General features: G+C 64.2%; 199 protein-coding genes, 2 tRNA genes, 6 pseudogenes and 2 riboswitches (1 of these 209 running past the window's edge). Of the genes and pseudogenes, 117 read left to right on the plus strand and 90 right to left on the minus strand.

Annotated features, from left to right (window positions below):
* The first annotated feature begins 171 nt into the window (after positions 1–171).
* On the plus strand, positions 172–1,182 hold the full coding sequence (locus tag LOY42_RS02100) for a class 1 fructose-bisphosphatase (protein WP_038706942.1): 1,011 nt from the start codon (positions 172–174) through the stop codon (positions 1,180–1,182).
* 3 nt (positions 1,183–1,185) lie between these two features.
* On the plus strand, positions 1,186–1,782 hold the full coding sequence (locus LOY42_RS02105) for a DUF924 family protein (RefSeq protein ID WP_102681744.1): 597 nt from the start codon (positions 1,186–1,188) through the stop codon (positions 1,780–1,782).
* 133 nt (positions 1,783–1,915) lie between these two features.
* On the opposite strand, the gene LOY42_RS26490 is transcribed toward LOY42_RS02105, so the two are convergent.
* Complete coding sequence (locus LOY42_RS26490) at positions 1,916–2,746, minus strand: methyl-accepting chemotaxis protein (protein WP_371926848.1); 831 nt, start codon at positions 2,744–2,746, stop codon at positions 1,916–1,918.
* A gap of 72 nt (positions 2,747–2,818) precedes the next feature.
* A pseudogene (locus LOY42_RS26495) lies at positions 2,819–3,808 on the minus strand (cache domain-containing protein); the annotation flags it as partial.
* A gap of 223 nt (positions 3,809–4,031) precedes the next feature.
* On the opposite strand from LOY42_RS26495, the gene bamE reads away from it, so the two are divergent.
* Complete coding sequence (bamE, locus tag LOY42_RS02115; RefSeq protein WP_011536093.1) at positions 4,032–4,286, plus strand: outer membrane protein assembly factor BamE; 255 nt, start codon at positions 4,032–4,034, stop codon at positions 4,284–4,286.
* Entirely contained in the window at positions 4,283–4,855 is a 573-nt protein-coding gene (locus LOY42_RS02120) for a lipocalin family protein (RefSeq protein ID WP_023631132.1), read from the plus strand. The genes bamE and LOY42_RS02120 overlap by 4 nt, the downstream gene beginning before the upstream one ends.
* Positions 4,856–4,924: 69 nt before the next feature.
* Here the strand turns inward: LOY42_RS02120 and LOY42_RS02125 are convergent, their stop codons facing one another.
* Positions 4,925–6,289: a formimidoylglutamate deiminase gene (locus LOY42_RS02125; RefSeq protein WP_258599731.1), complete on the minus strand. Its 1,365-nt coding sequence runs from the start codon at positions 6,287–6,289 to the stop codon at positions 4,925–4,927.
* A gap of 144 nt (positions 6,290–6,433) precedes the next feature.
* Between LOY42_RS02125 and hutC the strand changes: the two genes are divergently transcribed.
* The 14 genes from hutC (at position 6,434) to LOY42_RS02195 (ending at position 23,886) form a co-directional block, all read left to right on the plus strand.
* A complete protein-coding gene (gene hutC / locus LOY42_RS02130) occupies positions 6,434–7,144 on the plus strand; it encodes a histidine utilization repressor (protein ID WP_173862408.1) in 711 nt (236 codons plus the stop codon).
* Complete coding sequence (locus LOY42_RS02135) at positions 7,141–7,713, plus strand: HutD family protein (protein ID WP_139674067.1); 573 nt, start codon at positions 7,141–7,143, stop codon at positions 7,711–7,713. The genes hutC and LOY42_RS02135 overlap by 4 nt, the downstream gene beginning before the upstream one ends.
* 245 nt (positions 7,714–7,958) lie before the next feature.
* The gene (gene hutU / locus LOY42_RS02140) at positions 7,959–9,632 is read left to right on the plus strand and encodes a urocanate hydratase (protein ID WP_038706939.1); all 1,674 of its coding nucleotides are present in this window, start codon (positions 7,959–7,961) and stop codon (positions 9,630–9,632) included.
* An 83-nt stretch (positions 9,633–9,715) separates the two neighbouring features.
* Positions 9,716–11,248, plus strand: coding sequence for a histidine ammonia-lyase (gene hutH / locus LOY42_RS02145; RefSeq protein ID WP_139674064.1), 1,533 nt, complete (start codon positions 9,716–9,718; stop codon positions 11,246–11,248).
* A gap of 140 nt (positions 11,249–11,388) precedes the next feature.
* Positions 11,389–12,792 (plus strand): amino acid permease, encoded by a 1,404-nt coding sequence (locus LOY42_RS02150; protein ID WP_139674062.1) that lies wholly within the window; start codon positions 11,389–11,391, stop codon positions 12,790–12,792.
* An 18-nt stretch (positions 12,793–12,810) separates the two neighbouring features.
* Complete coding sequence (gene hutI / locus LOY42_RS02155; protein WP_139674059.1) at positions 12,811–14,016, plus strand: imidazolonepropionase; 1,206 nt, start codon at positions 12,811–12,813, stop codon at positions 14,014–14,016.
* A 10-nt stretch (positions 14,017–14,026) separates the two neighbouring features.
* Positions 14,027–14,830 (plus strand): N-formylglutamate deformylase, encoded by an 804-nt coding sequence (gene hutG / locus LOY42_RS02160; RefSeq protein ID WP_139674056.1) that lies wholly within the window; start codon positions 14,027–14,029, stop codon positions 14,828–14,830.
* 258 nt (positions 14,831–15,088) lie between these two features.
* The gene (gene pip / locus LOY42_RS02165; protein WP_046853900.1) at positions 15,089–16,060 is read left to right on the plus strand and encodes a prolyl aminopeptidase; all 972 of its coding nucleotides are present in this window, start codon (positions 15,089–15,091) and stop codon (positions 16,058–16,060) included.
* The gene (dtd, locus tag LOY42_RS02170) at positions 16,057–16,494 is read left to right on the plus strand and encodes a D-aminoacyl-tRNA deacylase (RefSeq protein WP_139674053.1); all 438 of its coding nucleotides are present in this window, start codon (positions 16,057–16,059) and stop codon (positions 16,492–16,494) included. The genes pip and dtd overlap by 4 nt, the downstream gene beginning before the upstream one ends.
* Positions 16,495–16,756: 262 nt before the next feature.
* A complete protein-coding gene (locus tag LOY42_RS02175) occupies positions 16,757–18,493 on the plus strand; it encodes a glucan biosynthesis protein G (RefSeq protein ID WP_110700374.1) in 1,737 nt (578 codons plus the stop codon).
* Positions 18,486–21,053, plus strand: coding sequence for a glucans biosynthesis glucosyltransferase MdoH (gene mdoH / locus LOY42_RS02180; protein ID WP_139674050.1), 2,568 nt, complete (start codon positions 18,486–18,488; stop codon positions 21,051–21,053). The genes LOY42_RS02175 and mdoH overlap by 8 nt, the downstream gene beginning before the upstream one ends.
* Before the next feature lie 267 nt (positions 21,054–21,320).
* On the plus strand, positions 21,321–22,118 hold the full coding sequence (locus LOY42_RS02185; RefSeq protein WP_167335937.1) for a transporter substrate-binding domain-containing protein: 798 nt from the start codon (positions 21,321–21,323) through the stop codon (positions 22,116–22,118).
* A 78-nt stretch (positions 22,119–22,196) separates the two neighbouring features.
* Positions 22,197–23,159, plus strand: a complete 963-nt coding sequence (locus LOY42_RS02190) for an amino acid ABC transporter permease (RefSeq protein ID WP_046853904.1) — start codon at positions 22,197–22,199, stop codon at positions 23,157–23,159.
* Positions 23,152–23,886, plus strand: coding sequence for an amino acid ABC transporter ATP-binding protein (locus tag LOY42_RS02195; protein WP_094011062.1), 735 nt, complete (start codon positions 23,152–23,154; stop codon positions 23,884–23,886). The genes LOY42_RS02190 and LOY42_RS02195 overlap by 8 nt, the downstream gene beginning before the upstream one ends.
* A 99-nt stretch (positions 23,887–23,985) precedes the next feature.
* Here the strand turns inward: LOY42_RS02195 and LOY42_RS02200 are convergent, their stop codons facing one another.
* The 15 genes and pseudogenes from LOY42_RS02200 to ubiE all read right to left on the minus strand — a co-directional run bounded on the left by LOY42_RS02200 (position 23,986) and on the right by ubiE (position 37,282).
* Complete coding sequence (locus LOY42_RS02200) at positions 23,986–24,906, minus strand: RHS repeat-associated core domain-containing protein (RefSeq protein WP_177486067.1); 921 nt, start codon at positions 24,904–24,906, stop codon at positions 23,986–23,988.
* Between the two features lie 402 nt (positions 24,907–25,308).
* Positions 25,309–26,488: pseudogene (locus LOY42_RS26440) on the minus strand (integrase core domain-containing protein).
* A 658-nt stretch (positions 26,489–27,146) separates the two neighbouring features.
* Positions 27,147–28,040, minus strand: coding sequence for a methyl-accepting chemotaxis protein (locus LOY42_RS26500; RefSeq protein ID WP_408981075.1), 894 nt, complete (start codon positions 28,038–28,040; stop codon positions 27,147–27,149).
* Between the two features lie 9 nt (positions 28,041–28,049).
* Positions 28,050–29,090: pseudogene (locus LOY42_RS26505) on the minus strand (methyl-accepting chemotaxis protein); the annotation flags it as partial.
* A 155-nt stretch (positions 29,091–29,245) separates the two neighbouring features.
* The gene (locus LOY42_RS26510; protein WP_404940931.1) at positions 29,246–30,118 is read right to left on the minus strand and encodes a methyl-accepting chemotaxis protein; all 873 of its coding nucleotides are present in this window, start codon (positions 30,116–30,118) and stop codon (positions 29,246–29,248) included.
* 30 nt (positions 30,119–30,148) lie between these two features.
* A pseudogene (locus tag LOY42_RS26515) lies at positions 30,149–31,162 on the minus strand (methyl-accepting chemotaxis protein); the annotation flags it as partial.
* A gap of 99 nt (positions 31,163–31,261) precedes the next feature.
* A complete protein-coding gene (locus LOY42_RS02225) occupies positions 31,262–31,969 on the minus strand; it encodes a 16S rRNA (uracil(1498)-N(3))-methyltransferase (RefSeq protein ID WP_139674035.1) in 708 nt (235 codons plus the stop codon).
* Positions 31,966–32,757 (minus strand): twin-arginine translocase subunit TatC, encoded by a 792-nt coding sequence (gene tatC, locus LOY42_RS02230; RefSeq protein WP_139674032.1) that lies wholly within the window; start codon positions 32,755–32,757, stop codon positions 31,966–31,968. Before tatC ends, LOY42_RS02225 begins: the two co-directional genes overlap by 4 nt.
* Complete coding sequence (tatB, locus tag LOY42_RS02235; protein ID WP_139674028.1) at positions 32,754–33,122, minus strand: Sec-independent protein translocase protein TatB; 369 nt, start codon at positions 33,120–33,122, stop codon at positions 32,754–32,756. The genes tatC and tatB overlap by 4 nt, the downstream gene beginning before the upstream one ends.
* Before the next feature lie 3 nt (positions 33,123–33,125).
* Positions 33,126–33,398, minus strand: a complete 273-nt coding sequence (locus LOY42_RS02240) for a twin-arginine translocase TatA/TatE family subunit (RefSeq protein WP_102682249.1) — start codon at positions 33,396–33,398, stop codon at positions 33,126–33,128.
* 77 nt (positions 33,399–33,475) lie between these two features.
* Positions 33,476–33,811: a phosphoribosyl-ATP diphosphatase gene (locus LOY42_RS02245; RefSeq protein ID WP_139674022.1), complete on the minus strand. Its 336-nt coding sequence runs from the start codon at positions 33,809–33,811 to the stop codon at positions 33,476–33,478.
* Position 33,812: 1 nt separating this feature from the next.
* Positions 33,813–34,205: a phosphoribosyl-AMP cyclohydrolase gene (gene hisI, locus LOY42_RS02250; RefSeq protein ID WP_023632585.1), complete on the minus strand. Its 393-nt coding sequence runs from the start codon at positions 34,203–34,205 to the stop codon at positions 33,813–33,815.
* A gap of 73 nt (positions 34,206–34,278) precedes the next feature.
* Positions 34,279–35,892, minus strand: coding sequence for a ubiquinone biosynthesis regulatory protein kinase UbiB (gene ubiB / locus LOY42_RS02255; RefSeq protein ID WP_139674020.1), 1,614 nt, complete (start codon positions 35,890–35,892; stop codon positions 34,279–34,281).
* Positions 35,889–36,512, minus strand: a complete 624-nt coding sequence (locus LOY42_RS02260; protein WP_110702134.1) for an SCP2 domain-containing protein — start codon at positions 36,510–36,512, stop codon at positions 35,889–35,891. Before LOY42_RS02260 ends, ubiB begins: the two co-directional genes overlap by 4 nt.
* Positions 36,512–37,282, minus strand: coding sequence for a bifunctional demethylmenaquinone methyltransferase/2-methoxy-6-polyprenyl-1,4-benzoquinol methylase UbiE (ubiE, locus tag LOY42_RS02265; protein ID WP_023632556.1), 771 nt, complete (start codon positions 37,280–37,282; stop codon positions 36,512–36,514). Before ubiE ends, LOY42_RS02260 begins: the two co-directional genes overlap by 1 nt.
* A gap of 125 nt (positions 37,283–37,407) precedes the next feature.
* Here ubiE and LOY42_RS02270 point away from each other — a divergent pair, with 125 nt between their 5' ends.
* A complete protein-coding gene (locus LOY42_RS02270) occupies positions 37,408–37,683 on the plus strand; it encodes a polyhydroxyalkanoic acid system family protein (protein ID WP_139674017.1) in 276 nt (91 codons plus the stop codon).
* Between the two features lie 12 nt (positions 37,684–37,695).
* On the opposite strand, the gene LOY42_RS02275 is transcribed toward LOY42_RS02270, so the two are convergent.
* Positions 37,696–42,354, minus strand: a complete 4,659-nt coding sequence (locus tag LOY42_RS02275) for a DUF6543 domain-containing protein (protein WP_258599734.1) — start codon at positions 42,352–42,354, stop codon at positions 37,696–37,698.
* Positions 42,355–42,580: 226 nt separating this feature from the next.
* On the opposite strand from LOY42_RS02275, the gene LOY42_RS02280 reads away from it, so the two are divergent.
* Together LOY42_RS02280 and LOY42_RS02285 are read left to right on the plus strand one after the other, a co-directional pair.
* Entirely contained in the window at positions 42,581–43,000 is a 420-nt protein-coding gene (locus LOY42_RS02280; protein WP_139674012.1) for a phasin family protein, read from the plus strand.
* Positions 43,001–43,010: 10 nt separating this feature from the next.
* Positions 43,011–43,754 (plus strand): phasin family protein, encoded by a 744-nt coding sequence (locus tag LOY42_RS02285; RefSeq protein ID WP_102682241.1) that lies wholly within the window; start codon positions 43,011–43,013, stop codon positions 43,752–43,754.
* Between the two features lie 85 nt (positions 43,755–43,839).
* On the opposite strand, the gene LOY42_RS02290 is transcribed toward LOY42_RS02285, so the two are convergent.
* The 14 genes from LOY42_RS02290 to gshB form a co-directional block, all read right to left on the minus strand.
* Entirely contained in the window at positions 43,840–44,454 is a 615-nt protein-coding gene (locus tag LOY42_RS02290) for a TetR/AcrR family transcriptional regulator (RefSeq protein ID WP_046853913.1), read from the minus strand.
* A gap of 4 nt (positions 44,455–44,458) precedes the next feature.
* Positions 44,459–46,141, minus strand: coding sequence for a class II poly(R)-hydroxyalkanoic acid synthase (gene phaC, locus LOY42_RS02295; RefSeq protein WP_139674009.1), 1,683 nt, complete (start codon positions 46,139–46,141; stop codon positions 44,459–44,461).
* A 126-nt stretch (positions 46,142–46,267) separates the two neighbouring features.
* Positions 46,268–47,119, minus strand: a complete 852-nt coding sequence (phaZ, locus tag LOY42_RS02300; protein ID WP_038706927.1) for a poly(3-hydroxyalkanoate) depolymerase — start codon at positions 47,117–47,119, stop codon at positions 46,268–46,270.
* 64 nt (positions 47,120–47,183) lie between these two features.
* On the minus strand, positions 47,184–48,863 hold the full coding sequence (gene phaC, locus LOY42_RS02305; protein ID WP_046853916.1) for a class II poly(R)-hydroxyalkanoic acid synthase: 1,680 nt from the start codon (positions 48,861–48,863) through the stop codon (positions 47,184–47,186).
* 335 nt (positions 48,864–49,198) lie between these two features.
* Positions 49,199–49,576: a gamma-butyrobetaine hydroxylase-like domain-containing protein gene (locus LOY42_RS02310; protein ID WP_102682239.1), complete on the minus strand. Its 378-nt coding sequence runs from the start codon at positions 49,574–49,576 to the stop codon at positions 49,199–49,201.
* 86 nt (positions 49,577–49,662) lie between these two features.
* On the minus strand, positions 49,663–51,006 hold the full coding sequence (hslU, locus tag LOY42_RS02315) for an ATP-dependent protease ATPase subunit HslU (RefSeq protein ID WP_110702128.1): 1,344 nt from the start codon (positions 51,004–51,006) through the stop codon (positions 49,663–49,665).
* A gap of 74 nt (positions 51,007–51,080) precedes the next feature.
* Positions 51,081–51,611: an ATP-dependent protease subunit HslV gene (hslV, locus tag LOY42_RS02320; RefSeq protein ID WP_011536056.1), complete on the minus strand. Its 531-nt coding sequence runs from the start codon at positions 51,609–51,611 to the stop codon at positions 51,081–51,083.
* A gap of 179 nt (positions 51,612–51,790) precedes the next feature.
* A complete protein-coding gene (locus tag LOY42_RS02325) occupies positions 51,791–53,062 on the minus strand; it encodes a dihydroorotase (protein ID WP_139674006.1) in 1,272 nt (423 codons plus the stop codon).
* The gene (locus tag LOY42_RS02330; RefSeq protein ID WP_102682236.1) at positions 53,059–54,063 is read right to left on the minus strand and encodes an aspartate carbamoyltransferase catalytic subunit; all 1,005 of its coding nucleotides are present in this window, start codon (positions 54,061–54,063) and stop codon (positions 53,059–53,061) included. The genes LOY42_RS02325 and LOY42_RS02330 overlap by 4 nt, the downstream gene beginning before the upstream one ends.
* A gap of 12 nt (positions 54,064–54,075) precedes the next feature.
* The gene (gene pyrR / locus LOY42_RS02335) at positions 54,076–54,594 is read right to left on the minus strand and encodes a bifunctional pyr operon transcriptional regulator/uracil phosphoribosyltransferase PyrR (RefSeq protein WP_139674003.1); all 519 of its coding nucleotides are present in this window, start codon (positions 54,592–54,594) and stop codon (positions 54,076–54,078) included.
* Positions 54,595–54,646: 52 nt separating this feature from the next.
* On the minus strand, positions 54,647–55,072 hold the full coding sequence (ruvX, locus tag LOY42_RS02340; protein WP_028688357.1) for a Holliday junction resolvase RuvX: 426 nt from the start codon (positions 55,070–55,072) through the stop codon (positions 54,647–54,649).
* Positions 55,072–55,641: a YqgE/AlgH family protein gene (locus tag LOY42_RS02345; protein WP_102682234.1), complete on the minus strand. Its 570-nt coding sequence runs from the start codon at positions 55,639–55,641 to the stop codon at positions 55,072–55,074. Before LOY42_RS02345 ends, ruvX begins: the two co-directional genes overlap by 1 nt.
* Positions 55,642–55,768: 127 nt before the next feature.
* Positions 55,769–56,668, minus strand: coding sequence for an energy transducer TonB (locus LOY42_RS02350; RefSeq protein ID WP_139674000.1), 900 nt, complete (start codon positions 56,666–56,668; stop codon positions 55,769–55,771).
* A 91-nt stretch (positions 56,669–56,759) separates the two neighbouring features.
* A complete protein-coding gene (gshB, locus tag LOY42_RS02355; RefSeq protein ID WP_258599735.1) occupies positions 56,760–57,713 on the minus strand; it encodes a glutathione synthase in 954 nt (317 codons plus the stop codon).
* Between the two features lie 255 nt (positions 57,714–57,968).
* Here gshB and pilG point away from each other — a divergent pair, with 255 nt between their 5' ends.
* From pilG to LOY42_RS02390, 7 genes are all read left to right on the plus strand, one after another.
* The gene (gene pilG, locus LOY42_RS02360) at positions 57,969–58,370 is read left to right on the plus strand and encodes a twitching motility response regulator PilG (RefSeq protein ID WP_102682258.1); all 402 of its coding nucleotides are present in this window, start codon (positions 57,969–57,971) and stop codon (positions 58,368–58,370) included.
* Positions 58,371–58,416: 46 nt separating this feature from the next.
* A complete protein-coding gene (gene pilH / locus LOY42_RS02365; protein ID WP_046853925.1) occupies positions 58,417–58,782 on the plus strand; it encodes a twitching motility response regulator PilH in 366 nt (121 codons plus the stop codon).
* Entirely contained in the window at positions 58,779–59,333 is a 555-nt protein-coding gene (locus tag LOY42_RS02370; protein WP_046853926.1) for a chemotaxis protein CheW, read from the plus strand. The genes pilH and LOY42_RS02370 overlap by 4 nt, the downstream gene beginning before the upstream one ends.
* A gap of 63 nt (positions 59,334–59,396) precedes the next feature.
* Entirely contained in the window at positions 59,397–61,421 is a 2,025-nt protein-coding gene (locus tag LOY42_RS02375; protein WP_102682257.1) for a methyl-accepting chemotaxis protein, read from the plus strand.
* An 11-nt stretch (positions 61,422–61,432) separates the two neighbouring features.
* Positions 61,433–66,727, plus strand: a complete 5,295-nt coding sequence (locus tag LOY42_RS02380) for an Hpt domain-containing protein (protein WP_258601104.1) — start codon at positions 61,433–61,435, stop codon at positions 66,725–66,727.
* Positions 66,720–67,193 carry a chemotaxis protein CheW gene (locus LOY42_RS02385; RefSeq protein ID WP_023632084.1) on the plus strand — a complete coding sequence of 158 codons (474 nt, stop codon included), beginning with the start codon at positions 66,720–66,722 and terminating at the stop codon, positions 67,191–67,193. The genes LOY42_RS02380 and LOY42_RS02385 overlap by 8 nt, the downstream gene beginning before the upstream one ends.
* Positions 67,194–67,261: 68 nt before the next feature.
* On the plus strand, positions 67,262–67,879 hold the full coding sequence (locus tag LOY42_RS02390) for a PAQR family membrane homeostasis protein TrhA (RefSeq protein WP_102682230.1): 618 nt from the start codon (positions 67,262–67,264) through the stop codon (positions 67,877–67,879).
* Here the strand turns inward: LOY42_RS02390 and LOY42_RS02395 are convergent.
* The 3 genes from LOY42_RS02395 to LOY42_RS02405 form a co-directional block, all read right to left on the minus strand.
* Positions 67,876–68,595 carry a 16S rRNA (uracil(1498)-N(3))-methyltransferase gene (locus LOY42_RS02395; protein WP_258599736.1) on the minus strand — a complete coding sequence of 240 codons (720 nt, stop codon included), beginning with the start codon at positions 68,593–68,595 and terminating at the stop codon, positions 67,876–67,878. The genes LOY42_RS02390 and LOY42_RS02395 overlap by 4 nt on opposite strands.
* An 81-nt stretch (positions 68,596–68,676) precedes the next feature.
* Positions 68,677–70,083 (minus strand): adenosylmethionine--8-amino-7-oxononanoate transaminase, encoded by a 1,407-nt coding sequence (locus LOY42_RS02400; RefSeq protein WP_258599737.1) that lies wholly within the window; start codon positions 70,081–70,083, stop codon positions 68,677–68,679.
* Positions 70,084–70,156: 73 nt separating this feature from the next.
* The gene (locus tag LOY42_RS02405; RefSeq protein ID WP_110702107.1) at positions 70,157–70,588 is read right to left on the minus strand and encodes a hypothetical protein; all 432 of its coding nucleotides are present in this window, start codon (positions 70,586–70,588) and stop codon (positions 70,157–70,159) included.
* A gap of 204 nt (positions 70,589–70,792) precedes the next feature.
* On the opposite strand from LOY42_RS02405, the gene LOY42_RS02410 reads away from it, so the two are divergent.
* From LOY42_RS02410 to LOY42_RS02420, 3 genes are all read left to right on the plus strand, one after another.
* The gene (locus tag LOY42_RS02410; protein ID WP_258599738.1) at positions 70,793–72,619 is read left to right on the plus strand and encodes an NAD(P)/FAD-dependent oxidoreductase; all 1,827 of its coding nucleotides are present in this window, start codon (positions 70,793–70,795) and stop codon (positions 72,617–72,619) included.
* Positions 72,620–72,832: 213 nt separating this feature from the next.
* Positions 72,833–73,384 carry a cytochrome b gene (locus tag LOY42_RS02415; RefSeq protein WP_094012344.1) on the plus strand — a complete coding sequence of 184 codons (552 nt, stop codon included), beginning with the start codon at positions 72,833–72,835 and terminating at the stop codon, positions 73,382–73,384.
* Positions 73,385–73,418: 34 nt separating this feature from the next.
* Entirely contained in the window at positions 73,419–73,997 is a 579-nt protein-coding gene (locus LOY42_RS02420) for a YceI family protein (protein ID WP_023629958.1), read from the plus strand.
* 94 nt (positions 73,998–74,091) lie between these two features.
* Here the strand turns inward: LOY42_RS02420 and LOY42_RS02425 are convergent, their stop codons facing one another.
* The 5 genes from LOY42_RS02425 to ahcY form a co-directional block, all read right to left on the minus strand.
* A complete protein-coding gene (locus tag LOY42_RS02425; RefSeq protein ID WP_258599739.1) occupies positions 74,092–75,987 on the minus strand; it encodes a DEAD/DEAH box helicase in 1,896 nt (631 codons plus the stop codon).
* A 223-nt stretch (positions 75,988–76,210) separates the two neighbouring features.
* The gene (locus LOY42_RS02430) at positions 76,211–77,011 is read right to left on the minus strand and encodes an ABC transporter substrate-binding protein (RefSeq protein ID WP_258599740.1); all 801 of its coding nucleotides are present in this window, start codon (positions 77,009–77,011) and stop codon (positions 76,211–76,213) included.
* Positions 77,012–77,047: 36 nt separating this feature from the next.
* Positions 77,048–78,124: a hypothetical protein gene (locus LOY42_RS02435; protein ID WP_258599741.1), complete on the minus strand. Its 1,077-nt coding sequence runs from the start codon at positions 78,122–78,124 to the stop codon at positions 77,048–77,050.
* 100 nt (positions 78,125–78,224) lie between these two features.
* Positions 78,225–79,070 carry a methylenetetrahydrofolate reductase [NAD(P)H] gene (gene metF, locus LOY42_RS02440; RefSeq protein WP_046853938.1) on the minus strand — a complete coding sequence of 282 codons (846 nt, stop codon included), beginning with the start codon at positions 79,068–79,070 and terminating at the stop codon, positions 78,225–78,227.
* A 141-nt stretch (positions 79,071–79,211) separates the two neighbouring features.
* Positions 79,212–80,621: an adenosylhomocysteinase gene (gene ahcY / locus LOY42_RS02445; RefSeq protein ID WP_046853939.1), complete on the minus strand. Its 1,410-nt coding sequence runs from the start codon at positions 80,619–80,621 to the stop codon at positions 79,212–79,214.
* A 21-nt stretch (positions 80,622–80,642) separates the two neighbouring features.
* A riboswitch (S-adenosyl-L-homocysteine riboswitch) is annotated at positions 80,643–80,739 on the minus strand.
* A 177-nt stretch (positions 80,740–80,916) separates the two neighbouring features.
* On the opposite strand from ahcY, the gene LOY42_RS02450 reads away from it, so the two are divergent.
* On the plus strand, positions 80,917–81,318 hold the full coding sequence (locus LOY42_RS02450) for an acyl-CoA thioesterase (protein ID WP_139673986.1): 402 nt from the start codon (positions 80,917–80,919) through the stop codon (positions 81,316–81,318).
* 107 nt (positions 81,319–81,425) lie between these two features.
* On the opposite strand, the gene LOY42_RS02455 is transcribed toward LOY42_RS02450, so the two are convergent.
* A complete protein-coding gene (locus tag LOY42_RS02455) occupies positions 81,426–82,664 on the minus strand; it encodes a sodium:proton antiporter (RefSeq protein ID WP_102682224.1) in 1,239 nt (412 codons plus the stop codon).
* A 218-nt stretch (positions 82,665–82,882) separates the two neighbouring features.
* On the opposite strand from LOY42_RS02455, the gene LOY42_RS02460 reads away from it, so the two are divergent.
* Both LOY42_RS02460 and LOY42_RS02465 read left to right on the plus strand, forming a co-directional pair.
* Positions 82,883–83,716 carry an EamA family transporter gene (locus tag LOY42_RS02460; RefSeq protein WP_139673982.1) on the plus strand — a complete coding sequence of 278 codons (834 nt, stop codon included), beginning with the start codon at positions 82,883–82,885 and terminating at the stop codon, positions 83,714–83,716.
* 31 nt (positions 83,717–83,747) lie between these two features.
* Positions 83,748–84,134 (plus strand): MAPEG family protein, encoded by a 387-nt coding sequence (locus tag LOY42_RS02465; RefSeq protein WP_046853941.1) that lies wholly within the window; start codon positions 83,748–83,750, stop codon positions 84,132–84,134.
* Between the two features lie 61 nt (positions 84,135–84,195).
* Here the strand turns inward: LOY42_RS02465 and LOY42_RS02470 are convergent, their stop codons facing one another.
* Positions 84,196–85,347 carry a murein transglycosylase A gene (locus LOY42_RS02470; RefSeq protein ID WP_258599742.1) on the minus strand — a complete coding sequence of 384 codons (1,152 nt, stop codon included), beginning with the start codon at positions 85,345–85,347 and terminating at the stop codon, positions 84,196–84,198.
* A gap of 119 nt (positions 85,348–85,466) precedes the next feature.
* Between LOY42_RS02470 and LOY42_RS02475 the strand changes: the two genes are divergently transcribed.
* Positions 85,467–85,913 carry a cytochrome c gene (locus LOY42_RS02475; RefSeq protein WP_102682221.1) on the plus strand — a complete coding sequence of 149 codons (447 nt, stop codon included), beginning with the start codon at positions 85,467–85,469 and terminating at the stop codon, positions 85,911–85,913.
* A 54-nt stretch (positions 85,914–85,967) separates the two neighbouring features.
* Here LOY42_RS02475 and LOY42_RS02480 read toward each other — a convergent pair whose 3' ends face one another.
* From LOY42_RS02480 to LOY42_RS02495, 4 genes are all read right to left on the minus strand, one after another.
* On the minus strand, positions 85,968–86,360 hold the full coding sequence (locus LOY42_RS02480; RefSeq protein ID WP_139673978.1) for a DUF1090 domain-containing protein: 393 nt from the start codon (positions 86,358–86,360) through the stop codon (positions 85,968–85,970).
* 118 nt (positions 86,361–86,478) lie between these two features.
* Entirely contained in the window at positions 86,479–88,179 is a 1,701-nt protein-coding gene (gene ligB, locus LOY42_RS02485; protein ID WP_372241254.1) for an NAD-dependent DNA ligase LigB, read from the minus strand.
* Positions 88,180–88,323: 144 nt separating this feature from the next.
* Positions 88,324–89,514 carry a methionine adenosyltransferase gene (gene metK, locus LOY42_RS02490; RefSeq protein ID WP_038706913.1) on the minus strand — a complete coding sequence of 397 codons (1,191 nt, stop codon included), beginning with the start codon at positions 89,512–89,514 and terminating at the stop codon, positions 88,324–88,326.
* A 19-nt stretch (positions 89,515–89,533) separates the two neighbouring features.
* Positions 89,534–90,526 carry a metalloregulator ArsR/SmtB family transcription factor gene (locus LOY42_RS02495; protein WP_139673972.1) on the minus strand — a complete coding sequence of 331 codons (993 nt, stop codon included), beginning with the start codon at positions 90,524–90,526 and terminating at the stop codon, positions 89,534–89,536.
* A 229-nt stretch (positions 90,527–90,755) separates the two neighbouring features.
* On the opposite strand from LOY42_RS02495, the gene tkt reads away from it, so the two are divergent.
* The 13 genes from tkt to LOY42_RS02560 all read left to right on the plus strand — a co-directional run bounded on the left by tkt (position 90,756) and on the right by LOY42_RS02560 (position 103,751).
* Positions 90,756–92,753: a transketolase gene (gene tkt, locus LOY42_RS02500; protein WP_102682217.1), complete on the plus strand. Its 1,998-nt coding sequence runs from the start codon at positions 90,756–90,758 to the stop codon at positions 92,751–92,753.
* A gap of 129 nt (positions 92,754–92,882) precedes the next feature.
* Positions 92,883–93,944 (plus strand): erythrose-4-phosphate dehydrogenase, encoded by a 1,062-nt coding sequence (gene epd / locus LOY42_RS02505; protein WP_139673969.1) that lies wholly within the window; start codon positions 92,883–92,885, stop codon positions 93,942–93,944.
* Between the two features lie 12 nt (positions 93,945–93,956).
* The gene (locus tag LOY42_RS02510; protein ID WP_198755083.1) at positions 93,957–95,120 is read left to right on the plus strand and encodes a phosphoglycerate kinase; all 1,164 of its coding nucleotides are present in this window, start codon (positions 93,957–93,959) and stop codon (positions 95,118–95,120) included.
* Positions 95,120–95,371, plus strand: coding sequence for a hypothetical protein (locus tag LOY42_RS02515; protein WP_371918102.1), 252 nt, complete (start codon positions 95,120–95,122; stop codon positions 95,369–95,371). The genes LOY42_RS02510 and LOY42_RS02515 overlap by 1 nt, the downstream gene beginning before the upstream one ends.
* 79 nt (positions 95,372–95,450) lie before the next feature.
* The gene (locus tag LOY42_RS02520) at positions 95,451–95,789 is read left to right on the plus strand and encodes an MliC family protein (RefSeq protein ID WP_258599743.1); all 339 of its coding nucleotides are present in this window, start codon (positions 95,451–95,453) and stop codon (positions 95,787–95,789) included.
* 100 nt (positions 95,790–95,889) lie between these two features.
* Entirely contained in the window at positions 95,890–96,954 is a 1,065-nt protein-coding gene (gene fba / locus LOY42_RS02525; protein WP_023631710.1) for a class II fructose-bisphosphate aldolase, read from the plus strand.
* A 238-nt stretch (positions 96,955–97,192) separates the two neighbouring features.
* Positions 97,193–99,310: a bifunctional diguanylate cyclase/phosphodiesterase gene (locus LOY42_RS02530; protein ID WP_258599744.1), complete on the plus strand. Its 2,118-nt coding sequence runs from the start codon at positions 97,193–97,195 to the stop codon at positions 99,308–99,310.
* Between the two features lie 38 nt (positions 99,311–99,348).
* Positions 99,349–99,849: a M48 family metallopeptidase gene (locus LOY42_RS02535; protein ID WP_023631708.1), complete on the plus strand. Its 501-nt coding sequence runs from the start codon at positions 99,349–99,351 to the stop codon at positions 99,847–99,849.
* 14 nt (positions 99,850–99,863) lie between these two features.
* The gene (locus LOY42_RS02540) at positions 99,864–100,166 is read left to right on the plus strand and encodes a helix-turn-helix domain-containing protein (RefSeq protein WP_102682213.1); all 303 of its coding nucleotides are present in this window, start codon (positions 99,864–99,866) and stop codon (positions 100,164–100,166) included.
* Positions 100,167–100,213: 47 nt separating this feature from the next.
* A complete protein-coding gene (locus LOY42_RS02545) occupies positions 100,214–100,843 on the plus strand; it encodes a transcriptional regulator (RefSeq protein ID WP_110702077.1) in 630 nt (209 codons plus the stop codon).
* A 98-nt stretch (positions 100,844–100,941) separates the two neighbouring features.
* Positions 100,942–101,919, plus strand: a complete 978-nt coding sequence (locus LOY42_RS02550) for a threonine/serine dehydratase (protein WP_258599745.1) — start codon at positions 100,942–100,944, stop codon at positions 101,917–101,919.
* Positions 101,916–102,863 (plus strand): ornithine cyclodeaminase family protein, encoded by a 948-nt coding sequence (locus LOY42_RS02555; RefSeq protein WP_139673954.1) that lies wholly within the window; start codon positions 101,916–101,918, stop codon positions 102,861–102,863. The genes LOY42_RS02550 and LOY42_RS02555 overlap by 4 nt, the downstream gene beginning before the upstream one ends.
* Before the next feature lie 150 nt (positions 102,864–103,013).
* A complete protein-coding gene (locus tag LOY42_RS02560) occupies positions 103,014–103,751 on the plus strand; it encodes an ABC transporter substrate-binding protein (RefSeq protein ID WP_258599746.1) in 738 nt (245 codons plus the stop codon).
* A gap of 27 nt (positions 103,752–103,778) precedes the next feature.
* On the opposite strand, the gene yccS is transcribed toward LOY42_RS02560, so the two are convergent.
* The 7 genes from yccS to LOY42_RS02595 form a co-directional block, all read right to left on the minus strand.
* Positions 103,779–105,962 carry a YccS family putative transporter gene (gene yccS / locus LOY42_RS02565; protein ID WP_258599747.1) on the minus strand — a complete coding sequence of 728 codons (2,184 nt, stop codon included), beginning with the start codon at positions 105,960–105,962 and terminating at the stop codon, positions 103,779–103,781.
* Between the two features lie 165 nt (positions 105,963–106,127).
* Entirely contained in the window at positions 106,128–107,309 is a 1,182-nt protein-coding gene (locus tag LOY42_RS02570) for an NAD(P)/FAD-dependent oxidoreductase (RefSeq protein ID WP_258599748.1), read from the minus strand.
* 131 nt (positions 107,310–107,440) lie between these two features.
* The gene (dbpA, locus tag LOY42_RS02575; protein WP_258601106.1) at positions 107,441–108,778 is read right to left on the minus strand and encodes an ATP-dependent RNA helicase DbpA; all 1,338 of its coding nucleotides are present in this window, start codon (positions 108,776–108,778) and stop codon (positions 107,441–107,443) included.
* A 112-nt stretch (positions 108,779–108,890) separates the two neighbouring features.
* Positions 108,891–110,318, minus strand: a complete 1,428-nt coding sequence (mdtD, locus tag LOY42_RS02580) for a multidrug transporter subunit MdtD (protein ID WP_023632381.1) — start codon at positions 110,316–110,318, stop codon at positions 108,891–108,893.
* Between the two features lie 124 nt (positions 110,319–110,442).
* Positions 110,443–111,774 (minus strand): TldD/PmbA family protein, encoded by a 1,332-nt coding sequence (locus LOY42_RS02585; RefSeq protein ID WP_139673939.1) that lies wholly within the window; start codon positions 111,772–111,774, stop codon positions 110,443–110,445.
* Positions 111,774–113,216 carry a TldD/PmbA family protein gene (locus LOY42_RS02590; protein ID WP_139673936.1) on the minus strand — a complete coding sequence of 481 codons (1,443 nt, stop codon included), beginning with the start codon at positions 113,214–113,216 and terminating at the stop codon, positions 111,774–111,776. Before LOY42_RS02590 ends, LOY42_RS02585 begins: the two co-directional genes overlap by 1 nt.
* Before the next feature lie 30 nt (positions 113,217–113,246).
* On the minus strand, positions 113,247–115,043 hold the full coding sequence (locus tag LOY42_RS02595) for an acyl-CoA dehydrogenase (RefSeq protein ID WP_198754823.1): 1,797 nt from the start codon (positions 115,041–115,043) through the stop codon (positions 113,247–113,249).
* A 78-nt stretch (positions 115,044–115,121) separates the two neighbouring features.
* On the opposite strand from LOY42_RS02595, the gene LOY42_RS02600 reads away from it, so the two are divergent.
* From LOY42_RS02600 to LOY42_RS02610, 3 genes are all read left to right on the plus strand, one after another.
* Positions 115,122–115,277: a hypothetical protein gene (locus LOY42_RS02600; RefSeq protein ID WP_306461298.1), complete on the plus strand. Its 156-nt coding sequence runs from the start codon at positions 115,122–115,124 to the stop codon at positions 115,275–115,277.
* Between the two features lie 349 nt (positions 115,278–115,626).
* Positions 115,627–115,911, plus strand: coding sequence for a type II toxin-antitoxin system Phd/YefM family antitoxin (locus tag LOY42_RS02605; protein WP_023630627.1), 285 nt, complete (start codon positions 115,627–115,629; stop codon positions 115,909–115,911).
* Positions 115,877–116,185: a Txe/YoeB family addiction module toxin gene (locus tag LOY42_RS02610; protein ID WP_198754822.1), complete on the plus strand. Its 309-nt coding sequence runs from the start codon at positions 115,877–115,879 to the stop codon at positions 116,183–116,185. Before LOY42_RS02605 ends, LOY42_RS02610 begins: the two co-directional genes overlap by 35 nt.
* Before the next feature lie 55 nt (positions 116,186–116,240).
* Here the strand turns inward: LOY42_RS02610 and putA are convergent, their stop codons facing one another.
* A complete protein-coding gene (putA, locus tag LOY42_RS02615) occupies positions 116,241–120,194 on the minus strand; it encodes a trifunctional transcriptional regulator/proline dehydrogenase/L-glutamate gamma-semialdehyde dehydrogenase (RefSeq protein WP_139673928.1) in 3,954 nt (1,317 codons plus the stop codon).
* A 361-nt stretch (positions 120,195–120,555) separates the two neighbouring features.
* Here putA and putP point away from each other — a divergent pair, with 361 nt between their 5' ends.
* The 8 genes from putP to LOY42_RS02655 all read left to right on the plus strand — a co-directional run bounded on the left by putP (position 120,556) and on the right by LOY42_RS02655 (position 130,555).
* A complete protein-coding gene (gene putP, locus LOY42_RS02620) occupies positions 120,556–122,031 on the plus strand; it encodes a sodium/proline symporter PutP (RefSeq protein WP_139673925.1) in 1,476 nt (491 codons plus the stop codon).
* Between the two features lie 167 nt (positions 122,032–122,198).
* The gene (locus LOY42_RS02625; RefSeq protein ID WP_102682200.1) at positions 122,199–123,035 is read left to right on the plus strand and encodes a 23S rRNA (adenine(2030)-N(6))-methyltransferase RlmJ; all 837 of its coding nucleotides are present in this window, start codon (positions 122,199–122,201) and stop codon (positions 123,033–123,035) included.
* Between the two features lie 209 nt (positions 123,036–123,244).
* Positions 123,245–125,002, plus strand: coding sequence for a carbamoyltransferase (locus LOY42_RS02630; RefSeq protein WP_102682199.1), 1,758 nt, complete (start codon positions 123,245–123,247; stop codon positions 125,000–125,002).
* Positions 124,986–126,116 (plus strand): glycosyltransferase, encoded by a 1,131-nt coding sequence (locus LOY42_RS02635; protein ID WP_139673919.1) that lies wholly within the window; start codon positions 124,986–124,988, stop codon positions 126,114–126,116. Before LOY42_RS02630 ends, LOY42_RS02635 begins: the two co-directional genes overlap by 17 nt.
* Positions 126,116–127,012 carry an antimicrobial resistance protein Mig-14 gene (locus LOY42_RS02640; protein ID WP_258599749.1) on the plus strand — a complete coding sequence of 299 codons (897 nt, stop codon included), beginning with the start codon at positions 126,116–126,118 and terminating at the stop codon, positions 127,010–127,012. Before LOY42_RS02635 ends, LOY42_RS02640 begins: the two co-directional genes overlap by 1 nt.
* Positions 127,009–128,412 carry a PIG-L deacetylase family protein gene (locus tag LOY42_RS02645; RefSeq protein WP_258599750.1) on the plus strand — a complete coding sequence of 468 codons (1,404 nt, stop codon included), beginning with the start codon at positions 127,009–127,011 and terminating at the stop codon, positions 128,410–128,412. Before LOY42_RS02640 ends, LOY42_RS02645 begins: the two co-directional genes overlap by 4 nt.
* 16 nt (positions 128,413–128,428) lie before the next feature.
* Positions 128,429–129,385, plus strand: coding sequence for a glycosyltransferase (locus LOY42_RS02650; RefSeq protein WP_258599751.1), 957 nt, complete (start codon positions 128,429–128,431; stop codon positions 129,383–129,385).
* An 81-nt stretch (positions 129,386–129,466) separates the two neighbouring features.
* Positions 129,467–130,555, plus strand: a complete 1,089-nt coding sequence (locus tag LOY42_RS02655; protein ID WP_258599752.1) for a glycosyltransferase — start codon at positions 129,467–129,469, stop codon at positions 130,553–130,555.
* Positions 130,556–130,558: 3 nt separating this feature from the next.
* On the opposite strand, the gene LOY42_RS02660 is transcribed toward LOY42_RS02655, so the two are convergent.
* Positions 130,559–131,164: a toluene tolerance protein gene (locus LOY42_RS02660; protein WP_258599753.1), complete on the minus strand. Its 606-nt coding sequence runs from the start codon at positions 131,162–131,164 to the stop codon at positions 130,559–130,561.
* 104 nt (positions 131,165–131,268) lie between these two features.
* Here LOY42_RS02660 and LOY42_RS02665 point away from each other — a divergent pair, with 104 nt between their 5' ends.
* From LOY42_RS02665 to hldE, 3 genes are all read left to right on the plus strand, one after another.
* Complete coding sequence (locus LOY42_RS02665; protein ID WP_258599754.1) at positions 131,269–132,444, plus strand: O-antigen ligase; 1,176 nt, start codon at positions 131,269–131,271, stop codon at positions 132,442–132,444.
* Positions 132,445–132,459: 15 nt separating this feature from the next.
* Entirely contained in the window at positions 132,460–134,268 is a 1,809-nt protein-coding gene (gene msbA / locus LOY42_RS02670; RefSeq protein WP_258601108.1) for a lipid A export permease/ATP-binding protein MsbA, read from the plus strand.
* 131 nt (positions 134,269–134,399) lie between these two features.
* On the plus strand, positions 134,400–135,821 hold the full coding sequence (gene hldE / locus LOY42_RS02675; RefSeq protein WP_102682190.1) for a bifunctional D-glycero-beta-D-manno-heptose-7-phosphate kinase/D-glycero-beta-D-manno-heptose 1-phosphate adenylyltransferase HldE: 1,422 nt from the start codon (positions 134,400–134,402) through the stop codon (positions 135,819–135,821).
* Between the two features lie 94 nt (positions 135,822–135,915).
* Here hldE and LOY42_RS02680 read toward each other — a convergent pair whose 3' ends face one another.
* The 4 genes from LOY42_RS02680 to LOY42_RS02695 all read right to left on the minus strand — a co-directional run bounded on the left by LOY42_RS02680 (position 135,916) and on the right by LOY42_RS02695 (position 139,356).
* Entirely contained in the window at positions 135,916–136,884 is a 969-nt protein-coding gene (locus LOY42_RS02680) for a metal ABC transporter ATPase (RefSeq protein ID WP_139673897.1), read from the minus strand.
* A gap of 37 nt (positions 136,885–136,921) precedes the next feature.
* The gene (locus LOY42_RS02685; RefSeq protein ID WP_139673894.1) at positions 136,922–137,734 is read right to left on the minus strand and encodes an aldo/keto reductase; all 813 of its coding nucleotides are present in this window, start codon (positions 137,732–137,734) and stop codon (positions 136,922–136,924) included.
* Positions 137,731–138,906, minus strand: coding sequence for an FAD-binding oxidoreductase (locus LOY42_RS02690; RefSeq protein WP_102682187.1), 1,176 nt, complete (start codon positions 138,904–138,906; stop codon positions 137,731–137,733). The genes LOY42_RS02685 and LOY42_RS02690 overlap by 4 nt, the downstream gene beginning before the upstream one ends.
* Before the next feature lie 117 nt (positions 138,907–139,023).
* Positions 139,024–139,356 carry a multidrug efflux SMR transporter gene (locus LOY42_RS02695; protein ID WP_050707183.1) on the minus strand — a complete coding sequence of 111 codons (333 nt, stop codon included), beginning with the start codon at positions 139,354–139,356 and terminating at the stop codon, positions 139,024–139,026.
* A 90-nt stretch (positions 139,357–139,446) separates the two neighbouring features.
* On the opposite strand from LOY42_RS02695, the gene LOY42_RS02700 reads away from it, so the two are divergent.
* Positions 139,447–140,337 carry a LysR family transcriptional regulator gene (locus LOY42_RS02700; protein ID WP_258599755.1) on the plus strand — a complete coding sequence of 297 codons (891 nt, stop codon included), beginning with the start codon at positions 139,447–139,449 and terminating at the stop codon, positions 140,335–140,337.
* 38 nt (positions 140,338–140,375) lie between these two features.
* On the plus strand, positions 140,376–141,647 hold the full coding sequence (gene waaA, locus LOY42_RS02705) for a lipid IV(A) 3-deoxy-D-manno-octulosonic acid transferase (RefSeq protein ID WP_139673888.1): 1,272 nt from the start codon (positions 140,376–140,378) through the stop codon (positions 141,645–141,647).
* A gap of 82 nt (positions 141,648–141,729) precedes the next feature.
* On the opposite strand, the gene LOY42_RS02710 is transcribed toward waaA, so the two are convergent.
* Entirely contained in the window at positions 141,730–143,163 is a 1,434-nt protein-coding gene (locus tag LOY42_RS02710) for a TolC family outer membrane protein (protein ID WP_139673885.1), read from the minus strand.
* 158 nt (positions 143,164–143,321) lie between these two features.
* Positions 143,322–143,428: riboswitch (TPP riboswitch) on the plus strand.
* Between the two features lie 157 nt (positions 143,429–143,585).
* Between LOY42_RS02710 and thiC the strand changes: the two genes are divergently transcribed.
* Entirely contained in the window at positions 143,586–145,466 is a 1,881-nt protein-coding gene (gene thiC, locus LOY42_RS02715; RefSeq protein ID WP_046853977.1) for a phosphomethylpyrimidine synthase ThiC, read from the plus strand.
* Positions 145,467–145,600: 134 nt separating this feature from the next.
* Complete coding sequence (cytX, locus tag LOY42_RS02720) at positions 145,601–146,884, plus strand: putative hydroxymethylpyrimidine transporter CytX (protein ID WP_139673882.1); 1,284 nt, start codon at positions 145,601–145,603, stop codon at positions 146,882–146,884.
* Here the strand turns inward: cytX and LOY42_RS02725 are convergent.
* On the minus strand, positions 146,853–147,599 hold the full coding sequence (locus LOY42_RS02725) for an RsiV family protein (RefSeq protein WP_102682182.1): 747 nt from the start codon (positions 147,597–147,599) through the stop codon (positions 146,853–146,855). The two genes, cytX and LOY42_RS02725, sit on opposite strands and share 32 nt — an antisense overlap.
* A 184-nt stretch (positions 147,600–147,783) precedes the next feature.
* On the opposite strand from LOY42_RS02725, the gene LOY42_RS02730 reads away from it, so the two are divergent.
* The 9 genes from LOY42_RS02730 (at position 147,784) to LOY42_RS02770 (ending at position 157,070) form a co-directional block, all read left to right on the plus strand.
* The gene (locus LOY42_RS02730) at positions 147,784–148,401 is read left to right on the plus strand and encodes an NUDIX domain-containing protein (protein ID WP_139673876.1); all 618 of its coding nucleotides are present in this window, start codon (positions 147,784–147,786) and stop codon (positions 148,399–148,401) included.
* The gene (locus LOY42_RS02735) at positions 148,392–148,844 is read left to right on the plus strand and encodes a DUF1249 domain-containing protein (RefSeq protein ID WP_023630808.1); all 453 of its coding nucleotides are present in this window, start codon (positions 148,392–148,394) and stop codon (positions 148,842–148,844) included. Before LOY42_RS02730 ends, LOY42_RS02735 begins: the two co-directional genes overlap by 10 nt.
* 85 nt (positions 148,845–148,929) lie before the next feature.
* Positions 148,930–149,733 (plus strand): 3',5'-cyclic-AMP phosphodiesterase, encoded by an 804-nt coding sequence (gene cpdA, locus LOY42_RS02740; protein WP_258599756.1) that lies wholly within the window; start codon positions 148,930–148,932, stop codon positions 149,731–149,733.
* Positions 149,734–149,869: 136 nt separating this feature from the next.
* Entirely contained in the window at positions 149,870–150,478 is a 609-nt protein-coding gene (locus tag LOY42_RS02745) for a YqiA/YcfP family alpha/beta fold hydrolase (protein ID WP_198754810.1), read from the plus strand.
* A 33-nt stretch (positions 150,479–150,511) separates the two neighbouring features.
* The gene (parE, locus tag LOY42_RS02750; protein WP_023630810.1) at positions 150,512–152,416 is read left to right on the plus strand and encodes a DNA topoisomerase IV subunit B; all 1,905 of its coding nucleotides are present in this window, start codon (positions 150,512–150,514) and stop codon (positions 152,414–152,416) included.
* Entirely contained in the window at positions 152,413–153,399 is a 987-nt protein-coding gene (locus LOY42_RS02755; protein ID WP_198754809.1) for an esterase-like activity of phytase family protein, read from the plus strand. The genes parE and LOY42_RS02755 overlap by 4 nt, the downstream gene beginning before the upstream one ends.
* The gene (locus LOY42_RS02760) at positions 153,396–153,914 is read left to right on the plus strand and encodes a TIGR02281 family clan AA aspartic protease (protein WP_139673864.1); all 519 of its coding nucleotides are present in this window, start codon (positions 153,396–153,398) and stop codon (positions 153,912–153,914) included. Before LOY42_RS02755 ends, LOY42_RS02760 begins: the two co-directional genes overlap by 4 nt.
* A gap of 10 nt (positions 153,915–153,924) precedes the next feature.
* A complete protein-coding gene (gene parC / locus LOY42_RS02765) occupies positions 153,925–156,183 on the plus strand; it encodes a DNA topoisomerase IV subunit A (protein ID WP_258599757.1) in 2,259 nt (752 codons plus the stop codon).
* A gap of 176 nt (positions 156,184–156,359) precedes the next feature.
* On the plus strand, positions 156,360–157,070 hold the full coding sequence (locus LOY42_RS02770) for a membrane integrity-associated transporter subunit PqiC (RefSeq protein ID WP_038706898.1): 711 nt from the start codon (positions 156,360–156,362) through the stop codon (positions 157,068–157,070).
* A gap of 193 nt (positions 157,071–157,263) precedes the next feature.
* Here LOY42_RS02770 and LOY42_RS02775 read toward each other — a convergent pair whose 3' ends face one another.
* Positions 157,264–158,715, minus strand: coding sequence for a histidine kinase (locus LOY42_RS02775; RefSeq protein WP_198754807.1), 1,452 nt, complete (start codon positions 158,713–158,715; stop codon positions 157,264–157,266).
* A gap of 135 nt (positions 158,716–158,850) precedes the next feature.
* On the opposite strand from LOY42_RS02775, the gene serB reads away from it, so the two are divergent.
* On the plus strand, positions 158,851–160,065 hold the full coding sequence (gene serB, locus LOY42_RS02780; protein WP_139673855.1) for a phosphoserine phosphatase SerB: 1,215 nt from the start codon (positions 158,851–158,853) through the stop codon (positions 160,063–160,065).
* Between the two features lie 161 nt (positions 160,066–160,226).
* Here serB and asd read toward each other — a convergent pair whose 3' ends face one another.
* The 3 genes from asd to LOY42_RS02795 are packed head-to-tail and all read right to left on the minus strand — an operon-like array spanning position 160,227 to position 163,490.
* The gene (gene asd / locus LOY42_RS02785) at positions 160,227–161,090 is read right to left on the minus strand and encodes an archaetidylserine decarboxylase (protein ID WP_038706897.1); all 864 of its coding nucleotides are present in this window, start codon (positions 161,088–161,090) and stop codon (positions 160,227–160,229) included.
* 9 nt (positions 161,091–161,099) lie between these two features.
* Positions 161,100–161,909 (minus strand): thiosulfate sulfurtransferase, encoded by an 810-nt coding sequence (gene rhdA, locus LOY42_RS02790; RefSeq protein ID WP_139673852.1) that lies wholly within the window; start codon positions 161,907–161,909, stop codon positions 161,100–161,102.
* A gap of 45 nt (positions 161,910–161,954) precedes the next feature.
* Complete coding sequence (locus tag LOY42_RS02795; protein WP_102682173.1) at positions 161,955–163,490, minus strand: HDOD domain-containing protein; 1,536 nt, start codon at positions 163,488–163,490, stop codon at positions 161,955–161,957.
* Positions 163,491–163,620: 130 nt separating this feature from the next.
* Here LOY42_RS02795 and motA point away from each other — a divergent pair, with 130 nt between their 5' ends.
* A complete protein-coding gene (gene motA / locus LOY42_RS02800) occupies positions 163,621–164,472 on the plus strand; it encodes a flagellar motor stator protein MotA (RefSeq protein ID WP_023630652.1) in 852 nt (283 codons plus the stop codon).
* A gap of 3 nt (positions 164,473–164,475) precedes the next feature.
* The gene (motB, locus tag LOY42_RS02805; RefSeq protein ID WP_102682172.1) at positions 164,476–165,492 is read left to right on the plus strand and encodes a flagellar motor protein MotB; all 1,017 of its coding nucleotides are present in this window, start codon (positions 164,476–164,478) and stop codon (positions 165,490–165,492) included.
* Between the two features lie 32 nt (positions 165,493–165,524).
* On the opposite strand, the gene LOY42_RS02810 is transcribed toward motB, so the two are convergent.
* Together LOY42_RS02810 and rsgA are read right to left on the minus strand one after the other, a co-directional pair.
* Entirely contained in the window at positions 165,525–166,004 is a 480-nt protein-coding gene (locus tag LOY42_RS02810; RefSeq protein WP_102682171.1) for a molecular chaperone Tir, read from the minus strand.
* 146 nt (positions 166,005–166,150) lie between these two features.
* Positions 166,151–167,182: a small ribosomal subunit biogenesis GTPase RsgA gene (gene rsgA / locus LOY42_RS02815; RefSeq protein ID WP_139673849.1), complete on the minus strand. Its 1,032-nt coding sequence runs from the start codon at positions 167,180–167,182 to the stop codon at positions 166,151–166,153.
* 109 nt (positions 167,183–167,291) lie between these two features.
* On the opposite strand from rsgA, the gene orn reads away from it, so the two are divergent.
* On the plus strand, positions 167,292–167,834 hold the full coding sequence (gene orn, locus LOY42_RS02820; protein ID WP_139673846.1) for an oligoribonuclease: 543 nt from the start codon (positions 167,292–167,294) through the stop codon (positions 167,832–167,834).
* A 91-nt stretch (positions 167,835–167,925) separates the two neighbouring features.
* Positions 167,926–168,537 carry a trimeric intracellular cation channel family protein gene (locus LOY42_RS02825; RefSeq protein WP_023630647.1) on the plus strand — a complete coding sequence of 204 codons (612 nt, stop codon included), beginning with the start codon at positions 167,926–167,928 and terminating at the stop codon, positions 168,535–168,537.
* A 994-nt stretch (positions 168,538–169,531) separates the two neighbouring features.
* On the opposite strand, the gene queG is transcribed toward LOY42_RS02825, so the two are convergent.
* The gene (gene queG / locus LOY42_RS02830) at positions 169,532–170,596 is read right to left on the minus strand and encodes a tRNA epoxyqueuosine(34) reductase QueG (RefSeq protein WP_139673837.1); all 1,065 of its coding nucleotides are present in this window, start codon (positions 170,594–170,596) and stop codon (positions 169,532–169,534) included.
* Between the two features lie 64 nt (positions 170,597–170,660).
* Here queG and LOY42_RS02835 point away from each other — a divergent pair, with 64 nt between their 5' ends.
* From LOY42_RS02835 to LOY42_RS02885, 11 genes are all read left to right on the plus strand, one after another.
* On the plus strand, positions 170,661–171,512 hold the full coding sequence (locus LOY42_RS02835; protein WP_258599758.1) for an NAD(P)H-hydrate dehydratase: 852 nt from the start codon (positions 170,661–170,663) through the stop codon (positions 171,510–171,512).
* Entirely contained in the window at positions 171,500–171,973 is a 474-nt protein-coding gene (tsaE, locus tag LOY42_RS02840; RefSeq protein WP_139673831.1) for a tRNA (adenosine(37)-N6)-threonylcarbamoyltransferase complex ATPase subunit type 1 TsaE, read from the plus strand. Before LOY42_RS02835 ends, tsaE begins: the two co-directional genes overlap by 13 nt.
* A gap of 12 nt (positions 171,974–171,985) precedes the next feature.
* Complete coding sequence (locus LOY42_RS02845) at positions 171,986–173,416, plus strand: N-acetylmuramoyl-L-alanine amidase (RefSeq protein ID WP_102683933.1); 1,431 nt, start codon at positions 171,986–171,988, stop codon at positions 173,414–173,416.
* Entirely contained in the window at positions 173,413–175,311 is a 1,899-nt protein-coding gene (gene mutL, locus LOY42_RS02850) for a DNA mismatch repair endonuclease MutL (protein WP_139673828.1), read from the plus strand. Before LOY42_RS02845 ends, mutL begins: the two co-directional genes overlap by 4 nt.
* 1 nt (position 175,312) lies before the next feature.
* On the plus strand, positions 175,313–176,284 hold the full coding sequence (gene miaA, locus LOY42_RS02855; protein ID WP_102683935.1) for a tRNA (adenosine(37)-N6)-dimethylallyltransferase MiaA: 972 nt from the start codon (positions 175,313–175,315) through the stop codon (positions 176,282–176,284).
* Between the two features lie 94 nt (positions 176,285–176,378).
* Positions 176,379–176,639: an RNA chaperone Hfq gene (hfq, locus tag LOY42_RS02860; RefSeq protein ID WP_023629894.1), complete on the plus strand. Its 261-nt coding sequence runs from the start codon at positions 176,379–176,381 to the stop codon at positions 176,637–176,639.
* An 18-nt stretch (positions 176,640–176,657) separates the two neighbouring features.
* Positions 176,658–177,959 (plus strand): ribosome rescue GTPase HflX, encoded by a 1,302-nt coding sequence (gene hflX, locus LOY42_RS02865; protein WP_102683936.1) that lies wholly within the window; start codon positions 176,658–176,660, stop codon positions 177,957–177,959.
* 96 nt (positions 177,960–178,055) lie between these two features.
* Entirely contained in the window at positions 178,056–179,240 is a 1,185-nt protein-coding gene (gene hflK, locus LOY42_RS02870) for an FtsH protease activity modulator HflK (protein ID WP_102683937.1), read from the plus strand.
* Positions 179,240–180,109: a protease modulator HflC gene (gene hflC / locus LOY42_RS02875; protein WP_023629896.1), complete on the plus strand. Its 870-nt coding sequence runs from the start codon at positions 179,240–179,242 to the stop codon at positions 180,107–180,109. Before hflK ends, hflC begins: the two co-directional genes overlap by 1 nt.
* Before the next feature lie 293 nt (positions 180,110–180,402).
* The gene (locus tag LOY42_RS02880) at positions 180,403–181,590 is read left to right on the plus strand and encodes an ATP phosphoribosyltransferase regulatory subunit (protein ID WP_102683938.1); all 1,188 of its coding nucleotides are present in this window, start codon (positions 180,403–180,405) and stop codon (positions 181,588–181,590) included.
* Between the two features lie 55 nt (positions 181,591–181,645).
* The gene (locus LOY42_RS02885) at positions 181,646–182,938 is read left to right on the plus strand and encodes an adenylosuccinate synthase (protein ID WP_028688256.1); all 1,293 of its coding nucleotides are present in this window, start codon (positions 181,646–181,648) and stop codon (positions 182,936–182,938) included.
* 264 nt (positions 182,939–183,202) lie between these two features.
* On the opposite strand, the gene LOY42_RS26520 is transcribed toward LOY42_RS02885, so the two are convergent.
* Positions 183,203–183,514: a hypothetical protein gene (locus tag LOY42_RS26520; protein WP_372241253.1), complete on the minus strand. Its 312-nt coding sequence runs from the start codon at positions 183,512–183,514 to the stop codon at positions 183,203–183,205.
* Positions 183,515–183,997: 483 nt separating this feature from the next.
* Between LOY42_RS26520 and LOY42_RS26525 the strand changes: the two are divergent.
* From LOY42_RS26525 to LOY42_RS02895, 3 genes and pseudogenes are all read left to right on the plus strand, one after another.
* Positions 183,998–184,210 (plus strand): annotated as a pseudogene (locus LOY42_RS26525) (methyl-accepting chemotaxis protein); the annotation flags it as partial.
* A 390-nt stretch (positions 184,211–184,600) separates the two neighbouring features.
* Positions 184,601–185,116: pseudogene (locus LOY42_RS26530) on the plus strand (methyl-accepting chemotaxis protein); the annotation flags it as partial.
* Positions 185,117–185,260: 144 nt separating this feature from the next.
* The gene (locus LOY42_RS02895; protein ID WP_258599760.1) at positions 185,261–186,112 is read left to right on the plus strand and encodes an RHS repeat-associated core domain-containing protein; all 852 of its coding nucleotides are present in this window, start codon (positions 185,261–185,263) and stop codon (positions 186,110–186,112) included.
* Positions 186,113–186,177: 65 nt separating this feature from the next.
* On the opposite strand, the gene LOY42_RS02900 is transcribed toward LOY42_RS02895, so the two are convergent.
* From LOY42_RS02900 to LOY42_RS02915, 4 genes are all read right to left on the minus strand, one after another.
* A complete protein-coding gene (locus LOY42_RS02900) occupies positions 186,178–187,743 on the minus strand; it encodes an iron ABC transporter permease (RefSeq protein WP_258599761.1) in 1,566 nt (521 codons plus the stop codon).
* Positions 187,743–188,756 (minus strand): extracellular solute-binding protein, encoded by a 1,014-nt coding sequence (locus LOY42_RS02905; RefSeq protein ID WP_023629373.1) that lies wholly within the window; start codon positions 188,754–188,756, stop codon positions 187,743–187,745. The genes LOY42_RS02900 and LOY42_RS02905 overlap by 1 nt, the downstream gene beginning before the upstream one ends.
* 170 nt (positions 188,757–188,926) lie before the next feature.
* A tRNA-Leu gene (locus LOY42_RS02910) sits at positions 188,927–189,013 on the minus strand.
* An 88-nt stretch (positions 189,014–189,101) separates the two neighbouring features.
* A tRNA-Leu gene (locus tag LOY42_RS02915) sits at positions 189,102–189,188 on the minus strand.
* A 98-nt stretch (positions 189,189–189,286) separates the two neighbouring features.
* Here LOY42_RS02915 and LOY42_RS02920 point away from each other — a divergent pair.
* The 9 genes from LOY42_RS02920 (at position 189,287) to LOY42_RS02960 (ending at position 199,131) form a co-directional block, all read left to right on the plus strand.
* A complete protein-coding gene (locus LOY42_RS02920; RefSeq protein ID WP_158247513.1) occupies positions 189,287–189,460 on the plus strand; it encodes a hypothetical protein in 174 nt (57 codons plus the stop codon).
* Complete coding sequence (rnr, locus tag LOY42_RS02925) at positions 189,460–192,033, plus strand: ribonuclease R (RefSeq protein WP_258599762.1); 2,574 nt, start codon at positions 189,460–189,462, stop codon at positions 192,031–192,033. The genes LOY42_RS02920 and rnr overlap by 1 nt, the downstream gene beginning before the upstream one ends.
* Positions 192,030–192,776 carry a 23S rRNA (guanosine(2251)-2'-O)-methyltransferase RlmB gene (gene rlmB, locus LOY42_RS02930; RefSeq protein WP_102683943.1) on the plus strand — a complete coding sequence of 249 codons (747 nt, stop codon included), beginning with the start codon at positions 192,030–192,032 and terminating at the stop codon, positions 192,774–192,776. The genes rnr and rlmB overlap by 4 nt, the downstream gene beginning before the upstream one ends.
* A gap of 322 nt (positions 192,777–193,098) precedes the next feature.
* Positions 193,099–193,524 (plus strand): 30S ribosomal protein S6, encoded by a 426-nt coding sequence (gene rpsF / locus LOY42_RS02935; RefSeq protein ID WP_023629370.1) that lies wholly within the window; start codon positions 193,099–193,101, stop codon positions 193,522–193,524.
* A 28-nt stretch (positions 193,525–193,552) separates the two neighbouring features.
* Complete coding sequence (rpsR, locus tag LOY42_RS02940; RefSeq protein ID WP_003249563.1) at positions 193,553–193,783, plus strand: 30S ribosomal protein S18; 231 nt, start codon at positions 193,553–193,555, stop codon at positions 193,781–193,783.
* A gap of 34 nt (positions 193,784–193,817) precedes the next feature.
* Complete coding sequence (locus LOY42_RS02945; protein WP_046854005.1) at positions 193,818–194,684, plus strand: hypothetical protein; 867 nt, start codon at positions 193,818–193,820, stop codon at positions 194,682–194,684.
* A gap of 20 nt (positions 194,685–194,704) precedes the next feature.
* Positions 194,705–195,151, plus strand: a complete 447-nt coding sequence (gene rplI / locus LOY42_RS02950) for a 50S ribosomal protein L9 (protein WP_046854006.1) — start codon at positions 194,705–194,707, stop codon at positions 195,149–195,151.
* A 112-nt stretch (positions 195,152–195,263) separates the two neighbouring features.
* A complete protein-coding gene (gene dnaB / locus LOY42_RS02955) occupies positions 195,264–196,661 on the plus strand; it encodes a replicative DNA helicase (protein WP_046854007.1) in 1,398 nt (465 codons plus the stop codon).
* 166 nt (positions 196,662–196,827) lie between these two features.
* The gene (locus LOY42_RS02960; RefSeq protein ID WP_046854008.1) at positions 196,828–199,131 is read left to right on the plus strand and encodes a YgiQ family radical SAM protein; all 2,304 of its coding nucleotides are present in this window, start codon (positions 196,828–196,830) and stop codon (positions 199,129–199,131) included.
* A gap of 121 nt (positions 199,132–199,252) precedes the next feature.
* Here LOY42_RS02960 and LOY42_RS02965 read toward each other — a convergent pair whose 3' ends face one another.
* Complete coding sequence (locus LOY42_RS02965) at positions 199,253–199,840, minus strand: TIGR00730 family Rossman fold protein (protein WP_139673816.1); 588 nt, start codon at positions 199,838–199,840, stop codon at positions 199,253–199,255.
* A 346-nt stretch (positions 199,841–200,186) separates the two neighbouring features.
* Between LOY42_RS02965 and azu the strand changes: the two genes are divergently transcribed.
* Positions 200,187–200,633: an azurin gene (gene azu / locus LOY42_RS02970; protein WP_102683950.1), complete on the plus strand. Its 447-nt coding sequence runs from the start codon at positions 200,187–200,189 to the stop codon at positions 200,631–200,633.
* A gap of 114 nt (positions 200,634–200,747) precedes the next feature.
* On the opposite strand, the gene nadE is transcribed toward azu, so the two are convergent.
* Both nadE and pncB read right to left on the minus strand, forming a co-directional pair.
* The gene (nadE, locus tag LOY42_RS02975) at positions 200,748–201,575 is read right to left on the minus strand and encodes an ammonia-dependent NAD(+) synthetase (RefSeq protein WP_139673813.1); all 828 of its coding nucleotides are present in this window, start codon (positions 201,573–201,575) and stop codon (positions 200,748–200,750) included.
* Positions 201,576–201,578: 3 nt separating this feature from the next.
* A complete protein-coding gene (gene pncB / locus LOY42_RS02980; protein WP_139673810.1) occupies positions 201,579–202,784 on the minus strand; it encodes a nicotinate phosphoribosyltransferase in 1,206 nt (401 codons plus the stop codon).
* 465 nt (positions 202,785–203,249) lie between these two features.
* Here pncB and LOY42_RS02985 point away from each other — a divergent pair, with 465 nt between their 5' ends.
* From LOY42_RS02985 to LOY42_RS03010, 6 genes are all read left to right on the plus strand, one after another.
* Positions 203,250–204,386, plus strand: coding sequence for a branched-chain amino acid ABC transporter substrate-binding protein (locus LOY42_RS02985; protein WP_046854013.1), 1,137 nt, complete (start codon positions 203,250–203,252; stop codon positions 204,384–204,386).
* Positions 204,387–204,542: 156 nt separating this feature from the next.
* The gene (locus LOY42_RS02990) at positions 204,543–205,457 is read left to right on the plus strand and encodes an ABC transporter permease subunit (protein ID WP_102683954.1); all 915 of its coding nucleotides are present in this window, start codon (positions 204,543–204,545) and stop codon (positions 205,455–205,457) included.
* A gap of 3 nt (positions 205,458–205,460) precedes the next feature.
* Positions 205,461–206,762 carry a high-affinity branched-chain amino acid ABC transporter permease LivM gene (gene livM / locus LOY42_RS02995; RefSeq protein ID WP_139673804.1) on the plus strand — a complete coding sequence of 434 codons (1,302 nt, stop codon included), beginning with the start codon at positions 205,461–205,463 and terminating at the stop codon, positions 206,760–206,762.
* Positions 206,759–207,634 carry an ABC transporter ATP-binding protein gene (locus tag LOY42_RS03000; RefSeq protein WP_031314650.1) on the plus strand — a complete coding sequence of 292 codons (876 nt, stop codon included), beginning with the start codon at positions 206,759–206,761 and terminating at the stop codon, positions 207,632–207,634. Before livM ends, LOY42_RS03000 begins: the two co-directional genes overlap by 4 nt.
* Positions 207,631–208,347 (plus strand): ABC transporter ATP-binding protein, encoded by a 717-nt coding sequence (locus tag LOY42_RS03005; RefSeq protein WP_102683956.1) that lies wholly within the window; start codon positions 207,631–207,633, stop codon positions 208,345–208,347. The genes LOY42_RS03000 and LOY42_RS03005 overlap by 4 nt, the downstream gene beginning before the upstream one ends.
* A gap of 688 nt (positions 208,348–209,035) precedes the next feature.
* Entirely contained in the window at positions 209,036–209,803 is a 768-nt protein-coding gene (locus LOY42_RS03010; RefSeq protein ID WP_110701808.1) for an SDR family oxidoreductase, read from the plus strand.
* Positions 209,804–209,879: 76 nt separating this feature from the next.
* Here LOY42_RS03010 and LOY42_RS03015 read toward each other — a convergent pair whose 3' ends face one another.
* From LOY42_RS03015 to LOY42_RS03025, 3 genes are all read right to left on the minus strand, one after another.
* Complete coding sequence (locus tag LOY42_RS03015; protein WP_139673801.1) at positions 209,880–210,968, minus strand: AGE family epimerase/isomerase; 1,089 nt, start codon at positions 210,966–210,968, stop codon at positions 209,880–209,882.
* A 163-nt stretch (positions 210,969–211,131) separates the two neighbouring features.
* Positions 211,132–211,764, minus strand: a complete 633-nt coding sequence (locus LOY42_RS03020; protein ID WP_102683958.1) for a TetR family transcriptional regulator — start codon at positions 211,762–211,764, stop codon at positions 211,132–211,134.
* Between the two features lie 121 nt (positions 211,765–211,885).
* Complete coding sequence (locus LOY42_RS03025) at positions 211,886–212,386, minus strand: phage infection protein (RefSeq protein ID WP_198755618.1); 501 nt, start codon at positions 212,384–212,386, stop codon at positions 211,886–211,888.
* A 335-nt stretch (positions 212,387–212,721) separates the two neighbouring features.
* Between LOY42_RS03025 and LOY42_RS03030 the strand changes: the two genes are divergently transcribed.
* Complete coding sequence (locus LOY42_RS03030) at positions 212,722–214,788, plus strand: AsmA family protein (RefSeq protein WP_258599763.1); 2,067 nt, start codon at positions 212,722–212,724, stop codon at positions 214,786–214,788.
* A gap of 92 nt (positions 214,789–214,880) precedes the next feature.
* Here the strand turns inward: LOY42_RS03030 and LOY42_RS03035 are convergent, their stop codons facing one another.
* Positions 214,881–215,438 carry a bacterioferritin gene (locus LOY42_RS03035; RefSeq protein ID WP_177486066.1) on the minus strand — a complete coding sequence of 186 codons (558 nt, stop codon included), beginning with the start codon at positions 215,436–215,438 and terminating at the stop codon, positions 214,881–214,883.
* 6 nt (positions 215,439–215,444) lie between these two features.
* On the minus strand, positions 215,445–215,786 hold the full coding sequence (gene osmE / locus LOY42_RS03040) for an osmotically-inducible lipoprotein OsmE (protein WP_102683961.1): 342 nt from the start codon (positions 215,784–215,786) through the stop codon (positions 215,445–215,447).
* Between the two features lie 122 nt (positions 215,787–215,908).
* Here osmE and LOY42_RS03045 point away from each other — a divergent pair, with 122 nt between their 5' ends.
* Complete coding sequence (locus LOY42_RS03045) at positions 215,909–216,799, plus strand: triacylglycerol lipase (RefSeq protein ID WP_102683962.1); 891 nt, start codon at positions 215,909–215,911, stop codon at positions 216,797–216,799.
* Here the strand turns inward: LOY42_RS03045 and LOY42_RS03050 are convergent.
* Positions 216,780–217,673, minus strand: a complete 894-nt coding sequence (locus LOY42_RS03050; RefSeq protein ID WP_102683963.1) for a DMT family transporter — start codon at positions 217,671–217,673, stop codon at positions 216,780–216,782. The genes LOY42_RS03045 and LOY42_RS03050 overlap by 20 nt on opposite strands.
* Positions 217,674–217,814: 141 nt before the next feature.
* Between LOY42_RS03050 and LOY42_RS03055 the strand changes: the two genes are divergently transcribed.
* The 3 genes from LOY42_RS03055 (at position 217,815) to LOY42_RS03065 (ending at position 220,030) form a co-directional block, all read left to right on the plus strand.
* Positions 217,815–218,603: a helix-turn-helix transcriptional regulator gene (locus tag LOY42_RS03055; RefSeq protein WP_258599764.1), complete on the plus strand. Its 789-nt coding sequence runs from the start codon at positions 217,815–217,817 to the stop codon at positions 218,601–218,603.
* A 64-nt stretch (positions 218,604–218,667) separates the two neighbouring features.
* A complete protein-coding gene (locus LOY42_RS03060) occupies positions 218,668–218,952 on the plus strand; it encodes a PsiF family protein (protein WP_046854024.1) in 285 nt (94 codons plus the stop codon).
* A gap of 70 nt (positions 218,953–219,022) precedes the next feature.
* The gene (locus LOY42_RS03065; RefSeq protein ID WP_046854025.1) at positions 219,023–220,030 is read left to right on the plus strand and encodes an AI-2E family transporter; all 1,008 of its coding nucleotides are present in this window, start codon (positions 219,023–219,025) and stop codon (positions 220,028–220,030) included.
* Positions 220,031–220,153: 123 nt separating this feature from the next.
* Here LOY42_RS03065 and LOY42_RS03070 read toward each other — a convergent pair whose 3' ends face one another.
* Positions 220,154–221,425, minus strand: coding sequence for an Hsp70 family protein (locus tag LOY42_RS03070; RefSeq protein ID WP_046854026.1), 1,272 nt, complete (start codon positions 221,423–221,425; stop codon positions 220,154–220,156).
* Between the two features lie 162 nt (positions 221,426–221,587).
* Here LOY42_RS03070 and cbpA point away from each other — a divergent pair, with 162 nt between their 5' ends.
* Together cbpA and LOY42_RS03080 are read left to right on the plus strand one after the other, a co-directional pair.
* Entirely contained in the window at positions 221,588–222,547 is a 960-nt protein-coding gene (cbpA, locus tag LOY42_RS03075; RefSeq protein ID WP_102683965.1) for a curved DNA-binding protein, read from the plus strand.
* 2 nt (positions 222,548–222,549) lie between these two features.
* Positions 222,550–222,855 carry a chaperone modulator CbpM gene (locus LOY42_RS03080; protein ID WP_023630087.1) on the plus strand — a complete coding sequence of 102 codons (306 nt, stop codon included), beginning with the start codon at positions 222,550–222,552 and terminating at the stop codon, positions 222,853–222,855.
* A gap of 33 nt (positions 222,856–222,888) precedes the next feature.
* Here LOY42_RS03080 and LOY42_RS03085 read toward each other — a convergent pair whose 3' ends face one another.
* From LOY42_RS03085 to urtA, 6 genes are all read right to left on the minus strand, one after another.
* Positions 222,889–223,401, minus strand: a complete 513-nt coding sequence (locus tag LOY42_RS03085; RefSeq protein WP_258599765.1) for a GNAT family N-acetyltransferase — start codon at positions 223,399–223,401, stop codon at positions 222,889–222,891.
* 31 nt (positions 223,402–223,432) lie between these two features.
* Positions 223,433–224,131 (minus strand): urea ABC transporter ATP-binding subunit UrtE, encoded by a 699-nt coding sequence (gene urtE, locus LOY42_RS03090; RefSeq protein WP_102683967.1) that lies wholly within the window; start codon positions 224,129–224,131, stop codon positions 223,433–223,435.
* 145 nt (positions 224,132–224,276) lie between these two features.
* Positions 224,277–225,134, minus strand: a complete 858-nt coding sequence (urtD, locus tag LOY42_RS03095; RefSeq protein ID WP_139673781.1) for an urea ABC transporter ATP-binding protein UrtD — start codon at positions 225,132–225,134, stop codon at positions 224,277–224,279.
* Positions 225,131–226,210, minus strand: coding sequence for an urea ABC transporter permease subunit UrtC (gene urtC, locus LOY42_RS03100; protein ID WP_139673778.1), 1,080 nt, complete (start codon positions 226,208–226,210; stop codon positions 225,131–225,133). Before urtC ends, urtD begins: the two co-directional genes overlap by 4 nt.
* Positions 226,210–227,697 carry an urea ABC transporter permease subunit UrtB gene (gene urtB, locus LOY42_RS03105; RefSeq protein ID WP_258599766.1) on the minus strand — a complete coding sequence of 496 codons (1,488 nt, stop codon included), beginning with the start codon at positions 227,695–227,697 and terminating at the stop codon, positions 226,210–226,212. Before urtB ends, urtC begins: the two co-directional genes overlap by 1 nt.
* 140 nt (positions 227,698–227,837) lie before the next feature.
* Positions 227,838–228,416 carry the final stretch of an urea ABC transporter substrate-binding protein gene (gene urtA, locus LOY42_RS03110; protein WP_016395201.1) on the minus strand. Its footprint extends 687 nt past the window's final position, so the window shows 579 of its 1,266 coding nt (coding positions 688–1,266); the start codon falls outside the window, past its right edge — the gene reads right to left on this strand; its stop codon occupies positions 227,838–227,840.

The raw sequence follows: 228,416 nt of genomic DNA on the forward strand, positions 1-228,416 counted from the left end.
GGAGCCGGCTTGCCGGCGATGGGCTGCGCAGCAGCCCTAATCGACAAGCTGCGTGAACTCAAAGCCCAATGAGCCCTCTGATCTGCCACACGAGTCTCTTTGCTCGCTAGCCCGTCACTCTCCCTGTAAACTGCGGGGGTTTTTCTCCCCCTTTCCTTTTCGGAGCCATACATGTCCCGCGTTACCCTGAGTCGCTATCTGATTGAGCAGACCCGCAGCAACAATACCCCTGCCGATCTGCGCTTCCTGATCGAAGTGGTGGCGCGTGCGTGCAAGGAGATCAGTCACCACGTGTCCAAGGGCGCCCTGGGCGGCGTGCTGGGCAGCATGGGCACCGAGAACGTGCAGGGCGAGGTGCAGAAGAAGCTCGACGTGATTTCCAACGACATCCTGCTCGAAGCCAACGAGTGGGGCGGTCACCTGGCCGGCATGGCCTCCGAAGAGATGGACAATGCCTACCAGATCCCGGGCAAGTACCCCAAAGGCGCCTACCTGCTGGTCTTTGACCCGCTGGACGGCTCGTCGAACATCGACGTCAACGTCTCGGTCGGCACCATCTTCTCGGTGCTGCGTTGCCCGAACGAATACCTGAGCCAGAACGAAACCCTGAACGAGAATGCATTCCTGCAGCCAGGCACCCAGCAGGTCGCCGCCGGTTACGCCATCTACGGCCCGCAGACCATGCTGATCCTGACCCTGGGCAACGGCGTCAAGGGCTTCACCCTGGACCGCGAGCTGGGCAGCTTCGTCCTGACCCACGAAAACATCCAGGTACCGGCCACCACCGCCGAGTTCGCCATCAACATGTCCAACCAGCGCCACTGGGAAGCCCCGGTGCAACGCTACGTGGGCGAGCTGCTGGCCGGCGAGACCGGGCCGCTGAAAAAGAACTACAACATGCGCTGGATCGCCTCGATGGTGGCCGACGTGCATCGCATCCTGACCCGTGGCGGCCTGTTCATGTACCCACGCGATGCCCGCGAGCCGAGCAAGCCGGGCAAGCTGCGCCTGATGTACGAAGCCAACCCGATGTCGTTCATCATCGAACAGGCAGGCGGCGCCTCCACCAACGGTTACGAGCGTATCCTCGACATCAAGCCGGAGAGCCTGCACCAGCGCGTGTCGGTGATCCTCGGCTCGAAGGAAGAGGTCGAGCGCGTCACCGCCTACCACAAGGAGTAAGTCATGCTCGCACCTTGGCAGCCGTTGCTGGAGTGGTGGTTCGGTTGGGGCACAAGTGCCCAGGCCGTGGCTGACGAGAAGAACACGCTGTGGTTCGGCAAGCATCACGACGTCGATGCCCAGGCGCTGTTCGGCGACCTGGTCGAGCAAGCCCTGGCGGGCGGGCTCGACGAGTGGCAGCAGAGCCCCCAGGGCTGGCTCGGTCTGCTGCTGCTGCTGGATCAGCTGCCGCGCATGATCTATCGCGACACGCCGCGTGCCTTCGAGGGTGACCGGCGTGCCCAGGTAGTGGCGATGCAGGGGTTGCAGAAGGGCTGGGACTACCAGCTGCTGCCGATCCAGCGGGTGTTCGTGCTATTGGTGCTGGAGCATGCCGAGGTGCTGGACTGGCAAAACCTGTGCGTCGAGCGTTACCAGACTTTGCTGGACGAGCAGCCCGAGGCCAGCCGTCGGTTGTTTGAAGGCTTCCTCGACTATGCCGAGCAGCACCAGCGGGTGATCGCCCGCTTCGGGCGCTTCCCGCACCGCAACCTGGTGCTGAACCGCCCGAGCACCAGTGAAGAGATGGACTTCCTGCTGGAGCCTGGGTCCAGGTTCTAGTGCCAGTGGGGCTGCTTTGCAGCCCTATCGCTGGCAAGCCAGCTCCCACAGGATAAGCGCTGCATTCGGGTCTGGCGCTATCCCTGTGGGAGCTGGCTTGCCAGCGATGGGCCGCGAAGCGGCCCCGGCCATCTCAGATCCTGAAACTCCCCACCAGATGCTTCAACCGCTCGACCTGATGCTCCAGGTCGGTGCAGGCACGCAAGGTGCTCTGCAGGTTCTGCACCCCTTCCTGATTCAGCGTATTGATCTCGGTGATGTCGACATTGATCGACTCGACCACGGCCGTTTGCTCTTCCGTGGCGGTGGCCACCGACTGGTTCATGCCGTCGATCTCGCCGATGCGCTGGGTGACACTGCCCAGGCGTTCGCCGGCCTGGTTGGCGATGCCGACACTGCGGTCGCTGTGTTGCTGGCTCTGGTTCATGGTGCTCACGGCCACCTGGGCCCCGGCCTGCAGCTCCTCGATCAGGCGCTGCACCTGCTGTGCCGAGTCCTGGGTGCGGTGTGCCAGGTTGCGCACCTCGTCGGCCACCACCGCGAAACCACGCCCGGCTTCGCCGGCACGGGCCGCCTCGATGGCCGCGTTGAGCGCCAACAGGTTGGTCTGCTGCGAAATGCCGCTGATCACATCGAGGATCTGGCCGATGTTGGCCGTGTGGTTGTTCAGCGTTTCGATGTTGCCGCTGGCATCACTGATGCGCGCCGACAACTGATTCATCACGTCGATGGTTTCGCCCACCACCTGCTGGCCCTCTTCAGCCAGGCCGCGGGCGGCGCTGGAGTGCTGCGAGGCGAGGGCGGCGTTCTGGGCGATCTCCTGGGCGGCGGCGCCGAGCTGGTTGATCGCCGCGGCGACACTGCTGGTGCGGCTGGACTGCTGGTCGGCGTTGTGGATCGAGGCATTCGAGGCGCTGACCACCTGACCGGCCACGGCATTCACCTGGCCGGTGGCCGAGGCCACTTCGCGGATCGATTCGTGGATCCGCTCGACGAAGCGGTTGAACGACTGCGCCAGACTGCCGAACTCGTCCTGGGCGTGGATGGCCAGGCGCCGGGTCAGGTCGCCTTCGCCCTCGGCGATGTCGCGCATGGCGCGGCCCATGACGTGCAGCGGTTCCATCAGCACGCGGATCAGCAAGCCGAGCAGGGCGATGATCACCACCACCGCGATCAGTGTCGCCACCACGGCCGAAGTGCGCAGCTCGCCGAGCATGGCGAAGGCCGCATCCTGGTCCAGCACCAGCGCCACGTACCAGTCCGCCGAGGGCACGCCATCGACGTGGGTGAAGTTGATGAACTGTTTGCGACCCTCGACCTCCACTTCCTTCAGCCCGCTGCCGATGCGCAGGTTACTGCCAGGGTAGACTTCCGCCAGGGGCTTGAGCGCCAGTTCGCCCTTGGGGTGGATGAGCACCTTGCCCTCGCCGTTGACGATGAAGGCGTGCCCGTGGCCGCCGAAGTCCAGGGTGTTGATCAGGTTGCTGATGGTCTGCAGATCGGTGTCGACACCGCTGACGCCGATCATGCGCCCGCCCTGTTGCACCGGAGTGGCCAGGGTAATGACCAGCTTGCCGGCCGATGCCGAGATGTACGGTTCGGTGACGATGGTCTGGCCCGCGGTGCTGGCCGCCTTGTACCAGCCGCGAACGCGCGGGTCGTAGTCGGCGGCGCGGTTGCCCACCGGCACCGACTGCATGCTGCCGTCCTGGCCGCCGAAGTAGGTGAGGATGAAGTTGCTGCCGTACACCGGCAGCGCCAGGATGCGCTCGAGGCTGCTCTTGGCGGGACCGTCGACGGCAATCTGCTGTGCCACCGAGTTCACCAGCTGGATGCGGCTGTCGAGCCAGGTGCGGATGTTGCCGGCGGTGAGGTTGCCCAGCGATTGCAGCGTCGACTCGGTGTCGCTACGCAGCGACTGACGCTGTCGGTAGTCGTTGAACAGGACGAAGCAAGTGAAGGCGACGGCCACCACCAGGGCGGCGGCCAGCAGGATCTTGTGGCTGAACTTGAGGTTCTTGGTCATTTTTCTTGGAATCTGCGCACGGGCACGAAGGGGAGGGGTGCGGCAAAAAGCCACACCACCGCTTTATGTCGACGCACAGGGATAAAACATTAATCGTTTGCGCGCCAGGCGACCAACGGTGCACAACGAAACCTCGTCGGCCAGGGAACCGAGGAGCCTTTTTCCCTTCTAAGCTCCCTGCAGGCCCTCGCGCCTGTGTATCCATCTCCAGGAGTGTCCCTTCATGTCGTTGCGTTCCCTCGCCCTGTTGTCCTTGTGCGTCGTCCTGACCGCTTGCAGCAAGATCAACCAGGAAAACTATTCCAAGCTCAAGGCCGGCATGAACAAGGCCGAAGTCGAGCAGTTGCTCGGCACGCCCAAGGAGTGTTCCGGCGCGCTGGGCATGAGCAGCTGCACCTGGGGTGACGAGAAGAGCTTCATCAGCGTGCAGTACGCGGCGGACAAGGTCCTGATGTATTCCGGGCAGGGCCTCAAATGAGGCACCTGCACCTGCTGCTGGGCGTGTGCTTGGTGATGCTGCTCGGTGGCTGCGCCACCTCGGCCACCGACCCGCTGGCGCCGAAGACCGCAGGTGCGGTCGACCTCAAGCGTTACCAGGGCAAATGGTTCGAGCTGGCGCGCCTGCCAATGAAGTACCAGGACGGTTGCGCCCAGTCCGAGGCCCATTACAACCTCAAGCCCGATGGCACGGTCGGCGTGCTGAACCGTTGCCGTACCCTGGGTGATGAATGGCTGCGTGCCGAGGGCCATGCGACGCCGCAGCAGGCGGGGCATACCGACAAGCTGTGGGTGGAGTTCGACAATTGGTTCACTCGCCTGGTGCCCGGGGTGGCCAAGGGGGACTACTGGATCCTGTTCGTCGACGAGCGCTATCGCACGGCGATTGTCGGCAGCCCGGACCGCAAGTACCTGTGGATTCTTTCGCGTACGCCTTCGTTGCCGGCGTGGGAGCGTGAAAACCTGCTGGCCAAGGCGCGGCAGCAGGGCTTTGATACCAGCCGCCTGATCTGGCGCACGCCCGACAAGAGCATCGTCGCCCGGCATTGAGGACGCCATCGCGGGGCAAACCCGCTCCCCATACTACCTGTGGGGGCGGGCCCCGCGATGTTTCGACTGTCAGTCCAGCAACTGACGCAGCACTTGTACAAACGCTGCCGCGCTTTCCTCCTCCTGTTCATGCCGCCCTTGGCGTACAACCCACTGCCCGTTGACCATCACATCGCGTACCTGGCGATCAGAACCCGCGAACAACCAGCGGTTGAGAATGGCATCGCCGGCGGCCACGGCCAGATACGGATCCTGCCCGTCCAGTACCAGCCAGTCCGCCCGCTTGCCCACGGCCAGTTCGCCGATCGGCTGCCCCAGCGCCTGGGCACCGCCCAGCAGCGCGGCGTCGTACAAGGTTCGACCAACCATCGGCTGATCGGCGCGATACAGGCGATTGCGCCGCTGGTCACGCATGCGCTGGCCATACTCCAGCCAGCGCAGTTCCTCGACCACGCTCAAAGACACATGGCTGTCCGAGCCGATACCCATCCGCCCGCCCTGGGCCAGGTAGTCCACCGCCGGGAAGATGCCGTCACCCAGGTTCGCCTCGGTGGTCAGGCACAACCCGGCCACCGCGCCACTGCGGGCCATGGCGGCAACTTCGTCGGCTTCGGCGTGGGTGGCATGGACCAGGCACCAGCGCTGATCGACATCGACCTGCTCGTACAGCCATTGCAGTGGACGGCGGCCGCTCCAGGCCAGGCAGTCATCGACTTCCTTCTGTTGCTCGGCAATGTGGATATGGATCGGGCAGGTCCTGTCGCCCGCACCGAGCACATCGGTGATCTGCCCTGGTGTCACGGCGCGTAGCGAGTGGAAGCACAACCCCAATGTCTGCGCCGGCTGTTGTGCCAGCAATGGCGCTAGTTGCTGTTGCAGGCGCAGGTACTGTTCGGTTGAGTTGATGAAGCGCCGTTGGCCGTCATTGGGCGCCTGGCCGCCAAACCCGGCGTGGCTGTACAGGACCGGCAGCAAGGTCAGGCCGATGCCGCTGGCGGCTGCGGCGGCGCTGATGCGTCGCGACAGTTCGGCGGGGTCCGCGTAGGCCTGCCCGTGCTGGTCATGGTGCACATAGTGGAATTCGGCCACCGAGGTGTAGCCGGCCTTGAGCATCTCGATATACAACTGGCGCGCGATGACCTGCAGTTGCTCCGGCGTGATCCGGCCGACCAGGCGGTACATCAGTTCGCGCCAGGTCCAGAAGCTGTCATTGGGATTGCCGGCCACTTCCGCCAGCCCTGCCATGGCCCGCTGGAACGCATGCGAGTGCAGGTTGGGCATGCCTGGCAACAGCGGGCCGCCCAGGCGCTCGGCGCCTTTGGCGTCGGCATCGGTCATTATCGCCGCCAGCTGACCGTCGGCAGCGACCTCCAGGCGGACATTGCGGGCCCAGCCCGAAGGGAGCAGGGCGCGTTCGGCGAAGTAGGCGGGCATCGGTGAAATCCTGTTATTGTTAACTTGTATATACATATACAGCCGTTTGCCTGCCGGGTAAACTCCGGCAAGCTACCGTTCACTCCAACCGCACAAGGATTCAACGCCGTGCCGACACTTCCTGTCTCCGCGCTGGTTGCCCAGATGGGCGAAGGGCCGGCGCCGCTCTACGCCCGGGTGAAACAGATGATCATCCAGCAGATCGAGAGCGGCAACTGGCCGCCTCATCACCGCGTGCCATCGGAAAGCGAACTGGTCAGCGAGCTGGGCTTCAGCCGCATGACCATCAACCGCGCACTGCGCGAACTCACCGCCGAAGGCCTGCTGGTGCGCATGCAGGGCGTCGGCACTTTCGTCGCCGAGCCCAAGAGCCGCTCGGCGCTGTTCGAGGTCAACAACATCGCCGACGAGATCGCCGGCCGTGGCCACCAGCATAGCTGCCAGGTGATAAAGCTTGCCGAAGAGGCCGCCGGCTCCGAGCGCGCCCTGGCCCTGGACATGCGCGAAGGGCAGCGGGTGTTCCACTCGCTGATCGTGCATTACGAAAATGGCGTGCCGGTGCAGATCGAGGACCGCTACGTCAACGCTGCCATCGCTCCGGATTACCTCAAGCAGGATTTCACCCGGCAGACGCCCTACGCCTACCTGTCGCAGGTGGCGCCGCTCACTGAAGGCGAGCACGTGGTCGAGGCGATCCTTGCCGAACCTGAAGAATGCAAGCTGCTGCAGATCGAGCGGGGCGAGCCGTGCCTGTTGATCCGCCGTCGCACCTGGTCGGGGCGCCAGCCGGTCACCGCTGCGCGCCTGATCCACCCCGGTTCCCGTCACCGTCTGGAAGGACGATTCAGCAAATGACCCAGTTGCAGCTGTTGCGTGCCCAGGACTACCCGCGCATGCCCTGGAAGAACGGTGGCGGTTTCACCGAAGAGATCACCCGCGACGCAGGCGACAGCCTGGACGGTTTCGGCTGGCGCCTGTCGATCGCCGATATCGAGGAGTCCGGTGGTTTTTCCAGCTTCACCGGGTACCAGCGGATCATCACCGTATTGCAGGGCGATGGCATGCGCCTGCTGGTCGATGGCCAGGCCAGCCGGCCGTTGCTGCCGTTCGATGCGTTCGCCTTCAGTGGCGAAAGCCAGGTGAGCTGCAAGCTGTTGGGCGGGGCGATTCGCGATTTCAACCTGATCTATGCGCCGCAGCGGTATCGGGCGCGGTTGCAGTGGTTCGATGGCAGTAGCCGGCTCTTCAGCTCGGCGTCGACGCTGTTGCTGTTTGCCGCCAGCACTCATGTCGAGGTGGGGCTGGCTGGGGAGGAGACGCAGCAGCTTGGGCGCTATGACTGTCTGCGGATCGATGGCAATGAAGGGTTGCTGGAAATGGATGTACAGGGGCGGTTCTGCCTGATCGAGCTGATTTCACACTGATCTGTCATCGCTGAAAGGGGCTGCTATGCAGCCCATCGCTGGCAAGCCAGCTCCCACATGGGCCAAGTGAACCCTGTGGGAGCTGGCTTGCCAGCGATGGGGCGCGTAGCGGCCCCTTTCTCGTTTTTCGTCCGAGGAATGGTCACTCTTTTTTGGTTGCCTATGCTTGTACATACAAGTAAAGGTGTGTTTGTATAGTCACCACGACACACACATGCCGTCGGACGACCGCAGAGGACATCCCCGTGACTGACAACAACAAGTACCGTGACGTAGAAATCCGTGCCCCGCGTGGCAACAAGCTGACCGCCAAGAGCTGGCTCACCGAAGCCCCGCTGCGCATGCTGATGAACAACCTCGACCCGCAGGTCGCCGAAAACCCGAAAGAGCTGGTGGTGTACGGTGGCATCGGCCGCGCCGCGCGCAACTGGGAGTGCTACGACAAGATCGTCGAGACCCTGACCCGCCTGGAAGACGACGAAACCCTGCTGGTGCAGTCGGGCAAGCCGGTCGGCGTGTTCAAGACCCACAGCAACGCCCCGCGCGTGCTGATCGCCAACTCCAACCTGGTGCCGCACTGGGCCAACTGGGAACACTTCAACGAACTGGATGCCAAGGGCCTGGCCATGTACGGCCAGATGACCGCCGGCAGCTGGATCTACATCGGCAGCCAGGGCATCGTCCAGGGCACCTACGAAACCTTCGTCGAGGCCGGCCGCCAGCACTACAACGGCAGCCTCAAGGGCAAGTGGGTACTGACCGCGGGCCTGGGCGGCATGGGCGGCGCCCAGCCTCTGGCGGCAACACTTGCCGGCGCCTGCTCGCTGAACATCGAGTGCCAGCAGAGCCGCATCGACTTCCGCCTCGAGACCCGCTACGTCGACGAGCAGGCCACTGACCTGGACGACGCCCTGGCGCGCATCGCCAAGTACACCGCCGAAGGCAAGGCCATCTCCATCGCCCTGCACGGCAACGCCGCCGAAATCCTGCCAGAGCTGGTCAAGCGTGGCGTGCGCCCGGACATGGTCACCGACCAGACCAGCGCCCACGACCCGCTCAACGGCTACCTCCCGGCCGGCTGGACCTGGGAACAGTATCGCGACCGCGCAGTGACCGACCCGGCTGGCGTGGTCAAGGCCGCGAAACAGTCGATGGCCGTACATGTACAAGCCATGCTCGACTTCCAGAAGCAGGGCATCCCGACCTTCGACTACGGCAACAACATCCGCCAGATGGCCAAGGAAGAGGGCGTGGCCAACGCCTTCGACTTCCCGGGCTTCGTCCCGGCGTACATCCGCCCGCTGTTCTGCCGCGGTGTCGGCCCGTTCCGCTGGGCTGCGCTGTCCGGTGACGCCGAGGACATCTACAAGACCGACGCCAAGGTCAAGGAACTGATCCCCGACGACGCCCACCTGCACCGCTGGCTGGACATGGCCCGCGAGCGCATCAGCTTCCAGGGCCTGCCGGCACGTATCTGCTGGGTTGGCCTGGGCCTGCGCGCCAAGCTGGGCCTGGCCTTCAACGAAATGGTCCGCAGCGGCGAACTGTCGGCGCCGGTCGTCATTGGCCGCGACCACCTGGACTCGGGCTCGGTGTCCAGCCCCAACCGTGAAACCGAAGCCATGCGCGACGGCTCCGACGCGGTCTCCGACTGGCCGCTGCTCAACGCCCTGCTCAACACCGCAGGCGGCGCCACCTGGGTCTCGCTGCACCACGGCGGCGGCGTGGGCATGGGCTTCTCCCAGCATTCGGGCATGGTCATCGTCTGCGACGGTACCGATGAAGCCGCCGAGCGTATCGCCCGCGTACTGACCAACGACCCGGGCACCGGCGTGATGCGCCACGCCGACGCCGGCTACCAGATCGCCATCGACTGCGCCAAGGAGCAGGGCCTGGACCTGCCGATGATCACCGGCTGATCGCCGCGCTTTGGATCGCACCCTTCACGGGTGATACTGAACAACAAGAAGGGGGCCATGGCCCCCGCGATTGGAGTAGCGAAGTGACCGAATTGACCCTCAAGCCCGGCACCCTGACCCTGGCCCAACTGCGCGCCATCCACGCCGCGCCCGTGCGCCTGCAGCTCGATGCCAGCGCCGCGCCCGCCATCGACGCCAGCGTCGCCTGCGTCGAGCAGATCATCGCCGAAGACCGTACCGCCTATGGCATCAACACCGGTTTCGGCCTGCTGGCCTCGACCCGCATCGCCAGCCACGATCTGGAAAACCTGCAGCGCTCGCTGGTGCTGTCGCATGCCGCCGGTATCGGCGCGCCACTGGATGACGACCTGGTACGCCTGATCATGGTGCTCAAGATCAACAGCCTGAGCCGTGGTTTCTCCGGTATCCGCCGCAAAGTCATCGATGCGCTGATCGGCCTGGTCAACGCCGAAGTCTACCCACACATCCCGCTGAAAGGTTCGGTCGGCGCCTCCGGCGACCTGGCGCCGCTGGCGCACATGTCGCTGGTGCTGCTGGGCGAGGGCAAGGCCCGCTACAAGGGCCAGTGGTTGCCGGCCTCTGAAGCCCTGGCCGTCGCTGGCCTGGAGCCGCTGACGCTGGCCGCGAAAGAAGGCCTGGCCTTGCTCAACGGTACCCAGGCGTCCACCGCCTACGCCCTGCGTGGCCTGTTCCAGGCCGAAGACCTGTACGCCGCGGCCATCGCCTGTGGCGGCCTGAGCGTCGAGGCGGCGCTGGGTTCGCGCTCGCCGTTCGATGCGCGCATCCATGAAGTGCGCGGTCAGCGTGGCCAGATCGATACCGCCGCCTGCTTCCGCGACCTGCTGGGCGATTCCAGCGAAGTCTCGCTGTCGCACAAAAACTGCGACAAGGTCCAGGACCCGTACTCGCTGCGCTGCCAGCCGCAAGTCATGGGTGCCTGCCTGACCCAGATCCGCCAGGCCGCCGAAGTGCTGGGCATCGAAGCCAACGCCGTGTCGGACAACCCGCTGGTGTTCGCCGCCGAGGGTGACGTGATCTCCGGTGGCAACTTCCACGCCGAGCCGGTGGCCATGGCCGCCGACAACCTGGCCCTGGCCATTGCCGAGATCGGCTCGCTGAGCGAGCGCCGCATCTCGTTGATGATGGACAAGCACATGTCCCAGCTGCCGCCGTTCCTGGTGGAAAACGGTGGTGTGAACTCCGGCTTCATGATCGCCCAGGTCACCGCAGCCGCCCTGGCCAGCGAGAACAAGGCACTGTCGCACCCGCACAGCGTCGACAGCCTGCCGACCTCCGCCAACCAGGAAGACCATGTCTCGATGGCCCCGGCCGCCGGCAAGCGCCTGTGGGAGATGGCCGAGAACACCCGTGGCGTGCTGGCCATCGAATGGTTGGGCGCCTGCCAGGGTCTGGACCTGCGCAAGGGGCTGAAGACCTCCGCCAAGCTGGAACAGGCGCGCCAGGCGCTGCGTCGCGAAGTGCCGCACTATGACCGCGACCGTTTCTTCTCGCCGGATATCGAGGCGGCTGCCGCGTTGCTGGCCAAAGGCACGCTGACCGGGCTGCTGCCGGTTGGCGTCCTGCCAAGCCTGTAACGCCCTCGGGGCCGCTTTGCGGCCCATCGCCGGCAAGCCGGCTCCCACAACTGCTTGTGTGGGAGCCGGCTTGCCGGCGATTGGGCTGCGCAGCAGACCCCATCCCGATATCACGACCAGAACAACAATAAGGACGTGACATGCAACAAGCTCAAGGTCTCAAGCGCGGGCTATCGGCCCGGCACATCCGTTTCATGGCGCTCGGTTCGGCAATCGGTACCGGGCTTTTCTACGGTTCGGCCTCGGCCATCCAGATGGCCGGCCCGGCCGTGCTGCTGGCCTACCTGATCGGCGGCGCCGCAGTATTCATGGTCATGCGCGCCCTCGGCGAAATGGCCGTGCACAATCCGGTGTCCGGCTCCTTCGGCCACTACGCCAGCACCTACCTCGGCCCCATGGCCGGCTTCATCCTCGGCTGGACCTACGCCTTCGAGATGGTCATCGTCGCCATCGCCGACGTCACGGCCTTCGGGATCTACATGGGCTTCTGGTTCCCCGAAGTGGCACGCTGGATCTGGGTACTCGGTATCGTCTTCCTGATCGGCGGCCTGAACCTGTGCAACGTACGGGTGTTCGGCGAGATGGAGTTCTGGCTGTCGCTGCTCAAGGTCGGCGCCATCGTCGCGATGATCCTCGCAGGTCTCGGCATCATGGCCTTCGGTTTCAGCCAGGTGGGCACCGGGCAGGCTGTCGGGGTGAGCAACCTGTTCGAACATGGCGGCTTCATGCCCAATGGCGTCAGCGGCCTGATCGCTTCGTTCGCGGTGGTGATGTTCGCCTTTGGCGGCATCGAGATCATCGGCGTCACCGCAGGTGAAGCGAAAGACCCGCAACGCGTGATCCCGAAAGCGATCAACGCCGTGCCGCTGCGCATCCTGCTGTTCTACGTGCTGACCCTGTTCGTGCTGATGTGCCTGTACCCCTGGCCGCAGATCGGCAGCCAGGGTAGCCCGTTCGTGCAGATCTTCAGCAACCTGGGGATTGGCTCGGCAGCGGCGGTGCTGAACATCGTAGTGATTTCGGCAGCCATCTCTGCGATCAACAGCGACATCTTCGGCGCTGGCCGGATGATGTACGGCCTGTCCCAGCACGGCCAGGCGCCGCGTGGCTTTGGCAAGCTATCCAGGCACGGTGTGCCGTGGATGACCGTGGTGGTGATGGGGGCGGCGCTGCTGGTCGGCGTTCTGCTCAACTACCTGATCCCGGAGAACGTGTTCCTGCTGATCGCTTCGATCGCCACCTTCGCCACTGTGTGGGTGTGGCTGATGATCCTGGTCACCCAGGTTGCCATGCGCCGCAGCATGAGCCGCGAGGAGGTCGCCCAGCTCAAGTTCCCGGTACCCTTCTGGCCCTATGGGCCGGCCCTGGCCATTGCCTTCATGGTGTTCATCTTCGGTGTGCTCGGCTACTTCCCCGACACCCAGGCGGCATTGATCGTCGGGGTAATCTGGGTGGTGTTCCTGGTGGCCTCCTACCTGCTGTGGTGCAAACCACGCGCCGGTGGTGGCGAGCCGGTCCGGGAATCTGCCGAGCTGCAACGCTGAATTAGAAAGGAGATCCTGATGAGAACCCTCTGGCAGCACTGCCACGCCGCGACCATGACCGAAGGCCGTTACTCGGTCATCGAGGACGCGGCGATCGTCACCAGCGCGGGCCTGATCGAGTGGATCGGGGCCCGCGATGAGGTGCCGCCGGTCGCGGCCGACCGCGTCGTCGACCTGGGCGGCGCCTGGGTCACCCCCGGGCTGATCGACTGCCACACCCACGCCGTGTTCGGTGGCAATCGCAGCGGCGAGTTCGAGCAGCGCCTGGAGGGCGTCAGCTATGCCGAGATCGCCGCCCAGGGCGGCGGTATCGCCAGCACCGTGCGGGCTACCCGTGCCGCCAGCGAGGACGAACTGCTGGTGAGTGCCCGTCAGCGCGTCCAGGCGCTGATGCGCGACGGCGTGACCACGATCGAGATCAAGTCCGGCTACGGCCTGGACCTCGAGAGCGAGCGCAAGATGCTGCGTGTTGCCCGGCGCCTGGGCGAGGAGCTGCCCGTGACCGTGCGCAGCACCTGCCTGGCGGCCCATGCCCTGCCGCCGGAATACGCGGGGCGGGCCGACGATTACATCGCACACATCTGCGATGTCATGCTCCCGGCATTGGCTGCCGAGGGCCTGGTGGACGCGGTGGATGCGTTCTGTGAGCACCTGGCGTTCTCCCCTGCCCAGGTCGAGCGGGTATTCATCAAGGCTCGTGAGTTGGGGTTGCCGGTGAAACTGCACGCCGAGCAACTGTCGTCGTTGCACGGTTCGAGCCTGGCGGCGCGTTATCACGCGCTGTCGGCCGATCACCTGGAGTTCATGACCGAGGAAGATGCCATCGCCATGGCCGAGGCCGGTACGGTGGCTGTGCTGCTGCCGGGGGCGTTCTACTTCCTGCGCGAAACCCAGTTGCCGCCAATGGATGCCTTGCGCCGGCACGGCGTGAAGATCGCCCTGGCCAGCGACCTCAACCCCGGCACCTCGCCGGGGCTGTCACTGCGCCTGATGCTGAACATGGGCTGCACCTGTTTTCGCATGACCCCCGAGGAAGCCCTGGCGGGTGTCACCGTGCACGCCGCCACCGCCCTGGGCCTGGGCGACAGCCATGGTTCGCTGGAAGAGGGCAAGGTCGCGGACTTCATCGCCTGGCAGATCGAACGCCCCGCCGACCTCAGCTACTGGCTCGGCGGTGACTTGCCCAAGCGCGTGGTGCGCCTGGGTCATGAGATAACCCACTGAGCGAGGCGACATGGACAAAGTATTGAGTTTCCACCAGGGCCGCCTGCCGCTGTTGATCAGCATGCCCCATGCCGGGCTTGGCCTGACCGACGCCGTGCGCGACGGGCTGGTCGAGCCGGCGCGCAGCCTGCCCGACACCGATTGGCACATCCCGCGGTTGTACGACTTTGCCCGCGAGCTGGGTGCCAGCGTGGTAGCGGCGGAGTACTCGCGGTTCGTCATCGACCTGAACCGGCCGGATGACGACAAGCCGCTGTATGCCGGCGCTACCACCGGGTTGTATCCGGCGACGCTGTTCGAGGGGGAACCGTTGTTCAAGGAAGGCAAGACGCCCAGCCCTGAGCAGCGGGCCGTGTACCTGGAGCAGATCTGGCGGCCGTACCACGACACGATTCGTCGCGAGCTGGCGCGGATGCGTGAAGAGTTTGGCTATGCGTTGCTGTGGGATGCCCACTCGATCCGGTCGGTGATTCCGCATCTGTTTGATGGGAAGTTGCCGGATTTCAATCTCGGCACGTTCAATGGCGCCAGTTGCGATCCGGTATTGGCTGAGCGGCTGCAGGGTGTTTGCGCCGAGTTCCCCGCTTACAGCCATGTGCTCAACGGGCGTTTCAAGGGGGGGCATATCACCCGCCATTATGGGGATCCGGCCGAGCATATCCATGCGGTGCAGCTGGAACTGGGGCAGTGCACCTACATGAATGAAGTGGAGCCGTTCGGTTATCGCGAAGATCTGGCACGGCCGACGCAGGTGGTGTTGCGGCGGTTGCTGGAGACGGTGCTGACGTGGGGCGAGGAGCGCTATCGGGGGTAGAGCGTTCGACCGTGTCACGGCCGGCAGGTGTTCGCCACGACCCTTTTGGCGCTCGATCTTGAGGGCGCTGAAGAGCCCGTGTCGGGCACCTGTCAGCCCTGATGCCCTCCCGAACCATGCCCTCCCGGGCATCACGCTTCCCCTTGCCCCCATCGCCAGCAGCTCCAGAACCCCGACGATTCACACGGACACATGCTCTGCGCGCAATTCAGGTTTATGATGCCCAACGGCAGATTAAATCCTCACACGGAGTGCGCGATGCAGACCCTCTACCCGCAGATCAAACCCTACGCCCGGCACGATCTGGCCGTGGAAGCGCCGCATGTGCTGTACGTCGATGAAAGCGGCTCGCCCGAAGGTCTGCCCGTGGTGTTCATCCACGGCGGCCCGGGCGCTGGTTGCGACGCCCAGAGCCGTTGCTACTTCGACCCCAATCTCTACCGCATCATCACCTTCGACCAGCGCGGCTGTGGCCGCTCCACGCCCCACGCGAGCCTGGAGAACAACACCACCTGGCACCTGGTCGAGGATCTGGAGCGCATCCGTGAGCACCTCGGCATCGACAAATGGGTACTGTTCGGCGGCTCCTGGGGCTCCACCCTGGCCCTGGCCTATGCCCAGACCCACCCCGAGCGCGTGCATGGGTTGATCCTGCGCGGGATCTTCCTGTGCCGCCCGCAGGAAATCAGCTGGTTCTACCAGGAGGGCGCAAGCCGCCTGTTCCCCGATTACTGGCAGGACTACATCGCACCGATTCCACCCGAAGAGCGTGGCGACCTGGTCAAGGCCTTCCACAAGCGCCTGACCGGCAACGACCAGATCGCCCAGATGCATGCGGCCAAGGCCTGGTCCACCTGGGAAGGCCGTACCGCCACCTTGCGGCCGAACCCGTTGGTGGTCGACCGCTTCTCCGAACCCCAGCGCGCCCTGTCCATCGCCCGCATCGAATGCCATTACTTCACCAACAACGCGTTCCTCGAGCAGGATCAGCTGATCCGCGACATGCCGAAGATCGCCCATCTGCCGGCGGTGATCGTGCATGGCCGCTACGATGTGATCTGCCCGCTGGACAACGCCTGGGAACTGCACCAGGCCTGGCCGAACAGTGAGTTGAAGGTGATCCGCGACGCCGGCCACGCCGCCTCCGAGCCGGGTATCACCGACGCTCTGGTACGCGCGGCCGACCAGATGGCGCGACGCCTGCTCGACCTGCCCCTGGAAGAGGCATGAAAGGGCTGATCCAGCGTGTGCGTGGCGCACGGGTGGAAGTGGCGGGGGAGACCGTCGGGGCCATCGACCAAGGGCTGCTGGCGCTGGTGGCGGTCGAGCCTGGCGATTCGCCCGAGCATGCCGACAAACTGCTGCATAAACTGCTGAACTACCGAGTGTTCAGCGATGAGCAGGGCAAGATGAACCGCTCGCTCAAGGATGTCGGTGGCGGCCTGTTGCTGGTGTCGCAGTTCACCCTGGCCGCCGACACCCGCAACGGCATGCGCCCGAGCTTCTCGACGGCTGCGCCACCGGCCCTTGGCGCTGCGCTTTTCGACTATCTTTTGAATCAGGCACAAGGTCAGCACCGGCAGGTGGCCAGTGGTCGCTTCGGCGCTGACATGCAGGTGCATCTGGTCAATGATGGCCCGGTAACATTTATGTTACAAATATGAGGTCAAAAAACCCTTTGTTTGGCGAAAACAAGGGGTTTTGTACGATAAATAGTTTGTTCAGCCTGATGCGTTGTAACGCGACCTGCTGGATAATCGCGCGCTGCATGAACCTGCGTTCGCAGGTTCGTTTCACTTTGACTCGAGCATTGTCAGGATCCGTTTGGGGAATCATTACGCCCTCACGGGGTCCGAACAGTGCTCGCCAACCCGGCATTTGTCGCTGGCCGTTGGTTTCATGATCTGTTTTCGGCGAGGATTGCTCGTGATTGTAAGCCCCTGTATTGCACCTAGAATCCCCGGTATCCGGCTGCGCAAGGCCCTGTTGGCCGGCGTGGCGCTGGTCGGCCTGATGAGCGCGGGCCAGCTGTGGGCATTCAATCTGGACGATGTTGCAGCCAAGGCAAAGGATCTGGCCGGTCAGAAGTTCGAGGCACCGAAGAGCAACCTGCCACCGGTGTTCCGCGACATGAAGTACGCCGACTACCAGAAGATCCGCTTCCTGCAGGAAAAGGCCGAGTGGGCCAAGGACAAGACGCCGTTCAAGCTGTCCTTCTATCACCAGGGCATGCACTTCGACACGCCGGTGACCATCAACGAGATCACCGCCAACAAAGTCAAGGAAATCAAGTACGACCCGAGCCGCTTCGAGTTCGGTGACGTGCCCCATGACGCTGATGCCACCAAGAACCTCGGCTATGCCGGCTTCCGTGTGCTCTACCCGATCAACAAGGCCGACAAGCAGGACGAGATCATGACCCTGCTTGGCGCCAGCTACTTCCGCGTGGTCGGCAAAGGCCACCGCTATGGCCTGTCGGCCCGCGGCCTGGCAATCGATACCGCACTGCCGTCGGGCGAGGAATTCCCGCGTTTCCGCGAATTCTGGATCGAGAAGCCCAAGCCGAAAGACAAGCACCTGGTGATCTACGCACTGCTTGACTCGCCGCGCTCCACCGGTGCCTACAAGCTGACCCTGCGCCCTGGCGAGGACACCCTGGTCGACGTCAAATCGCGCGTCTACCTGCGTGAAAACGTCAGCCGTCTGGGCATCGCCCCGCTGACCAGCATGTACCTGTTCGGCCCCAACCAGCCGTCGAAGGTCATGAACTACCGCCCGGCCCTGCATGATTCCGAAGGTCTGGCCATCCACGCCGCCAACGGCGAGTGGCTGTGGCGCCCGCTGAACAACCCGAAACACCTGGCCGTGAGCAACTTCAGCGTCGAGAACCCGCGTGGTTTCGGCCTGCTCCAGCGCCAGCGCGCCTTCAGCGACTATGAAGACCTCGACGACGAGTACGAAAAGCGTCCGAGTGCCTGGATCGAGCCGAAGGGTGATTGGGGCAAGGGCACCGTCGACCTGGTCGAGATTCCGACCGCCGACGAGACCAACGACAACATCGTGGCCTTCTGGAGCCCGGAAAAACTGCCTGAGCCAGGCAAGCCGTTCGAATACGACTACCGCCTGCGCTGGACCATCAAGGAAGACCAGCTGCACTCGCAGGAACTGGGCTGGGTCAAGCAGACCCTGCGCTCCGCCGGTGACGTCAAGCAGTCCAACCTGATCCGTCAGACCGACGGCAGTGTTGCCCTGCTGGTCGATTTCATCGGCCCGAACCTTGCGGCGTTGCCGGCGGACACCGCCGTGCGCAGCCAGGTCAGCGTCGGCGACAACGCCGAAGTGGTCGAGAACAATCTGCGTTACAACCCGGAAACCAAAGGCTGGCGCCTGACCCTGCGCCTGAAGGTGCAGGATCCGAAGAAATCCACCGAGATGCGTGCCGCGCTGCTGCGTGACGTGCCGGTCGAGCAACCGAAGCCCGCCAAGGAAACCAAGCAGGACAAGGCCGCGGCCAAGCACGCCCACGCCAAGGCTGAGAAAGCCAAGGCCGAGCAGGCTGCCGAGCAACCCGCCGCCGACGCGGCATCCACCAACGGGGCCCCGGCCACCACCGAGAAGGTGCTGACCGAGACCTGGAGCTATCAGTTGCCTGCCGATGAGTAACTCAAGCGCAAGGCCGGAATCGCTTGGCGAGTACCTGGCCCACCTCCCCCTGAGCGACGAGCAACGCGCGGAACTTGCCCGTTGCACCTCGTTCAGCGAGCTGCATCAACGCCTGGCGGCCAACCCGGCCGCCGCCACCACCGAGGCCGTCCAGGCTTCGGTGGGGGCCCGTCTTACCGTAGGCAGCGCCGCCGAACTGGAAGAGGCCGAGATGCTCGGCGTCGATGGCAGCGGCCGCCTGTGCCTGAAGATCGCCCCACCGATCAAACGCACCAAGGTCGTGCCCGAGCCGTGGCGCACCAACGTGCTGATCCGCATGTGGCGGCGCATGACCGGTCGCACCAACGCCCCGCAGCCGCCCAAGCGCGAGCTGCCCCCGGCACGCTGGCGCACGGTCGGCTCGATCCGCCGCTACATCCTGCTGACCTTGATGATTGGCCAGACCATTGTCGCCGGCTGGTACATGAAGGGCATCCTGCCGTACCAGGGCTGGTCGTTCGTCGACCTCGACGAAGTCATCCACCAGCCACTGTGGGACACCGTGGTGCAGGTGTGGCCGTATGCGCTGCAGACGTCCATCCTGATCCTCTTCGGCATCCTGTTCTGCTGGGTATCGGCGGGCTTCTGGACCGCGCTGATGGGCTTCCTCGAGCTGCTCACCGGGCGTGACAAGTACAAGATCTCCGGCAGCAGCGCCGGCAACGAGCCGATTCCCGCCGAGGCGCGTACCGCGCTGGTGATGCCGATCTGCAACGAAGACGTGCCACGGGTGTTCGCGGGCCTGCGTGCCACCTTCGAGTCGGTGGCTGCCAGCGGCAACCTCGACCGCTTCGACTTCTTCGTGCTCAGCGATACCAACGACACCGATATCGCCGTGGCCGAACAACAGGCCTGGCTCGACGTGTGTCGCGAGACCAAGGGCTTCGGCCGCATCTTCTACCGTCGTCGCCGGCGCCGGGTGAAGCGCAAGAGCGGCAACCTCGACGACTTTTGCCGCCGCTGGGGCGGCGATTACAAGTACATGGTCGTGCTCGACGCCGACAGCGTCATGAGCGGCGAGTGCCTGAGCAGCCTGGTGCGCCTGATGGAGGCCAATCCGGACGCCGGCATCATCCAGACCGGGCCGAAAGCTTCGGGCATGGATACCCTTTATGCGCGCATGCAGCAGTTCGCTACCCGCGTATACGGCCCGCTGTTCACCGCCGGCCTGCACTTCTGGCAGTTGGGGGAGTCGCACTACTGGGGCCACAACGCGATCATCCGCATGAAGCCATTCATCGAGCACTGCGCCCTGGCGCCATTGCCGGGCAAGGGCGCGTTTGCCGGTGCAATCCTTTCCCACGACTTCGTCGAGGCCGCACTGATGCGTCGGGCCGGCTGGGGCGTGTGGATCGCCTACGACCTGCCGGGCAGTTACGAAGAGCTGCCGCCGAACCTGCTCGACGAGCTCAAGCGCGACCGTCGCTGGTGCCACGGCAACCTGATGAACTTCCGCCTGTTCCTGGTCAAGGGCATGCACCCGGTGCACCGCGCTGTGTTCCTCACTGGCGTGATGTCGTACCTGTCGGCGCCGTTGTGGTTCCTGTTCCTGGTGCTGTCGACCGCGCTTCTGGCGACCAACACGCTGATGGAGCCGCAATACTTCATCGAACCGTTCCAGCTCTACCCGCTGTGGCCGCAATGGCACCCGGAGAAGGCCATCGCGCTGTTCTCCACCACCATCGTGCTGCTGTTCCTGCCCAAGCTGCTCAGCGTCATCCTGATCTGGGCCAAGGGTGCCACCGAGTTTGGCGGGCGTATCAAGGTCACCTTGTCGATGCTGATGGAGATGCTGTTCTCCATGCTGCTGGCACCGGTGCGGATGATCTTCCACACCCGTTTCGTGCTGGCCGCGTTCCTCGGCTGGGCCGCGACCTGGAATTCGCCGCAGCGTGACGACGACTCGACTCCGTGGAGCGAGGCGGTACGTCGCCATGGTCCGCAGACCCTGCTGGGCATCGCCTGGGCCGGCCTGGTGGCCTGGTTGAACCCGAGCTTCCTGTGGTGGCTGGCGCCGATCGTCGGCTCGCTGGTGCTGTCGATCCCGGTCTCGGTGATCTCCAGCCGCACCCGCCTGGGCCTGGCGGCCAAGGACGAGAAGCTGTTCCTCATCCCTGAGGAATATGCGACGCCGCAGGAACTGCTGGCCACCGACCAGTACACCCACGAGAACCGCTGGCATGCCCTGCACGACGGCTTCGTGCGGGCCGTGGTCGACCCACGCCAGAACGCCCTGGCCTGCGCCATGGCCACGGCGCGTCACGGCCAGGCGGCGCCGATCGAGGCGCTGCGCGTTGAGCGTGTGGCCAAGGCGCTGGAAGTGGGGCCACAGGGCCTGGACCTGAACACCCGCCTGGCGCTGCTCAGCGACCCGGTGGCGCTGTCGCGCCTGCACGAGCAGGTATGGGCCGGGCACAACACGGCGTGGATCGATGTATGGCGCGCGTCCATCGCCAACGACCCACACTCGCCGCTGCTGCCGCTGCATCCGGAGCACGTGGTCCAGCCAGCACTGGCTTGACTCCGTCGTACCGATAATCGCGGGGCAAGTCGGGCCGCCGCGTCGCCGCACCCACGCCGTATCAACGGTGCGTGGGAGCGGCGATGCGGCGGCCCGACTTGCCCCGCGATTGTTTTTCCCTCATCGATTTTTGGCCAACAAAGTCCCCACCGGCTCTAGGTCCCGGCCTTCGCATGCGTTAGCATCCGTCCCGACATTACGCATCGGTCTGTAGGGCCGTGCTTACAAGAAAAATCTGCGTACTTCTTGCTAGGGGACTTGGTGATGATGAAGAAATACCTGTCGCGACTGCTGGTAGGTGCGACCGCCCTGATCGCGGTAGCCACCGCCCAGGCCGGCGCCATCGATGACGCGGTCAAGCGCGGCACCCTGCGTGTGGGCATGGACCCGACCTACATGCCGTTCGAAATGACCAACAAACGCGGCGAGATCATCGGCTTCGAAGTCGACATCCTCAAGGCCATGGCCAAGTCGATGGGCGTCAAGCTGGAGATGGTCTCCACCGCCTACGACGGCATCATCCCGGCGCTGATGACCGACAAGTTCGACTTCATCGGCAGCGGCATGACCCTCACCCAGGAACGCAACCTGCGCCTGAACTTCAGCGAGCCCTTCATCGTCGTCGGCCAGACCCTGCTGATCCGCAAGGAGCTGGCGGGCGAGATCAAGTCATACAAGGACCTGAACAACGAGAAGTACCGCCTCACCTCCAAGCTTGGCACCACCGGCGAGATGGTCGCGAAGAAGCTGATCGGCAAGGCCAAGTACCATGGCTACGACAACGAGCAGGAAGGGGTGATGGACGTGGTCAACGGCAAGGCCGACGCCTTCGTCTACGATTCGCCCTACAACGTGGTGGCGGTGGAGAAGGCCGGCGCCGGCAAACTGGTGTTCCTGGAAGAACCCTTTACCTACGAGCCACTGGCGTTCGGCCTGAAGAAGGGCGACTACGACAGCATCAACTACATCAACAACTTCCTGCACCAGATCAAGCATGACGGAACCTACGATCGTATCCACGACAAGTGGTTCAAGAACAAGGACTGGCTGAAGGAAATGGAATAAGGCCAGGGCCAAAAACCCAAGCGCTGACCTCGACGCGCAGGTAAACCCTGCGCGTTCGCATTTACGGAAGTACCCCACGTGATCAAACACAAGAAAGCACAGTGGCCCTGGCACGGGCTGACCGCGCTGGTCCTGGTGGGCCTGGCGATCAGCCTGTACCTGGCCACCTCGATGATTTCCTACGAGTGGCGCTGGAACCGTGTTCCGCAATACTTCGCCTACAAGGCCGAGGAAACCCAGCGTGCCGCCAACCCTGGCACGGTCGAGGAAATCGTGGTGTCCGGCGACAACGCCCGGGTCACCCTGAAGGATGAGAGCGGCGACACCCAGGTCGTCGAAGTGGCCAAGGACAGCATGCTGCTGGCCCGTGGCGACGACGTCGCCGAGGGCGATGCCATCGGCGTCACCCGCCACTGGGCCGCCGGGCCCCTGGCCTGGGGCCTTTGGACCACGCTGTGGATCTCGGTCATCTCCGGCGCCCTGGGCCTGGTGATCGGCCTGTTCGCTGGATTGTGTCGGCTGTCGAGCAACCCCACCCTGCGCGACCTGTCCACGGTGTATGTCGAACTGGTGCGCGGCACGCCGCTGCTGGTGCAGATCTTCATCTTCTACTTCTTCATCGGTACCGTGCTCAACCTGTCCCGCGAGTTCGCCGGGGTGGCGGCGCTGGCACTGTTCACCGGCGCCTACGTGGCCGAGATCGTCCGTGCCGGCGTGCAGTCGATCGCCAAGGGCCAGAACGAGGCGGCGCGCTCCCTGGGCCTGAACGGCGCCCAGTCGATGCGTCACGTGATCCTGCCCCAGGCCTTCAAACGCGTGCTGCCACCGCTGGCCGGGCAGTTCATCAGCCTGGTCAAGGACACCTCGCTGGTGTCGGTGATCGCCATCACCGAACTGACCAAGAGCGGCCGCGAGGCCATCACCACCTCGTTCTCGACCTTCGAGATCTGGTTCTGCGTGGCGGGCCTGTACCTGCTGATCAACCTGCCGCTGTCGCACATCGCCAGCCGGCTCGAGCGGAGGCTTGCGCAAAGTGATTGAAGTCCGTGACCTGCTGAAAGTCTTCGACACCCGCGGCCAGGTGGTGCGTGCGGTGGACAACGTCACCACCCAGGTCGCCAAGGGCGAGGTGGTGGTAGTGCTGGGCCCGTCCGGCTCGGGCAAGTCCACTTTCCTGCGTTGCCTGAACGGCCTGGAGCATTTCGACCAGGGCCATGTGTCCATCAACGGCGTGCAACTGGACGACCCGAAAACCGACATCAACGCCTACCGCCGTGAAGTCGGCATGGTGTTCCAGCATTTCAACCTGTTCCCGCACATGACCGTGCTGGAGAACCTGTGCCTGGCGCAGAAGGTGGTGCGCAAGCGCAACAAGGCCGATCGGGAAGCCAAGGCCCGGGCGTTGCTGGAAAAGGTCGGTATCGCCCAGAAAGCCAACGAGTACCCGTCGCGCCTCTCCGGTGGCCAGCAGCAGCGGGTAGCCATCGCCCGCGCCCTGGCGATGGACCCGAAGGTGATGTTGTTCGATGAGCCGACCTCGGCGCTCGACCCGGAAATGGTCGGCGAGGTGCTGGATGTGATGAAGACCCTGGCCCAGGAAGGCATGACCATGGTCTGCGTGACGCACGAGATGGGCTTTGCCCGGGAAGTAGCGGATCGGGTGTTGTTCTTCGATCACGGCAAGCTGTTGGAAGATTCGCCGCCAAAGGCGTTCTTCGATGCGCCGAAGGACCCACGGGCCCAGGCGTTCTTGCGCCAGGTGCTGTAGGGGGAGCAGCTGCTCATGCCCGGTAATGGCCGCCTGGCAGCAACGGTGTGGGGGCGGTGCAACACCGCTCCCACGAACCCTGTGACGCTTTAACAAGGGCTACTGCCGTATACGGAGGTTTTTATCTGCTGATTGCCAGTGTTGGCGATTCATAGCGCTCATAGCCGCTTTCACGGTGCTCAACGCGTCGAAATATGCAATTAGCTCAGCCTCCAGCAACGGTATGTGGACAGCTATTTCTCGGCGTAATTTTTCAGCTTTGAAAGCTTTCTGTTCGGTGGTTTTGGTATATGTTTTTATTTCTTCCCGGCTGAGGTTGAGAATTTTTTTATGTGCCGCCCCGCCCTCAAGTGTAAACGGTAGTAGTTTATGCAGTGATTGCTCTGCTGTTGCGGTGTCTATTTTTTTATCTTGATATTGCGTCGATATCGATAGTATCTCTGTGAGTTGGTTTTTTGACTCTATAGTGGATTTAAATTCCTTGAGGAGTTTCCCAGTCTCAATGAGTCTGGCATTAAATCTTTGTCTTGTTATCTCTGCGGCAGCGACAGGGTTGTCTCCATGTGAAATAAGTGATTTTTGAGCGAGTTGCTTAAGGGTTCCAACATTTCCAGATGGGTCGCTATAATTGATCGGGTCGCCGTTGCAATAGGCATAGGCATTGTAGTTTCGTTGTAAAAATACCCCGATCCGATCCGGAGACAAAAAACGCATGAGCCTGGGGCTGTAGACACGGTTGCCATGTCCCAGCAGATAAAGGCCTGCCTGCTCCAGGTATTCGCCGTTATAAGCCAGCAGGTTTCGCGCGCAACCGGGTCGCAGTTCACCATAGGGTGAATAGGCGTTGTTTTGCTGGACTGCGCCTTGGGCGGTCAGCAGTATGGATTTGGATAAGTCGGTCGCCAGAAGTTTGGATTGGGCCAGGGCATATCGCCGAGTATGCGGTGGACTACCCAACGCGAAAATGGAGTCCTTTGTATAGGGCGCGTGTTTTTTAGTCACCTGCCACACTCCGGTCATGAAAGGAGAATCCTTCACGGAGTATCGTCCAGGCCCCGGAGGTCGGTAAACTAGCAAAAATGACAGGTCGAGCGAGCCCGCGCTGAGTCCCGGGCAGGCGACTTTCCATTCATGCTTGTCGCTGTGCATAACATGCCCTAACAAAACCAACATATCTGCTCTTGATCTGCTCTTGATCTGCTCTTGATCTTGCTTCTAAGCGCGCGATAGTTCAGGCGCCACCAATTGCGACTTCAGGAGGCCGAACGGAGGGCTTGCGCAGGGAGGTGACGGGCATGGATGCCCGTCAAGTGCCGATCAGGCCATGGATGGCCCGTCGGCGCGTCCTCCCGGAGCGAAGCGTAGGGGCCGGATGAATGGAGCGATGTACGGATCACCCACATGGGTTACACAAAAGTTCACTCACATAGGTGACAACACCTTGAGCGTTACATAACCATCAGTGGCATCCCGCACATCGACCCTGCCAAGGATGATGGGACCGAAAATAACATCCCAGACGCCATCCCCAACCTGCTCCAGTCCAATGGTCTGGTGCTTGAGCACATAACCTACGTAGATCTTCAAGCCCCGGCGATTGATGATGCCGTAGCTATCAGCCGGCAAGCTCTCGATATGACTGGGATAGGTCATTTCGGGGAGCTTTTCAGGGAATGGGCGTGGAGATGGCTGGTAGCAAGACGCCGGTGTTTTCTGCTTCAGCGCTTCATGCAAGCGCTCGTGATTGTAGTGCTGCCGAAAGCGATCAAAGTGCCGTTGTTGAGCCTCCCAGGCCACTGCCGGCGGCGATGGGAGCGTGCTTTTGAGCGTTCGATGCATGCGCTCGTGGCGGCCATTTTGTTCAGGCCGACCAGGCGCAATGCGCTCGGGAATGATGCCTAGACGCAGCCACCAGATCGACAGCTGAGAAAGTCCCGCACGCCCCTTACTGGCAAACGGCACACCGTTATCGGTACGAATCCGCTCAGGCAGGCCATTCTCTCGGAACACTTGGGTGAAAACGGCCTGGGTTTCCAGCAGGTTGGTATTGGGCATGCTGTGACAGGCGAGCAGGAAACGACTGGCGTGATCCATGATCGTCAGCGGATAGCACCAGACGCCTGCACCTGTCAGAAATTGACCTTTGTAGTCCGCACTGAACAGCTGGTTAGGCGACTCGGCCTTCTCCCGGGGGCTTGGGATAGACCGCTACACGCTGACGTAAGCGGCGTGGTTTGATCAATTCGGCTTTCTTGAGGATGTTGTAGATCGCTGTCTTCGAGGGCGGCGCCTGATCAGGGAAACGCTCCTGCAGCGCAGCCTGGATCTTTTTTGGCCCCGGTTCCGTTTCGCCTCGACTGCGCAATTCGATGATGGCTTCGCGAACTGCGGCGGGTACGACCCAATCCTGGTTCAACCGGCGGCGGCTGCGTTCTTCCAGCCCCGAAGGCCCCTCTTTCTCATATCGCTCGACCCATTTGTAGCCGGTCTTTCGGCTGATCTCGTAGGCCTGGCACAGGGCGCTGAAGCTGGGCGGCCCCTGCAGGTAATCCGCGATGAAAAGCATTTTAAGGTCCATAGGTTTCAGCTCTCGCCAAGGCATGGTCAGATCCTCGAAAACCGACCCTGCCAGTTAAAGACTGTTACCTATGTGCGTGAACTGATTTGTAACCCATGTGGGTGAGTCATACCCCCGCGAGCGGTTTTTGCCTTCTTTTGCCCGCGTGCAAAAGAAGGTCGCCGTAAAGGCGAAAAGGTGAGTGTGCGTCGATATCGCAAATGAATGCGCATACAACTTTGAAAACATACGCTCTGAAAGTAAAAGTAAAAGTAAAAGTAAAAGTAAAAGTAAAAGTCAATCGGCACCGGTTTTATAGTTGTAAGTGCATTCATTTGCGATGTCGACGCATAGTCACCTTTCCGCCCTTACGGCGGGTCCCTTTTTGAAGCATCAAAAAGGAACCAAAAAATGCTGCTCCATTCATCCGGCCCTCCGCTTCGCTCCGGGTTCCCTCACTCCGGCCTTGCTCCCGGGAGGACCGCGCTGAACGCCCCATCCTGGGGCGCAGCGCTTGACGGGCATCCATGCCCGTCACCTCCCTCCGCAAGACCTCCGCTCGGCCTCCTGAAGTCGCGAAGTTACGGGCGGCGCCTGGGCTGGCGCAGCTGTCGCTAGTGGGCTTTGGGGGAACCTTCTGATCGCCAAAGCAAAGCCAAAGCCTAGGCCCGGGGCTGGAGATTTGAACGCACGGCCGGAAGGCCTAAAGGCTGAACCGCCCCACCATGCCCCGCAACTGCTGCCCCAAGTGCTCCAGTTCCCCGCTTGAAGCAGCGGTCTGCTCACTGGCCGCACTGGTCTGGTCCGACACATCACGTACATTGATCACGCTGCGGTTGATCTGCTCGGCAACCACGCTCTGTTGCTCGCTGGCCGTGGCGATCTGTTGGTTCATGCCCTGGATGCTCGATACCGTTTCGGTGATCTGCCCCAGCGCGGCACCCGCCTTGCGGCTGAGCTCGACACTCTGCCCGGTCAGGCTCTTGCTGTCGTCGAGCAGGCCGGTGACCTCGTCGGTACCACGATGCAGGCTGTCGATCAGCAGCTCGATTTCCTCGGTAGACTGCTGCGTGCGCTGGGCCAGGCCGCGCACTTCATCGGCCACCACGGCGAAGCCCCGCCCGGCTTCCCCCGCCCGGGCTGCCTCAATGGCGGCGTTGAGCGCCAGTAGGTTGGTCTGCTCGGAAACCGACTTGATCACATCTAGAATCGATCCGATGCGCTGGCTTTCACCGGCCAGGTGGCCCATCGCGGTGAGGCAGCGGTCCATCTGGCTTGCCAGTTGCTCGATGCGGGCGATGGCTTCAGCCACCACCTGGTCGCCCAGCTGTGCCTGATGATCGGCGGTGGTTGCCGCCAGCGAGGCCTGTTCGGCGTTCTGCGCGACTTCCTGTACCGTGGCACTCATCTGGTTCATGGCCGTGGCCACCTGATCGGTCTCTTCGCGCTGCTGGCTGATGCGCTCGCGCGTATCCACGCTGGCGCAGGCCAGCTCTGCCGCTGCCTTGGACAACTGGCCGACGCCCTGATCGATGCCGCCGAGCAGCTCGCGCAGGCTCAAGGTCATCTCCCGCATGCTCGCCTGTAGCTGGCCCATCTCGTCACGGCGGTGCACCGTCTGTACCTGGCTGAGATCGCCACGGGCGATGCGCGCGGCCTGGGACAGCACCTGACGCAGAGGTTGGGTGACCTGCCGGGTGATCAGCCAGGCGGCCAGGATGCCGAACACCAGCGCCAACACGGCCACGCTGGTCAGCAACGAACGGTCGGCCAGGACCTCGTTGTCGCGCTGCTCGACCTTGCGCTCGCTCAGTTCACGGCTCACGGCCTGCAGTTCGTCGCCCATTTTCTCCATGCCGTCCTGCAGTTGCTCAACCTTGAGCGAGGCCTCGCGGTATTGGCGCAGGGTGTCGCGGTAGCGGTCCAACTCCACCTGTGGCCGCTGGGTCAATGTGGCGGGCAGTTCCAGTGGGGCAATGGCCCGCAGCAACTGTCCCAGGCTGACGTTCGCCGCCTGCAGCGCGGCATCGCCCATGCTGGCGAAACTGTCCTGGGGCGAGTAGGTATAGGCCGGCACTTGGCTTTGCTGGCTGGCGGACTCGATATGACGGCCCAGGGTATCCATAAGCCCGACTACGCTGCCTTGCTGGCCATCGCCGGGCAGCTTGAGCAAGGCCTGGGTCTGCAGTTCGTCGATCACGGCTTCGAGCACGCCTGCCTGCGCCTGCATCGCCGCACGCAAGCCTTCGCGGCTGTCCACGGTGCCTTGCAGGATGGCGAAGTCGGCCTTCAGGCGCTGCAGCAGCTGCAGTTTCTGGTTCAGCATCTGCCGCGACGAATCGACGCCGCTGCGTTGTTGCAGCAGGGTCAGGCGGTCGTGCAACTGCTCCAGGATGGCCGCGATGCGGGCCTTGCTGACGTCGTCGGCAAGCACCCGGTAAGTGATGCGCTCGGCACGCAGGTCGCGTGTCAAGTCGTTGAGTTGGCCGATGTCGCTGAGCTGCTCCGAGCGCTGGATGGCGCCGTCCAGGGCGCGCCAGCCGCTGAGCGTGGTGGCCAGGGTGAGCAGCAGAACCACGGTGAAGCCCAGGGCGAGCTTGAGCCCGACGCCAAGGTTGCCGAGCTGACGGTCAAGGTATCCGAACATGGCAGGTCTCCGTCCAATTGAGAAATGGCCATAGCGCTATGTTGCCGCTATGACCCTTGCTCATCGGCAGGGAGTCCGTCGGACTGGACCTGTAAATAGGGTAGGAAAAGTCCTTGCGGACTGAAGGGCAAAGCCTACAGCCCGTAAGGCGCAGTCTAGAGCCTGAAACGTCCTACCAGACCCTGCAGGTGAGTCCCCAGGCGCGCCAGCTCGACGCTGGAGCTTGCCGTCTCCTCGCTGGCCGCGGAGGTCTGGTCGGAGATATCGCGCACGTTCATCACGCTGCGGTTGATCTCCTCGGCCACGGCGCTCTGTTGCTCGGCGGCTGTGGCGATCTGCTGGTTCATTGACTGGATCGACGACACAGTGCGGGTGATGGTGCCCAGCGAATCGCCGGCGCGGCGCGTCAGTTCCACGCTGCTGTCGGTGAGGGCGCGGCTGCTGTCCATGACACCGGCCACGCGCTCGGTGCCGTTCTGCAGGCTGGCAATCAGCTCCTCGATCTCTTCGGTGGACTGCTGGGTGCGCTGGGCCAGGCTGCGCACTTCGTCGGCGACCACGGCGAAGCCACGGCCTGCCTCGCCGGCACGGGCCGCCTCGATGGCGGCGTTGAGGGCCAGCAGGTTGGTCTGCTGGGCCACCGATTTGATCACATCGAGCACACTGCCGATCTTGTCGCTCTCGGCCTTTAGCTGGTTCATCGCTTCGCTGGAGTTGACCACTTCGCTGGCCAGGCGCTCGATCTGGCTGATCGCCTCGCCCACCACCTTGTCACCTTCGCGGGCCTGTTGGTCGGCCATCAGTGCCGCTTCCGAGGCCTGTTCGGCGTTGCGCGCCACTTCCTGGACGGTGGCGGCCATCTCGTTCATGGCGGTGGCGACCTGGTCGGTCTCGACCTTCTGGTTGTTGACCCCGGCGCTGGTCTGCTCGGTCACCGCCGACAGTTCCTCGGCAGCACTGGCGATTTGCGTCACGCCGTCGCCGATGCCGCCGATCAGCTCGCGCAGGCTTTGGGTCATGCGCTGCATGCTGGCCTGCAACTGGCCCAGCTCGTCGCGCCGGTCGGCCTTGAGGTCCTGGCGCAGGTCGCCACCGGCCACGCGTTCTGCGGCGGCGAGGGTCTGGCGCAGGGGCACGATGATCTGTCGGGTAATGGCGAACGCGGCAAGCACGCCCAGCAGCAAGGCCAGCGCCGTGGCACCGGCCAGCAGGGTCTTGGCCTGCTGGGTGCCCTGATCGCGCACGGTTGTTTGCGAAACGGTCATTGCCTGGCTGGCGTCCAGCAGCACCTGGCCCTGTGCGGACATGCGCGTCAACGCTTGCTCGCTGGCGGCCTGGGCATTGCCGAACTGGTTCACCGCGTCGCGGTAGGCGGCCAGCGCGCTGGCGGCGTCGTCCAGGCTGGCGGCGAACTCGGCCGGGAGCCTGGCGGGCAGGGCCTTGAGCACGGTCAGGGCCTGGTCGATGGCAGTGAGCGCGGTCTGCTGGAATTCGGCCTTGCCGCTGTAGGTGTAGCCGCGTACCTGGAAGCGCGCCTGCTGCAGCAGCGCCGCGACCTGCACAGCTTCCTGGTACTGCTGGATATCCCCGCCCTGCAACAGGCGCTGCTGGACCTTGCCGATCAGGTCGGCGGCCTTGTCGGCGCTGTCGCCCAGGGTGCCGCGGCTGGCCTCGCGGCGCTGGCCGGCCTGCCTGAGCTCGGCAAAGGCTTGCTGGTATTGGCGTACGGCGTCCTGTTGCTTGTCCAGACGCTGGCGGTCGGCGGGCAGTTCGATCTGGCCGATCATGAGCTGTACTTGGCGCTCAAGATTGGCCAGGGCCTTCTCCAGCTCGGCCACGGAAGCGTCATCACGGCTGCGCTCGTAGGCCAGGCGGGCGAGACGCAGGTCCTGGGTGTACTGGTGGATCACCGAGATGTTGCCGAGCTTGTCGCCACGGCTGGTGACGCTGTCGATGCCCAGCCAACCGGTGAAGGTGATGCCCAGGGTGAGCAGCAGCACCAGGCCGAAGCCGATCCCCAACTTGCGATTGACGCTTACATTTCCCAATGACTGGGCAAACCAACGGTACATAGACGACTCCCCGGCGCGTGGCAGTGCGGATTATTGTTTTGTTGCATAGGGCATCGGCGCACGGCGGGGAAACTTGATGGGAAAAAGCTGACCGGTTTGTCAGAAAATTCGCGAAAGCAACGCTGTTACAGCCGTCTCCACACGTAGGATCCTATCCCCCAATTGCACAGGCTCCAGGCCAGCCTTGCCCAGCAGCTCGACTTCATAGGGGATCCAGCCGCCCTCCGGGCCGATCGCCAGCGTCACCGGGCCTTCAACGGCTCGTGGGCAAGCGAGGTAGGGGCCGGGATGTCCGACCAGGCCGAGGGTGCCGGCGGCGATGGCGGGCAGGCGGTCCTCGACGAACGGCTTGAAGCGCTTCTCGATGATGACCTCGGGCAACACGGTGTCGCGGGCCTGCTCGAGCCCGAGGATGAGGTTCTCGCGAATGCTCTCGGGGTTGAGGAATGGCGTCTGCCAGAAGCTTTTCTCGACCTTGTAGCTATTGACCAGGATCAGCCGTGGCACGCCGAGGGTGGCGACCGTCTGGAACAGCCGGCGCAGCATCTTCGGGCGCGGCACGGCCAGCACCAGTGTCAGCGGCAGCTTGGCCGGTGGTGGCTGGTCGAAGGCCACCTGCAGTTCGGCTTCGTGATGTTCGAGGCGTACGACCTCGGCCTTGCCCATCAGGCCGTTGACGCGGCCCACCCGCAGGCTGTCGCCCACCGTCACGCGGTGGATCTCCTGCATGTGGGTGAAGCGGCGATCAGCCAGGACAACGCGGTCGGCCGCCACGAAGTCGGCCTCTTCAAGGAGCAACAGGTTCACGGTTGGGTCGCAGGGGGCTGGTCGTTGTGATCGTTGCCGGTTTCTTCGTGCGTGTGGCTGCGCTTGCGGATCAGGCTGCCGCACAGCACGCCGACCTCGAACAGCATCCACATCGGCACGGCCAGCAGGGTCTGGGAGAAGATGTCCGGCGGGGTGAGGATCATGCCGACCACGAAGCAGCCGATGATCACGTACGGGCGGATCTTCTTCAGGTACTGCACGTCGACCACGCCGATCCACACCAGCAGCACCACCGCCACCGGGATTTCGAAGGCGACCCCGAAGGCGAAGAACAAGGTCATGACGAAGTCGAGGTAGCTGGAAATGTCGGTCATCATCGACACGCCTTCGGGCGTGGCGCTGGCGAAGAAGCCGAAGATCAGCGGGAACACCAGGAAGTAGGCGAAGGCCATGCCGGCGTAGAACAGGAAAATGCTCGACACCAACAACGGGATGGCGATGCGCTTTTCATGGCGGTACAGGCCGGGGGCAATGAAACCCCAGATCTGCTGGAGGATGAACGGGATCGCCAGGAACAGCGAGACGATCATGGTCAGCTTGAACGGCGTCAGGAACGGCGAGGCCACATCGGTGGCGATCATCGTCGCGTTGGCCGGCAAGTGCTCGCGCAGCGGCGCCGAGACCAGGGTGTAGATCTGCTGGGCGAAGGAGAACAGCCCGGCGAAGATCAGGAAAATGGCGGCGACGCAGCGCAGCAGGCGGGTGCGCAGCTCGGTCAGGTGCGAGACCAGCGGCATCGGCTGGTCGGTTTCCGGATTCTCGCTCATGGGGCTCGCGGCGGTTGTGGCTGTTCGGAGGATGGTGCTGCGGCCGGCTGCGCGGGGGCGGCATCGGCGGCAGGTGCGGCAGGCATTTCAGCGTTGGCCGGCGGCTGCGCGGGTGGCGCCAGGGGGTTGAGGATGCGCTTGGCCTCCTGCTCCATCTGCAGGATGTGCTCGTTGTGCAGCTGGCGACGGATGTCATCGGCGCCGATCTCGCGCTCGACCTCCATCTTGATCGCGTTGAAGCTGCGCTTGAGGCGACCGATCCACAGCCCGGCAGTGCGCGCGGCTCCCGGCAGGCGCTCAGGGCCGAGCACCAGCAGGGCGACCAGGCCGACGAGCAGCAGCTCGCTGAAACTGATACCGAACATGGGTCAGTCTTTCCGCTGCGGCTCTTGAACCGGCTGGGCCTGGCCCTCGATGGTGTGGCCCTGGGCCTGCTGCGCGGTGTTCTGCACAGGCGGAACGGGCTGCGCCGGCGGTGGGGCCTGCTCGGCCGGCTTGGCTTCTTCTTCGTTCATGGCCTTGCGGAAGCCCTTGATCGATTCGCCCAGGTCGCTGCCGAAGTTCTTCAGTTTCTTGGTGCCGAACACCAGCACCACGACGACCAGCAGGACGATCCAGTGTTTCCAGTCAAAAATACCCATTTCGTACTCCTGAAAAATGTATGTCAGCCGGAACCGGCGCTATCGCGGGGCAAGCCCGTTCCTACAAATATGCGCGGTCAGGCCTGGGGCTGACGGGCGGCCTTCTCGTCATGGCCGGAAAGGCCGAAGCGGCGCTCCAGTTCGTCGAGCACCGCCTGCGGATGCTGGCCCAGCGCGCTGAGCATGACCAGGCTATGAAACCACAGGTCCGCGGTCTCGTAGATGACATCGCTGTAATCCTTGCTGACGGCGGCATCCTTGGCGGCAAGGATGGTCTCGATGGACTCTTCGCCGAGTTTCTCGAGGATCTTGTTCAGGCCCTTGTGATGCAGGCTGGCCACGTAGCTGCTGTCGGGCGCCGCGTGCTTGCGTTCTTCCAGCACCTCGGCGAGGCGGTCTAGCGTGTCGCTCATGTCAATGCCCTGCGCTATAGATGGCGTCCGGATCCTTGAGGACCGGATCGACGATTTTCCACTGGCCGTCTTCGAACACGCGATAGAAGCAGCTTTCGCGGCCGGTATGGCAGGCGATATGGCCCAGTTGCTCGACCATCAGGATGATCACGTCGGCGTCGCAGTCCAGGCGCATTTCGTGCAGCTTCTGCACATGGCCCGACTCTTCGCCCTTGCGCCACAGCTTGCCCCGCGAGCGCGACCAATAGATGGCGCGATGCTCGGCGGCGGTCAGGGCGAGGGACTCACGGTTCATCCAGGCCATCATCAGCACGCGCCCGGTCTTGTGGTCCTGGGCGATCGCCGGTACCAGGCCATCGCTGTTCCACTTGATCTCGTCCAGCCAGTCTTTCATCGTCGACTCCAAACCGGGCCCGCTCCCGTACCGGGCCCCTGTGCGCTAGTGTGCCAGCCAGCGACGCGGCTGGCTATCGGCGCACGATCAGGTACAGGCCCGCTGCCAGCATCAACCACGCGGGCCAGGCGGCCGGGGCGCTGAGGCTGACCGCACCGGCCGCCAGGGTGGCGCCACCACCGAGCAGTCCGGCGCCAAGCAGGCGCAGCGCCCAGTTGTCGCCGGCGCGGCGGCGCTCGGGCAGTTGCGGGTCGTGCAGGTGCGGTTGCGACAGGCGTTCGAGCAGGTCGCGGGTCATGTCGGCCAGGTGCGGCAGTTGCTCGGCCTGGCTGTAGAGGTTGCCGATTACCGCTTTCGGGCTCATGCGCTCGCGCATCCAGCGTTCGAGGAAGGGCTTGGCGGTGCTCCACAGGTCCAGGTCGGGGTAGAGCTGGCGGCCCAGGCCTTCGATATTGAGCAGGGTCTTCTGCAGCAATACCAGCTGTGGCTGGACCTCCATGTTGAAGCGTCGGGCCGTCTGGAACAGGCGCATCAGCACCTGGCCGAAGGAGATGTCCTTGAGCGGCTTTTCGAAGATCGGCTCGCAAACGGTGCGGATCGCCGCTTCGAACTCGTTGACCTTGGTCTGCGCCGGTACCCAGCCCGAATCGATATGCAGCTGGGCCACGCGGCGGTAGTCGCGCTTGAAGAAGGCGATCAGGTTGCGGGCCAGGTAGTCCTGGTCCTCGGCAGTGAGGCTGCCGACGATACCGCAGTCGATGGCGATGTATTGCGGGCTCCACGGCTTGACCGTGCTGACGAAGATGTTGCCGGGGTGCATGTCGGCATGGAAGAAGCTGTCGCGGAACACTTGGGTGAAGAACACCTCGACGCCGCGCTCGGCCAGCATCTTCATGTCGGTGCGCTGGTCGGCGAGCGTCGCCATGTCGGTGACCGGCACGCCATAGATACGCTCCATCACCAGCACCTTGGGCCGGCACAGGTCCCAGTAGACCTGGGGTACGTACATCAGCTCGGAGCCTTCGAAGTTGCGCCGCAGCTGGCTGGCATTGGCGGCCTCGCGCAGCAGGTCGAGTTCGTCGTAGATGGTCTTTTCGTAGTCGCCGACGATTTCCACCGGGTGCAGGCGACGGGCATCGGCCGAGGCGCGCTCGGCGGCCTTGGCGATCAGGAACAGCCAGGCCAGGTCCTGGGCGATGACCGGTTTCAGGCCTGGGCGCACCACCTTGACCACCACTTCCTCACCGCTCTTCAGGCGTGCGGCGTGTACTTGGGCCACCGAAGCCGAGGCCAGCGGCTCAACGTCGAAACGGCTGAACACCTCGCCCACCTTGGCACCGAGCTGTGCTTCGATCAGCGCCACGGCGTGCTGCGGGTCGAAGGGTGGCACGCGGTCCTGCAGCAGCATCAGCTCGTCGGCGATGTCGGTGGGCAGCAGGTCGCGGCGGGTGGAGAGCAACTGGCCGAACTTGATGAAGATCGGCCCCAGGTCCTGCAGCGCCAGGCGCAGGCGTGCGCCGCGGCTCAGCTCCAGGGACTTGCGCGGCAACCAGCGCCACGGCATCAGCAGGCGCAGGCTGGCCAGCCACCAAGGCAGCAGGGGTTGTTCGAACAGCAGGTCATCGAGGCGGTAGCGGATCACGACGCGCTGGATGCGCAACAGACGGCGGACGGCGAGCAGCTTCATGCGTTATCGCTGGTATCAAGAGTGTGGGCGAGGCGGCGCAGGCGTGCCTCGAGGCGTTCGATATCGACCTTCAGCGTATCGAGTTCGCTGAATGCCGCTTCGGCTTCGCGTTTGCCGACCAGGGTACGCGATTCCTCGGCAAGGTACTCGGACAGATTCTCGCCGAAGCGGGCCAGGCCCTGGCGGGTCCAGCGCGCGCGCAGGCGCAGGTGGCCGGCGATCAGCGCGGTGGGCACCGGCCCCAGCCAACGCTGCAACTCGTGTTCCCAGTCCAGTTCCAGGTCCTGCAGGATGCCGAACAGGTCGAGCAGCACGGCGCTGTCGCCATGCAGCTCGACCTGGGGGCTGTGCAGTACCGCGGTCTTGTCTTTGGCCAGCGCCAACTGTGCCAGGCGCCCGGCGGGGGCGCGCAGGGTGCAGTCGACCTCGCTTTCCCAATGGGCGGCAAGCATCAGGCCTTCCTCGTCGGGCAGCACGAACAGCTTCAGGGCCGGCTGCACGCAGTCGATCTCGATTACCTTGCCTTCCAGCGCCGCCAGGCGCGGGAGGGCGGTGCTGTCCAGGCGCAGGACACGGTTGAGCCCGTGCTCGACGCTGGCGAGCAGGCCGGCCAGGAGCATCAGGGCTTGATCCCCCGGTGCACGGCGACGATGCCGCTGGTCATGTTGTGGTAGGTGACGCGGTCGAAGCCGGCCTCGACCATCATGCTCTTGAGCGTTTCCTGGTCGGGGTGCATGCGGATCGATTCGGCCAGGTAGCGGTAGCTTTCCGAGTCGTTGGTGATGAGCTTGCCGGCCAGCGGCATGAAGGCGAACGAGTAGGCGTCGTAGGCCTTGGACATCAGCTTGTTGGTCGGCTTGGAGAACTCCAGGATCAACAGGCGGCCACCGGGCTTGAGCACGCGCAGCATGGAGCGGATGGCCGCATCCTTGTGCGTCACGTTGCGCAGGCCGAAGGCGATGGTCACGCAGTCGAAGTGGTTGTCCGGGAACGGCAGCTTTTCAGCATCGGCCTGGACGAATTCGATATTGCCGGACACGCCGCGGTCGAGCAGGCGGTCGCGGCCGACCTTGAGCATCGATTCGTTGATATCGGCCAGCACCACCTGCCCGGTCGGGCCGACCAGGCGCGAGAACTTGGCGGCCAGGTCGCCGGTGCCACCGGCGATGTCCAGCACGCGGTTGCCGCTGCGCACACCGGACAGTTCGATGGTGAAGCGCTTCCACAGGCGGTGCATGCCGCCGGACAGCACGTCGTTCATCAGGTCGTACTTGGCGGCCACCGAGTGGAACACTTCGGCGACTTTCTTCGCCTTCTGGCTCTCGGGAACGTCCTGGTAGCCGAAGTGGGTGGTGGGTTCGGCGTGGTCGCCTTTGCGCTGGTCGGTCATATCGCTTCACCAGAAAAAAATTACGGCCATTCTAGGGGCTACGGGCGGATTTGTCTTGGCGGGGTGTGTCATGCAAAGGGGGCGGGCATAATGGCGATTATGTCTTCATATCCAGGATCACCCGCATGACCCAGATCAGCGTCGAACGCAAACACACCCTCGGCCGTGAAGCCGCTCGCGCCAAGGCGCAGGCGCTGGTGGACAAGCTGACCCGCGAATACGACCTCAAGGCAAGCTGGAGCGGTGATCGTGTCGATGTGAAACGCAGTGGCGCCAACGGCAGTGTGCACATCGGTGAGGACACCATCCGTGTCGAGCTCAAGCTGGGCATGATGCTGTCGATGATGAGCGGCACCATCAAGGGCGAGATCGAGCGGGCGTTGGACAAGGCGCTGGCCTGACGCCCGCTGCTGTCAGTTGTCGGGGAACGGGATCAGGTCGTCGATCTGCTCCAGACGTAGATCACCTCTATAGATCTCATTGCGCTCTGCCGGGGCCAATGCACGTTCCAGGCGCTCGTCGCGACTCATGGCGTCCGGGAACTTCAAATGGCCTTTGGCGAAGCGCCGGGCATCGACATTGGCAGTGGTGTAGTGGAAATGCGCTTCCCAGAGCTTCTGCCTGGGTTGCAGGCGATAAATGTCATACACATCCAGAAAGTCGTTGGCCTTGAGCTTCTTGCGGCTTCGGGTCAGCTTGATCTCGATTTCGCCCGCCTCCACCAGGAAACGCAGGGCTTTGCTATCCGGCTGCAGGGTGCCAAGGTAGGCGATGGTCAAGAGCCGTTTCTTTTCTGCCTGTACCTCGGCAATCGCCTGATCCAGCCTGGTGGCGAGTGAGTGCCCTTGATCCGGGCCGTTACGCAAATCCTTTGCGGTGTTGGCCATGTCCTGAATGTAGAAATCAAGCTGGTCTGCCAGGTCGTTAGGGCCCTTCAGATGGCGGGAGGCGTGGGCGACCCTGGCATTGTGCTGAGCTAAAAGGTCGGCGCCGGTGCGGCGCAGGCGAGCGTAGTCGGGTGTCGGCGGGCTTTGCGTTACAGCTTTCCAGCAATCACCTTCAGGCTGATAGCGCGCAATGGTCTGTCCTGTCAGCGGATCGACCTGCACGGCTTCGCTGCCTTCCTCGGCCTGTTCGACGACCAGTGATGTGCCGCGGGTGGTGCGGATCACTTTGCGTCTCACTGGACGCACCTTGTGCGTCAGGGGCGGTTCGAGCACTGCCTCCTGCGTATCCGCGGCGGCAGAAACATGGGCAAGGTCATTCTCGGCCAGCGTTATCAGTGCGTTCAGCTCAGTGATGTATTCATTGAGCCTGCTGCTGTCCATCGCCGGAATATCCCCGGATAGTAAATATTCGGCATTGCTCCGTGACAGTTTGTATTCGCGCAGCGCGCTCTCCAGCGGCTCCTTCTGTGCTTGCGGCTCCAGGCGGGCAGCGGCCAGGCTGTCGTGGCTCAGCAGCGCTTCATGGAGCTGTTTGCTGCGCAAGGTCTTTTGCAAGAGCAGGATGGTTTCGAAGTTTTCCGCGGTCAGCTGGTCTCGCTTCACCACCAACTGATACAAGTCGCTCAGGATCTGGGCTCGAACGATCAGTGTGGAGTATCGCCGGCTGGTGATGATGCGATCGAGCATCTTGCGTTTGCCCGAGAACTGGACCTGCCCATCTGCCAGAGCCTCGCTGAGGTCCTGGTCAAGCCGTTGGCTGGCGTTGAATAGGCGTCTATGGGTACCCAGCGTTGCCTCGACGTTCTTGCTGAACTCCAGATACAGCGCTGCCTGCTGCTGGCCGAAAGGCAGTTGCTGGAGCCGACGCGACTGGTCTTTGAGTGTGTCGTAGTCATTCATTTCGAGCAGGCGGCGGAAATGTTGCAGGTCGGCGGTCAGCAACTGTTCCGACCACTGGCCACGGGCAAAGGATGCGGCGGCCTTGGGGTCGAACCTGGCGTATTTGGGGTCGCTCATACTGGCGTACAGCTGCACCTGGTCCTTTATCAGCCCGGCCTGTTTTTCGAAGGTGCGTGCCAGTACATCCAGGTTCACCCGTGCCTCGTTGCGCAGCGTCCGTAGTGCCTGCCGCTGTATCTGCAGGTCTTCCGGCAGGTCGTCGGGGGCGACGCCGGGGTAATCGTTCAGAGCCTGCTCGAATGCCAAATGGGCTTCGTCATACGGTTTCACCCGCTCAAGATAGCGCTCGACGAACGTTTCCGTGCTGGTGAGTTTTTGGTCATTCGCCATTCGGCGTTCCTGCATTGCCTTGAAGGCCTGCTTTTTTTCATCGATCAACGCCTTTGCCGTTTTTGGCATGTCGTCTGGCATGCCGCCTGGCATGTGCAGGTTCAGCATCCATTCGCCATTCCAGCGCTCCAGCCAAGGACCGCGGCTGCGTTCGCGGCCGACAATGTAGTACCCGTCAGGCTCCGCCCCCCAGGTTTGCGACCATTCGCTCTGGCTGACCTCCGGGCCAATGATGCGCATGCCGCTCCAGCTCTCCTCAACTTCATAGGCGACATCCTGCAGTTTTACGTAGTAGCGGTCGTCCACCTTGTACAGGCCGCGCATGCGGCTGCTGGCCAGCGCACTGTGTTCGTTCAGGCTGACATGGGCGCGTAGCGTGACGAGGGCGGCACGGGCTTCGCGGGGCAAGTTGCCGAGCCGCTGATCGTGACCCCATTGTCTGACGTTGAGCGCTGCAGGCTTGGGTTGCTCGAGGGGGGCTTGCCAGGTTTTTTGCTCAGGTTGCTGCTTTGTGGTCGCGCCGCAGCCACGCCGTGGCCTGGGCTGCAGCGCCAGCTCAGGTTCGACGTGGGTTGGGCTGGAGCCGTGGACCAGCAGCATGGCCAGGTTCAGCAGTATGTCGGCTGTGGCGAGCACCTTTTCTCCGCTGCTTCCTTTGGTCAAGGCTGTCAGGTCATCCTTGATGCTGAGCAGGGCTGTCACCAGCCAGGCGATCAGGCCTGCAGGCCCACGCAGGAGCGGCGTGACCGTGTTGAATGCCAGCCACGCGAATTGCACGACCATCGCCCAGCGTTGTTGGGCATTCGAGGTGCTCTGGCGTGAAGCCAGTAACAGAAGCACGTCGGCCCTGGCCTGAAACATCGACCTGTCCAGGTCGCCGGTCGGTGGAGTGAAGGCCAAAGTGGCCGGTGCCCTCAGGCGTTCGATCGCCTCGGCGGCCAGCTCGGAACCGGGCCCCAGCAAGTGCGCCAGTTCAGTCAGGCCACTGTGCAAGTGCGGATGAGTGAAGCCATCATCGGCATAAATGGGGCGGGCTTCGTCATCCAGCCAGGCGAGGATGTCCTGCTGCAGGCGCTGCTCAGTCCGGATTGCTGCCATCAGGTGCCCTTGGCTTTCGAACTGCCTGACAGCCTGCGCGGCGTTCAAGGACCGGTAGAGTATCCAGGCCTCTGTGGCGGGGACGTGGATGACGAACATGCCATGCACCCGGTTGGCCTTCGGGCCACCCGGGACGCTGTTGAATGACAGCGGAGCCAGGCTCAGCGATGCGCTGGCGTGGGCTTTACGGTGGCAAAAGTCTGCAACGACCTGCCAGGTTCGCTCGCTCAGCTGGCCACCGATCTTGGCCTGTAGTGCGCTCAGCAGCAGGGCTGCACGCCATTCTTCGGCGAAAAGCTGGCGGTGTTTGTCGGTGTCGTTGCCCTTTTGCAACTGGTCGTGGACAAAGGACGGATACTGGCCACCAACATCCACGGCAGCGATCAGTGCAGCGACGTAGTCAAGGTCCAGCCAGCTGCTCAGCGCCTGTTGATCGGCCAGTTGGATGGCTGAAGCTACCTGGCCGCTGCCCAAGGGCAGGCGTGAAATGGCCAGTTCGGTCAGGCTGATGGTTTTCAGGTACTCAAGCCTCGCCGGCCCCTCGGAGGACACCTGCACCACCTGCGAAACGGTGATCTGCACCTGGTCAGGGTGGCAAGGCGGCTCGGCCGGGTGGTCATTGCGCATGTACTCGCGTAGGCGGCGAACCGTGTACTGCTGCAAGTCTTCGATTCCGTCCAGGGATGACTCACCCTGTTTCAGCATTTGCTGCGCCGACAGATCCAGCAACGCCATGTGGTACTGGAATCGATCCGTCAGCGTGGCGTTTTCCAGCCAGTCAGGGAGGGGGATCGCGGGTGTCCATTGCTCGAGCTTGAAGGAGGCCGGGAATGTCGATGAAGGATCGCTCAGCAGGCTGTAGGCCTCTTCCAGATCGCTTGTCTGTTCGATTGCATCAAGTTGCACGCGGTCAATCTGTTGCAGCATGGCGTTGAGCAGTTGCCTGGCCTGATAGCCGAACGGGTCTTCGGCCAGGGCCGTGCAGGCCCAGGACATCGTGTCGAACACATGGTGCTCGGAGAGCTCGTCGCGAAGGGCGACTGCAAAGGCCGCGAGCTCGGTGAAGCCACGTACGGTGCCAGAGGGCTTGCACCACAAGATCAGGTCGCGCGTCTCTTTTTTGCCCGTGATGAGCAGGTCCGGCAGTACCAGATGAACCGTGCTGCCCGGGTTGCCGAGTGAGGCTTGCACACCCTGCACGTTGGCCGACGTATCGGATTGAGCGAGCGTGGCGTACAGCAAGGCCTTCTGGTCACTGTCCAGGCCTTGGCGCTCGAGCGTGCCGAGCAGTGCGGCCTTCAGCACCTGCTGCATCCAGCGCAGACGGGTCACATCCGAGTCACCCTCGCGGCTGTTCCAGAAACTGACCTGTGCCTGTTGAAATCTCTCGCAGAGAATCGCAAGGACATCGTCGTAATCCGTGTTCAGGTCGGCCATGCGAATGTCGATGGTCGGCGCGTCGTTCTGAGGACGAAAGATGGCCGGCGGGTTCAGGCTGAACTGGTCCGTGGGCTTGAGTGCCATGGGCTGGCCCGTGAGGAAATGCCCAAGCAAGGTGTCGACCAGGTTGCCTGGTTGTGCCGCGGGTTCTTCATCCTGGCCAGGCAGGATGCTGAAGTTTTTTACCGATTGCAGTTCTGGGTGGTTCTTGCGGATCCACGGATAGCGTGCGGCGAGTGCGTCGAAACCCGCGGCGGCAACGACCTCACGCAAGCTTGGGCGGTGGGCGAACTGCATCGCTACCCGTTGCCGGAACGATGTCGCTGGCGAGGTAGGTGGCTGGGGCATGGCGAAGGCTCCGGAAAAAGGGAGCCGAATTCTGGAGTGCCGGTCTGCAGCCTCTGCGGTAGATACATCAGTGTGGCGATCTTAGGGTGAAGATTCTAAATCCTGCCCCTACCTTATGCTCAAGCCCAAACTTCATGGGCGGTTCTCCTCCACTCATGAGCATGAGGTACAGAGCATGGCCAAAGTGACTGTGAAGAAAAAGGACGACGCCCAGAGTACGCTGGGCGAAGTGCGCGGCTACGCGCGCAAGATCTGGCTGGCTGGGATCGGCGCTTATGCGCGGGTCGGCCAGGAAGGCTCCGACTACTTCCATGAGCTGGTCAAGGCCGGCGAAGGTGTCGAGAAGCGTGGCAAGAAGCGCATCGATAAAGAGCTTGATGCTGCCAACCACCAGATCGACGAAGCCGCTGAAGAAGTCAGTCGCGTACGCGGCAAGGTAGAGATCCAACTGGACAAGATCGAAAAAGCTTTCGACGCACGGGTGGGGCGCGCCTTGAATCGCCTCGGCATTCCGTCTAAACATGACGTTGAGGCGTTGTCCATCAAGCTTGAACAGCTGCACGAGCTGCTCGAGCGCGTCGCGCACAAACCATAAGGAGAGCAGGATGGCTGGCAAGAAGAACACCGAGAAAGAAGGCAGCTCCTGGATCGGCGGAATCGAGAAGTACTCCCGCAAGATCTGGTTGGCTGGCCTGGGTATCTACTCCAAGGTCGACCAGGACGGTCCGAAGCTGTTCGATTCGCTGGTGAAGGACGGCGAGAAGGCCGAGAAACAGGCGAAGAAAACCGCCGAAGACGTGGCCGAAAGCGCCAAGTCGTCGACCAACTCGCGAGTGTCGGGCGTGAAGGATCGCGCGCTGGGCAAGTGGAGCGAGCTGGAGGAAGCCTTCGACAAGCGTCTGAACAGCGCCATCTCGCGCCTGGGCGTGCCCAGCCGCAATGAGATCAAGGCCCTGCACCAGCAGGTCGATTCGCTGACCAAGCAGATCGAGAAACTGACCGGTGCCTCGGTCACCCCGATCTCCAAGGCCAGCGCCAGCAAGACGGCCGCCAAGCCATTGGCCAAGGCGGCCGCCAAGCCTGCGGCCAAGACCGCTGCGGCAAAACCTGCGGCGAAAACCGCGGCGGCCAAGCCTGCGGTCAAGGCTGCGGCCAAGCCTGTAGCGGCCAAGCCCGCTGCCAAACCGGCAGCAGCCAAGAAACCTGCCGTGAAGAAAGCGGCGCCGGCCAAGCCTGCCGCAGCCAAGTCCGCCGCACCGGCGCCTGCTGCCACCGCAGCCCCGGCACCGAGCGCGGCTCCGGCCAGCAGCACCCCGTCGGCACCGGTGAACGCGGCCAACCAGGCCTGATACCGGGTCGTACTGCTCGCGGGGCAAGCCCGCTCCCACGAAACCTGCACAGGACTCGGGGGAGCGGGCTTGCCCCGCGATCGTTTCAGCCTTCCAGATACCTCATTGCCAACTGCTCCGCCGCCATACGCGCCGGGGCCTGCAGATGTGGCGCCACCAGCATCATCACCTGGTACACCACCACGCCGACATCGCCCTCGCGGCCAAGCACGCGCTGATAATCAAGCGAGCACATCAGGGTCAGGGTGATCTGTTCCACCAACTGCCCCAGTGCCTGGGTCTCGCTGGTCACCTGGCCCTGTCCCTTGAGGCTGGCCAGCAGTGCGGCCAGGGTGCGCTTGAGAGCGTTGATCAGGCTGCGCATGCCCCGCGCCAGCTTGGGCAGACGCCCGGTGAGGTTGGACAGGTCCTGGAACAGGAAACGGTACTGGGCCATGCGTTCGACGATCAGGTGCAGGAACAGCCAGTAGTCCTCGGCATCCAGGCGTACGTCCAGCGGCGGGTCGAGCAGTGGCATCAATTGCTCTTCGAAGCGTTCGAACAGGCCGATCACCAACGGCTCCTTGCCGTGGAAGTGGTAGTACAGGTTGCCTGGGCTGATCCCCAGTTCGTTGGCGATCTCCAGGGTCGAGACGTTCGGTTCGCCCTGGCGATTGAACAGCTGCAAGGCACATTCGAGGATACGGTCGCGGGTCTTCATCCGGTCAGCGTGCCAGTACGTAGCTGCCGGGCGCGGGGCCCAGCGGTGGATAAGTGGTGCTGCCCAGGTCGTCGCGTGGGGTCCTGAGCGTGCCGGAGCGCTGCAGTATCCATTCCAGCCACAGGGGCCACCAGCTGCCGTCGCGGCGTTGGGCGTCGTGGAACCAGGCCCGCGGGTCGCTGGAGAGCTTGGGGTTTTCCAGGTAGTAGGACTTTGGGTTGCCGGGCGGGTTGATGATGCTCTGGATATGACCGCTGTTGGCCAGAATGAAGCGCCGGTCGCCGCCGAGCAGCAGGGCCGAACGGTACACCGCGTCCCAGGGGGTGATGTGGTCGTTGCTGCCGGCCACGGTGAAGCTGTCCAGCCCGACCTGCGTGAGGTCGATCGGTGTACCGCACACCTCAAGGCCTTCGGGGAAGGTCAGCGGGTTGAGCTTGAAGAAATCCAGCAGGTCGCCGTGCAGCGCGGCCGGCAGGCGCGTGCTGTCGGCGTTCCAGTAGAGGATGTCGAAGGCCGGCGGTGTCTTGCCCATCAGGTAGTTGTTGACCCAATAGTTCCAGATCAGGTCGTTGGGGCGCATCCAGGCGAAGATCCGTGCCACCTCGCCGCCGTCCAGTACGCCGCGCTGATAGGAGCGGCGCTTGGCCGCCTCGATGGTCTGTTCGTCGGCGAACAGGCTGGCGGGGCTGTCGAACTGGCTGTCGAGCAGGCTCACCAGGTAAGTGGCGCTGCGTACCTTGTGCAGCTGCTTCTTAGCTTGCAAGTGGCCCTGCAGCGCGGCCATGGTCAAGCCGCCGGCGCAGGCGCCCATGAGGTTGGGGTCGCGGTTGCCGCTGATGCTGCGGCAGGCGTTGAGCGCTTCCTCCAGGGCCTGCACATAGCTGGACAGGCCCCACTCACGGTGACGGGGGTCGGGGTTGCGCCAGCTGACCATGAACACCTGCAGGCCCTGCTTGAGCATGTACTGGACGAAGCTGTTGGTCGGGCTCAGGTCGAAGATGTAGAACTTGTTGATCTGCGGCGGTATCACCAGCAGCGGCCGGGAGTACTGTTTCTCGCTCATGGGCTTGTACTGGATCAACTCCAGCAGCTCGTTGCGAAACACCACGGCGCCCGGGGTCGCTGCCAGGTTGCCGCCAACCTCGAAGGCCCGTTCGTCCACCTGCCGTGGCAAGCCGTCGTTGTGGCGCAGGTCGTCGAGCAGGTGGCTGACACCGCGCAGCAGGCTCAGGCCGCCGGTGTTGAACAGCTCCTTGACCGCCAGCGGGTTGAGCAGCGAGTTGCTGGGGGCGAAGGCGTCGCTGATCAGGTTGAACAGAAACTGCGCCCGGGCGCGGTCGTCGTCGGCCAGGCTGCTTTCCTCGATCCACAGGCGCGTCTGCTTCTGCCAGGCAAGGTAGGCCTGCAGGCCGCGGCGGTAGAACGGGTTCTGGCTCCAGGTCGGGTCGCTGAAGCGTGCGTCACGCGGGTGGGGCTGGTAGGGGCTGTCGCCGATAAGCACGCGCCCCAGCTGGCCGCCCAGGCTCAGCAGGTGATGCGCGGTGTGCAGCGGATTGCGCAGGCCGATCCGGCCGACCTGGCGCAGGGTCGAGAACAGGTCGCGACCGCGCAGGCCGGTAATGGCGTTCTGCACGTTCATGCTCGTGGCGGGGACCGGTGTCGATCCTCTGGCCGGTTTATCCTTCATGCCAACACTCCTTCGTCAGATCCATTTCCGCGTTGGCCTTGGTGCGGGTAAAGCTACTCCTGCAGGTTCGCATCACCTGCCTGGGAGTGCCCGCAAAGGCCCGTGCTGACGCAATAAAAAGCCTTCCTACCCCCGTGCCGCTGGCCGAGGGTGCATGACCGCGCGTTGGCGTTCTTGCTCGAGGAATTTCATGATGATCGGTGCGACGGCCTCGGCCCGGGTGATCAGGAACAGGTGGCCATCATCGATTATGTGTAGCTGGGCATTGGGAATCCGCCAGGCCAGCAGGCGCATGTTGATCAGCGGGATCAGCGGATCGTCGTCGCCGGCCAGCACCAGGGTGGGCTGGTGGATCTTGTGCAGCCAGTGGATGCTGGTCCAGCCGAGCCCGGCGAACAGTTGCCAGTAGTAGCCCAGCTTGCCGCCCGAACGCACCTTCGAGGCATGGTGCATGGCCAGGTCCGGATCCCGGCGAAAGCCGCCGCCATAGATCAGCGGCGCGATGCGGATCACATGGGAGGGCTGCACGTAGCGCCGTGGGCTGGCCATCATCCACAACACCTTGGGCTTGCCCGGTACCATCACCGCGCCGGCGGCGGTGGCGGCCAGCACCAGTTTCTTGCAGCGTTCGGGGTAGTCGTGGGCGAACTGCTGGGCCAGGGCGCCGCCCCAGGACACGCCGATGACGTTGACCTGGCCGTAGTCCAGGTAGTCGAGCATCCTTGCAGTCAACTTGGCCAGGCCGGGAAAACGGTAGGGGTGACGGGGCGTGGACGAGCCGCCCACCCCGGGCACGTCGAAGGCGATGACCTCCAGGTCCGGGTCCAGGGCCTCGATGAATGGAAACACCAGCTCGAGGTTGGCGCCGATGCCGTTGAATATCAGCAGCGGCGTCAGGTGGGGCTTGCCCGGGCGGACCGCAGTGCGGATGGACTGGTCGTCCAGCTCGACGGTCCTGAAGATGTACGGTTGCGGCATGCGCGTGACTCTGTGGTGAAAGTAGCGCCGCGCTGCGCCAGCAGGCGCACCACGGCGGTTCGGCTCAACGCTCGTGCACGTATGTTCCCGGTGCGGCCTCGCCCGCGGTATAGGCGCGGTTACCCAGCCGTGTAGGTGCCTTCTTGAGTTCGCCGGCGCGCTCACCCAGCCAGGCCTGCCAGTGCAGCCACCAGGAGTCGGCATGCTTGACCGCGTTCTCCTGCCAGGCCACCGGGTCGTCCGGGCGGTCTTCGCCGGTCATGAAGCGCGCCTTGGGGTTGCCCGGGGGGTTGAGGATGCTCTGGATATGGCCGCTGTTGGACAGCACGAACTCGATCTTGCCGCCGAACAGGTGTGCCGAGCGGTAGCACGACTGCCACGGGGTGATGTGGTCGGCGGTGCCGGCAACGCTGTAGATGTCGCAGTCGACCTGCTTCAGGTCGATGGCCGTGCCGCACACTTCGAGGGCGTTGGAGCGGATCAGCGGGTTGTTCTTGAACATCTCGATCAGGTCGCCGTGGAAGGCGGCCGGCAGTCGGGTGGTGTCGTTGTTCCAGAACAGAATGTCGAACACCGGTGGCTCGTTGCCGAGCAGGTAGTTGTTGACCCAGTAGTTCCAGATCAGGTCGTTGGGGCGCATCCAGGCGAACACCTTGGCCATGTCGCTGCCTTCCAGCACGCCGGACTGGTAGGAGTGGCGCTTGGCCGCTTCCAGGGTTTGCTCGTCGACGAACAATGCCACCTGGGTGTCGACAGTGGTGTCGAGCACGCTCACCAGCAGGGTCAGGGCATTGACCTTTTTCTCGCCGAGGGCGGCGTAGTGGCCCACCAGCGCCGTGCAGGTGATACCGCCGGAGCAGGCACCGAGCATGTTCAGGTCCTTGCTGCCAGTGATCGCCAGCACCGCGTCGACGGCTTCCTTGAGTGCGTCGATGTAGGTGGACAGGCCCCACTCGCGCTGGGCCTTGGTCGGGTTGCGCCAGCTGACGATGAAGGTCTGTTGCTGCGAGCGCAGGCAGAAGCGCGCCAGGCTCTTTTCCGGGCTCAGGTCGAATACGTAGAACTTGTTGATCTGCGGCGGCACCACCAGCAACGGGCGGCTGTGCACCTGCTCGGTGATGGGGCTGTACTGGATCAGCTCCAGCACATCGTTGCGGTACACCACCGCGCCTTCGCTGGTGCCCAGATTCTTGCCGACCTCGAAAGCCTCCATGTTCACCTGGCTGGGCATGCCGCCGTTGTTGACGATGTCCTTGGCCAGGTTGGACAACCCGTCGAGCAGGCTCTTGCCGCCGGTCTCGAAGAAGCGTTTGACCGCGGCCGGGTTGGAGAGGGTGTTGGTGGGCGCCATGGCCTCGGTCACCAGGTTGATGACGAACTGCCCGCGGCTGATGTCCTGCGGCGACAGGTCACTCTCGCTGATCCAGTCGTTGAGTTCCTTGCGCCAGGCCAGGTAGGTCTGCAGGTAGCGGCGATAAAGGGGGTTCTTGCTCCACGCCGGGTCGCTGAAGCGACGGTCGTCGCCTTCCGGTTGCAGGGCCGACTTGCCCAGCAGGACGTTTTTCAGCTCCAGGCCGAAGTGCGCCACGTGCTTGGCGCTGTGCAAGGGCTGGCGCATGGCCTGGCGTAATACCGTGCGTGCCGATGTAAGTAGATCCTTGCGGCGAATGCCGATGACCGGGTTCAGCCCCAGGGTGTTTTCCGAGGCCTGCCGCTGCAACTCATCGTTGTTCTTGTTACTCATCTACGACGCTCCGTTGTCCTGAGACGAGTACCGGTGTGCTGTGACAGCCCGGTACTGCTACTCGGGTGACCAGTGATAAGGAACAGCGGTGCTGCGACCGGATGCGTGCCGATGATGAGCTGCGGGGGTTTCTGCGTGTGAAGACAACCTGCTTTCGCTCGCGACCTCTACATACCGGCCTGGCCCTGCCTGCCCGGAGGCGATGCAGGGAACTTGCCAGCTCCATTGGTTACCCGACTTTCGTGTAATGCGCAAGACAGCCAATCTTTGGCAGTCATCCAGGCATTCAAGCAGATGAGATTAGAAAATGCGCTCTAAAGCTTGCGGGGCTTGAGCTAGAGCATCAATTTCACTACCGATTCGGACGGGTCGCGGGATTTGCCGGCCTTGTGCAATTCGTCGAGGTAGTCGGCCCATAGCTGCTCCTGGCGCAGGCACAGCTGCTCGAGGTATTCCCAGGTGAACAATCCTGAGTCATGGCCGTCGTCGAAGGTCAGTTTCAGTGCGTATTGACCAGCCGGTTCCAGGCCGCTGAGGCCGACGTTGATCTTGCCGAATTGCAGGATGGGATTGCCGTGGCCCTGGACTTCGGCGGAAGGCGAGTGCACGCGCAGGAACTCGGCGGGCAGGTGGTAGACCTCGCCGGGGGCGTAGGTGAGGGTAAGGGTTCTGGAGGCTTTGTGCAGGTTGATGGCGGTGGGGAGGCGGGCCATGGGTGACTCTCTCTTTGGCTTCAAGCTGCAAGCTTCGAGTGATTCCAGGCATTGTGCAAGGGGCCGCAACGCGGCCCCGTGCGGTCTTACAGGATGTAACGCGACAGGTCTTCGTTCTGCGCCAGCTCACCCAGGTGGCTGTTGACGTAGGCGGCGTCGATGTGGATCGGCGTCTCGTCGTGGGCGCTGGCCAGGTCGCCGGCGCTGAACGACACCTCTTCGAGCAGGCGCTCGAGCAGGGTGTGCAGGCGGCGGGCACCGATGTTCTCGGTTTTCTCGTTGACCTGGTAGGCGATCTCGGCCAGGCGCTTGAGGCCCTCGTCGGCGAACTCGATGTTCAGGCCCTCGGTCTTGAGCAGGGCGCTGTACTGCTCGGTCAGCGAGGCGTGCGGTTCCTTGAGGATGCGCTCGAAGTCTTCCGGGGTCAGCGCCTTGAGCTCGACACGGATCGGCAGACGGCCCTGCAATTCGGGCACCAGGTCGCTCGGCTTGCTCAGATGGAACGCACCGGAGGCGATGAACAGGATGTGGTCGGTCTTGACCATGCCCAGCTTGGTATTGACGGTGCAACCTTCGATCAGCGGCAGCAGGTCGCGCTGCACGCCTTCACGGGAGACATCGGCGCCGCCGACGTTGCCACGCTTGGCAACCTTGTCGATCTCGTCGATGAACACGATACCGTGCTGCTCGACCGCTTCCAGGGCCTTGGCCTTGAGCTCTTCCTCATTGACCAGGCGGCCGGCTTCTTCGTCACGGACCATCTTCAGCGCGTCCTTGACCTTGAGCTTGCGTGCCTTGCGCTTGCCCTTGCCCATGTTGGCGAACAGGCTTTGCAGCTGGTTGGTCATCTCTTCCATGCCGGGTGGCGCGGCGATCTCGACACCCATGCTTTCGGCGACTTCGATCTCGATTTCCTTGTCGTCCAGCTGGCCTTCGCGCAGGCGCTTGCGGAACAGCTGGCGAGTGTTGGAGTCGCTGCTGCTCTGCTGGGCTTCCTCGCTGAAGCTGCTGACCCGCGCCTGTGGCAGCAGGGCGTCGAGGATGCGGTCCTCGGCGGCGTCCTCGGCGCGGTGGCGCACGCGGACGATCTCCTGCTCGCGCAGCATCTTCAGCGCGGCGTCGGCCAGGTCGCGGATGATCGATTCGACGTCACGGCCGACATAGCCGACCTCGGTGAACTTGGTCGCTTCGACCTTGATGAACGGTGCGTTGGCCAGCTTGGCCAGGCGGCGGGCGATTTCAGTCTTGCCCACGCCGGTGGGGCCAATCATCAGGATGTTCTTGGGGGTGACTTCGGCACGCAGCTCGGCGGGGAGCTGCATGCGCCGCCAGCGGTTGCGCAGGGCAATGGCGACAGCGCGCTTGGCGTCGTCCTGGCCGATGATGTGGCGGTTGAGTTCGTGGACGATTTCGCGTGGGGTCATGGACATGATGTGTGGGGTCCTCAAGCACAGTGATCAGTGTGGAAAAGTCCCGCTGCGAGCGGGACGCCAAAACAACTGATTCACTCGGCCAGGTCCTGCTCCTCGATGGTCAGGTTGTGGTTGGTGAACACGCAGATGTCGCCGGCGATGTTCAGGGCGGCCTCGGTGATTTCGCGGGCCGACAGGTCGGTCTTGTTCAGCAGGGCGCGGGCCGCGGCCTGGGCATAGCCACCGCCGGAACCCATGGCGATCAGCCCGTCCTCGGGTTCGACCACGTCGCCGTTGCCGGTGATGATCAGGGATGCATCCTTGTTGGCCACGGCCAGCATCGCTTCCAGGCGGCTCAGCGAGCGGTCGGTACGCCATTCCTTGGCCAGCTCGACGGCGGCACGCACCAGGTGGCCGGAGTGTTTCTGCAGCTGGGCTTCGAAGCGCTCGAACAGGGTGAAGGCATCGGCGGTGGCACCGGCAAAACCGGCGATGACCTGGCCGTTGTACAGGCGCCGCACTTTCTTGGCGTTGCCTTTCATCACAGTGTTGCCGAGGGAAACCTGGCCGTCGCCGCCCATGACGACTTTGCCGTTACGGCGGACAGAAACGATGGTAGTCAAGGGGAGAGTCTCCACGCAGCGGGGCGAAAATGCCTGATGCAGACTCATATGGGGGGAGGGGGGAAGGATTTCAACCGAGAGGGATGAATGGTTGTTTCAAGGCATTGCCTGGCAGGCCTGCTCCACACAATGACCCCGGGGGGCTTCGTGGGAGCGGGCTTGCCCCGCGATGGCGTTACTCAGGCCTCGTGGCAGATGTGCCCATCGACCAAGGTATAACGCACCGCGCCCGGCAGGCAGTGGCCGATGAACGGGCAGTTCTCGCCGCGGGAGAACCAGTGTTCGCCGGCCACGGTCGAGGCTTTCGGGTCGAACAGCACCAGGTCGGCGGCGGCGCCGACTTTCAGCTCGCCGGCTGGCAGGCGCATGGCCGTGGCCGGGCCGCTGCTCAGGCGTGCCAACAAGGTCGGCAGGTCGAGCAGGCCGTCCTCCACCAGGGTCATGGCCAGCGGCAACAGCAGCTCGACACTGCTGATGCCTGGCTCGGTGGCGCCGAACGGCGCCAGCTTGGCATCGCGCTCGTGGGGCTGGTGATGGCTGGAGATTGCCTGGATCACCCCAGACTTTACCGCCTCGCGCAGGCCGTCGCGGTCGGCGGCGGTGCGCAGTGGCGGCTGCACGTGGTACAGGCTTGAGAAGTCGCGCAGGGCCTCATCGGTGAGGATCAGCTGGTACAGCGCCACATCGGCGGTGACCGGCAGCCCCAACTGCTGGGCCTGGGCGATCAGCCGGGCGCCACGGGCGCTGGTGATCTGTGTGAAGTGGGCGCGTACGCCGCTCTGCTCGACCAGCAGCAGGTTGCGGGCCAGGGCCACGGTCTCGGCGGTTTCCGGGATGCCAGGCAGGCCGAGGAAGCTGGCCATCGGCCCCTCGTGGGCGAGGCCGCCCTGGGCCAGGTCACGGTCCTGGGAATGGAACACCACTGTCAGGTCGAAGGTGGCGGCGTATTCCAGGGCGCGAGCCAGGGTGCGGTTGTTGGGGATCTCTTTCAGGCCGTTGCCGAAGGCCACGCAGCCAGTGTCGCGCAGGGCCACCAGTTCGGCCAGTTGCTCGCCTTCCAGGCCTTTGGTCAGGGCACCGATCGGATAGACCTTGCTGTTGGCCGCTTCGCGGGCGCGGTCAAGGATCAGTTCGGCGACGGCCGAGGTGTCCAATACTGGCTTGGTCTGCGGTGGGCAGCACAGGCTGGTGACGCCACCGGCGACCGCGGCGCGGGTTTCGCTGGCGATGTTGCCTTTGCGGCTGTAGCCAGGTTCGCGCAGGGAGACGCCGAGGTCGACCAGGCCTGGGGCGGCGACCAGGCCATCGGCCTGGATCATGCGGCTGGCGCTGAAGCCGGCTGGAGCCGCGCCGATGGCGGCAATGCGCCCGCCGTCGAGGTGCAGGTCGGTGACCTTGTCCAGGCCGCTGGCAGGATCGATGACCCGGGCGCCGATAATGCTGATGGTCACTGGGCGTTCTCCTGCTCGAATTGACGTTGCGCGTTCTGCCCGCTCATGGCCATGGACAGTACTGCCATGCGTACGGCGATGCCGTAGGTGACCTGATTGAGGATCACCGAATGCTGGCCGTCGGCCACTGCCGACTCGATCTCCACGCCGCGGTTGATCGGGCCCGGGTGCATGACAATGGCGTCGGGTTTGGCACCGGCCAGGCGCGCGGTGGTCAGGCCGAACAGGCGGTAGAACTCGCCCTCGCTGGGCAGCAGGCCGCCGGCCATTCGCTCACGCTGCAGGCGCAGCATGATCACCACGTCGACATCCTTGAGGCCTTCGGCGAGGTCCGTGTACACCTTCACGCCGTACTGCTCGATGCCGATCGGGATCAGCGTCTTCGGGCCGATCACGCGGATGTCCGGGCAGCCCAGCGCCTTGAGCGCGAGCATGTCGGAGCGGGCCACGCGCGAGTGCAGGATATCGCCGACGATGGCCACCGACAGGTTCTCGAAGCTGCCCTTGTGCCGACGGATGGTCAGCATGTCGAGCATGCCCTGGGTCGGGTGGGCGTGGCGGCCGTCACCGCCGTTGATCACCGCCACATCCGGGCACACGTGCTCGGCGATGAAATGGGCGGCGCCGGAGTCGGAGTGGCGCACGACGAACATGTCGGCGGCCATGGCCTCCAGGTTGCGCAGGGTGTCGAACAGGGTCTCGCCCTTGCTGGTCGAGGAGGTCGACACGTTCAGGCTGATCACGTCCGCCGACAGGCGCTGGGCGGCCAGCTCGAAGGTGGTGCGGGTACGGGTGGAGTTCTCGAAGAACACGTTGCACACGGTCTTGCCGCGCAGCAGCGGGACTTTCTTCACGGCCCGGGCGCCGACTTCGAGGAACGAGTCGGCGGTGTCGAGGATCTCGGTCAGCAGTTCGCGGGGCAAACCGTCGAGCGAGAGGAAGTGGCGCAGCTGGCCCTGATCATTGAGCTGCAGCGGGCGCTTGGCGTCGAATGGCGTCATCGCGGGGGACTCTTAAAGGGCGGATGCGGGAGCGAGGTCCTGGCGCTCGAGGGCGAGCGGCGTGGGTCCGGTCAATTTTACCCGTTCATGGGCGGCCAGGGACAGGGTGGCGCCAAGCACATTCGGGCGGATCGGCAGTTCGCCGGCATCCAGGTCGAGCAGGCAAACCAGCGTCACGCTGGCCGGGCGGCCGTAGTCGAACAGCTCGTTGAGCGCGGCGCGGATGGTACGCCCGCTCATCAGCACGTCGTCCACCAGCACCAGGTGCTGGCCTTCGATCTCGAAGGGCAGTTCCGAGGGGCGAACCTGCGGGTGCAGGCCGTTCTGGCTGAAATCGTCACGGTAGAAGGAGACGTCCAGGGTACCCAGCGGGCTCTGGTCGCCGAGCTCGGCCTGCAGGGCCTGGGCCACCCACACACCGCCGGTGCGGATGCCGATGAAGCGTGGCTCGGCGATCGTGCGGCGGGCCAGGTGGGCGCGAAGGTCGATGGCCATCTGCCGGATCAGGTCGGCGGGATTGGGTAGGCTCATTGCGTGCTCCTCGGAAGGCGGGCGCCGGCAAGCCGCCGGCGGCAAAGCGGATTTAAGTGTTGGCCTCCAGCCAGCCTTGCAGCAGCAGGGCCGCGGCGATGGCGTCGACCGGATTGTCGCGGTAGCTGCCATGACGGCCGCCACGGGCCATCTGCTCGCCCTTGGCTTCGAAGGTGGTGAGCCGTTCGTCGTGGGTGTGTACCGGCAGGTTGTAGCGGCCGTGCAGGCGACGGGCGAATTTTTCGGCGCGTTCGCTCATCTCGCTGGGCGTGCCGTCCATGTTCAGTGGCAGGCCGACGACGATGGCGTCGGGTTTCCATTCCTTGATCAGCTTCTCGACCTGGTTCCAGTCCGGCACACCGTTCTGCGCCTTGAGCGTGCACAGTTCTCGGGCCTGGCCGGTGATCACCTGGCCGACGGCCACGCCGATCTGCCGGGTGCCGTAGTCGAAGCCAAGCAGCAAGCGCAGTTCGGCCATCAGGCGTGGCCCGCCTGGCTGGTCAGCAGGCTGAGGTTGATCCCCAGGCTGGCGGCGGCGGCGCCCAGGCGCATGTCGCTGGCCATGCCGAAGATGATCTCGGGGTCGAAGGGGCAGTTGAGCCAGGCGTTGTCGGCAAGCTCGGCCTCCAGCTGGCCGGCTTCCCAGCCCGCGTAGCCCAGGGTGATCAGGCTCTTGCGCGGACCGTCGCCGGCGGCGATGGCGAACAGCACGTCCTGGGAGGTGGACAGCGACAGGCCCTCCAGCTCGACCGTGGCCTGGTAGCTGCGGTCGTTGCTGTGGAGCACGAAGCCGCGGTCGGTCTGCACCGGGCCGCCCTGGTAGATCGGGATGTGCAGGGTGCTGGCGGGCGGCTCATCGTCCGGGCGCAACTGCTCGAGGATGTCGGCCAGGTTCAGCTCCTGCGGGCGGTTGACCACCAGGCCCATGGCGCCGTGGGCATTGTGCTCGACGATGTAGGTGAGGGTCTGGGCAAAGTTCGGATCGGCCATGTGCGGCATGGCGATCAGGAACTGGTGCTTGAGGTAGCTGGGGGCGAGGGTCTTCATGTCCGCTAGTGTGGCGCCAGGTGGCGAGGCTGACAAGCCGGCTCCTCCACCGATCGTGCAGAACTCAAGCCATGCGCTGTCCCTGTGGGAGCTGGCTTGCCAGCGATGGGCCGCAACGCGGCCCCGATCAGTTGCTCGACAGCCGGTCACCCCGGGCAAAGCGCCAGGTACGGATGATCTCCAGGCGGTCGAACTCCGCCAGGTCCCCGGTGAATGGCGCGAAGGGCGCCGCCAGGCGCACGATGCGCTGGGCAGCCTGGTCCAGCACGGGCTGGCCGGAGGACTCCAGCACCAGCACCTCGTACAGCGAACCGTCGCGGTTGATCGACACCATCATCCGCAGGCTGCCGTACATCTGCTGGCGCCGGGCTTCTTCGGGGTAGTTGAGGTTGCCGATGCGCTCGACCTTCTTGCGCCACTCTTCCTTGTACCAGGCACCCTTGTCGCGCAGGGTCGAGGCGGCATTCAGGCGGTGGATGCGCGGGCGTTTGGCGTAAAGCTGCTGTTCCTGGGACAGTTCGGCCTCGAGGCTGGCGATCTGGCTGGACAGCTGCGAACTGTCGAAGTCCGGTACCTTGGCCTCGGGCTTAGGTTGCGGCTTGCTCTCCTTGGGCCTGGGCTCGGCTTTCTGCGGCTTCGGTGCCTGGGTGGCGACCACGGACTTCGCCGGTGCCGGGGGCGTTTGCGGTTTCGCCGCCGGGGGCGGGGTGATCTTGTTGATCTTGCTGTCCTGGAACGGCGCGACCTCGGTGGTCTTGGGCACCGCTTTCTTGTCCAGCGTACCGCTACCCTGCTGGTTGTCCTGGGCTTGGAAATCGGCCTTCTCGGGCGCTTTCTCGCTCTTGAAGGTGGCCAGGGTGATATCCATGGCGTGTCGGATTTCGGCCGGTTTGACCACGGTGAAACCCACGCCCAGGATCAGCGCCAGGTGCACCAGGGCGGCCAGGAACAGGGTGAAACCGAGCCGGTCCACCGGGCGGACGCGCGATGGCAGCAGGTCGGGTGGGATGTCGGCGGGAAGCGTCATCGGGTATCCAGCAACCGCTAGGCGGGGCAGCAGCTCAGTCGAAAAGGACCGGCATCATACCCCACTGCGCGGTGTTGCCACCTGTCTTCGGTCAGCGCGCCTGAAGCTTGCGATCAATGGCGTCCATCAATTGCCCGCCGATATTGGTGTTGAAGGCGGCGTCGATCTCGCGGATGCAGGTCGGGCTGGTGACGTTGATTTCGGTGAGGTAGTCGCCGATCACGTCCAGGCCGACGAACAGCAGGCCCTTTTCACGCAAGGTCGGGCCGACCTGGGCGGCGATCCAGCGATCGCGCTCGCTCAACGGGCGGGCTTCGCCGCGACCACCGGCGGCCAGGTTGCCGCGGGTCTCGCCGCTGGCCGGGATGCGCGCCAGGCAGTAGTCCACCGGCTCGCCGTCGATCATCAGGATGCGCTTGTCGCCATCCTTGATCGCCGGCAGGTAGGCCTGCGCCATGATCTGCTGGGCGCCGAGCGCGGTCAGGGTCTCGAGGATCACCGACAGGTTGGGGTCGCCGACCCGGTGACGGAAGATCGAAGTGCCACCCATGCCATCCAGCGGTTTGAGAATCACATCACCATGCTCGGCGGCGAACTCGCGGATGATGTCGGGGCGGCGGCTGACCAGCGTGGGGGGCGTGCACTGCGGGAACAGCGTGGCGAACAGCTTCTCGTTGCAGTCGCGCAGGCTCTGCGGGCGGTTGACCACCAGCACGCCTTCGGCCTCGGCCTGTTCCAGCAGGTAGGTACTGTAGACGAACTCCATGTCGAAGGGCGGGTCCTTGCGCATCAGGATCACGTCCAGCTCGGCCAGGGTGCTGTCCTGCTCCTCGCCCAGTTCGAACCAGCGGGCCGGGTCGGCGAACACCTTGAGCGGGTGCATGCGTGCGCGGGCCTTGCCCTGGCCCTGGTACAGATCGCGCTGCTCCATGTAGAACAGGCTCCAGCCGCGGGCCTGGGCGGCCAGCAGCATGGCCAGCGAGCTGTCCTTTTTGTAGGAGATGGACGCGATGGGGTCCATGACAATCCCGAGGCGAACGCTCATGGGTAGTTCCTCTTGGCGGCCCTAGGCCGCGATGGCACGAAAGAAAAGTGGCTCAGGGTGGCGCCGGGCGCGCCCACGGTCAAGGGGCGGGCGGATGGAATGGCCTTCGGGAGTGTGCTAAAAAGGCTCGATCAAGCTTCAAGCTCCAAGCCACAAGCTGCAAGAGAGCCGGGCTGCACACCCATTTGCTTTTACTTGACGCTTGTAACTTGCAGCTTGCCGCTCAGACCAGAGCAGCAAATGATGGCGAACTATATGGAACAACCCCTGAAGGTGATGGTGATCGACGATTCCCGCACGATCCGCCGCACCGCGCAGATGTTGCTCGGCGAGGCAGGCTGCGAGGTGATCACCGCCAGTGACGGCTTCGACGCCCTGGCCAAGATCGTCGACCACAAACCGCGGGTCATCTTCGTCGACGTGCTGATGCCGCGCCTCGATGGCTACCAGACCTGCGCCATCATCAAGCACAACAGCGCGTTCAAGGACACCCCGGTGATCCTGCTCTCTTCCCGCGACGGCCTGTTCGACAAGGCCCGCGGCCGGGTGGTCGGCTCCGACCAGTTCCTGACCAAACCGTTCAGCAAGGAAGAACTGCTCGACGCGATCCGTGCCTGCGTGCCCGGTTTCGCCGCGCAGGATCCACACGCACCCTGACGCGCCCACGCAAGGCGGCGTCTCTATTTCCTGATGGGGAAACAGCATGGCCCGAGTTCTGATTGTCGACGACTCGCCGACAGAGATGTACAGATTGACCGAATGGCTGGAGAAGCACGGCTATGGGGTGCTCAAGGCCGACAACGGTGCCGACGGCGTGGCCCTGGCCCGCCAGGAAAAACCCGACGCGGTGCTGATGGACATTGTCATGCCCGGCATGAACGGATTCCAGGCCACCCGCCAGTTGAGCAAGGACCCGGAAACCAGCGCCATCCCGGTGATCGTGGTCACCACCAAGGACCAGGAAACCGATCGGATCTGGGCCCAGCGCCAGGGCGCCCGCGACTTCCTGACCAAACCTGTGGAAGAAGACGCGCTGATCGCCAAGCTCAAAGAAGTGCTGCAGGCTTGACCACCCGGCCCCAGGGCGCGTCGCTGACCGCCTTCGAGCTGCTGCTGGACATCGACCGGCGCTGCCGCCTGCTGGTGGCCGACCAGCCACCGCAGGACATCCGCCTGCAACAATGGAGCGGCATCGGCTTTCGTGTCGCCGGGCAGTGGTTCGTCGCGCCCATGGGTGAAGTCGCCGAAGTGTTGCGCGAACCCCGCGGTAGCCGGGTGCCGGGTGTGCAGCCCTGGGTGCGCGGAGTGGCCAACCTGCGTGGGCGGCTGCTGCCGGTGATGGACCTGTGTGCATTCTTCGGCCTGGGGCCGGCGGCGGCGGGCAAGCAACGGCGGGTGCTGGTGCTGGATCACGAAGAGCTGTTCGCCGGGCTGCTGGTGGACGAAGTGGTCGGCCTGCAGCACTTCGCCCTGAGCAGCCTCGAGCTGTCGCCGCCGCAACCGTTGATCCGCGCGGCCGCGCCCTTCGTGCAGGGCCATTTTCCCCGTGAGCGCAATTGGGCGATCTTCAGCCCGTTCGCCCTGGCCCAGGCGCCGGGCTTTCTCGATGTGGCGTTGTAGAGGACTTTCGACGTGAACAAGCCAGGACCCACCGTTGCCGCAGCCGGCGTCTCGCCCGCCGCCGTGGCCCAACGCCCGCGCAGCACCGCGCAGATCACCGTGCTGTTCGTGGTGCTGATCCTGTCGATCGTCCTGTTGTTCGCCAACTTCGCCTACCTCAACACCCAGGCCAACCACGACAAGCAGTACATCGGCCATGCCGGCGAGCTGCGCGTGCTGTCCCAGCGCATTGCCAAGAACGCCACCGAGGCGGCGGCGGGCAAGGCGCTGGCGTTCAGGCTGCTCAGCGACGCGCGCAACGACTTCGAGCGGCGCTGGAGCTACCTGCGCGAGGGGGACAAGACCACCGGCCTGCCCGCCGCGCCCGCCACGGTACGCGACGAAATGGACGCGGTGCGCCAGGACTGGGAGAACCTGCGCAAGAACACCGACACCATCCTGGCCAGCGAACAGACCGTGCTGTCGCTGCACCAGGTCGCGGCCACCCTGGCCGAGACCGTTCCGCAGTTGCAGGTCGAATACGAGAAAGTGGTGGAAATCCTGCTGCAGAGCGGTGCGCCGGCCAACCAGGTGGCCGTGGCCCAGCGCCAGTTGCTGTTGGCCGAGCGCATTCTCGGCTCGGTCAACACCGTGCTCGCCGGTGACGAGACTTCGGTGCAGGCCGCCGATGCCTTCGGCCGCGACGCCAGCCGCTTCGGCCAGGTGCTCGAGGGCATGCTCGCCGGCAACCCGGCGATCCAGGTCACCCGCGTCGAGGACGCCGATGCCCGGGCGCGGCTGGCCGAGATCGCCGAACTGTTCCAGTTCGTCTCGGGCTCGGTGGACGAAATCCTCGAGACTTCGCCCGAACTGTTCCGCGTGCGCGAGGCTGCCGGTAACATCTTCAGCCTGTCGCAGACCCTGCTCGACGAGGCCTCGCACCTGGCCAACGGCTTCGAAAACCTGGCCGGCGGGCGTACCCTCGATACTGTCGGCGGCTACGTACTCGGCCTGCTGGCACTGGCCTCGATCATCCTCATCGGCCTGGTGATGGTGCGCGCCACCCACCGCCAGCTCCGCGAGACCGCGGAAAAGAACGAGCGCAACCAGCAGGCGATCATGCGCCTGCTCGACGAGATCGAGGAACTGGCCGACGGCGACCTGACCGTGACCGTTTCGGTGACAGAGGACTTCACCGGAGCCATCGCCGACTCGATCAACTTCTCGGTCGACCAGCTGCGCGACCTGGTAGCCACCATCAACCACAGTGCCGAGCAGGTCGCCGCTGCGGTGCAGGACACCCAGAACACCGCCCGCCAACTGGCCAAGGCCTCCGAGCACCAGGCCGAGCAGATCAGCGAGGCGTCCGAGGCGGTGGGCGACATGGTCGAGTCGATCGACCGGGTCTCCGCGCATGCCTATGAATCGGCCAAGGTGGCCGAGCGTTCGGTGGCCATCGCCAACAAGGGCAACGAAGTGGTGCACAACACCATCCACGGCATGGACAACATCCGCGAGCAGATCCAGGACACCGCCAAGCGGATCAAGCGCCTGGGTGAGTCCTCCCAGGAGATCGGCGATATCGTCAGCTTGATCGACGACATTGCCGAGCAGACCAACATCCTCGCCCTCAACGCGGCCATCCAGGCATCGCTCGCCGGCGAGGCCGGCCGCGGCTTTGCCGTGGTCGCCGACGAGGTGCAGCGCCTGGCCGAGCGCTCGTCCTCGGCAACCCGGCAGATCGAGGCGTTGGTACGCACCATCCAGGCCGATACCAACGAGGCGGTGATCTCCATGGAGCAGACCACCGCCGAAGTGGTGCGCGGCGCGCGCCTGGCCCAGGACGCCGGCGTGGCCCTGGCAGAGATCGAAGGCGTGTCGCAGACGATGGCCGACCTTATTCACAGCATCTCCGATGCCGCTCAGTTGCAGACGTCGTCTGCCGGGCAGATTTCCCACACCATGGCGGTGATCCAGCAGATCACCGCGCAGACCTCCGCCGGTTCCGGCGCCACGGCCGACAGCATCCGCCACCTGGCACGCATGGCCAGTGAGATGCGCCGCTCGGTATCCGGTTTCACCCTGCCCAAGCCGGTGGAGCGGTCGTGAGCGGGGCGAGCATGGCGGGCCCGGGCAATACGGCCGGCGAGCGCCACGACACGGTGGCCCTGGCCTGGATCAAGGCCCCCATCCTCGATTGCCTGGCGCAGGCGCGCCAGGCCCTGGAGCGTTTCTCGGCGGAGCCAGGCGACCTGTCGATGCTGGCGTTCTTCGTCGACAACCTGCACCAGGTGCACGGTTGCCTGCACCTGCTCGAATTGCCGGGCGCGACGCGCCTGGCCGAGGAACTGGAGTTGCTGGGACGGGCCATGGCCGAGGGCCAGGTGAGCCCTCGCGGCGACTGCCTGGGCGCGCTGTTCCGGGGGCTTGAGCAATTGCCGCCTTACCTGGATCGTCTGCGGGGAGCGCGTCACGACTTGCCGCTGGTGGTCATGCCGTTGCTCAACCAGCTGCGGGTCTGCCGGGGTGCCGAGCCCCTGGCCCAGGGCAGCCTGCTGGGCGAACTCGGGCAGCGCCTGGCGGGCGCCGCGGACCTCGCCAACCTCGACCTTTCCCTGGGGAGCTGGCGTGAGCACATGCAGGCCGGCCCTGGGCGGGACGCGCTGCGTTCGGTGGTGATGGCCCTGTGCGATGACCTGATGCGCATCAAGGACCGTCTCGACCCCTTTGTCAGTGGCGAGCATCCGCCCCGCGAGTCGTTGGAAACCTTGCTGCCACCCTTGCGCCATGTCGCAGATACCCTGGCAGTGCTGGGTTTCCAGCAGCCACGACGAGTAATCATCGACCAGGTGCTGGCGCTGCAGGCGCAGGTCGAGAAGGACGGCGCGGTGGACGAGGCGCTGTTGATGGATGTCGCCGGGGCGCTGTTGTACGTCGAGGCGACCCTCAACGGCATGGTCGGCCCGTTGGAGGAGACCTCGCCAGGCAACCTGCCTGGTTCTGACCTTGCCGAGATTCGCCAACTGGTACTCAACGAGTCGCTCAATGTGCTGCAGCAGGCCAAGGACCTGATCGGCGACTGCCTGGAGTCGGACTGGTCGCGTCAGCGCCTGCAGGCCTTGCCCGGTTTGCTGCAGCAGGTGCGCGGGGCGTTGGCGATGCTGATGCTGCCGGCCGCCGCCGAGGTGTTCGGTGGGTGCGCGGGGTATGTGCAGGGCTGGTTGGTCCATGTGGAGGACGAGCCGCTGCCCGATGAGCTGGCCCACCTGGCCGATGCCCTGTGCGCCGGGGAGGCCTGGTTGCAGTGGCGGGTGGCCGATCCGCTGGCCGATGCCCAGCGTTTCATCGACATGGCCCACGCGAGCCTGACCGCCCTGGGCGTGCAATGCCCGCGCCTCGAGCGGCCCTTGGCTGGCTCTGGCATGGCGGACGGTGTCGATGACGAGTTGCGCGGGGTTTTTCTCGAAGAGGCCGGCGAACTGTTGCCTGAACTCGAGCGCCAGTGGCTGCGTTGGCGTGCCGACAACGGCCTGCGCGAGGCACTGATCGAGGTACGCCGCGCGCTGCATACGCTCAAGGGCAGCGGGCGGATGGTTCATGCAGAGGCCGTGGCAGAACTCGCCTGGGGCGCCGAGCACCTGCTCAACCGGGTGCTGGAGGGGCGCATCACACTGAGCGCCGAAGGCCTGGTGGCCTTGCAGCAAGTGTTCGTGCGCCTGCCCGACCTGCTCGCCGACTTCGCCGCCAGCCAATTGCCGCCCACTGCGGAGATAGAGCAACTGGCCGGGCATCTGCACGCACTGGCGCTCAATGACACGCCGGCCAGCGCCAGCATCGACGGGCTCGATCCGCAGCTGCTGGAGATTTTCCGTAACGAGGCCCAGGGGCACCTGGCCGGGCTCGATGTTTTCCTGCAGGTGGCTGGTGCCCAAGGCACAGTGGTCAGCGACAGCCTGCAACGCGCCTTGCACACCCTCAAGGGCAGCGCCGCCATGGCCGGCGTGATGCCGGTGGCGGAACTGGCCACCGCGCTCGACCGCCTGGTGCGCGAGTACAAAGGTCACCACCTGCCTTTACAGCAGGCCGAGATCGAGCTGCTGGAGGCTGCGCGTGCGCTGTTCTACCTGGGGCTGGCCCAGTTGGATAGCTCACCATTGGCTGCCATCCCGGGGGCTGCGGCGTTGATCGAGCAGGTCGGGCAAACGGTCGATGCCAGGCTCGCCCGGCACCAGGCCGAGCCGCACCCGTCGCGCCGGGCCAGACGTGACCCGCAACTGACGGCCACCTTCCTGACCCTGGGCATGGATATCCTGCTTGACGCCGAGGCGCGGCTGGCCAACTGGCAGGCCGACCCCACGCAGCATCATGAGCTGCACCTGCTGCTCGAGGAAATGACCACCCTCAGCCATGGTGCGCACCAGGCTGAGCTGTGGCAGGTGGATGAAGTCTGCGAAGGGCTGCTCGACCTCTATGGCGCGGTCGAAGAGGGCAGCCTTGCGGTGACACCGCGTTTCTTTGCCATTGCCCGTCAGGCCCACGAAGCGCTGCTCGACCTGTTCGACGAAATAGCCGCCGGGCAGGATCCGACCGCCCGCCCCGATTGCCTGGCCGCCTTGCATGGCTTGCTTGACGATGCCCTCGACCCGGCGGCCCTGGGGTTGGTCGGCGCAGCTGGCGCGACAGAGCTGCCCCGACCTGGCCAGCTGCCGGACCCCGCTGTCGTCGAGCTGTTTCTCGATGAGGCCGCGGATATTCTCGAGGGCGCCGACCAGGCACTGCGGCAATGGAAGGACGATCCCGAAAGCCTGTCACCGCTGTCTGCGTTGCAACATGATGTGCTGACCCTCAAGGGTGGTGCGCAGATGGCCGCGATTGGCGCCATCGAAGTGCTTGCCCAGGAGCTCGCGCTGCTCTACGAAGGGCTGGTGGACCGGCGGATCGGGGCAAGCCCAGGGCTGTTCGAGCTGCTCGCACGCAGCCATGACGCCCTGGCCGAGATGCTGCGCAGCTTGCGCGAGGGCCGGTCACCGCTGTCGGCGGTGGCGTTGCTGGGCGAGCTGCGCGATTTCCGCCATAACGCTCCGCCACCTGGCCCGACCGAGGCGCAGGACGACACGCAGGAAAGCGAAGGCGACAAGGAACTACTGGAGGTTTTCCTCGAAGAGAGCTCCGATATCCTCGAAAGCGCGGCCCAGTCCCTGGCGCGTTGGCAGGCCGACCCGCGCAACACGGTCGAGGTGGAGAACCTGTTGCGCGACCTGCACACCCTAAAGGGTGGGGCGCGCATGGTCGAGATCGCCGCCATCGGCGACCTGGCCCATGAGCTGGAATTCCTGTACGAGCTGCTGGCGGCCGCGCGGCTGCCGTCGACGCCGGCCTTGTTCAGCCTGCTGCAGAACTGCCATGACCGCCTGGCGCACATGCTCGACGCGGCGCGCCTGGGCGAGCCGCTGCACGCGGCGACGGCGCTGATCGACTATATCCGCAACTTCTCCAGCGCCGCGCTGACCGACAGCGCCGCCGGGCAGCCCCAGGCCGAGCCCGCCCCGGCCGAAGCCCCGGCTGTCGCGCCCGAGCGGGCCGGGGACATGGTCAAGGTCGATGCCGAACTGCTTGACGACCTGGGCAACCTGGCCGGCGAGCATTCGGTGATCCGTGGGCGCATCGAGCAGCAGGTCAACGATGCGCAGTTCGCTCTCAACGAGATGGAGACCACGCTGGAGCGCATGCGCGACCAGCTGCTGCGCCTGGATATCGAGACCCAGGGGCGGATCTCGAGCCGGCACCAGTTCGAGGGTGACGCCTATGACGACTTCGACCCCCTGGAGATGGACCGTCATTCGCAGTTGCAGCAATTGTCGCGGGCGCTGTTCGAGTCCACCTCGGACCTGCTCGACCTCAAGGAGACCCTGCTGCAGCGGGCCCAGGAAGCGCACAGCCTGTTGCAGCAGCAGGCGCGGGTCAACAGCCAGTTGCAAGAGGGGCTGACCGCCACCTTGATGGTACCGTTCGAGCGCCTGGTGCCGCGTTTGCAACGGGTGGTGCGGCAGGTGGCGAGCGAACTGGGCAAACAGGTCGAACTGGTGGTAGGCAATGCCGAGGGCGAGCTGGACCGCAGTGTGCTCGAGCGCATGGTCGCGCCGCTGGAACACATGCTGCGCAATGCCGTCGACCATGGCCTGGAAGCCCGCGAGGCGCGCCTGGCGGCCGATAAGCCGGAGCAGGGCACCATCCACCTGAACCTGCTGCACGAAGGCGCCGACATCGTCATCGAGATGAGCGACGACGGTGCCGGGGTGCCGCTGGAGGCGGTGCGCAACAAGGCGATCAAACGCGGCCTGCTCGATCCGCAGGCACGCTTGAGCGACCACGAGATCCTGCAGTTCATCCTGCGCCCGGGGTTTTCCACGGCCGAGAAGATCACCCAGATCTCCGGGCGCGGCCTGGGCATGGACGTGGTCCATGAAGAGGTCAAGCAGCTGGGCGGTTCGATGAGCATCGAGTCCAGCCCCGGCAAGGGCGCGCGCTTCCTGATCCGCTTGCCGTTCACCGTGTCGGTGAACCGGGCGCTGATGGTGCACGTGGAGGATGAGCAGTACGCTATTGGGCTGAACACCATCGAGGGCATCGTGCGCGTGCCGCCATCGGAGCTCGAGGCCTGCTACCGACTCGACCCGCCACGCTACAGCTATGCCGGCCATGACTACGCGCTGCGTTACCTCGGCGAGCTGCTGCAGGAGGGTACGCAACCCAACCTGCTGGGCCAGAGCGTGCCGCTGCCGGTGCTGCTCACCCATTCCCACGAGCAATCGTTCGCGATCCAGGTCGACAGCCTGTCGCCCAGTCGCGAGATCGTGGTCAAGAGCCTGGGCCCGCAGTTCGCGGCGGTGCCGGGGCTGTCCGGTGCCACCCTGCTTGGCGACGGGCGGGTGGTGCTGATTCTCGACCTGCTCGGCCAGTTGCGCGGCCAGCAGCGACGCCTGGCGCGCCTGCCGGGCGCGGCGCAGGGGCAGCATCTGCTGACCGGCCCGGTGCCCAGGCGGCCATTGCTGGTGATGGTGGTGGACGACTCGGTGACCGTGCGCAAGGTCACCAGCCGCCTGCTCGAACGCCACGGCATGAGCGTGCTGACCGCCAAGGACGGGGTGGATGCCATGGCGCTGCTCGAGGAGCACCGCCCGGACGTGTTGCTGCTGGACATCGAGATGCCGCGCATGGACGGCTTCGAGGTGGCCACGCGCATCCGCCGCGACGAACGCCTGGCACAGTTGCCGATTATCATGATCACCTCGCGTACCGGGCAGAAGCACCGCGACCGGGCCATGGCCATCGGCGTCAACGATTACCTCGGCAAGCCCTACCAGGAGTCGGTCCTGTTGCAGAGCATCGCCCACTGGAGCCAGCCCCATGCTTGAACATATCGCCGGCCAGCGCAGCAGCCTAACCGGCCTGCTGTTGCCCCTGGGCGACCGCACCCTGGTACTGCCCAACGTGGCGGTGGCCGAATTGATTGGTCATCGTGCCATCGCTTGCGAGCCAGGAGAGCCGGCCTGGCACCTGGGCTGGGTGGACTGGCGCCAGCAGCGCTTGCCGTTGATCGGTTTCGAGGCGGCCTGTGGCGGGCAGACCACTTGCGGCGAGCGGGCACGGGTGGTGGTGCTCAACGCATTGGGAGATACCGGCCTGCGCTTCCTGGCGTTGCTGCTGCAGGGTATTCCGCGCTCGTGCAAGCTCGACAGCCAGTTGAACTATGTTGACGTACCGCTGGCCGCGCTGGAGCTGGCGGCAGTGCAGGTGGGCGAGCAGGTGGCGCGGGTGCCGGACCTGGCCGGGCTGGAAAGATTGGTACGTGACGCTGATCTGCAATCTGCAGCTGGCTAGGATGATGGTTGAGCGGGCCCTGTCGCGGGGCTCAGGAACCCTGACTGCTGCGGGAGGTCTGTGCTTGCATGTATTACGGTGAACGCTTCAACGCCTGGACCCACCTGGTCGGCGCGGTACTGGCCTGCATCGGCGCGAGCTGGCTGATCGTCGTGGCTGGCCTGCAGGGCGATCCCTGGAAGATCGTCAGTTTCTCCATCTACGGTTTCACCCTGCTGTTGCTCTACAGCATCTCCACCCTCTACCACAGCACCCGCGGGCGGGCGAAGCGGGTCATGCGCAAGCTCGACCACCTGTCGATCTACCTGTTGATTGCCGGCAGCTACACGCCGTTCTGCCTGGTCAGCCTGCGCGGCCCCTGGGGCTGGAGCCTGTTCGGGGTGGTCTGGGGGCTGGCGCTGGTCGGCATGTTGCAGGAGATCAAGCCGCGCTCCGAGGCACGGATCCTGTCGATCGTCATCTATGCGTTGATGGGCTGGATCGTGCTGGTGGCGGTGAAACCGCTGCTGCACAGCCTGGGTGCCGCGGGTTTCGCCTGGCTGGCGGCCGGCGGTGTGTTCTACACCGTCGGCATCATCTTCTTCGCTTTTGACAGCCGATTCCGCCACTGGCACGGCATCTGGCACCTGTTCGTGATTGCCGGCAGCCTGATGCACTTCGTCGCGGTGTTTTTCTACGTGCGTTAGAAATCGCCCCACAGTTGCTGTGCCACCGACAGGGCCACCACTGGGGCGGTCTCGGTGCGCAGCACGCGAGGGCCGAGGCGGGCGGCGTGGCAGCCGGCGGCCTTGGCCTGCTCGACTTCCGCTTCGCTCAGGCCGCCCTCGGGGCCGATCAGGAAGGCCAGCCTGGCCGGTTTGGCATGGCTGGTCAGTGGCTCGGCCACCGGGTGCAGCACCAGCTTGAGGTCGGCTTCGGTGCTTTTCAGCCACTCGGCCAGGGTCACGGGTGGGTGGATCACCGGCAAGGTCGAGCGCCCGCACTGCTCGCAGGCACTGACAGCCACCTGGCGCCAGTGGGCCAGGCGCTTGTCGGCGCGTTCGTCCTTCAGGCGTACTTCGCAGCGTTCGCTAACGATCGGGGTGATTTCATTGACACCCAGCTCGGTGGCTTTCTGGATTGCCCAGTCCATGCGCTCGCCACGGGACAGGCCCTGGCCGAGGTGGATATGCAAAGGCGAATCGGCCTGGCCGGGGAGGGCCTGGTCGAGGCTGACGCGCACGGTTTTCTTGCCGACTTCGAGCAGTTGGCCGAGGTATTCCTGGCCGCTGCCGTCGAACAGCTGCACGGCGTCGCCAGCGGCCATGCGCAGCACGCGGCCAATGTAGTGGGCCTGGGCTTCGGGGAGCTCGTGCTCGCCAAGGCCCAGTGGGGCGTCGATGAAGAAGCGGGAGAGTCTCATGGGCTTGCTCTGGAAAAAGGCTGACGCAGATCCTGTAGGAGCGGACGAGCCGGCTCCTACAGGTTTCGGGTTGGTCTGGGGCTAGCCCGGATCGCGGAAATCCGGATGAAAGTCGGCCGGCACGGCAACGCTCACCTTGTCGCGGGTGGCGATATCGATCCCTTCGCTGGCCACCTCGGCCAGGAAGTCGATCTGTTCGGGTGTAATCACGTAAGGCGGCAGGAAATACACCACGCTGCCCAGCGGGCGCAACAGTGCGCCACGGCTCAGGGCGTGCTCGAAGACTTTCAGGCCGCGGCGCTCCTGCCAGGGGTAGGCGGCCTTGGTGGCCTTGTCCTGGACCATCTCGATGGCCAGGACCATGCCGGTCTGGCGGATCTCGGCGACGTGGGCATGGTCGACCAGGTGCGCGGTGGCGCTGGCCATGCGCGCCGACAAGGCCTTGTTGGCCTCGATCACGTTGTCCTGCTCGAAGATGTCCAAAGTGGCCAGGGCCGCGGCGCAGGCCAGCGGATTGCCGGTGTAGCTGTGCGAGTGCAGGAAGGCGCGCAGGGTCGGGTAGTCGTCGTAGAACGCCTGGTAGACCTTGTCGGTGGTCAGGCAGGCGGCCAGCGGCAGGTAGCCGCCGGTCAGGGCCTTGGACAGGCACAGGAAGTCCGGGGTGATGCCGGCCTGCTCGCAGGCGAACATCGTGCCGGTGCGGCCGAAGCCGACCGCGATCTCATCGTGGATCAGGTGCACGTCGTAACGGTCGCAGGCCTCGCGCAGCAGCTTGAGGTACACCGGGTGATACATGCGCATGCCGCCGGCGCCCTGGATCAGCGGCTCGACGATCACCGCGGCGATGCTGGCGTGGTGTTCGGCCAGGGTCTGCTCCATAGCCGCGAACATGTTCCGCGAGTGCTCTTCCCAGCCCATGCCTTCCGGACGCAGGTAGCAGTCCGGGCTCGGCACCTTGATGGTGTCCAGCAGCAGCGCCTTGTAGGTTTCGGTGAACAGCGGCACGTCGCCCACCGACATCGCGGCGATGGTCTCGCCATGGTAGCTGTTGGTCAGGGTGACGAAGCGCTTCTTCTGCGCTTTGCCGGTGTTCTGCCAGTAGTGGAAGCTCATCTTCAGCGCCACTTCGATGCACGACGAGCCATTGTCGCCATAGAACACCCGGTCCAGGCCGGCGGGGGTGATCGCTACCAGGCGTTCGGACAGCTCGATCACCGGCTGGTGGCTGAAACCGGCGAGGATCACATGTTCGAGCTGGTCGACCTGGTCCTTGATGCGCTGGTTGATACGCGGGTTGGCATGGCCAAAAGCGTTGACCCACCATGAGCTGACGGCGTCCAGGTAGCGTTTGCCCTCGAAGTCCTCCAGCCACACGCCCTCGCCGCGCTTGATCGGGATCAGCGGCAGCTGTTCGTGGTCTTTCATCTGGGTGCAGGGGTGCCAAAGGACCTTCAGGTCGCGCTGCATCCACTGATCGTTGAGGCCCATGGGCACTTCTCCTGGCGTTACGGCTCGGTTTGACCGCGTAAGCCTAAGCAATGCCGGGGGGCAGGACAACCGCTCAATGTCGCCAGGCCGGCCGCCATTCCAGCTGGCGGATATGCACGGTGCACTGCGGCAGGGTGGACAGGGTCAGGCGGTCGAGCGGGCCGGGCACGTCGTGCCAGGAGGTGCCGTGGGTGCCGGGCCCGGGCGTGAACTCGGTGTAGTCCAGGTCGCGCAGGGTCAACCAGTAGGCGGTCGAGACGGCCGTGCCGAGCGTGGTGACATCCACTTCAAGCAGCAGGCAATCGACCGTCTGGCCGAAGATGAACTCGATATCGCACTGGCCATGGATGATCAATTCCGTGCCGATCCGCCCCTCGTCGGTCTGGTAACGCGCGCTGTAGACAATGCCATTGGACACGATGTTCAGGCCGGTGGGCGTGCGCCAGGAGCACTCGGGCAGGGGCGCCGAAGGCGTCCACCTGGCAAAATCTTCGGTGTAGATCACTGTTCTTCCCCAGCTCGATGCTTGAGTGCCAGCCAAGGCTGCACGCCCCGGCGACCCAACGCCACTGACAAAATTACCAGTTGCCAAAGGCACTTGATGTCACTGCGGTGGCAGGGTGGGCAGAGGTGACGTATTCTTAACGCATCTCTCCCGGGGCATTGCTCCCCGTCCCTTCTATCGCTTCTATAACCGGAGTTCGCCATCATGGCTGCTGCTTGGGTGCGCCTGTGCGCGTTGGTATTGATCGGGGTGACCAGCGGCGTCGCGCTGGCCAAGGACAAGACGGCGATCGTCGTCGGTGGTGGCCTGGCGGGCCTGACCGCGGCCTACGAGCTGCAGAGCAAGGGCTGGCAGGTGACCCTGCTGGAAGCCAAGTCGGGCATGGGCGGGCGTTCGGGCCTGGCCACCAGCGAATGGGTCGGCAACAGCAAGACCCAGCCGGTGCTCAACCAGTATCTGGAGCAGTTCAAGGTCGCCACCCTGCCGGCCCCGGAGTTCGTGCGCAACCCCGGCTACCTGATCGACGGTGAATATTTCAGCGCCACCGATCTGGCGACCAAGCAGCCAGCCACTGCCGAGGCGCTCAAACGCTTCGAGAAAACCCTCGACGACCTGGCCCGTTCCATCGAAGACCCGCTCAATCCCGCGGCAAATAGCACCCTGTTCGCCCTCGACCAGATGAACGTGTCCACCTGGCTCGACAAGCTGCAGCTGCCAGCCACCGCCCGTCAGCTGGTCAACCAGCAGATCCGCACCCGCTATGATGAGCCGTCGCGCCTGTCGCTGCTTTACTTCGCCCAGCAAGGCCGGGTCTACCGCAATGTCAGCGACCGTGACCTGCGCGCCGCGCGCCTGCCCGGTGGCAGCCCGGTGTTGGCCCAGGCCTTCGTCAAGCAGCTGAAGACCATCAAGACCAGTTCGCCGGTTACCGCCATCGTTCAGGACAAAGACGGTGTGACCGTCAAGGTCGGCGGCGTCGGCTACCAGGCTGACTACCTGGTAATGGCCGTGCCGCTGCGTGCACTGGCCAAGATCCAGATGACCCCGGGCCTGGACGGGCAGCACCTGGCCGCCTTGAAGGGCACCAACTATGGCTGGCGCGACCAGCTGATGCTCAAGTTCAAGAACCCGGTGTGGGAAAGCCGTGCACGCATGTCCGGCGAGATCTTCAGCAACACTGGCCTGGGCATGCTGTGGATCGAGCCGGCGCTCAAGGGTGGCGCCAACGTGGTGATCAACCTGTCCGGGGATAACGCCCGCTTGCTCCAGGCTTTTGGTGACAAGCAGATGGTCGACCAGGTACTGATCCGCCTGCACGCCTTCTACCCGCAGGCACGCGGCGCCTTCACCGGTTATGAAATCCGCCGCTACAGCACCGACGCCGGCATGGGCGGTGCGTACCTGGCCTACGGCCCGGGGCAGATCAGCAAGTACTGGCGCCTGTGGGAGCGCCCGGTACAACGGATCGCCTTTGCCGGCGAACACACCGATGCGCTTTACCCGGGTACCCTCGAAGGGGCCCTGCGTAGCGGCCAGCGTGCCGCGGGGCAGGTCCAGGACCTGGCGGCGGGCAAGTCCTTCGACCCGGCCAAGGCTGCGTCGGTAGCCGCCGCAGCGGCTACTGGAGCGGCCGGCGTCGCGGCCGCGAAGGACAAGGGCGGGTTCTTCTCCAACCTGTTCGGCGGCGCCTCCGACAAGGCTCCGGCCAAGGCGGAGCCCGTGAAGGCCGAGCAGGCCAAGCCGGGCTTCTTCTCGCGTCTGTTTGGCGGCTCTGACAAGCCAGAGGCCAAGGCCGCGCCGATCGCCAAGGCCGAGGAGGTTGCGCCTGCACCGGCAGCCGCGCCGGTTGCGCCGACACCCGTTGCTAAGGAAGAGCCAGTGAAGCCGGCGGCCACCAAGCAGGCCCCCGCCAAGCCTGCGGCCAAGCAGGCCCACAAGCCTGCAGCCAAACCGGCGCCGGTGAAGAAGGCCACCGCCAAGTCGGAACCGGCCAAGAAGCCGGTGGTCAACAGCCAGGCCAAGGCCGGCTGATCTCGGTATAGCCGCCATCGCGGAGCCCTGTGTAAGCGGGCTTGCCCCGCGATGGCGTCGGATCTTCCAAACGTCTATCGTTAATGTTTCCTTAATAGGAAGCTTTCAGAATTAATATCTGGTTTTTCGATAATCAGAAGCTGCTTTTTACGCTTTTATTCGATGCATTACGCGTTAGTCTTGTGCACAGCTTTCACGGGGAAATACGCCAACATGCAACTGCGCAATTCATCTTCTCGCTATGGCCTGGTCAGCATCGTCCTGCACTGGGGTGTGGCGCTGGCGGTCTTCGGGCTGTTTGGCCTGGGCTTGTGGATGGTCGGCCTTGATTACTACGACCCATGGCGCAAGTCCGGTCCGGACCTGCACAAGAGCATCGGCCTGGTGTTGCTGGCACTGATGCTGTTGCGGGTAGTCTGGCGTTTCGTCAGCCCGCCGCCACCGGCACCGGCCAACCATGGCAAGGTCACCCGGCTGGCCGCCAAGCTGGGCCATCTGGCGCTGTACCTGGGCCTGTTCGCAGTGATGATAGCGGGCTATCTGATTTCCACCGCCGACGGCGTGGGTATTCCGGTGTTCGGCTTGTTCGACGTTCCCGCGCTGGTCAGCGACCTGCCTGACCAGGCTGACCTGGCGGGGGTGATCCACCTCTGGCTGGCCTGGGGCCTGGTGATTTTTGCCGTACTGCACGCATTGGCGGCATTGAAACATCATTTCATCGACCGTGACGCGACCCTGACCCGCATGCTGGGCCGCAAAGCTTGACTCTCAACCTCAATTGCAAAGGAAGGAAGTAAGGATGTTGAAAAAGACTTTTGCCGCTCTGGCGCTCGGTACCGCCCTGATCTCCGCCGGCCAGGCCATGGCCGCCGAGTACAAGATCGACAAGGAAGGCCAGCACGCGTTCGTCGACTGGAAGATCAGCCACCTGGGCTACAGCTTCATCCACGGCACCTTCAAGGACTTCGACGGCAACTTCACCTGGGACAGTGCCAAGCCCGAGGCCAGCAAGATCAGCGTAGACCTGAAGACTGCCAGCCTGTGGTCGAACCACGCCGAGCGTGACAAGCACATCGCCAGCAAGGACTTCCTGGATGTCAAAAAATATCCGGAAGCCAAGTTCGTCTCCACCAGCGTCAAGTCGACCGGTGACAAGACTGCCGATGTGACCGGCGACCTGACCCTGCACGGCGTGACCAAGCCCGTCACCTTCAAGGCCGTGTTCAATGGCGAGGGCAAGGACCCGTGGGGCGGCGAGCGCGCTGGCTTCAACGCCACCACCACGCTGAACCTGAACGACTTCGGCATCAAGGGCCCAGGCCCGACTTCGCAGACCCTGGACCTGGATATCAGCGTCGAAGGCGTGAAGCAGAAGTAATTCGCTTCGCCAGCAACGAAAACGCCGCCCAATGGGCGGCGTTTTCGTTGGCTTTGCATGGCCTCATCGCGGGGCAGGCCCCGCGATTGCGGGCTCAGCCCTTGCGGGTCAGCAGCGCCGGGCGCTCACCGCGTGGGCGGCTCGGCAGGTCGTCCAGTTGCTCGGGCGTCGGGTAGCGGTCGAGTTTGGATTCCTTGCGGATGATCACTGGCGCACTCTGCGACTCGCGCGGGTTGCGCACGGCCGGTTCCTGGCGGGACGAATCTTCACGGCGAGCACGGCCACCGTTGTTGTCGCGTCGGGCGCCACCATTGCTACCGCCGCCGTTGCGCGGGCGCTTTTCACCGGAGCCCTGGCCCTGGCGTTGCTGGCCATTGCCACGGCCCTGGCCTTGCCCCTGGCCGCCACCACTGCGCTGGCCTTGCCCTTGGGCTTGGCCCCCGTTGCCGCCCGGGCGACGATTGCGCCCCTGGTTCTTGGCGTTCTGGTAGGGGCTTACGTAGTCGGCGCGGTTGCCAAAGTTGTCGACGTCGTCGTCGAGAAACTCTTCAGGGTCGCGATTGGGGGCGGCGACAGGCGCGGCTTTCTGGCCGTTGTTCTGTTGCTGGCGTGGCTTCTGGTCGCGCGGCTTGCGCTGCTGGCCCTGCTGCTGTTTCTCGCCGGACTTTTCCTTTTCCGCGGACTTCTCGGACGAAGGCTTGTTGCGGCCTTTGTCCTTGCCTTTGTCCTTGCGCCCGCCACTGCCTTCCTTGCCGCCTTCGCCGCGAGGTTGCTGGTTGCGGCCACCGCGGCCATTGTTCGGCTGGCGCTCGCGCACTTCCGGCTTCTCGACCTCGACTTGCGATGCGTCAAAGCCCATCAGGTCGCCATCCGGGATTTTCTGGCGGGTGACGCGCTCGATGCTCTTGAGCAGCTTTTCTTCATCCGGCGCGACCATCGAAATGGCTTCACCGGAGCGACCGGCACGGCCCGTACGGCCGATGCGGTGAACGTAGTCTTCCTCGACATTGGGCAGCTCGAAGTTGACCACGTGGGGCAACTGGTCGATGTCCAGGCCGCGGGCGGCGATGTCGGTGGCGACCAGCACGCGCACGGTGTTGGCCTTGAAGTCGGCCAGCGCCTTGGTGCGGGCGTTCTGGCTCTTGTTGCCGTGGATCGCCGCGGCGGTCAGGCCGTGCTTCTCGAGGTACTCGGCCAGGCGGTTGGCGCCGTGCTTGGTACGGGTGAACACCAGCACCTGTTCCCAGGCGCCCAGGGTGATGAGGTGCGCCAGCAGGGCGCGCTTGTGGCTGGCCGGCAGGCGGTAGACCCGCTGCTCGATACGCTCGACGGTGGTGTTCGGCGGCGTGACCTCGATGCGCTCGGGGTTGTGCAGCAGCTTGTCGGCGAGGTCGGTGATGTCCTTGGAGAAGGTCGCCGAGAACAGCAGGTTCTGGCGCTTGGCCGGCAGGCGCGCCAGCACTTTCTTGACGTCGTGGATGAAGCCCATGTCGAGCATGCGGTCGGCTTCGTCCAGCACCAGGATCTCGACACGCGAGAGGTCGACGCTGCCTTGGCCGGCCAGGTCGAGCAGGCGGCCCGGGCAGGCGACCAGGACGTCAACGCCCTTGGCCATGGCCTGGACCTGCGGGTTCATGCCGACGCCACCGAAGATGCAGGCGCTGATGAAGTTGAGGTCGCGGGCGTAGACCTTGAAGCTGTCATGCACCTGCGCTGCCAGCTCGCGGGTGGGGGTCAGCACCAGCACGCGCGGTTGGCGCGGGCCATGGCGTTGCGATTTGTCGGGGTGGCCACCCGGGAACAGGCGCTCAAGAATAGGGAGCGCGAAGCCGCCGGTTTTACCAGTACCTGTCTGGGCGGCGACCATCAGGTCGCGACCTTGCAACACGGCGGGAATGGCCCGCTGTTGCACCGGAGTGGGCTGGGTATAGCCCGCTGCCTCGATAGCGCGGACAAGAGCCTCGGAGAGACCGAGGGAAGCAAAGGACATGGGCAATCCTGTTCTCGTGGGGGCTAGGCCCGATGGGGTGTTCTGCCTGGCGCGACGGGCATCGGAGGGATGCGATCGCGTCCGGTCCAGCTGGGCGTTCACTGCGCATCCTGAATGCCGGCGGGCGGGCACCAAAGGTGCGCGGCTGCGGGTCGAGATGCCTGTTGCGAGGCCGAGCGTCCGGGCGTGAGCCGGGCGGGAAGGCCCGAGTATAACAGAGCAATCAGCGTGTGCCGCGTTCCTGCTGCTCAACGGCGAAAGGAAAATCCTGATTGCCGAGGTAGCGGGCACTGATCGCCGCATAGGCGGGCTCCTGTTTGAAGCGCCGCAACTCGTCGCTGAAGGCCCGCGCCAACTGCTCTCGACCGGGCTTGCGGGCCAGGCCCAGGTACTGCGGGCGACGGCTGACCACGGCGGGCAGTTCTTCAACGGTCTGCTCCAGACCCAGTCGGCGGCTCACATAGCGCCCGACCCGGCGGTCGGTCACCAGCAGGTCGATGCGTCCGAGCGCCAGCTTGCCGAAGTTGGCCTCGTGGCTGGGCGCAGGCTCGCGGCGAAACAGCGTCGATTCGGCGAAGGCGCCGTCGTAGGTATAACCCGGCGATGTGCCGATGGTCAGACCGGCCAGGTCCTCGAGGCGCTCGATCGGGTGGGGGCGCGAACGGGCCTGGTAGAGAACGAACTCGACCTGGGACATGGGTTCGTCCGGGTAAACCAGATAGCCCTGGCGTGAGTCGACCTGGAAGATGTCCATCACCCCGTCCGCCAGACCCTGTTCGACCATGGCCAGGCATCTTTTCCAAGGCATGAACTCCCACTGCACCTGGACGCCGAGGCGTTTGAACACTTCATTGGTCACTTCGTAGTCGATGCCCTTGGGTTGGGCATCTTCTTGGTACAGGTACGGCGCCCAGTCGTCACTGACGATCCGCAGGCGCTCGCCGTGGGCCAGCGAGCTGAGACCAACAAGCACTACCAGGCCGAGGAGGCGTATGCGCCTGGAGAGGCGCCCTGTCAGGGACATGGCTTACACCCGAATGGCGGCATGTCCGTCATGGTTTCAGGCCTGCCGTTTCTGCAGCAGATGGTCCTCGACCTCCTGAAGACGCTTGCCCAGCGCCAGGCGCAGGCCGGGCTGACGCAGGCACTGGCGCAGCTGTTCCGGGTCTGGTACGCCCTGGCGTTGTGCAAAGTTTTCCAGGGCCTTGTCCCACCAGGCCGAGGCGCAGGCGCGGTCGAATTCGTTTTCGTAGGGGTAGCAGCCATTGAGCAGCTCGCGGGCGAACTGCCGCTGCTTGGCAGGCAGCGTCAGCGTCAGCGCTTTGTAGCCGAGGCGCTGCAGCGCCGGGGGGCGCGGCAGCTGATCATTTACCCGCGCCACGTCTGCCAGCGCCGCCTCGCTGAGTGGGGCGTCAGCGTGCTTGCGCAACCAGGCTTGGATCTTGGCGCGGAACTGCGCCTTGCGGCTCCAGTAGTGATGAATGACGTCGGTGCACGCATTGAGCTTGAGCGTGCGGTAGGCCACCACCGCCAGGCAGAACTCTTCGAGGGTGTAGGCCTCCCGGGCCAGGGGGTGGAACTCGTCCATCAGGGCGATGGAGCGGTCCAGTACCGAGGCGTCCTGCGCAGTCAGGCCGATCACCCCGGAATTGACCAGTGGCATCTCACGGTCGGCCAGACCGCGCTCCTCGAGGGTTTGCAGCAGGTTCTTGTACAGCACACACTTCTGATTCTCGCCATAGCGCCCGCCAATGGCATTGCACAACAGGCTGCCGGGCGCAACCCGGTCGAACAATTGCATGGGCGAGGCGCGGAAGAAGGTATCGGTATCGATGAGTACGGCCATCGGGTGCTGGGTCAGGACCTGGCGTAGCAGGACGTGCTTGCTGCGGAAGTGATAGCCATGTGGCTGGTTCCAGGCCTTGCGCGTCGCCTCGTCGAGCAGATGCACCGTCACTGGCAGGTCGCGATAGGGCTCGGTGTTGTCGGTGTAGACCTGGATATCCATGGTCGCGCCGGGTGTGCTCCGCAGGTGGGCCAGGGCGCTGATGATGCTGAAGCAGGCTTCTTGATGATAGGTGGCCGGACCGAATGCCAGGTAGACGAGTTGAGGATGGGCGGAGTTTGGGTGCTGCATGCTGGCCGGTAACCTGTAGGGAGGCAAAAGTAAAGAAGGCCTTAGCCTAAGCCAAAGCCTTCTTCCTGGCTGCAACTAAATGCTAGTGGCAGCGCTTTTTTCAGCGTGGCAGCTTCAGGTTGTTCCAGATCGCCAGGCTCGGCTCGGCCTGGTTGAGGGTATAGAAGTGCAGGCCCGGTGCGCCGCCTTGCAGCAGTTGTTCGCACATGCGGGTGATCACTTCCTCGCCGAATGCCTGGATGCTGGCGGTGTCGTCGGCATAGGCTTCCAGCTGCTTGCGGATCCAGCGTGGGATCTCGGCGCCGCAGGCGTCGGAGAAACGCGCCAGCTTGCTGTAGTTGGTGATCGGCATGATGCCGGGCACCACCGGGATCTCGACGCCCAGCTTCTGCGCGCGCTCGACGAAATAAAAGTAGCTGTCGGCGTTGAAGAAATACTGGGTGATGGCGCTGTCGGCACCGGCCTTGACCTTGTGCACGAAGTTGGCCAGGTCGCTCTCGAAATTGCGCGCCTGCGGGTGCATCTCCGGATAGGCGGCCACTTCCAGGTGGAAGTGGTTGCCGGTTTCCTGGCGGATGAACTCGACCAAGTCGCTGGCGTAGCGCAGTTCGCCGCTGGCCATGCCCATGCCCGACGGCAGGTCGCCACGCAGGGCGACGATGCGCTTGATGCCGGCGGCCTGGTACTCGGCCAGCAGGGCGCGCAGGTCGTCCTTGCTGTCGCCCACGCAGGACAGGTGCGGGGCGGCGGGGACTTTCACCTCATTTTCCAGCTGCAGCACGGTGTTGAGCGTGCGGTCGCGGGTCGAGCCACCGGCACCATAGGTGCAGGAGAAGAAGTCCGGGTTGTAGCTGGCCAGCTGGCGGGCAACGCCCATCAGCTTTTCGTGGCCGGCATCGGTCTTGGTGGGGAAGAATTCGAAACTGTAGCGGCGTTCTTGTGACATCTCTGGTTCCTTCGGCAGTGAGCCTGGGCTGCTGCCTGCAAATAAAAGCCAGGACGGTGGGGGCCGGCCTGGCTCGGACATCGGTTCGAAACGTTGCCTGCCAGTGCCGGGCAAGGATACCTGGCACTGGCAACCAGCCGCTTAGTAGCGGTAAGCGTCCGGCTTGAACGGGCCTTCGACGGTCACACCGATGTACTCGGCCTGCTGCGGGGTCAGCTGGGTGACCACGCCACCGAAGCCGCGGACCATTTCCAGGGCCACTTCTTCGTCGAGTTTCTTCGGCAGCACTTCCACGGTCAGGCGCTCGGCCTTCTTCGCGGCAGGCAGCGCGGCGAACTTCTGCTCGAACAGGAAGATCTGCGCCAGGACCTGGTTGGCGAACGAGCCGTCCATGATGCGGCTCGGGTGGCCGGTGGCGTTGCCCAGGTTCACCAGGCGGCCTTCGGCCAGCAGGATCAGGTAGTCGTCGTTCTGCGGGTCGAACACGCCGGCGCCGGTGCGGTGGATCTTGTGCACCTGTGGCTTGACCTCTTCCCATGCCCAGTTCTTGCGCATGAAGGCGGTGTCGATCTCGTTGTCGAAGTGGCCGATGTTGCAGACCACGGCGCGCTTTTTCAGGGCCTTGAGCATGTTGGCGTCGCAGACGTTGACGTTACCGGTGGTGGTGACGATCAGGTCGATGCGGCCGAGCAGGTCCTTGTTGATGCCGGCTTCGGTACCGGTGTTGATGCCGTCCTTGAACGGCGAGACGACTTCGAAGCCGTCCATGCAGGCTTGCATGGCGCAGATCGGGTCGACTTCGGTGACCTTGACGATCATGCCTTCCTGGCGCAGGGACTGGGCCGAGCCCTTGCCCACGTCGCCGTAGCCGATCACCAGGGCCTGCTTGCCCGACAGCAGGTGGTCGGTGCCGCGCTTGATGGCGTCGTTGAGGCTGTGGCGGCAGCCGTATTTGTTGTCGTTCTTGCTCTTGGTGACCGAGTCGTTGACGTTGATCGCCGGGACTTTCAGCTCGCCCTTGGCCAGCATGTCCAGCAGGCGGTGCACGCCGGTGGTGGTCTCTTCGGTCACGCCGTGGATCTTGTCCAGCATGGCCGGGTATTTCTTGTGCAGGATCTCGGTCAGGTCACCGCCGTCGTCCAGCACCATGTTGGCGTCCCATGGCTGGCCATCCTTGAGGATGGTCTGCTCGATGCACCACTCGTACTCTTGCTCGGTCTCGCCTTTCCAGGCGAACACCGGGATGCCGGCGGCAGCGATGGCGGCGGCGGCCTGGTCCTGGGTGGAGAAGATGTTGCACGACGACCAGCGCACTTCGGCACCCAGGGCGACCAGGGTCTCGATCAGCACGGCAGTCTGGATGGTCATGTGGATGCAGCCGATGATCTTCGCGCCCTTGAGCGGTTGCTCGGCTTGATACTTGCGGCGCAGGCCCATCAGCGCGGGCATTTCCGATTCGGCGATGATGACTTCCTTGCGGCCCCAGTCGGCCAGGGAGATGTCGGCGACCTTGAAGTCGGAAAAACCTGCAGGCGTGTTTACAGCGCTCATTGAGAGCCTCCATTCGTAGTGTGCGAATGGGCGCCGTTGTGCGTTGAGCGTCCGCTTGCGCGGACAACGCCCCAACCGAGCCTGACAGGCCAAGCCTGCTGCAGCGCCCCTCGGATGGGTGGCGGGATGGCCACCACTGTGGGGGGCCATGTGAAACGGCAAGATTATAGCCGCGGGCGTGTTACACACCCAAGACTTTCTGTCGATTAATCGAGACGATAGTCGATGTTCAATGGAGCGTGACCGAGCGGTCTGCCATCATTAGCGCATGTCAGCAAGCAGGTCAGGAGTACAGATGAACTTTCACACCCGCAAATGGGTAAAACCCGAAGACCTCAATCCCAACGGCACCCTGTTCGGCGGCAGCCTGCTGCGCTGGATCGACGAGGAGGCGGCGATCTACGCCATCGTCCAGCTGGGTAACCAGCGCGTGGTGACCAAGTACATTTCCGAGATCAACTTCGTCAGTGCCTCGCGTCAGGGCGACATCATCGAGCTGGGCATCACCGCCACCGAATTCGGCCGCACCTCGATCACCCTCAAGTGCGAAGTACGCAACAAGATCACCCGCAGGGCGATCCTGACCGTCGACAAGATGGTGTTCGTCAACCTGGGTGAGGATGGCCTGCCGGCCGCCCACGGGCGCACCGAGATCAAGTACATCCAGGACCAGTTCCCGGACAGCGCGGTGGAATAGACCCGTTTGCTCAAGCGTGGGAGCGGGCTTGCCCCGCGATGGCGCCGGCAGGATCAACATCTATGCCTGTGCAGACGATATCGCGGGGCTAGTCCGCCTCTACGTTGTTACTCGGGTTGTGTGCTGACCTTGCGCACCACCTTGCCGACCGTCAGGCCCTGAATCAGGATCGACGACAGCACCACGATGTAAGTGATCGACAGCAGCAGGTCACGCTCGGCGCCCTGCGGCAGCGACAGCGCCAGGGCGACCGACACGCCACCGCGCAGGCCGCCCCAGGTCAGCACGCGGATGGTGCCCTGCGGCACGCTGCGCCAGCGGCGCAACAGCACGATCGCCGGCGCCACGGTCAGCAGCCGCGAAGCCAGCACCGCCACCGCCAGCACGCCACCGGCCGCCAGGTGCAGCCAGTTGAACGGCAGCAGCAACAGCTCCAGGCCAATCAGCGCGAACAGCAAGGCATTGAGCATGTCGTCGATCAGTTCCCAGAAGCCGTCCATGTAGCGGCGGGTCATGTCGTTCATCGCCAGGTTGCGTCCCAGGTTGCCGATGATCAGTCCGGCTACCACCATGGCGATCGGCGCCGACACGTGCAGCTCGTAGCACATGGCCGAGCCGCCGATCACCAGCGCCAGGGTCAGCATCACTTCCACCTGGTATTGTTCGACGCTCTTGATCATGCGGTAGGTGGCATAGCCGATCAGGCCGCCGAAGGCTATGCCACCCAGGGCCTCGCGGGCGAACAGGATGGCGGTGTCGGCGACGCTCGGCGTCTCGCCCAGCTGGATGATGCCCAGCAGCACGGTGAACACCACGACCGCCGTGCCGTCATTGAACAGCGACTCACCGACGATGGTGGTCTTCAGCGGCTTGGAGGCGTTGGCGGTTCGCAGTGCGCCGAGCACGGCGATTGGGTCGGTCGGTGAGATCAGCGCGCCGAACAGCAGGCAGTAGATCAACGGCACGTTCCAGCCAAACAGGGCGAACACCCAGTGCGCCAGGTAACCGATTACCACGGTGGCGATGAGTACGCCAAGGGTGGCCAGCAGGCCAATCGGCCAGCGGTAGCTGCGCAGGTCGGCGAGGTTGACGTGCAAGGCGCCGGCGAACAGCAGGAACGACAGCATCCAGTGCATCAGCAGGTCGTTGAAGTCGATCTGGTTCATCAGGCCTTCGACGCGTTCTTCCAGGCCAGGGAAGCCGATCAGGCTCAGGCCCTGCAGCATCAGGGAGAACAGCAATGCGGTGACCATCACGCCGATGGCCGGCGGCAGGCCGATGAAGCGGTAGTTCACATAAGTGAGGAGGGTGGTGAGGCAGATAAACGCGGCAACTAATTCAAGCATCCCGAATCCTGTGTAAGTGGCTTCCAAGTCATTACCCGAATGGCTCGGGCAGTTCTTTGATGACCTGGCGCGGCGTTCGGGACACACCTTATGACCGGATTTCTCCAGTTGGTTCCTGTCAGGCGAAGGCGCGGGAGCGGGCTTGCCCTGCGATGAGGCCATAACTAGCCAGGCGCTATATAGTGGTCCCCACCAAACGACGACAAGGATTCCAAGGCGTGCTGGCAACTTCCCTCGTACTGGTCGCAGCCCTGCTCCATGCCACCTGGAACACCCTGATCAAGTTCAGCGCCGAGCGGCTGCTGGTGATCGCCAGCATGGACGTGGTGGCACTGAGTTTCGCCATACTGGCGGTAGCCTTCGTAGATTTCCCGCCCGCCGAGATCTGGCCCTGGCTGCTGGCCTCGGCGCTGGCCGAGCAGCTGTACCGCTTTCTGCTGATCCAGGCCTATCGGGTCGGTGACCTGGGGCTGGTCTATCCGTTGATGCGTGGCCTGTCGCCATTGGTGGTGCTGGGCCTGACCCTGGCCTTTGCCGGCGAATCGTTGAGCCAGCAGCAGATCATCGGCATCTTGCTGATCCCCTGTGGCATGGCGTGCTTGCTTTGGCAGGGTGGCGGCGGCGACCGCCTGCCCTGGTCGATGCTGCCGGTGGTGGCACTGATAGGCCTGTGCATCGGCTGCTACACCTGGTTCGACGGTCAGGCCGTACGCCTGTGGGGCAAGCCCTGGGACTACCTGGTATGGCTGACCTTGCTCAGTGCCTGGCCGTTCCCGTTGCTGGCCATGGTGGCCCGACGAGGGCCGTTCATGCTGTTCTGGCGCGCCCAATGGAAGCTGGGCCTGGCGGTCGGGTTCTGCGTATTGTTCAGCTACGCTCTGGTGCTCTGGGCCATGCACCTGGGCTCGGTGGCCGAAGCGGCAGCGTTGCGCGAGTTGAGCGTGATCCTCGTGGTGCTGTTGGGCATGCGCTACCTCAAAGAACCTTTTGGCGGGCCAAGACTCCTAGCTTGCGGGCTGGTGCTGGCCGGTATGCTGGTGATGAAGCTCTGAAGCGAACCTCTATGAACAAGGAGTCCTGTAGATGACCGTAGCCCTGTGGTGCATTCTCGTCGCGCTGGTCCTGCCGCCGCTATGTGCACTGATCGCCAAACTCAGCAGCGGGTATTTTGGCTTGCGCGCCAATCACGATCCGCGTGCGTTCCTGGACAAGCTCGAAGGGCTGCCACGGCGGGCCCATGCCGCCCAGTTGAATGGCTACGAAGCGTTTCCCGCGTTTGCCGCGGCGGTGCTGGTGGCTGATATCGTCGGCAATGCCGAACAAGTGACCCAAGATGTGCTGGGGGTGATGTACATCACCAGCCGGTTGCTCTACATCATCTGCTACCTGGCGGACTGGGCAGTGTTGCGCTCGCTGGTGTGGTTCGTCGGGATGGCGCTGATCGTGTCGTTCTTTGTCGTTTCGATCTGACTGCATCGCGGGGCAAGCTCGCTCCCGCAGTGGGAGCGGGCATGCCCCGCGATAGCGTCCTTCAGGGGACCTTCGGTACTTCGGGCAAAGGCTGGCCCTTAGGCCACAACATCCATATCTGCCCCTGTTGTTTCATGTTGCCTGCCAGTTCACCGGCCTCAGGACCGGTGCCCCAGAACAGGTCCGCACGCACTTCACCGGTAATCGCTCCGCCGGTGTCCTGCGCCCCCACGGGGCGCACCACCGGGCTGCCGTCGGGGCGGGTGGTGGACAGCCACAGCAGGCTGCCCAGCGGGATCACCTTGCGGTCGATGGCCACGCTATAGCCAGCGGTCAGCGGCACGTTGAGCGAGCCGCGCGGACCTTCGTTGCTATCCGGCCGGGTGCTGAAGAACACGTAGCTCGGGTTACTGGCCAGCAACTCGGGGACCCGCTGCGGGTTGGCCTGGGCCCAGGCGTGGATGCTGCCCATGGTCACCTGTTCCTTGGGCAGTTGGCCCTGGTCCACCAGCCAGCGGCCAATCGGCCGATAGGGGTGGCCGTTCTGGTCGGCATACCCCAGCCGCAGCTGGCGGCCACCTTCCAGCTGGATGCGACCGGAACCCTGGATCTGCAGGAACTGCAAGTCCATCGGGTCGGTCAGCCAGGCCAGTACCGGCGCCTTGGCACCGTCGCGGTTGATCACTTCGGCGGTGTCATAGGGCTTGAGCACGCGGCCATCGAGGCGCCCGCGCAAGCGCTTGCCCTTGAGTTCGGGATACACACTGGCCAGATCGACCACGATCATGTCCTCGGGTACGCCGTACACCGGTACATGCGCGGCTTCGGTGCGTTCCAGGCTGCCGGGGTAGACCGGCTCGTAGTACCCGGTTATCAGGCCGTTGGCGCTGTTCTGCGCCGAGCGCAGTCCGAACACCTGGAGATTCTGCTCGAGGAAGGTGCGTACCTGATCAGCGTTCGCCGTGGCTGAACCGGCTGCCTCGCAGGTAGCGGCCCACACCGGATCGCGCTTGAGTTTCTCGCAACCGTTGCGCCAGGCATAGAAGCCGGCCAGCAGGTCGTCGTCGGTGACCTGGGGCAGGTCGTTCCAGGTGGCTGGTACATAAGTGGCGATGGCATGAGGCTCGGGCTTGGCGCTTTCGCCGCCGTTGCAGCCGGCCAGGAGCGCCAGGGCGGGGAGGGCCCAGGCGAGATGGCGCAATGCAGATTTCATCGGGTGGGTCCTGTGCTGGGCGAAACATGAACATTCGCCCTTGTTTTCTGTGTGGCTATTGGTCTTTGCCCGGCAGGCGGCGATACTGGCCACCCGTTTGCCTGGCCAAAGAGACCCTGATGTTCAAGCGATTGACCGTAGTACTGCTCGCCGCCCTCGCCCTGACCGCCTGTGACGGCGTCGACCCCAACTCGCCGCTGGGCCAGCGCAAGGCGATCTTCAAGCAGATGCTCAAGACCAGTGAAGACATGGGTGGCATGCTGCGCGGGCGGTTGCCCTTCGATGACGTGAAGTTCGCCGAGGGCGCGGTGAAGCTGGATACCTTGGCCCATGAGCCGTGGCAGCACTTCCCGCAGGTGCGCGACGAGGGTGACAGCAGCGCACGGGCGGATGTCTGGGAGCGCCAGGCGCGGTTCCAGGACCTGGCCCGGCAGTTGGAGGGCGTTACCGGCGACCTGGTGACGGTGACCCGCAACCCGCCGCTGGACGCAGCGCAGATGAAGGCACCGATGGACAAGGTCGAGGCGGCGTGCAAGGCCTGTCATAGCGAGTTTCGCAATCACTGAGCCGTGTGAGGCTGTTGTGGGAGCGGGTTCGTTCCCACATCAAAGGCTGTACGGTCAGCGCTCTAGCTCGTCCACGGCTTCTTGCAGTTCTTTCTTCGCCTCGGCCAGCTTGTCCTTGCGCTTGTTGATCTTTTCCGCGTCACCTTTCTTCATGGCTTTGTCCAGGTCCTTGGTGCGCTGGTTCACTTCGTGGCGGGCATCGAGCACTTTCTGCTCGCGCTCTTTGCGCAGCCCGGCTTCGGTGCAGTTGTCCACGCCACGCAGCGCCTCTTCGAGCCCGGCAGCCTGGTTGCTGTTGCCATGTTCACGGGCAATCTTCAGCTGGTTCTCGATGGCGCTGCGCTTGGCGGCGCAGCCGGTCAGGCCTGCATCCGGCTGGGCGGCTTGCGCGGCGCCGGTTGCCAGGCCAAGGGTTGCCAGCAGGAAAAGAGCGGTGAAACGTGTCATGAAAAGCCTCCTGAGCGGGGCGGAGCAGCAAAAGTTGGTGGAATCCTGCCTTGGTTTGCCGGATTTAGGAACCCTTGGTGGGTCTTTAAACGGCAAACTCGGAGTTGACCTACACTCGTCATTGTTCGGCGGAGTCGTTCGCGAGCTGGAAACCGGCGATACGATACCCGCCCAGTTGCTCGGCAAGGGCTTGAACATCTTCTGTTGCAAAAAATACCTCGAGTTGTTTCGATCTTGCGCCACCTACGCCCGGCAAGGCTTGCCATGCGTCAGCCGATCGCGTTGCGAGCGTCGACCAGTCGGCCTCCAGGGGCATCCCCTGAGGCAAGGGCGCGCCTAGCGCGTTCAACCATTGGAGGAAGGGGCGCAAGCGCGCCGCGCTAAAACTGTCATGAAGCTGTCGGGCCCTGGCATCGCCGAGACCCGGCACGGCCGCCAGGACTTGGGTATCGAGCTCCAGCCAATCCACGAGGGTGGTCACAAGGCCGACATCCACCAGTCGGCGCCAGGTGCCCGGCCCGATCCCTGGCAGGGCCAGCCCCTGCTTGCCGCTCAACCAGGTCAATCGGGCGATGAATTGCTCTTCGCAGCCAGCACCAGCCTGCCAGCAGGTGTGGGCGTCATACTGCCCGGCAGTCGGTGAGGTGACGGACTGTCGCACGACCGTGCGATGTACCACGTCGTCAAACCGCGGAATGGTGAGGCCGGCAAGGCTGATAGCCACCTGGTCGCCCGGGCGTATATCGAGTTTCTGCCAGCGTGCCAGGGACCCAAGGCTGACCTGCGAAACCCGACGGTCGTCCAGTTCGACAGGCGCCAGGTGCAGGATGGGGGTTACCTTTCCGGTGCGACCAATGCGAAAGCGTACTTCGCGCACTTCGGCCAGGGCTTGGGAGAAGGGGTATTTCCAGGCTGCAATCCAGTAAGGGGCCTTGGCCTGCCAGCGCTCGGCGGGCGGGCGGCTGCTCTGGCGCAGGATCACGCCATCGGTGGCGAAGGGCAGGGCGGAGCGATACCAGTGCAGGCGCATCTCGGCGGCCTGCTCCGGGCTGGCGATGGGGATGCTGTAGCGCTGGCTGTCGGCAAAGCCCATGGCGGCCAGTAGCTCGAGGCGCTCCGCCTGGGTTTGCGGCCCGTGTGGCCAGTCCCAGACGAACAGGCCGATGCTCGCGCCGAGGGCGGTGTCCAGCTGCTTGCGTGCCATTAGCCCGGCCACGCTGCCGCGAGCGTTAAGGCTGCCTGCCTGAGCCTGCACATGGCCCTCCAGGCGTTTGTAAAGTTCCCCTTGCAGCACCAGGTCCACAGGTTGCGGCAGCTGTCGGGTGATGGCGCCGAGCGAAGGAATATGCCGGCTCCAGTCATGGCCCTGGACGCCATCGCCGCGGCTGAGCAGCCGGACCAGCCGGCCCTGCTGGTAGATCAGGGAAACTGCGACGCCATCGACCTTGGGCTGTATCCAGACATCGCGCTTGCCCGTCAGCCAGCGGCGCATGGCCTGTTCGTCGGGCAGCTTGTCGACGCCGGTGTGCGCGACCGGGTGGGGCATAGGGCCACGTGCGCCGGCCAGCGGGTCGGGCGCCGCGTCTGGCAGGTTGAAGCACCGCTGCAGTCGCAGCAGGCGCTGGCGGCTCTGGTCATAGAGTTCGTCCGCCACCAATGACTTGCCTTGACGGTGGTAGTGATCGTCCCAGCGGGCCAGGGTCTCGCCCAGTCGGACCATTTCGGCATTCGCCTGTGATGGGCCCCAATCCGGACACTGGCCGGCCTGTGCGCTGGTGAAGAGAGTCGACAGGAGCATGAGTATCGGCAGTAGCGGCATGACCGGCATCCTTGCGAGGCGGTAAGGAGTCCTCAGCCTAGGTGCCAGTTGCTTGGTGCGACGTGCCGCATTGTCAGGCGATATGTCACGAAAAAGCCCCTGCCGATCGCTCGGCAGGGGCTTTCTTTTACTGCTGTAGGAGGCTTACAGGCCAGCGGCGTCGCGCAGGGCGGCGGCGCGGTCGGTGCGCTCCCAGGTGAAGGTGGTGAAGGTGTCATCACCCACGGTCTTCTGCTGCGGGGTACGGCCGAAGTGACCGTAGGCAGCGGTTTCCTGGTACATCGGGTGCAGCAGGTCGAGCATGGTGGTGATGGCGTACGGACGCAGGTCGAAGCACTCGCGCACCAGCTGCACGATCTTCTCGTCCGAGACCTTGCCGGTGCCGAAGGTGTTGATCGAGATGGAGGTCGGCTGGGCCACGCCGATGGCGTAGGACACCTGGATCTCGCAACGCTCGGCCAGGCCCGCAGCGACGATGTTCTTGGCCACGTAGCGGCCGGCGTAGGCAGCGGAACGGTCGACCTTGGACGGGTCCTTGCCGGAGAACGCGCCACCACCGTGGCGAGCCATGCCACCGTAGGAGTCGACGATGATCTTGCGGCCGGTCAGGCCGCAGTCGCCCACCGGGCCACCGATGATGAAGTTGCCGGTCGGGTTGATGTGGTACTGGGTACCCTTGTGCAGCAACTCGGCAGGCAGGGTGTGCTTGACGATCAACTCCATCACCGCTTCCTGCAGGTCTTTCTGCGAGACCTCGGGGTTGTGCTGGGTCGACAGCACGACCGCGTCGATGCCGACGACCTTGCCGTTTTCATAGCGGCAGGTGACCTGGGACTTGGCGTCCGGGCGCAGCCAAGGCAGCAGCTTGGACTTGCGCGCCTCGGCCTGGCGCTCGACCAGGCGGTGCGAGAAGCAGATCGGGGCCGGCATCAGCACGTCGGTCTCGTTGCTGGCGTAGCCGAACATCAGGCCCTGGTCGCCGGCGCCCTGGTCTTCCGGGCGGGAGCGGTCGACGCCCTGGGCGATGTCCACCGACTGCTTGCCGATGATGTTCATCACGGCGCAGGTGGCGCCGTCGAAGCCGACGTCGGAGCTGTTGTAGCCGATGTCGATGATCACGTTACGCACCAGGTCTTCCAGATCGACCCAGGCCGAAGTGGTGACTTCGCCGGCGATGATGGCGACACCGGTCTTGACCAGGGTCTCGCAGGCTACGCGGGCGTACTTGTCCTGGGCGATGATGGCGTCCAGCACCGCGTCGGAGATCTGGTCGGCGATCTTGTCCGGATGCCCTTCGGACACGGACTCGGAGGTGAAAAGGGAGTATTCGCTCATCTCGATGGGTTCCTGAAATTTACCGATGTTGTATGTCGCCAGTGGCCCGCTGGAAATGCCGGACCTGGATCTGAAAACCGTTACGCAAGCCCACGTAGAGGCTGTCCCCGGGGGCCAGCCCTGCCGCGTCGGCCCAACGGGCCAGGTCGTCCTGCTCGAAGCCAAGCCACAGGTCGCCGCAAGCTTCGCGCGCCCACCCCTGGTCATGGCTGCACAGCTCGGTGACCAGCAGGCTGCCGCCCGCCTTCACCCGTTTGGCCAGCAGGCGCAAGGCCTGGGCCGGGTCGCTGAAATGGTGCAGGACCATGTTCAGCACAACGCAGTCGGCTTCCACATCCGTTGCACCCAGTGCATCGGCCAACTGCAGGTTTACGTTATTCAGTGCATTGCGCTCGCAGACCTGGCGCGCCAGTTCGAGCATGGTCGGGCTGTTGTCCATGGCCGTGACCTGGTCGAAGCGGCGAGCCAGGTCGGGCAGGAATCCGCCGTCGCCAGGCCCCACTTCCAGGGCGCTGGCGCCGACGCCGAAGCTGAGCTTGTCGAGCAGCGCCAGCAGGCTTTCGCGGTACTGCGGCAAGCCGGCGATCAGGTCCTGCTGGGCGCGGAACTTTTCTTCTACGCGCTGGAAAAAGTCCTGGCTGGTGGCGGCGCGGCGCTGTTGCACCAGGGCGATACGCGCCTGTACGTCCACGGGCAGCGCGAGGTCGTCGGCTTCCTCGAGCAGTGCCGTATGCAGGCGGCCACCCAGGCGCTGACTGTCGGGCAGGGCACGGCGGTAGAAGATCGCATTGCCTTCGCGACGGGTCGCCACCAGGTCGGCCTGGGCCAGTACCTTGAGGTGGTGGCTCATGCCCGACTGGCCGATGTCGAAGATCTGCGCCAGCTCCAGCACGCCGAACGAGTCGTTGGCCAATGCGCGCAGCACGTTCAGGCGCAGCGGGTCGCCGCCGGCCTTGCACAGGGCGGCCAGCTCGTCGCTGTGTTGCGGGGTGATGGGCGCATTGAGGTTCATGGGGCGGGAGTCTAGTCAGGGGAGGCTGTGGTCGCAATAGCAATATCAAAAAGTTTTGATATTGCTGGATGGGTGGTGGTTGCGCAGGCGCATTTTTCTTGAAAAGCAGGCCAAACACAGGAAAAAAGCCCGACTGCGACCATACGTCATTGCCCCCGGCCCCCCCTGTGGGCGAAAATGGTCGCCTTTTTTCGCTTCACCACCCTTTCAAGCCCCAGGAGACTCAGCGATGCCCAGCCGTCGTGAACGTGCCAACGCCATTCGTGCCCTCAGCATGGATGCCGTGCAAAAGGCCAACAGCGGCCACCCAGGTGCCCCCATGGGTATGGCGGATATCGCCGAAGTGCTTTGGCGCGACTACCTGAAGCACAACCCGAGCAACCCCAGCTTCGCCGACCGTGACCGCTTCGTGCTGTCCAACGGTCATGGTTCGATGCTCATCTATTCGCTGCTGCACCTGACCGGCTACGACGTCACCATCGACGACCTCAAGGCCTTCCGTCAGCTGCACAGCCGCACCCCGGGCCACCCGGAGTACGGCTACACCCCTGGCGTGGAGACCACCACCGGCCCTCTGGGCCAGGGTCTGGCCAACGCCGTGGGCTTCGCCCTGGCGGAAAAGGTGCTGGGCGCCCAGTTCAACCGTGAAGGCCACAACATCGTCGACCACAACACCTACGTGTTCCTCGGCGACGGCTGCATGATGGAAGGCATTTCCCATGAAGTCGCCTCGCTGGCCGGCACCCTGGGCCTGAACAAACTGATCGCCTTCTACGACGACAACGGCATTTCCATCGACGGCGAAGTGCACGGCTGGTTCACCGACAACACCCCGGCGCGCTTCGAAGCCTACAACTGGCAGGTGATCCGCAACGTCAACGGTCACGACGCCGACGAGATCAAGATGGCCATCGACACCGCTCGCAAGAGCGACCGTCCGACCCTGATCTGCTGCAAGACCATCATCGGCTTCGGCTCGCCGAACAAGCAGGGCAAGGAAGACTGCCACGGCGCACCGCTGGGCAACGACGAAATCGCCCTGGCCCGCAAGGAACTGAACTGGAACCACGGTCCGTTCGAGATCCCGGCCGACATCTATGCCGAGTGGGACGCCAAAGCCGCTGGCGCCAAGGCCGAAGCTGCCTGGAACGAGCGTTTCGACGCCTACGCCAAGGCTTACCCGGAACTGGCTGCCGAGTTCAAGCGCCGTGACGCAGGTGAGCTGCCGGCCGACTTCTCCGAGAAGGCCCAGGCCTACATCAACGAAGTCGCCGCCAAGGGCGAAACCATCGCCAGCCGCAAGGCCAGCCAGAACACCTTGAACGCCTTCGGCCCGCTGCTGCCGGAGTTCCTCGGTGGTTCGGCGGACCTGGCCGGCTCCAACCTGACCCTGTGGAAAGGTTGCAAGGGTGTCGAGGCCAATGACGCCAGCGGCAACTATGTGTTCTACGGCGTGCGCGAATTCGGCATGACCGCGATCATGAACGGCGTCGCCCTGCACGGCGGCCTGGTGCCTTATGGCGCGACCTTCCTGATGTTCATGGAATACGCCCGCAACGCCGTGCGCATGTCGGCGCTGATGAAGCAGCGTGTGATCCACGTCTACACCCACGACTCCATCGGCCTGGGCGAAGACGGCCCGACCCACCAGCCGATCGAGCAACTGACCAGCCTGCGCAGCACGCCGAACCTGGACACCTGGCGCCCGGCCGATGCGGTCGAGTCCGCCGTGTCCTGGAAAGCCGCCCTGGAGCGCAAGGACGGCCCTTCGGCGCTGATCTTCTCGCGCCAGAACCTGCAACATCAGGATCGCAATGCTCAGCAGATCGCCGATATCGCCCGTGGCGGTTACGTGCTCAAGGACTGCGCCGGCGAGCCTGAACTGATCCTGATCGCCACCGGTTCCGAAGTGGGCCTGGCCGTCCAGGCGTTCGACAAACTGAGCGCCGAGGGCCGCAAGGTCCGCGTCGTGTCGATGCCGAGCACCAGCGTGTTCGATGCCCAGGACGCAGCCTACAAGCAGTCGGTCCTGCCACTGGAAGTCAGCGCGCGCATCGCCATCGAAGCTGCCCATGCCGACTTCTGGTACAAGTACGTCGGCCTCGAAGGTCGCGTCATCGGCATGACCACCTACGGCGAGTCGGCGCCGGCCTCCGCGTTGTTCGAGGAGTTCGGCTTCACCCTGGACAACATCCTGGGCACCGCTGAAGAGCTGCTGGAAGACTGATGCACCCGGGAGGCTCCATGCCTCCCGTCTGATCGCGGGGCAAGCCCGCTCCCACAAGGCATCCCGGTGCCTTGTGGGAGCGGGCTTGCCCCGCGATGGTCGTTCAACGCACCTGCACGTGAGTATCGAATGCCCCACCCGCGTCCCTACAAAGTTGCACTCAACGGTTACGGCCGCATCGGCCGCTGTGTCCTGCGCGCACTGTTCGAGCGAGGGGCAAAGGCCGGTTTCGAGATCGTCGCGCTGAACGACCTGGCCGACCAGGCCAGCCTGGAATACCTGACGCGCTTCGACTCCACCCACGGGCGTTTCCCCGGTGAGGTGAAAGTCGACGGCGACTGTCTGCATATCAACGGCGACTGCGTGAAAGTGCTGCGCAGTGCCACCCCCGAAGGCATCGACTGGGCCGCCCTGGATGTCGACCTGGTGCTGGAGTGCTCTGGCGCTTACAACACCCGCGCCGACGGCCAGCGCTTTCTCGATGCCGGTGCGCCGCGGGTACTGTTTTCGCAGCCGATGGCCAGTGAAGTCGACGTCGATGCCACGGTGGTCTACGGCATCAACCAGGATTGTCTGACGGGCAACGAGCTGCTGGTATCGAACGCGTCCTGCACCACCAACTGCGGCGTGCCCCTGCTGCGGGTGCTGGACCAGGCCTTTGGCATCGAGTACGTACAGATCACCACCATTCACTCGGCGATGAACGACCAGCCGGTGATCGACGCCTATCACCACGAAGACCTGCGCCGCACGCGGTCGGCGTTCCAGTCGGTGATCCCGGTGTCCACTGGCCTGGCGCGCGGTATCGAGCGCCTGCTGCCGGAACTTGCCGGGCGAATCCAGGCCAAAGCGGTACGTGTGCCGACCGTCAACGTGTCGTGCCTGGACATCACCCTGCAGACCGCCCGCGACACCAGCGCGGCCGAGGTCAACCGGGTGTTGCGCGAGGCCGCCCTGGATGGCCCGCTAAAAGGCTTGCTGGCCTACACCGAGCTGCCCCACGCCAGCTGTGATTTCAACCATGACCCGCATTCGGCCATCGTCGATGCCAGCCAGACCCGTGTCTCAGGCCCTCGCCTGGTGAACCTGCTGGCCTGGTTCGACAACGAATGGGGGTTCGCCAACCGTATGCTCGACGTTGCCGAACACTATCTGCACGTCGTCCACCCAACCCGCAGCAAACAGCCCTGAAGGACTGCATTCATGACCGTGTTGAAGATGACCGACCTCGACCTGCAAGGTAAGCGCGTGCTGATCCGCGAAGACCTCAACGTTCCCGTGAAGGACGGCGTGGTCGCCAGCGATGCGCGTATCCTGGCAGCGCTGCCGACCATCAAGCTGGCCCTGGAGAAGGGCGCGGCGGTAATGGTCTGCTCGCACCTGGGGCGCCCGACCGAAGGCGAGTTCTCCGCCGAGAACAGCCTCAAGCCGGTTGCCGACTACCTGGGCAAGGCCCTGGGCCGCGACGTACCGCTGGTCGCCGATTACCTCGACGGCGTTCAGGTGCAGGCCGGTGACCTGGTGCTATTCGAAAACGTGCGCTTCAACAAGGGCGAGAAAAAGAACGCGGACGAGCTGGCGCAAAAGTACGCCGCCCTGTGCGACGTGTTCGTCATGGACGCGTTCGGCACCGCGCACCGCGCCGAAGGCTCCACCCACGGGGTTGCCAAGTTCGCCAAGGTCGCCGCTGCCGGCCCGCTGCTGGCGGCCGAGCTGGACGCCCTGGGCAAGGCCCTGAAGGCCCCGGCCAAGCCGATGGCGGCCATTGTTGCCGGCTCCAAGGTTTCCACCAAACTGGATGTGCTGAACAGCTTGAGCAGCGTCTGCGACCTGCTGATCGTCGGTGGCGGCATCGCCAACACCTTCCTCGCCGCAGCCGGTCACCCGGTCGGCAAGTCGCTGTACGAGGCTGACCTTGTCGACACCGCCAAGGCCATCGCCGCCAAGGTCAATGTACCGCTGCCGGTCGACGTCGTGGTTGCCAAGGAATTCGCTGAAAGCGCCGAAGCTACCGTTAAAGCGATCGCCGACGTGGCGGCTGACGACATGATCCTCGACATCGGTCCGCAGACCGCTGCCAACTTCGCCGAGTTGCTGAAGTCGTCGCAGACCATTCTGTGGAACGGCCCGGTCGGTGTATTCGAGTTCGACCAGTTCGGCAACGGCACCAAGGTGCTGGCCAAGGCCATCGCCGACAGCGCCGCATTCTCCATCGCCGGTGGCGGTGACACCCTGGCAGCCATCGACAAATATGGCGTTGGCGCCGATATCTCCTACATTTCTACCGGTGGCGGCGCGTTCCTCGAGTTCGTAGAGGGCAAGGTCCTGCCTGCCGTGGCAATCCTGGAAGAACGGGCCAAGGCCTGATTTTGAAGGCGCCTGGCAAAGGGAGCGACCTGATGGTCAAGCAATTGCCTGTGATGATCGTGGCCGTGTTGCTGGGCGCCTGCTCCAGCAACTCGGGCAGCGAGGCCGACCCGGCGCAGCCGCCCAAGGGCGGTTGCTACCAGTCCCAGTGGCAGGCCGAGACGGCACCGGTGATCAACAAGCGCCTGGGCCCGGACGGCCTGGAAAAATACGACGACGAACACCAGCGCAAGGCGCCGGGCTGCCCTTGATCGGATGGCAGGCAACCTGGGGCGGTTTTCGTGGTCTTGGACATTGGGGCCGCATTGCGGCCCCTGGCGGAGTAATTGAATGAAAGCGCTTCTGGCCATGTTGGCCCTGGCGACCCTGGCGACCCTGGCAGGCTGTTCGTTGCTGCAACCCGCTCAACCCGCCCCGGCGGACAACTGGACCCGATGGGTCTGCGACAGCCAGGCCGAGGTGCTGTGGCGCTTCGCCGATGCACAACAGGACGCGGTCGATGTGCGCCTGGGTGGCGGCGACCAGGTCTACCGGCTCAAGGCCGAGCCGGGTGCCTCCGGCGCGCTGTACAGCGATGGCATGCTGGCCTTCCACACCAAAGGTGAAGAAGGCCTGGTGTACTGGGTGGCGACCAACGATCTGATTGGGCGGGGCTGCAAGGCACCGTGACTGGCCGGGCCGCGCAGGTGGCCCACACTACTTGAACAGCAACCGCCCCTGCGGCAGGCTTGCACGAAACAAACGACGCTTGTCGGGAGAGAGATACACAATGGCACTCATTAGCATGCGCCAGATGCTGGACCACGCCGCCGAGTTCGGCTACGGCGTTCCGGCTTTCAACGTCAACAACCTCGAGCAGATGCGCGCGATCATGGAAGCCGCCGACAAGACCGACTCTCCGGTCATCGTCCAGGCTTCCGCTGGCGCTCGCAAATATGCCGGTGCGCCGTTCCTGCGCCACCTGATCCTGGCGGCCATCGAAGAGTTCCCGCACATTCCGGTGTGCATGCACCAGGACCACGGCACCAGCCCCGACGTGTGCCAGCGCTCCATCCAGCTGGGCTTCAGCTCGGTGATGATGGACGGCTCGCTGGGTGAAGACGGCAAGACCCCGACCGACTACGAGTACAACGTCCGTGTCACCCAGCAGACCGTCGCCATGGCGCACGCCTGTGGTGTTTCGGTGGAAGGCGAGCTGGGCTGCCTGGGTTCGCTGGAAACCGGGATGGCCGGTGAAGAGGATGGTATCGGCGCCGAAGGCGTGCTGGATCACAGCCAGATGCTGACCGACCCGGAAGAAGCGGCCGACTTCGTCAAGAAGACCCAGGTGGACGCCCTGGCCATCGCCATCGGTACCAGCCACGGTGCCTACAAGTTCACCAAGCCACCTACCGGCGACGTGCTGGCGATCGACCGTATCAAGGAAATCCACAAGCGCATCCCCAACACCCACCTGGTGATGCACGGTTCGTCCTCGGTGCCGCAAGAGTGGCTGGCGATCATCAACCAGTACGGTGGCGACATCAAGGAAACCTACGGCGTGCCGGTCGAAGAGATCGTCGAAGGCATCAAGTACGGTGTACGCAAGGTCAACATCGACACCGACCTGCGCCTGGCCTCCACTGGCGCCATGCGCCGCCTGATGGCGCAGAACCCGAGCGAGTTCGACCCGCGCAAGTTCTTCGGTGAAACCGTCAAGGCCATGCGTGACGTGTGCATCGCCCGCTACGAAGCCTTCGGCACCGCCGGCAACGCCTCGAAGATCAAGCCGATCTCCCTGGAAGGCATGTTCCAGCGCTACGCCAAAGGTGAACTGGCGGCCAAGATCAACTGATCCGGCACCGTTCAACGGAAGGGCCCGCAGCGATGCGGGCTTTTTTGTGCCTGCTGCTTGGTGCGGAGCGCTCAGGCCTGGGCCGCGCGTCGCCTGTCCGGCACTGATACCGTTAGTCGGCTAACATCAACTCCAGTGGCTTATAGCCATCCACCTGCATTGCGTCTTCGGAGGCCGAGACTAGAGTAACAATCGGATCCAATAACAAGTCGCAGTTGGACTTACCAAGAGAAGCAACATGGATGGCGCTTATTCTCAAACACCGGAAAGCAGTTCGGTTCTGTTGGTCGTAGACGACTATCCGGAGAACCTCATCAGCATGCGGGCCTTGCTGTCCCGCCAGGATTGGCAGGTATTGACCGCCAGTTCAGGGATGGAGGCCCTGAGCACCTTGCTCGAGCACGAGGTCGATCTGGTCCTGCTCGACGTGCAGATGCCTGAAATGGACGGTTTCGAGGTTGCCCGCCTGATGCGCGGCAGCCAACGCACGCGTTTGACCCCGATCATTTTCCTGACCGCCAACGAGCAGTCCGACGCCGCCGTACTCAAGGGCTATGCCAGTGGCGCTGTGGACTACCTGTTCAAACCGTTCGACCCGCAGATCCTCAAGCCCAAGGTCCAGGCCCTGCTGGAGCAGCAGCGCAACAGGCGCATGCTGCAGCGGCTGACCCGTGAACTGGAGTCAGCGCGGGCATTCAACGCCTCGATCCTGGAAAATGCCGCAGAGGGCATCCTGGTGGTGGACGAAACGGGTTGCATCGGCTTCGCCAACCCGGCCATCTCACGCCTGCTCGATGCGCCGGTGGACAAACTGCAAGGCGCGCACATGCTGGAGCTGATCCAGCTCCCCTGCGCCAACCTGTGGCACGAGTCGGACTTCTACCAGGCCTATCTGCGGCGGCAGATCTTCCGTGTGCATGATGCCCAGCTGCGCACCCTCGGTGGCCAGCTGGTGCCGGTGGCATTGTCCTGCGCGCCGCTGCCCGCCGAACAGAAGGCCATGGTGGTGACGGTGCTGGACATGTCGGTGGTGCGCAGCCTGCACCAGCAATTGGAGTACCAGGCGGTGACCGACCCGCTGACCGGGCTGCTCAACCGTCGTGGCTTCTACCAGACCGCCGAAAGCGCGTTGCTGCGCAACGAGCGTTCGGACAAGGCCAAGGCCCTGATGTACATGGACCTGGACGGCTTCAAGCGGATCAACGACCTGCTCGGCCATGAGGCCGGCGACAAGGTCCTGCGCTGGGTGGCCGACCAGCTCAAGGAGTGCCTGGGCAGCGAGGCGCTGCTGGCGCGTATGGGTGGCGACGAGTTCACCGCGCTGTTCGACGGCCTGCCGTATCCCGAACAGGCCGGCCGCTATGCTGAAAAGCTGTTGGAGCGCATGTCGAGCTTCCAGCAGGTGGATGGGCTCGAGGTCAACCTGGGGGTGAGCATCGGCATCGCCACCTACCCCGACTGCGGCGCCAACGTGGAGGGCCTCCTGCGCGCGGCCGATGCGGCGATGTACGCGGCCAAGCAGGCCGGTCGCCAGCAGTACCGCTTCTACGACCAGGAACTCAATGGCCGCGCCCGCTCACGGCTGATGCTCGAGGACAGCGTGCGCACGGCCATCGAGCAAAATGATTTCAGCCTGGTCTACCAACCCCAGGTGGCTTTCGCCGATGGCCGGCTGCGCGGCTTCGAGGCGTTGTTGCGCTGGCAGCACCCGAGCGTCGGCGACGTGCCGCCCGGGCTGTTCATCCCGTTGCTGGAAGAAGCTCGCCTGATCAACCGCCTGGCCAGCTGGATCTATCGCAAGGGCGCCGCGCAACGCAATGCCTGGAGCGATCGCTTTGGCTCGCAGCTGGTGCTGGGCATCAGCCTGAGCCGCGCCCAGTTCACCATGCCCGGGTTGGTCGATGAACTGGCCCAAGTGATCGACAAGCATCAACTGCAACCCGCCCAATTGGAGGTGGAGGTTGCCGAGACCTCGTTGATGTACAACATCGACGCGGCGGTGAAGCAGGTGCACCGCCTGCGGGAGCTGGGCATTCGCGTGGCGCTGGACGATTTCGGCGCTGGCGACTGCTCGCTGCGCATGCTGCGCGACCTGCCTATCGACACGCTCAAGCTCGACCGCCACCTGGTCGCGCGGTTGCCGGACTCGGCGGTGGATATCGCCTTGGTGCGCAGTGTTATCGATCTGTGCGCGGCCTATGACATCACGGTAATCGCCGAGGGCGTCGAGACCCGGGCCCAGGCCGAATGGCTCAAGGGCGCCGGTTGCGCCTACGTGCAGGGGTTCCTGGTGGCCCGGCCGCTCACCGCCGACGCCGCTGGCGATTTCCCAGCGTTTTTCCCATGGGCGTCGTGATTGGCTAAACTCGCGTCTTCTTGTCCCGAACGCCTGCCATGACCGCCCTACGTTACCTGCAAGCCTACCCGCCGCACCTGCAGGAACAGGTGCGCCAGATGATCGCCAGTGATCGTCTGGGCGACTACCTGCGCCAGCGCTATCCCGAACGTCATGACGTGCAGAGCGACAAGGCCCTGTACGGCTATGCCCAGGAGATCAAGCAGCAGTACCTGCGCAGCGCGCCGCCGCTGGACAAGGTCCTGTTCGACAACCGCCTGGACCTCACCCACCGTGCATTGGGCCTGAACACGGCGGTATCGCGGGTGCAGGGCGGCAAGCTCAAGGCGAAGAAGGAGATCCGCGTCGCCTCGTTGTTCCGCGAGGCAGCGCCGCAGTTCCTGCGCATGATCGTGGTGCATGAGCTGGCGCACCTGAGGGAGCGCGATCACAACAAGGCGTTCTACCAGCTCTGTCAGCACATGGAGCCGGACTACCATCAACTTGAATTCGACCTGCGCGTCTACCTGACCTATCGGGAACTGCCGGGCAACACCTGAGGGACAAGCACCCCATGACCACGGAAGTGAGCAAGACCCGCAGCAGCTTCTACCGCCGCCTTTACGTGGCCTGGCTGATCGACAGCCAGACCGCCACCAGTGTACCGGCGTTGATGGAGGCCACCGGCATGCCCCGGCGTACCGCCCAGGACACCATCGCCGCCCTGGCCGACCTGGACATCGTCTGCGAGTTCGAGCAGCAGCTCGGTGCGCGCAACCATGCCGGGCACTACCGTATCCGTGACTGGGGGGCGATCGACAAGCAGTGGATCATCCAGCACCTGCGCCAGATTCGCGATGTGCTGGGGTATCCCTGAGCTTCACTCCTCTCTCTACGCCACACCTTTCTTTCAGGATGTTCCGTATGTCTTCCAAGGCCATCGACGCTCGTTTCAGCAATTACGCCGCCATGGCCGATGGTGTCGCGACCCTGTTGTTCCCCCATGCCGAAGTGGTGGTCCACGATCTACGCAACCAGACAGTCGTGCATATCGCCAACAATATTTCCAGGCGGCAGTTGGGCGACGACTCGGCGCTGGAGGACCTGCCGGGCGAGCTCGGCGCCACGACGCCGCTGGGACCCTACGAGAAACTCAACTGGAACGGTCAGAAAGTGCGTTCGATCAGCAGTGTCATGGTCGATGAGGCCGGGGCACCCGAGGCGCTGCTGTGCATCAACTTCAACATCTCGGTGCTGGAGCAGGCCAAGCAGGCACTTGACCTGTTCTTCCAGGCCAGCCGCTTGCTGCCCCAGCCAGATGTGCTGTTCCGTGATGACTGGCAGGAGCGCATCAATACCTTCCTGCATGCCTGGCTCAGGCAGCATGGCTTGAGCCTCGACGGGCTCAGTCGGGAGCAGAAACGCGAGTTGGTCGAGGCCCTGCACGGGGAAGGCGCCTTCCGCGGCGGCAGTACGTACGACTACGTGGCCAATATCCTCGGCATGGGCAGGGCTACGGTCTACAAGTATGTGAAGCTCGCGCGGGAGGCATAGTTTCCAGGCTTGTACTTGGTGGAAAAATATTCTACGGTGGATTTTTATTCCATTGTGCGCCGGCGCCTGCCTGTCGCTTCCCGAGGAGATTCCGCCCCATGCCTATCGACGATCTGGCGCTCGCGCAGCTGTACCAATCCATTCTCCAGGCTCATCAGGCCCTGCGCCCGTTGGTACCGGTGACCCCGCTGGCGCGCAGCCTGGCGCTCTCGGCCATGACTGGCTGCGACGTCCATCTCAAGTGCGAACACCTCCAGCTGACCGGATCGTTCAAGTTCCGCGGTGCCAGCAACAAGCTGCGCCTGCTGGGCGAGGCGCAACGGAGCAGGGGGGTTATCGCTGCTTCCTCGGGCAATCATGGGCAAGGGCTTGCCCTGGCCGGTCAGCTGCTGGACGTGCCGGTGACAGTGTATATCAGCGCTGAGGCCTCGCCTGCCAAGATCGAGGCGATGCGTCTGCTGAGGGCGCAGGTGCAGGTTCTGGAGGTCGATTCGCTGGGGGCGGAGCAACTGGCCCGCGAGGAGGCGTTGCGCCAACACAAGCCGTTCGTCTCGCCCTACAACGACCTGGAGGTCATCGCCGGGCAGGGGACCATCGGCATGGAACTGTTCGAGCAGGCGCCGGACCTGGATGCGGTGTTCGTCGCCGTGGGCGGCGGCGGGATGGTGTCCGGGATCGCCACCGCACTGTACAAGCTGGCGCCATCGGTGGAAATCATCGGCTGCTGGCCGGTCAATGCGCCGACCTTGCAACGCTCCATCGAACAAGGCCAGGTCATAGAGATGGACGAGTTACCCACCCTGTCCGACGGCACTGCCGGCGGCGTGGAGGCGGACACGGTCACCTTGCCCCTCTGCCAGCGCCTGCTGACGCGAACCGTGCTGGTCAGCGAGGACGAGATCAGGCAAGCCATGCGCGACGCTGCCGCCTGCGAGCACTGGATCATCGAAGGCGCCGCCGCCGTCGCTCTGGCCGGCATGAAGCAGCTGGCCGGGCAATACCAGGGCAAGAAAGTGGCGGTGGTGTTGTGTGGGCGCAACATCCAGCTGGAGAAATACCTGGAGGCCCTCGCATGAAGATCCACGACCTGCAGGCGATCAAGGCCTGCCTCGACCTCGACGCGATCGAGCGGCGGCTGGTGGACGGTTTCAGGGCCTACAGTGCGGGTCAGGTGCAGGCTCCGCCGGTGCAGAACTTCCAGTTCCGCCAGGCCAATGGCGATTGCTGCATCAAGTCGGCTTATCTCGAAGGCGGCGAAACCTTCGTGGTTAAGGTCTCCAGTGGTTTCTACGACAATCCGGGCAAGGGCCTGCCCAGCAATGACGGCTTGATGCTGGTGTTGTCGGCCCGTACCGGTGAACCGCTGGCCTGGCTGGCCGACCAGGGATGGCTGACTGCCGTGCGCACCGCCCTGGCCGGGCGCATTGTCGCCCGCCTGCTGGCGCCTCGCGAGGTGGAGGCCATCGGCGTGCTTGGCACCGGACTGCAGGCCCGTCTGCAACTTGAATGCCTGATGGCGTTGACGGGCTGTCGCCAGGTGGTTGTCTGGGGGCGCAGTGAGCAAGGCTTGTCGGTCTACCGTGAGCATGCCCGGGCGTTGGGCTTCAGCGTGCAGACGGTCCAGCAGCCGCAGGCTGTCGCGCAGGCGGCCAACCTGATCGTCACCACCACGCCGTCGCGTGAGCCGTTGCTCAGGCGCGAGTGGGTTCGTCCCGGAACCCATATCACGGCGGTCGGCGCGGACTGCGTCGGCAAGCAGGAGCTGGATGCGGCGCTGGTCGCCTCGATGTCGCGAATCATCGTCGACTCGCAGGCCCAGTGCGGAGCCTATGGCGAGGTTTCCCACGCGCTCAAGGCAGGGTCGCTCGAACCTTCTCGCTTGCTGGAACTGGGCGCGGTGCTGGCTGGTCAGGAAGCGGGGCGTCAGGATCAGCACGAGGTCACCCTCGCCGACCTGACCGGTGTCGCGGTTCAGGATGCGCAGATTGCCCAGTGGGTCTTCGAACGCCTGCGCGGCTGAACGATGAAATTGTCCACAGACCGGCCAAAATAGAGGCAATTTGACAGTATTGTCGCGTGCCACAACGATCAGCCTTGTGTAGGCTGCCAGGGCAGTAGTAGTTAAGATCGCCGTTTCCGCGTGGGTTACCAATTGCGAAAGGACTTGAGCATGCGGCCACTGCTTTGCGTTCTTGGTTTACTCGGGCTGTTGTGTGCGGGGCCTGCCCTGGCCCATGGCAAGCTGCGGCTGGTGGCCGACAGCTGGCCGCCCTTTACCGACACCAGCATGCCCGGTGGCGGCCTGGCCACCAGTATCGTCACCACGGCGCTGACCCGTGCCGGCTACGCCACCGAGTTCGAGGAGGTGCCCTGGGCCAGGGCGCTGATGGGCGTGGGCGAGGGACGCTACGATGTACTGATCAATGCCTGGTACAACCAGGAGCGCACCCTGATCGGCCAGTTCTCCGCGACCTACCTGGTCAACCGTATCCGCCTGCTCAAGCGTGAAGGCGAGGCTTTTGCCTATGCCCGCCAGGCTGACCTGTACCCTTACACCATCGCCGTGGTGCGCGACTACGCCTATTCCCCCGAATTCGACAGCGACGAACGCCTGAACAAGGTGCTGGTGCGCAACTTTTCATCGGCGGTGCGCATGCTGGCGGCCGGGCGGGTGAACCTGGCGGTAGAGGATGAATACGTGGCGCGCTACAACCTGCAGCGCGAGCCGCAGCTGGTGCGCGAGGGCGTGGCCTTCGTCGACCCGCCGCTGGGCGAGAACAGCCTGCACATCCTGGTAAGCCTCAAGCACCCGGAGCACAAGAAGATCGTGGCGCGTTTCGAAAAGGCCATCGCCACCATGAAGGCCGACGGCAGTTACGCCCGCCTGATGCGCCAGCATGGTTTCTGAGCCCGCTCTTGGTGTGGGAGCGGGCAATCAGGCGGGTTGACCTTCCTTGATCAGATGCCCGGCCAAGGTCCGCAACGGCCCCAACTGCCGGCAGATCAGCGCCAATTGCGTCTGCACCAGGCGCTGATGCTCGTCCAGCTCCTCGGGCATCTGCTCCAGCGCGTTGGCCAGCGCCTCCTCGGCGTCGCTGTGGATCGCCACCGGCAAGCGTGCCGCCAGGCCATTGGCGATCTCGTCCAGGCTGCTGGCCAGGCTCCGCCCGGCACCATCGATCAACTGCTCATGGACTTCGGCCGGCAGCGCAGTGTCGCGGTGCGCGCCCAGCCCCGAGAGGTAGCTCAGCAAGGTATGTGACAACACCAGGAAGCGGAAGCCGACGTCGGCCTCCTTGCGGAAATGTCCTGGCTCCATGAGCATGTTGGCCAGGGTGGTCGACAGCGCCGCGTCGGCATTGTGCGCATTGCGCCGGGCCAGGCGGTAGGCCAGGTCGTCACGCTTGCCATGGGCGTATTGCTGCATGATCTGGCGCAGGTATTCGCTGGCGCAGGCGAGGGTGTTGGCCAGCACCTTGTTCAAGCGCCGTCCCTGCCAGTCGGGCAGGAACAGGAACACCGCGAGGATGGCGATCAGGCTGCCGACCAGGGTATCGAACAGGCGTGGCAGGAACAGCCCGTAGCCATCGCCGATCTGGTTGAAGCAGAACAGCACCATCAGGGTGATCGCCGCCGTGGCCAGGGTGTAGCGGGTGGTGCGGTTGACGAAGAACACCACCCCTGCGACCACCGCGAACAGCGATTGGACGATCGGGTTGGGGAACAGGTCGAACAGCGCCCAGCCCACGGTCAGGCCGATGGCGGTGCCGATGATCCGTTGCACCAGTTTGCGCCGGGTCGCGCCATAGTTGGGCTGGCAGACGAACAACGTGGTGAGGATGATCCAATAGCCCTGGGTCGGGTGGATCAGGTGAACCATGCCATAGCCCACCGACAACGCCAGCGACAGGCGCAGGGCGTGGCGGAACAGCAACGAGGTGGGTGTCAGCTGGGTGCGCAGGCGTTTCCACACATCCTTGAAGTTGCGTGGCGAGCGGTCGAGCAGGCTGCTGTCGCTGGCATCGGCCAGGCTGTCCGGGTTGCTGGCGGCGCTGAGCAGCCGGTCCAGCGTGGCCAGGTTGGCGGCCAGCGCCCGCAGCGAGCGCAGCAGGCTGCGCCAGGCCGGGTTGTTCTGGGTGCGCAGGTGCTCCAGCGAGGCATTGAGGTCTTCCAGTGCCTCGGGGTAGCCGCTGGCCAGCACGAACGGCTGGCGCAGGCGGATCGAGCGCGCCAGCTCCTGGCAGGACGAGCCCTGCTTGCGCAGCAGGCGTTGGCAGCGGAACATCACGTCGCTATGGAAGAACGCCTCGGTCAGGCCGTTGTACGGATAGTGCGAGGCGCTGACCCGCTCATGGATGTCCTGGGCCAGGAAATACAGCTTGAGGTAGCGGCTGACCTTGGAGTTGGGCTGGCTGTTGCCGACCCGGTGCAGGATGATCTCCTTGGCGGCGTTGAGCGCGGCCACTACCTTGCCATTCTGCTTGGCCAGTTCCAGGCGTGTGGCCTCGACATCAAGGGTGCGGACCGGCTCGAACAGGCTGGCCTTGAGCTTGAGGTAGCTGCCCAGCTCGTAGAACAGCCTGGCCAGGCTCTGTTGCACCGGCTGGTTGGAAAACAGCGCCTGCCACACCACCGACAGCAGTCCGTACCAGGCCGCACCCGTCACCAGCAGCAACGGCTCGTGCCAGAAATCGCTGACCTCTCCGCCGCGCTGGTCGACACCGATCATGGTGTAGACCGACAGGATCAGCGTGGCCGAGGCGATCGCCCCATAGCGTTCGCCCAGGGCCCCGAGCATGGTCAGGGAGAACGCCGCCAGGGCTAGGGCGATTGCAAAGACCCAGGGGTAGGGGAACAACAGCTCGACCGACAGCGCGGCAATGGCGAAACAGCCCAGGGTGACCAGCAGGGCACTGAGGCGGCCCTGCCAGCCATCGTCGGTCTCGGCCAGGGCGCTGGCGATGATGCCGAGGAACAGCGGGATGAGCAGGCTCATCTCGTTCTGGTACCAGCACCAGGCCATGCTGCCGGTGAGGGCGATGGTCACGCGGATGGCATAGCTGAACTTGTCTTGGCCCCACAGGCGACGCAATGAATGGCGGAACGAGCTCGATGACATGATGGCCTGCTGGGCAGTATTCGAAAAAGAATCTCTGGGGCCTCATCGCAGGGCAAGCCCGCCCCCACCGTTCTGACGTGAGAGCGGGCTTGCTTCGCGATGGTTTCGCACCCTTCACAGCACAAACCAGCAAGAAGCGTTCCGTGCTGCTGAATGGATTCTACTCTACACGAACTGCGCCGCCGCGTTGGCCGAGGCCCAGGCCCACTGGAAGTTGAAACCGCCCAGGTGCCCGCTGACATCCAGTACTTCGCCGATGAAGTACAGCCCCGGGCTTTTCAGCGATTCCATGGTTTTCGAAGACACTTCGCGGGTATCCACGCCGCCCAAGGTCACTTCCGCGGTGCGATAGCCTTCGGTCCCCGCCGGCACTACTTGCCAGGCCGCCAATTTTTCGGCGACCTGCGCCAGCTGCGCAGGGGTGTATTGCTTCAGTGGCTTGGACTCGAACCACTGCTCGGCCAGCAAGTTAGCCAGCTTGCGAGTGAACACCTCGCCCAGCACGGTCTTCAGCTCGCTATTGGGACGCTCGGCTTGTTGGCCTTGCAGCCATTCCAAGGCGTTGCGATCAGGTAGCAGGTTGATTTCGACGGTGTCGCCGGCTTCCCAGAACGATGAGATCTGCAGGATCGCTGGCCCGCTCAGGCCACGGTGGGTAAACAGCAGGTTCTCGCGAAAGCTGGTGCCATTGCAGCTGGCGATGCAGTCCAGCGAGGTGCCGGACAGCTCGGTACACAGTGCCTTGAGCTGGGGCTCGGTGATGGTGAACGGTACCAGGCCGGCTCGGGTCGGCAGCAGTTCGTGGCCGAACTGGCGGGCGACCTGATAGCCGAAACCGCTGGCGCCGAGCGTCGGGATCGACAGGCCACCGGTGGCGATTACCAGCGACTGGCAGGCGAATGGGCCGGCGCTGGTCTGCAGGCTGTAGCCGGCCTCGGTCCTTTCGATCTTGTCGATGCTGGTGTTCATGCGCAGCTCGGCGCCGGCCTGGTCGCACTCGGCCAGGAGCATGTCGAGGATGTCGCTGGACTTGTTGTCGCAGAACAGCTGGCCGAGTTTCTTCTCGTGGTACGGCACGCCGTGCTTGCACACCAGCTCGATGAAGTCCCACTGGGTGTAGCGGGCCAATGCCGACTTGCAGAAGTGCGGGTTGTGCGAGAGGAAGTTGGCCGGCTCGGTGTACATGTTGGTGAAGTTGCAGCGCCCGCCGCCGGACATGAGGATCTTCTTGCCCGGTTTGTTGGCGTGGTCGAGCACTAGCACCCGGCGCCCGCGCTGGGCGCTGAGCAGGGCGCACATCAGGCCGGCGGCGCCGGCGCCGAGGATGATCACGTCGGTGGAGTGCACGGTGTTACCTCTTCAATAGCCGGGGCCGCTGCGCGGCCCATCGCCGGCAAGCCGGCTCCCACAGGGATAACACCAAACCCTGTGGGAGCCGGCTTGCCGGCGATGGGCTGCGCAGCAGCCCCAAAAAGACTTCAGACGATACGGACTTTCAGGGCGCGACCTTTGATCTTGCCGCTGTTCAGGCGCTGCATGGCCTGCTTGGCCACTGCCCGCTCCACGGCCACGAATGCCACGAAGTCGAAGATGGCAATCTTGCCCACCTGCTTGCCCGGCAGCCCGGCGTCGCCGGTCAGCGCGCCGAGGATATCGCCCGGGCGCAGCTTGTCCTTGCGCCCGGCGGCGATGCACAGGGTGGTCATCGGTGGCAGCAGCGGCTCGCCGCCTTTGCTTTTGAGGCTGTCCAGCTGTTCCCAGCGCAGCGGCTGCTTCTGCAAGTCTTCGATGGCCTGGGCGCGATGGCCTTCGGCCGGTGCCACCAGGCTGACCGCCACGCCTTTCTCGCCGGCGCGACCGGTACGGCCAACGCGGTGCACGTGGATCTCGGCATCACGCGCCAGTTCGACGTTGATGACCATGTCCAGGCCATCGATGTCCAGGCCGCGGGCGGCCACGTCGGTGGCCACCAGCACCGAGCTGCTGCGGTTGGCGAACATCGTCAGCACCTGGTCGCGGTCACGTTGCTCCAGGTCGCCGTGCAGGGCCTGGGCGACGATGCCCTTGGCGGTGAGGTGGGCGACCACGTCCTCGCACTGCTGCTTGGTGAAGCAGAACGCCACGCAGGACTGTGGACGGTAGTGGCCGAGTACACGGGTCACGGCGTCCAGGCGCTGCTGAGCGTCGATCTCGATGAAGCGCTGTTCAATCTGGTTGTCGCTGTGCAGCGCTTCGACCTTGACCTGTTGCGGCTGGCGCATGAAGGCTTTGGCCAACTGCTCGATACCGGCCGGGTAGGTGGCCGAGAACAGCAGGGTCTGGCGGCGCGCCGGGGTCTTGCCGATGATGCTGGCGATGGCGTCGAAGAAGCCCATGTCGAGCATGCGGTCGGCTTCGTCGAGTACCAGGGTGTTGAGCCCGTCGAGGACCAGTGTGCCCTTGTCCAGGTGCTGCTGGATGCGCCCCGGGGTGCCGACGATGATGTGCGCGCCGTGTTCCAGCGAGGCGATCTGCGGGCCCAACGAGACGCCGCCGCACAGGGTGAGGATCTTGATGTTGTCCTCGGCGCGGGCCAGGCGGCGCAGCTCCTTGGCCACCTGGTCGGCCAGCTCGCGGGTCGGGCACAGCACCAGGGCCTGGCAGCCGAAGTAGCGCGGGTTGATCGGGTTGAGCAGGCCGATGCCGAAGGCGGCGGTCTTGCCGCTGCCGGTCTTGGCCTGGGCGATCAGGTCCTGGCCCTTGAGGATCACCGGCAGGCTCTGGGCCTGGATCGGGGTCATCGAGGCATAGCCCAGGGCGTCCAGGTTGGCCAGCATGGCAGCGGACAGCGGGAGGGTGGCAAAGGCGGTGGTTTCAACGGTCACGAGGCGGGCCTGCGGTGCGAAGCGAAAAATGTCGCACAGTCTACCAGCCTCGAAGCCATTCGCCCTACGACTCCACGTGCTCTTCCGGACGACGGGCGCGCCTTCCGTCTGTCGGCGCCAGTTGCAGGAAGATCGCCGCCGCCAGCATGGCCATCACGCCGATGGTGACGAAGGTCAGCTGGAACGCCCCCAGGGTGCTTTCCACGCCTTCGGCGCTGCCGGCCGCGGTGAAACCACCGAGCAGCGCGCCGGCGCAGGCCACGCCCAGGCTCAGCGACAGTTGCGCGACCACCGACAGCAGGCTGTTGCCGCTGCTGGCGCTGGCGTCGTCCAGGTCGATCAGGGTCACGGTGTTCATCGCCGTGAACTGCATCGAGTTCACCGCACCCAGCATCGCCAGCTGCGCCAGCAGCAGCGCATACGGCGTCTGTTCGTCGACCAGCCCCAGGCTGGCCAGCAGCAGGCCCAGCAGCAGGGTGTTGCCGGTGAGCACGATGCGGTAGCCGAGGCGCTCGATCAGCGGCCGGGCGACCGACTTGGCGAGCATCGCCGCCGCCGCCAGCGGAATCATGCTCATCCCGGCCTGGGCCGGTGAATAACCCAGCGCCACTTGCAGCAGCAACGGCACCAGGAAGGGCAGGGCGCCGCTGCCCAGGCGGGCGAACAGGTTGCCGAGGATGCCGATGGCGAAAGTGCGTACGCGGAATAATGACGGCGAGAACAGTGGCTCCGGGTCGCGCCCGGCGCGCAGCCAGTAGGCGGCCAGGCAGGCCATGCCGGCGAACAGCAACAGCATCACCCGCAGGTGCGGCAGGTGCAGTTCGCCCAGGCCTTCCATGGCGATGGTGATCAGTACCATCGCCGCGCCGAACAACAGGAAGCCAGGCCCGTCGAAGGTGGTGCGCTCGGCGCCGCGCAGGTCGGGGATGAACCTCCACACCGCATAGCAACCCACGGCGCCCACCGGCAGGTTGAGCAGGAAGATCCAGTGCCAGCTGAGGATTTCCACCAGCCAGCCGCCCACGGTCGGGCCGAGCAGTGGCCCCAGCAGGCCGGGGATGGTGATGAAGCTCATGATCCGCACCAGTTCGCTGCGCGGGTAGGCGCGCAACACCACCAGCCTTCCCACGGGCAGCATCAGTGCGCCGCCCAGGCCTTGCACGACCCGGGCGAAGATCAGGAAGCCGAGGCTGTTGGCCATGGCGCACAACAGCGAGCCGAAGCTGAACAGCAGGATGGCGCTGAAGAAAATGCGCTTGGTGCCGAAGCGGTCGGCGATCCAGCCCGATGCCGGGATCAGCAAGGCCACGGTGAGCATATAGGCGATGATCACCCCCTGCATGCGCAGCGGGTCCTCGGCAAGCGACCGGGCCATGGCCGGCAGCGCGGTGTTGAGGATGGTGCCGTCGAGCGATTGCATGAAGAAGGCGATGGCCACCACCCAGGGGATCCAGCGGGCGGTGACGGGGTCCAGCGGGGCACGGTCGGGCATGGGTTACCTCAATGTCCTGTGTTGCCGGTGCTGGCCTCATCGCCGGCAAGCCGGCTCCCACAGGGGCAGTGCATGCCGGCCACTGTTGGAACTGGCTTGTCAGCGATGAGGCCAGTCCTGTCGATCACAATGTCAGGGTCAGGCCTTTGACCAACGCCCCGGGTAGATGACTCGACCCGGTGCTGCGCTGCCCGTAGGTGCTGGTCGACAGGATCATCTCGCGCTCCTGGGTCAGGTCCTCCAGTTGGCTGCCCAGCAGGTTGTAGAGGCTGTCGTCGAAGCGCATGGTGCTCACCGGGCCCTGGATCTGCCCGTTCTCCACCCAGAAAGTGGCGAAGCGGGTCAGCCCGGTCATGCGCGCCGCCGGCAGGTCCGAGTAGTTCAGGTACCAGAGGTTGCTGATGTAAAGGCCAGTGCCCAGGCGTTCGAGAATCTGCTCGCCGGGCAGGTTGCCCGGCGCCAGGCTCAGCGCGCAGGGCGACTCGTAGCTGTCGGCGCCATTGGCCCGCTGGCCGAATTCGACGGCGCTGCGCGCACTCACCAGTCGCTCCAGCGCCCGCCCTTCGCCGATCAGCAGCAGGTCTCGGCGCGGCGAGCCCTCGTCGGAGAAGGCCGGACTCAGCGAGCCGCTGACCTGTTCGCTGAAGCTCACCAGTGGGCTCAACTGCGCGTCGCCGTTGTACAGGCGCTGCAACGGGCTGTTGCCAGTGGCCAGGGCTTGTGTCGAGAAGCCTCCCCAGCACAGCATGCCGGCGATCTCGTCCATCGCCGCCGGCGCCAGGTAGGCGCGGTAGCTGCCGGGCTTGAGGGTGACGGCCGGGCGCCCCAGGTGCGCCAACTGTTCGCGAGCCTGACACAGGCGTGCGGCAAAGGTTTCGCCGCTCCAGGCCTGCCCTGCGTAGTTGGCTTTGACGGCTTGGCCGTTGGCGTGGAACAGGCTCCAGTCAAAGTTGAAACTGTTGGCCTGGTGCCAGCCAAAGGCGCCGAACGAGCTGGCGAAGCCGCGGCAGATGGGGCCGGCGGCATAGATGCCGACCAGGTCCAGATCGCCGGCTCCACGCTCGACCAAGGCCAGCACTTCGTCCAGCTCGGGCAGTGGCTGCTCCTGCAGGCTATGGCTGTGCCAGGCGCTGTCGTCGAGGTTCAGGTAGGGATCTACAGCCAGCAGCGGCAGGGTCTGGCGCAGCTGCGCCAGGGCATCGTGCAGGCGCTGGCGGTCCAGCTCTGAATCGTCGCCCAGGGTGATCTGTTGCTCGGCCTGGCGCCCGTCGCGGACCAGCCGCAACTGCACGCTGGCCTGGCTGACCAGCCCGGCTTGGCGCACCTTGGCGTGGTTGAAACGCACGAACTGCGAGTGCTCGGCGCTGTAGCCCAGGGTGAACTGCTCACCGGGCTGCATGGCGGCGTTCAGGCCATCGAGCAAGCTTTCGAAACGTTGCTGGTAGACGGTGCTCATCAGGCGTCCCCTCCGAATACGTCGATCTGGCGGAACACGCAGGCCGGCGAGGCGTGGCCGACCCGCACCACCTGGTTGGGCTCGCCTTTGCCGCAGTTGGGCGTGCCGAGTACCTGGAAGGTACTGCGGTCACCGACCGCCGAGAGGTTGCGCCAGAAGTCGGCGGAGATGCCGCGATAGTTCGGGTTCTTCACCACGCCCTTGAGTTCGCCGTTCTCGATCAGTTGGCCCCACTCACAACCGAACTGGAATTTGTTGCGCGCATCATCAATGGACCAGGAGCGGTTGGTGCGCATCAGGATGCCGTGCTCGATGCCGGCGATCAGTTGCGCAAGCGTCTGGTCGCCCGGCTCGATATTGAGGTTGGCCATGCGGTCGATCGGCGCGCGGTTCCAGCCGCAGGCGCGGCTGTTGGCCACGCCGTCCAGGCCCGAGCGCAGTTGCGACAGGGCGCCACCCAGGGGGCGCACCAGCAGGCCATCACGGATCAGGAACTGCTTGCTGGCCGGAGTGCCGTCGTCATCGAAGCTGTAGCTGGCCAGCTCCTCATGGATTGTCGGGTCGAAGGTCACGTTGAGCAGCTTCGAGCCGTACTGTAGATGACCGAAGTCGCCGGCTTTGACGAAGCTGGTGCCTGCGTAGTTGCGCTCATCGCCGAGAATGCGGTCCAGTTCCAGCGGGTGGCCGATGGATTCGTGGATCTGCAGCATCATCTGGTCGGGCATCAGCAACAGATCGCGCTGACCGGCCGGGGTGTTCGGTGCCAGCAGCAGTTGCAGCGCCTCGTCGGCCACCCGGCGGGCCGCGCCGACCAGGCCGCAGCGCTCGACCACTTCGAAGCCGCCTTGCTGGCCGAAGTTCTCCCGGCCCAGGCTGCGGCTCTGGCTGTCCTGGCCGTCGCTGGCGGTGACGGCCAAGCCTGGGTAGATGAAGCGCTGGGCGTGACGCAGCTCGGCGCCGGCGGAGTTCAGGTAGGTCTGTTCGACCACACTGAAGCCCAGGCTCGCCTGCCAGTCCACCAGGCGCTCGTCCCTGGGCACGCTGGCCGATTCGGCGGCGAGCAGCTCCAGGCAGTCGGCGAGGTTGGGCAGGGACTGTTCGAAATTGGGCGAGACATGATCGTGACGCCCGCTCGGGGCGGCTTGGCCGCTCAGGTCGAGCAGGCTGCTGGCCTTGATCCGCCGGGCGAGTGCCTCGGCCTGTTCCAGGGCGCGTTGCAGGCCTGCCTGGGACAGGTCGGCGGTGGCCGCGTAGGCCTCGACGCCATTGACCCGCACAGTGAGCATGGCGCCTTCGTCCTGGCTGAAGAAGGGCGGCTCAGCGACGTTGCGCCGAACCGACAGTGACTGGTGCGATTGCTTCACATGGCGAAGCGAGAACAGTTCGGCCGTGCTGCGCAGCGCTTGGAAACGCTGGCGCAGCAGGGTGCTGGAGTCGAACATGGGAAACCTCCGTGTGCGCGGTGGCTCCCCCTAGAACCACCCCTCTTGCATGCCCAGGCACGTATCGTCGCGGGCCTCGAGCAAAGCGAGGTCATTATGGCAGCCCGGCACTTCCCAGGTGAGGAAATAACGCGCGGCCTGGAGCTTGCCTTGGTAGAAGTCGCGGTCGCGGCCCTTGAGCAGGCCGACCTCGGCATGGATGGCCTGCTCCAGCCAGCGCCAGCCGATCACGCAGTGGCCGAAGGCCTTGAGGTACAGCGCCGAGTTGGCCAGGGCCCCAGCGACCTTGCCTTGGGCCAGGTCACCGAGCAGGACGAGGGTGACCGCTTGCAGGCGATTGACCAGCTGTTCCAGTGGCTGGCGCAGGTTGTCCAGGTTCGGATGATGGCTGGCGCGCTCGCAGGTGCCGGCGATCCGGCGGATCAGTTGCTTGAGCCCGGCGCCGTTGTTCTGCGCCAGCTTGCGCCCGAGCAGGTCGAGCGACTGGATGCCTTCGGTACCTTCGTGGATCGGGTTGAGGCGGTTGTCGCGGTAGTACTGTTCCACCGGGTACTCGCGGGTATAGCCGTGGCCGCCCAGGATCTGGATTGCCAGCTCGTTGGCCTTCAGGCAGAACGCCGAAGGCCAGGACTTGACGATCGGGGTGAGCAGGTCGAGCAATTCCTGGGCTTGCTGGCGGGTGTTTTCATCCGCCGCCGTGTGGGTGTCATCGAACAGCCGGGCCGCGTACAGGCCCAGGTCGAAAGCACCCTCCACGTAGGCCTTCTGTGCCAGCAGCATGCGCTTGACATCGCTGTGCTCGATGATCGGCACAGCGGGGCTGTGCGGGTCCTTGTTGTCCGGCAGGCGGCCCTGTGGGCGTTGGCGGGCGTACTCCAGTGAATACAGGTAGCCGGCGTAGCCGAGCATCACCGCGCCCATGCCGACGCCGATGCGCGCCTCGTTCATCATCTGGAACATGCAGGCCAGGCCCTGGTGCGGCTGGCCGACCAGGTAGCCGACGCACTGGCCGTTGTCGCCGAAATTGAGCGCGGTAGAAGTGGTGCCGCGCCAGCCCATCTTGTGGAACAGCCCGGCCAGCAGCACATCGTTGCGCGGACCCAGGCTGCCGTCGGGGTTGACCAGGTACTTGGGCACGATGAACAGCGAGATGCCCTTCACCCCGGCCGGCGCGTCCGGCAGCTTGGCCAGGACCATGTGCACGATGTTCTCGGACAACTCGTGGTCGCCGCCGGAGATGAAGATCTTGTTGCCTCTGAGCCGGTAGCTGCCGTCACCTGCGGGTTCGGCGCGGGTGCGGATATCGGCCAGCGACGAGCCGGCATGCGGCTCGGTCAGGGCCATGGTGCCGAAGTAGCGGCCCTCGATCATCGGCTGCAGGAACAGGCGCTTTTGCTCCTCAGTGCCGAAACTCTCGATCAGGTTGGCCGCGCCCATGGTCAGGAACGGGTAGGCCGTGGTGCCGGCGTTGGCCGCCTGGAAGTGGGCGAAGCAGGCTTGCGATACCAGGCTGGGCAGCTGCATGCCGCCGACTTCGAAGTCGCGGTTGGCGTTGAGAAAGCCCGCTTCGAGGAAGGCGTCTACGGCCGGTTTCACTTCCGGGATCAGCTCGGCACGGCCGTCCACGTAGCGGGGCTCGTTTTCATCGCCTTTGCGGTTGTGCGGGGCGAAGTACTTTTCGGCAACGGTGCGGGCGGTGGTCAGCGCCGCGTCGAAGGTCTCGCGGCTGTGCTCGGCGAAGCGCGGACGCTGGGTCAGGGCCTCGGCGTCGAGGACTTCGTAGAGTTCGAAGGCGAGGTTGCGGCTGCTGAGGAGTTGCTCGGACATGGCTGCATTCCTGGTTCGGGGTGCAGCGAGTCTAGGCGGGGTGGTGGGGCAGGGGACAGGTTAATTGGTGTGGGTGATATGGGGGCAGAAGTGGCCATCGCCCAGGTCACCTTGGGCAACCTGACCATCACCGGGATCATGGAGGAAAAGCTCCAACTGCTCTGGGCCTCGTATTACCTGAGCGCCCTGGCCAAGGCGCTGATGGACGATGCCGAACTGGGCATGGGGTGTTGACGACCCAAAAAGGGCATCGCGGGGCAAGTCGCATCGGCGCACCGCCGCTCCCACGCATTTGAGTACTGCTGCAGGAGTGGGGCTGTCTTGATATCGCGCCAAGCGCCGGTTTGGGACAGCTCCTACATGGCAGCAGGATTTAACGCTGTTCTGCCGCTGCGGAAATTCCGGTTCCATATCCACCTTTCCCAGCGGCAATCAGTTCTCCAAATAGTTTCAGGGCTCGACCTTGCGAGTTGTACACAAGTTTGTACAATGTTTGGCAGGCAGGTCGCACAGCGCCGACCTGCCATCAAGGCCTGTTGACTCTCGAGAACTGATCCAGGCGGTACCTGGAAAGGAAGGAAAAATGCATGTACTGACGTTCAGCCAGGCACGCGCCGACCTGAAGCAGACAATGGACGACGTATGCCGGGACCATGAGCCGGCAGTCATCACACGTCAGCGTGGCGAGCCGGTCGTGATGATTTCGCTCGAGGACTACAACGGCATGCGCGAGACCATGTACCTGCTGGAGTCGTCCGCGAACGCCAAGCGTCTTCGCGCTTCCATTGCTCAGCTCCGGGCTGGTAAGGCCGTTACCCAGGAACTGGCACTCGATGAATGTGAAAGCCAAGCAACGAAACAAGACTGAGGCGCGAAGCACCACAAGCGTGGCCTTCACTGCTGAGGGGTGGGAAGACTACGGTTACTGGCGAAACAGTGATGTCGCTATCTTCCAGCGCATCAACATGATGATCTGTGAGTGCCTGCGCAGCCCTTTCAAAGGCACCGGCAAGCCAGAGCCGCTCAAAGGCGACTTGTCAGGTTTCTGGTCTCGCCGTATCACTCGCGAACACCGATTGGTCTACTTCTACGAGGCGGGAACCCTGACCATCCTGCAGTGCCGTTACCACTATGACGATTAGGCCAAGCGCCCACAAAAAAGGAGAGCCGAAGCTCTCCTTTTTTGTTAGATCGGTGTCAGCCGATGGTCATCAGGCTGGCGTTACCACCCGCTGCCGCGGTGTTCACACTCACCGCCCGCTCGATCACCAGGCGCTCCAGGGCGATCTGGTGATCGCCGCTCGACAGCCCATGCACGCCGACGATCGCGCCGGCACGCTTGGCCACCTGCTCGCAGACGCCGCGCAACTGGTCGGAGTGACCGTGGTGGATGACCGCGTCAAAGGCGACCTCATCCTTGCTCCAGTCAGCCACCAGCTTGATCTTCGCTTGCAGCTCCTTCGGCAGACGAGCGCGCACGGTCTTGGCCGGCTCGCCGTCCTGGAACACCGCCGAGCTACCCACGGCCAGCACCGCTGCCAGCTGGGCCAGCAGGTCGGCCTCGTTGTCGGCCAGGCACAGCACGTGTTCGCGTGGCAGCACGCTGTAGGTGTTGCGCTCGCCGGTCGGGCCTGGCAGCACGCGGGTGATACCACTCTGCGACTGCTCGGCGAACTGCTCGCACAGCGCGGCCAGGTCGCTCATCTGGCTGCTGGCCGCCCAGGTCTTGAGGGTTGTCAGCGGCTTGAGCTGCTGGTCGCGCAGGGTGGTGTCGGCCTGGCTGCGCGCATCGTCGGCCTGGAAGTGGCGGGCGATGGCATCGGCCGGGCGGGTCGACAGCAGGCGGTACAGGTACAGCGGGCCGCCGGCTTTCGGGCCGGTGCCCGACAGGCCTTCACCGCCGAACGGCTGCACGCCGACCACGGCGCCGACGATGTTGCGGTTGACGTACATGTTGCCGGCGTTGACGTTGTCCACCACCTTGGCGATGGTCTCGTCGATGCGGGTGTGCACGCCTAGGGTCAGGCCGTAGCCGGAGGCGTTGATCTGCTCGATCAGCTGGTCCAGGTCCTTGCGGTTGTAGCGCACCACGTGCAACACCGGGCCAAAGATCTCGCGCTTGAGCTCGTCGAAGCTTTCCAGTTCGATCAGGGTCGGCATCACGAAGGTGCCGCGCTTGATCTCCTCGCCTTCGGCGATAGCCACCTGGTAGACGGTGCGGCCTTTGTCGCGCATGGCCTGGATGTGCTTCTCGATGCCCGCCTTGGCTTCGGCGTCGATCACCGGGCCGATGTCTACCGACAGGCGCTCGGGGTTACCCAGGCGGCTTTCGGCCATGGCGCCCTTGAGCATCTCGATCACGCGGTCGGCGGAGTCTTCCTGCAGGCACAGCACGCGCAGGGCCGAGCAACGCTGGCCGGCGCTGTCGAAGGCCGAGGACACCACGTCGATCACCACCTGCTCGGTCAGCGCCGAGGAGTCGACGATCATGGCGTTCTGGCCGCCGGTCTCGGCGATCAGCGGGATCGGCCGGCCCTGGTTGTCCAGGCGCCCGGCGATGTTGCGTTGCAGCAGGCGGGCGACTTCGGTGGAACCGGTGAACATCACACCTTTGACACGCTCGTCACCGACCAGGCCGGCACCGACGGTTTCGCCCTGGCCAGGCAGCAGTTGCAGCACGCCTTCCGGGATGCCGGCTTCCAGCAACAGGCGCACGGCCTGGGCGGCGACCAGCGGGGTCTGTTCGGCTGGCTTGGCCAGTACCGGGTTGCCGGCGGCCAGGGCCGCGGCCACCTGGCCGGAGAAGATCGCCAGCGGGAAGTTCCACGGGCTGATGCACACCACCGGGCCCAATGGGCGGCAGCTGTCGTTGCGCAGATCGTTGCGTGCCTGCACCGCGTAGTAGCGCAGGAAGTCCACCGCCTCGCGCACTTCGGCGATGGCGTTGGCGAAGGTCTTGCCGGCTTCGCGCACCAGCAGGCCCATCAGCGGCTGGATATCGGCTTCCATCAGGTCGGCGGCGCGTTCGAGGATCGCGGCGCGCTCGGCCGGTGGGGTGGCCTGCCAGATTGGCGCGGCGTTCAGCGCGCACTGGATGGCATTGTCGACGTCGGCGACGGTGGCTTCCTGCACATGGCCGACCACATCGCGATGGTCGGACGGGTTTAGCACTGCGCTGGCCGGTTGCTCGCTAGTGGCGCAGGCCAGCAGCGGCGTGGCCTTCCAGTCGTTATGAGCGGTGGCCAGCAGGGCGCAGGACAGCGACGCCAGGCGGTGTTCGTTGGCCATGTCGATGCCGGCCGAGTTGGCCCGCTCGCTGCCGTACAGCTCACGCGGCATCGGGATGCGCGGGTGCGGTAGGCCGATGCTGCCTTCCTGGGTGCCCATGCGCTCGATGCTGGCGACCGGGTCGGCGACCAGTTCCTGGATCGAGATCGAGTGGTCGGCGATGCGGTTGACGAACGAGGTGTTGGCGCCGTTTTCCAGCAGGCGACGCACCAGGTAGGCCAGCAGGGTTTCGTGGGTGCCGACCGGGGCGTACACGCGGCACGGACGGTTCAGTTTGCCTTCGGAGACCTTGCCTACCACTTGCTCGTACAGTGGCTCGCCCATGCCGTGCAGGCACTGGAACTCGTACTGGCCCGGGTAGTAGTTCTGCCCGGCGATGGTGTAGATGGCCGACAGGGTGTGGGCGTTGTGGGTGGCGAACTGCGGGTAAATGGCTTCTGGCACGGCCAGCAGCTTGCGGGCGCAGGCGACGTAGGAAACGTCGGTGTACACCTTGCGGGTGTACACCGGGTAGCCTTCCAGGCCCTCGACCTGGGCGCGCTTGATCTCGCTGTCCCAGTAGGCGCCCTTCACCAGGCGAATCATCAGACGGTGGCGGCTGCGCTTGGCCAGGTCGATGACGTAGTCGATCACGTACGGGCAGCGCTTCTGGTAGGCCTGGATGACGAAGCCGATGCCGTTCCAGCCGGCCAGCGACGGCTCGAAGCACAGGCGTTCGAGCAGGTCCAGCGACAGCTCCAGGCGGTCGGCTTCCTCGGCGTCGATGTTCAGGCCGATGTCGTACTGCTTGGCCAGCAGGGTCAGCGACAGCAGGCGCGGGTACAGCTCGCTCATCACGCGCTCGTACTGGGCGCGGCTGTAGCGCGGGTGCAGGGCCGAGAGCTTGATCGAGATGCCCGGGCCTTCATAGATGCCACGGCCGTGCGAGGCCTTGCCGATCGAATGGATCGCCTGCTCGTAGGAGGCCAGGTACTTCTGCGCGTCGTGCTCGGTCAGCGCGGCTTCGCCGAGCATGTCGTAGCTGTAGCGGAAACCCTTGGATTCGAACTTGCTGGCATTGGCCAGCGCCTCGGCGATGGTTTCGCCGGTGACGAACTGTTCGCCCATCAGGCGCATGGCCATGTCGACGCCCTTGCGGATCATCGGCTCGCCGCTCTTGCCGATGATGCGGGTGAGCGAGGAGGTCAGGCCGGATTCATTGTGGGTGCTGACCAGCTTGCCGGTCAGCAGCAGGCCCCAGGTGGCGGCGTTGACGAACAGTGACGGGCTGTTGCCCAGGTGCGGCTGCCAGTTGCCGGTGCTGATCTTGTCGCGGATCAGCGCGTCACGGGTACCTTTGTCGGGGATGCGCAGCAGCGCTTCGGCCAGGCACATCAGCGCCACGCCTTCCTGGGACGACAGAGAAAACTCCTGCAGCAGGCCCTGGACGATGCCAGCGCGGCCGCCGGCGCTCTTCTGGTTGCGCAGCTTGTCGGCCAGGCTTGCGGCCAGCTTGTTGGTGGCTTCGGCCTGGGCCGCCGGCAGGCGTGCCTGCTCCAGCAGCATTGGCACCACTTCCTGTTCGGGGCGGCGGTAGGCAGCGGTGATCGCCGAGCGCAGCACCGATTGCGGCAGGATGCTTTCGGCGAACTCCAGGAAGCACTGGTGGGCGTGCTCGGCCGGGGCTTCGCCGGCATCGTCGCCGAGTGCGGCCGCGTGGCCATTGAGTTCGTTCAGGGTGGCGCCACCCTCGAGCTTCTCGAGATAGTTGAAAATCGCTTGCTTGATCAACCAGTGCGGTGTGCGGTCGATGGACTGCGCAGCTGCTTTGAGTCGCTCACGGGTCGGGTCGTCGAGTTTGACCCCAAGGGTGGTCGTCGCCATTTCTTATCCTCGTTATTGCCACGGATGTGGCCTAAGCTGACGGCAAGATTAGCCTGTAGGACAATTCGGGTGCAACCGGGTGCAACCCTAATTTTTCAAGGTAAAGGTGCTACTCGTCTGAAGGGTGTTTCCGTACAACCGAAACGGTCTTTATTGGCGCTTTTTGTTATGTAAAACGCTGTGTTTGCTCCGAATTGGAGCAAGAATGCGGTTTTATCTGAAAATGCAGGGTTGGGTGCAACTGGCAAATGAAAAATGGTTGCACCTCGTTCACGTTGTTGCATAGGATTCGCCGCCTGGGTGCAACCGTCGTCGTGCACGGCGGGTCGCAAGAGATAAAAACAACGCCAGGGCACAACTCATGGGCAATCCACTAACGATCACTTTCGTGGTCTACATTGCGGTAATGGTGCTGATCGGCTTTGCCGCCTATCGCTCCACCAAGAACCTTTCCGACTACATTCTCGGCGGCCGTAGCCTCGGCAGCGTGGTTACCGCGCTTTCCGCCGGCGCATCGGACATGAGCGGCTGGCTGTTGATGGGCTTGCCGGGCGCCATCTACTTCGCGGGCCTCTCCGAAGCCTGGATCGCCATCGGCCTGACCGTCGGCGCCTACCTCAACTGGCTGTTCGTTGCCGGCCGCCTGCGTGTGCAGACCGAGCACAACGGTGACGCCCTGACGCTGCCGGACTACTTCTCCAGCCGCTTCGAAGACCAGAGCGGCCTGCTGCGGATCATCTCCGCGATCGTGATCCTGGTGTTCTTCACCATCTACTGTGCCTCTGGCATCGTTGCCGGTGCCCGCTTGTTCGAAAGCACCTTCGGCATGTCTTACGAGACCGCGCTGTGGGCTGGCGCTGCGGCAACCATCGCCTACACCTTCATCGGTGGTTTCCTGGCAGTGAGCTGGACCGACACCGTGCAGGCGTCGCTGATGATCTTCGCGCTGATCCTCACGCCGATCATCGTGCTGATTTCCACCGGAGGCTTCGACACCACGTTCCTTGCCATCGAGGCGGTGAACCCGGCGCACTTCGACATGTTCAAGGGCGCCACCTTCATCGGTATCATCTCGCTGATGGGCTGGGGCCTGGGCTACTTCGGCCAGCCGCATATCCTGGCGCGCTTCATGGCCGCCGACTCGGTCAAGTCGATCGCCAAGGCGCGCCGTATCTCCATGACCTGGATGATCCTGTGCCTGGCTGGTACCTGCGCCGTGGGCTTCTTCGGCATCGCCTACTTCTCGGCGCACCCGGACCTCGCTGGCCCGGTCACCGAGAACCACGAGCGTGTGTTCATCGAGCTGGCCAAGATCCTGTTCAACCCATGGGTCGCCGGTGTGCTGCTGTCGGCCATCCTGGCGGCGGTGATGAGCACCCTGAGCTGCCAGCTGCTGGTGTGCTCCAGTGCCCTGACCGAGGACTTCTACAAGTCGTTCCTGCGCAAGAACGCTTCGCAGCGTGAACTGGTTTGGGTCGGCCGCCTGATGGTGCTGGCCGTCGCGCTGATCGCCATCGCCATGGCCGCCAACCCCGAAAACCGCGTGTTGGGCCTGGTGGCCTACGCCTGGGCTGGCTTCGGCGCCGCCTTCGGCCCTGTTGTGCTGCTTTCGGTGCTGTGGAAAGGCATGACCCGCAATGGCGCGTTGGCGGGCATCGTGGTCGGTGCGCTGACCGTGATCGTCTGGAAACAACTGGGTACCGGCCTGTACGAGATCATCCCGGGCTTCCTGTTCGCCAGCATCGCCATCTTCCTGGTGAGCAAGCTGGGCAGCCCGTCGAACAGCATGGTTTCGCGCTTTGAAACCGCTGATGCGCAGTATCACGCCGACAAGTAACGCCTGCTGAACTGGCGTCGCCTTCATCGCCGGCAAGGCGGCTCCCACAGGGATAAACTCAAATCTGTGGGAGCCGGCTTGCCGGCGATGGGGTTCAAATCGATCGACCGCCGTACCTGACGTCTCCCTCGCGACAAGGTAAACTTGCCGCCCCCGCAGGAGCCGCCATGAACTATCGTCACGCCTTCCACGCCGGCAACCATGCCGACGTCCTCAAGCACATCGTGCTTACCCGCCTCATCGCCCTGATGTCGCGCAAGGAGCAGCCGTTCGCCTACATCGATACCCACGCAGGGCTTGGCCTGTACGACCTGCAGGGCGATCAGGCGAGCCGTACCGGTGAGTACCTCGAAGGCGTCGCCCGCCTGTGGAATCGCGATGACCTGCCGGCCGTCACCGCCGACTATCTGGGCGTCATCAAGCGCCTGAACAAGAATGGCGAACTGCGCTATTACCCGGGCTCCCCTGAGCTGGCCCGGCGCTTGATGCGTGAACAGGACCGTGCACAGCTCAACGAAAAGCACCCTGAAGACGGCGTGCTGCTCAAAGAGAACATGAAGAAGGACCCGCGAGTCACCGTGCACCTGGGCGAGGGCTGGCATATCCCGCGGGCGCTGCTGCCGGTGCAGGAAAAACGCGCGATCATGCTGATCGACCCGCCGTTCGAGCAGGCCGACGAGCTCAAGCGCTGCACCGTGGCGATGAAGGAGGCGATCGGTCGCATGCGCCAGACCGTCGCGGCCATCTGGTACCCGATCAAGGACCAGCGTTCGCTGACCCGCTTCTACCAGGACCTCACCAGCACCGGCGCGCCCAAGCTGTTGCGCGTGGAGCTGTATGTGCATCACCAGGACAGCCCGCAGGGCCTGAATGGCTCGGGCCTGGCCATCGCCAACCCACCGTGGGGCCTGGAGGATGAGCTCAAGACGCTGCTGCCGTGGCTGGCCAAGGAGCTGGCGCAGACCGCCGGCAGCTTCCGCATGGACTGGCTGATCGCCGAATAAACAGGCGTCGCAGGCAGCGTGGGAGCCGCGATGCGGCGGCCCGACTTGCCCGGTGATGGCGTCAGCAAATCCAGCGCCATCGCGGGGCAAGCCCGCTGCCACGTCCATGCATCGCGTCAGGCGATCTTTGCGTTATAATCCCGCCCTTTAGCCGCCATCCGCCTGAATGGCCGGTGGCGCACTTCATACCGATTTGAGAGGCTAACCCCTTGGCACTGACGATTCTTGGCCTGTCCGGCGCCCTTAGCCATGACCCTTCCGCGGCCCTGTACATCGACGGCAAGCTGATTGCCGCCGCCGAAGAAGAGCGCTTCGTGCGTGACAAGCATGCGAAGAACCGCATGCCCTACGAGTCGGCGAAGTTCTGCCTGGAGCAGGCCGGCATCAAGCCGTCGGACGTCGACGTGGTGGCCATTCCTTTCGCCCCGATCAGCCTGTTCGGCAAGGCCCGCTGGCACTACGCCAAGCGCTACTGGTACGCCCCGGATCGCGCTCTCGACGCGCTGCTGATGGGCAACCGCCGTTACAAGCGCTACCGCAAGAAGATCGTCTGGTGCCTGGAGCAGCTGGGCTTCGATCCGAAGAAGATCAAGATCGAACCGGTCGAGCACCACCTGGCCCACGCGTCCAGCGCCTATCACTGCTCGGGCTTCAAAGAGAAGACCGCGATCCTCGGCATCGACGGCAAGGGCGAGTACGCCACTACCTTCTTCGGCTATGGCGAAAACGGCAAGATCCACAAGATCAAGGAATTCTTCGACCCGGACTCCCTGGGTGGCCTGTATGGCGCGATCACCGAGTTCCTCGGCTTCGAGATGCTCGATGGCGAGTTCAAGGTCATGGGCATGGCGCCGTATGGCGATGCCAGCAAATATGACTTCTCGCGCCTGGCCAGCTTCGAAAACGGCGAACTGGTGATCAACACCGAGTACGCCAACGTCATCGGTCTGCGCCGCTATAAAGAGAAGGGCAAGGGCTTCTACTTCTCGCCCAAGCTGATCGAGTGGCTGGGTCCGAAGCGCGAAGGCGACATCGCCGACGAGCCGTATATCCACTATGCGGCGAGCATGCAGGCATTGTTCGAGAAGCTCGCCCTGCAGATGATCGACCACTACCTGGGCGATACCCTGAAAGAGACCGGCAAGCTGGCCTTCGCCGGCGGCTGTGCGCTGAACGTCAAGCTGAACCAGAAGATCATCGCCCGTGACGACGTGAAGGAGCTGTTCGTCCAGCCGGCCTCCGGTGACGCCGGTACCGCAGTGGGTGCTGCTGCCTATGTGTCCCATGCCCGTGGCGTGCCGGTCGAGAAGATGGAGCACGTCTACCTCGGCCCTGCGTACTCCAACGAAGACGTGATCGCCGCCTGCGCCCGTCACCCGAGCAAACCGGTATGGCGCAAGCTCGAGAACATGCCTGAGCAGATCGCCAAGATCATGGTCGACGGCAACCCGGTGGCCTGGTTCCAGGGGCGCATGGAGTTCGGCCCTCGCGCACTGGGTGGTCGCTCGATCATCGGTTGCCCGAGCGTGCCGGGCGTGGCCGATCGCATCAACCACCAGATCAAGTTCCGCGAGCGCTGGAGGCCTTTCTGCCCGTCGATGCTCGACACCGTTGCGCCGCAGATGATCAAGATCGATCATCCGGCGCCGTTCATGACCTTCACCTTCGAAGTGGCTGAAGAGTGGAAGACCCGTGTGCCGGAAGTGGTCCACGAGGACGGTACCTCGCGCGCCCAGGTGCTCAAGCGCGAGTACAACCCGCGCTACTACGACATGATGAAGGCGTTGGAAAACCTGACCGGCAACGGCGTGTCGCTGAACACCTCGCTCAACCGCCGTGGCGAACCGATGATCTGCTCGCCGACCGATGCCCTGAATATGTTCTTCGGTTCGGATCTGCAGTACCTGATCATGGAAGACATCCTGGTGGTCAAGGAAGGCGCCGCGCCGTATGACCAGCCGCTCTGAACCGCGGATCCTGCAGTTCTGCCATGGCTATGACGGGCCGTTCCTCGACTGCGCCCGTCAATATGCCAGCCTGTTCCAGGGCAGCGGCTACAAGGTCACCACCGTGTTCCTCACCGGGGCTGCCGACGCGCAGGTCGCCGCCGGCTGCGCCTCGGACGAGGTGTTGTTCCTGGAGTTCAGCTCCAAGGCCGTGCGCGGCCTGAAGCTGGGCGCCATCGCCGCGCTGCGCAAGATCGCCGCGCAGCGCAATTTCGCGTTCTGCATCGCTCACCGCTTCAAACCGATCTATGTCGCGCTGCTGGCCACCGGTCTGCCGGTGATCGGCGTGCACCACGCGTTTGGCGACTACCAGCGCAAGGGGCGCCGACTGTTTGCCAACCTGTTCCGCAAGCGCCTGAGCCTGCTCGGTGTCTCGGATGCGGTGCGCGACGACATGCGCCGCTGCCTGGGGCGGTGGCCGGCCGAGCGTATCCAGACCCTGTACAACCGCATCGATGTCGAGGCATTGCAGGCCAGCCTGGTGCCGCGTGACGAGGCGCGTCGTGCCTTGGGCCTGGATGAACAGGCCTGGGTGGTCGGCAATGTCGGCCGTCTGCACCCGGACAAGGACCAGGCCACGCTGTTGCGCGGCTTTGCCGAAGCCTTGCCTGGCCTGCCGGCTGGGGCGCGGCTGGCAATCCTGGGCAAGGGGCGTCTCGAGGCACCGCTCAAGGCATTGGCCAGTGAGCTGGGCATTGCCGGGCAGGTGGACTTCCTCGGCCAGGTGCCGGACGCCCGCCGTTACTTCAGCGCCTTCGATGTGTTCGCGCTGAGCTCCGATCATGAGCCTTTCGGCATGGTCCTGCTCGAGGCCATGGTGGCGGGCGTGCCGCTGCTGGCCACCGCCTGTGGCGGCGCTCGGGAGGTGGTCGAGGGTGTGGGCGTGCTGTTCCCGCTGGGCGATGCCGCGCAGCTGGCCCAAGGCCTGAAGCATATGGCCGGGCTGGACGCCGGGCAGCGCGAGGCCTGTGCTTTGCACATGCTACAGCGCCTGCAGCAGCGTTTCAGCGACCAGGCGGTGCGCGATGCCTTCTGGCAGTTGCCGCAGATGCGTGCGCTGGTGGCGGAGGCCTGATGCTCAATCACCTCAAGGCCTGGCGCGAGCGCGGCTGGCAAGTGGTCGACGCGGCCGAGTACAACGATGCCTGGCAGCGTTTCGGCGGCAGTGTCGCCACGCACCCGCTGGTGGTCGAGCAACTGGCGGACCTGGCCGGGATCCCGGTGCGTTACCTCGGTTGGTTCCAGGGCGGCGAGCTCAAGGCCGCGCTGCCGACCTGGGGGCGCCACCTGGCGCTGTCCAAGGATGTACTCAAGCGCGAAGGCAAGAAAGGCCTGTTCGACCTGGGCAATGCCGAGATCATCCTGCCGGCGGCCATGGATGTCGGTGCGCCGTTGCGCCACGCCGGGCGCTACCTGTCGGAGCTGAACCAGGGGCGTTTCACCGGCTTGAAGGCGCAGCCCGAGCAGTTGGCCATGGCACGTGCGCATGAGGACCTGTCGAAGAAGTTCCGCTATAACCAGCGCCGTGAGCTGCGCCTGCTGGAAGAGGCTGGCGGCCAGGTTCGACCGATTGGCGATTTCACTGCAGCCGAGATCGCGGCGATGTACTGTGAATTGTTCCAGCGTCGCTGGGGTTTCCCGGCCACCGGTGCCGCCCGCATGGCCGAAGTGATCGAGCGCTTGCGCGAGCTGCTGATCGGCTCGGTGCTGTTCCTCGAGGGGGCGCCAATCGCCATTCAGCTGGTGTATCGCGTCGAGGCGCCGCAGTGGATCAGCGTCGAGTACGTCAACGGTGGTGTCGACCCTGACACCAAGGCCTTCAGCCCTGGGAGCGTATTGAGCTTCATCAACACCCAGTCTGCCTGGGAGGATGCCACGGCCCGGGGCAAGGCGCTGCGGTTCTCGTTCGGTCGTGCAGACCGAGAGTACAAGGACCGTTGGTGCAACCCTGTACCGGTGTTCCAGTCGTGAGCCGCAAGCAGCAGTTGCTCAAGCGCCACCGGCGCAACAAGCGCCTGGGGCTGCTGGTGGGCCTGCTGCTGCTGGTCGCGTTGGGCGTGTTCGGCGCGTGGTGGTTGCCGCTGTTGTTGCTACCGCTGTTGTGGGTGGCACACGAGGCCTGGTTCGCCGATCATCTGTTCTACTCACCGGGCGAAGACTACGCCTACCGTTTTGCCAAGGACACTCGAGAAGTCGCAGCGAGCCTGCAGGTCGATCTGCTGCAAACCGATGTTGCACTGCAAGGTGACGAGACACTGATCCTTGAAATCGGTATTCGCAGCAATTGGCTCGGGCGCTTCCTTGATCCTCGCGTCGAGCTGCTGGCGGGCGCCGCCAGCGACGTGCAAACGTTCGAGCGTGGCGTCAAAGGGGTGCGTTTCCTCAACCTGACCGGGTTGGCCGAACCGTTGGCGGCCGGCACTTTGCGCCTGCGTGGTCGGCATTGCCGATTGCAGCAATCGCCGCGCCTGTGGATAACTCCGGCGGTCGAATTGCGCAAACGCCGAGTGATGGTCATCGCTCCCCATGCCGATGATGCCGAGTTGGCGGCCTATGGCCTCTACAGCCAGGCCGACGAAACCTGGGTGGTCACCCTGACGGCCGGTGAGATCGAGGCCGAACACTACCAGACCATGGGCCTGGCCAAGGCCGAGGCGGCCAGGCTGAAGGGACGGTTGCGCGCCTGGGACAGCATCGCCGTGCCACGTTGGGCCGGCGTGCCGGAGTCGCGCTGCGTGCAACTGGGCTACTTTTGCCTGCAATTGCCAGTCATGCAGGCTGCGCCGGATCTGCCGGTGCGCTCGCGTGAAGCCGACCTTGCCGACATTCGTCCCTTCCGACGTTTCAATCCGTTCCCGCTGCCGGCCGATATCGATGGTGCGCCGACCTGGCACAACCTGCTGGCCGACCTGCGTGCCCTGTTCGAGATGGCCCGGCCCCAGGTGCTGGTGATGCCGCATTCGGTGCTCGATCCGCACCCGGACCACATCTGTGCCCAGGCCGCTGTGCTCGAGGCGCTGCAAGGCCTGGCATGGCAGCCTGAAACGTTGTTGTGCTACGCCAACCACCTCCATGACAACGACCGCTGGCCGATGGGCGAGAGCGGAGATGGCGTGGCCCTGCCGCCGCAGCTGGAAGCCGCCGAAGCCTGGTCACCCTGCAGCCTGGTGCTGGATATCGACACCCAGCGCGACAAGGCCATGGCCCTGGGCATGATGCATGACCTGCAACCTGCGCCCCCCTTCAAGCGTCGTCTGCGCCGTGCGTTGCAACGCTGGCTGGCAGGGCGCCGCCCATCGCCGTACGGAGAGAACGAATTCTTCCGCAAGGCGGTGCGCCGACATGAACTGTTCTGGCGTCGCGACCTGTGAGCGCCCAAGGAAAGCAATGAAAGTCCTATTTCTGGTGCAGAAGGAACAACGGGCGATTCTCGACCGTCTGTACGACGGCGTCGCGGCCAACTGCGACTGCGATCTGCGTTGGCTGAGCGACGAGGACCAACGCAACCTGCGTCGCTACTTCAAGCGGGAAGTGGACGTCACGCGCTACGACCGCATCGTGTTCTTCCTGCGATTCAAGCAGGAAATCCGTCAGGTCGCGTTCATCCGCAGCGTTCCCAACCTGGTGATCCTCGAGCACGACGCGTACCAGAACTACATACCTTGCAAATACACGGGCAAGTTCAGCGAGCATTACCGTCAACTGTCTTGGGCCCGAGTCATCAGCTCAGGCTACATGGTCAGCGAGCGCCTGCGGCAGGAGGGCTTCGATGCGGTGTTCGTGCCCAAGGGCTACGACGAACAGCTACTGGCCGACCAAGGGCGCGAACGCGATATCGAGCTGGCATTCGTCGGCAGCACCAAGAGTGTCGCCTACAGTGGCCGCAAAGCCTTGCTGGATGAGTTGGGGAAGGTGGAGAACCTGGTGGTCACCCGTACCAAGTCGGGCGAGGACTATTGCAATACCCTCAACCGTATCCGCTTTTTCCTCAGTGCCGACGTCGGTATGGGCGAGTACATGATCAAGAACTTCGAGGCGATGGCCTGCGGATGCGTATTGCTGGCCTACGACCAGGGTGAAGCGGAGAACCGCGCCCTGGGGCTCGAGGACATGCACAACGTGGTGTTGTATGACAGCATCCCGACGCTGCAGGCCAAGCTGCGTCAGTTACGCGAGGATCCGGCGCTGGTGGCGTTCATCGCTGGCAATGGGCGTGAACTGGCCACTGCGCGCTTCAGTTTCGCAGCCGTGGGCCGAAGCATTGTCGAGCACATGGTGCCTGCCCTGCGAGCGCGTCCGCCGCTGGCCACCTGGCAGCGCTTGCGTTTGCGGCTCGGTTTCTGACGTAGATTCGAGCAAGACTTCGCGGATCAGCAAAACGGCTGGCTTCAAGGCCCACCGAATCATCAAAGGGGCGTTACGCCGTTGAATATCCTCAATGTGATGTGGTCGGGCGGTTCGCCCTTCGCTTCCATCCACAGTGTGCACAGGCAGGTGCTGGCACATGCCCCGAGCGGTGCGCAGGTGACCAACTGGCTTCTGCTCGGGGAGGGTTTGTGCAGCGGTGTGGGCCAGACGCGTAGCTGGCATTTGTCGCCACGCGTGCTCAAGGGGCGGCTGTCGCATCGACTGGCACTGTCCTGGGTGAAGTGGCGTCTGCGTCGCGCGTTGAAGGCGGTGGGGCCCGATGCCCTGTTGCTGGACGGACTGGGGGTTGCCCGGCTGTTGCTGCCATTGTTGCGTCAGCTTCCAGACGTGCGGGTTGCTGTCCTGTTTCACGGTACGACACGCCTGACCCGACGCGATGTCACCCTGTTCCGGCAGTTCCCTGTCGAACGCCTGACGGTCGCCGCTGTATCCACGACATTGGCGCATTCGCTGGAGCAAGGGTTGGGGCGGACGGTGCAAAGCTTGCGTGTGGCGCTGGATCCCCAGGTCTTCACTGGACATTCGCTGGGCCGGGAGCAGGCCAGGCAGGCATTGTCGCTGATGGAAGACGGTCTTGTGCTGGGGGCGGTGGGTCGCCTGGTTGAGAGTAAAGGTTTCGAGATGTTGATCGAAGCGTTCGCCAGAACGCGCGCAGTGCAGCACGGCGCTCGCCTGGTCATACTCGGCGATGGCCCGTTGCGTGGGCAGCTGGAAGCGCAGGCCAGATCCCTCGGTTTGGGTGAGCGTATCCGCTTCTATGGCCATCGTGAAGATTCGACACGACTGTACCCGGCCTTCGACTGGTTGCTGGTACCCTCCCGCTCGGAGGGACTCGGGCTGGTGCTGCAGGAAGCCGTGCTTTCCAAGGTGCCGGTCGTCTGCAGTGACCTGCCGGTCTTTCGCGAGCAGTTGGGGGGCGCGGGCCGCTACCTGCCAACGGACGATTCGTGTGCCTGGGCTGATGTCATTGACGATTGCGCCTTCCAAGATGCCGGGGCCAAGGCTTCGGAGCAATGGCAAGCCTTGGCGCCGGAGCAGGGATGGCAAGCGTTCCGGTCTGGTTCGGCGAGCCTGTTGGCGCGCTGAGTGTCAACGCGCCGCCAGGGCTGCCTGGAACTGATCGAGGGGAAACTCCCGGGCGAGGGGTTCGCGCTCGATGTAGCGAACCATGTGCTGTACGTTGCGTTGCACCATTCGGGAAGAGAGCGGGGCGCGCAGGAAGCGCATGTCGGCCACATCGATCAAGCCCAGCAAGCCTTCGGGGGTCTCGACCACGTTGCCCAGGTGCAGCGAGCGGAAGTAGATCCCTGCGCGATGCAGTCGCCGAATGAGCTCGACGAGTCGTGGCAATTGCCGGTCCCAACTGAAGTCGGCCTGGCGCGACAACTGCAGCAGGGTCTCGCCCGGCAACGGCCGATAGAGCACTGCGGTGCGGCCCGGCAGCGGCAGCTTGTGGTGGCTGATCACTTCCAGGGTAGGGAAGCCGGCGAGCGCCAGGCGTACGGCATTGTCGATGAAACGCTGCGAGTAGGGGCGCAGCAGCGCAGATGAAATCAGGCGCTTGCGACGAAAAACCTTGAGGATATTTCCATCCCCAAGCAGGTAGACTTTGGCGCCGTGGCTATCTGCCTCAAGCACCTTGGCGCCGAGAGTCAATCGATCGAAGTCGACCTGGGAGAGCCGGGAACATTGCATATATTCGAGCCTTGTCTTCTGGGCAGGCAAAATGACCGGCAATAATGCCGAAATTTATCTGTTAGCACCATGACGGTGTGTTTGTGTTTTACATGGGGGAAAGGATGTTGCACGAAAAGAACTGGGCCAGAGCCTGGCTGGGGTGGGGGTTCATCTGGTTCCTGGCGGCGATTGCGCTGGCGCCGAGCAACAAGCTGTACCAGCAGGGCCTGATCCTGTTCCTGTGGTTGCCGACCCTGGGGTTTGCCTGGTCCGCCCGGCACGTCTACGCCCAGGCCTTGCGAAAGCAACCCGGCTTGTGGATCTGCGTCCTGGCCCTGCTGCTCTGGTGCGCCATCAGCCTTGCCTGGTCGACCGCCGAGGATGGAGCGCGTGAAGGCAAGCGGCTCGTGTACATCCTGCTGTTCCTGTTGGCCTTTCCCCTGCTGGCGCAGGCCGGCGTCGAGCGGGTTTCACGCCTTCTGCAGGTGGGAGGTGGGTTGCTGGCGCTGGCCGCGTTGATTTCGATCGTGCAGTTCTACGTGGTGGCGGGTAATCCGCTGGTGACCCGAATCGAAGGCATCGGTGAGATTTCCCACCCGATCCTGGGGGCCTATGTCATCGCAGCCGCAGTCCTCTGGCTGCTGTACAGCTTCCCCAGGCAGCGTGTGTTGCAACTGGCCTGGGCGTTGGCCCTGGCCTGCCTGGGTGCTTTCGTGGTGTTCAGTCAGAGCCGCGGAGCCGCGTTGGCCATGGTGGTGTCCGTCGTCCTCGCGCCACTGTGGTTCCGCAACCGCAGCAGCGGCCTGTTCGCCGTGCTGGCGGCCCTGGCCACCGGCATCGCTTTCTACCTGATGTTCGAGTTGATCATGCTGAGGGGGGCGTCCTACCGTCCGGAGATCTTCCACGCAGCCGTGCAGATGATCCGTGAACACCCTGTCGGCGGCCTCGGGCTGGGCGCTTTCTACCGCGTGGAAGCCGCAGGGCTCGAGTTCGACCATACCCACAACATGTTCACCCACATCGCCGTGGAGTTGGGGGTGCCGGGGATGTTGCTGTGGCTGGGGGTCTGGTTGTGCACCCTGGTGGCGATCCTGCGCGCGCGCAACACGTTGTTCGGCAAGCTCCTCCTGGTCTTCTGGGTGTACTCCACCCTGGCCATGCAGTTCGACGCCGCCAGCCTGACCGCCACCCCGCGCGCCGAGTGGTTCATCAGCTGGCTGCCGGTGGGCCTGGCGATGTTGTTGCCATGGGCAGATGACCAGAATCGACGCTGTGGTAAAATCGCCGGTTCAATCTGAACAGCGAGCTCGATGATGGCCGAAACACCGCTACCGGTGGAGAACACCTCCAGCCTGAAGATCTACTTCAGGCTGCTGAGGTACGTGAAACCCTACATCGGCATCTTCCTGCTGAGTATCGTCGGGTTCGTGATCTTCGCCTCGACCCAGCCGATGCTGGCCGGGATTCTCAAGTACTTCGTCGACGGCCTGAGCAATCCCCAGGCCGTCCTGTTCCCCAACGTGGCCTACCTGCGCGACCTGCAACTGCTGCAGGCCGTTCCGCTGCTGATCATCCTGATCGCCGCCTGGCAGGGCCTGGGATCGTTCCTGGGCAACTACTTCCTGGCCAAGGTGTCGCTGTGCCTGGTGCACGACCTGCGCGTTGAACTGTTCAACAAGCTGCTGGTGCTGCCCAACCGCTATTTCGACAACCACAACTCCGGCCACCTGATCTCGCGCATCACCTTCAACGTGACCATGGTCACCGGCGCGGCGACCGACGCGATCAAGGTGGTGATCCGTGAAGGCCTGACGGTGGTATTCCTGTTCGCCTACCTGCTGTGGATGAACTGGAAGCTTACCCTGGTCATGCTGGCCATCCTGCCGGTGATCGCGGTGATGGTGAGCACCGCCAGCAAGAAATTCCGCAAGCAGAGCAAGAAGATCCAGGTGGCCATGGGGGATGTGACGCACGTCGCCTCCGAGACCATCCAGGGTTATCGGGTGGTGCGCAGTTTCGGCGGTGAGCGTTACGAGGAGCAGCGCTTCAGCCAGGCCAGCCAGAGCAACACCGATAAGCAGCTGCGCATGACCAAGACCGGCGCGTTGTACACGCCGCTGCTGCAACTGGTGATCTATACCGCCATGGCTACGCTGATGTTCCTGGTGCTGTTCCTGCGGGGTGACGCGTCAGCGGGTGATTTGGTGGCCTACATCACCGCCGCAGGCTTGCTGCCCAAGCCGATCCGCCAGCTATCGGAAGTCAGCTCGACCATTCAGAAGGGCCTGGCGGGCGCCGAGAGCATATTCGAGCAACTGGACGAAGTGCCCGAAGTGGACAAAGGCACTGTGGAGAAGGAGCGTGTGCAGGGCCGCCTTGAGGTTCGCAACCTCAGCTTCACCTACCCGGGCACCGAGCGCCAAGTGCTGAGCGACATCAGCTTTACCGCCGAGCCGGGTCAGATGATCGCCCTGGTTGGCCGGTCGGGTAGCGGCAAGTCGACGCTGGCGGCGCTGATTCCGCGTTTCTACCATCACACCGAAGGGCAGATCCTGCTCGATGGCGTGGAGATCGAGGACTATCGCCTGCGTAACCTGCGTCGGCATGTGTCCCAGGTCACTCAGCACGTCACGTTGTTCAACGACACCGTGGCCAACAATATTGCCTATGGCGATTTGGCTGGAGCCCCTCGGGCCGACATCGAGGCCGCCGCCGCCGATGCCTACGCCAAGGAGTTCGTCGAGCAACTGCCCAAAGGCTTCGATACTGAGGTCGGGGAAAACGGCGTGCTGTTGTCCGGTGGTCAGCGCCAGCGTCTGGCGATAGCGCGAGCCCTGCTGAAGAATGCGCCGTTGCTGATTCTGGACGAGGCGACCTCGGCGCTCGATACCGAGTCCGAGCGGCATATCCAGGCGGCCCTTGACCATGTCATGCAGGGACGCACCACCCTAGTGATCGCCCACCGCCTTTCGACCATCGAAAAGGCGGACATGATCCTGGTTATGGACCAGGGGCGTCTGGTGGAGCGCGGTACCCATGCAGAGTTGCTCGAGGCAAATGGCTATTACGCCCGCCTGCACGCTATGGGGCTGGATGCGCCAGAAAACGCCGACATCACTTGAAATACCTGAGGTCGGGGTCTGCACGGCCCCGATCGTCACCGCAGTTGTCCACAGCGAAGCTGGCCGTAAAGCCATCCTCGACCCTGTGCTAATATCCTGCCCCTGTTCACTTTTCCAATGATGGGTTGCCCATGAAGTTGTCCATGCCGCGTTTCGATCAAGCCCCGGTATTGGTGGTCGGCGATGTCATGCTCGACCGCTACTGGCATGGCGGTACTTCGCGTATCTCGCCTGAGGCGCCGGTGCCGGTGGTCAAGGTCGATCAGATCGAGGACCGTCCCGGCGGCGCCGCCAACGTGGCCTTGAACATCGCCGCCCTCGGTGCTCCAGCCGCGCTGGTTGGTGTCACCGGCCAGGACGAAGCCGCCGACAGCCTGGCCAACAGCCTGCAGGCGGCGGGCGTGCGCTCGATCTTCCAGCGCATCGCCCATCAGCCGACCATCGTCAAGCTGCGGGTCATGAGCCGCCACCAGCAGTTGCTGCGCATCGATTTCGAAGAACCCTTCGCCACCGATCCGCTGTCGCTGGGGGCGGAAGTGGATGCCTTGCTCGAAGGGGTCAAGGTGCTGGTGCTGTCCGACTACGGCAAGGGCGCGCTGAAGAATCACCAGTCGCTGATCCAGGCTGCCCGCAGCAAGGGCATCCCGGTGCTGGCCGACCCCAAGGGCAAGGATTTCTCGATCTACCGCGGCGCCAGCCTGATCACCCCGAACCTCAGCGAGTTCGAGACCATCGTCGGCCGTTGCGCCGACGAAGCCGAGCTGGTGGCCAAGGGCCTGAAGCTGCTCGAGGAGCTGGACCTGGGCGCGCTGCTGGTGACCCGTGGCGAGCACGGCATGACCTTGCTGCGCATCGGCCACCCGGCGCTGCACCTGCCGGCCCGAGCCCGTGAGGTGTTCGATGTCACCGGTGCCGGCGATACGGTGATTTCGACGCTTGCCGCCGCCATTGCCGCCGGCGAAGACCTGCCTCATGCGGTCGCCTTGGCTAACCTGGCTGCCGGCATCGTCGTCGGCAAGCTGGGTACCGCCGCTATCAGCGCACCCGAACTGCGCCGGGCGATCCAGCGTGAGGAAGGCTCCGAGCGCGGTGTGCTGGGGTTGGAGCAGTTGCTGCTGGCGATCGATGATGCCCGTGCGCACAACGAGAGCATCGTCTTCACCAATGGCTGCTTCGATATCCTGCACGCAGGCCATGTAACTTACCTGGAGCAAGCCCGTGCCCAGGGGGACCGTCTGATCGTCGCCATCAACGACGATGCTTCGGTCAGCCGCCTGAAAGGGCCGGGCCGTCCGATCAACAGCGTCGATCGGCGCATGGCCGTGCTGGCCGGGCTCGGTGCGGTGGACTGGGTCATCAGCTTCCCTGAGGACACCCCCGAGAACCTGCTGCGCCAGGTCAAGCCGGATGTGCTGGTCAAGGGCGGAGACTACGGTATCGACCAGGTGGTCGGCGCCGATATCGTCAAGGCCTACGGCGGCACGGTGAAGGTCTTGGGGCTGGTGGAAAACAGCTCGACCACGGCGATCGTCGAGAAGATCCGCAAGCACTGAGTCAGTTACGATCGCGGGGCAAGTCGCATCGGCGCACCGCAGCTCCCACGATGTTTGTGGGGGCGGCGGTGCGCCGATGCGACTTGCCCCGCGTTCATTTGTGCAGCGTGTCCCGCGCTCGCTCCAGCAACGCCCGGGCCTTGTCACTGAAGCGCTCCAGGTGTGAAGCCGGTTCGCGCTTGTGTTCGGCCAGGCCTTGTTGCTTCAACCAGTCCTTCCAGCGTACCCGCTCCTCCCGAACCACCCAGCCTACCTGTAGTGCAAAGCTTTCAGCCAGCCATAGGCCGCGTGTGCTCGCCGGCAGCAGTTGATCCTTCTTCAGGGTATAGAGCTCTGCCATCGGTTGGCCGTCCTTCAACGGCATCAGGTAAAGGTCTGGTCTTTTGCGGTCGAGCCGTGCCACCAGTTGGTCGCCCTCGAGCCGTTCATCGACATGGAACAGGCTCAGTGACTTGGCCTCCTTGGGCACTTGCAGACGCAGGTCGTAGATCAGCTGCAACGACGCGGTGGGCAGGTGCACGTAGGCCCGTGGCCGCTCCAGCAGGGTGAGCCGGGCGCAATGCACCGGGCGGGCGGCACCGGACTCAGGCGAGAGCACGAACGGCAGCGCCTCGCGATAGTGCAGGGCGGCGGCATAGGGCGCCGGCAGCCAGGTATCGTTGAAGCGCCCGCCAAGCCAGCCTTCAGGGGTTTCCAGCAGGCACTCCTCGGCCACTTCCTGGATCGCCGTGTGCAGCGGCAGGTTCAGCTCGTGGGCCGGGACATAGCCTGAAATCAGCTTGAGCACCACATCGCCACGGTCCTGTCGGCGTTGGCGCACCAGCACCCAGTAGTCGCGGCCTTGCCAGTTCAGGGTGAGGCGCACCGACACGCCGAGGTTGGCCAGCTCCGCCACGAAGCGTTCGGGGTCGGCGACCTGGATGGCCTTGCGCCGCTGCAGGGTTTGAGCGAAATTCAGCGGCATGCCGATGCTCTGGTAAGTCAGGCCGTCGGGCGTGGCTTCGACGTGCAGCGGCAGGGTCTTGAAGTTGCTCGGATTCTTGCGGATCAGCGTACGCGGCACGAGGCTCCTCCTTGCGTTGGGCCCCCGCCCGGGCGGCTCAGGGCCGGCCCAGGATGCGGGCGACGGTGGCCACGTTGTGGGCCAGGTGTACCGGGTTGATGGTGCCGACGATGGCACTGCACACGCCGGGGTGGGCGAACAGCAACTCGAAACTGGCCTGCACCGGGTCGACCCCCGGCGCCAGGCAGATATGGCCGCTGGCCAGGGCCTTCTTTACCAGGATGGCCTTGCCGTGTTCGGCAGCGTAGTCGAGCACGGGCCGCTCCGCCTGCTCGTTGAGATTGTAGGTGACCATGGCGCAATCACCTTGTTCCAAGGCCTTCAGGCCACCCGCGGCGGTTTTGCCGGAGAAGCCGTAGCCGAGGATCTTGCCTTCGCGCTTGAGCGCGGCGAGTGTTTCATACACCCCCTCCTGCTCGAGGATCGCCAGGTCGTTGCCATCGGAGTGCACCAGCACCAGTTCGATACGGTCGGTTTCCAGGCGCTCGAGGCTGCGTTCGACCGAGCGACGGGTATGGGCGGCGCTGAAATCGAAATGCGACTGGCCATCCTCGAACTCTTCCCCGACCTTGCTGACGATTACCCATTGCTCGCGTTGGCCGCGCAGCAATGGGCCGAGGCGCTCCTCGCTGCGGCCATAGGCCGGGGCGGTGTCGATCAGGTTGATGCCCAGCTCGCGGGCCTGGGCGAGCAGCAGGCGGGCGGCCTGGTCATCGGGGATGGTGAAACCATTGGGGTATTTGACGCCTTGGTCGCGGCCCAGCTTGACCGTGCCCAGGCCCAGTGGCGATACCCGCAGGCCGGTGCTGCCCAAGGGGCGGTGGTGATCGTGCAGGGTCGGCAGGCTCATGGCAGCAGTTGCTCCCAGGCTGGCAGCGCCAGCGGTGGACGCGGCAGGTCGGCAAGGTCCGGCTGGCTCGCCGGGCGCACGCCGTCACGCTCGAAGCTGGCCAGCACACGATCGGCGAAATCTGGCGCCAGGGCCAGCTTGGTCGGCCAGCCGACCAGCAGGCGTTGCTGGTCGGCAAGGAAGGCGTTGTCCGGGCGTACCAGGCCCGATTGCGCGGGCTCGGCGCGATCGACGCGCAGGGTGGCCCAGCGGACCAGGCTTTGATCGACCCAAGGCAACAGGCTGGCAACTTCCTTCTGCGCCGCGGCGATCTGCGCGGCGGGCTCACGGGCAACGCCGTCAGCCTCGGCGATATCGCCACCCAGGTACCACACCCATTGGCCATCGGCGGCCGGGTGGGTGGTCACGGTGATGCGCGGCTTGGGGCCGCCGCCCAGGCAGTGGGCATACAGGGGCTTGAGGTTGGGCCCCTTGGCCAGGACCATGTGCAGCGGGCGGCGTTGCATGGCCGGTTGGTTCAGCCCCAGGGCGTGCAGCAGGCCTTCGGTGCCACCGCCGGCGCTCAGGACTATGCGCTGGGCGCGGATCTCGCGGTCATCGACCACCAGGCCGGCCAGCTCTTCGCCGTCGCGCAGCGGTTCGATTCGCTCGCCGGCCAGCAGGCTGTCACCCGCCAGTTGCGCGAGGTTGGCCAGCAGGCTGGGCACGTCGATGACCAGTTCGGCCAGGCGGTAGACCTTACCCTTGAAGGCGCGGTCCTGCAGGGCCGGCGGCAGTTGCTCGCCCTTGACCTGGTCGACCCGGCCGCGCACGGCCTTGCTGGCGAAGAAACTGGTGAGGTTGCCCGCCAGGGTGCCGGGGGACCACAAGTAGTGGGCATCGGACAGCAAGCGGGTGCCGCTCAGGTCCAGTTCGCCGTTGCCGGCCAGCGCTTCGCGCCAGCGTCGCGGCATGTCGGCGATGGCCTCGGAGGCGCCGGTGAGGGCGCCGTGCAAGGCATATTTGGTGCCGCCGTGGATGATGCCTTGCGACTTGATGGTCTGCTCGCCACCCAGGCTGGCGCGCTCCACCAGCACCGTCGAGTAGCCCAGGCGACGCAGCCGGGCATTGAGCCAGAGGCCTGCGACCCCGGCGCCGACGATCAGCACGTCAGTGGTAATGGCGGATGGCATGCGGGCACCTCGAAAACTGGGACAGGTGCGCAGTATACAGGCTGTGGCGTCGTGCTGACCCCTGTGGGAGCCGGCTTGCCGGCGATAGGGCCGCGCAGCGGCCCCATGGGCTCAGGCTCAGTGCCCTGCGGTATTGGAAAACACCTGGATCACCACCACCCCGCCGACGATCATGGCCATGCCCAGCATCGCCGGCACATCCAGTTTCTGCCCGTAGATCACCAGCGCCGCGATGCTGATCAGCACGATGCCCAGTCCCGACCAGATCGCATAGGCGATGCCCACCGGAATGCTGCGCACCACCAGGGTGAGCATCCAGAACGCCACGCCATAGCCGCAGACCATCAGCAGCAGCGGCAGCGGCGTGTTCAGCCCCTTGACCGCTTTCATGGAGGCGGTGGCGATGACTTCGGCGCAGATGGCGATGGCGAGATAGGTGTAGGCGTTCATGGTGCGGGTTCTCCGTTGCTGGATGGGCATTCTAGGGAATTCCTGGATGCGGTAAAGTCATTACCTATCTGCTTTGGAGATAGGATAGGGATGACTGAACACTGGAGCCTTGAACAACTTCGCCTGTTCGTGCGGACCGCCGAACTCCGTTCGTTTTCCGCCGTGGCCCGAGAGCAGCACAAGGCCCAGTCGGCGATCAGCAGCGCCATCGCCTTGCTCGAGGCGGACCTGGGCGTGACCCTTTTCGAGCGCAGCAGCGGCCGGCAGCCGCGCCTGACCGAAAGCGGCGCCGCGCTGCTGGAGGACGCCCGCGAGCTGTTGCGCCAATGCGAGCGTCTGGATGGCCGGGCGTTGGCCTTGATGCGCGGACAGGAGGCTTTGCTGCGGGTGGCCCAGGACGAGGCAATGCCCTACCAGCCGGTGATCGACAGCCTCGACGAGCTGGCGGTGCGCTACCCCTACCTGGAGGTGCAACTGGCCAGCGGCGCCCAGGGCGATGTGGCGCGCAAGCTGGTGGAGCGGCGCGCCGACCTGGGGTTGTTCTTCCACCACGAAAGCATTCCCGCCTCGTTGGAGCGACGCGCCCTGGGCAGCGTCGAGATGGTCACGGTGTGTGCCATCGACCACCCGCTGGCACACTTGGCCAAGGTCAGCCGCCAACAACTGGCCCGCCATCGCCAGTTGCTGATTACCCCGCAGCAGAGCGGCTACCCCGGCGGCGAGGCGATCAGCCCGCAGATATGGCGTGCCGACAGCTTCTATGCCATGGCCGAATTGCTGATGCGCGGCCTGGGCTGGGCCTGGCTGCCGCGTCATGTAGTGCAGTACCCCACCTACCAGGCGCAGATGGTCGAGCTGGACAGCGAATGGCGCCCGCCGGCGCTGGTGGCGGAACTGGCCTGGCGCCGTGACGAGCCCTTGGGCCCTGCGGCGCAGTGGCTGGCCGAGCGCTTCGCCGTGCACCTGCGGGCCATTGGCTGACAGGCCTTTTCATCCAGTTCCTAGTAAACTCCGCCGCCATGAACAGAACCCTCTATACCCTGCTTTTCCATCTGGGCCTGCCGCTGGTCGCGCTGCGCCTGTTCCTGCGCGGGCGCAAGGCGCCGGCCTACCGTGCGCGTATCGCCGAGCGCTTCGCTTGTGGCTTGCCACCCATGCGTCAGGGTGGCATCTGGGTGCATGCGGTCTCGGTGGGTGAGAGCATCGCTGCCGCGCCGATGGTGCGGGCCCTGCTCAAGCAGTACCCGGACCTGCCGGTCACGCTCACCTGCATGACCCCGACCGGCTCAGAGCGCATCCGCGCGATGTTCGAGGGCGAGCCACGGGTGCAGCACTGCTACCTGCCTTACGACCTGCCGTGGGCGGCCGGGCGGTTCCTCGACCATGTGCGCCCGCGCCTGGGCATCATCATGGAAACCGAGCTGTGGCCGAACCACATCCACCAGTGCGCCAGGCGCGGCATTCCGGTGGCGCTGGCCAATGCGAGGCTGTCCGAGCGCTCGGCGCGTGGTTATGCCCGTTTTGCCGGCCTGACCCGGCCGATGCTCGAGGAGATGAACCTGATCGCCGTGCAGACCGAAACCGAGGCGGAGCGTTTCCGCGCGCTCGGTGCGCGCCACGAATGCGTGCAGGTGACCGGTTCGATCAAGTTTGACCTCACGATCGACGATCAACTGCTGCCGCGGGCCTGCGCATTGCGCGAGCAGTGGGCTGCCCGGCAGCGTCCGGTGTGGATCGCCGCCAGTACCCACGATGGCGAAGACGCGTTGATTCTCGAGGCTCATCGTGAGCTGCTGAAGGTACACAGCGATGCGCTGCTGATCCTGGTGCCGCGCCATCCCGAGCGCTTCGCGGCGGTGCATGAGCTGTGCGCCGGACAGTTCTCCACGGTGCGCCGCTCGGCCGGTGACGCGGTCACGGCGCAGACCCAGGTGCTGCTGGGCGACACCATGGGCGAACTGCTGTTTCTGTATGCACTGGCCGATATCGCCTTCGTAGGCGGCAGCCTGGTCCCCACGGGCGGTCACAACCCGTTGGAGCCGGCGGCGCTGGCACTGCCGGTGCTCATGGGACCGCATGTGTTCAACTTCCTCGAGATCAGCGCGATGCTGCGCGAGGCGGGGGCGTTGCAGCAGGTGGACGATGCCGAGGGGCTGGCCGCGGCGGTGCGCCGCTTGGTTGAGCTGCCGCAGGACGCGCGGCGCATGGGCGAGGCGGGCAGGGCGGTGATGCGGGCCAATCAGGGGGCGTTGCAGCGTTTGCTCGATGGGCTGGCGTGCCTGCTGAGCTGATGATGAGCCTGTAGGCGCGGTTGTGGTGGGAGCGGGGCAAGCCCGCTCCCACTAAGCCCGCCCTACAGGTAGTGTGTTGCCTTCAAGGCCGGCGTTCGAAGTTCTTCGCCGCAGCCGCTGCCAGATCCGGTGGCAGGAAATCCTTGTCCGGGTTGTAGTCGGCCTTCAGGTACCGCCCCAGGTCCTGCAGGTCCTGCGGGCTCAAGGTGCCGGCCGCCTGCTTGAGGCGCAGGTTGTCGAGGATGTAGTCGTAGCGGCTGTTGTTGTAGTCGCGCACCGAGGTGTACAGCTGGCGTTGCGCATCGAGCACGTCGACGATGTTGCGGGTGCCGACCTGGTAGCCGATCTCGGTGGCCTCCAGTGCGCTCTGGTTGGAAATGATCGACTGCTTGCGCGCCTGTACCTGTTCCACGTCGGTGTTCACCGCACGGTGCAGATTACGCGTGTTCTCCACCACCTGGCGGCGCAGGCTTTCGCGCTGCTGCTCGCTCTGGGTCAGGCGCGCATAGGCCTCGCGCACCTGGGAGCTGGTCAACCCGCCGCTGTAGATCGGAATGTTCAGTTGCAGGCCGACGCTGGTCTGCTCCACGTCACCGCCGTAGCGCACGCCGTTCTGCGAAGGGTTGGTGAAACCCAGGTTGTCGTTGTCGCCCTTCTGGTACTTGGCCACGGCATCCAGGGTTGGTGCATGGCCCGCTTTGCGTTGGCGCACGGTCTCTTCGGCGGCCGCCACGGCATGGTTGGTGGCCTGCAGGTTGAGGTTCTGCCGCCCGGCGGTCTCGACCCAGGCCTTGGCGTCGTTGGGCGTCGGCACTTGCACCGGCAGGGTGTGGACCACGCCCTGGATCGCGCTATATTGGCGGTTGGTCAAGGTGATCAGGGCCTCGAAGGCATCCTGCACCTGGCGCTCGGCGATGATCCGGTTGGCCCGCGCCGTGTCATAGCTGGCCTGTGACTGCAGCACATCGGTCTTGTCCGAAAGGCCGACATCGAATCGCTCGTTGGACTGGTCGAGCTGGCGCTTGAAGGCCGCCTCTTCAGCCTTGGTCGAGGCCAGGTTGTCCTGAGCGCGGAGCACCGCGAAGTAGTTCTCGGCGCTTTGCAGGATCAGGTTCTGCTCGGTGGCCGACAGTTCCAGCGCGGCCTGCTCGTTGACCGCTTCGGCAGCCTGCAGCTGGAACCAGCGGTCGGCGCGGAAGATCGGCTGCGCCAGGGTGGCGCTCCAGGTATTGCCGCTGCGGTTGGAGGTGATCGACGGCTCGTCGAGCTTGGTGCGGGTATTCATCATCTCGGCGCCGGCCGAAAGGTTGGGCAGCAAACCGGCGCGGGCCTGGGGCACCACTTCGCGGCGGGCGCCGTAGTCGGCGCGGGCGGCTGCCAGGTCGGCGTTATTGTCCACCGCTTCCTGGTAGACGCTGACCAGGTCGGTCTTCACCGTCGTGGGCGTATCCACTGCCCAGGCCACTCCGTTGGACGCACAAGACACGGCAATCGCCAGTGAGAGTTTGCGCAGCATAGGGCAATCCTTGATCAAGATGTATTTACTGTACTGTCTGGTATCGAGCACGCCAGTGTAGTGCCGTGCGTCGCCATCAACAATCCGCCACGTGTGCCATTTATCACGCCAGGGATTTACCCGCTTGGCTTTGCCGACCACTCCAGTCTAGACTGCGCAGGTTCTTGTCGGGGTGCCTTGATGCAAAGGCTGAGATCGCAAAGTTGCGGATCCCGTTGAACCTGATCAGGTTAGCGCCTGCGTAGGGAACAAGATTGCTCTCATGTCCCGGGAGCCTCTTGTGCCAGGTCCGGGATCGCCACAGCTGCTTGCAGCCCACGGCACCCCTTGTCCGGCACTGCACTCGTCAACACGGGTGCGTCCGCGCCTTTCAGGTTCACCCCGACATTCCGCCCGCTAGGAAGCTGTCTGGAGAGCCTGTGATGAGCAAACAAGAAAAAACGATCAGTCTGAGCGAGTCGGCCCAAGTCGACCAACAGTCCGTGCAACCGCTGCCCAACTCGCGCAAGGTCTATGTCGAAGGTTCGCGCCCCGATATCCGCGTGCCCATGCGCGAGATCAGCCTGCACGACACCCCCACCGACTTCGGCGGCGAAAAGAACGCCCCGGTGCTGGTGTATGACACCTCCGGCCCGTACACCGACCCCAATGTCATCATCGACGTGCGCAAGGGCCTGGGCGATGTGCGCTCGGCGTGGATCGACGCCCGCGGCGACACCGAGCGCCTGGGTGGCCTGAGCTCGAACTTCGGCCAGCAGCGCCTGAACGACGCCGAGCTGGCCAAGCTGCGCTTCGCCCACGTGCGCAACCCGCGCCGGGCCAAGGCCGGCGCCAACGTCTCGCAGATGCACTACGCGCGCCAGGGCATCATCACCGCCGAGATGGAATACGTTGCCATCCGCGAGAACATGAAGCTGCAGGAAGCCCGCGCCGCCGGCCTGTTGAGCCAGCAGCACGCCGGCCACAGCTTCGGTGCCAGTATCCCGAAAGAGATCACCCCCGAGTTCGTGCGCGAAGAGATCGCCCGCGGTCGCGCGATCATCCCGGCCAACATCAACCACACCGAGCTGGAGCCGATGATCATCGGCCGCAACTTCCTGGTAAAGATCAACGGCAACATCGGCAACAGCGCCCTGGGTTCCTCCATCGAGGAAGAAGTGGCCAAGCTGACCTGGGGCATCCGCTGGGGTTCGGACACGGTCATGGACCTGTCCACCGGCAAGCACATCCATGAAACCCGCGAGTGGATCATCCGCAACTCGCCGGTGCCGATCGGTACCGTGCCGATTTACCAGGCCCTGGAAAAGGTCAATGGCGTTGCCGAGGACCTGACCTGGGAGCTGTTCCGCGACACCCTGATCGAACAGGCCGAGCAGGGCGTGGACTACTTCACCATCCACGCTGGCGTCTTGCTGCGTTATGTGCCGCTGACCGCCAAGCGCGTCACCGGCATCGTCAGCCGTGGTGGCTCGATCATGGCCAAGTGGTGCCTGGCGCACCACAAGGAAAACTTCCTGTACACGCACTTCGACGAGATCTGCGAAATCATGAAGGCCTACGACGTCAGCTTCTCGCTGGGCGACGGCCTGCGCCCGGGCTCGATCGCCGACGCCAACGACGCCGCGCAGTTCGGTGAGCTGGAAACCCTCGGCGAGCTGACCAAGATCGCCTGGAAGCACGACGTGCAGTGCATGATCGAAGGCCCTGGCCACGTGCCGATGCAGCTGATCAAGGAGAACATGGACAAGCAGCTCGAATGCTGCGACGAAGCGCCGTTCTACACCCTTGGCCCGCTGACCACCGACATCGCCCCTGGCTACGACCACATCACCTCAGGGATAGGCGCGGCGATGATCGGCTGGTTCGGTTGCGCCATGCTCTGCTACGTCACGCCCAAGGAGCACCTGGGCCTGCCGAACAAGGATGACGTGAAGACCGGCATCATCACCTACAAGATTGCCGCGCATGCCGCCGACCTTGCCAAGGGCCACCCGGGCGCGCAGATCCGTGACAACGCGCTGTCCAAGGCGCGCTTCGAGTTCCGCTGGGAGGACCAGTTCAACCTCGGCCTGGACCCGGACACCGCCCGTGCGTTCCACGACGAGACGCTGCCCAAGGAGTCGGCCAAGGTCGCCCACTTCTGCTCGATGTGCGGGCCGAAGTTCTGCTCGATGAAGATCACCCAGGAAGTGCGTGAGTACGCGGCCAAGATCGAGACCGTCGACGTGACAGTCGAACAGGGCATGCGCGAGCAGGCCGAGCGGTTCCGCCAGGAAGGCAGTCAGTTGTACCAGAAAGTCTGAGTAGCAGACCCAGGCGGTGCGCGATGCGCACCGCATCGCTGGCAAGCCAGCTCCCACAGACTGCGATGCGGCCCCTGTGGGAGCTGGCTTGCCAGCGATGGGTTCACCCCAACTCTTCCGTCGAGCGCCCGAGCATGACCACTCCCAGCCACTTCTCTCCCGACCACCCGGTCCCCTCTCACCATCGCCAGTTCGGCGCCCGCGACCTGTTTTCGCTGTGGTTTTCCCTCGGCATCGGCCTGATGGTCCTGCAGGTCGGCAGCCTGTTGGCGCCGGGCCTGGGGCTGGCGGGCTCGATCCTGGCGATCACCCTGGGCACGGCGGTAGGAGTATTGCTGCTGGCCGCGGTGGGGGTGATCGGTAGCGATACCGGCCTGTCGGCCATGGCAACCTTGCGCCTCACGCTCGGTAGCCATGGCGCGCGCCTGCCGGCCTTGCTCAACCTGCTGCAACTGGTGGGCTGGGGTTCGTTCGAGATCATCGTCATGCGTGATGCCGCCAGCTTGCTGGGCGCACGCGCGTTCGGCGAGGGCAGCGGCTGGAGCAGCCCGCTGCTGTGGACCTTGTGCTTTGGCGCCCTGGCCACTCTGCTGGCGGTCAGCGGGCCGCTGGCGTTCGTGCGCAAGGTCTTGCGCAAATGGGGGATCTGGCTGCTGCTGGGCGCCTGCGCCTGGTTGACCTGGAACCTGTTCGCCAGGGCCGACCTGGCCCAGCTGTGGCGTCAGCCCGGTGATGGTTCGCTGTCCCTGGCCCTGGGTTTCGACATCGTGATCGCCATGCCGCTGTCGTGGCTGCCGCTGATCGCCGACTATTCACGCTTTGGCCAGCGCGCCAGCCGGGTGTTCGGCGGTACCGCGCTGGGCTTCTTCATTGGCAATGCCTGGCTGATGAGCCTGGGCGTGGCTTACACCTTGGCGTTCGCGCCCAGCGGTGAGGTGAATGCCCTGCTGTTGGCACTCGCCGGCGCTGGGCTGGGAATTCCGTTGCTGCTGATCCTGCTGGACGAGACGGAAAACGCCTTTGCCGATATCCACTCGGCGGCGGTGTCCACCGGCCTGCTGCTGAAAATGAAGGTCGAGCACCTGGCCTTGGCGATCGGCGTGCTGTGCACGCTGATCGCCTTGCTGGCGCCGCTGGCCCAGTACCAGAACTTCCTGTTGCTGATCGGCTCGGTGTTCGCGCCGCTGTTCGGCGTGGTGCTGGTGGATCACTTCGTGATTCGCCGCCGCCGCTTGCCGGCGTTGGTCGAGGGCTTGCACTGGCAGGCGCTACTGGCCTGGGGCGTGGGGGTGGCGGCCTATCACCTGATGGCCAGCCAGGCGCCTGAGCTGGGGGCGACCCTGCCGGCACTATTGCTGGCAGGGGTACTGCACCTGTTGCTATCGCTCAGCCGCGGCCGGGAAACAGCTCGGGCTTGATCACGCCATTGAGGCGCGGGTAGGGGATCTTCAGCTCGACGTGGCCCATGGAGTAGGGGGCGATGGAGTAGACCTCGTACTTGATCACCACCGCGCCGTAGGTCAGGGCGATGTGCGGGGATTGCTTGAACGGCCAGGTCTTGACGAACTCGGGGTCCTTGTCCATGCCGGTGCTGATCAGCCAGGCGCGGTGGGACTCCTCGGCGGTTTTCCAGAAAGTCGCCTCCTGACCCGGCACAAGCATGTCGTCCAGGGTCAGTACCTTGTCCAGCTTGCGCGAATAGTTGATGAAGCCGCGTCCCGGCATGCCGTGGGCGCCGCCGCTGTCCAGGTAGCTGGACAGCTCGACGATCACCAGCCCGTCATGCTGCTCGCGTACCTTGGCTTGCAGGTAGCTGCTGTTGCGCTTGTCGGCGCGGGCCAGGTACTGCTGCTCGTAGGCTTGCAGCGAGGCCGGCGGGGTGCCGCGCTGGTTGTCCTCGGTCAACATCAGCAGGCGCTTCTCGACAATGCCGTCGAGCTTGGGCAGGGCCGGGAAGTGCACGACGTCGATGTTGACCAGCGGGCAGTCGCTTTCGCTGCAGCCGGGTTTTACGTGCTCCCAGGCCTCGCGCTTGACCTCGAGCGGGGCCCGGTAATTGGGCGTGAACAGGCTCTGGCAGGCGCCGAGCGCCAGTGCCAGGACGGCCACGGAAGTCAGTTTGACAAGCGTCATGTTGCCTCTTTCACAACGGTGATGATCGGCCTTGGACCGCCTGCGCGGCCTTCAGTTCGCCACTAAGCTAACAGAGAGTGACACGCCTGTCCCGGCTGCCCGAACGGTCAGCGGAAAGGGATGAAACCGGGCCGTGCGCAGAGTAGGATTGCGCGATGCGGTAAACGAGGCATGAGGAGTTTGCATGACGGACACGCACAATACAGTGCCTACCCAGGTCGAGATCGCTCGGCGGGAGCCGCTGTTCAAGGGCTTTTACAAGCTCGACAAGCTTTACCTGCGCCACGAACTGTTCGCCGGGGGCATGAGCCGCGAGTTCACCCGTGAACTGTTCGTACGCCATGACGCGGTCTGCGTGCTGCCCTACGATCCGCAGCGCGACGAAGTGGTGCTGATCGAGCAGTTTCGCGTTGGCGCCATGGGCAAGGTCGCCAATCCCTGGCTGATCGAAATGGTGGCCGGGCTGATCGACAAGGACGAGCAACCCGAACAGGTCGCCCATCGCGAAGCGGAGGAAGAAGCAGGCCTGACCTTCTCGGCGCTGTGGCCGATGACCAAGTACTTCCCCTCGCCGGGCGGCAGCGACGAGTACGTCCACCTGTTCCTGGGCCGTTGCGTCAGCGAGGGTGCCGGAGGCCTGCATGGCCTGGAAGAGGAAAGCGAGGATATTCGCGTGCGTGTGTGGGCCTTCGAGGATGCCCTGCAGGCCGTACGCGACGGGCGTATCTGCAACGCCGCCACGATCATCGGCCTGCAATGGTTGGCGCTTAACCGTGACGAAGTCCGAGGTATGTGGAAGTGAATTTGCTGCGCGAGCGCTATCGAGTCGACCTGGTCGGGCTGCAGTCGGCCTGTGAGGCCAACTATGCCCGCCTGATGCGCCTGTTGCCCGACATGCGCACCACGCAGAGCTCGCGGCGCATCGGCATGACCCAGGGCGACCAGATGCTCGGCGTGCTGGTGCTTGAAGTGCTGCTGGCCTGCCCTTACACCACCACGCTCAAGGTGCGCCAGGAGCACAGCCTGCCCTGGCTGCCGGTGCCAGAGCTGGAAGTGCAGGTCTACCATGACGCGCGCATGGCCGAGGTGGTCAGTGCCGAGCATGCGCGTCGCCTGCGCAGCATCTACCCCTATCCCAACACGGCTATGCACCAGCCGGACGAGAAGGCCCAGCTCAATCTGTTCCTCGGTGAATGGCTGAGCCACTGCCTGGCCTGCGGCCACGAACTGGAAGCGGTGCGCTGAAATGTGATGCGCGTCGGTTTCGAGTATTTGCTCGAAAGCGATCCGCCGCCATAATCCGTGCTGAATCCGTTCGAGGAGACGGCCGTTGCCGCAACCACTATCATCCCCGTCACCTGTCCATGTGGTGCAACTGACCGATGCCCATCTGTTCGCCGACCCGGCGGGCACCTTGCTGGGCCTCAATACCCGCGCAAGCCTTGGGCACGTGGTCGGCCAGGTTCGCCGCGAACAACCGCGCATAGACCTGCTGCTGTGCACGGGCGATCTCTCCCAGGACGCCAGCAAAGCTTCCTACGCTGCTTTCCGTGAAATGACGGCGGTGTTCGGCGCCCCCTCGCGCTGGTTGCCAGGCAACCATGACGAAGCCCAGGTGATGCTAGCCGTGGCGCCGGAGCTGGTGCAGGCCGTGACCGACATTGGTCAATGGCGCATCGTCATGCTCGATTCGGCGGTGGTCGGCGCCACGTTCGGGTTGTTGGCGGACGATCAGCTGGCCATGCTGGACAAGGCACTGGACGATGCCGGCGAACGCCATTGCCTGGTGTGCTGCCACCACCAGCCGGTGGATATCGGTTGCGCCTGGATCAAGCCGATCGGTTTGCGCAATGCCGATGCACTGTTGCTGTGTATCAAGCGTTATCCACAGGTGAAAGCCTTGCTCTGGGGGCATATCCATCAGGAATGGGATGAACTGCATGATGGCGTCCGTTACCTCGCCACACCGTCGACCTGTATCCAGTTCGCGCCGCGCAGCGAGGACTTCAAGGTGAGCGAGGAGCAGCCGGGCTATCGCTGGCTGCGGCTGCATGACGACGGGCGGCTGGAGACCGGGGTGGAGCGGGCGTTCGATTTCGAGGTGAAGCTGGACTTCGACAGCCCCGGTTACTGATCGGGTCAGTGGTGAGAGGCGTGGGAGCGGGCACTGCCTGCATCGCCTTGGTTGAAGTATTTGTTGCGAAAATCCAGGCGCTGCGCCAATGCCCTTCGAACGCGCTACACTGCGCATCTTTGCGTCCGGGGGCAGCATGTCGGGTTCCATCCTCTATATCCATGGCTTCAACAGCTCGCCGCTGTCGAAGAAAGCCCGTCAGCTCGAGGCGGTGATGCAGCAGCTCGGCCTGGTCGACCAACTGCGCGTCCCGGCCTTGCACCACCACCCGCGCCAGGCTATCGCCCAGCTGGAGGCAGCCATCGATGAGCTGGGTGCGCCGCTGCTGGTCGGCAGCTCCCTCGGCGGCTACTATGCCACCCATCTGGCCGAGCGCCACGGGCTCAAGGCCTTGCTGGTCAACCCGGCGGTCGCGCCGCATCGCCTGTTCGATGGCTACCTCGGCACCCAGCGCAACCTCTATACCGACGAAGCCTGGGAGCTGACCCTCGATCATGTGGAAGCGCTGGCGGAACTGGAAGTGCCGCCCCCACAGGACGCCAGCCGCTATCAAGTGTGGTTGCAGACCGCCGATGAAACCCTGGACTATCGCCAGGCCGAGCGCTACTACCGCGCCTGTGCCCTGCGTGTCCAGGCCGGTGGCGACCACAGTTACCAGGGCTTCGCCGAACAGCTGCCGGCCCTGCTGGCGTTCGCCGGCATTGCCCGCGGGCAGTACGCGGCGCTGGACTTTTCTGTATTTTGACTTTTGCATTCACCAGACTGACGACGAGAACCCATGGCCAATCCCAGCGCTAGCGCCTATAACGCAGACGCCATCGAAGTCCTCTCGGGCCTTGACCCGGTCCGCAAGCGGCCGGGCATGTACACCGACACCAGCCGGCCCAACCACCTGGCCCAGGAAGTCATCGACAACAGCGTCGACGAAGCCCTGGCTGGCCACGCCCGGTCGGTGCAGGTCGTTCTGCACGCCGATCACTCGCTGGAAGTCAGCGACGATGGCCGCGGCATGCCGGTGGACATCCACCCCGAAGAGGGCGTTTCCGGTGTCGAGCTGATCCTTACCAAGCTGCACGCCGGCGGCAAGTTCTCCAACAAGAACTACCAGTTCTCCGGCGGCCTGCACGGCGTCGGCATCTCGGTGGTCAACGCCCTGTCGAGCCAGGTACGCGTACGCGTCAAGCGCGACGGCAACGAGTACCAGATGACCTTCGCCGACGGCTTCAAGGCCAGCGAGCTGGAGGTGGTCGGCACCGTCGGCAAGCGCAACACCGGCACCAGCGTGTACTTCAGCCCCGACCCGAAGTATTTCGATTCGCCGAAGTTCTCCATCAGCCGCCTCAAGCACGTGCTCAAGGCCAAGGCCGTATTGTGCCCGGGGCTGTCCATCAGCTTCGAGGACAAGGGCACCGGCGAGAAGGTCGAGTGGCACTACGAGGACGGTCTGCGCTCCTACCTGGTCGATTCGGTCAGCGAGTTCCAGCGCCTGCCCGACGAGCCGTTCTGCGGCAGCCTGGCGGGTAACAAGGAGGCCGTGGACTGGGCCCTGTTGTGGCTGCCGGAGGGCGGCGACAGCATCCAGGAAAGCTACGTCAACCTGATCCCCACCGCGCAGGGTGGCACCCATGTCAATGGCCTGCGCCAGGGCCTGCTGGACGCCATGCGCGAGTTCTGCGAGTTCCGCAACCTGCTGCCGCGCGGAGTCAAGCTTGCCCCCGAGGACGTCTGGGAGCGCATCAGCTTCGTGTTGTCGATGAAGATGCAGGAACCGCAGTTCTCCGGCCAGACCAAGGAGCGCCTGTCGTCCCGCGAGGCGGCCGCTTTCGTCTCTGGCGTGGTCAAAGACGCCTTCAGCCTGTGGCTCAATGCCCATCCCGAACTGGGCATGCAGCTGGCGGAACTGGCCATCAGCAATGCTGGCCGGCGCCTTAAGGCGAGCAAGAAGGTCGAGCGCAAGCGCATCACCCAGGGGCCGGCGTTGCCCGGCAAGCTGGCCGATTGTGCCGGCCAGGACCCGATGCGCGCCGAGCTGTTCCTGGTCGAGGGTGACTCGGCAGGTGGCTCGGCCAAGCAGGCGCGGGACAAGGAGTTCCAGGCCATCCTGCCGCTGCGCGGCAAGATCCTCAACACCTGGGAGGTCGACGGCGGTGAAGTCCTGGCCAGCCAGGAAGTGCACAACATCGCCGTGGCCATCGGCGTAGACCCGGGCGCAGCCGACCTTTCGCAGCTTCGCTACGGCAAGGTCTGCATCCTCGCCGACGCCGACTCCGACGGCCTGCACATCGCCACACTGCTGTGCGCGCTGTTCGTCCAGCATTTCCGCCCGCTGGTCGAGGCCGGGCACGTCTACGTGGCCATGCCGCCGCTGTACCGCATCGACCTGGGCAAGGAGATCTACTACGCCCTGGACGAAGCCGAGCGCGACGGCATTCTCGACCGCCTGGTCGCCGAGAAAAAGCGCGGCAAGCCGCAGGTCACCCGATTCAAGGGCCTGGGCGAGATGAACCCGCCGCAACTGCGCGAAACCACCATGGACCCGAACACCCGGCGTCTGGTCCAGTTGACCCTGGACGATGTGCAGGGCACCACCGAGATCATGGACATGCTGTTGGCCAAGAAGCGTGCGGGCGATCGCAAGAGCTGGCTGGAGACCAAAGGCAACCTGGCCGAGGTCCTGGTTTGATTCGTCCGTTGCTCCTGGCCTGCCTGGCGTTATTCGCCCTGCAGGCCCAGGCCGGCGACTGGCCGCAGCTCAAGCTCAGCGCCGAGCATGTGGTCGATGGCATGCGCGGCGGCAACCTGTCGGGCCTGGCTTGGTGCCGTGGGGCGCTGTGGGCGGTGTCCGACCGCGATGACGACCGTATCTACCGCCTGGACCAGGATGAGGCGACCTGGCAGGCCCTGCCGCAGACTTTCACCCCGCCCCCCGCGCCCGATACCGGCCTGCCCTGGGGGCTCAAGTCGCGCAACTGGGCGGCGTCCTACATCCGCGGCGGCGAGCTGGATTTCGAGGGCATCACCTGCGATCAGGCCGGCAACCTCTACATCGTCAGCGAGGCCCACGCCGCCGTGCTGCAGTTGCCCGTGGACGGTGAGCCGGACTGGCTGAAAATCGACCAGGCCATGGTGCGCCAAGCGCGGGCCAGCGGCATGTTGCTGCATTTCAACGCACTGTTCGAGGGGCTGGCGATCAACCCGGCGGGCGATCGCCTGTGGCTGGCCGCCGAGCGCGAGCGCCGTGGCCTGCTCGCGGTGCAGCGCCAGCAATCGGTGTGGACCTGCGGGCGCGGCTGCGTACTGCTCAGCGAGGCGGGTGTCGAGATGCAGCCGCCGCAATTCCCAGAGGCACGCCCGGTATCACGTGACTTTGCCGACCTGGCCTGGTTCGAAGGCAAGCTGTTCACCCTCGAGCGCAATGCCTACCGCATTTGCCGACGGGATGCCGACACGGGCGCCGTGGAGCGCTGCTGGTCGTTCGCCGCCGAGGCCCTGATGGAGTCGCGGCGCTACTCGCAGCCTTACGGCCTGGCTGAGGCGCTGGTGATCGACAAGGGCGGTGCCTGGATCGGCGTGGACAACAATGACCGCCCGCGGGTGGATGGTGAAACACGGCCGATCGTCTGGCGCTTCGATGCCCCGCAAGGCGGCTGGAGCGCCAAGCCATGAGCCAGCCACCGGGCAAGCGTGCGGGCAGGATATTGATGATTGTCGCCTGGGCGGCGGCGATGTTCCTCGCCACGCGTTTTTTCGGCCAGTGGGAAGAACGTCAGCAGAACCCCAACCGCGTGGTGCAGAGCGAGCAGGGCGATGGCTTCGTCGAGGTGCGCCTGCTGAGTAACGGCCAGGGCCATTTCGTCGCCGATGGCGCGATCAATGGGCGACCGGTGCATTTCATGCTCGACACCGGCGCCACCGACGTGGCGATCCCCGAGGCACTGGCCCGCGATCTGGACCTGGCGCGTGGCGCCGCGGTGCAGTTGAGCACCGCCAATGGCCGTACCCAAGGCTACCGCACGCGGCTCGACAGCCTGCAACTGGGCGATATCCACCTGCGCGACGTACGCGCGCTGGTGGTGCCCGGCCTGGATGGCCAGGGTGTGCTGCTGGGCATGAGTGCCCTGAAACAACTTGAATTTACCCAGCGCGGCGGCACCATGCTGCTGCGCCAGAACCTGAAATGACGAGGCCCGCATGAGCGACTCACTCGAACTCAGTCTCGACGGCGTCGAACGCCGTTCCCTGGCTGACTTCACCGAACAGGCCTACCTCAACTACTCCATGTACGTGATCATGGACCGCGCCCTGCCGCACATCGGCGACGGCCTCAAGCCGGTCCAGCGACGCATCGTCTATGCCATGAGCGAGTTGGGGCTCGATGCCGACTCCAAGCACAAGAAATCGGCGCGTACCGTCGGTGACGTGCTCGGCAAGTTCCACCCCCACGGCGACTCGGCGTGCTACGAGGCCATGGTGCTGATGGCCCAGCCGTTCAGCTACCGCTACACCCTGGTCGACGGCCAGGGCAACTGGGGGGCGCCGGACGATCCGAAGTCGTTCGCCGCCATGCGTTACACCGAGGCGCGCCTGTCGCGCTACTCCGAGGTGCTGCTCACCGAATTGGGCCAGGGCACCGTCGACTGGGTACCGAACTTCGACGGCACCTTGCAGGAGCCGGCCGTGCTGCCCGCGCGTCTGCCGAACATCCTGCTCAACGGCACCACCGGCATCGCCGTGGGCATGGCCACCGACGTGCCGCCGCACAACCTGCGCGAAGTGGCCAGCGCCTGCGTGCGACTGCTCGACGAGCCCAAGGCCACCATCGAGCAGCTCTGCGAGCATATCCAGGGGCCGGACTATCCGACCGAAGCCGAGATCGTCACCCCGCGCGCCGACATCCAGAAGATCTACGAGAGCGGCAAGGGCTCGATCCGCATGCGTGCGGTGTATCGCATCGAGGACGGCGACATCGTCGTCACCGCGCTGCCGCACCAGGTCTCCGGCGCCAAGGTGCTCGAGCAGATCGCCGCGCAGATGCAGGCCAAGAAGCTGCCGATGGTCGCCGACCTGCGCGACGAGTCGGACCACGAGAACCCTTGCCGCATTGTCATCATCCCGCGCTCGAACCGCGTGGATGCCGCCGAGCTGATGCAGCACCTGTTCGCCACCACCGACCTGGAGAGCACCTACCGGGTCAACGTCAACATCATCGGCCTCGACGGCCGTCCGCAGTTGAAGAACCTGCGGGCGCTGCTGCTGGAGTGGCTGGAGTACCGCATCGGTACCGTGCGGCGTCGCCTACAGCATCGCCTGGACAAGGTCGAGAAGCGCTTGCACCTGTTGGAAGGCTTGCTCACCGCGTTCCTCAACCTGGATGAAGTGATCCACATCATCCGCACCGAAGAGCATCCCAAGCAGGCCCTGATCGCCCGCTTCGACCTGACCGAGATCCAGGCCGACTACATCCTCGAGACCCGCCTGCGTCAACTGGCGCGTCTGGAAGAGATGAAGATCCGCGGCGAGCAGGACGAGCTGCTCAAGGAACAGAAGCAACTGCAAGCGCTGCTGGGCAGCGACACCAAGCTGCGCAAGCTGGTGCGCAGCGAGCTGATCAAGGACGCCGAGACCTACGGCGACGACCGCTGCTCGCCGATCGTCGAGCGGGCCGAGGCCAAGGCCCTGTCGGAAAACGAACTGATGCCGACCGAGCCGGTCACCGTGGTGCTTTCGGAGAAGGGCTGGGTGCGTTGTGCCAAGGGCCACGATATCGATGCCACGGGCCTTTCGTACAAGGCTGGCGACGGCTTCAAGGCCGCCGCCGCTGGACGTTCCAATCAGTTCGCCGTGCTCATCGACTCCACCGGTCGCAGCTACTCGCTGGCCGCCCACAGTCTGCCGTCGGCCCGTGGCCAGGGCGAGCCGTTGACCGGCCGCCTGACCCCGCCACCGGGCGCCACCTTCGAATGCGTGCTGCTGCCGGAAGACGATGCCTTGTACGTCGTGGCCTCCGACGCCGGTTACGGCTTCGTGGTCAAGGGCGAGGATCTGCAGGCCAAGAACAAGGCCGGCAAGGGCCTGCTCAGCCTGCCCAACGGCGCCAAGGTGATGACCCCGCGCCCGGTGACCGATCGTGAGCAGGACTGGCTCGCCGCGGTGACCACCGAGGGCCGTCTGCTGGTGTTCAAGGTGGCCGACCTGCCGCAGCTGGGTAAAGGCAAGGGCAACAAGATCATCGGCGTGCCGGGTGACCGGGTGGCCAGCCGCGAGGAATACGTGACCGATCTTGCGGTGATCAGCGAGGGCTCCACCCTTGTATTGCAAGCTGGCAAGCGTACCCTTTCGCTCAAGCCCGATGATCTCGAGCACTACAAAGGCGAGCGGGGGCGCCGTGGTAGCAAATTGCCACGTGGTTTCCAGCGCGTCGACGGGCTGCTGGTAGAAACCCCCGCGTGAATGGATGGGCTGTCTGTTGCGGCGTTTTCAACGCCGCTTCGGGCGGAAATGCTGGAGTCGGGCGGCTATTTCGCGGATGATAGTGCCCTCGTTGGCGCCGGCGTGGCCGAGTGCCCGGATGAATCTACATGAGTATCACTGCGGTCAGTCTGGTGACGACCGCCTGGATGGGATGAATGAAATTTCTGCGCCTTCCATTTGCGCTGCTGATGACTGGCCTGTTGGGCCTGAGCGGGTGCAGCATGCACCAGCCGGTTGCCCTGTACCAGCTCGACAGCGGTGATCCCGGCCAGCCGACCCAGGCTGCGGGCATGGCGGTGGTGCTTGGCCCGGTATCGGTGGCCGACTACCTGCAACGCGAAACCTTTTTGCAGCGTCAGACCGATGGTAGCCTGACCGCGGCGACCGACGGTCGCTGGGCTGGCAGCCTTTCGTCGGATATCGACCAGTTGCTGGTACGCCAGCTGGCCTGGCGCCTGGACAGCCAACGCGTGGTGCTGGCGCCGGCAAGTGCCGGCTTCACGCCGGACGTGCAGGTGTTGCTGTCAATCACCCGCCTGGACTCGGGCAAGAACCAGCCGGCGATCCTCGATGCGCAGTGGCGCGTGCTGGATCGCCGTGGCCAGGTGCGTGACAACCGTATCGTCCACCTCGAGCAACCCCATGCGGGTAGCGAGTCGGCGCAGGTGCAAGCCCAGGGGCAGCTGCTGCAGAAGCTGGTCGAACAGCTGAGCACCACGGTCAAGCCACTGGCCAACCAGCCGGCCATCGCCGAGGAAGCGCCACGCAAGCCGGCCGCGCCGGTGCAGGTGAAGAAAGAGCCGGAGAAACCGAAGATTCCGATGGCTTCACCGATTCGTACCGATATGGAAGTGTTCCGCTTCTGATATGACAGGCATGAAAAAGCCCGCAGCGATGCGGGCTTTTTTGTGGCCTTCGAGAATGCTGGGGGCGCTTTGCGCCCCTTTCGCCGCGGTTCGTCGCTATGACAAGCCGACTCCCACAAAGAGCAGACCATGTACCTGTGGGAGCCGGCTTGCCGGCGAAAGGGCTGCGCCGCAGCCCCAGGCGTGTTTCAGGTCAGGCGCGGCGCTCGTGCATCCGCGCCAGTTGGCGCTCCAGCATGGACGGGTAAGGCTCCATCAGGCGCTCGACACAGCACGCGCCCTCCGGACTGGCGATCGGGCGGATGCGCGCGCGCTGGCGCACCAGGGTGTCATCGCTGATGCGGCGCTCGACCAGCAACAGGTTGCGGCTGTGCTGCGACAGGGCCAGGGCGTCTTGGGCCTGTTCGGTCATCAGCAAGTCGACCTGATCCATGCCTTGCAGGTCGTCGGCCAGCACCAGGCCCAGCTGCAGTTGCAAGGTGATACCGCTGTCGGCCACCTCGATCTGCAGGGCGTGGCCCAGGGCGCGCAGCAGCTCGCCACAGCAGATGGCATTGGTCAGGTAGTCCTCGCCGCTGTCACGGCTGTGGAACAGCAGCAGGGTGCTGCCATCGTTCAGGGTGTGGACTTCTCCTTCGTACAGAGACGCGGCTTGGTCCAGGCAGTCGCGGTAGCGTTCCAGCAATTCGGTCAGGCGGGTGCGCGGCAGGCGGCGCAGTTGCTCCTGGGAGCCCAGTTGCACGGCCAGCACGGCACTGTGCTGCGGTTCGTCGGACTCGACGATAACGGGTTTGGCCGCGGCGCTTTGCTCATCCAGCAGATCGGCGAAGGCGTCATCGTCATCGTCGTGCTCGGGTGCCTGTGCCGCGACTTTCGTGCGTGGCGCGGCCTTGGGGGCGGGCACCTCATCGAAATCGTCTTCCTCGTCCTCTTCTTCCGGCTCCGGTGGCGGCGGCGGGGCAAGGCGGGCGTGCAGCTGGCGGGCCAGGTCACCGATCTCGTCCTGGCGGTCGATGCCCGGCGTGTAGGGGTGCGGATCACGCAACCAGACGCGCAGTTGCAGCAGTGGGGTGGAGATGAAACGGCCCAGACGCAGGCTGAGGGTCAGTGCCAGGGCCAACAGGATCGCGGCAAGGATGCCCATGCTCTGCAGGCTGATCAGCATCGGTTGCTGGAACTGGCTCATGTCCAGGCTGATGCGCAACTGGCCGGCGGTCACGTCCTGGAAGGTGATCTTGGTCTGGTAGACCCCTTCGGTTTCGCCCAGCAAACTATTGCGTGGGCGCTGGCCGGCCTCGGCGAGGATGCGGTTGTCCACGCTGTAGATGGCGGCATGGGCCACCAGCGGGTTCTTCACCAGGTTGCCGAGCAGCACGTTGAGGCTGAGGATGTCGTTGGACACCAGCAGCTCGGTGGCCGATGTGGCCGTTTGCGTGGTCAGGCTCTGGCCAACGGCATCGGCCTGCTCGTGCATGGCCTGCTTGAACTGCAAACCCATCACGCAGGCATAGATCACCAGGGCCAGGGCCACCAGGAAGATGTTATGGCTGGCAATGCGCAGGGCCAGGGGGATTCGGCGCTGGCTGAGGGCTCGGTAGATCATCAGGAAGAAGTTATCGGGTTTTACGGGCGTGGGCCGGTTCACAGAGCGCGGCTCTTCATGGCGAGAAAGTTGCTGGGCAGTATAGCGATACGTGTTTTGTCGGCAAAGTAGCGTTGGCGCCCGATGGTCATGGAAAATCGGTAGAATGCGCATTTTTCATCGAGTTGGAGCCCGGTCTTGCGCGAAATCGTCCTGATCAACATCACTGGTGAAGACCGTCCAGGTCTTACCGCGGCCATCACCGGCGTCCTGCTCCAGGGCGGTGTGAACATTCTCGACATCGGTCTTGCGGTCATGCACGGCACGCTGTCGTTCGGCATCCTGGTCGACATTCCCGACAATGAGGTGGCCACCGCGCTGCTGCAGAGCGTACAGGCCAAGGCCCATGAGCTGAACCTGCAGGCGCGCTACACGCCGATCTCCGAGGCCGACTACCAGCACTGGGCCGACAGCCAGGGCGAGGCCCGCCACATCGTCACCCTGCTCAGCCGCCGGGTCACTCCCCAGCAGTTGCAGCGGGTCAGCGCCATCATCAGCCAGTACGGCCTGACCATCGAGCGCATCGAGCGCCTGTCGGCCCGCGTGGCGCTGGATGTCCAGACCGAGAAGGGCAAATCCGCGCTGGAAATCTCCGTGCGTGGCGAAGCCAGCGATGCCCAGGCCTTGCGCGCCGACTTCTTCGCCCTGTCCGAAGAGCTGAACATCGACATCGCCTTCCAGCGCGACGACCTGTTCCGCCGCAACCGGCGCCTGGCGGTGTTCGACATGGATTCGACGCTGATCGAGGCCGAAGTCATCGACGAGCTGGCCAAGGCTGCCGGTGTCGGTGAGCAGGTGGCGGCGATCACCGAGCGCGCGATGCGTGGCGAGCTGGATTTCCGGGCCAGCTTCAAAGAGCGCATGGCGCTGCTCAAGGGCCTGGACGTGGGCGTACTGGACCAGATTGGCGCCTCGCTGCGCCTGACCGAGGGCGCCGAGCACCTGTTCGCCGAGCTCAAGCGCCTGGGCTACAAGACTGCGATCCTTTCCGGCGGCTTCTCCTACTTCGCCAAGCAGGTGCAGGCGCGCCTTGGTATCGACTACGTATTCGCCAACGAGCTTGAAGTGGTGGATGGCAAGGTCACCGGAGTGGCCGTCGAGCCGATCGTCGATGCCCAGCGCAAGGCCGATCTCTTGCAGCAACTGGCCAGTGAAGAGGGCCTGCAGCTCGAGCAGACCATTGCCGTCGGCGATGGCGCCAACGACCTGCCGATGCTGTCCCTGGCCGGCCTGGGTGTGGCGTTCCGCGCCAAGCCGCTGGTGCGTCAGTCGGCCAAGCAGGCGATCTCGACCCTGGGTCTGGATGGTGTGCTGTACCTGCTCGGCGTACGCGATCGCGAAGCACGCGGTTGATCTTGAGCCCTGGGGCTGCGCTGCAGCCCTTTCGCCGGAAAGCCGGCTCCCACAGAGGTTTGCGTAGTTACTGTGGGAGCCGGCTTGCCGGCGATGGACCGCGTAGCGGTCCCAATGAAAAAGGCCCTGCTGAGCAGGGCCTTTCTTGTTGCAGCAGTCAATCAGGCCTGGGCCGGCTGCGCCAGTAGCTCACCCATGCGCACGGCGGAGCCGGCACCGAGGCTCTCGGCCCACTTCACCTGCTCAGGCCCAAACAGCACGATGGCGGTGGAGCCCAGCTTGAAGCGGCCCAGTTCGGCGCCTTTCTCCAGATGGATCGGCGCACGGCTGGCGTCGTCATAGCGGAAGGTCTTCAGCTCGCGCTTCGGCGGCGTGACCAGGCCGGCCCAGACAGTCTCGATCGAGGCGACGATCATCGCGCCGACCAGCACCACGGCCATCGGGCCGCGCTCGGTGTCGAACAGGCAGACCACGCGCTCGTTACGTGCGAACAGCTCCGGTACGTTCTCCGCGGTGGTCTGGTTGACCGAGAACAGCCGGCCCGGCACATAGACCATTTCGCGCAGGGTGCCGGCCAGCGGCATGTGCACGCGGTGGTAGTCCTTGGGCGAAAGGTAGATGGTGGCGAACTCGCCGCCCATGAACGGCGCGGCCAGGGCCGGGTCGCCGCCGAGCAGCTCCAGGGCGCTGTAGCCGTGGCCCTTGGCCTGGAAGATGCGGCCGTGCTCGATCGGGCCGAGCTGGCTGACCGCGCCGTCGGCCGGGCAGAGGATCGCGCCGGGGGTCTCGTCCAGCGGACGGGCGCCGGGCTTGAGGGCGCGAGTGAAGAAGGCGTTGAAGTGCTCGTAGGCGCTGAGGTCTTCGACCAGTGCCTCGGACATGTTCACCTGGTAGCGCTTGGCGAACCAGGCGGTGAAGGCGTTCTTGAACCAGCGTGCGCGGCACTCGGCGACGCAGCCGGCCAGCCGCGACAGCAGGTGGTGCGGCAGCAGGTACTGGCTGATGATGAACAAGCGGGATTTCATTGAGCGTCCTTAAACTTCGACGGGCGTGTCGGGGTGGTTGCCCCATTCGCCCCAGGAACCGGCATAGCCCTTCACCCGTGGATAGCCGAGGGCCTTGGCCACGAGGTAGGTGAAGCCGGAGCGGTGGTGGGTCTGGCAATGGGTGATCACTTCCTTGTCGGGGGTGATGCCCAGGTTTTGCAGGACTTCGGCGATATCCTCGCGGATGCGCAGGTGGTCGTTGAGGTCCATGCCGGCGGTCCACTCGAAGTTGATCGCGCCGGGAATATGCCCGCCTTTGGCAGCCAGCACTTTCTCGCCGCTATATTCCAGTGGCCCGCGCGCGTCCCAGATGACCAGGTCGGCGGCGCCCAGGCGGCTTTGCAGGTATTCGCGGGTGGCGGTGGGCTCCGGGTGCAGGCGCAGGTTCACCGCGCCGCCCATGCTGGCGGGCACCTCGGTGGACAGTTTGTCCGCCGGCCAGGCCTGTATGCCGCCGTTCAGGTAGTGATAGCGCTGGTGGCCAATCACGTCGAGCAGCCAAATGAAACGGCCGGCCCAGCCGCCGCCTTCGTCGTCGTAGACCACATAGACCGCATCGTCGCGATGACCGAGTTCGGCGAACAGCTTTTCCAGGTCGGCGCGTGCCGGCAGCAGGCCGGGTGCAGGCGGCTGTCCCAGCTGGGTGCGCTTGGGATCGACGAAGCGCGCCCCGGGGATGTGGCCGCTGCCATAGCGGTTGGCGCTGGTCAGGTCGACCAGGATCAGTTGCGGCGATTCCAGGCGCGGCAGCAGGTCCTCGGCTTCGATCACCAGGGGCAAGCCGGAAAAGTCAGTCATCCACGGTCTCCAGGGTGCAAAGGGGGCGATTGTAGCGCAAGGCAATCATGAATGGCGGTTGCCGAAGAGGGCCAGGGCGCGCTCGATGCATTGTACGGTTTTACCGAATGCCTGCACGCTGACATCGGCCAGCGGTTTGCCGTCCTGGTCCGCCACCGCCAGCATCAGCACCTGGTCGCCGACCGCCAGCGAGCGCAGCAGCAGGTGTTCGCTGCGGAAGAATGCGCGCAGTGGCGCCGGCAGCAGTGCGGTGAACTGGGCGTGATTTTCGGGCGTCAGGCGCAATTGCCCGGCCTTGCTCATCAGTTTCTGCAGGAGTTTGTTCTGCGCGATCGGCAACGCAATGACGCCGGCTTCCTTGGGCAGACCCGCAGTCTGCTGCACCCGCAGGTAGTCGGTAGCCTTGTCCAGGCTCAGCAGCATCAGACGCTGCATGCCGCACGCCAGCAGCGCTTCGCGGGCCTGGGTGGCCAGGTGTACGGTATTGCTGAACGGGCTCGGCTGGGCGAGCAACTCCTGGCACAACCTGCGCCAGCGACCAAGGTCCTCGGTGCTGGGCGGTGGCGGCGTGAGCATGTCCGGGTGTGGACGGCGCTGGTGCCAAGGCCAGATCAGCGCCTCGGCCGGGTGGAACAGGGCATGCCGGGCGTGATGGCGGGCACTGGCCGCGGCCTGCTGGTGAACCTGCTGCTGGACATCGTCCAGCGTGGTCTGCAGATAGAGGGCGGTAAGCAGCTGCCAGCGCAGCAAATGCGGATTGTCCCAGCCGACCTGGGCGGCCAGGGCAAGGCCGTTGGCCAGCAGCACGGTATTCGGGGGCTGGTTGAACCAGCGGCGCAGGGCCGGCTCTTCGTCCAGGCGCTGCTGCTGGACAAGCGGGTCCTGCTCGCGGGCGATGTTCAGCACCTGCGCCAGCTGTTCGCGCTCGTCCATCAGCAGGCGGTAACCCTGGGTCACCCACTCGGGCAGGCGCCAGTGCTCGGCCATGGCCTGGCACAGTTGCATGATGCGCACGCCGAACAGTTGCTGTTCGACTTCAGCGGCTTCCTCGCCCTTGTGGATAACTCGCAGCTCCCAGGTATCCAGCAGCTTGGGATAGACCAGGGCCAGCGGCCACAGGGGCGAGAGGAACAGCAGGCTGCCCCAGTGGATTTCCTGCCACAGGCGCGCCAGGCGGCTGGCGAACAGGCCGTTGGCTTGCTGGGTGGCATGCTGGCTGATCAGCAGGAACTGGCGCAGCACCGGCGGGATCTCGTCGGCCGGCAGCGATGGCAGGCGTGCCAGCAGTTGGCTGACGCGGGCCAGGCCAAGGCGGTTCAGGGCTATTTCCAGGCTCTCGGCCGGTTCGGCCTGGCTGGCGTTGGCCGGGTGGTTGGCCTCGCGCAACACGCAGAGCACCAGCGCGGGGCTATCCTGCATCAGTTCGGCGATATCGCGCAGGGAGCGACGGCTGTCGTTGATAGCCTGCAGCACCCGATCATGGCTCTCTTTCGGCACCGGTACGCGGACCCCGTCGAGCAGCTTGATCCAGGCCTCTAGACTCGACGGAGCCTGACTTGGCACCTTGGTTTCAATTGGCATATTGACATCAGTCCGAACTGGCTTTTCGCAATGAGTGGCTATAGTCTGGCGCAGTTCTGCCGATAAGTAGAAGAAGAGTTTTCAAGCTTCCGTTCCCTATCCTGACCACGACAGCAAGTGCTTCCAACTTATGGCTAAAATTATCGGCATCATCGTCGTATTCGCGAGCGTGCTCGGCGGCTACGTGCTTTCCCACGGCAAGATCGCGGCACTGATCCAGCCGTTCGAAGTGCTGATCATCGGCGGCGCGGCCTTTGGTGCGTTCCTCCAGGCCAACCCTGGTTACATGACCATGCATGTGATCAAGAAGTCGCTGAAGATGTTCGGCACCCGTTTTACCCACACCTTCTACCTGGAAGTGTTGGGCCTGGTGTACGAGATCCTCAACAAGAGCCGTCGTGAAGGCATGATGGCGATCGAAGGCGACATCGAGGACGCCGCGGCCAGCCCGATCTTCGCCAAGTACCCGGCGGTGCTGGGTGATGAGCGCATGACCGCGTTCATCTGCGATTACCTGCGGATCATGTCCACCGGCAACATGGCGCCCCACGAGCTCGAAGGCCTGTTCGACATGGAGCTGCTGAGCATGAAGGAAGAGCTCGAGCACCCGTCCCACGCAGTGACCGGGATCGCCGACGGCATGCCCGGCTTCGGTATCGTCGCGGCGGTACTGGGTATCGTGGTGACCATGGCCTCGCTGGGTGACGGTGACCAGAAGTCCATCGGCCTGCACGTCGGTGCGGCGTTGGTCGGTACCTTCTTCGGTATTCTTGCTGCCTACGGCTTCTTCGGCCCGTTGGCCAATGCCCTGCGCCATGATGCCAAGGAAGAGTTGAACGTCTACGAGGCGATCAAGGCCTCGCTGGTGGCCTCGGCTTCCGGCATGCCGCCGTCGCTGGCGGTCGAGTTCGGTCGCAAGGTGCTGTACCCGGCGCACCGCCCGAGCTTCGCCGAGCTGGAACAAGCAGTACGCGGTCGCTAAGCCATGGAGAACAATCAGCCCATCATCGTCAAGCGCGTCAAGCGCTTTGGCGACGGCCATCACGGCGGCGCCTGGAAAATCGCCTTCGCCGACTTCGCCACGGCGATGATGGCGTTCTTCCTGGTGCTGTGGTTGCTGTCGACCGCCACGCCTGAGCAGAAGATCGCAATCGCCGGTTACTTCAAGGACCCGATCGGTTTCTCCGAAAGCGGTACGCCCTACATCATCGATCTGGGTGGCTCGCCAGAACTGGCACCGGAAAAGACCATCAACCCGGAAGTGAAGTCCGAGCCGACGCCGGATACCAGCCTGCAACTGGACAAGGATCAGGTCGAGACCATGGCCGAGCAGGTCGAGCGTGAGCGCCTCGAGCTGCTGCTGCAGGAGCTGCAGAACAAGGTCGAGGAAAACCCGCAGCTGCAGAAGTTCAAGGACCAGATCCTGTTCGAGATCACCCAGGACGGCCTGCGCATCCAGATCATGGATGCCGAGAACCGGCCGATGTTCGACCTGGGCAGCGCACGCCTGCAGCCGTACTTCGAAGACATCCTGCTGGCCATGGCCGACACCATCAAGGCGGTGCCGAACAAGATCAGCATCAGTGGCCATACCGATGCCAAGCCGTACTCCGGTACTGGCGATTTCGGTAACTGGGAGCTGTCGGCCAACCGCGCAAATGCGGCGCGTCGTGCATTGGTCGCTGGAGGCTATCCGGATGAGCAGGTGGCCCGCGTGGTCGGTTATGCTTCGTCGTCGCTGTTCGACCGTGCCAACCCGTTCAACCCGGTCAACCGCCGTATCGACATCATCGTCCTCACCAAGAAGGCGCAGCGCGATATCGAGGGTGAACAGGGCAAGCCGGAGGCTGCGCCGCCTGCCGCTGACACACCGCCTGCGAGCGCAGCGCCAGGTGCGGCCGCGACACCGGGCGATACGCCGATGCAGCCGCGTGAGCTGCGCCAGAAGCTGAACATCTTCGAAGATGGCGTATTGAAGATGGACGAGGCCAAAGACCAGTAAGTAACAGGGGCCGCTTTGCGGCCCCGATGCATTCAGAACCCCCGCCTGATCTTGGCCTTGAGATCGGCATGGAAGAAATCCGCATTGTCCCTGTCCGACACTGCGCCGCCCCCGGCCGGCGAAGCCATGGCCCGGCCAAAGGTCTGTTCGTCATGATAGGCGCGCACGAACAGGTCGATATGCTCTCGTTCCCGCATTACTGGCCACTTGCCCAAGCGCTGCGGCAGGTCAGTCGAGCCAGCATGGTAGAAAGTCACCCGCCGATGCGCCATGGCCGCAGCGCCCAGTAGCCAGGCCGTCCACCAGCCTTCGGCATGGGCCTCGCAGAGCACTCCGATCCAGTGAGTGGCATCGGCCATGTGTTGGCAAAAGCTGCCATGCAGGTCGTCGTGGGTCTGCCCTTCACTGTCGAAGGGGACGAGTTGGGTGGGAATGCCTTCTAGTAGCAGCCACTCGTTCAGGATGAAGGCATCGAGCCGTTCGTTCTGGTGGTAACTGATGAATACCGGCATCTGTGCTGCCCTCCCTGATCAATACCGATGACAAGGCCATGACCATCAGGGAAAGCAGCTGGAGGGACAATAGGCGACTGCAATACCGGAGCGGTCCTACCTACTCCGGTAAAATTTCCTACGATGCTGGCGTGTTTGCCGCCACCTCAATAGGTGTCTTCCGGCAAGCTGGCGATGATCGAACGGTAGCTGTTCATTCGTTGTTGAGTAACGCTGCCGTCCTCCAGGGCCTTGAGCAGCGCACAGCCAGGTTCGCGGTCATGCTTGCAGTCGCGGAAGCGGCAGTTGCCGATCAGTTCGCGGAATTCGATGAAGCCATCTTCGACATCAGCACGGCTGACATGGCCCAGACCGAATTCGCGGATGCCCGGCGAGTCGATCAGGTCGCCGCCATTGGGGAAGTGATAGAGGCGCGCGGTGGTGGTGGTGTGAGTGCCCTGGCCGGACCATTCCGACAGGTCGCCGACACGGGTGCCTGCATCAGGCAGCAGGCTGTTGACCAGCGAGGACTTGCCCACGCCCGACTGGCCGACGAACACGCTGATATGGCCGTCTAGTGTCTGCTGCAGGCGCTGCATGCCATCGCCCTGGTGCGCGGAAACCTCCAGCAGCGGGTAACCCAGGCCGCGGTAGACCTCGAGCATGGCGTTGAGAGTCGGGGCGTTCTCGTCGTTGATCAGATCGGCCTTGTTCAGCAGCAGCAGCGGGCGGATGCCGGCATGCTCGGCGGCGACCAGGTAACGGTCGATCAGGTTGGGATGCGGTTCGGGCGCAGGGGCGAAGACAATGACGATCAGGTCGACGTTGGCCGCCACCGGCTTGAGCTGGCCATGGTTGTTCGGCCGGCACAGCTCGGTGCTGCGCGGCATTTGCGCGACGATCACGCCGATGCCCTGATTGCCGGCGCGCCAGACCACACGGTCGCCGGTCACCAGCGCCGGCAGGTTGGCCCGCAGGTGGCAGCGGAACACCTGGCCCGCAACCTCGCCGTCCTGGGCCTCGACCTCGACCTGCACGCCGAAGTGGGCAATCACCAGGCCCAGTTGCTCTGGCCCCAGGTCGCCGCCTTCCAGTTCCTGCAGCACGTGCTGCTCGCGTTTGGCGGCGCGGGCGGCGCGCTCACCCTGGATCTTTTCGATGCGCCAGTTCTGGCGGCGGTTGAGCTGGCGTTTGGCCATGAAGGTTCCGAGTAGGCGAGGCAGAAAGAAAACGGCGGGCAGTTTAGCACGGCACGCCCACGAGCTGCCCCGCTAGGCTAATATGACGGGCTATTCGAGGAGCCTTTTCATGCAGAACCCACAGAATCTGATCTGGATCGATCTGGAGATGACCGGCCTGGACCCGGACAACGACGTCATCATCGAGATGGCTACCATCGTCACCGACAGCGAGCTCAATACCCTGGCCGAGGGGCCGGTGATCGCCATTCACCACAGTGATGAGGTGTTGGCGCGGATGGACGAGTGGAACACCCGCACCCATGGCAACTCAGGACTCACTCAGCGCGTACGCGAGAGCAAGGTGAGCATGGCCGAGGCCGAGGCGCAGACCATCGCCTTCCTCGAGCAGTGGGTGCCGAAGGGCAAGTCGCCGATCTGTGGCAACAGCATCTGCCAGGACCGCCGCTTCCTCTATCGGCACATGCGCGAGCTGGAAAACTACTTCCACTATCGCAACCTTGATGTGTCCACGCTCAAGGAACTGGCTGCGCGCTGGGCGCCGGAGGTGCGTGACAGCTTCAAGAAGGGCAGCACCCACCTGGCGCTGGATGACATCCGCGAGTCGATCGGTGAGCTGCGCCACTATCGCGAGCACTTCATCAAGGTCTGACCTTGCCGTGCGCCGACGATCATCGGCGCGCCCCTTTTGGTGCCCCGCGTGACTGGGTAGACTGCGCGCCTTTCCCGCACGGACCTGCACCATGTTGCTGATGCTCTATCTCATCGCCATCACCGCCGAAGCCATGACCGGCGCCCTGTCCGCTGGCCGCCGTGGCATGGACTGGTTCGGCGTGGTGCTGATCGCCTGCGTTACCGCGCTGGGTGGTGGTTCGGTGCGTGATGTACTGCTTGGGCACTACCCGCTCACCTGGGTCAAGCACCCGGAATACCTGGTGCTGACCAGCTTTGCGGCTTTGCTGACGATCTTCATCGCGCCATTGATGCGCCACCTGCGGTCGCTGTTCCTGGTGCTCGACGCCCTGGGGCTCGTGGCGTTCACCCTGATTGGCTGCATGACCGCGCTGGAGATGGGGCAGGGGTTCTTGGTCGCTTCTATCAGCGGCGTGATTACCGGCGTGTTTGGCGGCATTCTGCGGGATATCTTCTGTAACGATATTCCGTTGGTGTTTCGGCGTGAGCTGTATGCCAGTGTTTCGTTCGCGGCGGCTTGGTTCTATCTTGGGTGCGTTTACTTCAAGGTGCCGGCGGAGCAGGCCATGCTGCTGACACTGTTTGGTGGTTTTCTGGTGCGGTTGTTGGCGATTCGGTTTCATTGGGAGATGCCGAAGTTTCATTACAATGATCAGCAATAGCGGCTTTTTGCGGCGCAGCCACTATATTCAGAATTGTTCTGGCAGGGCTGTGCTGTAGTCATATAACCATTGTTCAGAAAAGTTGCTTGCTCTTGCTCTTGCTCTTGCTCTTGCTCTTGCTCTTGCTCTTGCTCTTGCTCTTGCTCTTGCTCTTGCTCTTGCTCTTGCTCTGCTTTTGCTTCTAAGTGCGCGATAGTTCAGGCGACACAAATTGCGACTTCAGGAGGCCGAACGGAGGTCTTGCGGAGGGAGGTGACGGGCATGGATGCCCGTCAAGCGCTGCGCCCCAGGATGGGGCGTTCAGCGCGGTCCTCCCGGGAGCAAGGCCGGAGTGAGGGGACCCCGGAGCGAAGCGTAGGGGCCGGATGAATGGAGCGAGCATTTTTTGGTTCCTTTTTGATGCTTCAAAAAGGGACCCGCCGTAAGGGCGGAAAGGTGATTGTGCGTCACCATCGCAAATGAATGCGCATATAACTTTCGAGACGCACGCTGTGTAAGTCAAAGTCAAAGTCAAAGTCAAAGTCAAAGTCAAAGTCAAAGTCAAAGTCAAAGTCAAAGTCAAAGTCAAAGTCAAATGCGAACGGCGTGGGTTTTCACAGTTGTAAGCGCATTCATTTGCTATAATGACGCATAGTCACCTTTTCGCCCTTACGGCGAGTCACTTTTTGTCAAACGCGACAAAAAGTAACCAAAAAACGCTGCGCTCCATTCATCCGGCCCTCCGCTTCGCTCCGGGTTCCCTCACTCCGGCCTTGCTCCCGGGAGGACCGCGCTGAACGCCCCATCCTGGGGCGCAGCGCTTGACGGGCATCCATGCCCGTCACCTCCCTCCGCAAGGCCTGCGTTCGGCCTCCTGAAGTCGCGAAGTTACGGGCGGCGCCTGCACTGGCGCAGCTGGCGCTCGCGGGCTATGGGGTTGACCTTTTGATCGCCAAAGGCAAAGGCAAAGGCAAAGGCAAAGGCAAAGGCAAAGGCAAAGTCGAAGCAGCGAGCTTCAAAGGGCGTTGTGGCGAGCCAGGGCCCATTCCACGTGTTCGCGTACCAGTTCCGAAGGATCATCCCTACGCGCATTGAGCGCCTCCAGCACGGGGATGGTCGACGGTGCGTTGCCAAGCCCCACCGCGAGGTTGCGCAGGAACCGTTCATACCCCGCCCGGCGCAGTGGCGAGCCTTCGGTGCAGCCGAGAAAACGCTTTTCATCCCACAGGAACAGCTCGGCCAACTCGATATTGTCCAGCCCCCGACGGGGCATGAAGTCGTCTTCGGTCGTGGTCTTGGCGAAACGGTTCCACGGGCAGACGATCTGGCAATCGTCGCAACCAAACACCCGATTGCCGATCAGTGGGCGCAGTTCCAGTGGAATGGCCCCGCGCAACTCGATGGTCAGGTACGAGATACAGCGCCGGGCATCGAGCTGATAGGGCCCGACGAACGCCTGGGTCGGACAGATGTCCAGGCAGGCCTGGCAACGCCCGCAATGATCGCTGCCCTGCACGCCGTCGATCGGCAGCGGCAAGTCGACGAACAGCTCGGCGAGGAAGAAATAGCTGCCCGCCTTGCGGTTGAGCAGCAGGGTGTTCTTGCCGATCCAGCCAAGGCCGGCCTCTTGGGCCAGGGCTTTCTCCAGCACCGGGGCACTGTCGACGAAGGCGCGGTAGCCGAACGGGCCGATGGCTTCCTGGATGCGGTCGGCGAAGTGCTGCACGCGCTTGCGCACCAGCTTGTGGTAGTCGCGGCCCAGGGCGTAACGCGAGATATAGGCCTTTTCAGGGTCCGCCAGGCGCTTGGCCATCTGCGTGTCGCCGGGCAGGTAGTCCATGCGCAGCGAGATCACCCGCAACGTGCCGGGGATCAGCTCGGCTGGACGCGAGCGCTTGTTGCCATGCTCGCCCATGTACTCCATTTCGCCGTTGTAGCCTGCCGCCAGCCAGCGCTGCAGATGCTGTTCGTGCTCGCCAAGGTCGACACCGGCGATGCCGACATGGGCAAAACCGAGTTCGCGGCCCCAATCCTTGATCGATTGGGCCAATGTGGCGATGTCTGGAAGGTCGGCGGACATGGATGAACAAGCATTACAAGCGGAGGTGCGTATAATTCTGCCAGACATCGGAGCCTTTGACCCCATGCCTCAGACCAAACACCCCCCATTACCGCTCAGCAGCCTGACCTTGGCCAGGCTGCCGCCACGTGCCGCTGATGCCCACAAGGGCGATTTCGGCCATGTGCTGGTGGTCGGCGGCGACCTGGGCACAGGCGGCGCGGTGATGCTCAGTGGCGAGGCGGCGTTGCGTTGCGGCGCCGGCCTGGTCAGCGTGGCCACCCGCCCCGAACACGTAGCTGCGGGGCTGACGCGCCTGCCCGAGACCATGTGGATGGGCGTGAGCTCGGCCAACCAACTGATGGTGTTGCTCGAGCGTGCCACGGTGCTGGTGGTCGGCCCTGGCCTCGGCCAGGCCGGGTGGGGGCGCAGCCTGTTGTCGGCGGTGGCCAATGCCCACCGGCCACAGGTGTGGGACGCCGATGCGCTCAACTTGCTGGCGCGCACGCCACTGGCACTGCCCAGCGGTAGCATTCTCACCCCGCACCCCGGCGAGGCCGCGCGCCTGCTGGGGATTTCCACCGAGGCGGTGCAGGCCGACCGGCCGGGGGCGGCGCGCAAGCTGGCGCGTCGCTACGCCAGCGTCTGCGTGCTCAAGGGCGCCGGCACGTTGGTGGCCGACCCTGGCGGGCAACTGGCGGTTTGCGGCCGTGGGCACCCAGCCATGGCTGGTGCCGGATTGGGCGATGTGTTGACAGGCGTGCTCGCAGCCTTGCTGGCCCAGGGGCTGGACGCCTGGCAGGCCGCGTGCCTGGGGGTGTGGCTGCATGCCTGCGCCGGCGAGCGGCTGGGTGTCAAAGGTAGAGGGCTGGCGGCCAGTGATCTGGTGCCGGTCATTAGAGCGTTATTGGAGGAGCATTCAGCGTGTCAGGCATAACCCTGTTTCTGGGCGACGAGGACGCCACCGTCGCCTTTGGCGCGAAACTGGCCGAAGTGACCAAAGGTCATGGTGTGATTTTTCTCGAGGGCGACCTGGGGGCAGGCAAAACCACCCTGTCCCGCGGGCTGATTCGTGGCCTGGGTCATACCGGCCCGGTAAAAAGTCCGACATTTACCGTGGTTGAACCCTACGAGATTGGTGAGGTTCGCGCCTTCCATTTCGACCTCTATCGCCTGGTCGACCCGGAAGAGCTTGAATTCATGGGCATTCGAGATTATTTCGAGGGCGATGCATTGTGCCTGTTCGAGTGGCCCGATAAAGGTGCGGGCGTTTTGCCAAAGCCCGACCTGACCATTACCATAAGCCCGCAAGCGGGCGGACGTTCGCTTAACCTGTCGCCGCAAGGGGCTCGCGGCGAAGCCTGGTGTGCCGTTCTGGCCAAAGAATTCATACAGTAAGTGGGGAAAGGTATGCGCATACGCGCACTGGTCGCTGTTGTTGGGCTGCTGCTGACCGCGGTGACCGTTGACGCTCTGGCCGTCACTCAAGTCAAGAGCATGCGCCTGTGGCGCGCTCCGGACAATACGCGGCTGGTCTTCGACCTGTCCGGGCCTGTGCAGCACAGCGTCTTCACCCTCACCGCTCCCGATCGCCTGGTGATCGACATCAACGGTGCCACCCTGGGGGCGCCGCTGAACGTCTCCACGTCGAACACGCCAATCACCAGTGTGCGTTCGGCCCAGCGCACGCCCACCGACCTGCGCGTGGTGGTCGACCTGAAGAAAGCCGTGTCGCCGAAGAGCTTCACCCTGGCGCCGAACGCCCAGTACGGCAATCGCCTGGTGGTCGACCTGTACGATCAGGAAGCTGACGCCATCGCCGCCAGCAACCCGACACCGCCCCCGACACCGCAGCCACCGGCCACCACGCCGGCGGTGCCTGTCACCCCGGCGCAACCGGCGATCAAGCTGCCGCCAGCACCGAGTGGCAAGCGTGACATCGTGGTCGCCATCGACGCCGGTCACGGCGGCGAAGACCCGGGCGCGTCCGGCTCGCGTGGCCAGCACGAGAAAGACATCGTGCTGGATATCGCCAAGGAGCTGCAGCGCCAGATCAATTCCGAGAAGGGCTACCGCGCCGAGCTGACCCGCACCGGCGACTACTTCATCCCGCTGCGCAAGCGCACCGAGATCGCCCGCAAGAAGGGCGCCGATCTGTTTGTCTCGATTCACGCCGACGCCGCGCCGTCGAAGGCTGCCTTTGGCGCTTCGGTGTTCGCCCTGTCCGACCGTGGCGCAACCTCCGAGACCGCCCGCTGGCTGGCCGACACGGAAAACCGCTCCGACCTGATCGGCGGCGCCGGCAACGTCAGCCTCGACGACAAGGACCGCATGCTGGCCGGGGTGCTGCTCGACCTGTCGATGACCGCCACCCTCAGTTCCAGCCTCAATGTCGGGCAGAAGGTGCTGGGCAACATGGGCCGGGTCACGCCGTTGCACAAACAACGGGTGGAACAGGCCGGGTTCATGGTGCTGAAGTCGCCGGACATCCCGTCGATCCTTGTTGAAACCGGGTTCATCTCCAACGCCAACGAGGCGGCCAAGCTGGCTACCCGTAGCCATCAGCAGGCCTTGGCACGTTCGATTCATACCGGTGTGCGTCAATTCTTCCAGCAGAACCCGCCGCCTGGCACTTACATCGCCTGGCTGCGCGACAGTGGCAAGATCGTCCAGGGCCCGCGTGAGCACACCGTGCGCCCCGGCGAGACGCTGGCGATGATTGCGGTACGTTACCAGGTCAGCGTGGCTGGCCTGCGCAGTAGCAACAACCTGAAGACCGACGAGCTCAAGGTTGGCCAGCACCTTGACATCCCCACCACCGCCCTGGCGTCCCAGCAATGAGTGGCGGCTCGCGTATCCAGCTGCTCAGCCCGCGGCTGGCGAACCAGATCGCCGCCGGCGAGGTAGTCGAACGCCCCGCCTCGGTGGCCAAGGAGTTGCTGGAGAACAGCCTCGACTCCGGTGCTCGGCGCATCGAAGTCGAGGTCGAACAGGGCGGCGTGAAGTTGCTGCGGGTGCGCGACAACGGCGGTGGCATTGCCCCCGATGACCTGCCGCTGGCGCTGGCCCGCCACGCCACCAGCAAGATCCGCGAACTGGAAGACCTTGAAGGCGTGCTCAGCCTGGGCTTTCGCGGCGAGGCCCTGGCATCGATCAGCTCGGTGGCGCGCCTGACCCTTACATCGCGTACCGCCGATGCCAGCGAAGCCTGGCAAGTGGAGACCGAGGGGCGCGACATGACCCCGCGGGTGCAGCCTGCCGCGCATCCGGTCGGCACCTCCGTTGAAGTGCGTGACCTGTTCTTCAATACCCCGGCGCGACGCAAGTTTCTCAAGGCCGAAAAGACCGAATTCGATCATCTGCAGGAAGTGATCCGGCGCCTGGCGCTGGCGCGTTTCGACGTTGGTTTTCACCTGCGGCACAACGGCAAGACCATCTTCAGCCTGCACGAGGCCGCCGACGAAACGGCCCGGGCGCGGCGGGTCGGCACCATCTGCGGCCCGGGCTTTCTCGAGCAGGCGCTGCCCATTGATGTCGAGCGCAACGGCCTGCGACTGTGGGGCTGGGTCGGTCTGCCGACCTTCTCGCGCAGCCAGGCCGATCTGCAGTATTTCTTCGTCAATGGCCGGGCCGTGCGCGACAAGCTGGTAGCCCATGCGGTGCGCCAGGCGTATCGCGACGTACTGTTCAATGGCCGGCACCCGACCTTCGTGCTGTTTCTCGAGTGCGACCCGACCGGCGTTGATGTCAACGTCCACCCGACCAAGCACGAGGTGCGCTTCCGCGAAGGGCGCATGGTTCATGACTTCCTCTATGGCACCTTGCACCGCGCCCTGGCCGATGTGCGCCCGGAAGACCAGCTTGCGGCACCGGCGGCCACCGACGAACTGGTCCGCCCCAGCGGCTTGCAGGCCGGCGAGTTCGGCCCCCAAGGCGAAATGCGCCTGGCCTCGCCAGTGCTCGAGCAGCCTCAGGGCGAGCAGCGGGGGTTCGCTTCGAGCGGCTCGGGCGCGGGCTATCAGTACCAGTACACGCCTAGGCCCTCCCAGCCGCTGAATGCCGGCGAGGCCCAGGCGGCCTACCGTGAATTCTACGCCCCCCTGGACAATGCCGCCGCCGCGCCGAGCGCGCTGCCTGAAAGCCAGGGCGACATCCCGCCGCTGGGCTACGCCCTGGCGCAGCTCAAGGGGATCTATATCCTCGCCGAGAACGCCGTCGGCCTGGTGCTGGTGGATATGCACGCCGCCCATGAACGGATCATGTACGAGCGGCTGAAGGTGGCGATGGCCAGTGAAGGCTTGAGCGGCCAGCCGTTGCTGGTGCCCGAGTCGCTGGCGTTGAGCCAGCGCGAAGCCGACTGCGCCGAGGAACATGCCCAATGGTTCCAGCGCCTGGGCTTCGAGCTGCAGCGCCTGGGCCCGGAAACCCTGGCGATCCGCCAGATCCCGGCCCTGCTCAAGCAGGCCGAGGCCAATCGCCTGGTGCAGGATGTGCTGGCCGACCTCATGGAGTACGGCACCAGTGATCGTATCCAGGCGCACTTGAACGAACTGCTGGGGACCATGGCTTGCCATGGCGCGGTGCGGGCCAACCGGCGCCTGGCCATCCCCGAGATGAACGCCTTGCTGCGCGACATGGAGAACACCGAGCGCAGCGGCCAGTGCAACCACGGCCGACCGACCTGGACCCAGATGGGCCTGGACGATCTGGACAAGCTGTTCCTGCGGGGCCGATGAAATGAGTGCCAGACCTCCGGCGATTTTCCTCATGGGCCCGACCGCGGCCGGCAAGACCGACCTGGCGATCGAACTGACCAGCAAGCTGCCCTGCGAGCTGATCAGTGTCGACTCGGCGCTGGTCTATCGCGGCATGGACATCGGTACCGCCAAGCCCTCCAAGGAAGTACTGGCCGCGCATCCGCACCGCCTGATCGACATTCTTGACCCCGCCGAAAGCTACTCGGCCAAGCGTTTCTGCACCGATGCTCTCCAAGCCATGGCCGAGATCACCGCGCGCGGCAAGATCCCACTGCTGGTTGGCGGCACCATGCTCTATTACAAGGCACTGGTCGATGGCCTGGCGGACATGCCGCCAGCCGATGCCATGGTGCGTGCCGAGCTGGAGGCACAGGCGCAGGCGCTCGGTTTGGCCGAATTGCACCGCCAACTGGCCGAAGTCGATCCGGAGTCGGCGGCGCGCATTCATCCGAATGACCCGCAGCGGCTGATCCGTGCGCTTGAAGTGTACAAAGTGAGTGGCGAGAGCATGACCGCCCACCGTCAGCGTCAATACGCGGAAAGTAGCGGCGCAGACGCAGGCGCGGGCGAGCATTTGCCCTATACTGTCGCCAGCCTGGCGATAGCGCCTACAGATCGTCACATTTTGCATCAGCGAATTGCGTTACGATTTTCACAGATGCTGGAACAGGGCTTTGTCGACGAGGTCCGAACGCTGCGGGCCAGAAGTGACTTGCATGCGGAGCTGCCGTCTATAAGGGCAGTGGGATATCGGCAGGTCTGGGACTACCTCGACGGCAAGCTGACTGAGAATGAGATGCGTGAACGCGGTATCATTGCCACGCGTCAGCTGGCCAAGCGGCAATTCACCTGGTTGCGTGGCTGGTCCGACGTCCACTGGCTGGATAGCCTGGCCTGCGACAATCTGTCCCGCACCTTGAAATACCTGGGGACCGTCTCCATATTGAGCTGAGTCCCTGCCAGTTGCCGTCTATTCTTGCGAAGGGGCGGCATAATTTATCGATTTTCTTGATTTTCTATTATTGATCCTTACAGGAGTGCGGCATATGTCAAAAGGGCATTCGCTACAAGACCCTTACTTGAACACCTTGAGAAAAGAAAAAGTCCCGGTTTCGATCTATCTGGTCAACGGGATCAAGCTGCAGGGCCAGATCGAATCCTTCGACCAGTTCGTCGTGCTGCTGAAAAACACCGTCAGCCAGATGGTCTACAAGCACGCCATTTCGACCGTCGTCCCCGCACGCCCGGTTCGTCTGCCAAGCCCGACCGATGGTGAGCACGGCGACAGCGAGCCAGGCAACGCTTGAAAAAAGTAGGAGCCTGCATTGTTCTTTGAGCGCCACGGTGGTGGTGAGCGAGCGCTGCTCGTTCACTTGGAAGGTCAGAACCCTGAGGCGCGCGAAGACCCGCAGGAGTTTCAGGAGCTGGCGCTGTCGGCCGGAGCCGATATCGTTTCGCTGGTAACAGTGGCGCGGCATCAGCCCACCGCCAAGTTTCTGATCGGCAGCGGCAAGGTCGAGGAGTTGCGCGACCTGGTCCATTCGGCCGAAGCCGACCTTGTGATTTTCAATCACACCCTCACGCCCAGCCAGGAACGTAACCTCGAGCGCGTCTTCGAGTGTCGCGTGCTGGACCGTACCGGGCTGATTCTCGACATTTTCGCCCAGCGGGCGCGTACTCACGAAGGCAAGCTGCAGGTCGAACTGGCCCAGCTCGAGCACATGAGCACGCGGCTGGTACGCGGTTGGACCCACCTTGAGCGGCAGAAGGGCGGTATCGGCCTGCGTGGTCCGGGTGAAACCCAGCTCGAAACCGACCGCCGCCTGCTGCGGGTGCGCCTGCGCCAGATCAAGGCACGCCTGGAGAAGGTGCGCAGCCAGCGCGAGCAGGCCCGCCGTGGGCGCAAGCGCGCGGACATCCCATCGGTGTCGCTGGTGGGCTATACCAACGCCGGCAAGTCGACCCTCTTCAATGCGCTGACCGAATCCGATGTGTATGCTGCGGACCAGTTGTTCGCCACCCTCGACCCGACCTTGCGCCGGCTCGAGCTGGCCGACCTGGGGCCGATCGTGCTGGCCGACACCGTAGGTTTCATCCGCCACCTGCCGCACAAGCTGGTCGAGGCATTTCGGGCTACGCTCGAAGAGTCGAGCAACTCTGACCTGCTGCTGCACGTGATCGATGCCCATGAGCCCGAGCGCATGGAGCAGATTGAACAGGTACTGGCGGTGCTGGGCGAGATCGGTGCCGAGAGCTTGCCGATCCTCGAGGTCTATAACAAACTCGACCTGCTCGAAGATGTCGAGCCGCAGATCCAGCGCGATGCCGATGGCAAGCCGCAGCGAGTCTGGGTATCGGCACGTGATGGACGAGGCCTGGAGCTGGTTGGCCAGGCGATTGCCGAGTTGCTGGGGGACGACCTGTATGTCGGGACCCTGTGCCTGGAGCAACGGTTTGCCCGCCTGCGCGCGCAATTCTTTGCCCTGGGTGCCGTGCAGAGTGAAGAGCATGATGAAGAAGGGCGCAGCCTGCTGAGCGTGCGACTGCCCAGGGTCGAGTTGAATCGCCTGGTCAGCCGCGAAGGCATGGAGCCGCAAGTGTTTGTCGAGCAACACACTTTGCAATAAATGCCCGTCGAGGTCGCCGGGCAGCCGTGACAGGCATTCTGTAGCATTGGACGGCGCGCCGTGGGCGCGTCTTTGCTTTATCAGATGGAGAGCGCTATGGCTTGGAACGAGCCGGGTGGCAACTCGAACAATCAGGATCCCTGGGGCGGCCGCCGTAATGGTGGCGGCGGTGGTGGCGACAAGAAAGGTCCACCGGATCTGGACGAGGCCTTCCGCAAGCTGCAGGACAGCCTGAACGGCATGTTCGGCAGTGGCAAGAAACGTGGCGGCGGCGGTGACCGCAATATCGGCAAGGGTGGCGGCTATGGCCTGCTGGGCATCGGCCTGGCGGCTCTGGCGGCAATCTGGCTGTATAACGCCGTCTATGTCGTGGACGAGCAGGAGCAGGCCGTGGTGCTGCGCTTCGGCAAGTACTACGAGACCGTTGGTCCCGGCCTGAATATCTATTTCCCGCCGATCGACCGCAAGTACATGGAAAACGTGACTCGCGAGCGGGCGTACACCAAGCAGGGGCAGATGCTCACCGAAGACGAAAACATCGTCGAAGTGCCACTGACCGTGCAGTACCGCATCAGCAACCTGCAGGACTTCGTGCTCAACGTCGACCAGCCGGAAGTCAGCCTGCAGCATGCGACCGAAAGCGCCCTGCGCCACGTGGTGGGTTCCACCTCGATGGACCAGGTGCTGACCGAAGGCCGCGAGCAGATGGCGGTGGATATCCGCGAGCGCCTGCAGCGTTTCCTCGACACCTACCGCACCGGTATCACTGTCACCCAGGTCAACGTACAGAGCGCGGCAGCCCCGCGTGAAGTGCAGGAAGCCTTCGACGACGTGATCCGTGCCCGTGAGGACGAGCAGCGTGCGCGCAACCAGGCCGAGTCCTACGCCAATGGTGTGGTACCGGAGGCCCGTGGCCAGGCGCAGCGCATCATCGAGGACGCCAACGGCTACCGTGATGAAGTCATTGCCCGCGCCAAGGGTGAGGCCGATCGCTTCACCAAGTTGGTCGCCGAGTATCGCAAGGCACCGGAGGTCACGCGCCAGCGTCTGTACCTGGATACCATGCAGGAGGTCTACAGCAACTCCAGCAAGGTTCTGGTCACGGCCAAGGACGGGCAGAACAACCTGCTCTACCTGCCGTTGGACAAGATGGTCGAAGGCAGCCGTGGCAACAGTGCAGCGCCGGCCAGCAGCGTATCGCCGTCGGTCAATGACGCCGCCGCGCGTGCCGCGCAGGACCTGCAACCACAACCGCCGCTGCGTTCCAGGGAGAGCCGCTGATGAGCAATAAGTCACTGTTCGCCCTGATCGGCGCCGTGGTGCTGGCGATCGCCGCCTGGAACTGCTTCTACATCGTTTCGCAGACTGAACGCGCGGTATTGCTGCAGTTCGGCCGCGTGGTCAAGGCCGATGTCCAGCCTGGCCTGCACGTGAAGGTGCCGTACGTGAACCAGGTGCGCAAGTTCGACGCCCGCCTGATGACCCTCGACGCACCGACCCAGCGTTTCCTGACGCTGGAGAAGAAAGCGGTGATGGTCGATGCCTACGCCAAATGGCGAGTCAAGGACGCCGAGCGCTTCTATACCGCAACCTCGGGTATGAAGCAGATCGCCGACGAGCGCCTGTCGCGTCGTCTGGAGAGCGGCCTGCGCGACCAGTTTGGTAAGCGCACCCTGCACGAAGTGGTTTCCGGTGAACGTGATGCGCTTATGGCAGACATCACCGCGTCGCTGAACCGCATGGCCAGCAAGGAGCTGGGTATCGAAGTGGTCGACGTTCGCGTCAAGGCCATCGACCTGCCCAAGGAAGTCAACCGCAGCGTGTTCGACCGCATGAGCACCGAGCGCGAGCGTGAAGCCCGCGAGCACCGCGCCAAGGGTAACGAGCTGGCCGAAGGTATTCGTGCCGACGCCGATCGTCAGCGCCGAGTGCTGCTGGCCGAAGCGTACCGCGAGGCGGAAGAGACCCGTGGTGATGGCGATGCCCAGGCGGCTGCCATCTATGCCAAGGCCTACACGCAGGACGCCGATTTCTACGCGTTCTACCGTAGCCTCAAGGCCTACCGCGAAAGCTTCTCCAGCAAGAGCGATGTACTGGTCCTGGATTCGAAGAACGAGTTCTTCAGGTTCCTGGACAAGAGCAAGCCCTGATCGTGCTCTCATGAGGGATTCGCCCCGCCGGGCAGCTAAAATGCCTGGCGGGGTGCATCCTGAATGAAAAGGGGTGTATGATGAGTCAGCCGGGAAATTCCCGGCTTTTTTGCGTCTGCAAGGTTGATTGGCAAACGGCCAGTTGACGGTTTGGTCAGGTCGCAAGGCAATTCGAGGGTATTGGCTACGGTGGTTGCGCTGGGATCGGTGCTGCCCGCTGTTGTGCGTCAATGCCTGCTTTACTCACGGCTCGCCAGCTGGCAGGCCGCCCGGACCAGAGGGGAAATGGCGTAATGGCAACGGTAGACCGCTGGCTACTGCCAGATGGCATCGAGGAAGTACTGCCACCTGAGGCGGCGCGCATCGAGATCGCGCGTCGTCAGGTGTTGGACCTGTTCCAGAGTTGGGGTTACGAACTGGTCGTCACCCCGCATATCGAGTACCTGGAGTCGCTGCTCACCGGCGCCGGCCAGGACCTGGACCAGCGTACCTTCAAGGTCGTCGACCCGCAGTCCGGCCGCCTGATGGGTTTCCGTGCCGACTTCACGCCGCAGGTGGCGCGCATCGACGCCCACACCTTGCGCCGTGAAGGCCCGAGCCGCCTGTGCTATGCCGGCAGCGTGCTGCATGCGCAGCCGCGTGCCTTGTCGACCTCGCGTAGCCCGATCCAGCTGGGCGCCGAGCTGTACGGCGACGCCAGCCCTACCAGCGATGTCGAAGTCATCAGCCTGATGCTCGCCACACTGCAACTGACCGATGTCGCCGATGTGCACATGGACCTTGGACATGTCGGTATCTATCGCGGCCTGGCCCGTGCCGCCAACCTGTCCGGCGCGGTCGAGCAGCAACTGTTCGATGCCCTGCAGCGCAAGGCCGTCGATGAAGTGCAGGCGCTGACCGCAGACCTGCCGAAGGACCTGGGCAACATGCTGCGCGCCCTGTGCGAACTGTGCGGTGGCCGTGAAGTGCTGGCCGAGGCCCGTGTGCGCCTGGGCCGTGCCCCGGCCAGCGTGCTGGCTGCGCTGGACGACCTGTTGGCGATCGCCGACCGCCTGGCTTCGCGCTACCCGGACCTGCCACTGTACTTCGACCTCGGCGAACTGCGCGGCTACCACTATCACACTGGCGTGGTGTTCGCCGTGTTCGTGCCTGGCGAAGGTCAATCGATCGCCCAGGGCGGCCGCTATGACGACATCGGCGCCGATTTTGGCCGGGCACGCCCGGCCACCGGATTCTCCACGGATTTGAAGACCCTGGTCACACTGGGGCGAGCGGAGGTCGTATTGCCTGTTGGCGGCATCTGGATGCCCGACAGCAGCGATGCGGCCCTCTGGCAGATGGTCTGCCAGTTGCGCAACGAGGGCCAGCGAGTGGTCCAGGCTTTGCCTGGCCAGCCGCTGAGTGCTGCCCTCGAGGCGGATTGTGATCGGCAATTGATTCAGCAAGACGGGCGCTGGCAGGTTCTGCCGCTGACCCATTGAGATTCTTCGCCGGCAATGGGCCGGCACCAAGTTTGCGTGAATGAGGACAAATGTAATGGGTAAGAATGTCGTCGTCCTGGGCACCCAGTGGGGTGATGAGGGCAAAGGCAAGATCGTCGATCTGCTGACCGAACATGCTGCCGCCGTCGTGCGCTACCAAGGTGGTCACAACGCGGGCCACACCCTGGTGATCAACGGTGAGAAGACTGTTCTGCACCTGATTCCGTCCGGCATCCTGCGTGAAGGCGTGCAATGCCTGATCGGCAACGGCGTGGTCGTTGCCCCGGATGCCCTGATGCGTGAAATCACCAAGCTGGAAGAGAAGGGCGTACCGGTGCGCGAGCGCCTGCGCATTTCCCCGGCTGCTCCGCTGATCCTGTCGTACCACGTGGCCCTCGACCAGGCCCGTGAAAAAGCCCGCGGCGAAGCCAAGATCGGCACCACCGGTCGTGGTATCGGCCCGGCCTACGAAGACAAGGTGGCCCGTCGCGGCCTGCGCGTCGGCGACCTGTTCCACCGTGAGCGCTTCGCCGCCAAGCTCGGTGAGCTGCTGGACTACCACAACTTCCAGCTGGTGAACTACTACAAAGAGCCGGCCATCGACTTCCAGCAGACACTGGACGAGTGCATGGCCTATGCCGAGCAGCTCAAGCCGATGATGCTCGACGTCACCGCCGAACTGCATAACCTGCGCCGCGCCGGCAAGGACATCATGTTCGAAGGCGCCCAGGGCTCGCTGCTGGACATCGACCACGGTACCTACCCGTACGTCACCAGCTCCAACACCACCGCCGGCGGCATCTCCACCGGTTCCGGCGTTGGCCCGATGTACCTGGACTACATCCTGGGCATCACCAAGGCCTACACCACCCGCGTCGGTTCCGGTCCGTTCCCGACCGAGCTGTTCGACGAGACCGGCGCCACCCTGGCCAAGCGTGGCCACGAGTTCGGCTCCACCACCGGCCGTGCCCGTCGTTGCGGCTGGTTCGATGCCGTGATCCTGCGTCGCGCCATCGACGTCAACAGCATCTCGGGCATCTGCCTGACCAAGCTGGATGTGCTGGACGGCCTGGAAACCATCAACATCTGCGTTGGCTACAAGAACGAGAACGGTGCCGTCATCGACGCGCCTTCCGATGCCGACAGCTACATCGGCCTGGAGCCGGTGTACGAAGAGATGCCAGGCTGGAGCGAGTCGACCCTGGGCGTTAAAACCCTGGAAGAGCTGCCGCAGGCCGCGCGCAACTACATCAAGCGCATCGAGGAACTGGTCGGCGCGCCGATCGATATCATCTCGACTGGCCCGGACCGCAACGAAACCATCGTGCTGCGTCATCCGTTCGCCTGATCAGCTACTCGCTGGCTGACTGAACGCCGCGCCCCCGCAAGGAGGCGCGGCGTTTTCATATGGGGGTAAAAACGTGGGGCGGGCTTGCCCCGTGAATGGCCGCCTCGAAAGCAATCTCGCTGCCATGGATAATTACCTCATACCTTTGGCATTTATACCTGCTGTCTCAGGCACAACCCTTGCTGTAAGAAGTTTCTGTAGATGCCATCAAAGTAGTGGCGCCAGAAACACGAGGGTTACAACGTGTCTGCCATCCTTTCACTGTTACGAAGCCGCCTCTTGCGGCCTGTGTTTGTTGCGCTTGGTATCGCTCTTCTGGTGCAGGTACTGGTTGCCGTTGCACTGACGCGGAGCACGGTCACCGCCCTGGAGGCCGATTTGGGGGCGCGCCTGGGCAATGATAGCCAGAAACTGGCTGCCGAACTGGAGCAGGCCGGAGAGGATGTCCGGGCTGGGCTCGACAGCCTTTCCGTCAGTACGCGTCAGCGTTTGAGTGCGGGCCTCTCCAGCCGCCTGCAGGATGAGCAGCAGCAGCTGCGCGCAACGCTGGAGGAAAATCTCAGGGACTCGGCTCATGAAATGGCCGATCTGTTGGCCTCGGTCGCGCCCCGGGCGATCTGGGACAACGACGTGCCGATGCTCTCGGACTTCGCTCGCCGTGCTCAGCGCAATCCCAATGTGCTGTTCGTGATCTACGATGATGCCCAGGGCCAGCACCTGACTCGCTACCTCAACCGGCAGAACCCGATCAACCAGGCATTGATGGAAAAGGGCCAGGGTGAACGGGCGCTGGACAAGGTGCTGGATGCCGCGCGCAAGGATCCGTCGGTCTACTTCGTAGAAGCGTCGATCAACCCCAATGGCGCAGAGATCGGCAAGGTGCTGATGGGCGTGTCCACCGCGGGCATCGACCAGGAGCTCAAGGCCCTGGATCAGCGCTTCGCGGCCTTGATCGCCAGTGGCGAGCAACTGGTCGGGGAAAGCCTGGTGGCCGCCGCCGCCGACAGTGGCAAGGCCTTGCGTGCGCGCCTGGAGACAGCCCAGCACAGCGCCACGGCGATGCAGGCCAATACCGCGCAGACCGTGCGTGATGCCGCCGCCGAGCTGCGCTGGCGCATCGGCCTGGGTCTGGTGCTGGTCGGTCTGGGTGTGCTGCTGGTGGTGGCCGTGGTGCTCGGGCGTCGCGTCCTCAGCAAGCTTGGCCTGCTGATCGCCGCGTTGAACGACCTGGCCGCCGGCGAAGGCGACCTGACCAAGCGCGTCAAGCTCGACAGCCGTGACGAGATCGGCGACATGGCCTCGGCGGTCAACCGCTTCGTCGACAAGCTGCAGCCGATCGTCCGCGAGGCCGGTGAAGTGGCGCAGCGTACCGGCGTGGAGATCGACAGCATGGCCCAGCGCAACGCCGGGGCCGATGCCGCCGCCGCGTTGCAGCGCGACGAAGTGGCTGCCAGCCTGCGCGACCTGTCGAGCATGGCTGACGAGGCCCAGGCCGAGAGCCATGCCATGCAGGCGGCATTGCAGCAGGTGGTGGATATTCGCCAGGCGACCGACGAGAACAGTCGTGCCTCGACGCAATTGGCGAGGTTGATCGAGAACCTGGCCGGCGAAGTGCAGACCGGCTCCCAGGTGATCGAGCGGCTGGCCAAGCAGAGCGAGCAGATTGAGGTGGTGCTGACGGTGATCCATGGCATTGCCGAGCAGACCAACCTGTTGGCGCTCAACGCCGCCATCGAAGCGGCGCGGGCCGGAGAAACCGGGCGCGGTTTCGCCGTGGTGGCCGATGAGGTGCGTGCCTTGGCGAGCAAGACGCAGAGCTCGACCGGGGATATCCAGTCGCATATCGCTGCGCTGCAGCAAGGCGCCAAGGAGGCGGTGGCGACCATCAGCCAGGCCGGACGCCAGGCCAGTGAAGGCTTGCTGGTGTTGCGCGACAATGAGCGGCGCCAGCAGTCGGTGCAGGCTGCGGTCGAGCAGGTGCATGCGGCGATCGGCCTGGCCACGCGAGCGGCCGAGCAGCAGGCCAGCGGCGCGCAGGCCGTGCGTGGGCGAGTCGAAACCATCCATGCCCAGGCCGAGCGTTCGGCCGAGGTGGTGATGCAGACCACCGTCAGCAGCAAGGTACTGGATGACCTGGCGGCTCAGTTGCGGGCCAGCCTGGGGCAGTTCAGAGCCTGATTAAGTACTTGATCTCTGAGGTACTGGTAATTTTGCTAGTTTTGCGCAGAGTGTTTTTCAAGCAGAGTGAGGTAAATCTTCTAGGGCTTACCTATGAAATTTTTTTACAAAGGCTCGGTGTTTGGGACAGCTATAAGCGGACCCATGTCTTTGACATGGGTGGGGTATGCGCGCAGTTTTTTGTCATTGTACTCGGTGAGTGGTGGGCGAAGTGAGTTCAATCATTTGGCCTCTGATCGTCAGGGTACTGTTTTGGCCGGTACGGCATCATCTGGGGGCGCTGAAGATACCTGCACCGCTTATGGCTATTCCAAAAGTATGCTTACCAGCTTTTGTGGTTTTCACGGGGAACTGAGGTCTTCGGTTACGGGGCACTATCAGTTCGGCCGTGGGCATAGGCAGATGAATCCAGTTCTGATGAGATTCAACAGTCCGGATAAATTGAGTCCATTCGGCAAGGGTGGGCTCAATGCTTATGCGTTCATGCTCGATGACCCCATGAACGGCTCAGATCCCACGGGGGGATACAAAATAGGCGGAGCTCCGTTGGTTTTGAAAAAAGACCATGTCTTGCTCGTTACACAGTCGGCGCCACGCCAGCCTAGGGTCCTCAATCTGATGGCCCATGCTGAGCCCGGCTTTGTAACGATAGACAAGGGCCTGAAGGGGCCAGCTGACTTTGTCGACTATTTGAAAAGCTTGAAGCTGAATCCGCTAGATTACGACTACCGCATCATCGGCTGTAACAGCGGTACTGCTCAGGCAGATGGTCAGGATTCTTTTGCGGAAGGCCTTGCGGGTATTGTAGGCCGAAAGGTTGAGGGGTACGTCGGTCATGTGAGCTTTTCAATAGCGCATAAGGTTGATCAGCAGACTGGCCATACAAGAGTGTATTTTGAGATTGCGGAGTCGAACCCTTATGCCAAAGGTACGAAACAATATGAAACCTTTGCCTACGCGCCGGTGATGGTTGACGGATTTAGGGGAGGGTCCTGATTCATTGCTTCAGCTTGTGCAGGTGGCATTGCCGCTTTTTACGGGCAATGCCACTTTCTCACAGGCTAAGCCTTGTTCAGATACATCCGCGTGGTCAGCAGATACACCGGCAACCCCGACACCACGATCAACAGCGCCGCATAAGGCGCTGCCGCCGCGAACTCGACGTTGGCCGTATGCGCCCACACCTCGGTGGCCAGGGTGGTCATGCCGGTCGGGCTGAGCAGCAGGGTGGCGGTCAGCTCTTTCATGGCGTCCAGGAACACCAGGGCGAACGCCGCGGCCATGGCCGGGAAGATGATCGGCAGTGTCACCCGGCAGAACGCCGCAAAGCTGCTCGCGCCCAAGGTGCGGGCGGCCTCTTCCAGGGTTGGCGAGGCCTTGTTCAGTGCGGTGCGCACTGGCGACTGTGCCAGCGGCAGGAACAGCAAGGCATAGGCCAGGATCAGCAGTGCGGTGGTCTGGTACAGCGCCGGCACATAGTGCAGGGCAAAGAACACCAGGGTCAGCGCAATGACCAGCCCGGGCAGGGCGTGCAGCAGGTACGGCAAACGCTCGGCCCAGATCGCCAGGCGCCCCTTGTAGCGCACCACCAGGAAGCTGATTGGCAGGGCCAGCAGCACGCAGAAGCCGGCGCCACCCAATGACACCGACAGCGAGGTGCCCAGGGCCTTGCCGATGGCCGCGACCGGGAAGGCCGCCGATGAGCCCACGCTCAGCCAGTAGCCGAGCATGGCCAGCGGAATGCCGCTGCCCAGCACCGCCAGCGCCAGGCAGAGCAGCTGGCCAAGTGGCATCCAGCCGCGCAGTCGCAAGGGTTGGGCGCGGCGCGCAACGCCCTGGCCAATGCGCACATGACGCGCCTTGCCACGCACCCGCAGTTCCAGCCACAGCATCGCCAGGCACAGCACCAGCAGTACTGCCGAGAGCATCGCGGCGTTGGCGTTGCTGAATTCCAGTTCGAACTGTTGGTAGATCGCCGTGGTGAAGGTCTGCAGGCCAAGGATCGACAGGGCGCCAAACTCCACCAGCATGTGCAGGGCGATCAGCAGCCCGCCACCGAGCATCGACGGCCAAAGCAACGGCAGGGTGATTTTGCGGAACACGCCCCAGCGGCTGCAGCCCAGAGTGCGCGCCGACTCCTCCAGCGCGGTATCCAGGTTGCGCAGGGTGGCGGCCACCGGCAGGAACACCAGTGGGTACTTCGACAGCGCCATCACCAGGATTGCCCCGCCCAGTCCTTCGAAGTCCGAGCTCAGCGACACCCAGGTGAAGCTGCTGACGAACGATGGCACGGCGAATGGCAGGCACAGCACCACGCCCCACAGGCGTCGGCCCGGCAGGTCGCTGCGCTCCAGCAGCCAGGCCAGGGCCACGCCTACCACCAGGCACAGCGCGGTGACGCCGACCATCAGCAGCAGGGTGTTGCGCAGCAAGCCCCACACGAACGGACGCCATAGCAGGCGCAGGGCTTCATGCCAGCCGGCATCCCAGGCCTTGAGCCCGACGTACAGCAATGGCAGCAGGCTCATGGCCACCAGGAACAGCACGGGCAGCACTACCCAGATGGACGGGCGCTTGCGCTTGGGGATGAAGCGCGCCAAGGCGGGCGAGGGCAGGGCGGCAGTCATCAGAGCAGGCCAACCTCACGTTCCAGTTCGATGGCTTCCTCGGCATTGCCAAGGTCGGCCGGCGAGATCTTCGGCGGGCGCAGCTCATCGAACGGCTTCAGGCCGCGGTCGGAGACCATGCCTTTATGCAGCGGGTATTCGGCGGTGGTCTGGGTGATCACGCGCTGGCCTTCTTCGCTGGCCATCCAGTTGAGCAGGGCCTGTGCTTCTTTCGGGTGCTTGCTGGCCTTGACCGCGGCGGCACCGGAGATGGTCACCAGGTTGCCCGCGTCGCCGTCGGCCAGGTAGTACAGCTTGGAATCGAGCTTGCCGCGCTCGCGCTCCAGGGCGTACCAGTAGTAGTTGTTCACCAGTACCGCGGCGACTTCGCCTTTTTCCACGGCCTTCAGTGCGACCATGTTGTTGGTATAGGTCTTGCCGAAGGCTTTCAGGCCGGTCAGCCATTCTTCGGTGGCTTCGCGCCCGTGCATCTTGAGGATGGCCACCGCCTGTTCCTGGAAGGCGCCGCTGGTGGGCACGTAGCCGACACGGCCGTCCCATTCGGGGCCGGCGAAATCCATCACCGTGGTCGGCAGGTCCTTCTCATCGATCTTCTTCGGGTTGTAGACCACCACGCGGGTGCGCGCGGTGACGCCCATCCAGGTGCCGTTGGCGCCCACGTACTCCTTGGGCAGCATGTTCAGGGTGGCGTCGTCGATCTTCGCCAGCAGGCCCAGTTCGCCCAGGTTGTTCAGCGGTGGCGACTCTTCGGTATAGATGATGTCGGCCGGCGAGCGTTCGCCTTCCTCGATGATCTGGCTGGCCAGCTGGTTGCTGCTGCCCTTGCGGATATTGATATGGATGCCGGTCTTGGCCTCGTAGGCCTTGGCGATGGCTTCACCGATTTCCTTGTGCTGGCCGTTGTACATTGTCAACGTGACTGGTTCGTCTGCCAGGGCGGCCGGAGCGCCGATCACCAGGCTCAGGACTGCGGCGGCCAGGGTGCGCATCAGCGGTTGCGGGCGGATCGTCATGCGGGTGCTTCCTCGCTTACGGCTACATATTTGGAAACAATGGTAAACGAAATTGTTTCTCAAATGGGCGCATGACGGGAAATTCATGGGTAGACGAAGGAGGGGGGCTGCCCGGCGACATGAAATCGCAGGCAAGAAAAAACCCACTAGCAAGCTAGTGGGTTTTTGTATGGTGCCCAGGAGAAGACTCGAACTTCCACGACCGTTAAGTCACTGATACCTGAAACCAGCGCGTCTACCAATTCCGCCACCTGGGCAAAGCTTTGCATCGTCTGCTGAAGGCGACTTTCGTCTGCTTTCACACAGTAGTAACAGATCCTTGGTCATCTGTTACTTGAAAATTTTTGGTGCCCAGGAGAAGACTCGAACTTCCACGACCGTTAAGTCACTGATACCTGAAACCAGCGCGTCTACCAATTCCGCCACCTGGGCACACATTCGAGATTAAAAGATGCTTTACAGCGTCGTTCATCTCTACTACAACTTCGGGGTTGTCCGTCGTTGTGGTGCGCACTATACGGACGCTCCTGATGGCTGTAAAGCCCCTGATCGAAAAAAAATTCAAAAAATTCAACCCGTTGATTCCACGCGCCTATTTCCGTTCGGCGGATACCACGCCGGGGCTGTCCAAGGCTGACATTTCCGGTTTCAATACGCCTATGCCAGAATTCATATCTATATACCCCAAGGTGAACCCCTTCTGATGGCCGATTGGCAATCCCTCGATCCCGAGGCCGCTCGCGAAGCGGAAAAATACGACAACCCTATCCCCAGCCGTGAGCTGATCCTGCAGCGCCTCGCCGACCGTGGCGAGCCGGCTGCCCGAGAACAGCTGGCCGAAGAGTTCGGTCTTTACGAAGAAGACCAGATCGAAGCCCTGCGCCGCCGCCTGCGTGCCATGGAGCGCGACGGTCAGCTTATCTATACCCGGCGCGGCACCTATGCCCCGGTGGACAAGCTTGACCTTATCTGTGGCCGCGTGTCCGGCCACCGCGACGGTTTCGGCTTCCTGATTCCCGACGATGGCAGCGAAGACCTGTTCCTCAGCCCGTCGCAGATGCGCCTGGTGTTCGACGGCGACCGCGGCCTGGCCCGGGTTTCCGGCGTGGACCGCCGTGGCCGCCGCGAAGGTGTGCTGGTGGAAGTCATCTCCCGCGCCCACGAAAGCGTGGTCGGCCGTTACTTCGAAGAGGGCGGCATCGGCTATGTGACCCCCGACAACCCGAAGATCCAGCAGGAAGTGCTGGTCACCGCCGGGCGCAACGGCGGCGCCAAGATCGGCCAGTTCGTGTCGATCAAGATCACCCACTGGCCAACCCCGCGCTTCCAGCCGCAGGGTGATGTGGTCGAGGTGATCGGCAACTACATGGCGCCGGGCATGGAAATCGACATCGCCCTGCGCAGCTATGACATCCCGCATGTCTGGCCGCAGGAGGTGATCAAGGAAGCGCGCAAGTTCCGCTCCGAAGTCGAGGAGAAAGATAAAGAGAAGCGCATCGACCTGCGCCATCTGCCTTTCGTCACCATCGACGGCGAAGACGCCCGCGACTTCGACGATGCGGTGTATTGCGAACCGCTGGGCAAGCTGCGCATGTTCTCCGGCGGCTGGCGCCTGTACGTAGCGATCGCTGACGTTTCCAGCTACGTGCGCCTGGGTTCGGCCCTGGATACCGAAGCGCAGCAACGGGGTAACTCGGTGTACTTCCCCGAGCGCGTCGTGCCGATGCTGCCCGAAGAGCTGTCCAACGGCCTGTGCTCGCTGAACCCGCACGTCGATCGCCTGGCCATGGTCTGCGAAATGACCATCAACAAGGCCGGCCAGATGGTCGACTACCAGTTCTACGAGGGTGTGATCCACTCCCATGCGCGCCTGACCTACAACAAGGTCAGCAGCATGCTCGAGCATTCCCGCACCCGCGAAGGCAAGGCCCTGCGCGAGGAGTACAGCGCGGTGCTGCCGGACCTGAAGAGCCTGTACGCCCTGTACAAGGTGCTGCTGGCGGCCCGTCACACCCGCGGCGCGATTGACTTCGAAACCCAGGAAACCCGGATCATCTTTGGCGATGACCGCAAGATCGACGAAATTCGTCCGACCGTGCGCAACGACGCCCACAAGCTGATCGAAGAGTGCATGCTGGCGGCCAACGTCGCGACGGCCGAGTTCCTGCAGAAGCACAACGTGCCTGCGCTGTACCGCGTGCACGATGGTCCGCCGCCCGAGCGCCTGGAGAAGTTGCGCGCATTCCTCGGTGAGCTGGGCCTGAGTCTGCACAAAGGCAAGGATCCTTCGCCGAAGGACTACCAGGCGCTGCTGGCGAGTATCGCCGGGCGCCCGGACTTCCACCTGATCCAGACTGTCATGCTGCGCTCGCTGAGCCAGGCGGTGTACAGCGTCGAGAATAACGGCCACTTTGGCCTGAACTACGAGGCCTACACCCACTTCACCTCGCCGATCCGTCGTTATCCGGACCTGCTGGTGCACCGTGCCATCCGCAGCGTGATCCGCTCCAAGGTCGACACCCCGCACGTCAAGCGCGCCGGTGCCATGAGCATTCCCAAGGCGCGCATCTACCCGTACGACGAGAACAGCCTCGAACAGATGGGCGAGCAGTGCTCGATGACCGAGCGCCGCGCCGACGAGGCCACCCGCGACGTGGTCAACTGGCTCAAGTGCGAGTACATGCGTGATCGCGTCGGCGAGACCTTCCCTGGTGTGATCACCGCGGTGACCGGCTTTGGCCTGTTCATCGAGCTGACCGACATCTATGTCGAAGGCCTGGTGCATGTCAGCGCCCTGCCGGGTGACTACTACCACTTCGATCCGGTGCATCACCGCCTGTCCGGTGAGCGCAGCGGCCGCAGCTTCCGCCTGGGCGACACGGTCGAGGTGAAGGTCATGCGTGTCGACCTCGAGCAGCGCAAGATCGACTTCGAAATGTCGGAGAAGACCGTCACCGCGCCGCTCGGCCGCAAGCCACGCGCTGCCGCGCAGCCGGTGGCCGAGCAGGCGCCTGCCGCCGAAGCGAAGATTTCGCCCAAGCCGCGCAGCCGCAAGAGCGAGGCCTCCGAGGCGTACTTCCCGAAAGACGCCGTGCAGCGCAATGCCGAGGTGCGCAAGAGCCGTGAAATGAAGAAGGCGCTGATGGGCGAGGCGCGTGCCAGCGGCCATGCCGGCGGCAAGTCGGAAAAAGGTGGCAAGTCGTCCGGCAAGCCGACCAAGCATCGCAAGGGGCCGCCCAAGTCCGGCGCGCCACGCAAGGGCAAGAACAAGTCATGAGTCAGCTGGAAAAGATCTACGGCGTGCATGCCGTGCAGGCGCTGCTGCAACACCACCCCAAGCGGGTAAAGCAGATCTGGCTGTCCGAAGGGCGCAGTGAGCCACGCATCCAGGCCCTGCTGGAGCTGGCTGCGCAGAACCGAGTCCAGGTCGGCCAGGCCGAGCGCCGTGAGCTCGACGCCTGGGTCGAAGGTGTGCATCAGGGGGTGGTCGCCGACGTGAGCCCGAGCCAGGTATGGGGCGAGGCGATGCTCGACGAGCTGCTCGAGCGCACCGAGACGCCGCCACTGATCCTGGTGCTCGATGGCGTTACCGATCCGCACAACCTCGGCGCCTGCCTGCGCACCGCCGATGCGGCCGGGGCGACTGCCGTGGTGATCCCCAAGGACAAGTCCGCGACCCTGACCGGCGTGGTGCGCAAGGTGGCCTGCGGCGCCGCCGAGGTGATGCCGCTGGTGGCCGTGACCAACCTGGCGCGTACCCTGGAGAAACTCCAGCAGCGCGGACTGTGGGTGGTCGGTACCGCTGGCGAGGCCGAGCAGGAAATCTACCAGCAGGACCTGACCGGTCCGCTGGTGATGATCATGGGGGCCGAAGGCAAGGGCATGCGCCGCCTGACCCGTGAACACTGTGATTTCCTGGTGAAGTTGCCGATGGGCGGCAGCGTCAGCAGCCTGAACGTTTCGGTGGCCACCGGGGTGTGCCTGTTCGAGGCCGTGAGGCAGCGTCAGGTCAAGCGCTGATTCATTGCTCGTGGGGCGGGGGCGTGGGAGCGGGCTTGCCCCGCGATGCGATGGCAAACCCACCACCATCGCGGGGCGGGGCGCCGCATCGCCGCTCCCACGAACCCCGTTCCCGCAAGAATCACCCGACCTGGCGAATATGTTTCCGGCTGTTCAAATATTCGCCAACCTCCTTGCTTGTCCTTCCCGGCTTCTCTACAATTGCGCCCCTTGCCGAGCTGGCAGGCGCGCATGTGCCTTCTCTCTAGGGCAAGACATACAGTGTCATTCACTCCTTGTCTGACCAGGTTGCTGGCAGACTACTAACCCGTAAGGAGCATTCATGCGTCATTACGAAATCATCTTCCTGGTTCACCCGGACCAGAGCGAGCAAGTCGGCGGCATGGTTGAGCGTTACACCAAGCTGATCGAAGAAGATGGTGGCAAGATCCACCGCCTGGAAGACTGGGGCCGTCGTCAACTGGCCTACGCAATCAACAATGTTCACAAGGCTCACTACGTGATGCTGAACGTTGAGTGCTCCGGCAAGGCCCTGGCCGAGCTGGAAGACAACTTCCGCTACAACGATGCCGTGATCCGTAACCTGGTCATCCGTCGCGACGAAGCCGTCACCGGCCCGTCCGAGATGCTCAAGGCAGAAGAGAACCGCAGCGAGCGCCGTGAGCGTCGTGAACGTCCTGAGCATGCTGATGGCGCCGAAGGCGACGACAGCAATGACAGCGACAACAGCGATAACGCTGACGAGTAATCCACGGACCTTTTGAGGAGCCTATTACATGGCACGTTTCTTCCGTCGTCGTAAATTCTGCCGCTTCACTGCTGAAGACGTGAAAGAGATCGACTTCAAAGATCTCAACACCCTGAAAGCTTACGTATCCGAAACCGGCAAGATCGTTCCAAGCCGCATCACCGGTACCAAAGCTCGTTATCAGCGTCAGCTGGCCACCGCTATCAAGCGCGCCCGCTTCCTGGCCCTGCTGCCCTACACCGACAGCCACGGCCGCTGAGACCGGGTCGTCGACTAAGTAGCAAGGGATAAGCATGCGAGCGTTGGCAAGTTTCATCATGCGCGGTCGTGTGCAGGCCACCCTCGTGGTGGTCATCAGCGCGGTACTGCCGCTGCTGTTCTGGTTGAGTGCCGCTGCCGGGAGCCTGGTGCTCCTGCGGCGCGGGTTCAAGGACGCTTCATCGGTCATCGCCTGGGGCCTTTTGCCAGCGTTGATCATGGGGTTCTTCGGCGAACCGAGCACCTTGCTGGTGCTTTTGGGAACGCTGGGTCTGGCCGCCTCGTTGCGCGCCGGGCATTCCTGGACCCGGGTACTGCTGTCCAGTGTCGCATTAGGCTTGCTGTACAGCCTGATCCTGGATGCGGTGATGCGCGAAACCTTCGAGGTGCTGGCCAAGGCGCTTGAAAAAGCTCTGCCGCAGTTCGAGGGCCAACCAGTACTACCTGGTGAGCTGATCGGCCCTTTGCTGGTCGCTTCCAGTGCGGTAATGCTGCAGCTGTTCAGCCTGCTGGCCTTGATGCTGGCGCGCTATTGGCAGGCTGCGTTGTACAACCCCGGTGGTTTCGGGCGCGAGTTTCGCGAACTGAGGCTGCCGCTGGTACCCATGCTGGTGCTGGTGTCATTGATGGTGTTGGGCCCGTTCATCGGGTCTCAGTTCATCGTCCTGGCCAGTGCGTCCAGCCTGGTGCTGCTGCTCGCTGGCATCGCCCTGATTCACGGGCTGGTGGCACAAGGGCGACTGGCCGGTTTCTGGCTGGTGGGGATGTACGTGACGTTGCCGCTGCTCATGCAGCTGATGTATCCGTTGCTCGTGGTTCTGGCCATTGTCGACAGCCTGATTGATTTTCGCGGTCGCAAGTCCCCTTCACAGGGTGACGACTCCGCGAACGGTGAAGGTTAAAAGTTAAGAGGTTTTACCAAATGGAACTGATCCTGCTGGAAAAAGTCGCCAACCTGGGCAACCTGGGCGACAAAGTAAACGTTAAGGCTGGTTACGGCCGTAACTTCCTGCTGCCATTCGGCAAGGCCACCGTTGCCAACGCCGCCAACCTGGCCGCGTTCGAAGAACGCCGCGCCGAGCTGGAAAAAGCCGCCGCAGAGAAAAAAGCTTCGGCTGAAAGCCGCGCTGCCCAACTGGCCGAGCTGGAAGTGACCATCACTGCCACCGCTGGCGACGAAGGCAAGCTGTTCGGTTCGATCGGCACCCACGACATCGCTGACGCCCTGACCGCCTCCGGCGTTGAAGTGGCCAAGGCTGAAGTTCGTCTGCCGAACGGCACCATCCGTCAGGTTGGCGAGTACGACGTAGCCGTGCACCTGCACAGCGACGTTGAAGCCACCGTACGTGTGGTTGTCGTAGCTGCCTAAGCTGCGTAATCGGCTGGTCCCTCGCGGGCCAGGCGGTTAACATCGGGCACGGTCCTGTTTTGCGCAGGCCGTGCCCTTTGTCTTTTTCATCTTCCAGAATTCTTTCGTGGCCATGAACGAGATCACCACCCCCGAACAACTCGACCTGCAAACCGCTGCCCTGAAGGTGCCGCCGCATTCCATCGAGGCCGAACAGGCCGTGCTCGGTGGTCTGATGCTGGACAACAACGCCTGGGAGCGGGTGCTGGATCAGGTGTCGGATGGCGATTTCTATCGGCATGACCATCGCCTGATCTTCCGCGCCATCCACAAGCTGGTGGATGCGAACCAGCCGTTCGACGTGGTTACTCTGCACGAGCAGTTGGACAAGGAAGGCGTGTCTACCCAGGTGGGCGGCCTGGCCTATCTCGCCGAACTGGCCAAGAACACCCCGTCGGTGGCCAACATCAAGGCCTACGCCGCGATCATCCGCGAGCGGGCCACGCTGCGGCAGCTGATCAGCATCAGCACCGATATCGCCGACAACGCCTTCAACCCGCAGGGGCGTAACGCCGAAGAGATCCTCGACGACGCCGAACGGCAGATCTTCCAGATCGCCGAGGCGCGGCCGAAGACCGGCGGGCCGGTGGGGGTCAATGAGTTGTTGACCATGGCCATCGACCGTATCGACACGCTGTTCAACTCCGACAGCGACATCACCGGCGTGTCCACCGGTTTCACCGACCTGGACGAAAAGACCAGCGGCCTGCAGGCCGCCGACCTGATCATCGTCGCGGGCCGTCCGTCGATGGGCAAGACCACCTTCGCCATGAACCTGGTGGAAAACGCCGTGTTGCGCAGCGACAAGGTGGTGCTGGTGTTCTCCCTCGAGATGCCCGGTGAATCGCTGATCATGCGTATGCTGTCGTCCCTGGGGCGCATCGACCAGACCAAGGTGCGTTCCGGTCAGCTGGACGACGACGACTGGCCGCGGCTGACCTCGGCGGTCAACCTGCTGAACGACCGCAAGCTGTTCATCGACGATACCGCCGGCATCAGCCCATCGGAAATGCGTGCGCGCACCCGCCGCCTGGCTCGCGAGCATGGCGAGATCGCCATGATCATGGTCGACTACCTGCAGCTGATGCAGATCCCGGGCTCTGCCGGTGACAACCGGACCAACGAGATTTCCGAGATCTCCCGCTCGCTCAAGGCGCTGGCCAAGGAATTCAACTGCCCGGTAATCGCCCTGTCACAGCTCAACCGCTCCCTGGAGCAGCGCCCCAACAAGCGCCCGGTCAACTCCGACCTTCGTGAATCGGGTGCGATCGAGCAGGACGCCGACGTGATCATGTTCGTCTACCGTGACGAGGTGTATCACCCCGAGACCGAGCACAAGGGCGTGGCCGAGATCATCATCGGCAAGCAGCGTAACGGCCCCATCGGCTTCATTCGCCTGGCGTTCATCGGCAAGTACACCCGCTTCGAGAACCTCGCGCCGGGCATGTACAACTTCGACGACGACGAGTAATCACCGAGCCTATCCCCGGCAGCAGCGCTCCTGTGGGGGCCGGCTTGCCGGCGATAGGGCCAGGTGGAAGCTACAGATGAATCCGACCACCACCGTCGGATTTGGTCAAAATTTGTGCTATATTCCGCGCCCGCGATTTTCCTGCACATTAGAACCGGTCACTGACATGCAAGCAGCCAAACCACTCTACGACTATCCCAAGTACTGGGCCGAATGCTTCGGGCCAGCGCCGTTCCTGCCGATGAGCAGGGAGGAGATGGATCAGCTCGGCTGGGATTCCTGCGACATCATCATCGTGACCGGTGACGCCTACGTCGACCACGCATCGTTCGGCATGGCCATCATCGGCCGCCTGCTCGAGGCCCAGGGCTTCCGGGTGGGCATCATCGCCCAGCCGAACTGGCAGTCGAAGGACGACTTCATGAAGCTCGGCGAGCCGAACCTGTTCTTCGGGGTCGCGGCGGGCAACATGGACTCGATGATCAACCGCTACACCGCGGACAAGAAAATCCGTTCCGACGACGCCTACACGCCAGGCGGCATGGCCGGCAAGCGTCCGGACCGCGCCAGCCTGGTGTACAGCCAGCGCTGCAAGGAGGCCTACAAGCACGTGCCGATCGTGCTCGGCGGCATCGAGGCCTCGCTGCGCCGCATCGCCCATTACGACTACTGGCAGGACAAGGTCCGCCACTCGATCCTGGTCGACGCCAGTGCCGACATCCTGCTGTACGGCAACGCCGAACGCGCGATCGTCGAGGTTGCCCAGCGCCTGTCCCAGGGTGAAAGCATCGAGCACATCACCGATGTGCGCGGCACCGCGTTCATTCGTCGCGACACCCCGCAGGGCTGGTTCGAGATCGACTCCACCCGTATCGACCGCCCGGGCCGCGTCGACAAGATCATCAACCCGTACGTGAACACCCAGGACACCCAGGCCTGTGCCATCGAGCAGGCCAAGGGCGACCAGGAAGACCCGAACGAAGCCAAGGTCGTGCAGATCCTCGACAGCCCGAGCGTCACCCGCGAGAAGTCGGTGATCCGCCTGCCGTCGTTCGAGAAGGTGCGCAACGACCCGGTGCTCTATGCCCACGCCAACCGCGTGCTGCACCTGGAGACCAACCCGGGCAATGCCCGCGCCCTGGTGCAGAAGCATGGCGAGGTGGACGTGTGGTTCAACCCGCCTCCCATTCCCATGACCACCGAAGAGATGGACTATGTGTTCGGCATGCCCTATGCGCGCATCCCGCACCCGGCGTATGGCAAGGAGCGCATCCCGGCCTACGAGATGATCCGCTTCTCGGTGAACATCATGCGTGGCTGCTTCGGTGGCTGCACCTTCTGCTCGATCACCGAGCACGAAGGCCGGATCATCCAGAACCGCTCCCACGAGTCGATCCTGCACGAGATCGAGGAGATGCGCGACAAGGTGCCGGGCTTCACCGGCGTGGTCTCCGACCTCGGCGGCCCGACCGCCAACATGTACCGCATCGCCTGCAAGAGCCACGACATCGAGAAGCACTGCCGCAAGCCTTCGTGCGTGTTCCCGGGCATCTGCGAGAACCTCAACACCGACCACAGCTCGCTGATCGAGCTGTATCGCAAGGCTCGTGCCCTGCCGGGGGTCAAGAAGATCCTGATCGCCTCGGGCCTGCGCTACGACCTGGCGGTCGAGTCGCCGGAGTACGTGCGTGAGCTGGTCACCCACCACGTCGGTGGTTACCTGAAGATCGCCCCGGAGCACACCGAGCGTGGTCCGCTGGACAAGATGATGAAGCCGGGCATCGGCACCTACGACCGCTTCAAGCGCATGTTCGAGAAGTTCTCGAAAGAGGCGGGCAAGGAGCAGTACCTGATCCCTTATTTCATCGCCGCCCACCCGGGTACCACCGACGAAGACATGATGAACCTGGCCCTGTGGCTCAAGGGCAATGGCTTCCGCGCCGACCAGGTGCAGGCGTTCTATCCGTCGCCGATGGCTTCGGCCACCGCCATGTACCATTCGGGCAAGAACCCGCTGCGCAAGGTCACCTACAAGAGCGAAGGGGTGGAGATCGTCAAGAGCGAGGAGCAGCGCCGCTTGCACAAGGCGTTCCTGCGTTATCACGATCCAAAGGGCTGGCCGATGCTGCGCGAGGCGCTGCAGCGCATGGGCCGCGCCGACCTGATCGGGCCGGGCAAGCACCAGCTGATCCCGCTGCACCAGCCGGCGACCGACACTTACCAGAGTGCGCGGCGCAAGAACTCGACCCCGGCCGGCAGTCACAAGGTGGGCAAGGACCAGAAGATCCTCACCCAGCACACCGGCCTGCCGCCGCGTGCCAGCGATGGCAGCAAGCCGTGGGACAAGCGCGAGAAAGCCAAGGCCGAGGCGTTCGCCCGCAACCAGCAGGCGGCCAAGGAGCGCAAGGAAGCGGCCAAGGGTGGTGGCGGCAAGGGCAAGAAGCCGCGCCAGCCGGTCATTCCGCGCTGATCATAAAAGGGGCCGCGTTGCGGCCCATCGCCGGCAAGCCGGCTCCCACTAGGGCAAGGCATGTGCTGCACCTGTGGGAGCCGGCTTGCCGGCGATGGGCTGCAGCGCAGCCCCTTTTCGATTAATCAGGCTTCTTGTCCACCCACTTCGGCAACACCGGCGACTCGAATCGATCCATCCCGTCCAGCAACTCATCCGGCTGCTCCCCGAGCAACAGCATCGCCCGGTGCTGCGACCGCACGAAGCCTTCCTCGACAATATGGTCGAGGAACCCGCCGAGCTTCGCATAGAACCCATTCACATCGAGCAGGCCCAGCGGCTTGGCGTGATAGCCTAGTTGCCCCCAGGTCCACACCTCGAACAGCTCCTCCAGCGTACCCAGGCCACCCGGCAGGGCGATGAAGGCGTCGCTGAGTTCGGCCATGCGCGCCTTGCGCGCATGCATGCCATCCACCACCTCCAGGCGGGTCAGGCCCTTGTGGCCGATTTCGGCGTTCATCAGGCTTTGCGGGATGATGCCGACGACTTCACCTCCGGCAGCCATGGCGGCATCGGCGACGGTGCCCATCAGGCCGACCGCGCCGCCGCCGTACACCAGCGTCAGGCCACGGCGTGCGATGGTCTGGCCGAGGGCGACGGCGGCTTCACGGTAGGCAGGGTTGGCACCGATGCTGGCGCCACAGAAGACACAAACGGAACGTACAGGCATTGCTTATCTCCCTTTACATGCGCGCACAGGGTAAGGCGCATGCCTGTCGGTTCCAAGGGGATCATTCGGGGCGGGCGAATTCGCAGACTGCCGAACCGGCCGCGCCACAGGCGTAGGCTGCCAGCAGGCTGCGCATCATGCTGCTCAATGTCATGACATTGCTCCTAATTGAGAGGTTGTCTCATCGTCCATTAAGAGGGCATGATGTGCACTTTGATTGGTTGTATACAATCCATTGAACAAATCTACTGGCTGGCGACTTGACACCTCTTGACCCATATCAGGTACGGGCGTCCGGTTTTCAGGCAGTCTCGCAATTGATAAAACCCTGCCAAGGAGATTCATGATGTTTGCGAAAGCTGTAGCGGTATCCCTGCTGACCCTCGCCAGCGCCTCCGTCTTTGCCGCCGACTGCAAGGTGACTGTCGACTCGACCGACCAGATGTCGTTCAACACCAAGGAATTCACCGTCGACAAGAGCTGCAAGACCGTCGAGATCGAACTGACCCACGGTGGCAGCCTGCCGAAGAACGTCATGGGCCACAACCTGGTCATCAGCAAGACCGCCGACATGCAGGCCATCGCCACCGAAGGCATGTCGCAAGGCCTGGACAAGGATTACATCAAGGCCGACAACGCCGCGATCATCGGCCACACCAAGATGATCGGTGCCGGCGAAAAAGACACCTTCAAGCTCGATACTTCCAAGCTGGAAGCCGGTGGCGACTACAGCTTCTTCTGCACCTTCCCTGGCCACATCTCGATGATGAAGGGCAAGGTCGTCGTCAAGTAAGCGACGCCTGACGCAGTACCCTTGTGGGAGCGGGCTTGCCCCGCGATGGCGAAGGTGAAACCACCAACGTCATCGCAGGGCAGGCACGCTCCCACAGTTGTTTTCATAGCCGGATCAAGGGGCGAACGGCAGCTCGCGCTTGTGCTGGGTCTTGCGGTAGGTGGCGACGATGATGTCGAACGCCTCCTGGCTCACCGGCTCACCGTGCAGGAAGGCGTCGATCTGCTGGTAGGTCACGCCGTGGGACGCTTCGTCCGGCTTGCCCGGTTCGAGGTCTTCGAGGTCCGCGGTCGGTACTTTTTCCACCAGCGATTCCGGCGCGCCAAAGCTGCGCGCAATGGAGCGCACCTGGTTTTTCACCAGCCCGCTCAGCGGCGCCAGGTCGCAGGCCCCGTCACCGAACTTGGTGAAGAAGCCCATCACCGCTTCGGCCGCGTGATCCGTGCCGATCACCAGGCCCGCACGGGCACCGGCGACGGTGTATTGGGCGACCATGCGCGTGCGCGCCTTGACGTTGCCAACGACGAAGTCGACCAGGGTCGGCGAGCCGTTTTTCAGTTCCTCGACCTCCGCCGCCAAGGCCTTTACGGCTGGCGCGATGTCGATGGTGTGCACCTCGTCGGCCTTGATCACCTCCAGGCAGGCCTGGGCGTCGTGCTCGTCGTGCTGCACGTGGTACGGCAGGCGCACGGCGATGAAGGTATATGCCTTGTCGCCGGTTTCGTCGCGCAGCTCGCTGATGGCGCGCTGCGCGAGCAGGGCGGCGGTCAGCGAGTCGACACCGCCACTGATGCCCAGCACCAGGGTCTTGAGCCGGGCATTGGCCAGGCAGTCCTTGATGAACGCCACGCGCCGGGCCACTTCCTGCTCAAGGGCGGCAGCATCGGCGAATGGCGGCTGCACCTTGAGCGCCCGGGCAATCTCTTGCTGAACGGCTTGCATGGGTTACTCCTTGCTGGGGACTTTGAATACGTGGCGCATGTAAGCGACGAAGTTTTCGTCACGGCACTGCGTCTTGGCGGCTTCGTCGGAGATCTTCGCCACCGGCGAGCCGTTGCAGTCGGTCATTTTAAGCACGATGTTCATCGGTGCCACGCCGGGGATGTCGCACGTCAGGTTGGTACCGATGCCAAAGCTGACGTTGATGCGCCCGCGCAAGGCACGGAAGATTTCCAGCGAGCGGGTCAGGTTCAGGCCATCGGAGAACACCAGGGTCTTGGTCATCGGGTCGATACCGAGCTTCTGATAATGGGCGATGGCCTTTTCCGCCCAGGCCACCGGCTCGCCCGAATCGTGGCGCAGGCCATCGAACAGCTTGGCGAAGTACAGGTCGAAATCCTTCAGGAAGGCATCCATGGTGATGCAGTCGGTCAGGGCGATGCCGAGCAGTCCACGGTACTCGCGCACCCAGCAGTCCAGGGCGGCGATCTGGCTGTCGATCAGCCGTGGGCCTAGCTGCTGGTGGGCCATGATCCATTCGTGGGCCATGGTGCCCAGGGGCTTGATATCCAGCTTCCATGCCAGGTCGACGTTGCTGGTGCCGACGAAGCGGCCCGGGAACTCATCGCGCAGCACCCGCACCACGTCTTCCTGCACGCGGCTGGAGAAGCGCCGGCGGGTGCCAAAGTCGGCCACCTGCAGTTCGGCCAGTTCGTCGACGCTGGCGTGGGCGCGCAGCCAGTCGAACTTGCGATATAGCTGGTCGCGGGCTTCGGCCAGGCGCATGCGCGGGTGCAGGTGGCGGTTGCGCACTTCGCTGATGATGGCCAGCAGCGGCACTTCGAACAGGATCACATGCAGCCATGGGCCTTTCAGGCGCAGGAACAGTTGGTCGTTCTCGATGCCGATACGCACATAGCGCAGGTTGAAACGGAACAGGCGCAGGAAGCGCAGGAAGTCTGGCTTGAGGAAATTGATGCGCTCGAGGAAGGCCAGTTGACCGTCATCCAGGGTCAGCTCGCTGAGCAGCTCGAGCTGGTTGCGGATCTCGCCCAGGTAGGGGCGCAGGTCCTCGCCGTTGCGGCAGCGAAACTCCCACTCGACATCGGCGTCCGGGTAGTTGTGCAGGACGCCCTGCATCATTGTGAGCTTGTAGAAGTCGGTGTCGAGCAGGTTGTGCACGATGCGCTCGGCGAATGCGCTCTCGCTCATCAGGGGGAAGCTCCAAAGCGGGCAATGGCGGCTATTGTGCCAGCCTTTTGCTTTTGCATGTGCTCACATCGCGGGGCAAGCCTGCTCCCGCATCGCCCGCGATCATGGCCGCGACAGGTAATTTACCGTGCGCCAGCTAGCCTTCAAACAGTGCTCCCTGTAGCAGTCGCGCACCAGTGGTGTGCAGTTCGGTGACGTCCGCTGTTACAGCGCGGTTGCACGTTAACACTTGCGAGGGTTGCAATGATGGCGGGCGATGGTTGCTCCTTGTCTAGGCGTGTGGGTGCCACTTGCCGTGCGGCAGACGGTTGCACGCTCAATAAAGAAAAGGCCGCCGGTCGCCTCTGTTCATCCCTTGTCGTGTGTTTTCCCGGAAGACAAAACCACTGGCACGGCCCTTGCTCGGAGCACAGGGCTGAGAAGTTGTAGTGCCAACCAAAAAAAATATTCTAGGAGCACCACCTCATGTCGCAGACGTTTTACAAGAAAGGTTTCCTGGCACTGGCTGTAGCCACCGCACTGGGTGTTTCTTCGTATGTTCAGGCCGACATCAAGATCGGCGTCGCGGGCCCGATGACCGGAGCCAACGCAGCGTTTGGCGAGCAGTACATGAAAGGTGCGCAGGCCGCGGCCGACGTGATCAACAAGGCCGGCGGCGTCAACGGCGAGAAGATCGTGCTGGTCAAGGGCGATGACGCTTGCGAGCCGAAGCAGGCAGTATCCGTGGCCAACCGCCTGGTCGACCAGGACAAGGTGGCGGGCGTGGTCGGTCACTTCTGCTCCTCCAACACCATCCCCGCTTCCGAGGTTTACGATGAGGCCGGCGTGATCGCCATCACTCCCGGCTCCACCAACCCGCAGGTGACCGAGCGCGGCCTGTCCGCGATGTTCCGCATGTGCGGCCGTGACGACCAGCAGGGCATCGTCGCCGGCAACTACATTGTCGACGTGCTCAAGGGCAAGAAGGTGGTGGTGCTGCACGACAAGGACACCTATGGCCAGGGTCTGGCCGACGCCACCAAGGCCCAGCTGATCAAGCGCGGCGTCACCCCGGTGCTGTACGAGGGCCTGACCCGCGGCGAGAAAGACTTTAGCGCCGTGGTCACCAAGATCCGCGCCGCCGGTGCCGACGTCGTCTACTTCGGCGGCCTGCACCCGGAGGCAGGCCCTCTGGTGCGCCAGCTGCGCGAGCAGGGCCTGAAGGACGTGGCATTCATGTCCGACGACGGCATCGTCACCGACGAACTGGTGGCCACCGCCGGCGGCGCCCAGTACACCAATGGCGTGTACATGACCTTCGGCGCCGACCCGCGCCTGCTGCCCGACAGCAAGGCGGTGGTCGAGGAGTTCCGCAAGAACGGCACCGAGCCTGAAGGCTACACCCTGTATGCCTACGCATCGGTGCAGGCCCTGGCCGCCGCGTTCAACGGCGCCAAGTCGAACAAGGGCGAGGACGCCGCCAAGTGGCTCAAGGCCAACCCGGTCAAGACCGTCATGGGCGAGAAGAAGTGGGACCAGAAGGGCGACCTGACGGTTTCCGACTACGTGGTCTACCAGTGGGATGCCAACGGCAAGTACCACCAGCTGGAAAAACAAAAATAACAATGGCATCCGGCCCGGGCGCGCGATGCCCCGGGCCGTTGCCCCGCGGTACCTGTCTTTGTCAGTAGATGTGCACAGTTCTGCGCTGCGAGGGCCGCTGCACCCGGGCCCTGCGTGGTCGGCGCTCGTGCAATCTCAATCAGGTGAGATTGCGTTATGGATGGTATTTTCCTGCAGCAACTGGTCAACGGCCTGACCCTCGGGTCGGTCTATGGCCTGATCGCCATCGGCTACACAATGGTCTATGGCATCATCGGCATGATCAACTTCGCGCACGGCGAGGTGTACATGATCTCCGCGTACCTCGCGGCGATCAGCCTGGCATTGCTGGCCTACTTCGGTATCGAGTCGTTTCCGCTGCTGATGCTGGGCACCCTGTTGTTCACCATCGTCGTCACCGGCGTCTACGGCTTCACCATCGAACGCATCGCCTACAAACCCCTGCGCAACTCCACTCGCCTCGCGCCCTTGATCAGCGCCATCGGCATTTCGCTGATCCTGCAGAACTACGCGCAGATCAGCCAGGGTGCCCGCCAGCAAGGCGTACCGACCCTGCTTGAAGGCGCCATGCGTGTCGAAGTGGGCACCGGTTTCGTGCAACTGACCTACACCAAGATCTTCATCCTGGTGGCTGCCTTCGTCGGCATGGCACTGCTCACCTACGTGATCAAGTACACCAAGCTCGGGCGCATGTGCCGGGCCACGCAACAAGACCGCAAGATGGCCTCGATCCTGGGCATCAATACCGACCGGGTAATCTCCTACGTGTTCGTCATCGGTGCGGTGATGGCTGCGCTGGCCGGCGTGCTGATCACCATGAACTACGGCACCTTCGATTTCTACGCCGGCTTCATCATCGGTATCAAGGCCTTCACCGCCGCGGTGCTCGGCGGCATTGGCTCGCTGCCGGGGGCCATGCTTGGTGGGATCATCCTGGGGATTTCCGAATCGTTGTTCTCCGGCCTGATCAACTCCGACTACAAGGACGTGTTCAGCTTCTCGCTGCTGGTGATGATCCTCATCTTCCGTCCCCAAGGCCTGCTGGGTCGCCCGCTCGTGGCTAAGGTGTGAAACATGTCCGTTGCCAATACTGCCTCTGCTTCGCAAACCAAGGGTTTCGACCTTAAACGCAGCCTGCTGGAGACCCTCGTCGCGGGCCTGCTGGCCCTTATCGTCTTCGGCCCCGTCGTCGGCGTTGTGCTCGATGGCTACACGTTCAATGCCGAACCCGCCCGCGTGGCCTGGCTGGTCGGCGGCGTGATGGTCGGGCGATTCATCCTCAGCCTGTTCCTGCAAACGCCGACCGGCCAACGCATGCTTCAGGGCTTCGACAGCGGCGGCTCGGGCGTGCATGTGCTGGCGCCGAACTACAAGTCGCGCCTGCGCTACATCATCCCGGCGCTGATCGTTATCGCCATCGTGTTCCCGATCTTTGCCAACAAGTACCTGCTGACCGTGGTCATCCTCGGCCTGATCTATGTGTTGCTGGGGCTGGGCCTGAACATCGTGGTCGGCCTGGCCGGCCTGCTCGACCTGGGCTATGTGGCGTTCTACGCGATCGGTGCCTACGGCCTGGCGCTGGGCTACCAGTACCTGGGCCTGGGCTTCTGGAGCGTGCTGCCGCTGGCGGCCATCGCCGCGGCGCTGGCGGGGTGCATCCTCGGCTTCCCGGTGTTGCGCATGCATGGCGACTACCTGGCCATCGTCACCCTTGGCTTCGGTGAAATCATCCGCCTGGTGCTGAACAACTGGCTGTCGTTCACTGGCGGCCCCAACGGCATGCCGGCGCCGTCGCCGACCTTCCTGGGCCTGGAGTTCGGCCGCCGGGCCAAGGATGGCGGGGTGCCGATCCACGAGTTCTTCGGCTTCGAATACAACGCCAACCTCAAGTTCGTGTTCATCTACGCGGTGCTGTTCCTGGTGGTGCTGGCGGTGCTCTACGTCAAGCACCGGCTGACCCGCATGCCGGTGGGCCGCGCCTGGGAAGCCTTGCGCGAGGACGAGATCGCCTGCCGCTCGATGGGCCTGAACCACGTACTGGTCAAGCTTTCCGCGTTCACCCTCGGCGCGTCTACCGCAGGCCTTGCCGGGGTGTTCTTTGCCACCTACCAGGGCTTCGTCAACCCATCGTCGTTCACCTTCTTCGAGTCCGCGCTGATCCTGGCCATCGTCGTGCTCGGCGGCATGGGCTCGACCGTGGGCGTGGTGATCGCGGCGTTCGTGCTGACCGTGGCGCCCGAGCTGCTGCGCAGCTTCTCCGAATACCGGGTGCTGCTGTTCGGCGTGCTGATGGTGCTGATGATGATCTGGCGACCGCGGGGGCTGATCCGCATCAGCCGTACCGGCGTGGTCCCGCGTAAAGGAGTGGCGCCATGAGCGACGAAGTCATTCTGTCTGTAGACAACCTGATGATGCAGTTCGGTGGGATCAAGGCGCTCAGCGATGTCAGCCTGCAGGTCAAACGCAATCAGATCTTCGCCCTGATCGGCCCCAATGGCGCGGGCAAGACCACGGTGTTCAACTGCCTCACGGGCTTCTACAAGGCTACCGGCGGGCGGATCGAACTGAACGTGCGCGGCAGCCACACCAACGTCATCCAGCTGCTCGGCGAGCGCTTCCGGGCGGCGGACTTCGTTTCGCCGGCACGCTTCGCCAACCGCCTGTACTACAAGATGTTCGGCGGTACCCACCTGGTCAACCGCGCCGGGCTGGCGCGCACTTTCCAGAACATCCGCCTGTTCAAGGAAATGTCGGTGGTGGAGAACCTGCTAGTGGCCCAGCACATGTGGGTCAACCGCAACCTGCTGGCCGGGGTGCTCAATACCCCGGGTTATCGCAAGGCCGAGAGCGATGCCCTCGACCATGCGTTCTACTGGCTGGAGGTGGTCGACCTGGTGGACTGCGCCAACCGCCTGGCCGGTGAGCTGTCCTACGGGCAGCAGCGCCGCCTGGAGATTGCCCGGGCCATGTGCACCCGGCCGAAGATCATCTGCCTGGACGAACCGGCTGCCGGCCTCAACCCCCAGGAAACCGAAGCGCTGAGCCGCATGATCCGCGTGCTGCGCGACGAGCATGACATCACCGTGGTGCTGATCGAGCACGACATGGGCATGGTCATGAGCATCTCCGACCACATCGTCGTGCTCGACCACGGCAACGTGATCGCCGAGGGATCACCGCAGGATATCCGCCACAACCCGACGGTGATTGCCGCCTACCTGGGTGCCGACGAAGAGGAACTGACATGAGCGCGCCCATTCTCGAGCTGAAGGACCTGGATGTGTTCTATGGGCCGATCCAGGCCCTGAAGAAGGTCTCGATGCACATCAACGAGGGCGAGACGGTGAGCCTGATCGGCGCCAACGGCGCGGGCAAGTCCACGCTGCTGATGTCGATCTTCGGCCAGCCGCGCGCGGCATCCGGGCAGATCGTGTATCGCGGCACCGACATCACCCGCAAGTCGTCGCACTACATCGCGTCCAATGGCATCGCCCAGTCCCCGGAGGGGCGTCGTGTGTTCCCCGACATGAGCGTCGAGGAAAACCTGATGATGGGCACCATCCCGATCGGCGACAAGCATGCAGATCAGGACATGCAGCGCATGTACGAACTGTTTCCGCGGCTCAAGGAGCGGCGCAACCAGCGGGCCATGACCATGTCCGGGGGGGAGCAGCAGATGCTGGCGATTGCCCGGGCGCTGATGAGCCGGCCCAAGCTGTTGCTGCTCGATGAGCCGTCGCTGGGGCTGGCGCCGATCGTGGTCAAGCAGATCTTCTCGACCCTGCGCGAGCTGGCGCAGACCGGGATGACCATTTTCCTGGTCGAGCAAAATGCCAACCATGCATTGAAGCTGTCGGACAGGGCCTATGTGATGGTCAACGGGCAGATTCGCATGACCGGGACTGGGCAGGAGCTGTTGGTCAACGAGGAGGTGCGTAACGCCTACCTGGGCGGGCACTGATCCAGCACTGGGGCCGCAGCGCGGCCCTTTCGCCGGCAAGCCGGCTCCCACAGGGGTGGTGCTTGGCTTGAGGGCCATGCAACCGGAGTGGGAGCCGGCTTGCCGGCGAAGGGGGCTGCCATGCAGCCCCAACCCAAGTCAGTCGAGATGTGGACAAGTTGTCGCATATCTTTCTCGAAGCACTCCACAACTCCCACGCAAGCTATTGTTTCCACAGCTGGAAAACTTTCCACGGATTATGTGGAACCGCCTGTGGAAAACATGGTGGCACCTTGCTCAAGCCCTTGTGTACCGCAGCCTCCAAGGAACTGTTCGTTTTTTGATCAGGTCTTGCTTGTGCATGATTTATTGAGGGTTTTTAGCAGCAGCGCGGTTCATCCACAGCTATCTGAGTTCTGTGGATAAGTCTGTGAAAAAACTTTGGACAGACCGCCGCAGACGGCAGGTTGAAAGCGTTGCGCCATCACGGGCAGATGTCCACAGCAAGCAAAGGTTCCCTGGAACCGACAAGTTGCCCCCAATCTGTGGGGAAAGCCTTGTGGATAAGATGCGCATAGCCTGACGAAAGCCCGCAATCACGGGGCTTTTCAGCGTCTGTACGTTTTTTGACCAGTGGCTGAAACGGTTGTCGACAACGCTTGCGCCGGGCATGCTGCAAGGCCTGCCGAGCACACCCAAGGAGAAGAGCATGACGTCCACCGTATTCATCACTGGCGCGACTTCCGGTTTCGGTGAGGCCACCGCCCGCCGTTTCGCCGATGCTGGCTGGAAGCTGGTGCTCACCGGTCGCCGCAAGGAGCGCCTGGATGCGCTGTGCCAAGAACTCTCGGCCAAGACCGAGGTGCATGGGCTGGTGGTCGATGTGCGTGATCGCCAGGCCATGGAGGCCGCCATCGCCAGCCTGCCGCCGAGCTTCGACAAGCTCCAGGGCCTGGTCAACAATGCCGGCCTGGCATTGGGTGTGGATGCGGCGCAGAACTGCAGCCTGGACGACTGGGAAACCATGGTCGACACCAACATCAAAGGCCTGATGTACACCACCCGCTTGCTGTTGCCGCGCCTGATCGCCCACGGGCGCGGCGCGTCGATTCTCAATGTCGGTTCGGTAGCGGGCAACTACCCGTACCCCGGCGCGAATGTGTATGGCGGCACCAAGGCCTTCGTCGGCCAGTTCTCGCTGAGCCTGCGCTGCGACCTGCGCGGCACTGGCGTGCGGGTCAGCAACATCGAGCCGGGGCTGTGCGAAAGCGAGTTCTCGCTGGTGCGTTTCGGCGGCGACCAAGCCAAGTACGACGCCACCTACGCCGGTGCCGAGCCGATCCAGCCGCAGGACATCGCCGAGACCATCTTCTGGATCCTCAACCAGCCGGCGCATATCAATATCAACAGCCTTGAGCTGATGCCAGTGAGCCAGGACTGGGCAGGGTTCTCGATCGATCGCTCGCTCAAGGGCTGATGCGCTGCAAGCCCGCTCCCATGCCTGTACGACGCGGGAGCGGCGGTGCGCCGATGCGACTTGCCCCGCGATTGTGTCAGATCAGGCGCTGCAAGCCTTCCAGGCAAGTCGCCAGGTGGTAGGGCGTGGTCGAAGGCATGTCATGGCGGCTCACTGCCCCCTCGCCATCGCGGCACTCATGCCAGCCGCCTTCATGCAGGAAGCGTGACTCCAGCGCCGTGAGCTGTTCCAGCAGCCGCGCCTCGCTTCCCGGTCGCAGGGCCAGTGCCCGCAGGTACTCCACCTGCGCCCAGATACGCTGTGTCGCGTCGATCACCTTGCCGTCCACATCCAGCATCGCCAGTACCGCAGCATCCTTCACGCCGCACTGTTCGGCGAAGTCGAAGGCCCGCTCGATGGAGGCATGCAGCGCAGTACCGCGCAGCAACTCGGAAGTGTCGAGCAGATAGAACCATTCGAACTGGTGTCCCGGCTCGAACCAGTTATCCACAGCCCCGCGCGGTTTCTCCAGCATCAGGCCGTGTTGCGGCTCGATGAACTGCGCCTGCAAGCCGTCGCACAGCTGCAACAGCGAGTGACGCACCTCTTCATCCTCACGTACCGCCAGCACTTGCAGGAAGGCTTCGGCCAGGTGCATCTGCGGGTTCTGCAGCGGGCCGCTGCCCAGGTCTGACCAATCCTCACCCAGGCTGGCCTCGTACAGGCCATCGTCGCGGGCGAACTGCTCGTGGATCACCTCGAGGGCACCATTGAGCGTGGCTTCCACCAGCCCTTCGCCGACCTTGCCCAGGTAATGGGCGCAGGCGAAGACGATGAAGGCATGGGTGTAGAGGTCCTTGCGCCGGTCCAGCGGCTTGCCCTGGGCGTCGATGCTGTAGAACCAGCCGCCGTGCTCGGCGTCGTGGAAGTGCTTCTGCAGTGAGCGGAACAGCGCCGCGGCGCGCTCGGCGGCGCCCGGTTGTTCTATACGGCTGCTGAACAGGTACAGCTGGCGGGCGCAGGCCATGGCCCGGTAGCGTTGCACCGGCAGTGGCCGGTGCTGGGTGTCGAGGGCCTCGTAGGGCAGTGCCATGTCGGCGTTCCAGCCTGGGCCTTGCCACAGCGGCACGATGCGATCGGCGAAGTGCTGTTGGAAACGGGTCAGTGCGGGGCGGGGGTCGGACATGGTGGCGCTCGTGGACGGTCGGGCAGGGCGCCATGGTAGCAGAAGTGGCCAGTGGTTCGTGGGAGCGGGCAGCGTGGGAGCGGCGATGCGGCGACCCGACTTGCCTCGCGATGGCGCTATCGCGGGGCAAGCGCGCTCCCACGATCCTGTTTGGGCAAGAGCGTCAGCCTGGATTGCCCAGCCCCTGCCAGTGCCGAGCGCCGACAAAAATGAAGCGCAACTGCTGGGTGATCTTTTCCTGTGCCGTCAGCGCCTGTGCATGGCCCGGTTCGGGGCTGTCGATCAGCTCGGGCAGGGTGGCGAACACGGTCTTGACCACCAGGTCGGCCATCACCGCCAGGGCGGCGCCGTCCAGGTGCCGCCAGCGCGGCATGCGCGCAAGGTCGGTGGCCAGGTCGCTGCTGATGTCCTGGCGCAGGCGGGCGATGGCTTGGCGCACCGGTTGCGAGCCGCCGTACTGCTCGCGGGCGAGGAACAGGAACTGCGCGCGGTGGGCGGCGACCACGTCGAGGAAGATGCGCACCGAGGCATCGGTGATGCCACCCAGTTCGAATTCGTTATGGCGCACCAGGCGGATGGTCTGGCGGAAGGTGGTGTCCACCTCGGCGACCAGGGCCAGGCCCAGGGCGTCCATGTCGGGGAAATGACGGTAGAAGCCAGTGGGCACGATGCCGGCGGCCTTGGCCACCTCGCGCAGGCTGATGCTGCCGAAACCCCGGCCGCTTTCCATGAGCAGGCAGGCGGCATCCAGCAGGGCCTGGCGGGTTTGTAGCTTCTGTTCGGCGCGCGGCAGCATGGGCAGGCTTCTATGACGGTACGGCTGGGCATTCTGGATAGAAAAACGAAGCCCGGTCAATGGACCGGGCTTGGAGGGGTGCAGCTGCTACGCGGAGGGTTGTTGTTTTCGGCCATGGCGATCAGCTCACACGGCTGAGTTCGACCAGGCGATCCGAGCCACCCTCGGCTACACGGTTGTTGCGTTCGTTGAGGCGATCGGAACCACCTTCGGCGACGCGGTCGTTGCGTTCGATCAGGCGATCGGAACCACCCTCGGCGACGCGGTCGTTGCGTTCGATCAGGCGATCGGAGCCCCCTTCGGCGACACGGTCGTTGCGTTCGATCAGGCGATCGGAACCACCCTCGGCGACACGGTCATTGCGTTCAATCAGGCGATCAGAGCCACCTTCGGCAACACGGTTGTTACGTTCGAGCAGGCGTTCGGCACCGCCTTCGGCCACGCGGCCTGCACGTTCCTGCAGGCGCTCGGCGCCACCTTCTGCCAGGGTGTTCAGCGGTTGGCTGACGGTGATGGCGCTGGAGCGCGACTCGGCGCTCAGGTGCTGGTCTTCGGCTGGCAGGGCGAAGGCGTTGGCAGCAAGTACAGACAGGGTCAGGCTCAGCAGCAGATGGCGTTTCATGATTCGGTGCTCCTCTGGGGGGCTGGAAAGTGGGTACGGAGCCAATGCTACGCCCGGTAACTCCAGAGAAAAGTTCATCAGGATAATGGTAACAATCGACGGCATTGATACTGTGCTTGGAGCGCTCTGGCTCAATGTTTTCGGCGATGCGCCGAGTATTGAGGCACGCCGACTCCCCGGTAACACTGCCACGCTCCGTAGACCAAAAGCTGAGAAAATCGTCAGGAAAATCTTGGTTATCATGCTGCGCGGATTAAACCCGGCGGGTTTTCATCAGTCCGACATAATGAGTGCCATCGTCGCGCCGCCTTCCATGCAGTCAGGAGAATCACGCAATGACGCGCCCTGCCAGAATCATCGTCTGGACCCTCGCCACCCTGGCCACCCTGTTGGCAATCCTGGTGGTGGTGATCGCCACCTTCGACTGGAACCGCGTCAAGCCGTTGCTCAACGAGAAAGTCTCCGAAGCCCTGCACCGGCCTTTCGCGATCAATGGCAACCTCGCGGTGCACTGGCGCACCGAACCCGAGGAGGGCGGCTGGCGTGCCTTCGTGCCCTGGCCGCACTTCACCGCCGAAGACCTCACCCTGGGCAACCCCGAATGGCTCAAGGAGCCGCGCATGGTGGGCCTGGAGCGGGTGGATTTTCGCCTGGCGCCGTTGCCGCTGATCGTCCAGCGCATCAGCATCCCGCGCATCGACCTGGTCAAGCCCAGTGCCAGCCTCACCCGCCTGGTCGATGGCCGGGCCAACTGGGTGTTCGACTTCGGGCCCAAGGATGAGCACGAGGAGCCGTCGAAGTGGGTGCTGGACATCGGCGCGATCGGCTTCGACCAAGGCAATGTCAGCTTCGACGACCAGACCCTGAAAACCAGCATGAAAGTGCAGGTCGACCCGCTGGGCAAGCCGATTCCGTTCAGCGACATCGTCGGCAAGGCCCGCGCCGAGAAGGCCGGCAACGCCCAGGACTATGCCTTCGGCTTCAAGGCCCAGGGGCGCTACAAGGGCCAGGCGGTGGCCGGCACCGGCAAGATCGGCGGCCTGCTGGCGCTGCAGGATGCCAGCCAGCCGTTCCCGCTGCAGGCCGACGTGCGCATCGGCGATACCCACGTGGCCCTTGCCGGTACCCTGACCGACCCCCGGAACCTGGGGGCCCTCGACCTGCGCCTGAAGCTCTCCGGCAGCAGCTTGGGCAACCTCTACCCGCTGACCGGCGTGACCCTGCCCGACACGCCACCCTACGCCACCGACGGCCACCTGAGCGCCAACCTGCATGCCGCCGAGGGCGCGCATTTCCGCTATGAAGGCTTCAACGGCAAGATCGGCGACAGTGATATCCATGGTGACCTGGCCTTCGTCGCCAGCCAGCCCCGGCCGAAACTGTCCGGCAACCTGGTTTCCAATCAACTGCTGTTCAAGGACCTGGCACCGTTGATCGGCGCCGATTCGAACGCCGAGCAGAAGGCCCGTGGCGGCGCCAGCAAGCAGCCGGCCAACAAGGTGTTGCCGGTAGAGGAGTTCCGCACCGAGCGCTGGCGGGCGATGGATGCCGACGTGACCTTCGCCGGCAAGCGCATCGTGCACAGCGAGAAACTACCGTTCAATGACCTGTCTGCCCATGTGATTCTCGAGGATGGCCTGCTGCGCCTGGAACCGCTGCGCTTCGGCGTGGCCGGGGGCAGCCTCGATTCCAACATCCGCCTGGACGGGCGCAGCACGCCGATGCAGGGGCGCGCCCAGCTCACCGCCCGGGGCTTCAAGCTCAAGCAATTGTTCCCCAGCTTCGCGCCCATGCAGACCAGCTTCGGCGAGCTCAACGGCGACGCCGATATCAGTGGCCGGGGCAACTCGGTGGCGGCGTTGCTCGGCACTTCCAACGGCGACCTGCGCCTGCTGATCAACGATGGCGCCATCAGCCGCAGCCTGATGGAGATCGCCGGGCTCAACGTGGGCAACTACGTGATCGGCAAGCTGTTTGGCGATGAGGAAGTGAAGATAAACTGTGCCGCGGCCGATGTCGGCATCAAGGAGGGCCTGGCGACCACCCGCCTGTTCGTTTTCGATACCGAGAACGCGATCATCTACATTAACGGCACGGCCAATTTCGCCAGCGAGCAACTGGACCTGAAGATCACCCCGGAATCGAAAGGGTTGCGGCTGTTCTCGCTGCGCTCGCCGTTGTATGTGCGCGGGCCGTTTGCCAAGCCCAGTGCCGGCGTGCAGGCAGTACCGCTGGCTTTGCGCGGTGCGGGGATGGTGGCCTTGGGTGTGGTGGCGGGGCCGGCGGCGGGGCTGCTGGCGCTGATCGCGCCGAGCAGCGGCGATGTGCCCAACCAGTGCACGCCGTTGTTGCAGCAGATGCGCGCCGGCAAGGCGCCGGCGGCGGTGAAGGCCAAGAAGTAGGGCCGCTTTGCGGCCCGATCGCTCCCACAGTTATCACCGATCGCCTGTGGGAGCCGGCTTGCCGGCGATTGGGGCGCACAGCGCCCCCAACACTACAAGCCCTGCAACAGATCCGACATATCGTCGGCGTGCTCTTCTTCCTGGGCCAGGATGTCTTCGAAGATGCGCCGCGTGGTCGGGTCTTTATCGCCGATGTACTGGATGATCTCGCGGTAGCTGTCGATGGCGATCCGTTCGGCTACCAGATCCTCCAGCACCATCTCCTTCAATGAACTGCCCGCCACGTACTGGGCATGGGAATTCTTGGTCAGGTTGTCGGGGTTGAAGTCCGGCTCGCCGCCCAGCTGTACGATGCGTTCGGCCAGCTTGTCGGCATGCTCGGCTTCCTGGGTGGCGTGCTCGAGGAACTCCTCGGCGGCGACGCTGGCCTTGATACCGCTGGCCATGAAGTAGTGACGCTTGTAGCGCAGCACGCAGACCAGCTCGGTGGCCAGCGACTCGTTGAGCAGGCGCAGGATATTCTCGCGATCGGCGTGGTAACCCTCGGTCACCGCGCCTTGCTCGACATGCTGGCGGGCACGTTCGCGCAGGGTTTTCACATCGGTCAGTTCAACGCTCATGTTCATCTCCGAAAGGATCAGGGTGGTCATGGGGTGTCATGCGCCGTGGACGGCGTCGCTGTCTTCCTGGCGTTGCTTGCAGGTCTTGAAGCCCTTGGCGTCGACATGGCCGGTGGCGTCGAAGCGCACGTAATAGGGCTGTTGCTGGCCATCGCGGTTGAGGATGTAGTCGTTGCAGGTGCCGCCGTGGGGCAGGTCGCTGACATTCGACGGGCTGCCGCCGATGGCGATGACCTTCTGCATGGTCATGCCGTGCTCCACCTGCTTGACCAGCGGCTCGTCGCGGTAGGTGACGTAGTCCACCGGGTTTTCCGGGCGGCTGCCGCAGGCGGCGAGGGTCGCGCTTGCCAGAAGGATGGCCAGGGTGTGCTTGTACATGGTCCCGCTCCTTGCTCAGGGTCTGTTCTGCTTGGAACCGCGCAGCGCGCCGGGAGTTCGATTGCGAATGACGCAGGGCACGCTGTAGTGTGGGCCGGTCGTCCATGGAAAAGGGCAGGGTGATGAGTCAGGAACTGGCCACGCGTTATCCACTGGTGCTGGTGCCGGGCATGCTCGGTTTCGTGCGGGCACTGCTGTATCCCTACTGGTTCGGCATTGTCCCGGCATTGCGCCGGGGCGGCGCGCAGGTATATCCGGTGCAGATATCGCCGCTGCATTCCAGTGAGGTGCGCGGCGAGCAGCTGTTGATCATCATCGAGGACATCTGCCAGCGGACGGGGGTCGAGAAGGTCAACCTGATCGGCCACAGCCAGGGCGCGCTCAGTGCCCGCTATGCGGCGGCGAAGCGGCCAGACCGGGTGGCCTCGGTGACCTCGGTGGCCGGCCCCAACCATGGCTCGGAGCTGGCCGACCACCTTGAACGCACGGCGCCGGGCGACTCTGCCAAGGGGCGCATCCTCAAGGCCGTGCTGCATGGTTTCGCCGTGCTGCTGGGCTGGCTGGAGACCGGCTGGCGCCGGGATCCGCTGCCGATCGACGTGCATGCCTCGCACCAGTCGCTGACCAGCGCCGGGGTGGCGCTGTTCAACCAGGCTTATCCACAGGGGCTGCCCGAGGTCTGGGGCGGCGAGGGGCCGGCCGAGGTGAACGGCGTACGTTACTACTCCTGGTCAGGCACCTTGCAGCCGGGCCGCACCGACCAGGGCTTGAACCGCTTCGACGGCAGCAATCGCTTCTGCCGCTTGTTTGCCCGCAGCTTCGTGCGCGAGAAGGGCCACTGCGACGGCATGGTCGGGCGCTTCAGCTCGCACCTGGGCCAGGTGATCGGCGACGACTATCCGCTCGACCACCTGGACATCGTCAACCAGTCCCTCGGCGCGGTGGGCAAGGGCGCCGAACCGGTGCGGCTGTTCACCGAACATGCCGCACGGCTCAAGGCCGCGGGGGTGTGACCGTGCGACGTACTGGCGTTGTCCAGCGCTCGGCCAGCAGCACGCCGACCAGTGTCAGCAAACCGCCGACCAGGTGATAACTGGCCAATTGCTCGTCCAGCACCACGGCGGCGATCACCGCCGTGACCACCGGCAGCAGGTTGAAGAACAGCGTGGTGCGGCTCGGGCCCAGGCGATGCACGGCCTGCATCCATACTCGCGGCGCGACCATCGAGGCCAGCAGGCCGGCATACAGCACCAGGCCGAGGTTGTGGCCGTTCAGCCCGGTCTTCGGTGACAGCACAAACAGCGGCAGCAGCACCAGGATCGCCACCAGCACCTGCAGGTAGAGCAATTGCAGCGGCGGCAGGCGCAGCTGCCATTTCTTCAGCAGGAAGCTGTACAGCGCATAGGCGAGGGTGGCCACCAGCATCATCAGGTCGCCACTGTTCAGGCCCTGGTGCAGCAGCGTGCCAGGCTGCCCGGCCGAGACGACTTCAAGCACGCCGAAGAACGACACGATCGCGCCCAGCAGCGCGCCGTAGCTCAGGCGCTGGCCCAGCCAGGCGATGGACAGGGCCAGTGACATCAGCGGCATCAGCGAGAGGATGATGCCCATGTTGGTGGCGCTGGTGATGCTGGCGGCGAAGTACGCCAGGCTCTGGTAGATGGCCATGCCCAGCACGCCCAGCACGAACACCTTGCCCAGGTGCGGGCGGATCGCCGCGCGGTTGCGCCAGACCTGGGGCAACAGGAACGGCGTGAACAACAGGCCGGCCAGCAGCCAGCGGTAGAAACCGATCTCGGCCGGGAAGATGGCCCCCGCGGACATCTTGGTGACCACGGTGTTGCCGGCCCAGATGAGGATGGCGATGAGGGGGAAGAGGTAGTTCATTGGGACTCTCAGGTAACGGGTGTCCTCTGCAGGAGCGGGCTCGCCCCCTCCTACAGGGAGGGTGTGACGGCGGGTATTATCGCTTGTCTGCTTGCATGCCTATACTTCCATCCAGACAACCTACCCCGCGAAGCAGACAGCATGGCCCGCAAGTACCTCGACATTCCGCGCTTCGACCAGCTCCCGGCCCCGGTGTACTTTCGCTACGACGAATTCGGTGCCGACACCCACAGCGCCCCGCACCGTCACCCCTGGGGCCAGCTCAACTACGCATCCCATGGCCTGATGCACCTGGACGTCGAAGGCCAGCGCTTCATCTCGCCGCCGCACTACGCCGTGTGGGTGCCGCCGGATACCGAGCATGGCTGCTACAACCCCCAGGCCATCGTCTACCGCTCGGTCTACCTTGACCGCAGCTTGTGTGCCGGGCTGCCTGCACAACCCTGCAGCCTGGTGATCAGCGACATCCTCAAGGCGATCCTCGGCGACTTCGCCCGCCGCGACCTGCGCATCGCCCGGGACGAGCGTGACCAGCGCCTGGCACAGGTGCTGCTGGACCAGTTGCACCTGGCGCAGACCCAGACCTGCTACCTGCCGTTCGCCCGCAGCGACAGCCTGCGCCAGGTGCTTGAAGGATTGCATGGCGAACCCGGCGACAACCGCCCGCTGGCCCACTGGGCCGCGCAGGTGCATGTCAGCGAACGCACCCTGGCGCGGCAGTTCCTGCGTGAACTGGGGATGAGCTTCGGCGAATGGCGCCTGCGCCTGCGCTTTCTACGCGCCATCGAGGCGCTCGAGGCAGGCACCGCGATCCAGGCCATCGCCTTCGACCTCGGCTACAGCAGCGCGTCGGCCTTCATAGCCATGTTCCAGCGCCAGGCCCGGTGCACGCCGGAACAGTACCGACGGCGGGCGCGGACAGAGATGTAAAAATTCTTGTCTACACTCAGCTGCGACGAGCGCGCATCCGGCGCGCAGGCAAGGAGACCACTCCATGAAGCTGCTGCACGTACCCCTGCTGGTGTTGGGCATGTTGATCGCGGGGCAAGGATTCGCCGCCACCGCGCAACAGGAAAAGATGAAGACCTGCAACGCCGACGCGACCGCCAAGGCGCTCAAGGGCGACGAGCGCAAGGCGTTCATGAGCACTTGCCTCAAGGCCAAGCCTGCCGCCACCCAGCAGGAGAAGATGAAGACCTGCAACGCCGATGCCACCACCAAGGCGCTCAAGGGCGACGAGCGCAAGACCTTCATGAGCGACTGCCTGAAGAAGAAATGACCTGCGCCTATGCCTCTGCCGTGAAGGCTGGCAGACTGCGGGACTTTCCGCTGTCTGCCGTCGAGGCTGTATGACCTTCACCCCCCGCCAGGTCACCCTGGCCAGCTGGATCATCGTCATGGCCGGCCTGTTGCTGGCGCTGCCCCTGAAGCTGCTGCCGAGCCTGCTCGCCGGCCTGCTGGTGTTCGAGCTGGTCAACATGCTCACCCCCAGGCTGCAGCCGCTGATCGCCGGGCAGCGTGCGCGCTGGCTGGCGGTGGCGCTGCTCGGCACATTGGTGGTGAGCACGCTCACCCTGCTGATTGCCGGCGCCTTCAGTTTCCTCCTGCACGAGGCCGAGAACCCCGGCGCCTCGCTGGACAAGTTCATGGGCCTGGTCGAGCGTGCCCGTGGCCAGTTGCCGCCGTTCATCGAAGCCTACCTGCCGGCCAGCGCCGCCGAGTTCAAGGTGGCCATCGGCGAATGGATCAAGAGCCACCTGAGCGACCTGCAACTGGTCGGCAAGGGCATGGCGCACATGTTCGTGACCCTGTTGATCGGCATGATCCTCGGCGCCATCGTCGCCCTGCAGCGCATCCCCGACATTTCCCGGCGCAAGCCCCTGGCCGCGGCCTTGTTCGAGCGCCTGAGCCTGCTGGTGCAGGCGTTTCGCAACATCGTCTTCGCGCAGATCAAGATCTCGTTGCTCAACACCTTCTTCACCGGCATCTTCCTTGCCGTGGTGCTGCCGCTGTTCGGCGTGCACCTGCCGCTGACCAAGACCCTGATCGTGCTGACCTTCCTGCTCGGGCTGCTGCCGGTGATCGGCAACCTGATGTCCAACACCCTGATCACCATCGTCGGCCTGTCGCTGTCGATCTGGGTGGCGATGGCGGCGCTGGGGTACTTGATCGTTATCCACAAGGTCGAGTATTTCCTCAACGCGCGGATCGTCGGCGGCCAGATCAGTGCCAAGGCCTGGGAGCTGTTGCTGGCGATGCTGGTGTTCGAGGCGGCGTTCGGCCTGCCTGGGGTGGTGGCCGGGCCGATCTACTACGCCTACCTGAAGAGCGAGTTGAAGCGGGCTGAGTTGGTCTGAGTATCACCGGGGCCGCTTTGCGGCCCTTTCGCTGGCAAGCCAGCTCCCACAGGAGAGGTGCGTACCCAGCTTTTGTGGGAGCCGGCTTGCCGGCGAAAGGGCCGCAAAGCGGCCCCAAATCGATCAGAGCACGCCGTAGCGCTTGCGCGCCTCGATCGCCAGACCGCTGCCGATGCTGCCGAAGATATTGCCTTCCACATGCCGCGCATTGGGCAGCATCGCCGCCACGCTGTTGCGCAGCGCCGGAATGCCGCTGGAGCCGCCGGTGAAGAACACCGTGTCCACCTGGCTTTCGCTCACGCCCGCCTTGGCCAGCAGTTCACTCACGCTGCCGCGCACGCGCTCGAGCAAACCGTCAATTGCATCTTCGAACAGTGCCCGGGTCAGCTCGGCCGACAGCTGCGGCTCGATCCGGCCAAAGTCGATGCTCCGGCTGTCGCGCTCGGTCAGCTCGATCTTGCTGGCCTCCACCTCCATCGCCAGCCAGTGCCCGGCGCGCTGCTCGATCAGCTTGAACAGGCGGTCGATACCCAGGGTGTCCTCGATGTCGTAGCGCATGCTGCCCAGGGCCAGCTGCGACTTCTGCGCATACAGGGCGTTGATGGTGTGCCAGGTGGCCAGGTTGAGGTGGTAGCTGGTGGGCATCAGCGCGCCGCTTTTCATCCGGCTGCCATAGCCGAACAGCGGCATCACACCCTGCAGGCTCAGCTGCTTGTCGAAGTCGGTACCGCCGATGTGCACGCCGCCGGTGGCGAGGATGTCGTCCTGGCGCTCGGCCACCAGGTGGCGCTCGGGCGACAGGCGGATCAGGGTAAAGTCCGAGGTACCACCGCCGATATCCACAATCAGCACCAGCTCTTCACGGCTGATGCCCGACTCGTAGTCGAACGCCGCAGCGATCGGCTCGTACTGGAACGACACGTCCTTGAAGCCGATCTTGCGCGCAACTTCCGCCAGGGTATCCTCGGCCTCCTGGTCGGCGGCCGGGTCTTCGTCGACGAAAAATACCGGGCGGCCGAGCACCACCTGGTCGAATTCGCGGCCGGCATCGGCTTCGGCGCGCTTTTTCAGCTCGCCGATGAACATGCCCAGCAGGTCCTTGAACGGCAGGGCGCTGCCCAGCACGCTGGTGTCGTGCTTGATCAGCTTGGAGCCCAGCAGGCTCTTGAGCGAGCGCATCAGGCGGCCTTCGTAGCCTTCCAGGTACTCGTGCAGGGCCAGGCGGCCGTACACCGGGCGACGTTCCTCGATATTGAAGAAGACCACCGACGGCAGGGTGATCTTGCCGTCTTCCAGGGCGATCAGCGATTCGGCGCCAGGGCGGTGCCAGCCGACCGTGGAGTTGGAGGTACCGAAGTCGATGCCGAGGGCACGGGCCGGGGATACGTCAGACATGGAGAAATCTTCCGGAGGCAAAACGGCCGCGCAGTTTATGCCGTTCTGCGGCTAAATCAAGACCGGTCGTCTGCGATAGCGCAACCCCGGATGAGCCTTGAAAGGCTATGCTTGACCCCAATCTTCAGTAGCAATACGTACATTCACATCGGTGATCCATAGATGGACTTCAAAGACTATTACAAGATACTCGGCGTCGAGGCGAGCGCGGACGACAAGGCGATCAAGGCCGCGTACCGCAAGCTCGCGCGCAAGTATCACCCCGACGTCAGCAAGGAGCGTGACGCCGAGGACAAGTTCAAGGAGGCCAACGAGGCCTACGAAGTGCTTGGCGACAAGGACAAGCGCGCCGAGTACGACGAGATCCGCAAATACGGCGGCCAGCATGGCCGGCCGTTCCAGGCGCCGCCTGGCTGGGAGTCTCGCAGCGGTGGTGGCGGTGGTTTCGAAGGTGGCGATTTTTCCGATTTCTTCAGCTCGATCTTCGGCGCCCGGGGTGGCAACCCCTTCGGTGGCGGCGGTGGCCGGCAACAACGCAGTGCCGGCAGGCGAGGGCAGGACGTGGAACTGGAACTGGCGGTGTTCCTCGAGGAAACCCTGAACAAGGAATCCAAGCAGATCAGCTTCCAGGTGCCGCAGACCAACGCTGCCGGCCAGCGCACCGGGTTCACCACCAAGACCCTGAACGTGAAGATACCTGCCGGTGTGACCGACGGCGAGCGCATCCGCCTCAAGGGCCAGGGCGCGCCGGGCGTGGGCGGCGGGGCCAACGGCGATTTGTTCCTGACCATCCGCATGGCACCGCACCCGCTGTTCGATGTCGAAGGTCATGACCTGATCATTACCGTGCCGCTGGCACCGTGGGAGGCGGCGCTCGGCGCCAAGGTGGCCGTGCCGACTTTGACCGGCAAGATCAACCTGACCATCCGTCCCGACAGCCAGAGCGGCCAGCGCCTGCGGGTCAAGGGCATGGGCCTGTTGAACAAGCAGGGCGAGCGCGGCGACCTGTACGCCCAGCTGAAGGTAGTGATGCCTGCCCAATCCGATGACGCAGCGCGCGCATTGTGGACCCAGCTCTCCGAGAAAGCCGCGTTCAACCCGAGGACTCAATGGAGTAAGTGATCATGAGCAGCACCCTGATCGTTCAACTGGACATGCGTACCCTTTGCCAGGAAGCCGACCTCACGGCCGATTGCGTGATCGAGATCGTCGAGCACGGCATTGTTGAACCTTCGGGGCGAACGCCGGAGGAATGGGTGTTCGACGACCGCGCGCCGGTCACCCTCAAGCGTGCGGTGAAGCTGCATGATCAGCTGGAGCTGGAGTGGGAAGGGGTGGCCCTGGCGCTTGAGCTGCTGGAGGAGGTCCAGCAGTTGCGCAGCGAGAACCACATGCTGCGCCAACGGTTGGGCCGGTTTACCCAGATGTAAACGTTGTGGGGCCGCACGGCGGCCCCTCGGGCTTCACGGCTGTGCCCCAGGATCGAGCATCAATTGCATGAAGGTCAGGTCCAGCCACCGGCCGAACTTCACCCCTACCTGCGGCATCTGCCCGGTCACCACGAACCCCAACCGCTCGTGCAGGCGCACCGACGCGGCATTGCCGCTCTCGATGGCGGCGACCATCACATGCTTGCCACAGCCCCTGGCCCGTTCGACCAGCGCTTCCATCAGCACCGGGCCCAGACCTTTGCCGCGCTGGTCTGCACGGATGTACACCGAATGTTCGACCGTATGGCGGAAGCCCTCGAAGGGGCGCCAGTCGCCGAACGAGGCGTAACCCAGCACGCCGCTGTCATCCACCGCGACCAGGATTGGATAACCCTGCTGCGCGCGGGCCTCGAACCAGGCCAGGCGATTGGCCTGGTCCACCGGGGTTTCGTTCCAGATCGCCGTGGTGTTGGCCACGGCGTCGTTGTAGATGTCGAGGATGCCCGGCACGTCGTCGATCAGGGCGTCGCGGATCTGGTAACTCATGACAGCGTCTCGCAAGGGAAGTGGTTGCAGATTAAATGGTAACCAGGCCGCGCACACCTTCAGCCTGCATGTTTTCGCCGCGGCCGCGCTGGACGATCTCGCCGCGGGCCATGACCAGGTACTGGTCGGCCAGTTCCTCGGCGAAATCGTAGAACTGCTCCACCAGCAGGATGGCCATGTCGCCACGGTCGGCGAGCTTGCGGATCACCGCGCCGATCTCCTTGATCACCGACGGCTGGATACCTTCGGTGGGTTCGTCGAGGATCAGCAGGCGCGGGCGGCTGGCCAGGGCGCGGCCGATGGCCAACTGTTGCTGCTGGCCGCCAGAGAGGTCGCCGCCACGGCGTTGTTTCATCTGCTCCAGCACCGGGAACAGTTCGTAGATGAAGGCCGGCACATCCCGTGCCTCGCGGGCGGGGAAGCGCGACAGGCCCATCAGCAGGTTTTCCTCGACAGTCAGGCGCGGGAAAATCTCGCGGCCCTGGGGCACGTAGGCGATGCCGGCCTGGACCCGTTGCTGGGGCTTGAGCGTGGTGATCGGCTTGCCTTCCCATTCCACGTGGCCCTCGCGGGCTGGCAGCAGGCCCATCAGGCAGCGCAGCAGGGTGGTCTTGCCCACGCCGTTGCGGCCCAGCAGGCAGGTGACCTCGCCGACCTTGGCCTCGAAGGACAGGCCGCGCAGGATGTGGCTGCCGCCGTAGTACTGGTGCAGGGTGTCGATTTTCAGCATGTCATGTCCCTGTTGGTTTTTACCTCGCCTGCACCGGCCTCATCGCCGGCAAGCCGGCTCTCACAGGACAGCACAGCTTTCGAATCCTGTGGTTGTCCTGTGGGAGCCGGCTTGCCGGCGATGAGGCCGGTGCAGATAACGAAGATCAGCGGCCCAGATAAACCTCGACCACCCGCTCATCCTCCTGCACCTGCGCCAGCGACCCTTCGGCCAGCACACTCCCCTGATGCAGCACCGTCACATGGTCGGCAATGCTGCCGACGAAGCCCATGTCATGCTCCACCACCATCAGCGAATGCCTGCCCGCCAATGATCGGAACAGCTCGGCGGTGAATTCGGTCTCGGCATCGGTCATCCCCGCCACCGGCTCGTCGAGCAGCAATAGCCTCGGTTCCTGCACCAGCAGCATGCCGATCTCCAGGAACTGCTTCTGCCCGTGGGACAACAACCCCGCCTGGCGCTGGGCCAGGGGCAGCAGGCGCAGGGTGGCCAGCACCTCGTCGATGCGCTGGCGCTGCTCGCCGGACAACCGCGCCGCCAGAGTGGCCCACACCGACTTGTCGGCCTTGAGCGCCAGCTCCAGGTTCTCGAACACCGTCAGCGCCTCGAATACCGTGGGCTTCTGGAACTTGCGGCCGATGCCGGCCTGGGCGATCTGGCATTCGCTCATGCGGGTCAGGTCGAGGGTGTCGCCGAAAAACGCGGTACCTGTGTCGGGGCGGGTCTTGCCGGTGATCACGTCCATCATCGTGGTCTTGCCGGCGCCGTTGGGGCCGATGATGCAGCGCAGTTCACCGACGCCGATGTACAGGTTGAGGTCGTTGAGCGCCTTGAAGCCATCGAAGCTGACGCTGATGCCTTCCAGGCTCAACACCGTGCCGTGGCGGGTGTCCAGTCCGGCCTCGCGACGCCGGCCCAGGCCGATGGCTTCGCGACCGCTGCCGACCTGGTCGAAGATCGGTTCGAGCATGAATTCCGGATGCACCGGGGGCACGCTTCTCATGGCTGGCTCCTTTTCTTCACAAGGCCGACCACGCCCTTGGGCAGGTACAGGGTGACGAGGATGAACAGCGCGCCGAGGAAGAACAGCCAGAACTCGGGGAACGCCACGGTGAACCAGCTCTTCATGCCATTGACCAGGCCGGCACCGAGCAGCGGCCCGATCAACGTGCCGCGCCCGCCGAGTGCCACCCACACGGCGGCCTCGATGGAGTTGGTCGGTGACATCTCGCTGGGGTTGATGATGCCCACCTGCGGCACGTACAGCGCCCCGGCCAGGCCGCACAGCACGGCACTGAGCACCCACACCAGCAGCTTGAAGCCGCGCGGGTCGTAGCCGCAGAACATCAGCCGGTTCTCGGCGTCGCGCACGGCGGTGAGCAGGCGCCCGAACTTGCTCTGGGTCAGGCGCCAGCACAGGAACAGGCTGCCCAGCAGCAGGCTCACCGTGAGCAGGAACAGCACGGCCCGGGTGCCCTGGGCGGTGATGTCGAAACCGAGGATGGTGCGGAAATTGGTGAAGCCGTTGTTGCCGCCAAAGCCCGTTTCGTTGCGGAAGAACAGCAGCATCCCGGCAAAGGTCAGGGCCTGGGTCATGATCGAGAAGTACACGCCCTTGATCCGCGAGCGGAAGGCGAAGAAGCCGAACACCAGCGCCAGCAACCCCGGCGCCAGTACCACCAGGCACAGCGCCCAGGCGAAGTGCTGGGTGCCGGCCCAGTACCAGGGCAGCTCGCTCCACGACAGGAAGGTCATGAAGCCCGGCAGACCATCACCGGCCGCCTGGCGCATCAGGTACATGCCCATGGCATAGCCGCCAAGGGCAAAGAACAGGCCGTGGCCCAGCGACAGCAACCCGGCGTAGCCCCACACCAGGTCCAGGGCCAGGGCGACGATGGCGTAGCAAAGAATCTTGCCGACCAGGGTCAGGGTATAGGCCGAGACCTGCAAGGCGTGCCCGTCCGGCAGCAGCGACAGCAGCGGCAGGGCCAGCAGCACCAGGACGACAACGGCGCCGACGGCCAGCGACACCCGGGTGCCGGCCTTGCGCGTGGCAGTGACAATCAATGGCTGGTTCATTAGTCGATTACCCGTCCCTTGAGGGCGAACAGGCCTTGCGGGCGCTTCTGGATGAACAGAATGATCAGCGCAAGGATGAGGATCTTGCCCAGCACCGCCCCGATCTGCGGCTCCAGCAGTTTGTTGGCGATGCCCAGCCCGAAGGCCGCCCACAGGCTGCCGGCCAGCTGCCCGACACCGCCGAGCACCACCACCAGGAACGAGTCGATGATGTAGCTCTGGCCCAGGTCCGGGCCGACGTTGCCGACCTGGCTCAGGGCCACGCCGCCGAGCCCGGCGATGCCCGAGCCGAGGCCGAAGGCGAGCATGTCCACGCGCCCGGTGGACACCCCGCAACAGGCCGCCATGTTGCGGTTCTGGGTGACAGCCCGCACGTTCAGGCCCAGCCGTGTGCGGTTGAGCAGCAGCCAGGTGAGCAGCACCACGGCGAGGGCGAAGCCGATGATCACCAGGCGGTTGTACGGCAGCACCAGGTTGGGCAGCACCTGGACGCCGCCCGACAGCCAGGCCGGGTTGCTTACCTCGACGTTCTGCGCGCCGAAGAGCAGGCGCACGGCCTGGATCAGGATCAGGCTGATGCCCCAGGTGGCCAACAGGGTTTCCAACGGGCGGCCATACAGGTGGCGGATCACCGTGCGCTCCAGGGCCATGCCGACCCCTGCGCTGACGGCGAATGCTACCGGCAGGGCGATCAACGGGTAGAACTCGATGGCACTCGGAGCGTAGCGCTGCAGCAGCACCTGGACCATGTAAGTGCTGTAGGCGCCGAGCATCAGCATCTCGCCGTGAGCCATGTTGATCACCCCGAGCAGGCCGAAGGTGATCGCCAGGCCCAGCGCGGCCAGCAGCAGGATCGAACCCAGCGACAGGCCACTGAAGGCCTGGCCGAGCAGCTCGCCAACCAGCAGCTTGCGCTGCACCTGGGCCAGGCTGGTTTCGGCGGCGGTGCGCACGGCGGCGTCGGTTTCGGCGTTGGGTTGCAACAGCGCTTCGAGGCGGGTGCGGGCCAGCGGGTCACCGGTTTCGCCGAGCAGGCGCACGGCGGCCAGGCGTACCGCGGGCTCGCTAGCGCCCAGTTGCAGGTTGGCCAGGGCCAGGCCGAGGGCGGCATGCACGGCGGCGTCGGGTTCGCTGGCGAAGCGCCGGTCGAGGAAGGCCATTTGCGCGGGTTGTGCGCTTTTTTGCAGTTGCTGGGCGGCGGCTAGGCGTACGTTGGTCTGGTCGCTGAGTAACTGATGGCTGGCCAGGGCGTTGTCGATCAGGCCGCGCAGGCGGTTGTTCAGGCGCAGTTTGCGCGTGTCGTTTTCGGCGATGCGGCCCTGGCGCAGGTTGTCCAGTAGCGGCAGGCGTGCGGCGTCGGGTTGCGCGGCCCAGGTTTCGAGCAGGCGCGCCTGTTCGGCGGGCTTGGCGCTGAGGAAGAATTCGCCTTCGCTGGCTTGGGTGGCCAGGGGCAGTAGCAGTAGAAAGGTGAGCAGGAATCTGAACATGCGGGCAGTCCTGAAAAATCGGCGGTGGATTCATCGCCGGCAAGCCGGCTCCCACAGGTCCAACAAAGAACTCGGAAGCTGTGCTGTACCTGTGGGAGCTGGCTTGCCAGCGATAGGGCTGCGCAGCAGCCCCAGTGCACTCAGTTACCCTTCACCGCATAATCCGGCCGCTTGTCATTCCCCGGAATGAACGGGCTCCAAGGCTGCGCCCGCAGCGGCTGCTCGGTTTCCCACACCACACTGAACTGCCCGTCATCCTGGATCTCGCCGATCATCACCGGCTTGTGCAGGTGGTGGTTGGTCTTGTCCATGGTCAGGGTGAAGCCCGACGGTGCCTTGAAACTCTGCCCGGCCAGTGCTTCACGCACCTTGTCGACGTCGGTGGACTTGGCTTTCTCGGCGGCCTGCGCCCACATGTGGATGCCCACGTAGGTGGCTTCCATCGGGTCGTTGGTCACCGCCTTGTCAGCGCCTGGCAGGCCCTTGGCCTTGGCGTAGGCCTTCCAGTCGGCGACGAACTTCTGGTTCACCGGGTTATCCACCGACTCGAAGTAGTTCCACGCGGCCAGGTGCCCCACCAACGGTTTGGTGTCGATGCCGCGCAGCTCTTCTTCGCCCACCGAGAACGCCACCACCGGTACGTCGGTGGCCTTCAGGCCCTGGTTGGCCAGTTCTTTGTAGAACGGTACGTTGGAGTCGCCGTTGACCGTGGAAATCAC

Origin of the sequence: Pseudomonas sp. B21-023 (assembly GCF_024749165.1) — a bacterium.
In the GTDB taxonomy this organism is placed as follows: Bacteria; Pseudomonadota; Gammaproteobacteria; order Pseudomonadales; family Pseudomonadaceae; genus Aquipseudomonas.

What these genes read in the sequence shown, in the direction of transcription:
- LOY42_RS02100 (WP_038706942.1), top strand. Translation starts at nt 172, where the DNA reads ATGTCCCGCGTTACCCTGAGTCGCTATCTGATTGAGCAGACCCGCAGC.
- LOY42_RS02105 (WP_102681744.1), top strand. Translation starts at nt 1,186, where the DNA reads ATGCTCGCACCTTGGCAGCCGTTGCTGGAGTGGTGGTTCGGTTGGGGC.
- bamE (WP_011536093.1), top strand. Translation starts at nt 4,032, where the DNA reads ATGTCGTTGCGTTCCCTCGCCCTGTTGTCCTTGTGCGTCGTCCTGACC.
- LOY42_RS02120 (WP_023631132.1), top strand. Translation starts at nt 4,283, where the DNA reads ATGAGGCACCTGCACCTGCTGCTGGGCGTGTGCTTGGTGATGCTGCTC.
- LOY42_RS02125 (WP_258599731.1), bottom strand. Translation starts at nt 6,289, where the DNA reads ATGCCCGCCTACTTCGCCGAACGCGCCCTGCTCCCTTCGGGCTGGGCC.
- hutC (WP_173862408.1), top strand. Translation starts at nt 6,434, where the DNA reads ATGGGCGAAGGGCCGGCGCCGCTCTACGCCCGGGTGAAACAGATGATC.
- LOY42_RS02135 (WP_139674067.1), top strand. Translation starts at nt 7,141, where the DNA reads ATGACCCAGTTGCAGCTGTTGCGTGCCCAGGACTACCCGCGCATGCCC.
- LOY42_RS02150 (WP_139674062.1), top strand. Translation starts at nt 11,389, where the DNA reads ATGCAACAAGCTCAAGGTCTCAAGCGCGGGCTATCGGCCCGGCACATC.
- hutI (WP_139674059.1), top strand. Translation starts at nt 12,811, where the DNA reads ATGAGAACCCTCTGGCAGCACTGCCACGCCGCGACCATGACCGAAGGC.
- hutG (WP_139674056.1), top strand. Translation starts at nt 14,027, where the DNA reads ATGGACAAAGTATTGAGTTTCCACCAGGGCCGCCTGCCGCTGTTGATC.
- pip (WP_046853900.1), top strand. Translation starts at nt 15,089, where the DNA reads ATGCAGACCCTCTACCCGCAGATCAAACCCTACGCCCGGCACGATCTG.
- dtd (WP_139674053.1), top strand. Translation starts at nt 16,057, where the DNA reads ATGAAAGGGCTGATCCAGCGTGTGCGTGGCGCACGGGTGGAAGTGGCG.
- mdoH (WP_139674050.1), top strand. Translation starts at nt 18,486, where the DNA reads ATGAGTAACTCAAGCGCAAGGCCGGAATCGCTTGGCGAGTACCTGGCC.
- LOY42_RS02185 (WP_167335937.1), top strand. Translation starts at nt 21,321, where the DNA reads ATGAAGAAATACCTGTCGCGACTGCTGGTAGGTGCGACCGCCCTGATC.
- LOY42_RS02200 (WP_177486067.1), bottom strand. Translation starts at nt 24,906, where the DNA reads ATGACCGGAGTGTGGCAGGTGACTAAAAAACACGCGCCCTATACAAAG.
- LOY42_RS26500 (WP_408981075.1), bottom strand. Translation starts at nt 28,040, where the DNA reads ATGGGCCAGCTACAGGCGAGCATGCGGGAGATGACCTTGAGCCTGCGC.
- LOY42_RS26510 (WP_404940931.1), bottom strand. Translation starts at nt 30,118, where the DNA reads ATGCAGCGCATGACCCAAAGCCTGCGCGAGCTGATCGGCGGCATCGGC.
- tatC (WP_139674032.1), bottom strand. Translation starts at nt 32,757, where the DNA reads ATGAGCGAGAATCCGGAAACCGACCAGCCGATGCCGCTGGTCTCGCAC.
- tatB (WP_139674028.1), bottom strand. Translation starts at nt 33,122, where the DNA reads ATGTTCGGTATCAGTTTCAGCGAGCTGCTGCTCGTCGGCCTGGTCGCC.
- LOY42_RS02240 (WP_102682249.1), bottom strand. Translation starts at nt 33,398, where the DNA reads ATGGGTATTTTTGACTGGAAACACTGGATCGTCCTGCTGGTCGTCGTG.
- LOY42_RS02245 (WP_139674022.1), bottom strand. Translation starts at nt 33,811, where the DNA reads ATGAGCGACACGCTAGACCGCCTCGCCGAGGTGCTGGAAGAACGCAAG.
- hisI (WP_023632585.1), bottom strand. Translation starts at nt 34,205, where the DNA reads ATGAAAGACTGGCTGGACGAGATCAAGTGGAACAGCGATGGCCTGGTA.
- ubiB (WP_139674020.1), bottom strand. Translation starts at nt 35,892, where the DNA reads ATGAAGCTGCTCGCCGTCCGCCGTCTGTTGCGCATCCAGCGCGTCGTG.
- LOY42_RS02260 (WP_110702134.1), bottom strand. Translation starts at nt 36,512, where the DNA reads ATGCTCCTGGCCGGCCTGCTCGCCAGCGTCGAGCACGGGCTCAACCGT.
- ubiE (WP_023632556.1), bottom strand. Translation starts at nt 37,282, where the DNA reads ATGACCGACCAGCGCAAAGGCGACCACGCCGAACCCACCACCCACTTC.
- LOY42_RS02270 (WP_139674017.1), top strand. Translation starts at nt 37,408, where the DNA reads ATGACCCAGATCAGCGTCGAACGCAAACACACCCTCGGCCGTGAAGCC.
- LOY42_RS02275 (WP_258599734.1), bottom strand. Translation starts at nt 42,354, where the DNA reads ATGCAGTTCGCCCACCGCCCAAGCTTGCGTGAGGTCGTTGCCGCCGCG.
- LOY42_RS02280 (WP_139674012.1), top strand. Translation starts at nt 42,581, where the DNA reads ATGGCCAAAGTGACTGTGAAGAAAAAGGACGACGCCCAGAGTACGCTG.
- LOY42_RS02285 (WP_102682241.1), top strand. Translation starts at nt 43,011, where the DNA reads ATGGCTGGCAAGAAGAACACCGAGAAAGAAGGCAGCTCCTGGATCGGC.
- LOY42_RS02290 (WP_046853913.1), bottom strand. Translation starts at nt 44,454, where the DNA reads ATGAAGACCCGCGACCGTATCCTCGAATGTGCCTTGCAGCTGTTCAAT.
- phaC (WP_139674009.1), bottom strand. Translation starts at nt 46,141, where the DNA reads ATGAAGGATAAACCGGCCAGAGGATCGACACCGGTCCCCGCCACGAGC.
- phaZ (WP_038706927.1), bottom strand. Translation starts at nt 47,119, where the DNA reads ATGCCGCAACCGTACATCTTCAGGACCGTCGAGCTGGACGACCAGTCC.
- phaC (WP_046853916.1), bottom strand. Translation starts at nt 48,863, where the DNA reads ATGAGTAACAAGAACAACGATGAGTTGCAGCGGCAGGCCTCGGAAAAC.
- LOY42_RS02310 (WP_102682239.1), bottom strand. Translation starts at nt 49,576, where the DNA reads ATGGCCCGCCTCCCCACCGCCATCAACCTGCACAAAGCCTCCAGAACC.
- hslU (WP_110702128.1), bottom strand. Translation starts at nt 51,006, where the DNA reads ATGTCCATGACCCCACGCGAAATCGTCCACGAACTCAACCGCCACATC.
- LOY42_RS02330 (WP_102682236.1), bottom strand. Translation starts at nt 54,063, where the DNA reads ATGACGCCATTCGACGCCAAGCGCCCGCTGCAGCTCAATGATCAGGGC.
- pyrR (WP_139674003.1), bottom strand. Translation starts at nt 54,594, where the DNA reads ATGAGCCTACCCAATCCCGCCGACCTGATCCGGCAGATGGCCATCGAC.
- ruvX (WP_028688357.1), bottom strand. Translation starts at nt 55,072, where the DNA reads ATGGCCGAACTGCGCTTGCTGCTTGGCTTCGACTACGGCACCCGGCAG.
- LOY42_RS02345 (WP_102682234.1), bottom strand. Translation starts at nt 55,641, where the DNA reads ATGAAGACCCTCGCCCCCAGCTACCTCAAGCACCAGTTCCTGATCGCC.
- LOY42_RS02350 (WP_139674000.1), bottom strand. Translation starts at nt 56,668, where the DNA reads ATGACGCTTCCCGCCGACATCCCACCCGACCTGCTGCCATCGCGCGTC.
- gshB (WP_258599735.1), bottom strand. Translation starts at nt 57,713, where the DNA reads ATGAGCGTTCGCCTCGGGATTGTCATGGACCCCATCGCGTCCATCTCC.
- pilG (WP_102682258.1), top strand. Translation starts at nt 57,969, where the DNA reads ATGGAACAACCCCTGAAGGTGATGGTGATCGACGATTCCCGCACGATC.
- pilH (WP_046853925.1), top strand. Translation starts at nt 58,417, where the DNA reads ATGGCCCGAGTTCTGATTGTCGACGACTCGCCGACAGAGATGTACAGA.
- LOY42_RS02380 (WP_258601104.1), top strand. Translation starts at nt 61,433, where the DNA reads ATGGCGGGCCCGGGCAATACGGCCGGCGAGCGCCACGACACGGTGGCC.
- LOY42_RS02385 (WP_023632084.1), top strand. Translation starts at nt 66,720, where the DNA reads ATGCTTGAACATATCGCCGGCCAGCGCAGCAGCCTAACCGGCCTGCTG.
- LOY42_RS02390 (WP_102682230.1), top strand. Translation starts at nt 67,262, where the DNA reads ATGTATTACGGTGAACGCTTCAACGCCTGGACCCACCTGGTCGGCGCG.
- LOY42_RS02395 (WP_258599736.1), bottom strand. Translation starts at nt 68,595, where the DNA reads ATGAGACTCTCCCGCTTCTTCATCGACGCCCCACTGGGCCTTGGCGAG.
- LOY42_RS02400 (WP_258599737.1), bottom strand. Translation starts at nt 70,083, where the DNA reads ATGGGCCTCAACGATCAGTGGATGCAGCGCGACCTGAAGGTCCTTTGG.
- LOY42_RS02410 (WP_258599738.1), top strand. Translation starts at nt 70,793, where the DNA reads ATGGCTGCTGCTTGGGTGCGCCTGTGCGCGTTGGTATTGATCGGGGTG.
- LOY42_RS02415 (WP_094012344.1), top strand. Translation starts at nt 72,833, where the DNA reads ATGCAACTGCGCAATTCATCTTCTCGCTATGGCCTGGTCAGCATCGTC.
- LOY42_RS02420 (WP_023629958.1), top strand. Translation starts at nt 73,419, where the DNA reads ATGTTGAAAAAGACTTTTGCCGCTCTGGCGCTCGGTACCGCCCTGATC.
- LOY42_RS02425 (WP_258599739.1), bottom strand. Translation starts at nt 75,987, where the DNA reads ATGTCCTTTGCTTCCCTCGGTCTCTCCGAGGCTCTTGTCCGCGCTATC.
- LOY42_RS02430 (WP_258599740.1), bottom strand. Translation starts at nt 77,011, where the DNA reads ATGTCCCTGACAGGGCGCCTCTCCAGGCGCATACGCCTCCTCGGCCTG.
- LOY42_RS02435 (WP_258599741.1), bottom strand. Translation starts at nt 78,124, where the DNA reads ATGCAGCACCCAAACTCCGCCCATCCTCAACTCGTCTACCTGGCATTC.
- metF (WP_046853938.1), bottom strand. Translation starts at nt 79,070, where the DNA reads ATGTCACAAGAACGCCGCTACAGTTTCGAATTCTTCCCCACCAAGACC.
- ahcY (WP_046853939.1), bottom strand. Translation starts at nt 80,621, where the DNA reads ATGAGCGCTGTAAACACGCCTGCAGGTTTTTCCGACTTCAAGGTCGCC.
- LOY42_RS02450 (WP_139673986.1), top strand. Translation starts at nt 80,917, where the DNA reads ATGAACTTTCACACCCGCAAATGGGTAAAACCCGAAGACCTCAATCCC.
- LOY42_RS02455 (WP_102682224.1), bottom strand. Translation starts at nt 82,664, where the DNA reads ATGCTTGAATTAGTTGCCGCGTTTATCTGCCTCACCACCCTCCTCACT.
- LOY42_RS02465 (WP_046853941.1), top strand. Translation starts at nt 83,748, where the DNA reads ATGACCGTAGCCCTGTGGTGCATTCTCGTCGCGCTGGTCCTGCCGCCG.
- LOY42_RS02470 (WP_258599742.1), bottom strand. Translation starts at nt 85,347, where the DNA reads ATGAAATCTGCATTGCGCCATCTCGCCTGGGCCCTCCCCGCCCTGGCG.
- LOY42_RS02475 (WP_102682221.1), top strand. Translation starts at nt 85,467, where the DNA reads ATGTTCAAGCGATTGACCGTAGTACTGCTCGCCGCCCTCGCCCTGACC.
- LOY42_RS02480 (WP_139673978.1), bottom strand. Translation starts at nt 86,360, where the DNA reads ATGACACGTTTCACCGCTCTTTTCCTGCTGGCAACCCTTGGCCTGGCA.
- ligB (WP_372241254.1), bottom strand. Translation starts at nt 88,179, where the DNA reads ATGCCGCTACTGCCGATACTCATGCTCCTGTCGACTCTCTTCACCAGC.
- metK (WP_038706913.1), bottom strand. Translation starts at nt 89,514, where the DNA reads ATGAGCGAATACTCCCTTTTCACCTCCGAGTCCGTGTCCGAAGGGCAT.
- LOY42_RS02495 (WP_139673972.1), bottom strand. Translation starts at nt 90,526, where the DNA reads ATGAACCTCAATGCGCCCATCACCCCGCAACACAGCGACGAGCTGGCC.
- tkt (WP_102682217.1), top strand. Translation starts at nt 90,756, where the DNA reads ATGCCCAGCCGTCGTGAACGTGCCAACGCCATTCGTGCCCTCAGCATG.
- epd (WP_139673969.1), top strand. Translation starts at nt 92,883, where the DNA reads ATGCCCCACCCGCGTCCCTACAAAGTTGCACTCAACGGTTACGGCCGC.
- LOY42_RS02510 (WP_198755083.1), top strand. Translation starts at nt 93,957, where the DNA reads ATGACCGTGTTGAAGATGACCGACCTCGACCTGCAAGGTAAGCGCGTG.
- LOY42_RS02520 (WP_258599743.1), top strand. Translation starts at nt 95,451, where the DNA reads ATGAAAGCGCTTCTGGCCATGTTGGCCCTGGCGACCCTGGCGACCCTG.
- fba (WP_023631710.1), top strand. Translation starts at nt 95,890, where the DNA reads ATGGCACTCATTAGCATGCGCCAGATGCTGGACCACGCCGCCGAGTTC.
- LOY42_RS02530 (WP_258599744.1), top strand. Translation starts at nt 97,193, where the DNA reads ATGGATGGCGCTTATTCTCAAACACCGGAAAGCAGTTCGGTTCTGTTG.
- LOY42_RS02535 (WP_023631708.1), top strand. Translation starts at nt 99,349, where the DNA reads ATGACCGCCCTACGTTACCTGCAAGCCTACCCGCCGCACCTGCAGGAA.
- LOY42_RS02540 (WP_102682213.1), top strand. Translation starts at nt 99,864, where the DNA reads ATGACCACGGAAGTGAGCAAGACCCGCAGCAGCTTCTACCGCCGCCTT.
- LOY42_RS02545 (WP_110702077.1), top strand. Translation starts at nt 100,214, where the DNA reads ATGTCTTCCAAGGCCATCGACGCTCGTTTCAGCAATTACGCCGCCATG.
- LOY42_RS02550 (WP_258599745.1), top strand. Translation starts at nt 100,942, where the DNA reads ATGCCTATCGACGATCTGGCGCTCGCGCAGCTGTACCAATCCATTCTC.
- LOY42_RS02555 (WP_139673954.1), top strand. Translation starts at nt 101,916, where the DNA reads ATGAAGATCCACGACCTGCAGGCGATCAAGGCCTGCCTCGACCTCGAC.
- LOY42_RS02560 (WP_258599746.1), top strand. Translation starts at nt 103,014, where the DNA reads ATGCGGCCACTGCTTTGCGTTCTTGGTTTACTCGGGCTGTTGTGTGCG.
- yccS (WP_258599747.1), bottom strand. Translation starts at nt 105,962, where the DNA reads ATGTCATCGAGCTCGTTCCGCCATTCATTGCGTCGCCTGTGGGGCCAA.
- dbpA (WP_258601106.1), bottom strand. Translation starts at nt 108,778, where the DNA reads ATGCTGGCCAACCTGGACGCCCTGGGCTATGCCTCGATGACCCCGATC.
- mdtD (WP_023632381.1), bottom strand. Translation starts at nt 110,318, where the DNA reads ATGCCCGACCGTGCCCCGCTGGACCCCGTCACCGCCCGCTGGATCCCC.
- LOY42_RS02585 (WP_139673939.1), bottom strand. Translation starts at nt 111,774, where the DNA reads ATGAGCACCGTCTACCAGCAACGTTTCGAAAGCTTGCTCGATGGCCTG.
- LOY42_RS02590 (WP_139673936.1), bottom strand. Translation starts at nt 113,216, where the DNA reads ATGTTCGACTCCAGCACCCTGCTGCGCCAGCGTTTCCAAGCGCTGCGC.
- LOY42_RS02595 (WP_198754823.1), bottom strand. Translation starts at nt 115,043, where the DNA reads ATGTCCGAGCAACTCCTCAGCAGCCGCAACCTCGCCTTCGAACTCTAC.
- LOY42_RS02600 (WP_306461298.1), top strand. Translation starts at nt 115,122, where the DNA reads ATGGGGGCAGAAGTGGCCATCGCCCAGGTCACCTTGGGCAACCTGACC.
- LOY42_RS02605 (WP_023630627.1), top strand. Translation starts at nt 115,627, where the DNA reads ATGCATGTACTGACGTTCAGCCAGGCACGCGCCGACCTGAAGCAGACA.
- LOY42_RS02610 (WP_198754822.1), top strand. Translation starts at nt 115,877, where the DNA reads ATGAATGTGAAAGCCAAGCAACGAAACAAGACTGAGGCGCGAAGCACC.
- putA (WP_139673928.1), bottom strand. Translation starts at nt 120,194, where the DNA reads ATGGCGACGACCACCCTTGGGGTCAAACTCGACGACCCGACCCGTGAG.
- putP (WP_139673925.1), top strand. Translation starts at nt 120,556, where the DNA reads ATGGGCAATCCACTAACGATCACTTTCGTGGTCTACATTGCGGTAATG.
- LOY42_RS02625 (WP_102682200.1), top strand. Translation starts at nt 122,199, where the DNA reads ATGAACTATCGTCACGCCTTCCACGCCGGCAACCATGCCGACGTCCTC.
- LOY42_RS02635 (WP_139673919.1), top strand. Translation starts at nt 124,986, where the DNA reads ATGACCAGCCGCTCTGAACCGCGGATCCTGCAGTTCTGCCATGGCTAT.
- LOY42_RS02640 (WP_258599749.1), top strand. Translation starts at nt 126,116, where the DNA reads ATGCTCAATCACCTCAAGGCCTGGCGCGAGCGCGGCTGGCAAGTGGTC.
- LOY42_RS02650 (WP_258599751.1), top strand. Translation starts at nt 128,429, where the DNA reads ATGAAAGTCCTATTTCTGGTGCAGAAGGAACAACGGGCGATTCTCGAC.
- LOY42_RS02660 (WP_258599753.1), bottom strand. Translation starts at nt 131,164, where the DNA reads ATGCAATGTTCCCGGCTCTCCCAGGTCGACTTCGATCGATTGACTCTC.
- LOY42_RS02665 (WP_258599754.1), top strand. Translation starts at nt 131,269, where the DNA reads ATGTTGCACGAAAAGAACTGGGCCAGAGCCTGGCTGGGGTGGGGGTTC.
- msbA (WP_258601108.1), top strand. Translation starts at nt 132,460, where the DNA reads ATGGCCGAAACACCGCTACCGGTGGAGAACACCTCCAGCCTGAAGATC.
- hldE (WP_102682190.1), top strand. Translation starts at nt 134,400, where the DNA reads ATGAAGTTGTCCATGCCGCGTTTCGATCAAGCCCCGGTATTGGTGGTC.
- LOY42_RS02685 (WP_139673894.1), bottom strand. Translation starts at nt 137,734, where the DNA reads ATGAGCCTGCCGACCCTGCACGATCACCACCGCCCCTTGGGCAGCACC.
- LOY42_RS02690 (WP_102682187.1), bottom strand. Translation starts at nt 138,906, where the DNA reads ATGCCATCCGCCATTACCACTGACGTGCTGATCGTCGGCGCCGGGGTC.
- LOY42_RS02695 (WP_050707183.1), bottom strand. Translation starts at nt 139,356, where the DNA reads ATGAACGCCTACACCTATCTCGCCATCGCCATCTGCGCCGAAGTCATC.
- LOY42_RS02700 (WP_258599755.1), top strand. Translation starts at nt 139,447, where the DNA reads ATGACTGAACACTGGAGCCTTGAACAACTTCGCCTGTTCGTGCGGACC.
- waaA (WP_139673888.1), top strand. Translation starts at nt 140,376, where the DNA reads ATGAACAGAACCCTCTATACCCTGCTTTTCCATCTGGGCCTGCCGCTG.
- LOY42_RS02710 (WP_139673885.1), bottom strand. Translation starts at nt 143,163, where the DNA reads ATGCTGCGCAAACTCTCACTGGCGATTGCCGTGTCTTGTGCGTCCAAC.
- thiC (WP_046853977.1), top strand. Translation starts at nt 143,586, where the DNA reads ATGAGCAAACAAGAAAAAACGATCAGTCTGAGCGAGTCGGCCCAAGTC.
- cytX (WP_139673882.1), top strand. Translation starts at nt 145,601, where the DNA reads ATGACCACTCCCAGCCACTTCTCTCCCGACCACCCGGTCCCCTCTCAC.
- LOY42_RS02725 (WP_102682182.1), bottom strand. Translation starts at nt 147,599, where the DNA reads ATGACGCTTGTCAAACTGACTTCCGTGGCCGTCCTGGCACTGGCGCTC.
- LOY42_RS02730 (WP_139673876.1), top strand. Translation starts at nt 147,784, where the DNA reads ATGACGGACACGCACAATACAGTGCCTACCCAGGTCGAGATCGCTCGG.
- LOY42_RS02745 (WP_198754810.1), top strand. Translation starts at nt 149,870, where the DNA reads ATGTCGGGTTCCATCCTCTATATCCATGGCTTCAACAGCTCGCCGCTG.
- parE (WP_023630810.1), top strand. Translation starts at nt 150,512, where the DNA reads ATGGCCAATCCCAGCGCTAGCGCCTATAACGCAGACGCCATCGAAGTC.
- LOY42_RS02760 (WP_139673864.1), top strand. Translation starts at nt 153,396, where the DNA reads ATGAGCCAGCCACCGGGCAAGCGTGCGGGCAGGATATTGATGATTGTC.
- parC (WP_258599757.1), top strand. Translation starts at nt 153,925, where the DNA reads ATGAGCGACTCACTCGAACTCAGTCTCGACGGCGTCGAACGCCGTTCC.
- LOY42_RS02770 (WP_038706898.1), top strand. Translation starts at nt 156,360, where the DNA reads ATGAAATTTCTGCGCCTTCCATTTGCGCTGCTGATGACTGGCCTGTTG.
- asd (WP_038706897.1), bottom strand. Translation starts at nt 161,090, where the DNA reads ATGAAATCCCGCTTGTTCATCATCAGCCAGTACCTGCTGCCGCACCAC.
- rhdA (WP_139673852.1), bottom strand. Translation starts at nt 161,909, where the DNA reads ATGACTGACTTTTCCGGCTTGCCCCTGGTGATCGAAGCCGAGGACCTG.
- LOY42_RS02795 (WP_102682173.1), bottom strand. Translation starts at nt 163,490, where the DNA reads ATGCCAATTGAAACCAAGGTGCCAAGTCAGGCTCCGTCGAGTCTAGAG.
- motA (WP_023630652.1), top strand. Translation starts at nt 163,621, where the DNA reads ATGGCTAAAATTATCGGCATCATCGTCGTATTCGCGAGCGTGCTCGGC.
- motB (WP_102682172.1), top strand. Translation starts at nt 164,476, where the DNA reads ATGGAGAACAATCAGCCCATCATCGTCAAGCGCGTCAAGCGCTTTGGC.
- LOY42_RS02810 (WP_102682171.1), bottom strand. Translation starts at nt 166,004, where the DNA reads ATGCCGGTATTCATCAGTTACCACCAGAACGAACGGCTCGATGCCTTC.
- rsgA (WP_139673849.1), bottom strand. Translation starts at nt 167,182, where the DNA reads ATGGCCAAACGCCAGCTCAACCGCCGCCAGAACTGGCGCATCGAAAAG.
- orn (WP_139673846.1), top strand. Translation starts at nt 167,292, where the DNA reads ATGCAGAACCCACAGAATCTGATCTGGATCGATCTGGAGATGACCGGC.
- LOY42_RS02825 (WP_023630647.1), top strand. Translation starts at nt 167,926, where the DNA reads ATGTTGCTGATGCTCTATCTCATCGCCATCACCGCCGAAGCCATGACC.
- queG (WP_139673837.1), bottom strand. Translation starts at nt 170,596, where the DNA reads ATGTCCGCCGACCTTCCAGACATCGCCACATTGGCCCAATCGATCAAG.
- LOY42_RS02835 (WP_258599758.1), top strand. Translation starts at nt 170,661, where the DNA reads ATGCCTCAGACCAAACACCCCCCATTACCGCTCAGCAGCCTGACCTTG.
- LOY42_RS02845 (WP_102683933.1), top strand. Translation starts at nt 171,986, where the DNA reads ATGCGCATACGCGCACTGGTCGCTGTTGTTGGGCTGCTGCTGACCGCG.
- mutL (WP_139673828.1), top strand. Translation starts at nt 173,413, where the DNA reads ATGAGTGGCGGCTCGCGTATCCAGCTGCTCAGCCCGCGGCTGGCGAAC.
- miaA (WP_102683935.1), top strand. Translation starts at nt 175,313, where the DNA reads ATGAGTGCCAGACCTCCGGCGATTTTCCTCATGGGCCCGACCGCGGCC.
- hfq (WP_023629894.1), top strand. Translation starts at nt 176,379, where the DNA reads ATGTCAAAAGGGCATTCGCTACAAGACCCTTACTTGAACACCTTGAGA.
- hflK (WP_102683937.1), top strand. Translation starts at nt 178,056, where the DNA reads ATGGCTTGGAACGAGCCGGGTGGCAACTCGAACAATCAGGATCCCTGG.
- hflC (WP_023629896.1), top strand. Translation starts at nt 179,240, where the DNA reads ATGAGCAATAAGTCACTGTTCGCCCTGATCGGCGCCGTGGTGCTGGCG.
- LOY42_RS02880 (WP_102683938.1), top strand. Translation starts at nt 180,403, where the DNA reads ATGGCAACGGTAGACCGCTGGCTACTGCCAGATGGCATCGAGGAAGTA.
- LOY42_RS02885 (WP_028688256.1), top strand. Translation starts at nt 181,646, where the DNA reads ATGGGTAAGAATGTCGTCGTCCTGGGCACCCAGTGGGGTGATGAGGGC.
- LOY42_RS26520 (WP_372241253.1), bottom strand. Translation starts at nt 183,514, where the DNA reads ATGAGCCGAGTCCCTGAGATTTTCCTCCAGCGTTGCGCGCAGCTGCTG.
- LOY42_RS02895 (WP_258599760.1), top strand. Translation starts at nt 185,261, where the DNA reads ATGTCTTTGACATGGGTGGGGTATGCGCGCAGTTTTTTGTCATTGTAC.
- LOY42_RS02900 (WP_258599761.1), bottom strand. Translation starts at nt 187,743, where the DNA reads ATGACTGCCGCCCTGCCCTCGCCCGCCTTGGCGCGCTTCATCCCCAAG.
- LOY42_RS02905 (WP_023629373.1), bottom strand. Translation starts at nt 188,756, where the DNA reads ATGACGATCCGCCCGCAACCGCTGATGCGCACCCTGGCCGCCGCAGTC.
- LOY42_RS02920 (WP_158247513.1), top strand. Translation starts at nt 189,287, where the DNA reads ATGGCTGTAAAGCCCCTGATCGAAAAAAAATTCAAAAAATTCAACCCG.
- rnr (WP_258599762.1), top strand. Translation starts at nt 189,460, where the DNA reads ATGGCCGATTGGCAATCCCTCGATCCCGAGGCCGCTCGCGAAGCGGAA.
- rlmB (WP_102683943.1), top strand. Translation starts at nt 192,030, where the DNA reads ATGAGTCAGCTGGAAAAGATCTACGGCGTGCATGCCGTGCAGGCGCTG.
- rpsF (WP_023629370.1), top strand. Translation starts at nt 193,099, where the DNA reads ATGCGTCATTACGAAATCATCTTCCTGGTTCACCCGGACCAGAGCGAG.
- rpsR (WP_003249563.1), top strand. Translation starts at nt 193,553, where the DNA reads ATGGCACGTTTCTTCCGTCGTCGTAAATTCTGCCGCTTCACTGCTGAA.
- LOY42_RS02945 (WP_046854005.1), top strand. Translation starts at nt 193,818, where the DNA reads ATGCGAGCGTTGGCAAGTTTCATCATGCGCGGTCGTGTGCAGGCCACC.
- rplI (WP_046854006.1), top strand. Translation starts at nt 194,705, where the DNA reads ATGGAACTGATCCTGCTGGAAAAAGTCGCCAACCTGGGCAACCTGGGC.
- dnaB (WP_046854007.1), top strand. Translation starts at nt 195,264, where the DNA reads ATGAACGAGATCACCACCCCCGAACAACTCGACCTGCAAACCGCTGCC.
- LOY42_RS02960 (WP_046854008.1), top strand. Translation starts at nt 196,828, where the DNA reads ATGCAAGCAGCCAAACCACTCTACGACTATCCCAAGTACTGGGCCGAA.
- LOY42_RS02965 (WP_139673816.1), bottom strand. Translation starts at nt 199,840, where the DNA reads ATGCCTGTACGTTCCGTTTGTGTCTTCTGTGGCGCCAGCATCGGTGCC.
- azu (WP_102683950.1), top strand. Translation starts at nt 200,187, where the DNA reads ATGTTTGCGAAAGCTGTAGCGGTATCCCTGCTGACCCTCGCCAGCGCC.
- nadE (WP_139673813.1), bottom strand. Translation starts at nt 201,575, where the DNA reads ATGCAAGCCGTTCAGCAAGAGATTGCCCGGGCGCTCAAGGTGCAGCCG.
- pncB (WP_139673810.1), bottom strand. Translation starts at nt 202,784, where the DNA reads ATGAGCGAGAGCGCATTCGCCGAGCGCATCGTGCACAACCTGCTCGAC.
- LOY42_RS02985 (WP_046854013.1), top strand. Translation starts at nt 203,250, where the DNA reads ATGTCGCAGACGTTTTACAAGAAAGGTTTCCTGGCACTGGCTGTAGCC.
- LOY42_RS02990 (WP_102683954.1), top strand. Translation starts at nt 204,543, where the DNA reads ATGGATGGTATTTTCCTGCAGCAACTGGTCAACGGCCTGACCCTCGGG.
- livM (WP_139673804.1), top strand. Translation starts at nt 205,461, where the DNA reads ATGTCCGTTGCCAATACTGCCTCTGCTTCGCAAACCAAGGGTTTCGAC.
- LOY42_RS03000 (WP_031314650.1), top strand. Translation starts at nt 206,759, where the DNA reads ATGAGCGACGAAGTCATTCTGTCTGTAGACAACCTGATGATGCAGTTC.
- LOY42_RS03005 (WP_102683956.1), top strand. Translation starts at nt 207,631, where the DNA reads ATGAGCGCGCCCATTCTCGAGCTGAAGGACCTGGATGTGTTCTATGGG.
- LOY42_RS03010 (WP_110701808.1), top strand. Translation starts at nt 209,036, where the DNA reads ATGACGTCCACCGTATTCATCACTGGCGCGACTTCCGGTTTCGGTGAG.
- LOY42_RS03015 (WP_139673801.1), bottom strand. Translation starts at nt 210,968, where the DNA reads ATGTCCGACCCCCGCCCCGCACTGACCCGTTTCCAACAGCACTTCGCC.
- LOY42_RS03020 (WP_102683958.1), bottom strand. Translation starts at nt 211,764, where the DNA reads ATGCTGCCGCGCGCCGAACAGAAGCTACAAACCCGCCAGGCCCTGCTG.
- LOY42_RS03025 (WP_198755618.1), bottom strand. Translation starts at nt 212,386, where the DNA reads ATGAAACGCCATCTGCTGCTGAGCCTGACCCTGTCTGTACTTGCTGCC.
- LOY42_RS03030 (WP_258599763.1), top strand. Translation starts at nt 212,722, where the DNA reads ATGACGCGCCCTGCCAGAATCATCGTCTGGACCCTCGCCACCCTGGCC.
- LOY42_RS03035 (WP_177486066.1), bottom strand. Translation starts at nt 215,438, where the DNA reads ATGACCACCCTGATCCTTTCGGAGATGAACATGAGCGTTGAACTGACC.
- osmE (WP_102683961.1), bottom strand. Translation starts at nt 215,786, where the DNA reads ATGTACAAGCACACCCTGGCCATCCTTCTGGCAAGCGCGACCCTCGCC.
- LOY42_RS03045 (WP_102683962.1), top strand. Translation starts at nt 215,909, where the DNA reads ATGAGTCAGGAACTGGCCACGCGTTATCCACTGGTGCTGGTGCCGGGC.
- LOY42_RS03050 (WP_102683963.1), bottom strand. Translation starts at nt 217,673, where the DNA reads ATGAACTACCTCTTCCCCCTCATCGCCATCCTCATCTGGGCCGGCAAC.
- LOY42_RS03055 (WP_258599764.1), top strand. Translation starts at nt 217,815, where the DNA reads ATGGCCCGCAAGTACCTCGACATTCCGCGCTTCGACCAGCTCCCGGCC.
- LOY42_RS03060 (WP_046854024.1), top strand. Translation starts at nt 218,668, where the DNA reads ATGAAGCTGCTGCACGTACCCCTGCTGGTGTTGGGCATGTTGATCGCG.
- LOY42_RS03065 (WP_046854025.1), top strand. Translation starts at nt 219,023, where the DNA reads ATGACCTTCACCCCCCGCCAGGTCACCCTGGCCAGCTGGATCATCGTC.
- LOY42_RS03070 (WP_046854026.1), bottom strand. Translation starts at nt 221,425, where the DNA reads ATGTCTGACGTATCCCCGGCCCGTGCCCTCGGCATCGACTTCGGTACC.
- cbpA (WP_102683965.1), top strand. Translation starts at nt 221,588, where the DNA reads ATGGACTTCAAAGACTATTACAAGATACTCGGCGTCGAGGCGAGCGCG.
- LOY42_RS03080 (WP_023630087.1), top strand. Translation starts at nt 222,550, where the DNA reads ATGAGCAGCACCCTGATCGTTCAACTGGACATGCGTACCCTTTGCCAG.
- LOY42_RS03085 (WP_258599765.1), bottom strand. Translation starts at nt 223,401, where the DNA reads ATGAGTTACCAGATCCGCGACGCCCTGATCGACGACGTGCCGGGCATC.
- urtE (WP_102683967.1), bottom strand. Translation starts at nt 224,131, where the DNA reads ATGCTGAAAATCGACACCCTGCACCAGTACTACGGCGGCAGCCACATC.
- urtD (WP_139673781.1), bottom strand. Translation starts at nt 225,134, where the DNA reads ATGAGAAGCGTGCCCCCGGTGCATCCGGAATTCATGCTCGAACCGATC.
- urtC (WP_139673778.1), bottom strand. Translation starts at nt 226,210, where the DNA reads ATGAACCAGCCATTGATTGTCACTGCCACGCGCAAGGCCGGCACCCGG.
- urtB (WP_258599766.1), bottom strand. Translation starts at nt 227,697, where the DNA reads ATGTTCAGATTCCTGCTCACCTTTCTACTGCTACTGCCCCTGGCCACC.